A 230686-nucleotide genomic window follows, 5' to 3' on the forward strand; every position below is an offset into this window, starting at 1 on the left:
CACCGTCCTATCCACGTTCGCAACATCAGGCGGATCTGGAAGCTGCCAATATTTGTGATTTGATGTTTAACCGAAGCTTCCTTGACCCGGTGATTCGGGGAGAATATCCACAGCAACTCGTGACCTTACTCAAGCAGTACGGGCAACTACCTGATATCCATGATGGTGATTGTGACCTGATTGCCAAAGGTAAAATCGACCTACTGGGGATTAACTACTATCAACCAAGAAGAGTGAAAGCGCGGTTGAGTGCGGTGAATCCTAACGCGCCTTTTGTACCGGAGTGGTTCTTTGAGCCTTATGAAATGCCCGGCCGCAAAATGAATCCGCATCGGGGGTGGGAAATTTATGAGAAAGGTATTTATGACATCCTGACTAATCTACGGGAACACTACGGCAACATTCCTTGCTATATCTCAGAAAATGGCATGGGTGTCGAAGGTGAAGAAAAATTCCTCAAAGATGGACAGATTCAGGACGACTATCGCATTGATTTTATTCGTGAACATCTGAAATGGATACATCGGGCAATTGAAGAAGGCTCTGCGTGTTTCGGGTATCACCTCTGGACCTTTATCGATAACTGGTCTTGGTGCAACGCTTATAAAAATCGGTATGGGTTTTACCGACTGGATTTGGCAACCCAGCAACGCAGCCTGAAAAAAAGTGGTGAATGGTTTGCTCAGGTGTCGGAAGGTAATGGATTTGATGATTGAAGTGCCGTATGCAAGGAGCGCGGTAAATAGGAGTTTAGCATGGATCTAGAAGAACAAGTCATGGGAATTATTGTCAATGCCGGACAATCCCGGAGTCTCTGTTATGAAGCGCTACGCAGTGCCAAAAGCGGAGATTTTGAACAGGCAGATATGTTGTTACATCAGGCGAGTGAATTCGCAAGTCTCGCCCATCGTGTTCAGACGCAGCTGATTGAAGCGGATGAAGGCGAAGGTAAAACACCGATGACACTCATTATGGTTCATGCACAGGACCATTTGATGACATCGATGCTCGCCAAGGAACTGGTCGTTGAATTGATCGACGTATATCGGCGGATTGCACAGTGAATCACTTGCCTTGATTCGGGTGATACGTTCAATCCGGTGATAAAATCACCGGATTGTTCGCGTTAATTATTGTGCAGTCCTCTTGTTAAATATGTCTTCAAAGGTAAAATGAAAACAGACGGGAACCGTTTTCCATCCTGAATGTTCCCTTTGATTGACCTTGGTTAAATAGGATTGTCATGGTTACTATCACTGATGTCTCTCGGTTGGCAAATGTCTCAAAAGCGACGGTTTCTCGCGTAATGAGTGGCAGCCGGGGAGTGAAACAAGAAAGCCGCGAAGCTGTGCTCAGAGCGGCGGAAGAGCTTAACTATCGCCCTAATATCATGGCGCAGAGCCTTGCGACCCAAAAGTCTGACTATATTGGTGTCGTTTTAACGAGCTCAGATACGGGTCAAGTGTCTACTTTTTTGCCATTGCTATGCGATGCACTTAAGCAAAGAGATAAGCGGATGTTGGTCAGTTTTGCCGATACACCGGAAGAATCTCACCGCGTGATGGAATCGTGGGGGCATGGACAGTGTGATGCGATTATCACCTTCGGTGGTGATATTCCGGCTTCAGCGCTCGACAAGACGATTGCAGTTGATAGTTATGTGCATGACAACTGTCGTTCTATCAGTTACGACTATCGTTTTGCTTGTGAGAGTGCCTGCCGTTATCTTTCCAGCCAGGGGCATACATCCGTTGCGATTTTGCTCGATGGTCAGAATTACGCGTCTCAGCAAGTGCTTGAGGGGTATAAAATCGCCATGCAGAATATGTCGATCCCGATTAACCGGCAACTGATTGTCAGCGCTGATGAAAGTGCAGAGTTGGCGATGATGAACCTCGTCAACAGTTATTCATCATTTACGTCACTGATTGTAATGAAAGATAGCCATGCCGCTGTCGCAATGAAACTGCTGCAAGACTTTAACCTGTCTACACCACAAGATGTTTCGATTCTCTCTCTGGAAGACTCATCACTGGCCAAGCAGCTAACCCCGTCACTGACGTGTATCAGTTATCCGTCTGAACGATTGATCGCTGTACTGATGAAAGAACTAGATAACTTCCTCGAACGTCATCCGTCAGAGAATAAGTCAAGTATTCAGGGTAATCTAGTGGTGCGAGACTCAGTGGTGAATCGCAACTGATATTGGTTTTGATCGATAACCTTTTTTACATGTCCCCCTCTGCGCCACTGAATCAAACGGATTCAACAGGCTCGGGGGGATTGGGATATCACGATTCATCAAAGGGCTAATTTTTATTTTTTTATCAATAACAATAAGTTATTTCTGGACGTATCTATATAAATGATAATTATCTCATTGACTTCAATAGATAATTTGAATAATCATAGTTGCTTGGTTTCATATATTGTATGCACTTCTATTTTTATCACGTTTAATATGACTCATGAATCAATCTAATTGCCGCAGTCAGCGTTATTTTCTGATGGGAAAACTCGAATATAATGAATGTGACTTTGATAGAGAGTAAGGTTCAATCTTACCAAGCCGTAACTTCCACAACTGTTCGTATCGAGTTGTCTAACTCCCACAACTGTTCGTATCGAGTTATCTAACTCCCAGACGGTGATTCTGAGACTGTCGGAGTCGTGGGTATTGAATCAAGGTGACTCGATCGCCATTGCTGGATTTCAGGATCCCCAAAGTAACGTATTGATAGGCTATGGCTATATCAATCTGTCACAAGATGTAAAATCAATTGCGCGTAGTCATGGGGGGCCTTTTTTCTTCTTCGGCGCACTGCTGAGCATCATCACATTGGGTATAGTTGTATTTATTTTCTCCGCAGAAAGAATGATCGCGTTTTCTGACATTGTGACCATGCTTCCTCTTGTTGTCGTATTACTGTTTTCCGGTTTCTTTATTTGGATTGGTATCAAAGCCAAACGAAAAGAACGATGCGTGAAGAGAATGCTGAAGCAAGTGGAAATGAATAACAGCCATGAATCACGAAGACTTGAGCAGAGTATTTAATCTGCGTTGAAGCGCTAAGAAGGTTGTTTCGTTATATGGTTGTAATCCTCTCCCCCGAAAAAAGTTAAGATGACTTTTTGCAATTCTGTTGTTGTAGATGCGCAATAAAAGAGAGGACTATTGGGTCATGTCTGAATTAGTACAGTTGATACATACGAGCAATATTTTCAGCTAAGTTCGTCAAATTAGTTTCGGCTTCTGCAAAAGCATCATCTAAGTTCATCGCTCTGGGTACACAGGTGAATACTGCATCGATACCACTATCATAAACGGATTGGTAGCCATCATTTGTACAACCAGCCACTGCAATCACCGGGATATCATGTTTCTTCGCTAACTTAGCAACACCGACTGGAGCTTTCCCATGAATAGTTTGTTTATCTATTTTTCCTTCACCGGTAATGACTAAATCTGCGTCTAAAAGTTGATCTTCTAATTCAACAATCTGCAGAACTAACTCAACTCCTGGCTTTAATTGAGCATGAGTATAACCCAGCCAAGCTGCTCCCATTCCACCTGCGGCACCAGCTCCTTTGGCATTGATTACAGGTCTTACACTAGTTTTCTCTGTCACTTTTCCAAATTGGAGTAATGCCTTATCAAGAATAGCAATATCCTCACTTGTGGCTCCTTTTTGAGGGCCGAAAAAAGCTGCTGCTCCCATATCTCCACACAGTGGATTGTCCACATCACACGCTACTAAAATCTCGCATTGAGATAACCGAGAATCTAATTTAGAAACGTCTATCTGATGGACTTTAAGTAGTGCTTCACCACAAGGTGTTATCTGTTCGCCCTCTATATCTAAAAACTTCCCCCCCAAAGCAGCCAACATACCACTGCCGCCATCGGTTGTTGCCGTTCCACCAAGGCCAATAATTAAGCGGTTTACTCCCAAATCCAGTGCATTAAGTATTAATTGCCCGACGCCATAGCTTGAAGTGTATTTGGTATCACGTTGATCGAGCGGTATTCGGTGTAAACCACATGCTTCGGCAACTTCAATCACCGCCGTTGTACTATCACCAAGAACGCCATAACATGCTTGAATTGGGTTGCCTCTTGGGTCTCTAACTTCTGTATAAACTTTTTTTCCACCAGTTGCATCGATCAATGCCTGCACGGTACCTTCACCACCATCTGCAATGGGTACAGATACATATTCAGCATCAGGCCAAACCCTTGCTAAACCAGTTTTAATTGCTTGACTCACTTCAAGAGCTGTCAAACTCTCTTTAAAAGAGTCTGGTGCTATGACTATCTTCACATTACTTCCTATGTGTATTCTTAATAAGAATCCCCAAGCTACTTTCGTAACTTGGGAATTGGAGCTCTCGGAGTAAACTTTAGGGGGCGTTACTCTAATAGTTACAAAAGTTTTTAATGACTGCTTATACAAGCTCTGGCCAATAATCTTTGTTCGCTTCAATTAAGGCATCAAGCACTAAACGAGCTTTTTTAGCATCGCCTACAGTGCGGTTTAGTGTCAGAGCTTGAAGTGCTTTGCTGTAAGAACCTTCAAACCATGTTTCAACCGTTAGGCGCTCATAAGCGAATTGCTGTTCAATCATACCTTTGTAGAATGTAGGGATCTTACCAACACCAAATGGGCGAGGACCATTGATACCAAGCTCAGCCGTTACTTCTACCATGACATCGTCATCTAGGTTTGTAACTAGGCCATTGTTTTCAAGAATCACAACAAACTTACGCTTTTGGTTAAATGCAATAGATTCAGCAACTTCTACGATCATGTCACCATGGGCATCGTTATGGACGACGTTAGCGTTCTTCGTTGTGCCGTCTTGGACTGCTTGCCGACACTCTGCAAAGACGCGCTTTTCTCGACCATCCATTACTTCATTAGCTCGCGTGTAGCTCGCATCCAGTTTCGACAGTTTGTACTCTGGATATAAATAGTACTGTAGGTACGTATTTGGTAGGTAATCAGGGAAGTCACGCAACATATCTGCCACAGACGCATAGGTATCCAACCATGACTGATCACGTTGCTCTGCATCTACCGGTTTGAAGCCATTGTTTGAAATGAAGTCTTTCAGTTTAGGTGCAAGATCTTCACCTTCTTGGTTGTACAGGTGAGTGAACCAGCCAAAGTGGTTTAGGCCAAAGTACACAGGATCAAACTCATCTGGATTTACATCAAGAAGGCGGCCATATGAGCGCAGCAGGTTTACCGGTTGGTCACAGATGTTAAGAATACGCTCGTCTGTTGGGAAACGCTTCTTAAGAGCATCAGCAACAATTGCTGCAGGGTTCGTGTAGTTTAGAATCCAAGCTTGCGGGGCATGTTCACGTACATCTTCTACCATTTCAATCATGTCACCGATAGAGCGCATACCGTAAGCGAAACCACCTGGACCACAGGTTTCCTGACCGATAATACCGAGAGAAAGGGGTATCTTTTCATCCTTTTCACGCATTTCGTAGCCGCCAGTACGCATTTGGCAAAGTACGAAATCCATATCTTTGTACGCGACATCTTTATCCGTTGTGTACTCAAAATCTAGCTCTGGGTAATCTTCAGAAAAGAGTAATTTTGCGTATTCGCCTATCGTCTCTTGGCGAGATGCATTTACATCAAACATCACCAGACGTTTTAGAGGGAATGTATCTTTACGCTTACATAGTGCTTTCAGAAGACCCGGTGTCCATGTAGAACCACCACCAACTAGAACAATATTGAATGCTTTTTTCATCTCATTTCTCACTTACAAAATTAGGGTATTGAGAACCTCACATGTGGAGGTTCAATCGAGTTTAAAATTTGATTAGATTGCTAGGGCTTGCTTTACGTCGTTGGCGATACTCTCTACCTGTGGTCCATAGATAATCTGAACATCTTCGTCACTCGCGCGCTTGATGCCACTTGCCCCGGTTGCTTTGAGTGAGTCATCTTGAATCTTGTCCATGTCTTTGACTTTCACGCGAAGACGAGTAAAACAGTTATCCACCAGTTGAATATTTTGCGCACCGCCGAGGCCTGCAATGATCTGTTCTGCCTGCTCTGAAGCACTGACTTGTTGAGTCGATTCAGCAGCCTCATCTTCACGTCCTGGAGTTTTCACGTTCATACGAGTGATGATGATTCGGAAAACGAAGTAGTAGATAGGGAAGTAACATGCGCCAACTAGAACCGCTATCCACCAATTTGTTGCCGGGCCACCAAGTACACCAAAGACGAGTAAGTCAATCACACCACCTTGAACGTTACCGATCATCACGCCAAACAGATGCATTAGCACGAACGACAGACCTGTCATAATTGCATGGAAAACAAACAGAATTGGACCAACAAAGATAAAACTAAATTCCAATGGTTCAGTTATACCCGTTGTGAAAGAAGCCAACGCACCTGCAATTACAAGCGCTTTAACTCGCGCTTTGTGCTCTTCTCGAGCGCAGTGATACATGGCTAATGCAGCGCCCGGTAAAGCGAACATCATTACAGGAATCTTGCCTTGCGCTAAGAAACGGGTGGCTTCCTTCACGACATCGTTACTGATTGACTCTGGGTGTGCTAGTGCATAGTTGAAGATACTCAATGCACCTACGATGCTTTTACCATCGACATTTGCGATACCACCGATCGGTGTGAAACGTACAGTTTCATTAAGAATGTGATGTAAGCCAGTAGGGATCAGTAGACGCTCTGTTGCTGCAAACAAGAAGGTACCGAAACTGCCCGATTCACCGATATATTGGCCAATATGCGTGATAGCAGCCCCGATTGTTGGCCAGATAAGAGACATTAACACACCAATTATAGGCAATACGACAACAGTGATAATTGGTACGAATCGACGACCGCCAAAGAAGTTAATCGCAGTCGGTAGCACAATAGTATAAAAACGGTTATGCAGAGTGACCGTCACTAAGCCAGCTAATACCCCCCCAAGCACACTCATATGGTATGAGAATATACCCAAGGTATAGCCGAATTCTGCTGAAAGCATCATAGCTTCTGTTTTGCCCATGCCTTGCTCTACAAGATAAGCAACTGAAGTCGTTTGAGGCGTTAGACCTTGCGCCATGAGTGAGTAGTTGATACCCACGTGCATTGCAATAAAACCGATAATTGCTGCAAAAGCAGCAGTTGGTTTCTCCTGTTTTGCTAAACCAATTGCAGCAGCAACGGCAAAGAATAATGGTAGGTTGCCAAAGAGAGAACCGGAAACTTTGCGAATGAATCCTAAGATTAATTGAACAAATTCAAATTGGTTAAATCCTTGGCCTGTAATATTAGGGTTTTGTAGGGCGGCAGCTAATCCAAGAAATATACCGGCAGCAGCGATGACTGAAATTGGCATCATCAACGCTTTACCGAGATCTTGGAGCTTTGAACCAAATTGTTTCATTGTCAGATTACTCCGTATCCTTATAAGTATGTGAGCATTAAATGTTCAATTAGTATAGTTGTCTATACGACTTGGTCGCATATGTGATTGCAATCACGAACTCTTGGTTCTCCATGTGCAGTTAAGCGCCTAATAAAAATCATCATGTTGTATAGTTGTGTAATCAAGTTGCCTAAGATAGGATGAGATGCGAATTAAACGGGGGAACTATGATAGATAAGCAGTCGCACATCCCAATCTATATCCAGATTGAGCAGATTTTATTGGCTCAAATCGATGGTGGTTCATTAACACCGGGTGACCCAATTCCTTCTGAAACCGTTATGGCAGAGCAATATGGCGTTTCCCGCATGACTGCACGTAAAGCTGTTGATTACCTTGTGAGACAAGGCATCGTCGAAAGACAGCGTGGTCGAGGAACCTTTATTTGCGAGCAAGCTCAAGACCTGAAGATGTCCCTTCCATTGGATAGCCACCTAACCTCAAGTGAAGTTGCGACGAGTCTCAATTCACCCATAGTTAATCAGTTACTTCATTTAGAAAAAGTAACGGCACCGAATAAAGTGTGTGAGGAGCTTGGCATCGCACCAAATAGCCAAGTTTGGTTCATGAAACGTTTACGCTTAGTCGGTTCCGTTCCTTTTGTATTTGAATCTACCCATATGTTGATCGACCCTTATTTTGACGATCTTAGCGAAGCTGAACTGAATAGTTCAAAGTACCTCTACCTTGAATCCAAAGGGCTAAAAGTAAAAGGAAGTCAAAAGCAAATCCGCGCCGAGCTGCCGGGTGAAGAGGTCAGACATTACCTTAATCTAAAGCGTGACGAGCCCGTTTTATTCGCTCGCAGTATTGCTCGATTAGAAGATGACACACCGTTTGAAGTTTCAGATATCTATTATAATCAAGAACATTATATTTTTACCCTCCAAGCAGGGCGCTAACTTTCCTTAATATCTTGTGTGTAGTAATAAAGTTTTTCTGATGTAATTAAATGCGATATGCCACTACATTTGGATTAAAATCCGTGTCAACGATAAGGACGATATGTGCGAAGTTCATCGAGGCTCGAAGTATGAATACTTCAGATAGAAGCCGGATATACGAACGCAAACCTATTTACTGTCAAAAACGACTAATTATCCTTGCAATGATGGAGAAGACCATATACAGCCCCTAGCCATCAAGTTAATTCATATCCTCAAGTAGTCAGTCAAATTTATCGCTCTTCAAATCGCGCATCATCAAAGGGTTAATTTTTATTTTTTTATCAATAATAATAAGTCATTTCTGGACGTGTCTATATAAATGATAATTATCTCATTGACTTCAATAGATAATTTGAATGATCATAGTTGCTTGGTTTCATATATTGTATGCACTTCTATTTTTATCACGTTTGATATGACTCATGAATCAATCTAATTGTCGCTGTCAGCGTTATTTTCTGATGGGAAAACTCGAATATAATGAATGTGACTTTGATAGAGAGTAAGGTTCAATCTTACCAAGCCGTAACTTCCACAACTGTTCGTATCGAGTTGTCTAACTCCCAGACGGTGATTCTGAGACTGTCGGAGTCGTGGGTATTGAATCAAGGTGACTTGGTCGCCATTGCTGGATTTCAGGATCCACAAAGTAACGTATTGATAGGCTATGGCTATATCAATCTGTCGCAACATGTAAAATCAATTGCGCGTAGTCATGGGGGGCCTTTTTTCTTCTTCGGCGCACTGCTGAGCATCATCACATTGGGTATAGTCGCGTTTATTTTCTCCGGAGAAGGAATGATCGCGTTTTCTGACATTTTGACCACGCTTCCTCTTGCTGTCGTATTACTATTTTCTGGCTTCTTCATTTGGATTGGTATCAAAGCCAAACGAAAAGAACGATGCGTGAAGGGAATGCTGGAGCAAGTGGAAATGAAAGCACTTGTTGATGTAACAACACCCCCTAGGGATACAAAGATAGTTCAACGCATCTAAATCATCATCTCAACTGTTTATTGATGGGAAAGGTTGCCTGCTTATCCCTTTAGCCCCATATCTAATCTAGCCATGAGAAGTAAAAGAGAAACCGATATAGCAACTGGACTATAGTCATTGTTCAGAGTGTTGGTGATTTATCTGCGAACCAAAGTTATCGGGCGAACATATCTGTCTCGTGACCAAGTGTGTCAAATGCTTTTTGAGTGCGTAGAAGTTGATTATCATTGGACAAAAAGGCACAGTGCTCTTGGATTCCCTAAGCTTAATTATCTTTGATTATTCGAATGCTTAATGGTGAATCCAGTATTGCTGGTGCAAATCATGTAGTAAAAGTACAAAATACACACTCTTTGTAAGATAATGACGATAATCAGTTCATTACCACTGTTAGGGTGGAAAAATCGGAAATATAAGAGATAGTTATGAAAATTCTCGTTACTGGTGGTGCAGGCTTTATTGGCTCAGCGGTTATTCGTCATATTATAAAGCACACGACAGATAGTGTAATTAATGTCGATAAGTTAACGTATGCTGGTAATTCTGAGTCGTTGCTCTCTATCGCAGATAGTGAACGCTATTATTTTGAACAAGTTGATATTTGTGACCGTGCAGCGTTGGAGAGGGTCTTCTCTAAACACCTTCCTGACGCTGTCATGCATTTAGCCGCTGAGTCTCATGTGGATCGCTCCATCGATGGACCCGCTGCTTTTATCGAAACAAATATTGTTGGGACATACACTCTTCTTGAAGTCGCCCGAAAATATTGGATGGTTTTGACAGGGGAGCGTCGAACCGCTTTTCGTTTTCATCATATTTCAACTGATGAGGTTTATGGTGATCTTGAGGGCACAGATAAGCTGTTTACCGAAGAGACATCTTATGAACCTTCTAGCCCCTATTCCGCGTCGAAAGCTTCCAGTGACCACTTGGTTCGTGCTTGGTTACGTACCTACGGTTTACCAACAATTGTAACGAATTGTTCTAACAACTATGGCCCGTATCATTTCCCTGAAAAGCTTATTCCCTTGATGATTCTTAATGCATTGGATGGTAAATCTCTACCAGTTTATGGGGATGGGATGCAAATTCGTGATTGGTTATTTGTTGAGGATCATGCCCGTGCGTTATACAAAGTTGTGACAAAAGGCGTCGTCGGTGAAACTTATAATATTGGTGGTCACAACGAGAAAGCGAATATTGAGGTTGTTAAGACGATTTGTTCATTGTTGGAAGAGTTGGTTCCAAACAAACCACAAGGTGTTGATCATTATCAAGACCTCATCTCCTACGTAAAAGATCGTCCGGGACATGACGTCCGATATGCGATTGACGCAAGCAAGATTGAACGTGAGTTAGGTTGGAAGCCTGAAGAAACATTTGAATCAGGAATTCGCAAGACTGTCGAATGGTACCTCGATAATAAAATGTGGTGGAGTCGGGTGCTAGATGGTTCATACAGTTTAGAGCGTCTGGGTGTGGGGAAATAGAAAATGAAAGGTATTGTTCTCGCCGGTGGTTCTGGTACTCGTTTGTATCCTTTGACTCGTGGTGTATCAAAGCAACTTCTCCCAATTTATGATAAACCGATGGTGTTCTACCCGATATCTACGTTAATGCTAGCAGGCATCAGAGATATATTGATCATTACTACACCACAAGATAAAGATAGCTTTAAGCGTTTGTTGGGGGATGGAAGTGATTTTGGTATCAATCTGACCTATGCCGTTCAGCCGAGTCCTGATGGTTTAGCCCAGGCATTCATTATTGGTGAGAACTTTATTGGTGATGAAAGTGTTTGTTTGGTACTGGGAGACAATATTTTTTACGGACAATCATTTAGTAAAACGCTTCGGCATGCTGCCGAAAGAGAGCATGGCGCTACAGTCTTTGGTTACCAAGTTAAAGATCCTGAACGTTTTGGTGTTGTTGAGTTTGATGACAATATGAAAGCGATATCGATTGAGGAAAAGCCTGAGTTACCCAAATCGAATTATGCGGTGACAGGTTTATACTTTTATGACAATCGAGTCGTTGATTTTGCCAGAAAAGTTAATCCTTCAGCCCGAGGCGAGCTAGAGATTACCTCTATTAATGAGATGTATCTCAATGATGGCTCACTTCATGTTGAGCTTCTTGGGCGTGGTTTTGCTTGGCTAGATACCGGGACTCATGAAAGCTTACATGAAGCCTCTTCGTTTGTTCAAACAATTGAACATGTACAGGGACTTAAGATCGCTTGTCTGGAAGAAATTGCTTGGCGCAATCAGTGGTTATCAGTCAGTGATATTGAACGATTAGCGAAACCAATGCTGAAAAATGAATATGGCCATTATTTACTCTCTTTAACTAATGGAGTGGAGTAAGGATATGAGGGTGTTAGTCACAGGATGTAATGGCCAGGTTGGTCATTACTTAGTTGAGCAGCTTCGTGGCAAGGTTGATTTGCTATCTTATAGTAAAGAGCAGCTTGATATAACTGACCAAGTAGCAGTTTTTTCTATCGTGTCAGAGTTTGCTCCTCACTATATAATCAACGCGGCTGCATACACCGCAGTTGATAAAGCGGAGCAAGACGTAGACTTGTCGTATGCGATTAATCGTGATGGTCCTCAATATCTTGCGGAGGCGGCTGATCGTTGTGGTGCGGTAATGCTTCATATTTCGACTGACTATGTATTCGATGGCGATGTAGATGGCTCCTACACCGAGAGAGACGCTACAGCTCCGCAGAGCATTTACGGGGAAAGTAAACTTGCAGGTGAAATTGCAGTTGCTGAAGCATGTAGACGGCATTTAATCTTACGTACGGCATGGGTGTTCGGTGAACACGGCAGTAATTTTGTTAAAACCATGCTAAGGCTAGGTGCCGAACGTGACGCTTTAAGTATAGTGTCGGATCAAGTCGGCGGGCCTACTTATGCCGGAGATATTGCTAAAGCTTTAATTACGATGATCGAATTCATTGATGCTGGTAAAGAACCACTGTGGGGTATATATCACTTCTCAGGTGCTCCATACGTAAGCTGGTATGAATTCTCCCGTGTAATTTTTGACCAAGCAGAAAGTTCTCAGATTTTAGACAAGAAACCATTATTAAAAGCAATCCCAACTCGTGAGTTTCCAACCCCAGCGAAACGCCCTGCTAACTCGCGTTTGAACTGTGACAAAATTGTTCAGCAATTTGGTATTAAGCCAAGTGATTGGCAGAAAGCACTCATCAATATTCGGAACTATAAGTAAAAGTTATGAACGTTATCGAAACTAAAATTCCAGATGTGAAGATTATCGAACCTCAAGTTTTTGGTGATGATCGTGGATTTTTCATGGAAACATGGCAGCAAAAAAAATTTGAGGCGTTGGTTACGGGAAAACCTACACCATTTGTACAGGATAACCACTCTAAATCAGGTCAGGGAACCCTTCGAGGTTTACATTATCAAACCGAAAATACCCAAGGTAAGCTGGTACGAGTGATTTATGGAGAAGTATATGATGTTGCAGTAGATATGCGTCAAGATTCACCAACATTTGCTCAATGGGTCGGTGTGATACTGTCCGATGTAAATAAGCGTCAACTTTGGGTGCCTGAAGGCTTTGCTCACGGATTTTATGTGATGAGTGATGTAGCAGAGTTTGTCTACAAGTGTACCGACTATTATAACCCGAGTGCTGAACACTCAGTTATCTGGAATGATGCTGACTTGGGGATAGAGTGGCCGTTAATGGTGGAACCGAGACTCTCTGCTAAAGATATGAGTGCTTCCCTATTTGCTGATGCTATTAAATTTTGATTTGAAATACGATCCAGAAATGTTGTGATTCAATGAAATCGGACTCTATTTAAGGGCATATTCGATCATTAACCTTACTCACCAGTTGGTTGAAAAAACCGGAAAGGGTTTGAAATCCAATGAAAACAAAAAAGCCCCTATTTACAGGGGCTTGGTAAGATTAGGTAAGCTCAAAGAGACTCAAAATAACTTATTCTATATTTTGGATCTGTTCGTGGAGTGATATTTATATTCTTACAAAAATCAATGTCTTATGCTGTTTTTCCGGTTGAGCAATATGCTTCCACTTACCAGTTTACTCACCACTTGGCTGAAACATGATTTTTTACTCGCACCCTAGAGCTGCCTTATATTAGTTACTACGAATTATACCATGAGACAAAATTATTCTTAAGAACAGCCAAGCATTGTTTAAAACTTAGCAGATTGTGAGTTTTTTCGGTTCTAAATTTCTGCACAATGCTAGGGTGTTTGAGCTTTTCCAGACAGCAGGGAACCTCTGAGCGTGTATACCTCTCCGAGCCGTTATAAGAGTCAGTTCTAACTATCGTCAAGCAGATTTCATCGGCCTTATCGGTATACGTCAGACTAAAGTGCAGCTCCGGAAAATCTTTTTCTATCTCTTTAACTGACGATTGTATGCCCATGAATTCGTAATCCAAGAAATACTCATATATTTCTACATTACGAAGGGGAGAAAGGTTTTGGAAAGCTTGAGGATTAAAATGTTCAAGAAATCGAGCTATCACTACCCGATGCTTTCCAGCATTAATGAAGTACTCATCCCCGATTTTTTTTAGAGACAGGCCTGATTTTTCAATATCGGAAAGATAGTAATCAGGATTTCTCTCAAGTTCTTGAAGATTTCGCCTGATTCTTTTTAAGTGCCGACCATTAAGGCAATCTCCCCATGTCATATCTCCATACCCTTGATCGATACCAATGACTTTTCCCAAGGGAATGTCTTCAACTATCTTTTTGTAGTTAGAAAGGGTTCTACCCATATTTTACGGACACATCTATAAAGAGGCATACTATGCCTAAAAGGAGTGTCTATGACCAAGCGAAGAAAATATTCTGCAGAATTCAAACGCGAAGCCGTTGCGCTGACTCAGCAACCGGGTGTGAGTTGTCGTCAGATAGCATTAGATATCGGCATCAATCCTAACTTATTAAACCGTTGGAAACGAGAGGCGGAGCAGTCACAAGATAAAGCATTTCAAGGCACTGGCTCTCCTCGTGATGAAGAAATGGCGAGGTTAAAACGCGAATTAGTTAAAGTGAAAAAGGAACGTGATTTTTTGCGAGAAGCGGCAACGTTCTTCGCCAAAGAGTTACCGTAAGGTATCTTGCGATATCGCGTTGCCGCGATGTGTTTTCTGTTCGCCTCATGTGCCGTTGTTTGCGCGTCTCTCCTAGTGGTTATTACGCTTGGGTGGAACGTCAGCCAAGTGCGCGTGCTCTTACTAACGCAACGTTATTAAAACGAATGCGCGAGCTCCATGATGATAGCGGTGGCATTATCGGCGCACCACGTATGCACGAAGATCTGCAAGCCGAAGGGTTGAAAGCGAGCTTAAATCGTGTAGCCAGGCTGATGTCAGCGAATGGACTTTATGGCTGGCCGCGTAAAAAAGGTCGAGGGGCAAAGCGAAAGTCCGCACGTCCTGATGGTTTAAAGAATCATCTTGAGCGGGACTTTAATGCTTTGGAGCCGGAAACCAAATGGGTCACAGACATTACAGAAATTGGGACACTTGAAGGGAAGCTTTATCTGTGTGTGGTGCTTGACCTGTTTAGCAAGCTCATCGTTGGCTGGTCGATGCATCATCGACAAGACCATCATATGGTGATTCGAGCCGTCGAAATGGCGGTTTGGCAGCGACAGGAAAGACATCATGTTATCTTACATTCAGATCGTGGCACACAATTTACCAGTGGAGATTATCAGCGCTTTCTCAAGCAAAAGAACCTAACCAGCAGCATGAGTGCTGTAGGCCATTGTGCAGATAACGCGGCTTGTGAAGGGTTCTTCGGTGTGATGAAACGGGAACGAATCAATTATCGACAATACCGGACAAGAAATGAAGCCAGAGCAGATATTTTTGATTATATCGAACGGTTCCATAATCCAAGAATGCGACGTAGACTGGCGAATCAAGACAGCAAATTTACGTCTTTACTAAACCGTCCGTGAAAACGGGGTAGAACCCTACCTTTGAATGCTTTTACAGAGCGCAACTATGTACTGATCTGCGTCCTGAGGTTCTGAATAGATTTCCCCATATTCTTCTGCGGCCATAAAATCAGAAAAATCATCAAAGGCCGCTTTGCTTAGGTACTCAGCCAAATGAGTTGCATCGTCAGAACTCTTGCACAGCAAAACCTCCGGCCAGAGCAGGTCACCATCTGGCCCCCGATTGCCGGGCTGATCGGGCGGATCTAACCTGACGACCCAAACTTCTCTTAGCTCATGTGCTCCAGCTAGGTTGAGCAGTTCAATGCCATTTAACTTCATAAAAATAACTCCGTGCTTAGTGGACGGAGCCATTATCCCGCTGATAACTACCGAGTTTGGCACGCCAAACTGCCCGATTTGGACAAATGTCTTGTCGGTATAGTCAGAAGGAAATTTCCAGATTTTGACCTGGGTTGGTGTTGCTGGTTGAATGTATATAAATGAATTTAAAAAGATATTTATGTTTCGTTACATGTCACGAATGTAAAATGTGACATGTAACGCCACTGCAAGGGCATATGTGGGAACGTTGCACGTTTAAGGCTTGGGTATATTGGTTGGCTGCACGATTAACGCTTAAACCTATGGGGTGGTTGCACGGATGAACTATTTTTAACCGTTGTTTTCGGCGTTTAGTGCGATTTTGATGGTGTTTTCGGGGGCGTTAAAACCTGTTCAACGTGATTTTGTAGTTATGTTGGATTGTTGCACGGATATTTCTCGGATATGTGGGGACGTTGCACGCTTGGTTTTGGTAGTGCAAAACGATACCCCAATTTGCCACCATGACCACAAGCTTTTTACCACTTGTTGCACTTTTACCTAAGAGTCCATTTAGCAACCATCCAGTTACATCTGGGGCCGCTTAGAGTGAAAAGGAGTCTGTTGGATGCGGTCAGAAAATCGGGGGGCTATTCTCCTATGCCGACCTAAGCTAACTCTTCAATCAAGCTGACGTAACCTGGATGTATCTTGAATTTCATCTTAGGTCCACTCTCGTATCTGGCTGCACTCGATGCGAGAGAAGTTAAGTCAATTTCGGCCTGGTTGAGCAAGTCCTTCAAGTATTCCTTAGGGATCTGGTTTTGCACAAGCAGGGGCAGCAGGCTTATGAATGAACAGGGATTGCTGGCGACTAAGGCCAATATCTCCCGTGACGTCGGGTAGGCGGCCTTATCCAGCCATATACTGTAATGGTCATCATTCGCGTTTTTTGCTTCTACAGTCCACTGTAGCCGGCGAATGACTAGGTGTTGCTGCATGATTGGCCAGAAGTCGTTACCATAGATGTCAATACTTAACATCTCAGTGGTAGCTTCCCACAGCGCTTGAAATAGCGCGGCGGATTGGTTAAGTATTTCGAGATTGAGAGTTTCCTGTGCGTTAGCAGTACAGTCCAGAATCCCTAGGCCTACGTCAACCAATGTTCGCATCAGTCCTGAAGCATCTGAGGGTTGCCATTCTGCGGAAATTTTATAAATGGGACGGAATTCGAGAATTTCCCTCAGCACAACGCTAGAGTTCCACATATTCAGCCAGTGACTGGTGAAGTTATCGCTCAATGCGACGGAATACCCGAGCACCCGGCAAGCATAGTTGTTGGGCTGAGTAGCGTGATATTCACTAACATGGCTTCTAATCGACTGACCTTTGGAGGAGTTCCACTCGGTAGGTGTCAAGTTCCATTCGTTGATGAAATCTCTGACGTCCGGTGCCGGAAACCTGTCGGGCTGGTTCGAATGTAGAAGTGCTAGCATGGATTGATAAACCCATGGCTCCCAAGAAAAATTCAATTGCTCGGAAACGGTTGGGGAACAAGGAAGTGGGAGTTTATCGGCTAATGCCCATAATATATCTTGGCTACTCAGAGATCGTTTTTGACCCGAGTTGTTATCAGGGAAGTTAAGGTACTGGCGAGTGAGCCATGTGCCCCAACGCTTAAACAGACCCTCGAAATCGGATCTTTTGGCGACAGTATCAACGAAAGAAGCGAGCAGAGATTCGACGTGCGGCTCTAACACAGAGGGAGGATGTCCATGCCCATCAGCAATGTGAATGAGTTTCATACTTCCGTGCCTGAGCAAGCTAGGTAGCAATAGGGCACCATCCCATGAGCCATCGCTTTGGAAACTTGTTGGAGACCTGTATGTGAACTGTTCCCATAAATCGTAGTTACGGTAAAACTCAGGGCTGTCGAGTACTCGATTGATCAAGACTAGGCTTTGTGTGGAGTTCATCCATTTAAACAATGTGTTGAGATCAAGCTTTGCTAGTAATTTAACCCATGGCCAACTGGAATCATCGGTCCGACTTTCCCTGGTATGTCCGTACCAAATTTCATCGAGGGTGATTGGATGGGATGGATCAACCTCATATTCCTGAAGCAGCTTTTTTTCAGCATCGGCGAAATGTTGTTCAGCTAAATTTAAGAGTGCCTCTTTGAAAGCATCATTTTTCAGAGCTACGACCAGTGCCACTTCCGTCCATAAATGCTCGACCCACCATGAGTTTCGGGCGAGAGCCCTGAAGGCTGCGTACCAGTTTTCAGTTTCTGAAGAGGCCCAGGCTGTTACAATTCCGATCACCAAAGTTGCCTGAATTCTCGGATCGTCCGACGCATCGAAATCCTCGTGAGAACCGTCCAAGTGAGTGGTAAATCTCTTAAGAGCATTCTCGGCATCATCCTGGATGCAGAAGTATTCTGTTACAGACGTGATCAATAAATCGGGAGATGCAAAGCTACCTTCTGCGAAGTCTCCAATTAACGACTCGGCGATTGTGTATGATTTCTGCATTTCAGATTCATAAGCAGGTGGCAATTGCCATTCTTTGTTCATGACTATTTTTTCCTGTTGGCGTTGGCCATCTTCCAAGCTGTATCAAAAAACTGGACAGCTTTATGGGCATCAGCACTCCAGCCTCTACTCGCTGCGTTTACATCTCGGTGGAAGCCACCTACAGTAGCGCCAAAATGCCATAGCTCTTCATCAATGATTGCAAAGCGGTCGTGAATATAATCGAAGTCTTTGAAGGCAAATGAGATCTCCACTTTTAAGGGGGCATCGACCTTTGCGCGATCATCTGTTACGAAGTCTTCTAATTCCTTAAATTCTTTCTCGATTTCCGCTTGGTCATCATGATGACCTGTTAAAATTCTTATAGTTTGAATATGGTTTGTGAGGAACCAATTCACAACTTTCTTTATTCTTCGACCGTGGCTAGGATTTTTACCGTCTTCAGAAAATAGATGCTTATCAATTATCCACACCCGTTGCGCGGTGCTGATAGCTTTCTCAAATTCTCTTACTATACGTACGTCATCAACTCCATATCGAGCCATAATGGCATCATACTCTGGGAAATGATGATGGCTTTCGCCACTCTGAGTCGCCTCGCAAGGTATGAGTAATTGTGGAGAGAATTTCTTCTCTACCATCTGTGGGGTCGTATTGACACTGTTTCGTGAAGTTAGCTTAGCCATTATTCACATCCTGCGCTCCTTGCGTCGTCTGCGCTTCAGTTCCGTTGCACATCATGCACTTATTTCGCGTCTTTCACGTCACGCCCACAGTGAACGCATGGCTTCTTAAGTGCCTTCCGCGGGACTTTGAAATCCTCCAGAGGAAGAGCGTTGTTGTAGAGGCGCAGAAGATGATCGAGGATTTTCTCGCCATGGGGTATGCGCATGGTAAGCGTTGGCCGTATACCGATAGAGTTCAGAGAACTGCCGATCATCCATACACGACCATCGATCGCGATGAATCGATCATGAAACAGACTGTTTTCTGCATTCGCGACTTTGATTTCAATATTGTTCTTGTGACTACCTTGGAAGATAGCTAGATTTTCTAGCAATTTTTGGTGTGTGTCCTGTGTCGTCTCACTATCAATTTCGGTTCCAGTTGTCGCTTCGTTGATCTGTTTGAAAGCACTGCTTGAAGTTAGGATTTGTATCTTGATCTCGTCTCGTTCAATAGCAAATAGATATTGGAGAATCTGGTTTGCGCTGAAGTATGGATCAGCGATGAAGATGCTTGAGTGAGCGTGCTTGAACTTTTTCCTGATGTGTTCGAGCGCTTCCTTGCGTTGGTCAGCCGTAAACCACGTTTGCTCATATACCTTGGCACTGTGATTAAGGAGTCGCTCATTTTTTGCGTCTAGCAAACGCTGGAAAGCATTTGTTGTATTCGGTGCTTTCCCCAATGTTTGTGAGGATGCTAAGGTTTTTTTATTGGTGACGTACTCATCTACTGCGCTCTTCTTTTTATCCGTCTCGGGAACCGAAACTTTAATGCGTTGCTCGACCACGTCTATCCTCGTGTTCATTTGTCGAAGGAACTGTCGCATGGGCGTTTGCAGTAAGACTCCGCGTTCTGTGTGTGTCAGGATAAGACCGGAGCCATGGATGGATGACGGTCTTTCAATCACAACCAAGCCATCCTCCGGTACCGGAACTGTATCAAAGGAGGTGAGTATCCCTTCTTGCCCTTCCATTGAGGTCAGGCTCAAACCTTTAAGTTTCCTGCCTGGGTGGGGCTTCAAATGGATATACAACGCTTCGGAACCGTCTTCTTTAGGATCAACGAATTGCCGGACTGAATGAACATCGCAGTCCGGCACAGCGAGCGCCATCCCACCTATATATTCAGGGTACTCCCTAAAATCGACATGCATGTGGTGCTCTAGGAATTTGAAGGCTTCTTGGCAATGTTTGCTTTGTCCGTTTTGGTCAAGGAAACTCGGCCATTCTTGACTGTCTGAGATTCGACGTGAGTACCTGATGATGCCAAGGTTACGGAAAGGGATTGAAGGACGTTCAGATTTAAGCGTGATGTCGTCACTTTCCAAGGGCACGCCCAATACAGGCCATGTTGGAAAGTCACTTAGCTTGCCTGCGGAGAGGGGCACTCCATCAGAGTCCTTCCGGGCATCACGAAGGGGAATGGGTGTACCAAGTTCATCAGATGCGGTTCGGTACCACCGGATGGCTTCTTCTGCGGTCATGACGATACGGTCGACCGCAATAGCGCCTTCTTCCTTGAATTTTTTGAAGTAAGGCTTGGCAGGTCTCAAAGGGACTTGCCTACCTGATGCCAGCAACCATACCGACGCGAACAGCAAACGTAGAGGAGGTCGCTCAGATGTAGATCGTGGTGGCACAACCACAGCGACATGCACGACCGCATGTTCGAAGCCGTCAGTCAATTTACTATAGGGGTTACTGCTTTCGTTACTTTCCATGTAGTGCTCGCTATCAGTCGAAGACGCTGGCTTAAGATATTTCTTTAAACTATCGCTAATAAGTTTTACTTAGCTGGATATATGACAGTGATTTATATCGCGGAAAGGAGGGCGGCTGTAAAATTTCATTAAGGAATTTCGCCACTTCGTCATCCTGCGACCATCATATAAGCATTCAGAGGTTTCGAAAAGGGAGTTGACGTGTAGTCGTCGATCAAAGGCTGGCTCTGACTGGTCTGAGAAGGGTAGTAAAAAATTACCATTCTTGGCAGAAATATGTCTTGGAGAGCGTCTGCTTTTAGCACTCTGCTAACTTTGGTCCAGTGAAAAAACGGGGCAGTTCCTCTGCAACGAGTGCTAAGGCATAATTTGCATTTAGGCTTCTACTGGAACAAGCTGAGCGAGATATAGCTTGTTCCTGGGTTGTTTCTTCAAAGGAACTCAGGAAAAGTTTGTTCCAATTAGCCAAAAATGACGGAGAGCTTATAAATCCAGATGAATGAGAGGTGTAACTAGATCGGCAACTTTCTGGTGAGCAGCTTTCAGTTCTTCAAAGTACTCATACCGATCATATATCCCGTCAACTCATCCCTGCCGGTGATTGATGCACAACCGAGCGACGTGATTTGGTGTTCCTACTGATGCAGCGAGACTCCTAAATGTTCGTCGTAAGTCATGTACTGTAAAATGCTCGATATCACCCATTACGTTGGGGGGCTGAACCTTCCTCCCAGCTTCTCGTCCAAATAACTTTGAGATTGCGCTATTCAGGGTATCAGGTCCCATATGTAATAGATTGCTTCGGCGTCTGGCTGGAAAAACGTAATCAGAGCCCATCGATCTTACTTTGAGCTCACTAAGCCATGTCATTGCCTGACTTGGTAAAGGGATAGAAATAGCTATTCCAGTTTTCACCCGCGATTCGGGGATGTGCCACACAGATTCTGTCATATCAAATTCCCACCAAGGAGCTTCACATAGTTCACTCTTCCTGTTACCTAGTACCAAAAAGAGGCAGCACAGCAAATAGTTATCTCTACCAAAGCTATTTAGATGGCTACGAAATACTTTAAAGACTTTCTCGATTTCATCCAGATCTAATGCCCGTTTACAACTGTTTTCAAGGCCTCCAGCATCGTTTATTGTGAAAGGTGCAGCGGGATTATTGGCGGTTAATCCAAGCTTTAAAGCGTGCTTGAAAAGCTGCTTCATATAACCCAGAGTGTCATTGGCAATGGTTAGACGGCCGCTATCCCTAACTCTTTGAATTATCTATCGAACATCCAGAGCTGTGACGTCCTGAATTTTGAACTCGCCGATGACTGGCTTAATTTCCTTTCTATATATTCGAGCTGGAATATTGGGATGCTTTAGCCTTGGCGCTAAATCGTTTTTATACCAATCCTCAAATAAATCATCGACCGATATGATACCAGTCCACTTTTGACGCTGTTTTGCAATGAGGGGATCTACTCCTTGCCTTAAGTCACGTTTAAACACCTCAGCTTCTGATCTTGCATCGGCCAAAGACATACTAGGGTACTGCCCCAGAGTCATTTGTTTACGTTTGCCATTTCCACTATATCGAAGGGCCCAATAGGGCGCTCCCGAGTCTGGAACGATAAAGTAGAGTCCTTTTCCGTCGGATTTCCTTGTCGGCTCTCCTGATTTTGCAAGTGATGCCACCTGCTTTGCGGTCATTGATGCCATTGTGCCTCCTAATACTCACCATTTGATGCAAGTATAGCGAGGCATTACTCACCAGTTAACTCACCACTTAGATGAAACAGATTGAAACGTACAAGAACAGAGTGAAAATAAAAAGCCCTGCTAAATCAGGGCTTTGATGAATATTGGAAAGCTTTGGAAAACAAGAGAAAATTATTCAATGTTCTGAATTTGCTCCCTCATCTGTTCAATCAGAACCTTCAGTTCGACGCCGGAAGCGGTGACTTCGGTATTGATTGATTTCGAGGCCAGCGTGTTTGACTCACGGTTGAATTCTTGCATCATGAAATCCAGACGGCGGCCACAGGAGCCCCCTTTTTTGAGGATGTTTTTGGTCTCTTTGACGTGAGAATCAAGGCGGTCGAGTTCTTCGGCGACGTCGGATTTTTGTGCCATGAGAACCAGTTCCTGTTCGATTCGGCCGGGGTCGAGTTCGACATTGGCTTCTTCAAACTTATTCAGCAGACGTTCACGTTGCCACTCGATGACTTCAGGCATGTGTTCACGGACTTTGTTGGCTTCCTGAGTGATGGCATCGAGACGCTGCTCGATCAGCGCTTTCATATTCTCACCTTCCCGTCCGCGGGATTCGATGAACTCCGTTAAAGCACCGTCAAACTCATCAAGCAAAGATGTATTGATCGTGTCCATATCGTGTTCTGGCGTTTCCATGACTCCCGGCCATTGCATGACCTGAAATGGATTGATGCGACTGAGTTCTCCGGTCATATGCATGACTTGACTGGCAGCATCGATTACCTGTTTGGCGAGCGTTTCGTTAATTGTTAGCTCACCTGCTGTGGATGAGTTTGCCTCAAAGCGTAGGTGACACTCTACTTTGCCCCGCGCCAGACGTTTGCGGAAGCGTTCACGCAGAATCGGTTCTAGGCTACGGAATTGTTCAGGAAGACGGAAATAGGTTTCGAGATAGCGTTGGTTGACGGAGCGAATTTCCCAGACGGCTGTACCCCAGTCAGCTTTGACCTCTTTGCGTGCATATGCGGTCATACTATAAATCATCAAATTTTCCTTAAGTCTTGAATATTTGGACTTGATATTGGTTTTATCTTAACACAATTCTACCGTGTAAGACGTGCGTTGAGAGTGAATCCGGCGGATTGTTTTATCGTCATTTCGGCTGATGTTGCTTGCGTTGTGCAGGGGATTCTTGATGGTGGTTTGCTGAGCGGATTTCCGCTATAATCTGCGGCCAATTTCATCACTCATCCAAGACAACAACAGGTAGATACCTTATGCGTCCAAACAACCGTGCTGCGGATCAAGTTCGTCCGATTCAAATTACTCGCCATTATACTGCCTATGCTGAAGGCTCAGTGTTGGTTGAATTCGGGAATACCAAAGTGTTGTGTAATGCCAGTGTGGAGGAAAATGTTCCCCGTTGGTTGAAAGGTCAGGGTAAAGGTTGGGTGACCGCTGAATACGGGATGTTACCGCGCGCGACTCATTCGCGAACGCGTCGGGAAGCTGCCAGTGGTAAGCAAGGTGGTCGGACGATGGAAATCCAGCGATTGATTGCCCGTAGTTTACGTGCAGTGGTTGATCTGGAAGCGATGGGTGAAATCATGATCACGGTTGATTGTGATGTGATTCAGGCTGATGGCGGCACTCGGACGGCGTCGATTACCGGTGCAAGTGTGGCGATGGCGGATGCGTTTCAGTCTTTAGTTCAGTCCGGAAAACTGAAGAAGAACCCGATGAAAGGTCATGTAGCTGCTGTTTCTGTCGGGATTCTCGGTGATGATGTGTTGTGTGATTTGGAATATGTCGAAGACTCGTCTGCCGACACCGATATGAATGTGGTGATGACCGAAGCCGGGAAAATGATTGAGATTCAGGGGACGGCAGAAGGCGAACCGTTCAGCCATGAACAACTGCTGGATCTGCTGGCTGTCGCGAAAAAAGGTATCACGGATATTGTGGCTGTGCAGAAAGCGGCCTTAGAAGATTAATTGTCGAGAATGGCGCCTTGTTGGCGCTATTTTTTTAGCGGTTGTTTTGTAGGTGGGAACATCGACAGTCGTTATCAGAAAAAAGAGCAACGAAAAGAGAGAAAGTCATGAAAGCGTACCAGCGTGAATTTATTGAATTTGCCCTTGAAAAAGAAGTCCTGAAATTTGGTGAGTTTACTTTGAAGTCCGGCCGGAAAAGCCCCTATTTTTTCAATGCCGGTTTGTTCAACACCGGACGGGATTTGGCGCGTCTGGGGCGTTTTTATGCAGCGGCATTGGTCGATTCAGGGATTGATTACGATGTGTTGTTTGGCCCGGCTTATAAAGGGATTCCCATTGCAACCACAACCGCCGTTGCTTTGGCGGATCATCATGATGTCGATACGCCTTACTGTTTCAATCGCAAAGAAGCCAAAGATCATGGTGAGGGCGGACATCTGGTCGGCAGTGCGCTCCAAGGCAAGATCATGTTGGTGGATGACGTGATTACAGCTGGCACGGCGATTCGGGAGTCGATGGCCATTATCCAAGCCAATGGTGCAGCACTGGCGGGTGTATTGGTAGCGATCGATCGTCAGGAAAAAGGCTCCGGTGAATTATCCGCGATTCAGGAAGTGGAAAAAGACTTCGGTTGTGCCGTGATTTCAATTGTCGGCCTGACCGACTTAATTACCTATCTCGAAGAACAAGGTAATAGTGCTGAACATCTGGCAGCGGTGAAAGCTTATCGTGATCAGTACGGTGTCGCTTAAATTCGCTACGGATTGAAATGATTGCCTGAATGAAAAAACTCAGCCACTGGCTGAGTTTTTTGATGTTACTGATATATTTTTTTGCCGTCGCGCTGCGTTTGTAGCAGAAATAAGTTCCACATATATTGTTCCGGATGTGGCGTGACCAAATCTTCAATTGCTTGATTCATTGCTCGGGCATCTTGTTCTTCATCACCGGTTGGGAAATTTTCAATCGCCGGCAATATATACACTTCATATTTGGATGTTTTATCGTTATAAGCGGGTAATACGGGGACCACTTTCGCTTTCGATAAACGCGCCATTTTGCCAAAACCTTTCAGCGTGGCTTTTTCGGTGGCAAAGAAGGGCACAAAAACAGAATTCTGAGGGCCATGATCTTCATCGGGAAGCCAATAACCGATGTAACCATCTTTAATGGAACGAACGAACGGTTTCACACCCGCGTCTCGTGCAAAAATACGTCCGCCATATTGCATTCGTTGGACGTGCATCAACCAGTCACCAATCGGGTTACGCTGCGGCTTCATAATGGTTGTGACTTTATAACCGCGCGCCGCCAGCATGACCGCAGGGTAATCCACTGCCCAGGCATGGGGTGCGAGAATGATGACTTTTTCTCCGGCATCCAGTAACGGTAGCAGATTTTCCTCACCAATCAGTTCTCCCCGTTGTTGATTATGCCGGGTCGAGCGCACTAAAAACTCAGAGTAGCCCAGCATGTACTGGGCTGCTTTGACAAACGTTTCGTACAGAATTTGTTCGCGCTCTGCTTCGCTTTTTTCCGGGAAACAGTAGGTGAGATTGATGCGAGCCCGACGCACGACACGACCATTTTTATTGACGATCGGCTTGGCTATTTTACGTGCGAGCCCGTCTCGCCATTTCGGGGGGATAAAAGCAAATAGTGCAGCAACCAAGATACCTAACCAAGTTCCCCAGTGGCGAGGATGCAAAAAGGACCACTGGAAAGTCGGATTGTAAAGGTAATTGTCAATGCTGTTTTGACGAGGATTGTCTGGCGTTGAACTCATGAATGCATAATCCTGATGTTTATTGATATCGAGTGTGACTGGTTCCGTCAGGCAACGATTTAAATCGTTTGTGAAGCCACATCCATTGGTCCGGGGCGCGCATGATCACCATTTCAATATATTGATTGAGATAAGCTGCTGCTGCCGTCATATCCTTCTGGGGATATTGCTCTTCAATCGAAATATCGGCCATGATTTCATAGGTGCCCTGAGTCGTCCGGAATCCGGAAACGGGGACAATAGCACACTTACTGGGGTAGGCAATCAAGCTGGTACCGGTTGTGGTACAAGCCTCATCAACACCAAAAAACGGCACAAAGACGGATTTATTATGACCATAGTCTTGATCCGGCAGATAAAATAGCCGTTCGCCTTTGCGTAACACGCGAATCATCTGCTTGAGATCGCGGCGGTAAACCAGTTTGTTGCCGTTGCGGGTTCGGCCGCGATACTGGATAAATTCATAAGCAGGATTGCTATGTGGGCGGTAAACACCATAGCCGGGTAAGCCGAGTACAGCAAAACCACGGGCACAGATCTCCAGATTCAGGGCATGCACTGCACACAACAGTACACCCTTATTGTTTTCTGCATGTTGGCGTAGGGCACTGATATCTTTTTCAACCAGAATGCGGCGAAAACGCCAAGTCGGCCAGAACCATGTGATCCCCGATTCGACTAAAGCCGCACCGGTATTTTTGAAGTTCTCGGCTACCATCGCTTCGATATCATCAGATGACATCTCAGGAAAGGCGAGTTTCAGGTTTGTTTTGGCAATATGGACACGCTTTTTGCCAAACTTCATGCCTAATTTTCCCAGTGAGCGTCCGAGTGAAAGCGATACGGAATAAGGCAAGAGATTTACGATTGCAGCGAGAAGGCCGAATCCAAACCAAACACCCCAGTATTTGGGGTGTAATAATGAGACGGAAAAGGCAGGTTTGCCGATTTTGTAATCATTCATAAAGTGTTATTTCAATTGTGCACTGAGCAGTGACCAGTATTGTTCAAAATTTGCAGTTGGCTGATATTTGAAGTCTGAACGAACAAAACGGTTCAAACTTCCTTCAACCTGTCCTAATAGTTGAGCTGCCAGAATATTTTCTCCGACAGGGAATGATTTGCCTTCGCGAAGTTGACGCTCACGTAAAATCTGACGTAAAGAGGTTTCGATGCGTTCAAAAAGCTGGTTGATTCGTTCACGGAGCCGCTCGTTTTCAAACATCAGCGCATGACCGGATAATATCCGAGTCAGCCCGGGGTTGCGTTCAGAGAATGTTAAAATCAACTGCATTACCATGTTCAGGCGGTTGAGCGTATCTTTCTCTTCGTTGAGGATCATATTAATCCGCGACATCAGCGTTTCTTCGATAAACTCGATCAGCCCTTCGAACATGCGGGCTTTGCTGGGAAAATGACGATAGAGCGCTGCTTCTGAAACACCGACCTGCTTCGCAAGCTTGGCGGTAGTAATGCGAGAGGCACCATCATGAGACTCTAGCATCTCAGCCAGTGCCTGAAGAATTTCGTCACGGCGATTACTTTTTTTTGTTCCGGTCATTTCCATACCCTTTCCGTTACCACATGCTATCAGTAACCGGGTGAATGAATTCAGTCGGTTACGATTGTTATTTTATCCTATTTTTTCACTGATAAGTGTCATGAGTGCCAGCGCCAACTGTGATTTGGGAGCCAATGGTAGTTTTTGCTCCCCAGTGGGCCAGAACAGATGAAGTGCATTTTGATCGCTATTAAATCCTTGGCCGCTGACGGACACATCGTTTGCGCAAATCATGTCTAGATTTTTACGCGCCATCTTCGAACGGGCATACTGTTCAACCTGTTGGGTTTCTGCTGCAAAGCCGACCGTAAATGGTCGGTGAGTGGTCATTGCTGCAACAGAGGCGACAATATCTGGATTTTTAACCAGCGTGATGGTCATGGTATCGGAATCGTCAGTTTTCTTGATTTTTTGATCGGCAATGTCCGCTGGCCGATAGTCGGCAACTGCAGCACAACTGATAAAGACATCATGCTCAGGGGCTTGCATCATTACCGCGTCATACATCGTGGCGGCACTGCTGACATCGATTCTTTGGGCACCAATCGGCGTCGATAAATGGGTCGGTCCGGCTATTAGCGTGACATCAGCACCGAGTTGGGCCGCCGCTCTGGCTATCTCAAATCCCATTTTCCCGGAACTGTGATTGGTCATATAACGGACTGGATCGAGTGCTTCTCTGGTCGGGCCGGCAGTAATGAGCACCGATTTTCCTGTAAGTAACTTGGGGTGGAAAAATTGCTCACACAATTGCACCAGTTGCATAGGCTCCAGCATACGCCCCGGTCCGACATCACCGCAGGCCTGTTCTCCGGCATCCGGTCCCCAAATATACATACCGAATGATGCGAGAGTCTCCAGATTTCTCTGGGTGGCGACATGACGATACATTTGCTGATTCATGGCCGGTGCGAGGGCTACGGGAGCCTGCGTTGCTAAAATAAGAGTGGAGAGCAAATCATTCCCCATACCTGCTGCGATACGGGCAATGAGGTCAGCACTTGCCGGTGCCAACAGAATGAGATCAGCCCATTTGGCCAGCTCGATATGGCCCATTGAGCGTTCAGCCGCCGGATCCAGCAAGCTGTCTGAGACGGGGTAGCCGGAAACAGCCTGCATGGTGAGCGGTGTAATGAAAGATTTTGCTGCATCGGTCATGACGACTCTGATTTCTGCACCGTGTTCAATCAGGCGCCGTGTCAGTTCTGCACATTTGTATGCTGCGATGCCACCACTGATCCCCAGCAGTATTTTTTTTCCTGCCAATGTTTGCATGTTTTGATTCCTTAATCACTCTGCGCGCTATGCTAGCACAACTCCTGAAAAGATGTCAGAACTGTGTCAGAGGAACTCATCCGCTCAGATTGTCATATTCAAAGACTTGAGTATGACTCACAGATATTTATGCCAATATATGCAATAAAAAAACTATTGATAAATAGTCAATCGATATAAAGATAAGGAATCTTATGTTTAGTTCTCTTCGGAGCCGGACCAAGCTCCTCTTAATTACTGTCATTCCTCTGATGGTTATTACAGCGATGATTACAATGGTGTATTACTGGAGTGGGATGACTTCACTGAAGCAAGAGCTGGCACAATATCGACAAGAATTGGTAACCAGCCATAAAAATGAGCTGAAGTCTTATATTATGATGGGTACAACGGCCATCAAGTCTCTTTATGATAGTGATCAAAATGGTGAAAATCAGGCTCGGGCAAAAGAGATATTAAAAGCCATGCGTTTTGATGATGATGGCTATTTCTTTGCCTATAACTCTCAAGGCGTGAATACACTGCATGCGATTAAGCCACAACTGGAAGGGAAGAACCTCTATAACCTGAAAGATAATAATGGTGTTCCGGTCATTGCGGGTTTAATTGAAGCGGCAAAATCGGGGGATGGATTCCTCTATTTCTCATGGCATAAGCCCTCTCTGGATGCGCAAGCACCGAAGTTAGGTTATGCCGAATACCTGCCGAAATGGGATTGGGTGTTGGGCACTGGTGTTTACATTGATGATATTGATCGTCAGGTGGCGGCTTTTCAGAAGAATCGGGAAAAACTGTTATATCAACAAATGTGGTCTGCGGTTGGATTGTCGGTGGCAGGGTTGGTATTAACGATTATTATTGTGAGCTGGTTGGTTTCTAAAGGCGTCGCACCATTGCATCATATTCTGAAATCGTTGCAGGATGTAGCAGCAGGCGGTGGTGATTTGACTGCTCGTTTACATGTGGAAAGCCATGATGAAGTCGGTATGGTGGCCGAAGCATTCAACTCCTTCATGGATAAATTACATCCGCTGATTTCAGATATCAGCCGGACCGAGCATGAGGTGGTATCGGCTGTGAGTGATCTGGATCAGCAGACGTCTCATTCAAATCAGAAGATGAACAATCACTGTCAGGAAACCGATAAAGTCGTTGCTGCGGTTACAGAAATGAGTGCGACAGCTCGTGAAGTCGCATTGAATACCAATTCTACCGCCCAAGCGATAGAGTCAGCAAATCGGCAGATTCATGAGGCACAGGATGAGGTGAATTTCGCGATTGAGGGGATTAGCAGTTTGGTGAAAGAGGTGAATCTGACCTCTGATGCAATCTCGGAATTGAGTCAACAAGCCGGAGAGATCACACAAGTTCTGGATGTGATTGGGGAAATTGCTGAACAGACGAACTTACTGGCATTAAATGCTGCAATAGAAGCGGCAAGAGCCGGGGAACAAGGGCGAGGATTTGCGGTGGTTGCCGATGAAGTTCGCTCGCTTGCGAGCCGGACTCAGAATAGCACGCAAGAGATCGGCAATATGCTGAATTCGTTGAATCAAGGGGTGACGAAAGCGGTCAGCCGTATGAAAGCGAGTCGTGAGCGGGGCGAAAGCACTGAACAAGAATCGGTTCGTATCAGAGACAGCTTGTCCGGTATTTCTCAATCGATTCGGACCATTCAGGATATGGGAATTCAGACCGCGTCAGCCGCAGAGCAGCAAAGTGTGGTTTCTGAAGAGATCAACCAGAATCTGGTCGCGATTCAGCAGATTGTGAATGAGTTGAGCGATAATCTGCAACAGTCGGAATCAATCAGTGGCCGTTTGGCGTTATCTGGCAAGAAAATGGGAGATTTGGTCGGGCACTTTAAGATTTAACCGACATAACAATTGCAACTGGTGTTGATATCTCTCGGATTTTTTATCAACAAAGTTGAATTTGATTTTATCTCCAGTATTTGTATGGCAAACCGAGAGGAGCTATACAATGAGCCTGAAATTCCTTCCTAAAGAGTCAATGCCACGGGAAAAGTTACTTTCCCGTGGTCCCCATGCCCTGTCTGATGCTGAACTATTGGCTATTTTCTTGCGAACCGGTGTTGTCGGGATGAATGTCCTCGAATTAGCTGATTTTCTTTTACAGGAATTCGGTTCACTTCGTGCATTATTTTCAGCCCAGAAGAGTGTGTTTTGCCAACATAAAGGTTTGGGAGAAGCGAAGTTTGTGCAAATGCAGGCGGTGTTAGAAATGGCTCAGCGTTATTTTTCTGAGACGATTCAAAGAGGAGATGCACTGACGAATCCGCAATATACCCGTCATTATCTATCAGGAATACTTCGGGACAGGCGCCGTGAAGCATTCTATGTGCTGTTTCTGGATAACCAGAATCGGGTTATTTGTGGTGAAATTCTTTTTGAAGGCACGATCAATGCTGCGAGTGTTTATCCGCGCGAGATTGTGACGCGAACATTGCAATATCATGCCGCATCCGTGATTCTGGCTCATAATCATCCGTCTGGCGTTGCAGAACCTAGTCAGGCAGATCGACATATTACACGACGGATTATCGATGCTTTGGCGCTGGTGGATATCCGCGTTTTGGATCATTTTGTCATCGGTGATGGCGAGATTGTGTCTTTTGCTGAGCGAGGCTGGATTTAACATTGATTGATGCTTGGTTGCGGTAGTGCGGTAGGCGTTGAACGGCTTATCGTGATTTTGCGAGAGAGTTGTCGCTTTCGGTTGATTTGATGGTTTTTACGAAAGTTTTTAGTTGTGGGAACAGGAGATTCTGTTATCATTCGGCCACTAAATTTTCAACCTATTATCAGCTCGGCGATGAAAAAGATCTCAGGATCTGCAAAAAAGGATCTGTTCGGGTCTTGAGCAATGCACATCAAGTTAGTATAATGCGCGACCTTTGATAGCCTTGTATGGATTTTCCATAATGGTTTTAAACCTCACCCTTCAACATGGAGAGAGGTTCGGCCACCAAGGTTGATATCGAGCTGAAACGATTTGGAGAAGACATTCATGTCCCGAGTATGCCAAGTAACTGGTAAGCGTCCTGTAGCGGGGAACAACCGTTCGCACGCACGTAATGCTACTAAGCGTCGTTTTCTGCCGAACCTACAAACTCATCGTTTCTGGGTAGAGAGCGAAAAACGTTTTGTTAAACTGCGCCTGACTGCGAAAGGCATGCGTATCATTGATAAGAAAGGCATCGATGCCGTTCTTTCTGATATTCGTGCTCGCGGCGAAAACGTTTAAGAGGAATTGAGCAATGGCTAAAGGCATTCGTGAAAAAATTCGTCTGGTATCATCTGCTGGTACTGGTCATTTTTACACTACTGACAAGAACAAACGCAACATGCCAGGTAAATTTGAGATCAAAAAATTTGATCCAGTGGTTCGCCAGCACGTTGTTTACAAAGAAGCTAAGATCAAGTAATTGAACTGCTTTTTGTAAGTGTTATAAAACCCAGCTTCGGCTGGGTTTTTTATTATCTCCTACCTACCTTTTTGCTGCGAAAGATCATAGGATGAACGGATATATCGATAAGCGACAATATCTGTTGAGAGTGACCTGATGAAGGATCGAAAACGACGTTGGAATAATTATCTGATTCTGGCGGTGATTTTATTTATCGTCATTTTGAATCTACCATCCATGATTAAAAATTATCTTTTACCTCATGAAGCGCAGAACAATCCATCGCTTCTCAATCCCCAACTGACCATTACTTCGATACACACTCAGCCTTGGTCGCTGGTGCGTGACCCGAATGGCGACTGGACATCGACGGTGTCATTTAATATTTCAGCGTTAGAACTGGTACAACGGTGGCGGAATCTGGTTGGTACACCGGTTGATGAAAAGACCTACCACTCATTATCTGGCAAGTTGAATGATCCGGGAACGGTTGAAGTCTGGTATGAAGAGCAGGAAGAGCCGCAGCGGATTACCTATTATCGTTTTCCGCAGTTTTGGTTATTAAAAAACTGGCAGGAACACTGGATTGCTATCAGCGTAGAAGACCATTATCTGTTTCCATCGGTTATCGCCGAATTATCAATGCAGCAGGAGAATTGAAATGCCGGAGTTACCGGAAGTTGAGGTAAGCAGACTGGGAATTAGCCCTTTTTTGGTGGGTGAGCAAGTGAAATCCGTGAGTGTGCGGACGCCGAAACTCCGTTGGGAGATTCCTTTTGAGCTACAGCAGATTACGGGGCAAGTGATTCGGCGAATTCATCGCAGAGCAAAATACCTCTTGTTGGAAACCGATGTCGGCACTGCGATTATTCATTTGGGAATGTCAGGTTCTTTGCGCGTGTTGGATGTTTCGCTTCCGCCCGGCAAACACGACCATGTCGATCTGTTCATGATGAACGGGAAAGTGCTGCGCTATAACGATCCGAGACGATTTGGTGCGTGGTTATGGGCAGAGAAGGGTATGACTCATTCGGTGTTCGATAATCTTGGACCGGAACCGCTTTCTGATGAACTGACAGCCGAGTATATAGCCGCGAGAGCGAAAGGAAAACGAGTGACAGTCAAACAGTTTATTATGGACAATAAAGTGGTCGTAGGTGTCGGGAACATTTATGCCAATGAGTCGTTGTTTACCACTGGGGTTCGACCAACCCGGGAGGCGGGTTCACTGACAATGCGTGAATGGGAAACGCTGGTGACAGAAATTAAAGCGGTGCTGACCCGCTCGATTCAACAAGGTGGCACGACCTTGAAAGACTTTGCTCAAACGGATGGGAAACCCGGTTACTTTGCTCAGGAACTCCGTGTTTACGGGAAAGAAGGGGAGCCGTGTCCTGAATGTGGTCAGGTGATCGTGGCGCAGAAGATTGGACAACGGAATACCTTCTATTGCCCGCTCTGTCAAAAATAGTGCCCTATGGCCTCTGTCGTCAGATATTCCGTTTTTTACGCAGCGATTCTGCAACGACTGGTGGCACAAACGTATCGACATCTCCCCCGTGGATAGCAACTTCCCGGACAATCGTTGAAGAGAGAAATGCGAATTCATCTGCCGGGGTGAGAAAAACACTCTCAAGCTCTGGCATCAGCCTGCGATACATGTTAGTCAAGCCGAACTCATACTCAAAGTCCATGGTTGTCCGCAAGCCGCGGATTAAGACGTTTGCGCTGACTTGCTTGGCAAAATCGACTAACAACCCGGAAAATCCCTGTACACTGACATTCATCAGGTGTTGGGTTGCTTGTTCGGCAAAAAAGACTCTTTCCGCCAGTGTAAACATGGTATTTTTACTGGGGCTGGCGGCAACAGCAATAATGACTTCGTCAAACATACCGGCAGCGCGGTTGACAATATCAAGGTGTCCATTGGTGAGTGGATCGAATGTTCCCGGATAGATGACGCGCGATAATTTTTTTTTGCTCACAGTCCGTTATCTCAACAGTTAAACAGCGTTCCTTTGGTATATACCGAAGGTAGCTCAAAATACAAAGTTTGTCAGAGTATCTGACACTCACACTATAGTAACAAAAAGGCTCAAAATAACCTATTGATGTCCGTCTGAACGATGGTATGTGACGGAATAAGAGTTTGAAATGAAAAAAATACTTGTTATTCGTAATGATAAAATCGGTGATTTCATGCTGGCATGGCCGAGTTTCGCGATGCTCAAAGCATCGATTCCCGATTGTCACATTACTGCGTTAGTACCTCATTATACTATCGCGCTTGCCGAATTATGCCCGTGGATTGATGCCGTGCTTGAAGATCCGACTAAAAAGGGTTCAGCAGCATCTCAACAAGCGTTGATTGAAGCGATGCGCCAGCGTCACTTTGATGCGTCGATTAACTTATTTTCGACCACTTACAATGCGTTGTTGGTCTGGAAGGCGAAAATTCCATACCGAATGGCTCCGGCGACGAAACTGGCACAAGTGTTTTACAATCATCGGGTGAAGCAGAAGCGCTCACAGTCTGCGAAACCTGAATTTGAATATAATTTGGATTTGATTCGGGCCTTTTTGCAGGAGCATCAGATCCCCGTGGTTGAGCCGCAGCCACCTTACCTAACTTTCACCGCATCAGAACTCGCTAAACAAAAAGACAAACTGGCTGCTCAGCTAGGAATTGGTTCTGCCAAACCATGGCTGTTTGTTCATGCGGGAAGTGGCGGTTCAGCCAATAATCTGTCTCTCGAACAGTATAGTCAGTTGATCGATGGGATAAATGGTAACTTTGAGGTGGTGCTGACTGCCGGGCCGGGAGAGGAAGAAAAAGCCTATCAACTCCAACGATCGATCAACCAACAAGGTGAAAAAGCCGTTGTCTATCATAAGAATGACGGGTTGGTCGATTTCGCCAGATCAATTGCCTGTGCGAGCCTTTTCATTGCAGGATCGACCGGTCCCTTGCACATTGCTGCTGCCATTGATGTTCCGACGATTGGTTTCTTTCCTGCCAAGCGTTCGGCAACACCATTACGCTGGTATCCGTTGAATTCGCAAGGGCGTCATTTATCATTTGCCCCCCCGGCACGCGGTGGTCAATCACAACAGGAAGATATGAGCCAAATTCAAATCGAATCGCTCTTGGGTGATATTAATTTTTGGGTGGCGCCGTATTTGTCCTTATCCACAAATCAGCGTATTTCACAAATGTAGAATGTGCCGAAAGCAGGGATAGGAGTAATCCCTGCCTTCCATCTAAGAAACCTGCTTTGATCACATACATTTTCACAAAGCATCCGAGTGCATGAATGATGCCTTGGCCGAGACTGCTTGTTTTACCGCGTTGTTGGCGTTGTTCTGCCCACGCTTTCGCATATCCGGCTGACTTGACCAAGTAGTGATTCATATCGTCGTAAGTATAGTGAATTGCGTCACCGGAAAGAGTTTCAACATGCATGGATGATGTCACTTCGACTTTCTCATGAACCAATGCATCGTTGTATTGGGTCAGCTGGGTTGGATAGAGACGTAGGACTTTATCCGGATACCAACCACAGTGACGGATGAATCGACCAAACACCCAACTTAACCGCGAGATTTGATAGATGGTATTGGGTCGATTTGCTTTCACCGCGTCTTGAATACTGCGGCGCAGTTCCGGTGTGATTCGTTCATCGGCGTCTAACCATAAGACATAATCCGATTCGACATACGATTGTGCGAGACGACGCTGTGGCCCAAATCCCGGCCAGTCAGTGTTCAAAAAGAATTTATCGGTAAACTGCCGGGCAACATGTTCGGTTTCATCGGTACTCCCTGAATCGAGAATGACAATCTCATCGACCCAGCCCTGAACCGTTTTTAGACAGGCTTCCAGATGCTTGGCTTCATTTTTTACAATCAGGGCCACGGCTAAGGTTGGTTGTGTCACGATGGTAAGTCTCCGTTGAGATGATGTTATTGTTCGAGTCGGGTTGCTGTCAGATGATAGCAGGATACAGCTATTTGTCTTTAAGTCGTTTGTCCGCCTGTTCGGGCGGGATTTGACTCACAGATTAAAATCTTTCACTGCCTTCTCAAACATTTGAATGACTTGCGTTGCCTGAATCCGACACATGGCTGATTTGTCTTTGACACGGGCACGCCAGTTTAACGCAGCGATGGTTTTACCGGTTTCTGCTTGAATCGCCTCTTCATAGACGGAAACAACATAATTCTGATAGCAATAAGGCCCGGTTCGTTGTGGGTTATGGTGAGCATACAATCCGATAACTGGCGTCCCCATGGCATTGGCCATATGAGTCGGCCCGGTGTCCGGTGCAATCACCAGATCGCTGTGATCTAACAAAGCCAGCATCTGTTTCAAGGTGCTGTGACCGACTAGATTGGCCACCGGGAAATCGATCAAATCAAGTATCTGGTTGGCTAAATCGAGTTCGACTTGTGCGGGGGAACCGGCAAGGATGATATGCCAACCCTGCTGATGGATATATCGTATCACTTCAGCGTAGCCTGCGGCTGTCCAGTTTTTATAGGCTTTACTGGCGCCGGGAACTACCACCAGATTCCGCTTGTCTTGACTGAGTTGTTGCGTTGCCCATTGCTGGTCATGGTGATTGTAAGTGAGTGTCCACTTTGGTGTGATATCCCGAATACCAATATATTGTGCAAAGGCAAGCAGGCCATCCAGTACATGAGGGTTATTCGGGGAAGGGACGTGCTGATTGGTAAACCAAGTTTGACAGTCTTGACTGCGTGTGGCGTCGAAGCCTAACTTATAGGTTGCTTTGATTCCCAACGTGGCAATACTGGCTCTAAATGCATACTGCATATGGAGGAGCGCATCAAATCGCTCCCCTTTCAGGGTTGCCCAGAGCTGTCGGTAGGCTTGCCAGCCTTGCTTTTTATCAAACACAATGAGGTTGATATTATCGAGACCAGCCAGTAATTGCGCTTCTAACCGACCTGTAATCCAAGTGATGTTGGTTTCAGGCCACTGGCGTTGAATGGTTTGAACCGCTGCAACGGCATTGCACACATCTCCAATGGCAGACAGACGCAGGATACATATCGATCGAGGGGCGGAATCAAATAACGCCATAATGAACACTATAAAGCAATGAGAGTTGTCCGGAATTATGCAGAGAGCGGAAGAAAATGTAAAATGCTGATTGAGTGAAGTTTTAAGCATTGGGTAAGCCGTGAAAACGTTCGAAAAAGGTAAATTACGGGTGTGGTATGACGAGACGTTGTTATCATCATCTCCGGAGCAATGTTTTGATGTCAGTTTCTGGCAGCAACAGGATAAGATTGTCGGTCAGGCCTATGGCAGAGGGACGACATGGTTTATCCAACTCGATAACCTTCAGGGTGCATTGCGGCATTACCGACGGGGCGGCTTGTTTGGGCGGCTCGTTCGTGATCATTATCTTTTTTATCAATGGGATAAAACTAGAAGTTATCAAGAATTTCAGATTTTAAACCACTTGAGAAATGCAGGTGTGAATGTGCCGCGTCCGATTGCGGCCAGAGCGGTGAAAAAGCATGTGTGCTATCAAGCCGATTTAATCACGGAAAAAATCCCCAATGCTCGTGATTTGGTGACAATTCTTCAGGAAAATGCATTACATGATGAAATGTATGTGAAAATCGGGCGAGAGATTCGTAAGATGCATGATGCCCAAGTCAATCATACCGACTTGAATATTCACAATATTTTGGTTGATGAGCAAGAACGAGTTTGGATTATTGATTTTGATAAGTGTATGATTCAGCCTGATGGTGGTTGGAAGGAGGATAATATATCTCGCCTGAAACGCTCATTCTTGAAGGAGCAGCAGAAGCGGAATATTTGTTGGACACTTTCATCATTTGATTGTTTGTATCGAACATATAGCGAATAAGTCATGAAGACTATCATATTTATTGTGTAGCAGAATCACTAATATTTAAATGAGTTTAAGGTGAGTATAGTATGTGTATTAGAGTCAATAAGGTTGGATTACATCGATGAATATTCTTTTTATTTGCCCAAATTGGTCTGGATTAGCAACTCCAATCATTGATGAAATGTCTCGCCAAGGACATTATGTTACTCATCTCGACCATTCTGACTTATCTAAATTTCAGTATATTGATACTTGCCATCGTGTTATGTCAAAACTCTATAGTAAATTATCAGGTTTAAACTATAAACATAAACAGACAGAAGTTCAGATAGAACAAATGCTGACAAGTTTTTTTATTGGTCGAGATAAATATGATGTGGTTATAATGACTGATCCTAATCTATTTAACCGTCATCATTTGGAAATACTGAAATCCAATACAGCTACATTAGTTGCGACATTATGGGATAGTTTAAGAAAATCTCCTGATAATGCAGATAACCTTGACATGTTTGACTTTGTATTTAGTTATGATGATATAGATTGTAAAGAAAGTGGGTTTATAAAAATAAATAATTATTTAGATCCAACGTGGAATGCGATCTTTCACTATGACGAGTGTAAGTATGATTTATTCTCTATCATGTATTTTACAAAGGAAAGATATCAACATGTAAGAAAAATTCTAGATGCTAATCCTTGGTTGAATCCTAATATTATATTTTATTGTGATCATCCTCGTAAAATGAATTATATAAAAGATCATCGAATAAAGTCGACAGATAAGCTGATTTTAGGTGAAGATTTAGCTCGTTGTATTAGTGAGTCAAAGGGCATTTTGGATGTATTACAGGGGGAACAATCAGGTTTGTCATTTAGAATTTATGAATCTATTGGCTATCAAAGAAAATTGGTTACAACAAACTCCTATATTAGAAACTATGATATATATAATCCTAATAACATAGCTATAATTAAAGATGATTACAAAATTCAGAATGATTTTTTTAATAAGCCATATGAGTCCATAGATAGTGATGTAATATATAAGTATACGTTGGAGCAGTGGGTTAAGAAGATTATGAGTAAAATAGCATATTAACGGTTTTCTTTAAGGCACCAGTATTGTTCATGACGAGATTTTTGGCCTGAGATGACATCTGCCTCAATTGATTAGGATTTTTTAATAATGTCATAATGTTGGGAGCAATTTTATCCCCACTATCCAAAATAAGGAGTGCTCCGGACTCGTGTAAAGATAAAGTGATATCACGAAAGTTATAATAACTTGGACCAGTGATTGTTGGTATTCCTAGAGATGCCGGCTCTAAGACATTATGTCCTCCAACAGCTTTTCCGATGAAACTTCCTCCCATGACACAGATATCAGCTGCACCCATCAGGGTCAACATCTCTCCCATCGTATCTCCAAGGTATACTTGATATGGTTGACTATGTGTGCTTTCTTGAGTTCGTCTTTGAGTGCTCAGACCTTCTTTTACACAGAGTTCATATACCGAGTTAAATCTTTCAGGGTGGCGAGGGACAAGTATAAGGAGTGCATTTGGGTACTCTTTCAAAATCCGCTTGTGATTTTCAAGTATTAATTCGTCTTCTCCTAAATGAGTACTGGCTGCAATCCATACCGGCCTTTCGGAACCTATGCTGTGTCGCAAAGATCCTGATTTTCTTTTAATTTCTTCTGAAATTTCAATATCATATTTAATCGAACCAGTAACTGATAATTGTGAGGCATGTGCACCTAGTTTTTTAAATCGGTTACTATCATCTTTATGTTGGCAATAGATATGGTCAACTTGGGGTAGACATAAATTGATTAAAGGTTTTACTTTTTGGTAATTACGATATGATTTTTCTGATAATCGAGCATTAATAATGGAGATTCGTATACGACTCTTTTTTACCATATACAATAAATTAGGCCAGAGCTCAGTCTCCATAATAATTAAATGACTTGGTTTTACTGATTGAAGAAAACCACGAATAGCAAAAGGAAAGTCAAGAGGCATATATCGATGCTCTGCAATAGAGCTGATTTTTTGTGCTTGCTCTGCACCCGTTGGGGTTGTTGTTGTAATGATAATTTTTTTCTCAGGGAAATCGACATGTAGTTGTTTGATCAATGGGATTACGCTGAGAGTTTCACCGACAGAGACAGCATGAATCCAGATCACTTCTTGATTTTCTGATGTGGATAAAGAGGGTATAAAACCGAAATGCTCAGTCCAGCGAGAACCGACATAAGGCTTTCCCGTTTTTTTCTTGAATAACTTCAAGAGATAAAAAGGTGCAATAATTGTTAGTACTAGCGTATAAATTAGTCGGATAAAGTAATTCATATTTATTTTTTGACTAAGTCTTTGGGATCCATATGGGTCCACTTACCACGGGGTTTATCTAAATATTGGAAGTGCTCATTTGTAAAAGTACCTTGTATGCATACATAATTTCTTCCGCGTGCATGGACTTCTTTTCCTTCTAGAACTCGATTTAATACGTATGGTCCTGTTGTTCCATAAACGCCTTTCTCGACGTCATAGTTCTCGATGTTACCAACAATCGTATTCATAATCGTTTGATAGTCAGGGTTATTAGGCACTGTGGCCAGAAAGAAATTTGTATAATCCGTATTCCCTTTTTTAAACTTGATATATAGTGCTTCTTGTTCATCTTTTAAGATTCTACGGAGTGGCCATACCAAAGTGGCATCAATATCCATATAGATGCCGCCTTGTTGATACAACACTGTAATTCGCCATAAATCGGCTTGAGCAGCGCCATCAGTCAGTTTCTGATAGGCTTTATACACATGTTCAGGGGCTTGCTCTCTCATGAACTGTTCGCGCTCTTCGGTACTGACATATCGATAATCATAATCCAGAGACATCAAACGATTAAATAAGTAATTGAGATAAACAGGTAATGTGCTGCGATTAGAATAATTGGTTTGCCAGATGACTCTTGGAATCGCGCTGGTATTTTCCCAATCCAACTTATGCTTGGAGTAGATTGGTATGGTAAAACGAGTTTTAGGTAAAACCGCATGAAAAAGGTAAGAGAATAGTTTAAATAGATTCCCTATCAGTCGAATTGAGCGGTTGGTGATGATGATGAAGTTCATTATTTTGTCCCACTATGTTTCATTATCTTGAATATGATTAAGATCGTTTCGGGTAAAATTGATTAGTACAGCAAGCATAAAGCCGTAGAAACTACTGATTAAATTTTGCTCCAGAGGCACTTCGGTTAAACAAAAAATTGAAAACCCTAAAACAAAAATGAATCCGCTGAATGCATGTGTAGATTGTTTCACATGTCTTAAAAAGAAAAATAGAGGCACGAAGATTAGTGCAACAAACGCTAGAATGCCGAGTATGCCATTGCTCGCTAACATTTCAAAATATTGACTATGTGCATGAGCTCTTTTGACACTGGTCAGCCAATGACTTACTTTCCCTTCTTGGTATAGCTGTCGAATAGTTGCTTCTCTTTGAGCATATGTTTGACCGATAAGTGGACTCTTCATAAAGGATTGTGTCGCAGAGTGCCACAGTTGAATCCGTCCACCAGAAGATTTAGCGTCAGCGACATCGCCTGATAAAATTCGGTGGAATTCAGTAGTTGTGTAATTGATCCTGTCTTGAAATTTGGACGAATAAGTATAGAAAACGATAAAAAATACCGACATGACAATCACTATTTTTAGCATATTTCTGAGTCTATGCTGTTTGGATTGAAATAGGATGCTAAAAACGACGAGTAATGGAATAGCGAAAATAGCGCCTCGGGTTAATGTCAGTATGGTTGCAAAGCAGCAAATTAAGGAAGATAACCATAATATCTTCTTTATATGGCTACTGTAAGCCAGAGTGAGAGCTAAAAAGGCAAGGGAGCAGGATAAATAGCCAAAGTTAATACTGTATAAATAACCATCTACTCTGGGCATGCCTTTGATATAAAATTGATAAACTGAAATAATAATTGTGCCAATTGAGCCCAAAAATATTCCCCAATCAAGATATTTTCTTGGTGTTGTCGTCTCATTGAGGATGTGTCGAATGAAAAAATAGATCGGGATGATGAATAAATAACGCGAAGCACCTTTAAAGTATCTTGTTGTTTCCATATCCGATAGATACACAGGAATATTCGCGATGAAGTAAGCAGAAAGAATAGCAATTACCATCCAGTCTAACTTGTCTAGAGTATAATCTTTCTTCTCTTTAATGAGATACCATACTGAAGTGAACAGTAAAATTAAGATAGCACCAATACTGAAATTTTTAGTACATAACAGCAATGCCGGGACTAAAAATAGGCAGCCATTCAGTATTTTTTTGTAGTATGTATTTTCCATCTCTACGACCATGATGAGATTTCACTTTTAATTACCTGATATATTTTTTGTGGACTCGGTATACTGCCATCAGCATTCATGACGATATAATGCTTCTCATACAGCGGTGTATACCGAAAGGGGACTGTTGAGTAAAAAATACCAACCGTCGGTGTATGGGTTGCAATCGCTACATTTCTAACCCCTGTATCAGGGCTTACCATAAGAGAGGCTTTCGCGGTCAGTTCAATAAGCTGTTCTAGAGGGAGGCAAGCCTGAATTGCGAAATTTGAGTATTGTTTGAGCTCTTCCAAGAAATCACCTTTCTCAAACGGGTTTTTACCTTCAAGAAAAATATGCTTAATCTCGGGATGATTGGCTAAAGACAGCTCAATGAGTTCTTTCATTTGCTGCTGGCTCAGAATCTTTGAAGTTTGAGAAGCACCATTAAAGAATAAGATAAATGGATTGGCTTTATCTTGTTCGACACGATGATCTGGATAGTTAAAATCGAGCGGGTAACTTGGATGATGTCCCAGTATTTTTAGCATATCTAACATGCATTCGACTTCCGGTTGGAAATCTGAACGCGGCACGCAAACATTGTACAGTACGCCGCGAAGATAGCTCTTGTATGGAAAACCGATTTTCAATTTGGCCTGACTCAATGCCATCATCCAGTGTGAGCGATTGGTACTGGCCAAGTCAAAAATGATATCTTGTTCTCCTAGCGCTTTAATGTTCTTGATTTTATCGAGCACGGATGTTTCTTGTTTTTTATCTTTGCCGGGCATGATATGAACACGATCAACCAGGTCGTCTGGCATACCATATTGATAGTTTGATACGGCAACAAGTGTGATTTGTGCATTGGGGAAAAATTTTCTTGCTTCGATTAGAAAAGGACGAGCAATCACTTGATCACCGAGGGCCGCATGTCTGATGACGGCAATTTTTTGATATTTTGTGGCGAAAATGTTTCGCTCAAATATTTTCTGGCTTTTTTTGTTGCGAAAGCTCCACGCTCAAACCATTGATGTTTCATAATAATTCTTATCTGAGTTATTGATGTCTAATCTGACGGATGACTTGATCTGGCGTCAGTTGTTTAAGGCAATTTAGGTGCCCATATGGACACTCCCTTTGAAAACAAGGCCTACATTCTATATCAGTACTTAGTGTAATTACATTTTCTGACAATGGTGGCGTGTATTGTGGTGAGCTGGAACCGTAGATGGCAACGATATGACAATGGACCGCTGCGGCAACATGCATCAAACCCGAATCATTACTGACGACAGTATGGCAACAGGCGAGTAAATCGACTACCTCGACGAGTGTTGTTTTTCCTGCCAAATCAAAACAGTGTGACTGGTGTTCCAAAGGGAGTAAGCTGCGAATATGTTGCGTGACTTCTTGATCTTTTTGTGACCCAAATAGCCAAATCTGTTTCCCATCTTGTATCAGAGCTGATGCTAATTCTGCATAATGTTGACTTGGCCATCTTTTGGCTGGGCCAAATTCTGCACCAGGACATAAACCAACGACTTCTCGATCAGATATTAAAGAAAAACGTTGCCGTAAACGCTTTTGCTGGTTTGAGTCAATGCTCAGTTTTGGTTTGAGGCATTTATCCAGTGACACTTCATCAGTCATTGTGCTTTTGGGAACCGCTAAGGCAACATAGCGTTCCACCATATATTGAAAGACTTTTCTGTCAGCCCTCAAGTCGTTCAACAGACCATAGCGCATCTCACCTTTCCATCCTGTTCGGACAGGAATGCCTGCGAATAAGGGGATTAGTGCCGATTTGGCTGAATTGGGGAGAACAAAAGCATGCGTATAACGATTCGCAGCTAATTGGCGGCCGATTTTCCATCGCTTGGTGAAACTGAAATCACCATGACCGATTGGCATTTCGATGGTCTGATCAACTTCAGGCATTCGTTCCAGAATCGGACCACACCAAGCCGGTGCTAAGACATCAATTGTCACATTTGGATGACGGCTTTTCAGTTCGCGATACAAACTCTGCGACATTACCATATCTCCAACCCATGAAGGGCCGATTATCAGGATTTTCATTGGCATAATTTTAGAACAACTCATCTAAATGAGAGGGCATACTACCATCAGCATGATGGTATAGTAAGCAGCACTCGATTATTCCTGATAGTAATGTAGCAGATTTTGAGTATGTGTCTGTATTGAAAACTCTTTACATGCTCTCATTCTGGCTGATATTGCGTTATTTTTGGCCTCTTCATAGTGCTCATAACTGTTCAGAATGGCCTCTGCGATGGATGTATCACTGGTCGGGGTACAATACTGAGCGTAATTTTCCAGTAGTTCCGGAAGAGCACCGGTGTTGGCCGCCACAATGGGGCGTTGAGCTGCCATCGTTTCGATTGCAGTTAAACCGAATGCCTCATTGGCATAAGGTAAACAAACGATATCCATGATAGATAACAGTTGATGAGTGTCCCGACGAAAACCGGTGAAGATAACATGGCTGCTTAAATCTAAAGATTGAATGGTTTGCCTGACCTGATCAAGATAAGCTAAATCGCATCCTTGTGAAGCTTCCAATCCGCCAACGATAACTAGTTTACTCTGAGGGAGGTTTTGCTGAACCCGCGCAAAAGCTTTGACGAGTTCTATTTGTCCTTTCCCCGGACTAATGCGGCCGAGAGTTCCGATCACAAAATCTTTTTCCGGAAGTGAGAGTGCTTGTTTGATGGTCGCGATTTCATTGGGAAGCAGTTCTGCTTTGTCAGGAATATCCGTTCCTAACCACAAGCGTGTTATTTTCTCCGGTGGTACCGGAAGTGCATTGACATTTCTCCGGTATGTTTCATCACTGATCGACAAAACTTGATCAACTTGTTGGTAGACCCAACTGTGGAAGAGATCTTTTTTACTTCTTGTCACACCCATATGTTCAGTGAATATGATTTTCACTGAAACAAATTGTTTAATCAGGGCTGCAACTAAGAGATCTCCGGATTTATGACAGTGAATAACATTGATCTGATGTTGTTTGACCCATTGAATGAGAGAGAACAGTTTGACACTGAGCAATTGAGACTTGCTTCTCGCAGTATATAAGGGAAATTGGTTTTCTCTCATCCCTGACTCAACTTGTGTGTCAGCCAGACATAAACCGAATATTTGATAGCCTGCGAAGAGGAACTGTTTACCCATTCTGATTGGGTACATTTCCAAGCCCCCCCATCCTTTTGACAGGCATATATGTAATATTACGGGATGTCTCACTATGCTCTCCAATTGATAAAAGTGATATATACATTCTACAACATTCGGAGAAAACAGGTTAATTGATTGAGAAAAAAGAGCTCTGAATGTTCTATCAAAACTCTTTTTATAAGGTGTGATTAATCGGAACCAAATAGATCTCGTGTATAGACTTTGTCTGCAACTTCTGACAATTCATCTGACATCCGATTTGAAATAATGATATCGACCATCTGTTTAAATTCATCCAGATTACGCATCACTCGGGAATTAAAGAACTGATCTTCTTTCATTGTGGGCTCATAAATGACGATTTCTAGTCCTTTGGCTTTCAGACGCTTCATGATGCCTTGAACAGATGAGGCTCGGAAGTTATCCGAACCGGACTTCATAATCAGCCGATAGATACCGACGGTTTGTGGATTCTTCTTCAGAATGCTTTCTGCAATGAAGTCTTTACGAGTTCGGTTTGCATCGACAATTGCGGCGATAATATTATTGGGAACGGTGTTGTAGTTTGCCAGAAGCTGCTTGGTATCTTTTGGCAGACAGTAACCACCATAACCGAAAGAAGGGTTGTTATAATGATTGCCAATGCGCGGATCGAGGCAGACGCCTTCAATAATCTGACGGGTGTTCAGACCATGCGCTTCGGCATAAGAATCGAGTTCATTAAAGTAAGCGACCCGCATAGCCAGATAAGTATTGGAGAAGAGTTTGACCGCTTCAGCTTCTGTGGCATTGGTAAAAAGCACTTGAATGTCTTCTTTCTGGGCTCCTTCTACAAGCAGGTTGGCAAAAGTGGTCGCACGATCACTTTGCTCACCGACAATGATCCGTGATGGATAAAGGTTATCGTGTAGCGCTTTCCCTTCACGGAGGAACTCAGGGGAGAAAATGATATTTGGGCAATTGAAGCGCTGTTTGATCTGTTCGGTGTAACCAACCGGAACCGTAGATTTAATGATCATGGTTGCTTCAGGATTGATTGCAATCACATCCTGAATGACCTTTTCAACTGTCGTGGTATTAAAATAGTTGGTCTGTGGATCGTAATCTGTCGGTGTGGCGATGATGACAAAATTGGCATCTCGGTATGCTTCTTCCTTATTTAGTGTCGCTTTAAAATCCAATTCCCGTGATGACAAGAACATTTCGATTTCTTGATCGATAATGGGCGATTTTCGTTCATTGAGTAAGGCGACTTTTTCCTCAATAACATCTAACGCGACAACAGTATGATTCTGGGCAAGCAGGATTGCATTCGACAACCCGACATATCCAGTTCCAGCAACAGCAATTTTCATAACGACTCCCAACCTAACGTATTAAAAATGAGACACTTGACTATCATACAAGTATCTCTCTGATTAGAAATGGTTAAATGCTATTGATTAATGATATGTAAATATTCTGAGACACCTTCAGCTACGGTTTTGAACACAATGTCACATCCTGCTGCTCGTAGCTTGGTCAAATCGGCTTGGGTAAATTCTTGATAAGCGCCTTTCAGGTGTTCAGGAAACGGAATGGTTTCGACACGACCACGGCCATGATGGTTAATGACAGCTTTGGCAACTTCTTCAAATGACTCGGCTTTGCCTGTTCCACAATTGAAAATACCGGAAATACCCTGTTCCCAGAACCATAAGTTCACCTGACACACATCACCGACATACACAAAATCGCGGATAAAGTGATGGCTACCTTCAAATAACTTGGGATTTTCGCCCGCTTTCATCTGATTGTTGAGGTGAAAAGCAACGGACGCCATTGAGCCTTTATGATCTTCTCGAGGGCCATAAACATTGAAGTAGCGGAACCCCGTGATTTGTGAAAGCTGTTCACCATTTGCTTCTGCATCTTCCCAGAGACGACGAACATAGTTATCAAACTGCTGTTTGGAGTAACCATATACATTCAATGCACCTTCGTACTCAGGTGATTCAATGAACGTCTTTGTTTCTCCGTAAGTAGCTGCAGACGAAGCATAGAGAAAGGGGATTTCTCTGTCTAAACAGTAATGGAGCAGCTCTTTTGAATACTCATAGTTATTGAGCATCATGTATTTGCCATCCCACTCAGTTGTTGCTGAGCAAGCGCCTTCGTGAAAAACCGCTTCAATCGGACCGAAATCATCACCAGCCATAATCTGTGCTAAAAAGTCATCACGATCCATGTAGTCGGCTATGCTTAGGTCAACGAGGTTTTTGAACTTTTTGCCGTTTTTGAGATGGTCAACGACAAGGATATCGTCAAATCCTTTGTCATTGAGGGTTTTTACGATATTGCTGCCAATCATGCCAGCGCCGCCGGTTACGATGATCATAGGTTTTCCTGTGAAGAGTATGCATGTGTATAATTGTCGCCCATTATAGCGAGTTGATATGGTGATGTAATCACAAAATCAGGGTTAAGCATGGGTTAACCTCGCCTCAAGTTAAAGATACATGATCATCCACCCAATATAATTATTCCTCGGCAGATAAGCATTTGAGAGCTTTACCCAGAGGTAGTTGCGTATCTACGATTAATACAGTTAATTAGGAAGTTATTGAATGAAAAATTTGGTCGCTGACGGCGCAGGGTTCGTTAGCTCCGTGGTTGTTCGTGATATTATTCGAGATACAACGATGATGTTGTTAATGTTGATAAATTAACTTATGCAGGAAACTTGGAATCGTTTCCTTGCATATCGCAGTTTTAAACATTAAGAAAGAGCCAGCAGTCCAGTCAATAATAGTAGTTTTTTTGATTTTATTCTTACCGATAATGATCGGTTATTTTTATGCTTCTATTAACAGTTTATTAATTGTATCTAGATTAACTGTCGCATCAGAATTAAGAACAAGAAAAAATCATTATGTTTCATGCCTAAATGTGTTTCGTTATTTGCAATGAGAGTATCATGATTGTGACTGACAACCGAAATAAATTAAAGATCCTCTTGCTTGGGATTATAGCCGGTAGGCGCATCAAGTAAAATTTGCTTGATGCAGTCCACATTAAAATCATGACAACATATATCCAGTTGATTTATAAGTATTTCCATTTCTTCCCATGAAAGTTTGTCTTCAGACGCAGCCATGATTTTTTGATGGCTCGTCCCTTCGACATTTTCCCCAATCAATAGTTCTTCATATAATTTCTCACCGGGACGTAACCCTGTAAAACGGATTTCGATATCCCCTTCATCTACTTTTCCTTCGTAGTATTCTTTCATACCCATTAAGTGAATCATCCGTTTTGCCAGATCTAGTATTTTTACTGGATCTCCCATGTCTAATACAAATACCTGACCGTTATGTCCCATGGCTCCTGCTTGAATGACGAGCTGTGCGGCTTCAGGTATTAACATAAAATAACGAATGATATCTGGATGCGTAACGGTGACTGGGCCCCCTTGGCGAATTTGCTTTTTAAAAAGTGGCACGACAGATCCTGAAGAGCCCAATACATTGCCAAACCGAACCATGGTAAATGTTGTGTCCGTCTCTTTATCTGTAAGTGCCTGAAGTACAAGCTCGGCCATTCGTTTACTCGCTCCCATGACATTGGTCGGGCGAACAGCTTTGTCTGTCGATATCAGTGTGAAGTTTTTGACGCCAGCCTGAATGGCCGCATTGGCACAGGATAATGTTCCGAAGACATTGTTACGGATGCCTTCGACAATATTGTCTTCAACGAGCGGGACATGCTTATAGGCCGCTGCATGATAAACCGTTTCTACGTTGTGTGCCTGCATCAGCTTGAGAACTCGGTTTGCTCTCTGTACGGAGCCAAGAGCAGTGATGATTGTTGTTTGTAAATTATTTCGGGTCTTTATCGATTGAAGCTCTTGATCAATCTTATATAAGTTATACTCATTAAGTTCGAATAAGACGAGTGTTGTTGGACTTTGTGACAGTATTTGTCGGCAAAGCTCTGAACCAATGGATCCACCCGCGCCCGTGACCATAACACTTTTATCTGTGATATTTTTTGATAATAAACTTGGATCGGGATCAACCGGTGCCCGACCAAGTAGATCGAACAGATCCAGATCCCTGACATCGGTAGCTCTTGCTTTACCGGTGGCTATATCTTCCACACTAGGCACCGATTGTACTTCTATCGGCCAGTGAGAGAGTTTTTCAAGTAATCGCAGCCGCTCACCTTTGCTGATGTTATTGATCGCAAGCAGTAGTTTCACTGGTTGATAGAGTGATTTTAACTGCTCGAATTCATCACTATGATGAACTCGAATACCAAACATAATTTGTCCGGTTTTGGTCGGGTCATCATCGAGCAGAATCACCGGATGATATTCATCACCCTGTATGAGAGCATAGGTCAGATCTCTGCCAGTTGCGCCAGCACCGTATATGAACACATTGGGTTTATGGCGTTTGTAATCGTAGTAATAAATTGTTCGAATTAGGATTCGAGGCCCACCCAGAGTCAGAATCGCCAAACCAGCGTAGATAAATGGAACGCTTCTGGGAATAAATGCCTGAAAGAAAAAACCACTGAGTGCAAGTGTTAAAGAGGATAGAAAAACCGCTAAGAATATATGCCCGATTGCGGGGAGCATCATATAACGAAGTACAGCGCGATACATGCCAAACCGCACAAAAGTTATCAGTGTTACTAAAACTGTTGCTAAAACACAAAACCCCTCTCTATATCCCAGGACGAAATGGAAACCATCAAGACGGAGAACCATTGCAAAGAGCAATGATGTCAAGACTGAGAGGATATCATAACCAATGCTAATGACGCGCTTATTGCGACGTCTGGTTCGGAAAAGTAGTTGAATCGGAGTAAACATTGCTTTATGCCCAATTGATAACACTGAGATGTGGGAGGTTTATGTCTTATTTATCTTTATCGGTTGTATATTTTTGTTCTTGAGCACCGATGGTCTAGTTTAAGTCTTACACTTCATCTGAATCAATTGTAAACTTCGGATTATTGTAAGTAATCGATATTGTTAGGCCGCTTTTTGAGCATCTATATATTGTAGGATATCGCGTGAAAATTTTTGTTACTGGTAGTTCAGGTTTTGTTGGAAGACGTGTCACACAAATGGCTCATGCTCAAGGGTGGGATGTGTTAACGCACGGCAGAACTGCAAATCATGTGCAGCAACCGTCAATTGTTTGTTCACTCGGTGCTGATACTGATTGGAGTCCGGTTCTTGATGGTGTTGATTGTGTGGTGCACTGTGCTGCCAGGGTGCATCAAATGCATGAATCTCCGGAAGAAGCGCAACATGGTTATCATGATGCCAATGTGCTGGGGACACTGAATCTGGCCCGTCAGGCTGCAAAGGCGGGTGTAAAACGGTTGGTATTTATTAGTTCAATTAAGGTCAACGGTGAGTGGACGACAGCAGGGCGCCCTTTTTTACCGACATTAGATAGGAAACCTGAAGACTCTTACAGCATCAGTAAATATCAGGCGGAAGTCGGTTTATGGCAGTTAGCTGATGACACCGGGCTGGAAGTCGTTGTGATTCGTCCGCCATTGGTTTACGGGCCTGGGGTCAAAGCCAATTTTTTAGCGATGATGAACTGGGTCGAGAAAGCAATACCACTCCCATTCGGGGGGATTACAGCACAAAGAAGTTTAGTTTATCTCGATAATCTGGCTGATCTCATCATCACGTGTTGTACGCATCAGGCTGCGACAGGGCGTACATTTCTTGTTTCTGATGACCACGATATCACGATTTCCCAGCTCCTACGTCTTCTCGCGAAAGTCATGAATGTACCGTCCCGCCTAGTACCGATTCCCCCTCAGTTTTTGTTGTGGGGACTATCATTATTCGGGAAACGGGCAGTGGGTCAACGGTTATGTTATCCTTTGCAACTTGATATTTGTGCAACCAAAGAGACGTTGGGTTGGGCTCCGCCAGTCTCTCTGGAAGACGGTCTTAAACAAACGGTTCTGGCATATCAACAGCAGAAAGAGCAACAATGATTAGATTACTAGATTTTATTTTTGCACTACTTGGGCTTGCGATTCTGTGGCCCGTCATGTTGTGTGTTTGTATTGTGGGATATTTTGATACCAAGAGTCCGATTTTTACCCAAACTCGAGTTGGTCGGTATCAAAAGCCATTTACACTGATTAAGTTTAGAACCATGCCGCCTGATACTCAGTCTGTTGCGACACATCTGGTCGGTTCGGCTTCGGTAACAAAGTTAGGTTCATTTTTAAGAAAAACCAAGATCGACGAGTTACCGCAGCTCATCAATGTGCTGAAAGGGGAGATGAGTTTGGTCGGTCCAAGACCTTGCTTGTTTAATCAGACTCAACTGATTGAAGCAAGGGAAACTCGGGGCGTGTTTAATGTGCTGCCTGGCATTACCGGATTAGCGCAAGTCAATGAGATTGACATGTCTACGCCTGAATTGCTTGCTGAGATGGACCAGAACATGATTCAGACCATGAATATCCGGCACTATTTCTTATACATTATTCAGACAGCCCTTGGTAAAGGAAGCGGGGACAGGGTCTGATGCCCCTCCGGTTGTAGCCCATTTTTTAAACGCTAAAACGCTTTTGTGACAGTATTTTTCAGCGACACTGTTTTTTAGCGGCAATTCTCGGTTGCTACAGTGACTGATAATACTGGGTCAGCGTATCGATAAAGTAGGATTTTTGGTCGCAAGGCAGGGCATTGATGCCGGCTGCGGCTTTTCGTCCCCCGCCTGTTGCAAATAAACTACAAACGTCATCAGCACCGATCCGGTTTTTTAAAGGTGCTCGGACACTGACGGTATAATCTCGCTGGTTTTTATTGAGGGTTAAAACCGCATGCGCCAGTTCGGGGGATTGGTTAGCTAGTTGATTGCCAAACACCCCACTAATTCGTCTTGCCCAAGCGTCATTGGGAAGTTCAAAGATTCGACATGACTGATTTTCAGTCAATGGTGTGAGACGCATCACTTGAGCATTGTCATTCGCATAGCCTTGCTGCAAGAGATAATAGGGCGAATCTGGATCTTCTCTCAGCATGAATGGGTTGGGGTAGTTGATCAGTTGTTGAAAAAGCTCTGCCGGAGGTATATGAAGATCATCTAAGGTCGCACCGTAACCGTTGTAGTTGATTAATGTCCCGAGTTCACAGAGAAAATCGGTATCTTCCTGAGATAACCTTTCATGATTTGCGACTGATTGAGCACGTTGATGGAGATTGTCGCCGAAAGCCCCGGCAATTGCCCAATGAACAAATTTTCCTTTGAGTTGTTGATTAATGAGCAAGCTGGTACATGTTTCAGCATCTAAATTGATCAGTGTTTCCAGATATTCTGAATCAGGGATAGTACCGCTTTGGTGATGGTCACAGTAGAAAACGGAAATGTGTTGGGCGAGGAGTTGTTGTAACGGCTCAATGTTCTTCATCATTGAGATATCAAGTACTGTCACTGAAGTTGCATCACCCAGTGTGACGACTTGCTCCAACAGTTTGATGTCTCTCTTGACACCAGTAATCAACCGATGTGCTTTTGGTGTACTCAGACGCAATTGCAGCAACGCAATAATACCATCCGCATCACCGTTAAAGACGTCATAGTGCATGCCGTTTTCTCCTCTACGACAGTATATAATATATAGGATGCATGATACTTATCTCGTTATCAATGAGATAAGTATCATAATGAATGCATCGTGTTTATTCTGCAATTGATTTTGTAAACCAAGGTGAGCGAGCATCGGTCATATTGTAAAGCTCATACTGCCGATTGAGTTTTTGTCCCCCGTCCCGCATCAATGGCAACCAAGAGATATTGGCACGCTGAACACTTGGTTTGATGGTCATCAGATCCAGCGGAATCGAAATATACACGCCTTTGGTAAAGTTCCCTTCCCCATATTCTGACGCAGATAGATTTGTTTTCGCTGCGAATACGCCGGCAATCACGCCACTATCAAACTGTTTTGAGAAATCAACCGTAACCCCTTTATCTTCGGTGAGGTACTGACCCGCGCTAATCTTGAGCAAGGTATTATTGAAGAGCGACCAGAATTGCGGCTGCCAATAAAGAGTTGCGTGGCCGGTAAATGTTCCTGTTTGAACGCGGTAGTAACGGGCGGTTTGAGCATCAAAATGCCGCTCTTCTTTATATAAGCCCAATACGCTATCGGGATCGCGCTGTTTGACATAATTCCCGTCAATCCCGAAAGCCCAGTTCTGATTGAGTGGACGATAGATGATTTCACCACCGGCGCCGGCAAACATGGATTCCAGATAACCACCATAGGCTTGCCCGTAGATGTTGTCTCCGTAATGATCAAAGTAGGTCAGTTGAAGACTATCCATACGAAAGGTGTGATCATAATATTGACGCGCCAGTGTTCTGACCCTTTTTAAATCGGTTCCATCTGGTGGCACGGTGTACTTATACTTATCGTAGTTATCGGTAATGTTGCCATATAAGCTACTGGAGAGGATGACATGTTGTCCCATCCGATAGCTACTATTGGCTTTTACCCCAATGGCATAAAGGTAGAAATTCTCAGAGCCGCCGAAAGATTGTTGTAAAGTTGGCGTGAGACCCAATTGCCAGTTTTTGGTGCTTTGAGCCTTCACTTCTCCAGAGATAACAGCGGGTTGATTGGTCGTTTTTGCATCATCGAAATCCGCTCCCGGGTAATCATTCTTCGCCACGCGCTCAAATGCATAAGCGTTGATCTGTGTTTCTGTCAGCGGTTGCCCATTTGCGGTTTCAACAATTTTATAGGTATCGGCATCCACACCACTGTTCGCGATCAACAATGCAGCGCGTTCTTCTGCCTCTTTCTTATGACGATATTTTTGCTGCGTCCCTGTGAGTGTCACGGTCTTGTTGGCTTGATCCTGTCGGAGAGATACCTGTTGATAGCCAGCAATTTTTTGAACATCAGCTACAAGTCGTTGCCATTCTTCTTCTGACAATGCGCTTTTCTTGGGTTGTGGATGGTAATCTGGTCGGGGTTCGTCAATCCAGACTGGTCTGAGTTTCGCAAGATTGGTATTGAGAGAAATCCCTGCGGTGAATGTATTACCACGTTCATAGCTCAGCCTCAAACGAGCCCAGTCTGTGAATGAATAGACCAGTCCGACGTTCCACGGTGTGGATACCGGCATGGCTTTCTTCCCCTGAGTGACAGGAAAATCACTTTGGTAGTTATTGCCATCGTATTCTAGTTTGAACACAAGGGGATCAAACGGTGTCTGATATTCGATGCCGCCATAGACTGAAGCACATCCGGTGAACATACTACCAAGAGAAACGCTGCCGGTTGTGGCCTGATAACCTGTACTTCGGCCACAGTCGGAAGAGGTTTGGTTATCACCGGATAAATTGCCCCGGTTGCCGATATACCCCCACCCCACACCGAGCGTAAAATCAAGCGGACCAAACTGTTTATTGGCTGCAATATATTCGCCATCAAATAGGCCAGTACCGCCAATATCTCGGAATCCGACGGCAATTTGGGGAAGCCAAAAACTTTCATCTATAAGGCTGAGTTTTACATCGGCAGATTTGTCGGTATATTTTGTGTCGCCGCTAAAAGATGTGTCGTTACTATAAAGTAAATCATGGATCTGGGTATAGCGGATGGTCGTTTCCAGCCAAGGAAATAACTGGAGAGACAGTGAATAGTTAATATAGTCATCATTGTTGGTGACGTTCAGTTCAAGCGCCCCTTCCGGCATCATTCTCCCACTCGGCATCTGGATTAATCCCACACCACCGAAATCGGATTGGGAATGAGTCAGTGATGGTGGGCTAAATTCGTCTGAATGGGCGCTTAGCGATGTCAGGCCAAAGACAATCGTCGCAATTGTCATGGATGTATAAGTTGGCCAGGTTAAAGAACCGGATAAGTATTTCATCATGGCAATCTGTTTCTGAGTAACTCGACAACAAGGTCGTTGGGATTTTGGCTGCGATCATTTGGATAGATAACAGGGAGTTCTTCAACCGTAAGCGGGACATAAATAATCGCTCCCGGAGCGATTTCTGCAAAGGTTTGGTTCCAGTACCCTATCGGATGTTTTTCTACTTTGCCATCGGGTTGGATTATGATGACCTTTGAAATCGTTTGGTCAAATAGCCCGGCAGTTTGCACATAGTTTCTCGCATCCAGACGAGGCTGCCACGTTTGTTTGCCTGGTTTCTTGACGCCACCCAAAACCAGCACATTTTTAGGTGTGCTTTTTAGGGTAATGAGCCAGTTTCCGCTTAGTTTAGGATTCAGTGACAGATGGAGGCGAATTGCATCTGGATCAATCGTTTGAAAAATTCGCTTAGCGTAGTGTAGAGATTCGAGAGAGCGTCTGAGTTGTGCCCAGTAGAACCAAGAATCATGATAGCGTTTGCTGGCGATGGTTTTCTGTTTTGCGATGACTTCGAAAACTTGTTGTTTCAACTTAAATTCGACGTTGATGTCATAGAGGGCAGATGTGAACCAGTCGATCATACGCCAATCTGCTCCCGTTTGATTCAGCGCTTGTAAAACGACTTCATCGAGACGGGGATAATCATTGTAGGTGAGGTGGCTTGGTGGTGACGATTCAAAGTGAATATCTACATCAGTTGGCGCGGCAAATGAAACGGAAGTCAGTCCGGTGCTGATGCATAGAGTTAAATAAAAGACGATTGTCCATGGCTTCATCCGTGATTGTCTCCCACGTAACGCTTGCCGAGAGAAAGAGTCAGTTTTTCTGAACCCGGGAAAATGTACTGTTCACTTGCAATCACCTCACCCGAGTGGGGACTGATCCAATAGTTATTTTGATATTGCTGATTTATCTGGGGAATATCGACCTGTTCAACAACATGAAGCAGAGCTTGGGTGCCATTGGGCAGATGTTTGCTTTCTACATCTCCAACCGTAAAGGTTGATAGTGCTTGATAATCTGTGTGATATCCCGGAGACCAAGTCATTTTATATTGCCATGTGCGAGGGGTTGTGTCTTTTTGTAGTCCTAATACCAGAGGATCAGTATGGTTCGACTCAATATGAATGAGATTCCCTTCTTTTAGGCTGACAGTTTTAATTACTCTACCAGCTTGTGTTACCAGCATCTCACGATCGGTCGATAGCCATTTGAAAATCGTCGGATGTTCTGGTGAGCGTGTTGTTTCGACCCATGTGAGAATCATCAACGCGAGTGGATTTTCTCCCATCCTGACATACACACTTGCATAAGGAATTTGGGCAACTTTGTCGGGCGTAATGGAATGATCATCCGGTCCCCATAAAGCAGATTGGATGGTATCAGACAGATCCTGAGCATTTTGAGAGCATCCGACAAGTAAGAGTAATGATGTGAAAAATAATAAGTAACAATAATGAGAAAAACGCAAGAATTTTGTCATAGAGGTATAATTAAACCAAATAAACAACAACCGCCGAAGACGGCTGTTGTTTTTATTGAATTAACAGTCAATAACTATTGATTATTGAGGCGTTGTTACTGTTGTGGTTGTGTCATTCGAAGCGCTGACCGCAACAGCAGTCGCTGCAACGATCGCTGCAGTTGTTGCTGCAATCGTTGCACTTATACCACCAATCGCGGTACCAGTCGCTGCTGCTACACTACCAGCTGCGCCTGCTCCAGCCCCTGCTCCAGCAGCCCCTGCTCCAGCACCGCCAGAACCAGTACCACCGGAAACAACGCCCGCGGCTGGGGCAGCACTTGCAATACCACTGAAAGCAAACATTGCCAGCAAAGTAATTGCAGTTTTCTTCATACTTATCTCCTAGGAAATAACATTAACATCGATGTCGCTCATAAAATAGACAAGAGCCTTTTAAAGATAATACATTCCTGTCGGTTATGTAAACTACGTTGTGGGATTTTATCGACTTAGAGTGAATTGTTAGAAAAATTCATTATCTATTTCTGCCAGCCAAACGGATGTATATCGTTGCATTAATATTTTCAAATTTAACCTGACTTAGGGAATGATGTCTCTGTGCTTCACGTTTGTTTTTGACATGTCCGATAACTGGAACTGATACATAAATTCAGTGATTACAACATGAATAGGTGTCTCACATCTGATTATAAATCAATGTGTAGCAGTATAGACTTGCATTATTAATTGCATTATTGTAAATAAAACTGTGTGAAAGATAAGAGTTTTTACTTTTTAAGATAGTGTATAGTAAGAATGAGGCATGAATCTTGATATATCAACCGTTTTATTCATCATTTGATAAATTTGCTTCTCTCTACTAAAACTATGAAAGATAGATATAAGTATGTGAATGATACTCCTGTGCGCATCTTAATCTTAATATGGTTACCTCTATTTTTTTTGAAAATTTCTAACTTTTAACGTTTGGTAGACTTAGTTCAATTTGCGAACTGGTTATGAGTCCATTCGGATTATGTTTGCTCACGTATTGTGGGTATCTGTTTTGAGTGTAAGGATAAACTCCTCGCATGCTTTTTGGGAAGCTGACCCAAGGGCGGTAGCGTACTTAAACGAATTATTTTCTTCTTCTAATGATCGTCAGTTTATTGTGAGTCCCGTCTTGGCTAAAAATATACCTCTAAGATACTTGTCATTTTATCTCATTGCTTTGCTTTTTATTCTTTCTCCGGAAAGCAAAGCAGCGCCTTGGGTATCTATGGATGATGCCTATCTTAAATCTGATCTACAGATGCTGGCGGATGCTGGTCTTATTTCTGTACCTATCAATTCTTATCCAATCCGTTGGTCTCGCCTTGATACCGATCTACAACTGATGCATATGGTTCCGCTCCCTCCGTCACTTGAGCAAGCCTATCAACATCTTAGTTATGCATTAGACCAGAACGCTATAGGTAATGGTCGCAAACATGTGGTTTTAGGGTATGCTCGCACGTCTCGGGACGACAGGAGTTTTGCCGCTCCGTTGACCACACACTGGCAGGTAAAATCGAGCTATGAACTTATAGAACATGATTATGCTTTTCGTGTCGCTGCAAACTATCAGCGTTCCCCGGATAAATCCGGCAATGAAGATACAGACTATGGACTGGATGATAGTTATCTTGCACTGAATTGGGGAAATTTGAGTGCGACTTTCGGCAGTCTGCAGCATTGGTGGGGACCGACGTCGATTTATAATCTGGCTTGGGGGCATACGCGTCGCACCATACCCGGTCTCAATTTGGCTTATGATGGCTATGACTGGCCGATATTCGGTAACTGGCATGCTGAAACTTTCTGGGGATTTAATGAAACCCCAAGCCGGAATGATAAGCAGTGGTCAAACCGATTTGAGTTTAGCCCTTTCAACCGATTGAATATTGGACTAGTTTATCAGAAGTGGTTTGACAAACCTGATTGGGATGGATATTTGACTGGCTCAGTTCAACCGCAGGACGGCGAACAAGAGCAATATAGTGCCGATATTCGTCTGAGTCTGCCTGTATTGAATATGGGAACCGTCGTGACTCAGAGTATTTATGCGCAGGGAGCCAGTTTGGTGAATGAGCGCTCACTGGGGTCACTGGTCATCGGCTGGCAAAGTCAGTTCGATCTTGGTGGGCAATCGCTACGTTGGACTGCTGAGGTGAAGCAGTTAACCAATGATGCAAAGCAACAATGGCGAAACATGCTGTCTGATCGCACAACTATGGTTGGGCAACATGACTATCAGTCTGTCAGTGGTATGGATATCGGAGAAGCCAAATCATTGAAACTGCTTTGGATCACGCCTGATAGCTGGGAATTGACATTACAAGGGCAGAGTTATCATCAGAGTGATGATGATGAAACCCTGAAAAAACTAACGGCCTATGTGCGTTTGCCGTTGGCAAACAGCCGTCTGACATTGGGCTCCGATTTTATGCCTGATACCAAAAGTAATCAAACCGATAAATGGAATTACTGGGTTAACTGGGATTTTCGTTTTTAATCGATTCACTATCAACTGTTTGGACATTGGATGAACTTGATGAGATATATTCTATTCAGATTAATCATAGTTTTTTTTGTTTCCCTTAGTAGTTTTTCTTCTTGGTCTGCCAATTTCACCGCTTCACAGATTGCCCAATTTAAGCAACTATCACCAGCGCAGCAGCAGGCATTGGCTCAGCAATATGGTGTTGAACTATCAACCTTAATGGGTTCGGATAAAGCTGTAGATATACCTCGGCCTGTTCAGACGATAGAGCCGAGAGATGTCGATAAACAACAAAAAACAGCGAAAGCAGGAGAGGGCGATGCGGCTAAACAGTTAGTTAACTTTGGTTATGATTTATTCTCGGGTCAGCCTTCAAGCTATACCCCTGTTGATGATTTACCGGTTCCGAATAACTATCTGATTGCTGCCGGTGACGAAATCAATGTGCAGCTGTTCGGAAGTCAAAATAATAGTTACAGTCTCAATGTTTCTCGTGATGGAAGTATTCAATTCCCCAATTTAGGCCCGATTCACGTCGCTGGACAGACATTTAGTGAGTTAAAAGCGAATCTGACTGAACGCATCAAAAAACAAATATTGGGCATTGATGTGGCTATTTCTCTTGGTTCATTACGGATCATGCAAGTTTATGTTACAGGGGATGTATATCAGCCGGGCGCCTACAATATTCCGAGTTTGGCAACCGTAACTCAGGCTCTGATTGCTGCTGGTGGATTTAGCAAAAGTGGGTCGTTGCGAAATGTCACGGTTCGTCGCGAGAATAAAGTGATCGCCCAGTTAGATTTATATAACTTGCTTTTGCAAGGAAATAATCTGAGTGATATTCGTCTACAGTCGGGTGACACTGTATTTGTTGCAGCCAAAGGACCCTCTGTCAGCATTCGGGGAGAAATTCGTCGCCCTGCTGTTTATGAAATTAAATCAGGAACGACGATTAAGCAACTGCTGAAGCTTGCCGGAGGGAGTAAAGCGAGTGCTTATTTGCCTCAGCTTCAGGTTAAGCGTTACCAGAACGATGGAATTCACATTCATACGCTTGATTTAACCAAAGATAAAGATAAGTTATTTGTCCTGCAAGATGGTGACGATATTACAGTTAAACCAACTAGCGATGTATTAAAAAATGCAGTGATTGTGAGAGGTGCCGCTATACGGCAAGGTGCATACTCATATTCTCAGGGTATGAGAGTTTCGGATCTATTCTCTTCATCGGATGATCTTGCACCGAATGCAGATCTCGATTATGCGATCATCGTGCGCGAAACTGGACATAAGCATAACATCAAAGTCTTACAATTTAGTCTGAATAATGCCATCAATCTTACGAATTCATCAGATAATCTTGTATTGCATTCCAATGATCAATTATTCGTTTTTGCCACAGATATTTCTTTGGATGAATGGAAGACTGAATCTGTAAAACAGCAACCAGCGACATCAGGCGATTTATTTACTCACTCTGAAAAAAGCATGAAAGAGCACTCAAAAAAACGGGATGCATTGACAGGGGTTGAACTGGTTGATAGTGAAAAACCTAAATTAGCGGAACAAGGCAGTGATAAAGATCTGCAGGAAATGCAAAACAGTCGCTTGCAGTTATTGAAGCCCTTAATTAATCGTTTACAGCTACAAGCTGTGAATGGCGAGAGAGCGAAAATTTATGAAATCAGTGGTGCCGTTCGTTATCCGGGCGTATATCCGCTGGTTGAAGGCGGCAGCCTAAAAGAAGCCATTGCTGCGGCTGGTGGGCTGCTGGAGTCGGCAGCTAAAGATGAGGCTGAATTGTCTCGCGTTGTTCCGATGCCTGGTACAATTGCGATTCATCATCAGACATTTGATTTAATCAAAGCGCTGACTAATCCCAATGATAACTTTCTGCTTGAATCTAAAGATCGGATCGTTGTACAACGCAAAACCAACTGGAAGACTAACAATATTGTTGAGATTCAGGGAGAAGTTATGCATCCCGGAAGCTATACAATCAACCAAGGTGAAACGATTCACGATTTAGTGAAACGTGCGGGAGGGCTTTCCCAGTTCGCTTATCCACAAGGTGCTGTATTCAGTCGTGAGGTATTACGCCTACAAGAGCAGCAGCGGATGAAAATGGTGACCAATAGTCTTCGACAAGAGATCGCTTCACTGACACTCCGACGTCAAAGTAGTGCTGCAACGTATACCTCATCTCCGACAGAAGCGATGAAAGTTGTCGATGATTTGTTGGATATTCCAGCGATTGGACGTTTAGTCATTGATCTACCGAATATTTTATTGGGAAATGCTCAAGACGACGTCATGCTTGAAGATGGTGATAAGCTTTATATTCCTCCGAGAAGAAATACGATCTCGGTACTTGGTCAGGTACAAATCGCAAGTAACTTTACATTTAAACCTGGTCTTTCTGTCGAGAAATACATTAGCTTAGCTGGCGGGGAGAAAAAACAAGCGGATACTGATCGTGTTTATGTGATTCGGGCCAATGGTGCAGTGATGTTACCGAATCAGTCTCACTGGTTTGTCCGTTCTGAGAAATCTTTAGCACCTGGAGACACAATTGTTGTTCCGATTGATACAGATTATCTGGACGGTCTGAGTACATTTAGCACTGCAACACAGATGATGTATCAGATCGGTGTGGCATGGAATGCGATTAAATAAGTCTATAGGCTTTGCCTAAAGTTGTTGGTGCGGTACTAGTTCTGATGTGAAAGATATGTGGAAGTAGAATTAGTATTTCATACTAAATTGTATTTTTGGTAATAAGAGTTTTATTATTTATGACTGAATCCCTGAATAAAGATTCTTCGAGAGTGTCTTCCGATTACATCTCTAATGAACTAATAAAATTGGAAACGACGGATGAGATTGATTTAAGAGAACTTGTCGCCGTAATCTGGCATGGTAAATGGGTAGTTATACTCTGTTCGATTATCTGTGCTATCTCCGGTGGAATTTATGCATATATACAACCTGATATATATGAATCAGATGTACTACTTACTGCTGCATCAACGGATAGTAATTATCAACTCGCATCAATGCCAAATCAACTCAGTGGAATCGCTTCTCTCGCTGGTATCAATATAGGAAATGGTTCAGGTACTCAAAAGGTATTATATGCACTTCAGGTGTTACAATCTCGAAAATTTATAAGTAATTTTATTAGAGAGCATGACTTGTTAGTGCCATTGATGGCAACGGAAGGGTGGGATAAGAAAACAGAGGAATTTTCCTATCAGAAAGATATTTATAATATAACAGATAGAGAATGGGTTCATAAAAATGGAATAAGTTTAAAACCAAGTCTATTAGTAGCAACAAACTATTTCATTAAAAAAGTCATGCAAGTTAACATAGATACTAAAAATCATATGATGACGGTCAGTCTAAATTTTTTCTCTCCTTATAGTGCCCAACAATGGCTGAACTGGCTGATTGAAGATTTAAATGATGAAATACGTCATCAAGATATGATTGACGCTCAAAACAGTATTGATTATTTAGAAAATCAGGTGACGAAAACTAGTTTAGCTGATAGCCGCACAATGCTTTATCAATTGATGGAGCAGCAAACTAAAAAGTTGATGTTAACCAAAATACATAAAGAATATATATTGAAGACTGTTGATCCAGCAGTTATAGCTGAACGTCCTGATAAACCTAAAAGAAAGCTTATTGTAATTATTAGTATGTGTTTGGGAGCTTTTTTCGGGATAGTCACTGTGTTAATGAGACGAATCATTTTGACTAGTTAAATTTCAGTAAAATATCTCTGGTTTAATATTTTCAGGTCATTATATTTTTGTTATTCATTCTTGAAGTTTTTAATTATTTGTATGAGGGATTGTCATTTTAATGATGATTATTAATAAAATTAAACTATTAACAAATAATAAAGAATTTCTTAGATATTTTAGTAATACTTCATGGCTTCTCGGTGAAAAATTATTGAGGTTGACTCTAGGGGTATTTATAGGTATCTGGATCGCTCGTTATTTAGGGCCTGAACGGTTTGGTATATTTAATTATGTGCAAAGCTATGTTGCTTTATTTACAGCTATTGCAACACTTGGTTTGGATAATATTATTGTTAGGGAGCTGGTTAAAAGCCAAAGTGCAAGAGATGAACTATTAGGTACAGCTTTTGTTCTCAAATTGATCGGAGCAGTCGTCACACTTGTTTTACTTGGTATGACACTTTGGTTGCAAACAAGTGACTCTCAGACCACTTTATATGTTTATATAATCGCATCGACAACTATTTTTCAAAGTTTTAATGTAATTGACTTTTATTTTCAAAGTAAGGTGTTAAGTAAATTTGTTGTTTTTAGTAATATTATCAGTTTATTAATATCATCTATCATTAAATTATTTTTAATATTGAATGATGCACCATTGATAGCATTTTTTTATGTGGTACTGTTTGACAGTTTGATCTTGTCACTTGGGTTTATTTTTTTCTATTTTTATAACAGATTATCTTTTTTAAATTGGTCTTTTAATAAAAATTTAGCGATAGTTTTATTGAAAGATAGCTGGCCTTTAATACTGAGTGGTATTATCGTTTCCATTTATATAAAAATCGATCAAGTCATGCTAAAGGAAATGATAGGTAATGAAGCTGTTGGTGTATATGCTGCCGCAGTAAGGTTGAGTGAAGTATGGTATTTTATTCCAGTAGTTATTTGTTCTTCTCTATTCCCCGCATTAATTGATGCAAGAAAACAGAGTGAGAATTTGTATTATGATAGATTACAAACTATTTATAGCTTGATGTCTTTTATTGCAATTATAATAGCTCTATCTATGACTTTCTTATCTAATTGGTTAATACATTTACTTTATGGGGTTGAATATTATCAAGCTGGAAAAGTTCTGATGATACACATATGGGCTGGGATATTTGTATTTATAGGTGTTGCTAGTGGGAAATGGTTATTAGTCGAAAACTTACAGATTATCTCAATTGTTAATACAGCATTTGGTGCTATAGTTAATATAGTTTTAAACTACATTTTTATAAAAAAAATTGGTGTTGAAGGTGCTGCATGGGCAACATTAGTATCATATTTCCTTGCGGCATATTTGAGTCTATGTTTTTGGAAAAAAACAAGAATAAATTTCATAAATATATCAAAGAGTTTATTATTTATAAAATCATTAAATATTAAAAGGAATAATTAAATTTAACTAATATACAATTCTAAGATATTTTATAATATATGTTTATGTTATAAAAATCAATGAATATTATGTCATGCAAAGGAAATATATAAGATGAGAAAAAGAATTCTAATAACTGGTGGCGCCGGATTTTTGGGTTCACACTTATGCGATCGGTTACTAGCAGAAGATAATGAAGTTATTTGTGTTGATAACTTTTTTACTGGTAATAAATCTAATATTGTTCATCTGTTAAAACATCCTTATTTTGAATTAATACGTCACGATATAACTTTTCCGTTATATGTTGAAGTTGACGAGATATATAATCTTGCTTGCCCTGCTTCTCCTGTACATTATCAATTTGATCCAGTTCAGACCACTAAAACCAGCGTTATTGGAGCGATTAATATGCTTGGTTTGGCCAAACGCTTAAAGGCTCGGATTTTACAGGCCAGTACTAGTGAAGTTTATGGTGATCCGGAAATTCATCCACAACCGGAAAGTTATCGAGGGAATGTCAACCCAATAGGTATTCGTGCGTGCTATGATGAAGGCAAGCGTTGCGCAGAGACCCTGTTTTTTGATTATAATCGCCAGCATAAAGTTGATATTAAAGTTATGCGTATTTTCAATACTTATGGTTCAAGAATGAATCCTAATGATGGGCGTGTAGTCAGTAATTTTATTGTACAAGCATTGAAAAACGAGCCGATTACTATCTATGGTGATGGAAATCAATCTCGTAGTTTTTGTTATGTTGATGATTTAATTGATGGAATGATTCGTTTAATGAATAGTCGGGATGGTTTTACTGGCCCTGTTAATATTGGGAATCCCACGGAATTTACTATGCTTGAACTGGCGCAACAAGTTATTGGGTTGACAGGATCATCTAGTCGAATTATTTATCAACCATTACCTCAAGATGACCCTTTGCAGAGACAACCCAATATTGATTTGGCAAGGCAAGAGCTGAATTGGCAGCCTACTATTCAGCTGGAGCAGGGATTAAGTAAAACAATCGATTATTTCAGAGGTATTATTTAATGAATCAAAATAGTTCTATCCCGCCTTCGCCACTAAATACAGCAGTTTTATTTTTGGTATTTAACCGTCTGGATACCACGAAACAGGTTTTCCGGGCTATTCGAGAAGCAAAACCACCGAGATTGTATATTGCATCGGATGGCGCTAGGGAAACAAAAGAAGGTGAGTCGGATAAAGTTAATGAAGTCAGAGAATATTTAATTTCTAATATAGACTGGGACTGTGAAGTTAACACCCTATTTCGGGATAATAATCTGGGTTGTAAGTATGCGGTAAGTGGTGCGATAGACTGGTTTTTTAAAAATGAAGAGATGGGAATTATTCTGGAAGATGATTGCTTGCCTAGCCAGAGTTTTTTTTGGTTTTGTGAAGAGTTATTAGAAAAGTATAGGGATGAACATCGAGTCAGCTCAATCTCGGGAAGTAATCCTTTTAAATATGCTGATAATATCAATGGAGAAGAAGAAAGCTATTTTTTCTCTAAATACAATCGAATCTGGGGATGGGCTAGTTGGAGAAGAGCTTGGAGCCATTATGATGTTCACATGAGGGTTTGGCCTGAAGCAAAAAAAAGGAAAAGTCATTATGTCTTTTTTGAGTCAAAAGCTGAAAGAGAATCCATGGAGAATATATATCAACAGTGCTATGAAGGGAAAATTGACACTTGGGATTTTCAATGGAGTTTTACTAAATCTTTAATGATGTCTGTTACTCTAGTCTCAAAGAAAAATTTGATTAAGAATATTGGTGAGGGTGTAGATGCTACACATACTCATCATTTACCTAAAGAAATTTCTGATTCTCGTTTGGAAAATGTTAGTTTTCCATTAAAACACCCTAAAGAAATTATAATTGATTATAATAAAGATTTACATACGATGAAGTATAGATTTGATAAATTTGGAATATTGAAGTATGTGAAAGAAATTATTAAGAAAGTTTTAAAAAAAATTCATCTATTCAATGAAATGAAAAAAATAATGTATTCATTTTCAAATGGAAAAATATAACAAATTGAATATATTATAATTTTATAGGATAATTATAGAAAGTGATATAATCTCACACCGTATCATTTTAAATCAAAAATAAAGTACAATATTAAATATTGGTCGTAGTGTGTTTATAGGAAGTTTTGTGTTATTTTTTATAAAAATTAGATATCAGTAATAATATTTAAATAGGTTGGATAACGGTGATTAATAAAGGTGTTACAATTGGTATTAGTAGTATAGATTCTGCAGGAGATTTTGTTATTAATAATGTAAAAGAAAATATTGCCTTTGCAGAAATTTCAGTGACAGTTGTCAAGAGGATAGATTAATGAAGTCTGTAGGTATTTTAACATTTCACCATGGCCATAATTATGGTGGTTTTCTTCAGGTCTATTCATTATATAAATATTTAAGTTCATTAGGTCATAATGTTAAAATTATTAATTATTTTAATCCTATTGATGAAAAAAATAAATTTAGAATGACTTATTTGAATAGAAATATATTTAATTTGCCAGTTCATATAAGAAGAAAAAAAATATTCGATAACTTTCTACTTATGTTACCAACAACAGACAAAGTTTGTAGTATAGAAGAAGTGGAGGAAAATTTCGATACTGTTGTTTTAGGTAGTGATGAAGTTTGGAATTTTTATAATCCTATGTTTGGTAAAGACTTATCCTACTTTGGCCAAGGGGTTAAGTCTAGTAAAATTATTTCATATGCCGCTAGTTTTGGTACAAGAACACCAGAGTATGGCATTGATGAAGATGTAAAAGAAGCAATAAAAAAGATTGATTCTATTAGTGTCAGAGACATTAATTCTAATGAAATGATTGAGTCTATTGGTTTAAATGTAGAGATAGTTGCTGATCCTACTTTTTTAATTGATCAAAAAGATCACTTGGTAGATATAAAAACGAATGAAGATTATTTATTGTTTTATGGATTTATGCTTCATGAAGGTGACATTCGATTAATTAAAGATTTTGCTAGGGAAAATAATTTAAAAATTATTTCTGTAGGATATAAAAATAGATGGTGCGATCTGAATATTTTGGATGCTAATCCGTTTGAGTGGAATACGTATGTTCATAATGCAAAGTATGTGGTAACAACAATGTTTCATGGCCTTGTTTATTCTATTATTCATGAAAAACAATTTGTATTTGTCATGAATGATTATAGAAGATATAAAGTGGGTTATTTAATGAAATATTTAAAACTTGATAGTTCCACTTATTATCATGAAAATGATAATATTATAGATAAAATGCTTAGTCATATTGACTATAAATTCATTAATAGCAATCTTAATGAACTTATAGCAAATTCAAAAGAATTTCTTATTAGAGAAATATGATGTATGAAGGAAAAGATTAAAAAGTTTTTGCCTCAGATACTGTTGAATCGTTTAAAGTATCTGTATGTCTTTTATCTTTTAAAAAAAGAATACAATTATGATTTTATTAGATATATTCGATATTCGGTTACAGCAACACCATTGAATAATTATGATAAACTTACTGGTAGGATCATTGCTCACTATCATGTTATTGAAAAAGGCCTTAGTTTACCTAATGTCAAGTATGGTTTCGGAAAAGCTATTGTTTTTGATTTAATTACATTGATGAGGCAATATTCCGAGCAAGGGTATAATCTGGATGATATAAATTATCGAAGTGCAATCGGCGCTATAGAGAGTTATATTAACTTTCATATAATAAGTAATGAGAGACAATGCATTAAAGATATTGAAAATGTATTTAAAAAATTAAATAGTGAAAAATCTCCTTATGGTGGTGTTAAAAATATTACTAGAAATGAGCTGCTATCAATTGTAGATAATTCAAAATATGATGATTTTTTTAATTCAAGATTCAGTGTTCGTGACTTTTCCAGTAAAGATATAGACCCCAAATTAGTTACAGAAGCTGTTAAGTTAGCTCAAAAGGCACCTTCTGTCTGTAATCGGCAGAGTGCCAGAGTATATTCTATATATGATGAAAAGTTACAAAGAGAGATTTATGATATACATCAGGGAAATAGAGGATTTGGACATAAGGTAAATAAACTATTAATTATAACCTCTGATCTAGCATACTTTAGTGGTACTCATGAGAGAAATCAGTCTTTTATTGATGGTGGTATCTTCCTAATGTCGTTACTGAATGCATTACACTTTAAAGGTATAGCTAGTTGTACTTTAAACTGGAGTGCAACAAGTGAACAAGACAGAAAAATAAGACAAGTTATAAATATAAAAGATAGTGAAAATATAATAGCTCTAATAGCTATTGGTAATTATAAAGAGAGTTTCTATGTTGCACAGTCAAATAGGAAAGGACTAGATGAAATTTTTGTGGATTATAAATAGGTCAAATTTTTTGCATGTTTGAAGTTTTTCCTATTTTTAAACGTGAAAGTATTTTGTGTGGTGATGGTTGATTAATAGCTTTGGAAGTCTTCTCATTGAATAGAATAAAAGATATTGTTAAGTTTATTATTCATTTTATTATTCATTTTATTATTAATTTACTTATTTTTCCATCAAAAGAAATTAAGTCGAAATGTTTATTAATTATTCGCCTTGATGCCATAGGTGATTATATTCTGTTCAGAAATTATATAAAAGAACTAAAGCAGAGCCAGAAATATAAGGATTTTAGTATAACATTATTGGGAAATGTTGTATGGAAAGAGCTTGCTGAGGAGCTTGATTCTGAATATGTTGATAGGTTTATCTGGTTAGACAGAAACAAATTTGCCAAAGATTTATTTTATCGCTTTAGTATGTTAAAGCTGATTACTTCAAATGGTTATGAAGTTGTAATTAATCCTGTATATAGCCGGGATTTTTTCTATACAGATATGATTGTTAACTTAGTGAGTGCGCAGCAAAAAATTGGCAATACAGGTAATCTTTCAAACATTGAGAAGTGGCAGAAAAAAATTAGTGATAAATTTTATGATAAGTTAGTGTCTACGGACAATGAAGTATTATTTGAGTTCAGTCGAAGTAAAACGTTTTTTGAATATATATTGGCAGAGAAAATTAATCTTGATAAGCCTCATATTGAATTAAAACCCAAAGCATTGAACTTCAGGCTACCCGATAATTATGTAGTGCTTTTTATTGGTGCTAGTGCAAAATATCGGAGGTGGAGTGTAGAGAATTTCTCAAAAATAGGAAGTTATTTGAACGAAGTCTTTGGCTATAATATTGTTCTTTGTGGTGGTCCTAACGACAGAGATGAATCAAAAATATTTAGTAATTATTTTCAAGGTGAATATCTTGATCTAATTGGAAAAACCTCACTCGTTGAACTTCTTTATGTTATTTATAATGGAAGTCTGATGATAGCTAATGAGACGAGTGCACCTCATATGGCCGTTGCATTGAATATGAATAATATATTTGTTATCTCGAACGGAAACCATTATGGTCGTTTTACTCCATATCCGAAATGTATGACTTCTAGTTATCATGTTGTTTATCACCCTGAAATTGAAAAGGATATGGGAAACTATAAAAAACTAAGTAATCTTTATGGACATGGTAGTTCTCTAGATATTGATGAGATAAGCATTGAAACAGTTATTCATAAAATTAATAATATATTAAATAAGAACACAGGGTGGAATCTATGAAAAAAGCACTAATCACTGGGATTACCGGTCAAGATGGATCTTACCTTGCGGAGTTTTTATTAGAAAAAGGGTATGAAGTGCATGGAATTAAAAGGCGTGCTTCCTCTTTTAATACACAAAGAATTGATCACTTATATCAAGATCCCCATACCCTAAATCCAAAATTAAAGCTCCACTATGGTGATTTAACGGATAGCTCAAACTTAACCAGAATTATAGAACAGATTCGTCCAGACGAAGTGTATAACCTAGGGGCTCAATCCCATGTGGCGGTATCGTTTGAATCTCCGGAATATACGGCTGATGTTGACGCTATGGGAACATTACGTTTATTAGAGGCGATTCGCTTTCTGGGATTAGAGAAAACCACTCGTTTCTATCAGGCTTCAACATCAGAGTTATATGGGTTAGTGCAAGAAACCCCTCAAAGAGAGACGACACCTTTTTATCCTCGTTCTCCTTATGCCGTGGCTAAACTTTATGCCTACTGGATTACAGTAAATTACCGAGAAAGCTACGGAATGTACGCATGTAATGGCATTTTATTCAATCATGAATCTCCTCGGCGTGGTGAAACCTTTGTGACTCGAAAAATTACCCGAGGGCTTACAAACATTGCACAAGGACTGGAAGAGTGTCTGTATATGGGCAATATGGATGCACTTCGTGACTGGGGACATGCGAAAGATTACGTACAGATGCAATGGTTGATGCTTCAGCAGGAAAAACCTGAAGATTTTGTAATTGCTACAGGCGTTCAATATTCTGTTCGTCAGTTCATTATTTGGAGTGCAGCCGAGCTCGGTATTGAGTTGGAGTTTCGGGGCGAAGGCGTTGATGAAGTTGCGGTTATCACGTCTATCCATGGAGACAAAACGCCAGCACTGAAAACTGGGGATGTTATCGTGAGAGTGGATCCGAGTTACTTTCGTCCGGCAGAAGTTGAAACTCTGCTGGGAGATCCTAGCCATGCAAAACAGAAATTAGGCTGGGAGCCGATAACGACAGTTCAAGAAATGTGCTCAGAAATGGTTGCTGAAGACCTGAAAATAGCCCAGCAACATGCGTTTATGAAAGCAAACGGTTTTGATGTCCCTGTTTCTTTGGAGAACTAAAATGACGAACTTAAATGCCCGAATCTTTGTCGCTGGCCACAATGGTATGGTTGGCCGTGCAATTGTTCGTCAATTACAGCGTCGAGGATATCAAGATATTGTCACCCGTTCCTCTAAAGAATTGGATTTAAGAAATCAGGCTCAAGTTGCGGCTTTTTTCGCTGAGCAGCAGATCGATGAAGTCTATTTGGCAGCGGCTAAAGTCGGTGGGATTCACGCGAACAATACATATCCGGCTGATTTTATTTACGATAATTTGATGATTGAAACGAATGTAATTCATCAGGCGTATGCGAATGGGGTTAATAAGTTGCTGTTTCTTGGCTCTTCTTGTATTTATCCAAAGTTAGCTGCACAGCCGATGTCGGAGTCGGAGCTTCTGAATGGCTATCTTGAGCCGACGAATGAGCCTTATGCAATTGCTAAAATTACCGGTATCAAATTGTGTGAGTCGTACAATCGTCAATATGGTGTAGATTACCGCAGTGTGATGCCAACCAATCTTTATGGCCCGGGAGATAACTATCACCCCGAGAATAGTCATGTCGTTCCTGCATTAATTCGTCGTATTCATGAAGCAAAACTATCCGGGTTGGCGGAAGTTGTGATTTGGGGAACCGGCTCACCGAAAAGAGAGTTTCTACATGTAGATGATATGGCTGAGGCCTGTGTTTTTGTTATGAATCTGGATGATTCTGTTTATCAAAAAAATACCCAGCCGATGCTCAGTCATATCAATGTGGGAACCGGACAGGATTGTACGATTCTGGAACTTGCTCAAACGATTGCAAAAGTCGTGGGGTTTAAGGGGAAAATAACAACTGATCCGACGAAACCAGATGGAACACCTCGTAAGCTTATGAGTGTTGATCGGCTGAAAACTCTGGGTTGGCAGGCTCAAATTGATCTTGAGAATGGTTTAAGTAATGCTTATCAGTGGTTTATCGAACATCAGCAAGAATTGAGAGGTATTTAGGTGTTACAAGATTGCATGGAAGGTGGGAGAGAATTGACTTATGGTGTCAAACAAGGGTCTCCTAAACAGCCGCTGATTACTATTATTACCTCTACCTTTAATGCAGCAAAGGACTTGCATTGGACTATAGAATCTATCCGAGCTCAAAGTTATCCGAATATTCAGTGGATTATTGCCGATGGTGCATCAAAGGATGGCACGGTTGAGATTCTTAAACAAAATGAGGATGTGATAGACTATTGGTTTAGTGAACCGGATTCTGGGATCTACGATGCCTGGAATAAAGCATTGCCATATATCAAAGGTGAATGGGTTCAGTTTTTAGGTGCAGGGGATGAATTGTATTCTAAAGATACTCTGTCATATGTTGCTTCTGTGATGAGCTTGGTTTCCGTGCGTGAACACCGAATTATCTATGGAAAGATTTGTTTGATTTCTGAAGTAACCAGAGAGGTGATTTGTGAGCGTGGAATTCCTTGGCATGAAATGAAAAATAAGTGGCAAGGAATGAGACCCATGTTACCTATGCATCCGGAAGTCTATCATCATTGTAGTTTATTTAAAGAAATAGGTAAATTTGATACTAGCTATAAAATAGCTGCTGATTCTGATTTTCTTCTGAAATGTAAGAGAATAACAGAATTTTTTTATATTGATTATTGCATTGATCGAATGCTGGATGGTGGTGTTTCATCGAATCCTAAAATGGCAAATCAACAAATATATGAGTTGGTTAAATTATCTAGAAACAATGATTATAAAATCCCTTTGCTTCTCTTTTTTAGAGAGGTTATAAAGTATAAGATAAAAGAAATTTTATATAGATTATCACCTGTTTTGTTTTTAAAGTTAAAAAAAATATATGGACGAAATTAAATGTGATTTAATGTTATTAACGGGTATTTTTCTTCTGAAATTTTCAGTTTTTTTTTCGTGGATGAGTAGGAAAAATATTTTGTGGATAGGACCTATTCCTAGTGTCTTAGTATCATTTTTTATTCCAGTTATTATTTTTGGAAATTACTTCTACTCAATTGATAATGTATATGAAGTTTATTCCTATATGATTTTTTTTGGAGGTGTTAGCTTTTTAATTGGTATTCTACTTGGTCGATATATTCCCATGATATCATTTGGGTTGTATCCAACAGCATCATATATTAGTAGTTCACAGTATACCAACATGTTAAGAAAATATGTATTATATCTACTGGTTATTTCTTGTGTTGGTATGATAATATCGTTTATTATTATGGGCTTTGTACCGATGTTTGCTGCAGATCCTTTAAATGCAAAGTTTTTCAGAGGAGAATATCATGACAAATATATGAGAATAGCAATTTTATACAGATTATCTAGTCAGTTGATTCCTATTCTAATTCCTATATCTATTGTGCTTCTATATAAGAAATTCAATTTGATTTTATCTTTTTGGGTTTTTATATCCTTAATTGTTTTGGCGTTAACTTTACAAAGAGTTTCATTTGCTTCCGGTGTTTTGTCTGCATTGATGATTATTTCTGCATTCAAGGGACGAATGTATTTGGTTGTATATATATTTATTTATATTCTAATATTTATATTTGGATCTGCTCTTTCTGCTATCTTAGGAATAGGAGTAAACATGACAGGAGGAATCGATCTGAGAGCTATTCTCCTTGGAGCCCCAGATCTATTTGATCAGCTTACTTTCCTAAGAAAATTTTTAGTTGAAAAAGAGTATACATATGGAATGACTTTCTGGGGAGGGCTTGTACCAGGAGCTTATCAGTGGAATCCATCCGTATATACCCTTCATGTAGTTAATGATGGAGCTGATATTAATGGTTTAGCTTCTGGGGGATTAAGATTATTAAGTCCTGTTTGGGGTTTTGTATCTTTTGGTTATGTAGGTGTGGTTTTAGTTCCGTTCTTTTCGGGGATTGTTTCAAGTATCTATGTGAAAATGATAAGAAAATATAGTAATGATATTATTAAATATACAATTATGGTTACGTATTATAATATATTTATCGGATTTTTTATTAACTTCTATACTATGTCAATGTATTCACTTCCTAACATGATGTTCTTATTTTTCTTAATTTATTCTAATAATTTAATTATGAAAAAGAAAATAAATTAATGCAAAAGAAAGGATGTATTGTAGCTGCCAATGTGGGAAAGGTCACTTTCGAGTGAATGATTAAGAATGCTAATGAAAAGAGGAAATAATGAAAATTCTCATAATTTCAGCTAGAAACTTTGGTGATAGTGTAATTATTACTCATCTAATTGAAAATATAAATACTGATAATTTGTATATTGATGTCCTAACTCGAAAGGAGTTTATTCCAATTTTTCGTCATTGTAAATGTATTCATAAGATATATACGGAAAATTTTCCAATGGGAACTTCTAAGAAGTTTAATATAATTAATGCAATAAGTCTTCTTAAACGAATATTGAATCTGAGAAAATATAACTATGATATGGTATTCAATAATATCGGTGATTTCAGAGAGAATTTTTTAGGTTGGTCAATTGGTTCAAAAGAAAACATTTCAGTGAAGTGGTATGAATCACATCCTGTCAACAGTATAATTCGTTCTGGTTTCCATATTTTTGTAGATAAGTATATAGAAATACCGAAAAACATATTGAATATTTATCAAGTTCAGAAATATATTAAATTCAAGTTATTTGGTGGGTCAGATTCAACAGAAAACATAATACAATCAATGGATTACTCATTCAATATAATTGCTATCCATCCTTATGCAAGTCAAAGAAGCAAGTTTTGGGAGTATGAAAATTGGATTCAATTAATTGAACAGTTCGGAACTGAGGAGAGGAAAGTTATTGTTTTTTGTTCTCCAAGTGAAAGAGATGAATTAGATTGTGCTTTCTCAAGTGTAAAGAAAAAAATATTCATTGTTGCCAAAGGTATTGATGAGTTTTTAGAAACATTGAAATGTGTAACTGTTTTTATAGGACTTGATAGTTTTTCTATACATGCAGCATATATGATGAATGTACCGAATTTAATTATGCTTAATGGTGCTAATGATTCAAGAGTATGGGCGCCTCCTATGGTAGAAGTTTTTGGTGGAGGAAGTAATTGCGAACACTATCCTTGTTATAATAAACCGAAGTGTATAGGAAAGGAATATGAATATATTTGTATGAGATCGATTAAAACGGATGATATTGTGAAAAAGATAAGAGAAATGGAAGTGAATGTTTCCTTTAAAGGTGATGAATGACTAAAGTTTCTATATTTGTTCCTACATATAATGCAGGAGCGTTGTGGTCTAACTGGATCTCTCTTTATCATCAGTGCGCGATATACGAACCGATTCGACTTTTTTGTATAGATTCTGCATCTTCTGACCAAACAAGAGTTCTAATAGAAAGTACGGCATTTCAGGTGATTGAAATAAAAAAAGAAGATTTTAATCATGGTGGAACCAGAAACCTATCGTTGAGTTTATCTGATGATGATATTTTTTTATTCATGACTCAAGATGCCTTGCTTGTATCTAAAGAGTCCATTGCGGAAATGATTAAGCCATTTGCGGATAATTCTGTCGCAGCTGTCTGTGGACGGCAGCTCCCTCATGATGATGCTAATCCTATTGCTCGACATCTTCGTTTATTTAATTATCCTGAACAAAGCAGGGTTGTATCTAAAAAAGATAGCCAAGCTTATGGCCTTAAAACTGTATTTTTATCCAACTCTTTTGCCGCATACCGAGCCTCTGCATTGAGATCATTAGGTGGTTTTCCTAATGATGTTATTTTTGGTGAAGATATGTATCTGGCCGCAAAGATGATCTTGAACGGATATAAAATTGCTTACGCTGATAAAGCCTGTGTTAAGCATTCTCATAACTATACGTTGATGCAAGAGTTGAGGCGATATTTTGATATTGGTGTATACCATGCAACTGAGCCTTGGATCCAGCAAGAATTTGGTGGGGCCGGTGGCGAAGGAAAACGCTTTATTATCTCCGAATTGAAGTATCTGTTGAAGCATGCGCCACTTTGGATCCCTAGAGCTTGTATTACGAATCTATGCAAAATCATTGGTTATAAATTAGGAAAGAATTATAAGAGCGTTCCTCATTCACTAAGATTGAAGCTGAGTATGCACAAAGCTTATTGGTCACAGAAACAACGTTAACAGTTTTCTGCTAATTAGCTCTGAACTATTCTTGAAAAGGTTATAAATAGATGATCCTTCCTGTCATTATGTGCGGTGGAGCGGGCAGTCGACTCTGGCCGCTCTCTCGGACGGCTTACCCAAAACAATTTTTGTCACTCGTATCTGAACAGACCATGTTGCAAGATACGGTGCATCGTCTGGACACACTCGCCAAGTCCGATCCTCTATTTATATGCAATGAAGAGCATCGTTTTATTGTTGCTGAGCAATTGCGGAGTTGTGAAATGTCACATAGCGGGATCATATTAGAACCCGTGGGGAGAAATACGGCTCCTGCGATTGCACTTGCTGCACTGAAAGCATTGCAAAATGGTGATGACCCGTTATTGTTGATTCTTGCAGCAGATCACGTGATTCAGGATTCAAAACGGTTTGTCGATGTAGTTGAGAGAGCTGTACCGCTGGCAGAACAAGGGAAATTGGTGACCTTTGGTATTGTTCCCACAAAACCTCATACTGGGTACGGTTATATCCTGCAAGGGGAACCTTTGCCAACTGCTGGTTTTGAAGTCGCAGAATTTATCGAGAAACCCGATTTATCAACCGCTGAACACTATCTGCAGGTTGGTGGTTATTTGTGGAATAGTGGCATGTTCTTGTTTAAGGCATCTTGCTATCTTGAAGAATTGCGCCGCTTTCGACCAGATATTTTCACAGCTTGCGAAACTGCTTTTATGCAAAGCCGTCTTGACCTAGATTTTATTAGAATCAATGCAGATGAATTCATGAGCTGCCCGGACGAGTCAATTGATTATGCGGTGATGGAAAATACGCAAAGTGCCGCTGTTATTCCTATGGATGCCGGTTGGAGTGATGTCGGCAGTTGGTCATCGCTTTGGGAAGTGAATCGTAAAGATCAGGACGGTAATACGTCACGTGGTGATGTCCTGATTGAACAGACAAGCAATAGTTATATTTACTCTGAAGATCGATTAGTCGCAGCTGTCGGTGTGGATGGGGTGGTTATTGTTGAGACAAAAGATGCGGTTCTGGTTGCCAACAAAGAGAAGGTTCAACTGGTTAAGCAGATCGTCGAGCAATTGAAAGATACGGACCGTTGCGAACACTTGCGCCATCGGGAAGTACTTCGTCCATGGGGATCCCATGATGAGATTGCTGAGGGTGAGCGCTATCTGGTCAAAAAAGTAATGGTAAAACCTGGTCAGCGTACTGCAACACAAATGCATTATCACCGGGCGGAGCATTGGATTGTCGTTTCCGGTACTGCCAAAGTATATAATGGTGATAAAAGTTATCTCGTCAGTGAAAATGAATCGACCTATATTCCGATTGGTGCCCCACATGCATTTGAAAATCCTGGTAAAGTACCGCTGGAAATTATCGAGGTTCGCAGTGGTAGTTATTTAGCAGAAGACGATATTATTCGTTTGGATTCATATGGGGTTGGGTATTAATGCAGTCACTCACTTGTTTTAAAGCTTATGATATTCGGGGACGATTGGGAGATGAACTGAATGAAGATATTGCTTATCGCATAGGCAGAGCCTATGCCGAACATCTTCATCCTCAATGTATTGTTATTGGTGGCGATGTCCGTTTAAGTTCTGAATCACTGAAGATGGCGCTAGCCAACGGTTTGCAAGATGGCGGTGTCGATGTGATTGATATCGGGATGACCGGAACGGAAGAAATCTACTTCGCAGCTCAATCATTGCCAGTTGATGGTGGTATTGAAGTGACAGCGAGCCACAATCCGATGGATTACAACGGGATGAAGCTGGTTCGTGAAGGTGCGAGACCGATTAGCGGTAATAGTGGCTTAAGAGAAATCCAGCAGTTAGCGGAACAGAATGAGTTTTCTCCGGTGGAAAAGTGTGGTGTTTATCGTAAACAAGATCATTTGTCTTCTTATGTTGATCATTTGATGACTTATATTTTCCCTGAAAACTTTCGACCACTGAAGATTGTGGTCAACTCCGGTAACGGTGCTGCTGGACATGTGATTGATGAAATTGAGCGACGGTTTCAGGATTTAAATATTCCGGTGACTTTTGTCAAAGTACATCATGAAGCTGACGGCAACTTCCCGAATGGCATCCCGAATCCCCTGTTACCTGAGTGTCGAGCAGATACATCAAAGGCTGTGGTTGAGCACCAGGCTGATTTTGGGATTGCATGGGATGGGGATTTTGACCGTTGCTTTCTGTTTGATGAAACAGGGGCATTTATCGAAGGGTACTATATTGTCGGTTTACTGGCTGAAGCATTCCTGAAGAAACACCCCGGTAGTAAGATCATTCATGACCCTCGATTATTCTGGAATACTATTGATGTCGTCCAACGAGCTGGAGGAGTCCCAATACTTTCTAAAACGGGTCATGCTTTTATTAAAGAGCGGATGCGTCGTGAAGATGCGATCTATGGTGGTGAGATGAGTGCTCATCACTATTTTAAAACTTTCGGATATTGTGATAGTGGCATGATACCGTGGTTATTAATTGCTGAACTGCTTTGTGTAAAAGAAATGAGACTTTCTCAAACAGTACAGAAAACAATTTTAGCTTATCCCTCTTCAGGAGAAATTAATTCTAAATTAGATAATCCTATTGAGGCAATTACTCGGATCAGGAATGCTTTTAAGGATGATGCACGAGTTGTTGATGAAACGGATGGTATTAGTATGGAATTTGTTGACTGGCGGTTTAATTTGCGATATTCAAATACTGAACCGGTTGTCCGTTTAAATGTTGAATCAAAAGCAAATTCCTCTCTGATGGAAAATAAAACTACAGATATACTCACCTTATTAAGGAAGGGTTAATACTATATTAATGTAAACAGTATATCTTTTATTTAATTTTTATTATTGTTATCTCTAATTAATTTATAATGATGATATTATTTTTAAATAAACATATGTTTATTTTAAAAAAATCACAGTCCATATTGATAACTATGGATATATTTTGAGTGTCTGTTAGCAGAATTGAATAGAAACCAACTCGAAAAACAGCAACCAGTTTGTTTATAGCATATAATTTTTATACTGCTCGTCTCACAGGATTAGTGTCACTCTATGGAACATATTACATCACCGGCTCGAGAGTTACTTGTAAAGCAATCTCACTTCTCAATGAAAATGAAAGTGAATAAGCTGACGCTCATTGCGTCTGATGTATTATCATTTTTTACTTCAATCTTGTTGGTTAATGTTTTTGAAAAACATCAGATTATTCTTGTTCAGAGAACAGGTATTTTGGGATGGCAGATTGCTACATTTCTTTTGTTAGGAGTGATGGCGATCCTTTGGTTTTGGGGAAGCAAGCGTCATTACAGTTATCGAAAGCCTTTTTGGGATGAGTTAAAAGATGTATTGGTGACGTTGTCGGTTATGGCTCTGGTCTCTATCTCCATCAGTGCCATTTTTGGCCAAAACTATTCTGTGAGACAATGGTGGATGACATGGCTATTTGTTTTCATTTTGCTTCCTTCTTTACGCTATTTAGCGAAATTCTTACTGAATAAAGCAAATATTTGGAAAATGCCTTGTGTCATTATTGGTGATGCTGAAAATGCGAAAGATGTGCTCTTGGCGATAGAAAGTGAACCCTCAACCGGGTTTGAAGTTCTCGCTGTGGTTGAGCCTTCAGGGGAAGCTAGAACTGATGAAGTTTTTGGAATTTCTTATATTAGCCGAGCTGATTTTTTCCAGAGTTCGAATGAGTTCCACAAGGTATTTATTGCACTGGAAAAAGACCAAAGCGGGTTGAGAGAGTGCTGGATTCGTGAATTGTATAAACGAGGTATTCGTGACATTTCCATCGTCCCAGCCTTGCGTGGTGTTCCCCTTTATGGCACTGATATCTCCCATTTCTTTAGCCATGAAGTCATGATGTTACGATTGAAGAATAATCTGCCGCGTAAATCTTCACGCTTTGTTAAACGTTTGTTCGATATTGTGGGTTCTGCAACATTACTCGTGTTACTCGCACCATTTTTCTTATTTATTGCTTGGAGAGTCTCACGTGACGGTGGTTCCGTGACTTACGGGCATGAACGTATCGGACTGAACGGTAAAAAATTCAACTGTCTGAAATTTCGTTCGATGGTGATGAATTCTCAAGAGTTGCTGGATGAACTGTTAGCAACCGATCCGGCAGCGAAGGCTGAGTGGGATCAATGGTTTAAATTAAAACAAGATCCGCGGGTTACCTCAATTGGCCGTTTCTTGCGTGAGACCAGTCTGGATGAATTACCGCAGTTATGGAATGTACTGAAAGGCGAAATGAGCTTGGTCGGGCCAAGACCTATTATCGATGAAGAGCTACAACGCTATGGAGATGATGCGGACTATTACCTGTGCGCCAAGCCGGGTGTATCCGGGCTTTGGCAAGTTAGCGGACGGAGCGACACGGATTATAAGACCCGGGTTTACTTAGATTGTTGGTATGTCAAAAACTGGTCGCTTTGGAACGATATTGTCATTTTATTTAAAACCGTTCACGTTGTGTTTCGTCGAGATGGAGCCTATTAACCTATCTCTGACGTTCAAATATCGGGGATGTGGGTTGCTACAGACTCACCCCAATATTTGATACTCGTTCTTCTCTCAATTCATCTCTGAGGGATTTTATCAGCTCAATATCCCGCTCTTCTGCTTCTTTCAGGGCTCTGAAAATGGCCCATTGCACATCCCACTCTGCACAAACCGCTTCATTTTGCTTTTGATTCTCATTGGTGATTGCTAAATCTGTTTGCGCTTCTTCCAGTTGCATCACTGTGTTCACTGAAATTGTACTGATTTGTTGGAGTGCTTCTGTGAGTTGCTCTCTGTCTAACAGGCCATGTAAGAGTGTTGCCAGTGCTTCACAGGCATCGATTGCCGGATAAACCGCATAAACATCGAATGTGTCCTGTGATGGAATCAATTCTTCCAATTTCTCGAGTTGACGCTCGAAGTCTATCTTGGCGCTTTTGACTGTGAGCGACTCCCACACCGTATCCAAAATTTGTCGATATGTTGCATGAGCAGCAAACGCGGTGTGCTCGCAAAACATTGCGTAATTGGGATACATACGTTCACACAGGCAAGCCATAAAAGTGATTTGTTGCCAAGGGGTAAGCTTCTGCAGACGTAGCTGAACTGGGTTTTGTAGCATGTTGACTGGTGCTCCGAAATAAGACCTCGGCAGTGTACTTGATAATGCATGTACAGGCTAGCCTGACATACTTCTCTCCATTCCTCCATTCCTCCATTCCTCCATTCCTCCATTCCTCCATTCCCCTCAAACGAGCGGTACATGGCAATGATTCGTGTTTGAATATTATGTATGATGAATCACTATAAAATGATCACAAGGCAGTGAATGAGCACATGACACATAATCTTTATCTGCTCACCGGACAGGATGATACATACCGTACTCTGATTGAAGCAAAACAAATTCCAGAGTTACGATTAACGCAACAGGCACAGGACGCGACGATTTTACTGGCAGCACCACCGTTGGCTGCCAAAGTGATCGATGACTTTCCAGCACTTGGCTGGTTACAGTCAACATTTGCCGGCGTTGATTCGCTCGTTCAAGCGGGCGGACGGCAGGACTACCGACTGACAAATGTAAAAGGGATTTTTGGTCAGGCCATTGCTGAATATGTGCTTGGCTATATGATTGCACACTATCGACATTTTAACTGCTACCGGCAGCAGCAACAGCAGCAGTCTTGGCGGCCACATCCGTATGAACGGTTGAGCGGGAAGACAATGGTCATTCTCGGTACCGGTAATATTGCTACTTTTCTTGCTCAGGCGGCTCGTCACATGGGGCTGATCGTGATTGGTGTGAATCGAACGGGCAAGCCACCTGAACAAAGTCTATTTCATGACGTCTATGCGATAGATGATATTGAGAAAGCGTTGGCGTTAGCTGATGCGGTGGTCAGCACTTTACCGAATACTCAGGCGACGGAATCATTACTGAATCTTGAGATGCTGAAAAACTGTCGTCAGGCGTTATTATTCAATGTCGGGCGGGGAAATACCTTGCAAGAGGAGGATTTGCCGGCAGCGATAGAAGCCGGTGCAATCCAACATGCATTTCTGGATGTTTTTGTGACTGAACCTCTGCAGACGTCTCATCCTTTTTGGTTGCATCCACAAATCACCCTGACCCCTCATATTGCGGCAATGAGTTTCCCTGAACAGATTGTCGATGTTTTTATCGACAACCTGATGCGATGGATGCAAGGGAGAGATTTACAGTATATTGTGGATTTCAATAAAGGCTACTGATGTGAGCACAGGTGACGGATGTTAGATATCGTATTACAACAAATCAGTCAGTGTCGACTTTGTGAATCTGATTTACCACTCGGTGCAAATCCAGTCATTCGTGCACATCGTGATGCCCGGATTCTCATTGTCGGGCAAGCGCCCGGTATTCGAGTTCATCAGACATCGATTCCATGGAACGATCCAAGCGGTGATCGACTCAGAGCTTGGCTGAACATTGAGCGGGATACATTCTATGATGCGCGGCAAATCGCCATTATGCCAATGGGGTTGTGTTATCCGGGGAAGGGGCGCTCCGGTGATCTGCCACCACGTAAGGAATGTGCGCCACTGTGGCATCAGCGTGTTTTGGATGAGTTACCCAATATTGCGCTGACATTGCTCATTGGTCAGTACGCCCAAAACTACTATTTGCCGAATAAACCCAAAACGCTAACTGAAACGGTACAAAACTGGTCTCATTGGCTACCTGATGCTGTGCCGTTACCACACCCTTCGCCAAGGAATACGTTATGGTTGAAAAAACATCCATGGTTTGAAAGTGATGTGGTTCCTTTTATAAGAAATCGGGTTCATGAATTATTGGTAATATGAGTAAATTTTTCGGCTGAAATATCAGGGCAGAACAGTTGTCAGACCTGATTGGTCGGGCTTGTTCTGCGGATTTCAGCAGTAAAATGTCATCCCCAGACAATGAAAATTGTGAGTTGTTGCTCAGTTTATAGCTAAATTTTCATCAAATAAGCAAAAGAACATCGACAAACCTTTGCCAGACGGGGGCTTTATGCTTTAGAGTTGGTCAGGTTCGATAACATATTAGAAGGGAAACCGAATGAACAAGACCCAATTAATCGACTTTATTGCAGAAAAAGCAGATCTCTCTAAGGCGCAAGCAAAGTCTGCTCTAGAAGCGACTCTAGGTGCAGTTGAAGAGGCACTGAAATCAGGTGACCAAGTTCAACTAATTGGTTTTGGTACATTTAAAGTCAATCATCGTGCTGCACGCACTGGACGTAATCCAAAAACTGGTGATGAAATCCAAATCGCAGCGGCAAACGTTCCTGCATTCGTTGCCGGAAAAGCGCTGAAAGAATCAGTAAATTAATTTATACTCTACGCCAAGGCAGTTTTGTGTTCTTGGCGTAGTTTTTTATGAAAAAGTTTGTTATTTCCTGTCTCCTTTCCGGGCTTATGCTCGGTTGTTCCTCCTCTCAGAAACCAACGTCTGTACCATTAGAAAACTATTCCGGTGGTGAGCGAATGGGCGATGCGACGAGTCTGTATTGGTATACTGAAGAATCTAACCACCCTCATGCTGCTGATGACTATATTCAGTCCCGTCATGATGGTTGGTATCGAACCAGCTACCGCTGGGAAAATAGTGTCTTAAAAGAACTTGTCCGTGAAGGTGAACAAATCTCTGGTTCCTCAGGGAAACAAGAATTGGTGCCTTTTCAGGTCCATGTCCGTTTTGATAAAAATGGGGATGCGGTTTATCAACAGTATCGAGTCAACCATAAAGTTTTCCCGTTAACGTCAAAAACACTGGAGCATTATAAATCTCAAGCTGAGGCGATTGTTGAGACGGTCAAAAAACAAGACAAACAAGATCAGATGCTCATTCAGGGCGTTTGGGACGGTGAGACGTTTGAGACTTGTAGCGGGCAGGAATACGAAAAAGTAGAGTTTAATAAAACGCTGCCGAGCTTTGTGATTCAACGGCTTTCCAGTCTGGATAATTATCTGGCTTTTCTGGGTAAAATCCGCAATGGCCGCGTTTATATTCAAGAGTTACTCATGCTTGCTGATGATGAACATGAGTGTATTCCGCGGCCGAATTTGATTGAAAAACCTTAGTCTTTTTGGCTGTTCGTACAGCGAACGAAACGCTGTACGTCAGTTGTCGTTTTTCATCGCCTTCTTCTGATTTGTGTGCTCAAACAGGCGGAGATATTCAACCTGATTGAGCCTCGTTCACTTAATTGATATTGCCTTGCGGGCCGAAGTTAAAGCTACGGACCGTTGACGTACTGACAGGTTTTGTTGTCTGAAGACCTGAGCGCCAGTTACCATTCGAGTTGACAGCATTCATGACATTGCCACTGATGGCAAAGTTGCGTCGTCCGTTCTCATCATAGTTCTCAACACAGGCGCGACCGAGAACATTGAAACAACTTGAATTTGCCTGTCCGAGTGTCGCACTGAGCGGTGCGAAGAGTGTGCCGGATTTGACAGAACTAATCGGAGAGAAGTTATTGCCACGTGTGTAGTAGTTTCCTTCCATCACCATATAGGCATTCACGCCCTGTAACCCCCCGGCATAGTTACCGTCAAAGTAATTGTTGACCATATGTACAATGCCACCATCCACTTTTGGCGCCCTTCCGGATGAATTTCGGATACGGTTGTTTGCCATCGTAATCGTCTGATTTTCAGCAATCAGCAGCATGGTCCAGTAATGCTTGGCATTACAATAGTGTCCGTAATCGGTCGTGCCATCTAAGTAGTTGTTTGAGATCGTGACTTGTTTGGCCGTCCCTAATCCGGTCACCAGCATCTGGCGTCCGATTCGAGCGATATAATTGTGGTCAATCCAGATACGGCTGGCATTATCGAGCGATACGGCATCTCCGCCCCACACTAGCCCGTCATTAATGTCAGTAATCGACAGGTTACGGATGATAATGTTCGAGACACCATCCCGGAGATAAAAGCCTTTACCTTTAATTCCGGAGCGAGAGCCGATACCGATAATTGTTTTGTTTGAACCAACGCGCATTGGTTCTACTCCGGCCGCATCGTAGGTAATGTTATAGGTGTTACGGCCATCACAGTAGCCTAAACGGGCAAGGATTTTTTCTTGTTTGCCATTATAGCGGCAGTTGTTTTCAGAATAGGTACAGCCGGCTGATGTCGTTCTGTTCCCTCGAAAATCAATGATTCCGTTGACTCGGATAATTCTGGGAGTATTGCCGCGAATCGCATTCTCAAGCTGGCTTGGTGTCGAGACTGTAACGACCTGACCGCCTGCACCACCAGTTGTGCCAGTGGCAAAACCAAACGGTGTATTGGTGGTATTGGTTGAGCCGGAAGACGATGAAGATGAAGGAAATGTCCAACGCTGATTATCTGCGCCGGTCCAGGTGTATTGGACGACTCGTGAACCATTCGCTTTTCGTGCGCCATAAACATCGACTGCCAACCCGCTGTATTTAGAAATAATCGCATATTGGCCATTGCCTTGGGCACTGATATTCCAAGCCTGATTTTCGGCACCACTACAGCCCCACTGTTGCAAGTTGGTTGCCGGTTCGGCTGAATTATTGGTGACATCAATACACTGACCACTGCCCATGTTTTTGATCGTGGCCCAGTTTGATGCATCAAGGTTGACTTGCCATTTTTGGTAGTCAGATCCGCTACAATTCTGAATTTGTAACTGAGCACCGGCACTGTTCGATGAACTATTGACTCCCAAACATAAGCCTGAATTCACATCAATAATCGGTGAAATGGTGCCATTTGGGATAGTTGCTGCGATTGCCGACTGAGATAGTCCGAGAGGCAATATGGTTGTAAAAAGTAGTCCTACAAGATGAGAACCTATGGTTTTAGTATGTCGCATCGTTCGAAAATCCTTCTCTGTTTATATCGATTAAGCCACGCCATCAACAACAAATTTAGATGAAGACTTCTGGTTGAAAGTCCACGGGATCATCACCGATGTGGCGGGATGATGCGCTGTTGGTTGATGGGACGCGTCGTGTTTAAAAAGTAATCGACATAATGATTAAAAAGTAGTCATAAGTGCTTGAAGAACAGTTGAATGATTCAAGGTGTGAATTGACATATAAAACAGTAACTTTATATTTTATAAAATTATTTTTATAACATGATGTTTCATTTTTTATGAAACAAGACTAAGGTGCCGATGACGGTATACAGCGTCTCAATCACTCATTTCAAACCAGGAAGGGGAGCGTGCTTGTCGCACTCGTATCTATCAAGTTTTTCAATTGGTATAGCCCTTCCCGAAAGCGTGCTTCTGAGTTAATCGACATCAGCGATAAGCGGATATGATTGGTCGGCTGCTGAACGGCGAAATAGCTGCCGCTACTGACTAAAAGATGTCGCTTTGCGGCTTCTAAGACAAAGCGCTCTGGCTGCCAATACGGTGGCAGCTCGAGCCAGATATGATAGCCATGCTGATGTGGTGTCTCCGGGGCAAGGATTTCCTGAGCGATCAACTGGCGTTGTTGGGCGAGTTGTTGTTGTCGTTGAGCTAGTTCAAAAGCCATTCCGGATGAGACTAACTCAGCAGCAACTTGGTAATTAAATGGTGAAGAAAGCCAAATATTCGCGCGGATATGGGCATTTATGGTACTGATTTGCGCATCCGGTACTTTGATAAACCCACACCGTAATGCCGGACTAATTGCTTTGGATAAACTTGTTACGTGGAATCCTTGCTCGGGAAGCCAGTTACAAATAGCAGGAATCGGCGCAGGATTGAGAAATCCATAGATATCATCTTCAATCAGCCAAGTGTGCGAATCACGAATCAGTTGCGCAATGATTTCTCGTCGTGCTGCGGGCATGCTGACGCCGGTGGGGTTTTGGTGTGAAGGCACCACGATAACGACTTTCGGCTTTGCGGTTTGCAGCACGTGTTGTAAACCATCGGGCGTGATGCCGTGTTCATCCATCTCAATCCCGATCACTTCTCGTCTCATGAGACTGGCAATGGCAAGAATTCCCGGATAAGTGAGTGACTCAACCGCGATGGCATCTCCCGGTTTGGTCAGGGCTTCAATCAACAAGGCCAGTGCATTTTGGGCACCGTCGGTCAAAAGCGTATTATCGAGAGTTCCTCCGGTGAGGCCGTAGCGGGCTGCCCATTCAACACCCACTTGTCTGTGCTGCTGGTGGCCCGAATATTCGGCATAACCGATTAATTGAGGCGTGATTTGGGTTGCTGCTTTTTTAAATCCATCTTGCAAGGCCATGATGTTATGGCTCAGACAGGGTTGGAGAATCGAAAAATTGAATTCAGTTTCATCTTCCGAGGCATGAATCACCTGAGACAACTGTGATTCACCACAGACAAACGTACCCCGACCGACAAAAGATTCGACACGATTTTGTTCGGCCAGTAGCTTGTAAGCTTTTGCCACTGTCACCGGTGTTGTATTGAGCTCATCGGCCAGCACCCTGTGAGGGGGCAGTTTTGAATTCGGTGGATAATAGCCTTCTGTGATTCTGGAGATGATCGTCTGGGCTATCAGTTTAAACTTGGCCTCACTCACAACGTACCTATTTCTCGTGTTTAGTCTCTGTGACTTAGTGTACTGGACTCTTCGGGGGATGGAAATATAAGGCGTATCGGTTGTGGGAGGTGGTGTGTCGATAAGACATAAACGTTAACAATTCTTTTCGTTCTTTGCCGGGAAATGGTGATACATTAAAATCAGAAAATTCGTATCAGATGAACAGAGGTGATGCGTGCAGGAAAGTGAAAAGATTTTAGTAGTTGATGATGATGCTCGGCTCCGGTCATTGCTGGAGCGTTATCTGACCGATCAAGGCTATCATGTCCGGAGTGTTGCCAATAGTGAGCAAATGGATCGCTTGTTGGCTCGTGAGAATTTTCATCTCATGGTTCTGGATCTGATGTTACCCGGAGAAGATGGTTTATCCATCTGTCACCGTTTACGCCAGTCGAATAATCAATTACCTATTTTGATGTTGACGGCAAAGGGGGATGAAGAAGATCGAATCACTGGCCTTGAACAAGGTGCAGATGATTATCTGCCCAAGCCTTTTAATCCCCGGGAATTACTGGCGCGGATCAAAGCTGTTTTACGCCGTCAGGTGAATGAACTGCCCGGTGCACCGAGTGCCGAAGAAACTATTATTGAATTCGGTGAATTCCGGCTCAATCTCGGGACTCGGGAAATGTTCCGCGGGGATGAGGTGATGCCACTGACTTCCGGTGAATTTGCGGTTCTGAAAGTCTTGGTATCGAATCCGCGTGAACCGATGTCACGGGATAAGCTGATGAATATGGCAAGAGGACGAGAATATTCCGCGATGGAGCGCTCTATCGATGTGCAAATTTCTCGTTTGCGTCGAATGCTTGAAGTCGATCCGGCGAAACCCCGTTATATTCAGACCGTTTGGGGATTAGGCTATGTTTTTGTGCCGGATGGTCAGTTCAATTAATCCACTCAACGCGATCATTTACATTGGGGAGTCATTGATTTGGGCGACCCAATGATTCAGGAGTTCCATGATGCGTGCCCGCAGCGCTTTTAGCCAAACCATTTTACTTTTTCTCGTCTTACTGGTTGCCAACCAGCTCTATTCTTATTACGCCGTTTTTCACTACGCCTTACTGCCCAGCTTGCAGCAGTTTAACAAGATTTTAAGTCATGAAATTCATCTGATGCTGGATGATACGATGGATGAACATCATGGTATTCCATTGGATGCCCCTATGCGCCGACAGGTGCTGGAGAAGTTGGGCGTGACAATTCATCCGCTACATAGTCAGGCAAGTGACGCATATCAACAAGCCACATCGATTGATCTGATGAGTGAACAGATGAGCGAGGAACTCGGCTCTCCGACTGATGTGCGAATGAGTCTCGGGAAAAAAAGTTATGTGCTGTGGATGAAAATCGATGCACTACCGGATGTACTGCTGCGGATACCGCTCTCGGAATTACAGGAAGATGATTTCTTACCGTTGTTTTGGAACAGCCTCACGATGGCTTGCTTTATTCTCTTTGGGGGCTGGCTATTTATCCGCTGGCAAAACCGTCCGCTGATCCGGCTGGAAAAGGCTGCAAAGGCGGTGGGGAAAGGGGAAATCCCGCCATCGCTCGAGGCTAAAGGCTCTTCTGAAATTCGTTCGGTGACTCATGCTTTCAACCAGATGGCGAAAGGGATTCAAGCGTTGGAAGAGGATCGGGCATTGCTGATGGCCGGGATTAGTCATGATTTACGTACCCCTCTGACGCGCATTCGCTTGGCGACTGAGATGATGTCTGCCGATGATCGTTATCTGGCGGAAGGGATTATCAGTGATACAGAAGAGTGTAATGAAATTATTAGCCAGTTCATGGACTATCTCAAACCCGTGAACGCTCAGACTTTCCAGCCTGTTGCGATCAACGACTTAATTCTGGAGGTTACCCGATCCGGAGAGCGGACTGTCGCCGTTGAAACAGAATTAGCGACGGAGTTGAAACCCGCATTTGGTCATGCTATTGCAATCAAGCGAGCACTGACTAACTTGATTGTGAATGCTTGCCGTTATGGGCACGGTTGGATCAAAGTGAGTTCCGGTATGACGGCTGACAACCGGTTAGTGTGGATCTGTGTGGAAGATAATGGTCCCGGCATTATGGAAGAGCAAATGGGGAAAGTATTTGAACCTTTTACCCGGGGTGATTCTGCGCGAGGTAGTGAAGGATCCGGGCTCGGATTGGCGATTGTTAAACGAATTGTTAACCAGCATCAAGGACGTGTTTCCATGCATAACCGCTCAGATGGTGGCCTCAAGGTGCAGATCAGCTTCCCGGTCAATGGGAAGCTGAAACAAGTCTGACTCTTGTGACCACTGAGTATTTGTTACGCCGTTTTCACGGCTTTACGAGTCAAGAATATCAGTGGAACTAAGACGACAAAGAGAATCGTCAGGATGGAAAAAAGATTGATTGTGGACATCATAAATGATTGAGACGTGATGATGCCGTTCCACTGTGCAAGGAAACTCAACGTATCTCCATGCTGTAAGGCGGGGGCAATTTGCGGGTTATAAGGTGAGATTTGCTCAGCCATAATTGAATGGTGCACACCGGCATTTCTCGACCAAATCCAACTGGTGAGTGATGATGCAAAACTGGCACCAATCGTCCGGATGAATGTCGAGAGTGACGTTGCGTCCGCAATTTCCGGGCCATTGAGATCAGAGAGCAAAATCGTTGTCATTGGCATAAAGAACAGTGCAATGCCGATGCCCATAAATAACTGTATCAATGCAATGGTGGCAAAGTCCACATCGCTATTGAATTTGGCACGTGCATAGCAACTCAGTCCAATCACGACAAATGATAACGACGCGAGTTTTCTCATATCGAGATGGCTACCAAAACGGCCAAGGAGCGGGGTCATAAACAGTGGAATAATGCCCATTGGTGCCGCTGCTAGCCCTGCCCAGAGGGCGGTGTAATTCATTTGACTTTGTAACCATTGCGGCAAGATCAGGTTGATACTGAAAAAGCCGGCGAATCCCAAGGTCAGGATGATCGTCCCTATACAGAAATTGCGATTCGCGAACAGACGCAAATTAATGATCGGGTTTTCATCGGTCAATTCCCAAATCACCATAAACACCAGCATGATGACTGAAAAAATCGTCCCGCCGATAATCCAGTTATTGGCGAACCAGTCCAAATCATTGCCTTTATCGAGCACAATTTGCAAGGCACCGACCCCTAACGCCATGGTCATTAAACCAACAATATCCAGTCTTGTTTTCATCGGTTGATGCGGACGCTCTTTTAACTGACTGAGAATCACCATAACCGAGAATATCCCAATCGGAATGTTAATGAAGAAAATCCAAGGCCAACTATAGTCATAGGTTAGCCAGCCACCGAGAATCGGCCCGACAATTGGCCCAACCACCGCAACCATGCCGATGAGAGCCAGCGCCATACTTCGCTTTTCTTTCGGGAAAATCGACATCAGTAAAACCTGACTCATCGGAAATAATGGGGCAGCGGCAAGTCCTTGTAGCGTGCGGAATACAACCAGTTCTCCCATGCTTTGGGAGATGCCACAAAGAAATGATGTGATGCTGAAAGCTATGAGTGCACCGACATAAAGATGAACTTCACCGATACGGCGGCTCAACCAAGCCGTAATCGGCAAACCGATCGCATTACTGACCGTGAATGACGTGATGACCCATGTCCCCTGATTGAGACTGACGCCCATATTTCCGGCAATGGTTGGCAGTGAGACGTTAGCAATGGTCGTATCCAGCACTTGCATGAATACGCCCAGTGAGATAGCTAAGACACACAGCGCCATGTTGGCGGGCTGAAATTCCTGCGATTGACTCATCTCGTCACCTGCTTACTGATTCGCTGTGGATTGTTTGGTCGCAATATCATTTTCGGTAATGATCTGGTCGATCAATTGATCGACACCATCAAGCGTTTGGTCATAAACGGTCGTCTGATAACGTGGAGTTTCAGGCGAGCTCTGTGAGAGTAACTGCCCGGTTGTATTTGAAATATCCACATCAACCTTCATTGATAAACCAATTCTGAGTGGGTGTTTTTGTACATCTTGTTTATCCAACTGGATACGAACAGGGAGGCGTTGTACAACTTTGATCCAGTTACCGGTTGCGTTCTGGGCCGGTAGAATCGAAAAAGCGCTGCCTGTTCCGATGCCCAGACTTTCGACCGTGCCGTGAAATACCACATCATCACCGTATAGATCGGATGTGAGGATAACCGGCTGACCGATACGCATGTCCGTCAACTGAGTTTCTTTGAAATTGGCATCAACCCACACGCTCTCTAAGGGGACGACGGCCATCAGGATTGAGCTTTGATTGATTCGTTGTCCAACCTGTACATTGCGCCGGGCAATGTAACCCGACACCGGGGCGACTAACTGAGTCCGTTGTTCCTCGAGATAGGTTTGTTTAAGTTTCGCAATGGCTGTTTTGACCAAAGGGTGGGTCTCGACGGTGGTATTGTGGATCATGGCTTGCTGAGACTTGAGTTGCTGCTCTGAGACAGCCAATGCCTTCTCCGCCGAGTTCATCATATCTTGCGCATGACTGAGTTCTTCCTGAGACAGGCCTCCGACTGCCACCATATTTTTACGTCGGTCAAAGTCAGTTTTTGCCTTATTCAGCGCAATTTTTCTTTCTGCTACAACCGCTTCGGCTTGTTGAACATTATTGAACAAGCCACGAACTTTACGCACCGTCTGAGCGAGATTTGCCGTTGCATTTTCGAATGCTAACTTCGCATCAGCGTCATCGAGGCGAACTAACACCTGACCTTGTTTAACATAGTCGCCATCTTCAGCGGCTATCTGTGTGACTGTGCCGCTAATCTCCGGTGTGATTTGGACTAAGTTACCTTTTACATAAGCATCTTCGGTCTCTTGGTGACCAACCACATAGTGCGTGTAATAAAATCCCCCCCCGATTGCTGCAATCAGAATGACGACCAGCAAAATCGTTAAGCTTTTTTTGCGTTGCCCTTTGCGGGGTGAATCAACCGTTTCATTTGTATGATCTTGCATATTCATAAACCTTCATCATGATTAATTTGCTGTGGTCGTAAGATGATCGCTTGGAGACGTATTATGGAAACCGCCTCCCAATGAACGTATTAAGTGAACTTGCTGTTCCTGTTGTTGGTTTTTCAACTGTGTAAATGATGATTCTGCTTGAATCAGTTGTTGTTCAGCCATGAGAACCTCAAGATGGCTACCCATCCCGGCTTCATAGCGCTTTTCGGTAATATGGTAGCTTTTGTCCGCCAGACGCATACTTTGCTGGGCATCGTCGAGTTGTAACGCAATTGATTTAATGACCAGAATGTTATCACTCACTTCGCCCAGAGCCTTTATCAATGCGTCATTGTATTGTGCGACAGCACGATCATAACCTGCGGTTTTCTCTATCAGGTTGGCTTTTAAATCTCGGGTAAATAAGGGAAGAGAAATCGCCGGTCCCACGCGCCATGAACGACTGACATCCTCAAATACGGCATCTCCAAGCATGGCTTTGAATCCAGCCCAGAAGCTTAAATTCACATTTGGATAAAAACGTGTTTTCGCCGCATCGATTGCTTTACTCATTGCTTCAACTCGCCATTTGGCTGCGACAATATCAGGGCGATGAGACAGCAGGCTCGCAGGGAGATTGGCTGGCAGTGCGAGTGCTGTTTCCATCAGTATCGAAGGGCGTTGAATCGTGGTCGCAATGTCGGGTCCTTGTCCGACCAATGTCGCCAATGCGTTTTTCAGTTGGCTAATCGTCAGAGCACGTTTTTTCAGGATTTGTTTCGCTGCTGCCGTACTGCTTTGGGCGGTGTATAACCGATCTTCTGAGGTTAACCCATTCTTCAGCAGACGCTGGGTGATATCAACAATGCGTTGGGTGCGTTGCAGATCTTGTTGGGCTAAATCTTGTAGCGCATAAGCATTAGACAACTGAATATAGGTTTGAACAATGGCACTGGAGAGCATCATTCTCGCTGCTTGATGATCGATTTCAGCAGCACGTTGATGATTCACAGAGGCTTCCCATGCATCACGATTTCCGCCCCACAGATCGAGCGCATAGTTTCCTGTCAGACCAAGGCTGTAGAGTGTGCCGTAACGGTTTCCTTGTCGTGTGGAATCTTCAGAACGGGACAGTCTGGAGCGTGTCGCACCTGCAGTTGCAGACAATGTCGGATCAAACTGTGCGTTGGCGGCCATGACCATTGCAGATGCGTTGACCAGATTTGCATCCGCCAACTGCATCGTCGGGCTATGGTTTAAGGCTGTCCGGACCAGATGATCCAACTGAGTATCCCCCAATGATTGCCACCACGTTTGATCAGGCCAGTTGGCTGGTGACAGTTTGGGTTGATTCAATTGATGGCTATGGGCCAGAACAGCTTGATCGACGAGGTGATTTTTGGGCTGAATACTATCTGGCGCAGCACAACCACATAAAATCAAGGTGATCGCAATGGCTGAGCGCTTGAGTAACTTCTTCATGCATCTTCCTCGATAAGCTTATCTTTGCAACCTGACAGGACAATTTTCTTTAGACAGTGATGCAGTTGGTCAAGCTCTTCCTGGGTGAGCGATTGGGTGAGCTCATCGAGAGAATTCATTGCCAGTGGCAGGGCGCGTTGAACAACCTCATCTCCTTTTTTCGTTAAGGCGACCCGTATCGAGCGTCGATCATTGGGATCCGGTAAACGCTGAATCAGGTCTTTTTTCGCCAAGCGATCCAGTGTTCGGGTAATGGCACTGTTATCAACATTTAACGATTTGCCAATGAGTGAAGGGCGATCACAGTCAAAGAGGGAAATTTTAAACAGAACCTTACATTGAGTTGATGTGATATCTTCCGGCATTAAGTGGGCATCAAGAATTCGATCTTTGATTTGCCCTGCCTTGGTTAATAGAAATCCGAGGTTCTCAAAAATATATTCTGGTTTTCTCTCTATCATGATGCCCGCTACCTTAATATCTGCCCCAATGTAACTGTGTGCCTGGTTTATATGGGTTGGTGATTATATTGCTCACTGACATATAATTTGTTTGCCGTATCATTTATTGTCGTGGCATTAATTGACTAGGCATCTATTATTGAGTGCGTTATGGCAGGAGTCAACACTTAATGTGACTTTGTCTGTGATTCAGCGTGACAACATGATGGATATTGAATCAATGATTTTTAAGATGGATGGATAGCGGGTGTTGAACGATATCGGTTTAATATTCGTTAAGCTTTTGCATAAACATCTCGTTCACCAAGCCAGCGATTGATGATCGCGGTCGCATTGTTTGGATAACGTTCGTGAATGTGTCTCGCGATACGTTGTACTTCCGGAATCAGTTGTTGGTCCCGCACCAGATCGGCAATCTTAAAATCAGCGAGTCCCGTCTGTTTGGTGCCGAGAAGTTCTCCGGGGCCGCGGATTTCCAGATCGCGCTGAGCAATCATAAAACCATCATTACTCTCGCGCATCACGCCCAAGCGTTTCTGAGCTGTTTTCGAGAGTGGCGGGTGATAGAGAAGCACGCAGTGGCTTGCGACTGAGCCACGACCAACACGGCCTCTCAGCTGGTGGAGCTGAGCCAGCCCGAGTCGTTCCGGGTTTTCGATGATCATCAGGCTTGCGTTAGGCACATCAACACCAACTTCAATCACGGTTGTTGCAACCAAGAGATGGATCTGATTCTCTTTAAAATCTTGCATGACTTGTTGCTTCTCTGCCGACTTCATGCGTCCGTGTACCAGACCGATCCGAACTTCGGGCAATTGTTGCTGAAGTAACTGACAGACTTCTTCAGCAGCCTGAGCCTCAAGAATCTCAGATTCATCGATGAGGGTACAAACCCAGTAGGCTTGTTTGCCTTCCGTCAGACACGCGTGTCGCACCCGTTCAACGACATCATCTCGTTTGGTATCCGGAATGGCAACCGTCTGAATCGGCGTGCGTCCCGGCGGTAGCTCATCAATAATGGAAGTTTCCAGATCGGCATAGGCTGTCATTGCCAACGTGCGTGGAATCGGGGTGGCGGTCATAATCAGTTGATGGGGGAAGCGACCGTGTTTGGCCCCTTTTTCTCGTAGTTCGAGACGTTGATGAACACCAAACCGGTGTTGTTCGTCAATGATGATCAATGCAAGGTGATGGAACGAAACTTGCTCCTGAAACAAAGCATGAGTACCGACGACCATGTGAATGGCGCCGGATGCAATATCAGCCAAAGCTTGCTCTTTTGCTTTCCCTTTCAGTTTTCCTGCCAGCCAGCCCACGCGCAACCCCATACTGGCAAACCAATTGTTGAAATTGAGCGTATGTTGTTCCGCCAGCAATTCTGTTGGCGCCATGAGGGCAACCTGATAGCCATGTTCAATGGCCCGAAGTGCTGCCATCGCTGCGACTAGCGTTTTTCCTGATCCGACATCGCCTTGCACTAAGCGCATCATCGGATATTCCTTGACCAGATCCGATTCGATTTCGCGAACCACACGCTCTTGTGCCCCCGTCGGCCGGAACGGCAGTTGAGACAGAAACTGTTGCTTATATTGTTCAACATGCGGCAGTGGTAACGCTAAGTCTTGCTGACCTCGGTGTCGAACTGCCAGCATGGAGAGATTTTGCGCGAGTAGCTCTTCCATAATCAGGCGCAGTTGGGCCGGGTGACGGCCCTGATCAAATAATTCCAGCTCGATATCTGCCGCAGGGCGATGAATCGTGTGTAGTGCTTGTGATAAAGAGATTTGGTGATGGTACAACCCGTCGGGTAAGAGTTCTTCTACGGCAGCTTTATCAAGTAGTGCAAGGGCCTGATCGGTTAATTGGCGGAGTGTGAGCTGCCTGAGGCCATCCGTTGTTGGGTAAACGGGGGTCAGGCTGGCTTCCGTGTCAATCGGCTGTTGTGGGGTGTAAAACTTATATTCCGGGTGAATAATCTCAAGACCGGCACTACCGCGTTTAATTTCTCCGTATGCATGAACAAATTTACCTTCGGAGAAGTTATTTTTCATCGCTGCCGTGAAATTGAAAAATCGCAGCGTCAGTGAACCATGTCCGTCACTAATTTTGACGGTCAGCATTTTTTTTCGACCGAAAACGGTACTCGTTTGCATCACTTCCCCCTGAGTTGCACACCACAATCCGGGATGGAGTTGCGCGATGGGGTAAACTCGGGTTCTGTCCTCATAGCGGAGGGGGAGATGAAACAGCAGATCCTGTACGGTATTCAAACCGATCCGACTGAGTTTTTCAGCGACTTTGGCTCCGACGCCTGAAAGTGATGTTAACGGAATAGCTGAAAGCAGTTGCGACATGATCGGTTGTTTATAATGCATTGAGGTATCAAATATTCAACCATCGAACTGTTTTTTTGTACAGGGTTTTTGTGCTTTTATTTTAAGATGGGTCGCATTACGGTGCGTTTATCGATCGAATGCTCTGTTGATCAGTAAAGCTGGGCAGAAAGAATGAAGGCCAGATATCGCTGTTGAATATCTGGCCATGTTTTTGGGAATGAATTAGCTGCGTTTGCGCCGAACTTTCAGTGCATGAGGCATGACGCGAATTTTTCGCATGATCCCTGCAAGATGCACCCGATCTTTGGTGGTCAGGAGTACCGTAATGGTGTACAGACGGCCGTCTCTTTCTTCGGTTGAAATCCCGTGAATATTGGAGCCTGTATGAGAGATAACATTCGTCAGTTCTGCCAGCGCACCCTGATGATTCTGCATGTCGATTTTCAGTTCGGTAATGAACTCCTGATCGTAGTCATTTGACCACTCGACGGCCATGTATCGTTCAGGTTCACGTTGATAACCACGGACATTGGCACAGGTTTCACGGTGAACGACAAGCCCTTTTCCCGGAGAAATATGTGCCACAATATGATCATCAGGAATCGGGTGACAGCAGTTGGCAAAATTCAGCAGAATACCGTCAGCTCCCCGAATTGGCAGTTTCCGTTTCGGTCTGTTGTTATCATTGACGGTCATGCCATCGGTACTGCCCAGTAAGCGTCGGGCAATCACAATACTCATCAGTTCACCTAAACCAATCGCTGCCAGCATATCGTCCAGCTGTTCCATTTTCAGTTCAGTAAGAACTTTGTGGATAATCTCCGGATCAATACTATTGATGGTCTGGTCGCCCAAGGCATGGTTGAGTAAGCGTCGTCCTAAGGTGACGGACTCTTCCCGGCGCATGGTTTTTAGCACCTGACGGATCTTCGTCCGAGCTCGGGAGGTGACGACATAATTGAGCCATGCTGCGTTTGGACGTGCGCCCGGAGCACTGATGATTTCGACGGTTTGGCCATTCTTTAGCGATTTACTCAAAGGGTATGGATTCCGGTCTACCCGGGCACCGACACAGGTATTGCCGACATCGGTGTGTACTGCATAGGCAAAGTCAACCGCGGTCGCATCTGCCGGGAGTTCGACAATCCGTCCTTTCGGGGTAAATACATAAATCTCATCCGGGAATAAATCAGATTTGACGTTTTCAATAAATTCAAATGAATTCCCGGCGCTTTGCTGGAGTTCCAACAGACTTTGCATCCACCGTTGTGCTTTGACTTGAGCGGTCGTGCCGGTGCGTTCGCCGTTGCCTTTGTAAGACCAGTGTGCTGCTACACCTTTGTCGGCCATTTGATCCATGTCGTCGGTTCGGATTTGAACTTCCACCGGTACCCCATGCGGGCCGACCATTGACGTGTGAATCGACTGATAGCCGTTGGCTTTCGGTACAGCGATATAATCTTTGATACGTCCCGGACGAGGTTTGTACAGGCTATGCACTTGACCCAGCACCCGATAACAAGTGTCTGCGGTATCGACAATAATTCGGAAGGCGTAGATATCCATAATACTATGGAAGCGCTGCTCTTTAGTTTTCATCTTGTTATAGATAGAAAACAGATTTTTTTCGCGTCCCACCACTTTAGCTGTCAGGCCAACGTCTTTCAGGCGGCCTTCGATTTCGGTGTGGATTCGCTGGATCATTTCTTTACGATTACCCCGTGCCGATTTGACTACATTTTTCAGCACGCGATAGCGATTGGGGTAAAGTGCTTCAAAGCCAAGCTCTTCCAGCTCTACTTTGATATTGTGAATCCCGAGGCGGTGGGCGAGTGGTGCATAGATTTCCAGCGTTTCTCTGGCGATTCGGCGTTTTTTGTCCGGACGAAGTGCACCGAGAGTGCGCATGTTGTGGGTCCGATCAGACAGTTTGATCAGGATGACTCGGATATCCTGAACCATGGCCAGCACCATTTTGCGGAAGTTTTCCGCTTGTGCTTCTTTACGATCACGAAATTTTAGTTTGTCGAGCTTTGAAACCCCGTCAACAAGTTCGGCAACTGCGGTTCCGAATTTGGTCTCCAATTCTTCTTTCGTGACTTCTGTATCTTCGATGACATCGTGGAGGAGTGCCGCTTGCAACGTTTCTAAATCCAAACGCATTTCTGCCAGAATTCGGGCAACTGCGACCGGATGGATAATATAAGGTTCTCCGCTGGAACGTGTCTGACCCTCGTGCGCATCTCGCGCGACGACATAAGAGTGACGTAGAGCCTCAATTTGAGGCTCTGTCAGATATTCCTGGGCAACGGCTTTGAGGCTATCGAATAGATACAAATTTTAGGCCCGTATGTTGTGTTAGCTGCAAAAATTAACGGTTATGAGCGATGCTGCTTACTGCTGCCAATTCTGCGGCTTCTTGTTCTTGTTGCTCTTGACGCTCACGAGCATCAAGCACGTCTTTTGTGATCAGACCATCTTCAATTTCGCGTAGTGCGATAACGGTCGTTTTATCGTTTTCTTCTGGCACCAGTGAATCTTTTCCACCTGTTTGCATTTGACGAGCGCGGCGGGCCGCAATAAGAACCAAATCGAAACGGTTACCAACTTTTTCAACTGCGTCTTGAACAGTTACGCGTGCCATGAGAACTCCAACTTGTTAATAAAAATCTATAAATGACCAGAAATTATACAACTGAACGGTATGAATTGTAAACTTCATGAGGTATCACGTCGGCATTTATTGCCCTGTCGTTCCAGTGGACAACAATTCCGATAGCATACTGCTATATTTAGCAGCTTGCTTGTCTTGCTTCAATCTTTCTGCGCGAATGATTGCTTTAAAATCCATCAATGCAGCATCAAATTCGTCATTGATGATGAGATAGTCATATTCGGGATAGTGCGAGGTCTCTGACTGAGCTTCACTCATTCTTTTCTCGATGACTTCCTGATTGTCTTGCCCGCGGGCGTTCAGACGTCGTTCCAGCTCTTCTTTTGAGGGAGGAAGAATAAAGATACTCCGGGCTGCCGGCATTTTCTGCCGAATCTGCCGCGCACCTTGCCAGTCAATATCAAGAAAAATGTCGATCCCTTTCTTTAATGTGTTTTCGATCCAGACTTGAGAGGTACCGTAGTAGTTCCCGAAGACTTCGGCATATTCGAGAAACTCACCTTTGGCAATCAGTGCTTCAAAATGTGCTTTATCGACAAAGTGATAATGGATACCATCCTGCTCACCAGGTCTGGGTTGACGAGTGGTGTGCGACACGGAAACTTTCATAGCATAGGTCGGATTCTTTTCCAATAAGGCCGCGATCAGGCTTGATTTTCCTGCACCACTCGGGGCTGAAACGATGTAAAGCGTACCTTGACCCATCATGTCTATTTTACTCTCACTATCAGTTAACACGAGATCACCAAGCGGATGCTCAGGATCTTTTGAACCCATGTGACTCAGTTTAAACCGATTATGAGGCGAATACCGAGGTTTATTACGAATAAAAACATGGGCAGAAAAATGGAGGCGAAGCGTATCACAAACCGTTCTCATCGCTCAAGTCCGGTTGCTGACGTTTGGTTGATTATTCTGAGTTCATGTGTGAGACGAAGCAGAATAATGTGTAAAACCACCCTTTTCATCACGGTCTATCGTAGTTTGCTATTAATTAATGTGATAATGTCGCGCGAGTTTGTGTAGCACAAACTATACAATAAACAAGGTCTATCGTTTCATTTGAATAGACATATAAAAGAGCAGTCATAGACGATAATACGGGCGATGTCATCTATAGAAAACAATGAGGAACATCATGAAAAAAATGAAGTTGACCACAAAAATCTTCATTGGTCTTGCTGCCGGGGTCGCAGTTGGATTGCTTCTGCAAGGGGCACCGGATATTGCGAATACTTATATTAAACCCATCGGAACGTTATTCATCAACTTGATCAAAATGCTAATCGTCCCTTTAGTATTTTCATCGTTAATTGTTGGTGCCGCTAGTATTGGTGATATTAAAACACTGGGAAGAATCGGAGGAAAAACACTTAGTTACTATCTGTTAACAACCGCTTTTGCTGTGACGATTGGTCTATTTTTAGCAACAGTCTTCACACCGGGTGCAGGATTGAGCATTCCGGTCAGTGGTACAAGTAAAGCCGTGGAAAGTGTCAGTCTGGTGGATACATTTTTAAATATTATCCCTAAGAACCCACTAAAAGGACTTGTTGAAGGCAATATGCTACAGATTATTGCTTTCGCTTTATTTCTTGGTATGGGAGCGACGTCTCTTCCGGAAAATAAAGCACAGCCATTTATTTCGTTTTTCGAAAGCGTGGCTGAAATTATGTATAAAATTACCGGCTTTATTATGTCATTAGCACCTTATGGTGTGTTTGGCTTGATTGTCCCTGTTGTCGCCTCAAATGGTGCCTCTGTCTTGATTCCTTTGATTAAGGTGATTGCAGCGGTATATGTCGGCTGCATTATACAGATGGCGTTTGTCTATGCCGTGACCGTCAAAGGATTTGCGGGCATTTCGCCATTACGGTTTATGAAAGGTATTCTACCGGCGGCTGCCACGGCGTTTAGTACGTCTAGCAGCTCTGGCACGTTGCCTGTCAGTATCCGGACGATTAAGGAAAATTTCGGTGTATCGGACAAAATAGCAAGCTTTGTTCTGCCATTAGGGGCAACCATCAATATGGGGGGAACATCTCTCTACCAAGGGGTATGTGCACTCTTTATTGCTCAGGTTTATGGCATCGATTTAACCTTCGCACAAATGGGAACCATCGTTCTAACGGCAACGTTAGGTGCGATTGGGACCGCTGGTGTTCCCGGTGGTGGCTTAATTATGCTATCCATCGTTTTAACGTCAGTGGGACTGCCGTTAGAAGGCTTAACTCTTATCGCGGGAATCGATCGCATATTGGATATGGCAAGAACATCGATTAACGTGATTGGCGATCTGGCTGCATCGATTGTGGTTGGCGCTTCAGAAAAAGAAATTCAGTATCCTCAAGGACAAGAGCAAACATCTAAACAAGGAAGAGAACAAGAACGGGAAGTGGAGTCAGCAACCTCACTTTCATAATTATCTTATCTCTGTCCCCTGCATAGACCTACCTGCGCAGGGGCTGATTGCTACAGTCAAGACATCGCCCGTCTTTGTCTGTTTTTCTTAAAAAATATTCCGGCTTGTCCGTTCTGATGAGCCGGAATATTCTTCTCTAACCTTGTCATGCCTTTCTTTTTGACGCCATTTATCTATCTTGCACTCATGGGGCGTTGTTGTATAATCCGCTCTCTTTTTGAGCCGTTCGGATCAAAAGAGCACAGGATTGGGGCGATTTGCCTCAAATGAATATATTTGTATTTGGGTTCCCTCACCCCAAACCAAAAGAAAAAGGTAGAACATGAGTATTTTTACCATTGCACAGCAGCGCAAAGCGCTGAGTTTCCTGATTTTATTCCACTTATTGATTATTGCTTCCAGTAATTATTTAGTGCAGATCCCCTTCACCGTGATGGGGTATCACACAACTTGGGGAGCATTCACATTCCCGTTTATTTTTCTCGCGACGGATTTGACGGTCAGAATTTTTGGCGCGTCACTGGCCCGGCGAATTATCTTTTTAGTCATGCTCCCAGCTTTGGCCGTTTCATATCTCTTGTCAGTCTTGTTCTTTCAAGGTCATTTTCAGGGCGTTGAACCACTCGGTCAGATTAACTGGTTTGTGGCTCGAATTGCGATTGCCAGTTTTATGGCTTACCTGTTGGGGCAAGTGCTGGATGTTCAGGTCTTTAACCGTTTGCGCCAACTCAAACAATGGTGGGTTGCCCCTACATGTTCAACACTGTTTGGCAATGCACTGGATACCGTGGCCTTTTTTGGCATTGCCTTCTACCAAAGTCCCGATCCGTTTATGGCACAACACTGGCAGGAAATTGCGATGGTGGATTATGGCTTTAAATTGGTGATCAGTTTAGGGCTGTTCGTGCCGATGTATGGAGTGTTACTGAACTATCTGGTGAATCGAATTACCGCAACCAACCCGAATTTTTCACTGACCAGTGCGAAAGCTTAAAGTTGCTGTGATGAAGGGCTGAGAAATATCGTTACAGCGCTCAGGATGACAGACACGGCACCGATGAATCAGGATTCATCGGTGCCAGAGTGAAGGAGATGACCCGATACGCTTCGAGTCACATCCGTTCTATAGTGATCAATGGTTATGGGCGGTACCTGCTCCTTTCGGATAGCGGATAGACTCCACCATTTCCTGCACATCATCGGGGACTTCTGCCGTAAATTTGTTGACCACAATGGCGACCACAAAATTCAGACACATCCCTAATGTTCCGATACCTTCCGGGCTAATACCGAACCACCAGTTGTCCGGTGTATTGTCTGCCGGATTGACGAACTTAAAGTAGATGATGTACGCGGCAGTGAAAAGAATCCCGGAAAGCATCCCTGCAATCGCCCCTTCTTTATTCATTTTCTTATAGAAAATACCCATGATGATGGCTGGGAAGAAGGACGCAGCAGCAAGGCCGAAGGCAAAGGCGACCACCTGCGCCACGAATCCCGGAGGGTTGATTCCCAAATAGCCGGCACCGATGACAGCCAGTGCGGCACCGATCCTCGCGGCGAGTAACTCTTGCCTGTCGGTCATGTCTGGCTTGAAGCCTTTTTTGAGTAAGTCATGTGAGATAGAGGTGGAGATGACCAGCAATAAACCGGCAGCTGTCGAGAGTGCGGCGGCCAGACCACCGGCTGCCAGTAAGGCAACGACCCAGTTTGGCAGTTTGGCTAACTCCGGAGATGCCAGTACGATGATATCTCGGTTGATCTTCACTTCATTACGCGCATCACCCGCATAGAACATGCGACCATCATTATTTTTATCTTCCCATGAAACCAGTCCGGTGCTTTCCCAGTTTTTAAACCAACTCGGTGCATCTGCAGACTGAACGCCCTTCATGTCCGGACCATTAATCGTATCGATCATGTTGACTCGGGCAAATGCTGCAACCGCAGGTGCTGTTGTATAGAGCAAGGCGATGAACACTAGTGCCCATCCGGCAGAAATCCGTGCATCAGAGACTTTCGGTACAGTAAAGAAACGGATAATAACGTGGGGGAGACCCGCCGTTCCAACCATCAAAGCGGCACAGATAAAGAAGACATCGACCATACTTTTTGAACCGTCAGTATATGCGGTAAAGCCCAACTCCTGGGTTAAACCATCTAATCGATCCAAGAGGAAAGTATCGGTCCCTGAGATGGTTGAACCGAATCCCAGTTGTGGAACCGGTGTTCCGGTCATCATGAGTGAGGTGAATATCGCTGGAACCAAGAATGCAAAAATCAGTACACAATATTGGGCGACCTGCGTATACGTGATGCCTTTCATGCCGCCCATGACCGCATAGAAGAACACAATTGCCATCCCGATAATAATTCCCATGTTGATATCGACTTCAAGAAAACGCGCGAAAACGACGCCAACGCCACGCATCTGGCCGGCAACATAGGTGAAAGAAACGAAAATGGCACAGAATACAGCAACCATTCGCGCCGTTCTGGAATAATATCGATCACCGATAAAATCCGGGACGGTAAATTTACCGAATTTTCTGAGATAGGGGGCGAGGCAAAGTGCAAGTAAGACATAGCCGCCGGTCCAACCCATCAGGTAGACACCGCCGTCATAGCCAATAAAGGAAATGATTCCCGCCATAGAAATAAATGATGCCGCAGACATCCAGTCAGCCGCCGTTGCCATCCCATTTGCCACCGGATGTACACCTCCGCCAGCGACATAAAATTCACTGGTTGAAGCCGCTCTTGCCCAGATCGCAATCCCGATATACAAGGCAAAAGTTACACCCACAAGGATAAATGTCCAAGTTTGAATATCCATACGTCACTCCTTCATTAGTCTTCGTGGACGTTATATTTCTTGTCGAGTGCGTTCATTCGCCAAACATAGATGAAAATGAGGGCAACAAAGACATAGATCGACCCCTGTTGGGAGAACCAAAAACCGAGTTTAAAACCACCGAATTGAATCGTGTTCAGCGCGTCTACAAATAAAACTCCGGCACCGTAAGAAACCAGAAACCAAATTGTTAGCAGGGTTCCCATAATTCCCAAATTCTCTTTCCAGTAAGCTTGTGCGTGTTCTGATGATTCAAACGCCATAGCTGTCTCCTTTCTGTTATCGGTATATTTGTTAATATAATGTTACGTTTATAAGGTAGCAGTTCGTGGTAGTTTGATCTTTGCAACTTTAGTCGTGTTCTGACTTTTTATTGGTATGAATGGATTGGTAGATTTTTATTGAAGCGAGAGATGTAAACAATATGTTAATTGATGGGGTTGTTAGCCAAAAGTATATACAGCTCATCTCATCGGAGCTGTGTTGACATTGAATTGAATCTGAAAGCCACTGCAAATCAGATTCGGATAGGAATTGGACAGGCGTGTCACAGACACACAGCTCAGAACGATGAAATATAGGTGGATCAGTCGTTAATTTCGTTCAGCAGAATCACGGCTTGTGTGCGGTTTTTGACGCCGAGTTTGCGAAAAATCGCGGTCATATGGGCTTTGATGGTCGCTTCGGAAACATTCAACTCATAGGCAATCTGTTTATTGAGTAAGCCATCCGATAGCATCCCTAATACTTTATATTGTTGTGGTGTCAATGTCGCAATTTTTTCAGCTAAATCGTTGCCGGGCTGATTGGTCACAACCAGATCTTCGGGGAAGTATGGGTCACCATTGAGCACTTTATTGAGTGCATTGACGAGAGTCCGCATATCACTGGATTTGGGAATGAAGCCGAAAGCACCATGCTTTTTCACTTGGGCAACAACAGCAGGTTCTTCACTGGCCGATACCACAACAATCGGTAAATCCGGATAGGTGTTTTTGAGCTGAATTAAACCCGAGATGCCATTACTACCCGGCATTTTTAGATCGAGCAAAACCAGATCGGGTTCTGCTTCTTTTGCCAGAAGGGTAAGCAGTGCATCAAGTGTATCTGCTTCTTGTAGATTGGCACCGCTCACGGCCATATGCACCGATTGAAATAGTGCATTACGGAAGAGTGGGTGATCATCTGCAATGATAATGGTGTAGTTGGCGTCCATTACAATTCATACTTTTACAAGTTATTAACCAAATTATTGTTCCGTTTATAGTTTTGAACAATATCGGAGCTCGAAAACTCTGAACTCTATCCCCTTTTTTGTATACATCTGTGCGCATTGTCCCTTGATTGTATGTTGATATACCCAAGTAACCTCAAGATGCAGGATTTAGAGTGTCTTCAATCGGCGTCATTCAAGGAAAATGTCGGCAGGAATGGCCTTCCCATTTCAATGGCGTATACATCTATCGTGTGACCTAGGTTCCCTTTACGAGCAGGAAGGATGAGGCGCTCTTGGTATTGCGACTGGCGCTGCTTACCATCGGATAGCGTGCGTAAGTTATAAAGCATATTGGTGAAGGTGGGCCAAGAAGTCATCTGCGTCCAGAAAACCAGTGATTCGAGCTTGAGGAATGCGCGTTCCTGTCGAATTCCAAAAGCTGAGCGTGGGTAAGCCGAGCACGCCTAAGTGGTTCAGCAGTGCTTTATTTTGCGCATTGTTTGTCGTGATATCTGCTTGAATGAGGCGATAATTGGCGAGTTTTTGCTGTACGGCATGCTCTGAGAACGTATATTTTTCGAACTCTTTACAGGCGACACACCAGTCAGCATAAAAGTCGATCATGACGGGTTGTTGATTCGCTTTTGCTAAAGCAAGTTGTTGTGCCAGTTCATCGACATTCTGAACCTGAACAAAAGACAACGACTCATCATTTTCTGGGGAAGTGAGGATGCCGGAATACAGCGCGACTGGTGTCAAAGAAAGCCCGACGCCAGCCAGTGACAAGACGAGGAGCAATGTTTTTCTGAACTGACTGGCCGCAGAACGGAAGCTGGTCATCAATATCCATAGGAAAAGACTCACACCAAGCAACGTCCATAAGCTAGCTGACCATAATTCGGGAATGATGCGTTCCAGAAGGAAAATGGGGGCTGCAAGGAGGATGAAGCCGAACAACGTTTTAATTTTTTCCATCCATGGCCCCGATTTCGGTAGAAAACGCTGACCGAAGACCGCAATCATGATCAAAGGTATCCCCATACCGAGCCCTAACAGATAAAGCGCGATACCACCGAGCATCAAATCCCCGGTTTGTGCGACATACAGTAAAGCACCAGAGAGTGGCGCGGTGGTGCAAGGGGAACAGATCAGTCCCGAAATTGCGCCCATGATGAAAACACCAAACTGGCGACCACCGGATTGTTGTTGGCTGAGATTATTCAGGGCAGTCTGCAGAGTAGCCGGCATTTGAATGGTATACAGCCCAAACATGGAGAGTGACAGCAGAATGAAAAGCAAGCTGAAAGTAATCAGGATGGTCGGGCTTTGAAGCGCTGCTTGAAATTGTAATCCCGCCGAAGCGACGGCAAGTCCGAGTAACGTATAGGTGAGGGCCATGCCTTGAACATAAATAACAGCCAGTCCGAAAGCTTGTTTCTTATTGAGGTTGTTCTGACCAAGCACAATACTGGTAACAATCGGATACATCGGGAAAACACAAGGTGTAAAGGCTAATCCAATACCGAGAAACAGGAATAGCATGACCGTCCATAGATTTTCTCTCAGTGCATCAGCTAACCGATTTTGTTCAGCTTGAGGCGGTTGGACGCTTTGTTGCTGTAATTGCTGACCGGACTGAGATGCGACGCTGTTGGATGCGGAATCCTTTGAATCGAGAGTCGCTGTCGGAAGTGGTGCGATCGGTACTGTGCGCACTTCTGGCGGATAACAAAACCCCTGTGCGGCACAGCCTTGGTAGCCGACTTGAATCTCGGCATTTTTTCCTGTATCAGCCAGTTCCAACGTAATTTGAAGTGGGGTGGTATAGATATTGACATCACCGAAAAATTCGTCACGGTGCGATTCACCTTGACGCATGTGAGTTGAGACGATACGAACCTGTTGCGGGTCAAAATTCAATTTATGCTGATACAGATAATAACCGGGTTGAATATCCCAGCTCAGGGTTAATCGATTTCCTTGTTGATAAGCAAGAAAAGGAAACGCTTGATCGACTGTCACGAATCGTGATTGATTCGGCGTAAAAGCAGAGGACAACGGTGAATCAAATTGTTGCGCCTGAAGTGGTAATAAGGCCGATGCCAGCACTGTCAAAATGAGAAAGATTGAACGCATAATTGTACGTATTAAAAGATATGTTTGACTTGAATGGGCTCATCATAACGCAAGTTTTCCGACAAATGCGAGAGATAGAAGTCAGTCTTGGACAGATTGATCCAAGTATTCGACCAAAAGCCAAAAAAGCCGATGACTTTCTGACGATATGCTCAGAATGCGGAGGGGAACTTGTGTCAAGGCCGGGATTTGAGTTGACAGGCGTAGAAATACATACGGCGATATCCGTAGGGATATCGCCGTATGTTCAACACCAAATAATCGCTTATTCGTAGCGTTTCGCTTTATATTGAGGATGTCTCAGGTTTTCGACGGATAGAATATCGTCTACTTCAGCTTCAGTGAGCAAACCGCGTTCCAGAACGACTTCACGGACACTCTTACCGGTTTGAGCACAGATTTTGCCAACAATATCACCTTCATGGTGACCGATATATGGGTTCAGGTAGGTCACAATTCCGATGGAGTTGAACACATAGTTCTCACAAATTTCTTTGTTAACTGTAATGCCATCAACGCACTTATCGCGTAGATTGATACATGCATTGGACAGAATCGAGATTGACTCAAACATTGCCTGACCGATAACGGGTTCCATGACGTTTAGCTGGAGTTGTCCTCCTTCTGCGGCAAAAGAGATGGTATTGTCGTTACCCAGCACTTTAAAGCACACCTGATTGACGACTTCAGGAACCACTGGGTTCACTTTCGCCGGCATAATGGACGAACCAGCTTGAAGCTCTGGCAGGTTCAGTTCATTCAGTCCCGCTCTTGGTCCGGAAGAAAGCAGACGTAAATCGTTACAGATTTTAGAAAGCTTCACTGCCAGACGTTTGAGCGCGCCATGTGTCATCACATAAGCACCACAGTCAGAAGTTGCTTCGATTAAGTCTTCTGCCGGAACAACATCCACACCAGTAACTGCTGCCAGATGTTTGACTGCCAGCGCCTGATAGCCTTCAGCAGCATTCAGACCTGTACCGATAGCGGTTGCGCCTAAGTTGACTTCAAGCAAAAGCTTGGAAGTATATTCCAGCGCACGGATCTCTTCATTCAGTGTCACCGCCCAAGCGTGGAATTCCTGACCAACGGTCATCGGTACAGCATCTTGGAGCTGAGTCCGACCCATTTTGAGGATACTGCTAAATTCATGGCTCTTAATTTCAAATGCTTCTTTAAGGTAACCAACTGAACTCACTAGTTTCTGTACGCTGTTAAATACCGCAATGCGAAACCCGGTTGGGTAAGCACAGTTTGTTGATTGACTCTTGTTGACATGATCATTGGGATTGATCACATCGTATTGTCCTTTTTCTTTCCCCATCAGTTCTAGAGCAAGGTTGGCAATGACTTCGTTGGTATTCATATTGACCGAAGTCCCTGCGCCGCCCTGAAATACATCTGACGGGAATTGATCCATACACTTCCCTGTTTCGAGTATTACATCACATGCTTGGATAATATAAGATGCAATCTCTTTTGGAATCACGCCTAGTTCTTTGTTAGCAAGGGTTGCCGCTTTTTTGGTCATGACCATGCCACGAACAAATTCAGGAACATCTGAAATGGTGACATTGGAGATATTGAAGTTTTCTACAGCTCGTAAAGTGTGGATGCCGTAATATGCATCAGCAGGGACATGACGTTGACCGAGTAAATCTTCTTCCAGACGGGTAGCGGTTTCAGCAACTGCTTCAGAAAGGGTTGTCATAGTATAGGATCCTTAGGTAACTCAACTTCGTAGTTATCAATTTATAGGGATTAATTCTGCAAAGAATCCATTCTGGTAGTGTTAACGTTTGGAAATCCGACCGAAACGCGTAGAACATCATACTAAGTCTACTGGATAAAAAAAGTAACTTGATCACCTTTTTCACTACCGACAATAACTTTATTGTCTTTAGCTACTCTGTACAACGGTCAATTGCTCGATTCCATGAGCGGAAACACAATTTTTTCCTTTTTTCTTAGAACGATAGAGAGCTTTATCTGCATTGACGAAGGATTGGTGGTGGCTGGATGTAATCTCAGCGATTCCGATACTGATCGTGGTGTCGTATTCTTGCCACGACTCGATAGCAAGACTGATCCGTTCCATCAATTTCTGTGATGTTTTCACATCGGCATGTTGAATGATAACCGCAAATTCATCGCCGCCGATGCGCGAGACAAAATCAGTATCGCGTAGGATCGACAACATTTGATTGGCTAGACGTAGCAGAACCTGATCACCGACTGAATGGCCGTAAGTATCATTGATCCGTTTGAAGTCATCGACATCAATGATTGCCAGACTACTTTTGGGTTGATTGCTATACCGTTCTTGCAATCTTGAATAGTGCAATAACGTTTGATTAAATTTTTTCTTATTCCAGAGTCCGGTCATCATATCCCGTTCATTCTTCTCTTTGAGCTCTAAAATCGCATGATAGTGCTCAGAGATATCGCTGAATGAATAAACATAGTGACTAATCTGTTTGATGGAACCTTCAAGCGCCCGAACTTCCACTTTACAGACATGTGGTGGATCCTCATCCCCAATCTGTACTTGGCCTTGCCATTCTCCGCTTGTTTGAAGTTGTTTGAGAATGTTTTTGTATTTTGCTGTGGCAGGTTGTAAATCGAGAATGTTTTTTCCTTGAATGTCAAACTGCTCGGTGCCGAAAAGTTTACAGAAACGTAGATTGGCCCGAAGAATGATATGGTTTGCGTTCGTTAGAGCGACAGCAACACTGTTGTCGAGTACGACCTGATTAAACGTTTGTTCCAGTCGATTGACTAGATAGCTTTCCCATAATAGGGCGAAAAAACCGGCAATAATGCCGAAGAAGAGCAACAGCATGATGACGGTCATCTGAATCTCTTTATCTCTCTTATCAAAACCTTGCTTGATGAGGTGATGTGGATACATTGTCATCAACGTTATGTCATGGTTATTACCGAATATCGGGGCCTGAAATGGTTGAAATACATATAAACCGTCATCGGTCAGGAGGCTACCGGATTGATAGGGTGTTTGATGAATATACTCCCATACTTCGGGGTTCTGATAAGCAAGGTTGATGTTTTCCCGTGTTTTGATCAGTCGGCCAAAGAGTTTATCTTTATTACTACTGAGGATGTAATAACCACTCTTATCAATAAAATCAACGGAGTAGCCTAGCTCATTGGATGTGATACTTTTGATAATGCCTAAGACTTCAAGATTCGCAATGAAGTATCCCAAACGTTGTTGGTTATAAACAATGGGATAGATCATGCGAAATCCCGGTTTATAGGGTGTCACGATTTGGCCGAATTCTCTTTCCAGATCGATACCAAAATATCCCTGCTCACCTGGAGCAAGTCGTTGGGCATAATAAAAATAATCGCGTTTGCCTTTATTCTGTAATGCATTGTCCGGCACGATATAGGGTTGACTCATCTGCGGCGTATAGTCGACACGAATGATTTCTTTCCCTTGATGATCGAGGTAGCGCAACTGGTAGAAAAACTCGACATTTGCTGCTGTCAGATACCATTGGTTTTTAAGATAATTACGATAGGTCGGATTACCCGTTGTTGCAAAATCGAGGAGCAAGGGAGAGTGGCTCAGTTGTGCAAAATTCTGTTGGATGAGCTTACTCATCTGAGTCGCTTTGGTTTCAATATATTCAAGATATTGTTTACTTTGTGTTTCGAGCTGTTGAACAAAGAACTGATGGGCTTCCTTGCTGAGATGGAGATAATATCCGAAAGGGATCACGGATAGACACAGCCATATAAATATCATCTTTATCGTGGTTCTTTTTGCTCGTTTCATTATGCGACTAACTGACTATTTATTTCTTAAAACGTAGATCAGGATTCGCGAGGATACCAGAGAGAATGAGCTATTTTGGCTGATTATCTGACCACTTCGATTAATTTCGTTTATAAAACAGCCCAGTGGAAAAGCAGCATAATGAGTCGATATTTCTTATTTTTCTTGGAAAGTCTGTCTGTGGACTGATTTTGAGCAAGGACTGTTAGCAAAATAGTAAAGAAGTGAAACACAGGGGTCGGTTTTATGGATAGATTTCGTTACACTCGACAGGTTTGCAGACCTATAACAGGAGGCGCTGTGTTTCCCATTATCTTATTTTTGTTTATAGCAGTTCCAATCATTGAAATTGGTTTATTTATTCAGGTCGGTGGATATTTGGGATTGTGGCCAACCATCGGTTTGGTTTTGATCACTGCGTTTGTCGGGGCATCTTTGGTTCGAAGTCAAGGACTACAGACCTTGCTGACGATGCAGCAGCGACTCCAGGATGGCGAACTACCGGCACAACAGATTCTGGAAGGGGTATTGCTGGCGGTTGCCGGGGTATTGTTATTGACACCGGGTTTTATGACGGATCTGATGGGGATGTTTGTCTTGCTTCCGGGACCACGCGCAATGCTGGCACGTAAGCTGATGGACAAAGTCGTCATTCAAGGGAATGTCCAACAACCATTCGACGCCAGAGGCCCTCATGATCGAGAATCTCATCGCGGTAACACTTACGAAGGTGAATATGATCGCAAAGACGATGATGATGATCATGATAAATTGAATTAACGTAAAACTGCATTTTAGAAATAACCACTAAAAATAAAAATAGGCGTCAATTCTATGTTTCACATTGCATTATATTGTCCGAATATTGCCCAAAATACCGGTAATATCATTCGGTTATCAACCAACAATGGCTGTCATCTTCACCTGATCGAGCCATTGGGTTTTGATCTTGAAGAAAAAAAGCTGCGCCGTGCCGCCCTCGATTACAGAGATATGGCGAAGGTGAGTGTTCATCCGAACTACGAAGCATTCTTAGCGGCGATTGGTGATCAACGGATCTTCGCACTGACGACCAAAGGTTCCAGACCTCATGATGAGCCAACTTATCAAGCTGGTGATGTGTTGCTATTTGGATCTGAAACGGCTGGTTTACCTGATGATATCCGTAATGGTTTCCCTGAAGAGCGCAGAATCCGGATCCCGATGCTGCCCAATGCGCGTAGCATGAACCTCTCGAATTCTGTGGCGGTTGTGAGTTACGAAGCGTGGCGTCAGCTCGGTTTCCCCGGTGGGAAGTGATTTCGGTTCTACTGCATATTTCTTTCAAGCCAGCCCTCTCGGCTGGTTTTTTCTGTTTTATCCTTTTGAGCGTGATGGTAAATCAGACCACTGGGTGAATCGGGGGATCAGGTTGTCATATCCAACGGCAGGGTGATGGTAATCATCAGCCCGCCCATTGTGCTTCGGCTGGCTTGAATCGTGCCACGATGTTGGCGGATGGCATTCTCGGTAATTGCAAGCCCTAGTCCCGTGCCACCGCTGTGGCGCTCTCTGGTGGTTGATACGCGATAAAATGGGCGAAATATATTCGCCAATTCATCATCCGGAACGCCTTCACCATTATCTTCGACACAGAGCGTCAACTGTTGTGGTGTGTCACTGAACGTGATTCGAATTTGATCTTTGCCATAGTAGATCGCGTTACGCACTATATTTTCGACCGCACTCATCAGTTGTTGGGGATTGCCTGAGATATATCGCTCCGGAATCGTTGAATAGGTGAGCGTCTTGGTCATCTGTTCTGCTTCGAAGACCGCATCTTCAAGCAAGGTTTCCCATAAACTGGACAGGGGTTGTGTTTCTTGGTCGGAGTGGCTGTTGAGCTGCATTCTGGACAGTTCCAATAGTTCGCCGATCATCTGTTCTAAACGTTGGGCTTCGGTATCGATTCTTTCCAGTTCAGGGCCGGCTCCTTGTTTACGGGTCGCGAGTGCTGTTGCCATCCTTAAACGGGTGAGCGGTGAGCGCAGTTCATGGGAAATATCGGATAAAAGCCGTTGTTGCCCTGAAATCATCTCATTGACGGCGCCGACCATGTGGTTAAAGCTCTGACCGGCTTGACGAAATTCGGTGGTTCCCTGTTCCAGAGAGCGATCAATCTGAAACTCGCCTTGCGCAACACGTTGTGATGCCTGCGCCAGTTTTTGAGCCGGTTGACTTAATGCCCATGCTAGCCAAAGCAGCAACGGTGTACTAATCAACATGACCACCAGTAACAGAGACACTGGATGATCGAGCAAGCGAATAAAAAGTGGGGGCAGTTGACTGTCGGGGAAAGCGACGTAGAGTAGTAACGGTTGTCGGGCAAGATGAATTGGCATCGGGCCCGTCATCAGAAAATGGCCGTACAACCGTTGTTGCGGTTGCTCGACTGAATCAATGCCGGTGATAAAGTTTTGGAGAATCCGGTTGCTGATCATCTGATTGCCATTGACCATCAGAATGTTACCCGCCATATCGGTCAGAAACAGATGCGGTTTGTCCTGATTCTCCCTGAGCAGTCGTTGGTGCATATTGCGTCTGGGTTGTCTGATGAATTGGTCGGATAATGTTCTGAGAATGAGCGTGAGATCTTGTTCTCCGGTAAATCTGGTTTCAAGGTTCTCTTTAATTGTCGTCAGACGCTGACGCTCCGAATTTGGTAAATCTCTGGCTTTTCTCGGGTCAAGATTTGGCAGCAAAAGCACCACGATTAAAATCAGCAACATCGTGAACCAGAATATGGCAAAGATTCGACCATAGAGGCTGTTTAACTTAGGAAGATGCATCACTCCTCCGCAATCATCAGGTAACCGCGTCCGCGCAGTGTTTTGATTCTCTCCCGACCATCACTGCGGGGCGGGAGTTTTTTCCTCAGGTTGGAGACATGCATGTCAATGGCTCGGTCAAACGCTGCCAGTCGTTTACCGAGTACATCCAGACTCAGCGTTTCTTTCGTGAGTGTCTCTCCCGGGTGCTGGACAAAGTGAGTGAGCAGCGCAAATTCTGTTGTGGTTAACTCAAGCAGTTGATCATTGCAGTATGCTTCTTGTCTTTTCGGGTAGAGACGTAAGTCCTCACTCTCGATTATTTCACTTGATTGATGTGTCGGAGTGTATTGGGTGCGACGGAGAATGGCGCGGATTCGGGCCAGCAGTTCCCGGTCACTAAACGGTTTTGGCAGATAGTCATCAGCACCGAGCTCAAGACCAATCACCCGATCGATTTCTTCACCTTTGGCCGTCAGCATCAGCACAGGCGTTTGAGCATATTGAGAAGCGGAGCGAATTCTTTTCAGCGTTTCCATCCCGTTCAGCTTGGGCATCATCACATCCAATAAGATGATATCTGTCCGTTCATCAAGCATGTGTAGACCAGCTTCCCCATCATGGGCTTCTGCAACACTGAATCCTTCAAGGCTGAGCACTTCCTTGAGTAGCGCGGTTAACTCAGTATCGTCATCAATGATTAGGATATGGGGCATCAGTGCTTCTCCGCAGAGTTTGTGAACGTTGTATCTTTGTCAGTCGGTGACCTTTACCAATAGTTTACCTTTAAAATTCACGGATAAAGATCGTCTGGTCCCTCATTTACACTCTTTTACCTACGCTATACACCAGTTGACCTTACAGAATGTAAGCTTAATTTACAGATACACGAAAGGCTGATGTTGACCAGTCTATCCACCAAGAGGTAACAGAGATGAACACTTTAACAAAAGTAATATTGACAGCTGTTGTTCTCCCATTCACGCTCGGCAGTATGAACGTTTTTGCCGGATACCAGAACCATCATGGCGGTGGTCACTGGGGAAATCAATGTTCCGAATGCCAGCGTTATGATCACCGTGGGATGTTTCGAACATTCAACCTGACGCCAGAGCAGCAAAATCAACTGACAGCACTCCGACAAAAACATTGGGAGCAAAGGCAGACTCGGATGCAAAATTATCATCAAGAGATGGCGCCTATTTTACTGGCAAAAAGTTTTGATGAGAAAGCCGCTCAGAAATTGGCTGGCAAAATGGAAAACGTGCGCATTGACCGGCGCGTAGAGATGATGCGCCAACGGCATGATATGTTGAATATTTTGACACCGGAACAACAAGAACAATGGCAGAAAATGTTTCAAGAAAAACCATTCGGTCGTATGACAGGACCGGGTCAAGGCGGTGGTCCTCGCGCCATGATGAACCAATGATAGAAGCACATTCGCGTTTTTTGAGGGAATGTTGAGCATGGTGAAAACAGCATGTGTTTGGATAGCGCTTTGATGAAAGCGATGATGTCTGTGAAGCAACATGGCGTCAGTGAAGAAAGAGGTGACAGGGATGCACCTCTTTTTTTTGTCACTATGACCAATAATTATTATCACTTTCATGTTTAAAATCAGATAATTATAATTTTGTAGTGATGAATAAATCACCTGCAATGAAGCAGGTTTCGTTATATAATTAATCATTATTGATGACAATCATTCAGAGTTTTTAATGCACTCAAATTATATTCGCTTAGTGAAATCAGCAGCATGGAGTGCGACCATTGTCGCGATTACGTTGTTGATCATTAAAATGTTTGCTTGGTGGCATACCGGTTCAGTCAGTTTACTTGCGTCGGTGATTGACTCTTTGCTGGATATTGCCGCCTCGGTGGTTAACCTGTGGGTGGTTCGCTATGCTCTTCAGCCGGCAGATCGGGAACATACATTTGGCCATGGGAAAGCAGAATCTTTAGCCGCACTGGCACAAGCGATGTTTATTTCAGGGTCTGCCTGCTTTTTGTTTCTGAACGGGGTTGACCGCTTCTTTCGTCCTCAGCCGCTACAAACACCGGAGCTGGGGATTTACGTCAGTGCGCTGGCAATCGTGGTGACCTTCCTGTTGGTTCGGTATCAGAAGTATGTGGTGAAAAAAACCGGAAGTCAGGCGATTGCGGCAGACTCTTTGCACTATCAGTCTGATTTATGGATGAACATTGCAATTATGATCGCACTCGCGATGAGTTGGAAAGGGGTGACCCAAGCCGATGCAATTTTTGCCGTCGGGATCGGGGTATATATTTTATATAGTGCGTACCAGATTATTCATGAAGCGATTCAGACGTTATTGGATCACAAACTGCCGGATGAAGAAATCAGCCACATTCGTCAGTTGAGCCTATCTGTTGAGGGGGTTTTAGGGATTCATGGTTTACGGACGCGAATGTCGGGACCGGTGCGTTTTATTCAGCTTCATCTGGAGTTGGATGATCATTTACCGTTGATTCGGGCACATGAGATTTCTGATCAGGTTGAAGCGTTATTGCTGGCGGAGTTTCCCGGCTCTGATGTGTTGGTTCACCAAGACCCTTATTCTGTGATTCTACAATCAGAATATGAGCAGAAAATGGCAGAATGGTCGTGAGGAAAGTAAATGCTTGACTGATGATCGTGTTTTGATCGGATAGCTATCCACTGAGGTCACAGCGGTAACATGGATAGAATGGATAACCTGAGAACTGTGTTTCAGGTTATCCGTATAACTAATCTTTTCCTAATATCAGACTTTTCTTATATCAGAACATTGCTTCTAACGTGACGTCAGAGTAATCAGAATAACCGCGTAGCATGATTGAGTAAGTGCCCGCAGCTGCGCGATCAAACGAGCATGACTCGTTATTACCCGATTTGTAAGGACGACAATCATAAGAGCGGGTTCCCGCTTTCTCACCATACTTCACATAAAGATCGGCATCACCCCGGCCACCCGACATCGAGATCTTAAAGGAACGAGATTCGGGTAGTTCGAATGTATACCAGCTTTGACCTGATGCTTGACCACTTAATCCGGTCAGTGGTTTGCCGACCTTCAATACCGGATCCTGTTGATCTACCACCATTGAGTTTGCCATTTCGACGATATAGGCGAGGCCGAGCCGGGCAAATTTTTGTGCGTGTTTTCCTTCACGGTCAGAATTGGAGAGCGTATCCCGTGAGGTATGGATATGTGGATTATATTCGGAGAATTTTGCTTCAAAAGGCATTGATGCCGGGTATCCGGCCCCATGCCAAGAAGCGTGATCCGAGCAACCATAACCACATCGGTCAAAGCCGTATTTTAGATTGGGGAGGTACTCGTCCAGCAGTTTTGCCAAGAATGAATTCAGATTACTGTCGGTATAATCAGTCATGAAGACAATATCTTCAGCAGAACCGGGATAGTTTGTCATGTCCAACTGAAGGGCGGAAAGTACGTTTTTGCCCTCATTCTTATATTGGCTGGCGATATCTTGAGAGCCGCGTAACCCGACTTCTTCTGCCGCATAAGCCATGAAAGCAATCGTCCGTTTCGGTTTAAAGTTGTTTTCTGCCAGTACCCTGATAATTTCTGTCACACTCGCGATGCCCGATGCATCATCATCCGCCCCGGGGGCTACACTCTGATCGTTGGTTCTTGAACCGATCGTGGAATCCAAGTGACCGCCAATGACGACAATCTCGTCGGGTTTTTCGGTGCCTCGAATCGTGAGAATGACGGACTTCTGTTGATAGCCGGAGTGGCTGACCTGTTGAACGGAAGCATTGCGCCATGAAGCGGATAAACCTCGCCATTCATTGGCAATCCAGTTTGAAGCCTGTGTGCCGCTGAGGGTCGTATAGAAGCGATTCGTGAAGTCCGATAAGCTGGTGATTGTATCGGTAATTTGATTCGCGCTGATCAATGGAATCAACGGTTTGACAATATCTTGCTGGCCAATGCCAACCGCAGCAAATGAACTGCTGGTTAATGGCACTCGGCTCGCTTCAACCGCACTTTGCTTGGAATCATGAACAATATAACCACCGCAGCGGTGATGTTCTTCATGCATGTTGTGCGATAGTTCGGCCAGATCCTGTGGATCAACCTGTCCAACCCAGACAAGCGGATTATCGACCACAGACTGACTCTGAATCGGTTGAGTGACAGATTCCAGCAACGTGCCTTTTGCATCAGCACCTATCGATATCCAGACTTTGTTGGCATCAGTCTGCGCGTCTTCTGCCGCGAGCAGTGATGTACTGAACAGTGTCAGTATGACCGCCAGACTGGTCTTGGTGTATTTCATTGTTCTGATCTCCCTATCGTAGGTTCTTGATCTAAGTGGTAAAAGGCATTAAAGGCCTGCGTTACTAAATTAACAAACTCAAGCAAGATAAGGGAATGAATCAATGCAAATTAATTCATAATCAGAATGTAAACAGCAGTGAGCATAAGAATGTTAATAAATATTTATATTATTTATATTTATGTAAATATTTTTGGGTGTGAATACGCGAGAACTGTTGTATATTTTGTTGCCATCGATCTTGCTGCAAAAGTAGAGCCGTAATTTTTTAGACTACTTTGCATTCAATATTGCCCTTTACTATCGTTGATTCGCATAAGAAAAAAACTATACCCTGATGTGAATCAACAAAGAGTAATGACAAAGTTGCAATACTCATTCACAATAAGAACACTTAATCTTCAGTGCAAAAAAAGATCGGGTAACATTGCAAAAAAAGTGACATGATGTGCTGAGAAAATCGGTTTGTTTTGACAGCAACAACCGGATACAACTATCTATTAGAATGACATTCCCAATATTTTAGAGGGTGAGCATGATTAAAAAGATCGGGATATTAACAAGTGGCGGTGATGCTCCAGGGATGAACGCTGCGATTCGCGGCGTTGTACGCACTGCATTAGGCGCTGGTTTAGAGGTTTTCGGCATCTATGATGGTTATCTGGGGCTTTATGAAGACCGGATTGCCCAGTTAGATCGTTCGAGTGTTTCTGACGTGATTAACCGGGGTGGGACATTTCTGGGGTCGGCACGTTTCCCTGAATTTAAAGAGGTTCACGTTCGTGAAAAAGCGATTGAGAATCTGAAGAAGCATGGTATCGAAGCACTGGTTGTGATCGGTGGTGATGGTTCTTATATGGGCGCGAAGAAGCTGACAGAGATGGGATATCCATGTATCGGTCTGCCGGGCACCATTGATAATGATATTGCCGGCACCGATTATACCATCGGTTATCTGACGGCTTTAAATACCGTGATTGATGCGATCGACCGCTTGCGCGATACATCATCATCTCACCAACGGATTTCTATTGTTGAAATTATGGGACGCCATTGTGGTGATTTAACACTGATGTCAGCCATTGCTGGTGGATGTGAGTACATCATTACTCCGGAGACGGGATTGGATATGGATGAGCTGATCTCTAATCTGAAAGACGGTATCGCGAAAGGGAAGAAGCATGCCATTATTGCTTTGACTGAGCTGATGATGGATGCCAATGTTCTGGCGAAGAAGATTGAAGAAGCGACAAAACGTGAAACGCGAGCAACTGTGCTTGGTCATATTCAGCGTGGCGGCCGCCCAACAGCATTTGATCGGGTTTTAGCGTCTCGGATGGGGAACTATGCAGTTCACCTTCTGTTGGAAGGTTATGGTGGCCGTTGTGTCGGTATTCAGAAAGAAGATCTGGTTCACCACGACATCATCGATGCGATCGAGAACTTGAAGCGTCCTGTCCGCCAAGATCTATACAAAGTTGCTGAAGAACTGTTTTAAGGTTTTTTCGTAGCACATATTAATAAAGACCGCTGTGAGCGGTCTTTTTTTGTCTCGGATATTAAGTAAGGTTCTTTCGGGTTACGGACGGCTTTGCTGACTAGTTCCTTCCAATGCGCAACATCGAGAGGGCACCGCTTGTATCAAACGATCCAGATCCGTTCTTCCGGATCTTTTCTGTTCAGGTAATGCGTGGATTGAATCCGACGGATCGTCCGGCACTTACCGCGAATGAGCAGGGTTTCGGTGACGGCAATATTACCTTGACGAGTGACGCCATCCAGCAAGTCACCTTTCGTGATTCCCGTTGCTGAGAAAATGACATTATCACTGCGGACCATATCTTCCATCTTCAACACTTTACCGGCTTCAACGCCCATTGTCTGACAACGTTCGATCTCTTGTTGGCCGATTTGTCGGTTCTCATCGGTATCCCCTTTTACTTCGTGACGAGGCAGAAGGCGGCCATGCATATCACCGTCTAAGGCACGAATCACGGCAGCAGAGACCACACCTTCCGGTGCGCCACCGATACAATACATCACATCTACTTCACTATTGGGCATACAGGTTAAAATCGAAGCCGCCACGTCACCATCGGGAACGGCAAAAACACGGACGCCCCACTGTTGCATCTCGGCAATAATTTGCTCGTGACGAGGTTTCGCCAGTGTAATCACGACTAGATTATCCAGTGATTTACCTAATGCCTGCGCGATATGTTCGAGATTTTGTTTGAGCGGTTGATTGAGATCGATACATCCTTTGGCGCCCGGGCCGACAACCAGTTTTTCCATATACATATCGGGCGCTTTCAAAAAGCTACCTTTTTCCGCAGCGGCCAATACAGAGAGCGCATTTGATTGCCCCATGGCTGTCATCCGAGTGCCTTCTATCGGATCAACAGCGATATCCACTTCATCACCGCCCAAACCAACTTTCTCACCAATATAGAGCATCGGGGCATCATCAATTTCCCCTTCGCCAATCACAATTTCTCCCGTGATTTCTGTTTTGTTCAACAGACTCCGCATGACTTCGACGGCAGCACCATCCGCTGCATTTTTATCACCGCGCCCAAGCCATTTATATCCGGCTAAAGCTGCACCTTCGGTCACTCGGGAAAAGGCCATTGCTAAATCACGTTTCATGTGAACTCCATCTGACGGAAAACTGAAAAATTTGCGTCGAATTTTAGCATATCCCGACGAAAACGTTTGCTGAAATGCTTGTGGATTATTGCACTTGATCAAACCGACATCAGATCTTCAACTGTATTTCAGTACTCAAGCAGGATTGAACCCGCTATGAAGAACAACAAAAGTAAGAATTGTGTCAATTCACGTTGGTTTTTTAATCGAATGGTGAAAATATTCAATATAGAGCGTGTTTCTCCAGCCATGGCTGAGTAGAATGAACAACTAAGTACAATCATCATTGCAAGCGCAGAATCGTAAAGGATATAAGCATGTCTTTTGAAGTGTTAGAGAAATTAGAAGCCAAAATTCAAACTGCCGTTGATACAATCACACTCCTTCAAATGGAAGTTGAAGAATTAAAAGAAGAAAAACAGAAATTGATTGAAGAAGCGACTCAGATGAAAACAAGTCGTGATGAACTGGAACAGCGCGTACAGGACATGCAGCAAGAGCAAACGGCATGGCAGGAACGCATTCGCAATTTGCTTGGTAAGATGGAAGATATGGAGTAAGGCTCAAGGCTTTCTATATCAAAGCGATCTGGTTCAAGCTTTCTATCTCACCAACGTGATATTAAAAAATGCCGACGGAAATGTCGGCATTTTTCATGGGAGAGTCGAAATACGATTTATGCTTGTGGGCGGATACCCAGTGTATGGCACAGTGCATAGGTCATCTCTGCCCGATTCAACGTATAAAAATGGAAGTCTTTCACCCCTTCACGACAGAGTATCCGGATCATGTCAATGGCTTGGCTTGCACCGACAAGCTGGCGTGTCACCGGATCATCGTCTAATCCATCGAATTGTTTACTCATCCATCCCGGTACTTTGACATGGTTCTGCGCTGCAAAGCGATATGCCTGATTAAAGTTGGATACCGGGAGAATGCCCGGTACGATTTCGACATCGATACCGGCGCTGACACAACGGTCCCGGAATCGCAGATAACATTCAACATCGAAGAAAAACTGGGTGATGGCACGGTTCGCCCCCGCGTCTGCTTTACGTTTGAGATTCAGTAAGTCAGCCTGAGCACTTTTGGCTTCAGGGTGGACTTCAGGAAAGGCTGCGACAGAAATATCAAAGTCATGACGGGATTTGAGTAAGGTCACCAGATCAGAAGCATACATCTCCGGTTTACCGCCACCCGGAGGAATATCACCCCGGAGTGCAACAATGTTCTTGATGCCGTTGTTCCAGTAGTCATCGGCAATCTGGCTCAACTCTTCGCGACTGGCATCAATACAAGTTAGGTGAGGCGCTGTTACTAAACCGGTCTGGGATTTGATTTCTTTAATAATGGAATGGGTTCTGTCTCGCTCTCCGGAGTTCGCTCCGTAGGTAACAGAGACGAATTTGGGCTGTAAGGTTTTTAAGCGATGAACGGAGTTCCAGAGTGTTTCTTCCATTTGCGGTGTACTGGGTGGGAAAAACTCAAAAGAGACGTTAAGGTCTCCGGATAATTCACTAATGTTCTGATTCAGTGCATCAATATGTCCAGCATATGAGTATCCCATCTTCTCTCTCCCGTGATGATGGCTAATCGGATAGCAATCGACGTTTGGACGTCTATATGTCTAGATATTCTATTGAATTGTTTTTGATGTCAACAATATAATTATGAATATTATTCATGTTTGCATGAAGGCTTTTCACATCTCTTTGTTTCTAAACCAGCTAATTTAGTTTAGAAACAAATCAGGAGCCTTTCGGCTCCTGAACGATTAAATATGTGATCGAGAATGGATTTGTTATAACAAGCTGGAAAGTAGATTAATATCTGACTGAATCGCACCCGCAGTGACGTCTCGTCCGGCACCGGGGCCGCGAATCACTAACGGATTGTCTTTATACCATTTACTTTCGATGGCAAAGATATTATCGCATGGTAGTAGATTGGCCAATGGATGCTCCCGATGTAAGGCTTCCACACCGACGGAGGCTTTGCCTGATTTCTCCAAACGAGCGACATAACGCAGCACTTTATCTTCTCTCTGTGCTTTTGCCAGACGTTCAGCAAGCTGAATATCGAGTTGAGCGCTTTGGTCAAGAAAGTCATCCAGAGAGAGGCATTGTAATTCTTCCGGCACCAGTGATTCGACAGTGACTTGATTGGGTTCAATATCCAAACCGGATTCACGCGCAAGAATCACCAATTTTCTCATGACGTCAGACCCATCTAAATCATTTCTCGGATCGGGTTCGGTTAAGCCTTGTTGCCAAGCCAGATCAACCAATTCACTAAATGGAACCGTCCCGTCATATTGTTGGAATAGCCAAGACAGTGTTCCTGAGAAAATCCCGGACAGGGCAACGATCTCATCACCGCTTTCCCGCAGATCTCTCACCGTATGGTTAATCGGCAGACCGGCTCCGACCGTTGCATTGTAAAACCAGTGACGACTGATCTTTGCAAAGGAGTCTTTGACTTGATAGTAGTATTCGCTACTTGAAGAGCCCGCGACTTTGTTTGCAGAAATAAGGTGCATCCCTTGTTCTGCAATCTGAATATATTGTCCAGCGAGTTCGGCACTGGCAGTCACATCCAGCACGATGACATCATCATAGCCGCGGATCTGTCCGAGTTTGAGCAGCCATCCTTGACCATCATTGGGGATGGATTCTTCAAGAAAATGCTGTTCGACCTGCTTTGGGTCGATCCCTTGTTCATCAAACCAGTAGGTCTGACTATCGATGATCGCAACCAGTTCAAAATTCATTCCCCGGCGCTTTTCCAGCTCGGTTTTCTGCTCCGCAAAGAGCTTGAGCCAACTTGAGCCAATATTACCTTTGCCGCAAAGTGCAAGCGCCACGCGTTTTTGAGCCTGAAAAAGGTGAGTATGTAGTTGATTGACCAAAGTATCTATGGATGTCTGACGCAGTATCGCAACCAGACTCAGTTCTGATTCACAGAGGAATTCAATCGGAGCTTGTTTGAGCTGCTGATAAAAACCGAAACAGTGGTTAGCATTTTTGGTCACGCCGGCACCGACGGCTGCAACCAGTGAATAGCCTTCTTTGAGGCGAATTTCCGCTTCAATCGCGGCATCTTGTAAATAAGATAACGCACCAGCAGCAATTTCAGCCGTGTAAGCAAGCTGGATGCGATACTGGTCTTCTTGTTTATCATAAGCAAGCGGTGTGAGCTGGGCTCGCTTGAGTTGCTCGATCACCTGTTTGTACAGACGCTGAAAATCGTGTCCACGTGAGAAGCTAAGCTCAATCAGCAGGACTTCATCCAGAGATGTGATGATTTTGGCACCCCGTCCCGAAGCCAGTACCCGTTCGATATGAGTTGAGCCGGCTTCTGGGTCATAGCTACACCGAAGATGTAGGTCAATCGCACTTTGCGCCACGGGCTGTAATGTCCGACTGTGTAAGACCGGTGCGGCGAGACGGGCCAGTTCGCTGGCTTCATCCAGACGGAGCAGCGGCAGCAGGCAGGCATCAGTGACGAGTCTCGGGTCAGCACTGTATACACCGGCGACATCACTCCAAATAGTTACCCGCTCGACTTCTGCCAGTGCACCAATAATGGTTGCTGAGTAATCGGAGCCATTGCGGCCCAGTAGAACGGTCTCTCCGGATTCGTCCTGAGCGATGAAGCCCGTGATCACGATCCGTTGATGGCCGTGTTGAGCCAGAATTTCCTTCAGTAGCGGATAAGACTGAGCACGGTCGATTTCCGGTAGGGTCTCTCGGTGAGCGCGTAAAAATGCTCTGGCATCTTGTGCTATCGCCATTAATCCTTGTTGATTGAGTAACGCAGCCATTAAGCGGGATGACCAAATCTCACCATGAGCCAATACGAACGCCTGCTGGGCGGCACTCAGTGGTGCGCGGAGTTCAGCGAGGGTTATACACTCATCATTCATTCGGTTCGTCAGTGCTTGAGCGGCTTCTCCTTCGAGCAAGTCTGCAATCAACTGGCGTTGAAACTGTTGAATCTGACCCAAAATTTCTTGGGCCTGTTGTGGTTCTACGGTTAAATTTTCAATAAAAGCAATGAGTTGATTGGTTGTTTTGCCCGCTGCAGAAACCACAACTAGATCGTGACTTTGCGAATACTCTTTGAGAATTTGAGCAACGCGGCGATAACATGCCGGATCAGCCAGACTACTTCCTCCGAATTTATGGAGGTGGCGTACGGTGGTCATCAACAATTCTCCTTTACCCAATTCAGGGATTGATCCAGATCGGCAATCAAGTCATCGGCATCTTCTAAGCCGACCGATAGCCGTAATAGTTGTAGCGAAATACCGGCTTTGTTGAGTGCTTCCTCACCCATCGCACGATGGGTCATTGTTGCCGGGTGACAAATTAAACTTTCGACACCACCGAGTGATTCAGCTAATGAAAACAGATTGAGCCGGCTCACAAATTGTTGTAGCGCTTCATGGCTTCCCGCAAATTCAAAGCTGAGCATCGAACCAAATCCGCTTTGTTGCTTCTTCGCAATGTCGTGACCGGGATGGGTCGGTAAACTCGGATGATAAATGGTTCCAATCAGCGCTTGAGACTGCAAGTAAGCGAGAATTTTCAGTGAATTTTCTTCATGACTACGCATTCTTGCGCCCAAGGTGCGTAACCCTCTAAGTGTCATATAACTATCGAATGGGGTACCGGAGGCGCCGATACAGTTTGCCCACCAGGAAAGCTGTTCCGCGTGTGCTTCAGTTTTACTGATGATCACGCCGCCAATCACATCTGAGTGGCCATTGATATACTTTGTCGTCGAATGGATCACAAAGTCAGCACCCAGCGACAAAGGTTGTTGGTAGACTGGGGTCAGGAAGGTATTATCAACAGCGACTAAAGCGCCGATTTGTTTTGCCTGCTGACAGATTTTTTTGATATCAACGATCCGAACGAGCGGGTTGGATGGTGTTTCCAGCAAAATAAGTTTCGGTTTCTGGGCGAGAGCTTCCGTGAGCGCTGCATCGTCGCATTGATCAACGAATAACACCCGGAAGTCACCTTTATTGGCGCGGGAATTGAATAAACGATACGTGCCGCCATAACAGTCATTCGGTGCGACGATGAGATCATCGGGGCCGATGAAGGCAGAAACCCATAGATTAAGCGCTGATGTACCACAGTTGGTAATCACGGCGCCCTGTCCACCTTCCAGTTCGTAAAGTGCTTGTTCCAGCAGTCCGCGGTTCGGATTACCGGAACGGGTATAATCGTACTGAGGGACTTCACCGAATGCCGGAAATCCATAATTCGTTGAGAGATAAATCGGTGGAACGACTGCATGATATTGCGTGTCTGACTCAATACCCGTTCGAACGGCGATGGTTGCAGGTTTATGAGTGCTCATATGTAATTCCTTCCTACTTGATGGCAGATGTCGTTCATAACTGTCGATCTCAATCGACACGGATTGGACATGGCTGCTCACTTTACTGATTTTCTAATGGGACGTCAATACTTCTAGACGTCTATATGTCTTTGCTTATAGCAGTAAATAAAGCTAAAATTAACACCTACTTTTTTTGATAATAATGACGAATTCCGGCAATGAGGGGAAGCAATGGCTGATTGGAATGGTGAATACATAAGTCCTTATGCTGAACATGGTAAGAAAAACGAGCAGGTCAAGAAAATTACGGTTTCTATCCCATTGAAAGTTCTCAAAGTATTGACTGATGAGCGGACAAGACGCCAGATCAATAACTTACGTCATGCCACAAATAGTGAGCTTTTGTGTGAGGCGTTTTTACATGCATATACTGGTCAGCCTTTGCCGACGGATGAAGATCTGCGTAAAGATCGCCCGGATGATATTCCCACAGAAGCAAAAGCAATCATGACCGAAATGGGCATTGAATTTGAATCTTATGATGACTAATTCACAGGAGTCTGGCTTCTCAGGCAGATAACGTATTTTTTGTCATGTTGGCTGATTTGGACGCATTGCTTTAACCTCAGAGAATATGAAATCAATTTCTTCAACAAGGGAAACAATACAGCAAGTTGGTTGTTTCCTTTGCAGATAAGGGACGTTTGATATGATCTATGTTCACTACCTTGAACAGTCTCGGGCATTACGTGTGGTCTGGTTGTTGGAAGCGCTCGAACTCGAATATGAAGTCGTTCATTATAGCCGAAATCCAAAGACTTGGGGGGCTCCGGAGTCTTTGAAAGCGGTTCATCCGTTAGGCAAGTCTCCGATGATTGTTGATGGTGAACAAACCATTGCCGAGTCAGGTGCTATTATCGAGTATCTAATCGATACCTATGACCATCAACGTCGTTTCCGGCCTGAATCAGGGCAGGCTTTACTGGATTATCGCTATTGGTTACATGCCGCTGAAGGTTCTTTCATGATGTGGCTGGTTATGCGGCTGATCTTTATCAAATCGAGAGAAAAACTCCCATTCTTGTTGCGTCCATTGATTGGTTCTTTTCTCAACAAGATGGATCAGATAGTGATTGAGCCTCGTGTGTCTACTTTCTTGCGTTATATTGATGATACGCTTGCGCAACGTTCATGGTTTGCCGGAGAGCAGCTCAGTGGTGCAGATTTTCAGATGCATCTGGTCTTACAGCTTGCCGATATGCGGGCGGATTTGTCTGCCTATCCCAATATTCAACGCTATCATAAACAGGTTGTTCAACTGGCGAGCTATCAGCAAGCATTGCAAAAGATCCCAGCTTGAATCAAGCGATTAAAAACAAGTCATAAAAAGAGGATACACGCCGTGTATCCTCTTTTTTTTGTATCCGTGATGTTCTACCAGTGTGTTGGATTAATCTTGCATGTAGCCTTCGGGCATTGAAATCCGAGCAACACCTGAATCAACGGCGGCTTGCGCAACGGCTCTGGCGACTCGTGGCAACAGACGTGGATCCATCGGTTTGGGGATAATGTACTCGGGGCCGAATGAAAGGCTATCGATATCGGCCGCAGCCAGAACTTCTGCCGGTACGTCTTCTTTGGCAAGTTGGCGAATCGCTTCAACCGCTGCAATTTTCATTTCATCGTTGATTTCGCTGGCTCGAATATCCAGCGCACCACGGAAGATGAACGGGAAGCAGAGAACATTGTTGACCTGATTTGGGTAGTCGGAACGACCCGTGCCCATGATCAAATCATTGCGGACTTGGTAAGCCAGTTCCGGTTTGATTTCTGGATCTGGGTTTGAGCAAGCAAATACAACCGGTTTTTCTGCCATTAGGGCTAATGCTTCCGGTGGCAGGAGGTTCGGGCCGGAAACGCCAAGGAATAGATCAGCGTCTTGAATGACGTCTTCCAAGGTTCTCTTATCTGTATTATTGGCAAATAACTGTTTGTATTCATTCAGATCGTTACGGCGAGTGTGAATCACGCCTTTACGGTCCAGCATGTAGATCTTCTCACGCATTGCACCACATTTGATCAGCAGCTCCATACAAGCAGTGGCTGCTGCACCAGCGCCGAGACAAACGATCGTACACTCCTTCAGGTCCTTTCCCTGTAGCTCAATTGCATTGAGCATGCCTGCGGCAGTAACGATTGCAGTACCGTGCTGATCATCATGAAATACGGGGACATCACAACGTTCGATGAGGCGCCGTTCGATTTCAAAGCAATCCGGTGCTTTGATATCTTCCAGATTAATGCCTCCAAAAGTATCCGCGATATTCGCAACCGTCTCGACGAACTCATCAATGGTACGGTGTTTCACTTGAATATCGAACGAGTCCAGACCGGCGAATCGTTTGAAAAGTAACGCTTTTCCTTCCATCACTGGTTTGGATGCCATCGGCCCTAGATTGCCTAACCCAAGGATAGCTGTCCCGTTAGAGATGACTGCGACGGTGTTTCCTTTCGCTGTATACTTGTAAATATTATCGACATCCTGCGCAATCTCACGGACAGGCTCGGCAACACCGGGACTATAGGCTAAAGCGAGATCCGTAGCCGTGTCAGCAGGTTTAGTGAGCGTGATCGCGATTTTTCCTGCGGTTGGAATGGCGTGATAATCCAAAGCTTTCTGGCGAAATGCTTGTTCGGGAGTTAAATCTTGGTGGTTGTCTTCAGCCATAGGGTCAAGTCTCGTTGTTATGTTTATAGGGAAAGAAACTGTATTCTAATGGATGTCTGGGGAGCTGCCTAGGCGTTCATAGTATTATGTGTTTTAAAATTGCATAAATATGTAGAGGTTGGAGGAGTTTATGCTGATATATTCTGTTTTATGCAAGAATCACGTTGATGTCACAAAGATGCCAATACATCAATAGAGAGTGAGGAATCGCTTGGTATGACTTGCTTCAGGGGAAATAATAGGCGTTTGGGAAAATAAAAAGGACACCCAATGGTGTCCTTTTTGAAATTCTCAGCGAAGAGAGATTATTTTTTGCCGCTGCTAAGCGCACCGAAACGTTTGTTGAAGCGATCTACACGACCACCGGTATCAACGATACGTTGTTTACCAGTATAGAATGGGTGACATTTGTCACAAACATCCAAGTGCAGAGAATCTTTGTTCAGTGTTGTTTTGAATTCGAAAGCGTTGCCGCAAGAACATGTTGCGCTTACAACTTTGTATTCTGGGTGGATACCAGTTTTCATGGGAGAACCTCAAAATCGGGCCATGTCGCTATCCGGATCGTTGCCGGACACCACATGTCAGTTAATTATATCGTCTTACATCGGTTGTGATACGGGCATCCGTATCATCAAGGCGCGCTATATTAAAGAATCCATGAGCGGTGATCAACTAGTTTTGCTGTTATTTTCACCATTCTTATTGCTGTCTCGAATTTCACGATAGCTTCGATTAGACTGTTGTCCATGATTTTTACATCCGATGTTCAGTGATATGCATCCATCCATTGCCCGAGTGGCATTACCTGTCCCTTTAGATAAGCAGTTCGACTATCTGATACCGGCGCATTGTCAGCCTGTGATCGGCGGACGGGTTTCAGTGCCGTTTGGGCGACAGACATTGATTGGCATTGTGGTTGCACTCGGAGACGACTCTGAGATGAGTCCTGATGTATTGAAACCGATTCGCGCAGTGTTGGATGAGCAGCCGGTCTGGCCAGCCAGTCTCTTTCGACTCTTTACTTGGTGCAGTCAATATTATCAATATCCACTCGGCGATACCTTGTCAAATGCGTTACCCGCAGCATTGAGAAAAGGGAAAGCCGCTGATTTTGCGACTTTGCGAGAGTGGTGCCTGACATCCGCCGGACGAGATAAGCTGATGCAGGGGCTTGGCCGTGCCGTTCAGCAGGCTAAGGTGCTGCGTTTGCTTGAAAACGGCACACAAAGTCATCAAGCATTCATCGATGAAGAGATCAGTCGTCAGGTCTTGAACACACTTCAGGACAAAGGGTGGATTGAAGCGATTGACAGAAAACCAGATCGTCAACCATGGCCTCAATTACTGGAAGACGAAGATGAAAAGCCGCAACTGAATATGGAACAGTCCGTTGCGATTGCGACGATCAACAGCCAGCACGAATTTGGTTGCTACTTATTGGAAGGTGTGACTGGTTCGGGAAAAACGGAAGTTTACTTGAACTTGATTGCACCGGTCTTGAAGCAAGGAAAACAGGCACTGGTTCTGGTGCCTGAAATTGGCTTAACCCCACAGACGATCCAACGTTTTCGCTCACGCTTTATGGTACCTGTGGTCGTGATGCATTCCGGGCTCAATGAGACGGAAAGACTCAATGCATGGCTGTCTGCCCGCGATGGTCATGCCGGTGTGATCATTGGGACGCGTTCTGCGCTGTTTACACCGTTTGCCGATTTGGGAATCATTATTGTTGATGAAGAACATGATGCTTCATATAAACAGCAAGATAGCTTACGGTATCATGCACGAGATGTGGCTGTTATGCGTGCTAGTCTTGAACAGATCCCCATTGTGTTGGGTTCAGCGACGCCTGCGCTTGAGACCTTACAAAATGCACTCAGTGGTAAATACCACCATTTAACTTTGACACAACGGGCTGGTGATGCGGTTCCGGCTACTAATCGGGTTCTGGATGTCAAAGGGCTCTATCTTGAAGGCGGACTGTCAGCCCCGTTGATTGCTGAAATGAGAAAGCATTTACAGGTCGGGAATCAGGTTTTGCTATTTCTCAACCGACGAGGATACGCCCCCGTGCTGATGTGTCATGAGTGTGGCTGGGTCGCCCAATGTCAGCGTTGTGATGCACGTTATACCTATCATCAGGCGACACAAGAGCTTCGCTGTCACCACTGTGGTTCCCAGCGTCCGGTATTGCATCAATGCCAGGATTGTGGCTCGACACAGATGGCAACGGTTGGTGTCGGGACTGAACAGTTGGAAACGCAACTGGCAGCGATCTTCCCCCAATATCGTACCATTCGGATTGACCGGGACAGTACCCGAAGAAAAGGCACATTGGAGTCGGCTCTCAATGCCGTCCATCGGGGGGAGTATCATATTTTAATCGGGACGCAAATGCTGGCAAAAGGTCATCATTTTCCACGCGTGACACTGGTTGGCTTGTTGGATGTTGACAGTGCGTTGTACAGTCATGACTTTCGGGCATCGGAACGATTGGCACAGCTATTTATTCAGGTTGCCGGACGTGCCGGACGTGCCAGCCAGCCTGGTGAAGTTATTCTCCAGACACATCACCCGGAGCATAGTTTACTTCAGGCATTGCTCAAAAAGGATTATCGTCACTTTGCCATGAGCGCGTTACATGAGCGGAAACTGGCACTATTACCTCCTTTCAGTTACTTGACTTTATTTAAAGCCGAATCCAATCAAGCTGAGCTTGGCGAAGATTTTCTCAGACAGGTGAGGCAGACTTTGGAAGTTCACCCGCTGTTTGATCATGCAACTTGTTCTGTCTTAGGACCATCTCCGGCGCCAATGGCGAAACGAGCCGGGAAGTATCGCTGGCAGCTATTACTCCAAACGATGAGTCGCCCGATGATGCAAAAACTGTTGATGAGTGCCAAACCTGTTATTCAAAGCCTACCACTTGCGGGGAAAGTTCGTTGGTCGCTCGATGTTGAGCCACATGATTTGTCATAATCCCACGCTCTCTATCCGGTAAGTCAGAAGTTCATTGGCGTGGATTGGTATTTTTGTCACGAGATAAAACCTATGTATCGTGATCTATTTCTCGTTTATGATGTAAGAAGTGTTAAATAGAACGTAACTTTATTCGTAGAAATGCTTAAACTATGAAAGCACATACATCAAGCTCTTGATAGATATATCAAAAGTGTGTGTATCAATCAGTTTTATAGCAAATACCATTTTGAAAGAGGGTTTTAATGTATGGCGACAATGAAGGATGTTGCTCAACTAGCGGGAGTGTCAACCGCGACCGTATCTAGGGCGTTGATGAATCCCGAAAAAGTGTCGCCTACGACAAGAAAACGGGTTGAAGATGCAGTTCTTGAAGCCGGATACTCTCCGAATTCACTGGCACGAAATTTAAGACGTAACGAATCAAAGACGATTGTTGCGATCGTTCCTGATATCTGTGATCCATACTTCACTGAAATTATCCGAGGTATCGAGGATGCTGCTGTCGAGCACGGTTATTTAGTGTTACTTGGTGATAGCGGCCAACAGAAGAAACGTGAAAGTTCTTTTGTGAATCTGGTCTTTACCAAGCAAGCCGACGGCATGCTACTGCTTGGTACCGATTTACCGTTTGATGTCAGTAAGTCAGAACAGAAAAACTTACCACCGATGGTGATGGCCTGCGAGTACGCACCAGAGCTGGAATTGCCGACTGTCCATATTGATAATCTGACTTCTGCGTTTGAAGTGGTTAATTATCTCACTCAGATGGGGCATAAAAAGATTGGTGAAATTGCCGGCCCCGATTCAGCGGCTTTGTGTCATTTCCGTCATCAGGGATATATGCAGGCTTTAAGACGTGCCGGCATTACGATGAATCCTGCTTATCATTACAAAGGTGATTTCAGCTTTGAAGCGGGTGTGAAAGCGATTCGGCTCCTTCTCGGATTGTCCGAGCCTCCGGGCGCTGTTTTTTGCCACAATGACATGATGGCTATCGGTGCCATTCAAGAAGCGAAACGCTTAGGTGTCAGAGTGCCTCAGGATCTGTCAGTGGTTGGTTTCGACGATATCAACTTTGCTCAGTATTGTGATCCACCGTTAACGACTGTCTCTCAGCCTCGGTATGAGATTGGCCGTCAGGCGATGCTAATGATGTTAGAAGTGCTCCGGGGGCATGATGTTCGGGCGGGCTCTCGTTTGCTGGAAACAAAATTGGTGATTCGTGAAAGTGTGGCAGCTCCTCGCGGATGACTCTTCGTCGATGACATTGGTGAACCTCAAGATACTGGCGTGTATTGTGCTCAGAGTTGTGCTTCCGAGTGGTCTTCTTTAACATACAGTCATTGTTTGTAAGGTAAGCATAATTTAGTGGCTAATAAAGACTATGTGAAACGGGGTAGTGCAGCGAAGAAAACTGCGCGTAAAACGCCGAAGAAGCGCCCTTGGTTGAGTGGTACGCTTGCTGTGATTGTGGTGGCTGTGTTTGGATATGGCTTGTATACACTGAGTGTACAGCCGTCTACGCCAGTAAAGCATGTGCCTGTGGTTCAGAAACCCAAGGTGAAGCAAGCAACGCATGACAAGCAAAAAATACTTCCTCCTCCTCCGACTGAAAAGTGGGATTATGTCGATACCTTGCCTCAACGTGAGATTGAGGTCACCCCGAAAGCGCTAAAAGTATCGAAAATTCCGTACATAATGCAGTGTGGTGCATACAAGACGATGGCCCAAGCTGAAAAGCGGAAACTGGATATCGCTTTTCAAGGCATTAAAAGTAAAATCCGTAAGAAAGAAGATAGTAGCTGGTATCGCGTGGTGATCGGTCCTTACAAATTTAAACGCGATGCTGAACGCGATCGCCACAAACTTCAGCGCGCGAAGATTGAACCTTGCGCGATTTGGAAAGAAAATCAATAGACACGTTTTTCTTTATCCTCCGGTGCTGGTCACAGCATTCCGGAGGAAATAACAACGATATCCCGCCTTTTGACTTGAATTCAAACAAGCTTGTCCTTATATAGTTTTCTAACACACTTTATAAAATGGAAGAGGTCCTCTCGTGACTACAATCGTATCCGTCCGTCGTGATAATAAAGTTGTTATTGCCGGAGATGGTCAAGTTTCTCTGGGTAATACCGTGATGAAAGGAAATGCCCGCAAGGTGCGCCGCCTGTATAACGATAAGATACTGGCTGGATTTGCTGGCGGTACAGCGGATGCATTTACATTGTTTGAGCGTTTTGAAAGCAAGTTGCAAATGCATCAAGGACATCTGGTTAAGGCGGCTGTTGAACTTGCCAAAGATTGGCGAAGTGATCGCGCCTTGCGTCGTTTGGAAGCGATTTTAGCCGTTGCTGATGAGACCGCTTCACTCATTATTACCGGTAATGGTGATGTTGTTCAGCCAGAACATGATCTGATCGCAATTGGCTCTGGTGGCAATTATGCACAGGCTGCGGCAACGGCTTTACTAGAAAATACCGATCTGGACGCGCAGGAAATCGCTGAAAAAGCGCTGCAAATTGCAGGGGATATCTGTGTGTTCACTAACCATTTCCAGACTATCGAAGTGCTTGATATTCCTCAAAGTGAATCATAGAAACTATTCGATAGCGTCTGCAATACAGAACAAAGGAAATAAGCATGTCTGAAATGACTCCTCGTGAAATTGTTCATGAACTCAATCGTCATATTATCGGTCAGGACAACGCGAAAAGAGCGGTCGCGATTGCTTTACGGAATCGCTGGCGTCGAATGCAGTTAGAAGAAAGTCTGCGTGTCGAAGTGACGCCCAAAAATATTTTGATGATTGGTCCAACCGGGGTAGGTAAAACTGAAATTGCTCGGCGTTTGGCAAAGTTAGCAAATGCGCCATTTATGAAAATTGAAGCCACAAAATTTACTGAAGTCGGTTATGTCGGTAAAGAAGTTGACTCAATCATCCGAGATCTGACTGATGTTGCGGTAAAAATGACCCACCAGCAAGCGATGGAAAAGGTGCAGTTCCGAGCCGAAGAGTTAGCTGAAGAACGTATTCTCGATGTATTGCTGCCACCACCGCGTGACTCTTGGGGTGAAGAAGAGCGAACCGAAGATACTTCCCATACCAGACAGGTATTCCGTAAAAAATTACGTGAAGGCCAGCTCGATGATAAAGAGATTGAAATCGATGTCGCAGCTCCGCAAATGGGGGTTGAAATTATGGCACCTCCGGGTATGGAAGAAATGACCAACCAGTTACAGGGCATGTTCCAAAATCTGGCCGGAAACACGCAAAAGAAACGCAAGCTGAAGATTAAAGATGCGTTTAAGGCGTTAACGGAAGAAGAGGCTGCGAAACTGGTCAATCAGGATGAACTGAAAGAACAAGCAATCTTCAATGTTGAGAACCACGGTATTGTGTTTGTCGATGAGATCGACAAAATCTGTAAGCGCGGTGAAGTCTCCGGACCTGATGTGTCACGAGAAGGGGTGCAGCGCGATCTGTTGCCATTAATCGAAGGCAGCACAGTATCGACCAAGCACGGTATGGTCAGAACGGATCATATTTTATTTATTGCTTCCGGGGCTTTTCAGGTCTCCAAACCGTCGGATTTGATTCCTGAATTACAAGGGCGTTTACCAATTCGAGTCGAGCTGGAAGCGTTGAGCAGTGATGATTTCAAACGCATCTTGACCGAACCGAAAGCATCTCTGACAGAGCAATATCAGGCGTTGATGGCCACCGAAAATGTTTCGATTGAGTTCTCAGAAGATGGGATTGCACAGATTGCGGATGCCGCTTGGCAGGTGAATGAAACGACTGAGAACATTGGTGCTCGTCGTTTGCACACCGTGATGGAACGCTTGATGGATGAAATTTCTTTCGATGCGACCGATAAAGCGGGTTCGTCATTTACCATCAATGCTGATTATGTGAAAGAGCGTCTTGGTGAATTGGTTGGCGATGAAGATCTCAGCCGCTTTATTCTGTAAACGTTAAATCGATATGTGATAGAGGCTGTGTGATGTCAGTGTTCCCTGTTACCTGTTGGTATGGTTAGTACATTGAGCACTTTGATGCCATCCGGATGTAAAAGCTCGCATTTTTATGCGGGCTTTTTATTATCAATGATTTCGTCGTATACTAGGGCTCTTGACGTCCACTAGGCTGTAATCATGATGAACTCTATTTCGATTTGGATGGATGCGGCTAGACCGAAAACCTTGCCTTTGGCATTGATTTCGATCCTCACAGGAAGTGCCTTAGCTTTTTCTGAAAAGCATTTTTCGTGGCCGATAGCAATTTTAGCTTTGGTCACTGCTGTTTTACTGCAAATTCTGTCCAACCTTGCCAATGATTATGGCGATGCGGTGAAAGGGACCGATAATGACGCCCGATTAGGTCCCATGCGAGCAATTCAGTCGGGAGCCGTGACACTGAAAGACATGAAATATGCCATGATGATTAATGTGTTGCTCACAGTTGTTTCTGGCATGGCGTTGATCCTGTATGCCTTGGATTCGCTTGACAATATTCTGGTTTTTATTGGCCTTGGCGTCATGGCCATGATCGCTGCGGTTGCTTATACCATGGGGAATAAGCCTTATGGTTATGTCGGGCTTGGTGATGTCTCCGTGTTTATCTTCTTTGGCTTGTTGGGGGTCTCCGGGACTTATTTTCTCTATACCGGCCATTTGAATTCGACGCTACTCCTGCCATCGATCGCTTGTGGTTTGTTGGCTGTCGCAGTATTGAATGTCAATAATATGCGGGATATCGAAAATGATGAAATCTGCGGCAAGCGGACAATTGCAGTTCGTTTAGGTCCGATTCTGGCAAAAAAATATCACTTTATTCTGTTAGCCGGGGCTGTCTTCACGTTTAGTTTATATCTGTGGTTACAGACCGATCCGCTCTGGCTTGCCCTTCCTTTTCTACTCAGTTTGGTGGCTATGGTCAAACATGCGGTTGCCATCTGGGAAGCCGAACGACCAGTGCACATCGCACCGATGTTACCTGCAGTCGTCAGATGTTCTATTGTGACAAATTTATTGTTTGTCGGGGTAGTTATTGCTCAAACACTGATCAGTTAATTGAGCTTTGTCATTGCAATGACTTACATAGTCGATATACTCGTTTAAGATACTTTCGCTGTGAGAATGGTTGCCATGGAATACAATACATCTGCACTTTGTGATATTTATTTCGACCAGGTTGATGTTGTAGAACCGATGTTCAGTAATTTTGGTGGACGAGCCTCTTTTGCCGGCCAGATAACAACGGTCAAATGTTTTGAAGATAATGGTTTGATCCGAGAAGTACTTGAACAAGACGGTTTGGGGCGGGTGCTATTGATTGATGGCGGTGGTTCTTTACGTCGTGCTTTGATTGACTCGGAATTAGCTGCGCTCGCTGAAGAAAATGAGTGGGAAGGACTGGTTGTTTACGGGTGTGTTCGTGAGGTGGACGAACTGGAAGAAATGAATATTGGTATTCAAGCCATGACATCAATTCCTGTTGGCGCTGCTGCACAAAGTATAGGTGAGATCGATATCCCCGTGAATTTTGGCGGAGTCACCTTCTTACCTGAAGATTACCTTTATGCAGACAGTACCGGTATCATTCTTTCTCAGGAACCTTTGAATACTGACCTTGAAGAAGCTGAGTTGGATGAAGAAGAGATCGATGATGACGATGATGTCATTGCCGAAGAAGATGAAGAACGGATTTAATCTGGATTTTTGTCTGATGTAAGAGCCGTTTATTGCTTACGGCTCGTTGATTTCCTTCTTGTGACTGGCTTTCTTGTCACTGGATTTCAGGCTTTGTCGTCGTAAAGATAAAGCCTGAAAATATCCGAATACCCCACCAAGAATGTTGCCGATGGCAATCCCTGCAAATAATCCATTGATCTGCCAGAGTTGTGAGCCGATCCAAGCTGAAGGCAGCGTAAAAAGAAACAGACGCATAAAGTTCCAACTAAAGGCTCTCAGTGGTTGGTTGAGCGCGTTCAGCGCTGAAACAATCATCATCACAATCCCTTGAAATCCATAGCTCAATGGCACAATTAACAGATAATGCCAGAGTATTTCTCGAACCTGTGTTTCTTGTGAGAATAGCGCGGAAAGAGGGATGCTTAGCGGGACCATCATTAAGAAAATAATGCTCTGGAACACCACCGAAAACCGGATGCTTAAGAAAAGTCCGGCAAAGCCTCTTTGTGGGTTATCGGCACTAAAATTCTGCGCTAAAAAAGGTGTGAGTGTTGACGTTAACGACATCAGCACCAGAATCAAAATCGATTCAACACGTTGTGCTGCACCATATGCGGCGACCGCTACGGTGCCATGCTGGGAGAGTAGTATCATCAACAATGCACCGGAAATCGGGTTCATCGCGTTGGACAAGGCCGCAGGTGTACCAATCCGTAAAACCTGCTTCCAGTCTTGCCATAATGATCGCCAGTCAGGTCGTGTGACTAGCCGTTTCCGGTAAAATAAAATATATAACGTTCCAACTAAGGCTGTACACCAGCTAATCGCACTGGCAATTGCTGCACCTTGAATTCCAAGCTCCGGAAAAGGCCCATAACCGAAGATGAGTAATGGATCTAAAATACCGTTGATACTGCCAGAGAGGATCATGAGTAATGCCGGCGTTCTGGTATCTCCGGTTGCCCGGATAGCACTGTTTCCGGCCATGGGAATAACCAGTAATGGTATGGCAAGATACCAAACGGACATATATTGCTGTATTAGAGGCAGTAATACTGGCTGAGCACCGAGTAAGGTAAAAAGAGGTGAGACAGTTAACAAGCCAACGCTAGAAGCAATACTGACTAAAACCACGGCCAGTAGTAAACCATGAATTGTCAGGCGAGCCGCATTATGTATCGATTTTTGACCCAACAAATGCGCAATACTGGTCGATAAACCAATACCGATACCCATGGTGATGCAGTTCACAGCAAAAGTCACCGGGAATGTATAGCTGACGGCGGCCAGGGCCTGTGTCCCGAGCAGAGAAATAAAATAAGTATCGACTAAGTTGAACATCAGCACCGATATCATGCCGAAGGTCATTGGGATTGTCATCCGGCGGAGTACGACGGGAATTGGTGCCGAAAGCAGCCCGTGTTTATCATGCATAGAAAAGAAGGATGTCTATCGGAGGAACCGGGATGACAGCATACTCGATTCTGGTTAAAACAGCCAGTTTAGTCCCGGAGTGATAAAAAAGACCGGCAAAGGCCGGCCTTGAAAATACGTTAATATTTGATCGTTACGCTTTGGCTGCCGCCGCTGCTTTCGCAATTGCTGCAAATCCTTTCGCGTCTAATGCTGCACCACCCACCAATGCACCATCAATGTCTGGTTGAGCAAAGAGTTCTGCTGCATTTTCTGCTTTAACGGAACCGCCATACTGAATGACGACATTTTTCGCAACTTCTTCACTTTCGTTCGCAATATGAGCACGGATAGAAGCATGAATTGCTTGTGCTTGTTCGGCTGTTGCTGCTTTACCAGTACCGATAGCCCAGATCGGTTCGTAAGCGATAATCGCGCCATTGAGTGCTTCAACGCCTTGCGTTTTGATCACTGCGTCAAGTTGGCGTGCACAAACGGCAAGCGTCTCGCCCGCTTCGTTTTGTGCTTCTGACTCACCGATACACAATACTGGTGTCAGGCCATTTTCTTTCAGGAACGCAAATTTTTGTGCAACGAACTCATCAGATTCATGATGGTATTCGCGACGCTCAGAGTGACCGATAATGATGTGTGTTGCACCAAAATCTTTCAACATTTGAGGAGACATATCACCAGTGAAAGCACCACTATTGTGCACATCAGTATTTTGTGCACCTAGGATAATCTTATTTCCGCCTTCTTTGATTAACCGTTCTGCAAGGTCAAGATACAACGCTGGTGGTGCAACTGCGACGTCAACACCGGCAACGCCTTCGAGTTCAGCATTCAGGCCAGAGAGCAGGTCTGTGACCATCGTTTTACTTCCGTTTAATTTCCAGTTACCCATAACAACAGGACGACGCATAGGAATATCTCCAAATTTAGTGAGTATAAAAATGTGATTTTGACAGAATATAACAGATAAAACCCAGTAGATCATGATACGAATCATGACTTTCTTGGTTAGAGCATTTGAGATAGTTGCTATTTGGTTCTATTTTACCAGAGCGATTTGCAGTGGGGGCGGGAAGCTCCGAAATTTTCGGCAGTATGTCATGATAGGGATACATCATATGATCAATCTTCGGATGGAGTATTCAGCGCCAGTTGATGAACGCGTGAATATTTCTCGGTTGCTGGAAGATCTTCATCAAGTGTTACTCCACGATGAAACCATTCAGCGGTTCGGTTTATCAGTTAAAAGCAATGCCGTCCGGAGCCACCAGTGGTTTGTCGGTGAGCAATTAGATTCTGCTGATTTTATACAGTTGATCGTGGAAGTGAGTCAGGAATATGTTGCAGATATCCGTCACGCTGTGATCAGAAAACTGACCGAACGCTTTGAGCAAGACGCAGATAAAATTGAAAATCTTTCAGTTTTTTTGAGAACGATTGAGCAGCACTATATTCGACAGCGCAGTTAAAAATACCCTCAAGCGAGGGCTGTGCGATAACAAATTTTAGGTTTCAAACGCTATCGAGAGATCGTGTCAAGCTATATTGGTTCAGGCACAGGATCGCAAAGGCATATCTTTTTTCAGTGCGCCCTCATCATATATGGTTTCACCATCTCTGATTTAAACATTCGACCTGTATCGCTGAAACGGAATCACATCAGCAGGGCTTGGGGTGTCGTCTGCTGAGTTACTGGTTAATGCATTCTGGAATTTTACCATCTGAGTACTTAACTCTCTCATCAGTTTTACATTCGCATGATCCGCATTTTTACAGGAGCGCACGACTCTATCGATGTGGCTTTGCTGAGCCCAGAGTCGGTCTTGCATTTTTCGCGACGATGAGAGAATCATCTCTTCACAGATATCTCGTTTGAGCATCGCGAATGCTTCCGGATTGTGTTTAGCCAGTGCTACCAGCTCATCAAATGGGGGGAGCTCGGTATAAAAACTTGGTGCGGCCATATATATCACCTCAGTTTCTTTGTATGCCAACCTATGACTCAAATTAAGTGCGTTTAATTTGAATACTACTCAATGATAAACCAAATTTGAACAAATTGTGAACTTAATGTGAGAAGTTCTAACAAATGGACGCTAACTGAGTTTTTTGATGATATAGCTGCAACGACGATGTCCGGAGACAATATGTTCTTGGCGTTCGATAGTACATAATCCTTCAAGCAGCGACTGAAAGATGTGTAATTCAGATTGGCAAAAGCTTTGGCATCGCGTTGCTGCTTTACATATCGGGCAGTGGTTCTCGATGAGACGGTAGCCGTCCGATAGCGTTTCCAGCTTAACCATATAGCCTTCTCTCTCTCGTAAGGTCACGAGCTTCTCAAGCTTTTCTTCCAAGGTCGAACAGGTCTGAATTTCAGCACTGTATTGTGACAATGTCTGCGTTTCTCTGGTTGCAACGATTTTAGCGATACCTTCTGAGCCGTATACCTGCTCTATTGCATCAATCACCTGAAGTGTGAGTTCGCCATGACGGTCGGCAAAGTAAGCGTGTCCATCTTCTGTCAGTGTCCAGTGGCGAGTGGGGCGACCCACCTTGACTTTCACATCATAAAAGCGGACTAACCCATCCTCTTCAAGTGACTGAAGATGTTGACGGGCTCCCATCGTTGTGATCTCGAAGCGATCAGCAAGTCGTTTCGCTGTGACAGCGCCTTCTTGCTTAAGCGTATGCAATATCTTGTCGGCTGTTTTCATTGGTGTCCTCTTTGCTCCGCCTATTATTCAGACTTCAGTTAATAAAGTAAACAATTGACTATTGGCTGAAGATGAGAAGCTGTCGGAGAGAAAAACTCGGGAATGATTATTATTTTGTTATATAGATCACGTTTTTTTGCTTGTTCACCCTTGGGATATTTACTTTTCTCCCCCACATAAGAAAGCACAAGCTGGTAAACAGCGTTTTCATAAACAACACAAATAATTAATCAGGAGAGACGACCGATGAATATTCGTCCATTACATGACCGAGTTATCGTTGAACGCCAAGAAGTTGAATCCAAGTCTGCTGGTGGGATCGTTTTAACTGGTTCTGCGGCGGAAAAATCAACACGTGGGAAAGTGCTTGCTGTCGGCAACGGCCGAGTACTTGAAAATGGGACTGTTCAGCCGCTGGACGTCAAAGTTGGTGATACTGTTATTTTTGCTGAAGGTTACGGCACCAAGTCGGAAAAGATCGATGGCAAAGAAGTATTGATCCTTGCTGAAAATGACATTCTAGCGATTGTCGAATAAAAGTAGGCGTTGAGTAATTTTTGCTCTTATTCAAAACAATTGACGAAAACCGAATTAAGAAATAGGGAATAAAAAATGGCTGCTAAAGACGTTAAGTTTGGAAATGATGCACGAGTAAAAATGCTGGAAGGTGTAAACGTTCTGGCTGATGCAGTAAAAGTAACATTGGGTCCGAAAGGCCGTAACGTTGTTCTGGATAAATCATTTGGTGCGCCAACCATTACTAAAGATGGTGTTTCTGTTGCACGTGAGATCGAACTGGAAGATAAATTCCAGAATATGGGCGCACAAATGGTGAAAGAAGTTGCATCTCAAGCAAATGATGCAGCTGGCGACGGCACAACAACTGCAACAGTTCTGGCTCAGTCTATCGTCAATGAGGGTTTGAAAGCGGTTGCTGCCGGCATGAACCCGATGGATTTAAAACGTGGTATCGATAAAGCAGTGATTGCAGCGGTTGAAGCGCTGAAAGGTTTGTCTGTGCCATGTGAAGATAACAAAGCGATCGCACAGGTTGGTACAATCTCTGCGAACTCTGATGTCAGCGTGGGTAACATCATTGCCGAAGCAATGGAAAAAGTCGGTCGCGACGGGGTTATCACCGTTGAAGAAGGTCAAGCGCTACAAGATGAGCTGGATGTCGTTGAAGGGATGCAGTTTGACCGTGGCTACTTGTCTCCTTACTTTATCAACAATCAAGAATCTGGTTCTGTTGAGCTGGACAATCCATTTATCTTATTGGTTGATAAGAAAATATCTAATATTCGTGAATTACTGCCAGTGCTTGAATCTGTTGCAAAAGCATCTCGTCCGCTGCTGATTGTTGCAGAAGATGTTGAAGGCGAAGCATTGGCGACACTCGTTGTGAACAACATGCGTGGTATCGTGAAAGTCGCTGCCGTGAAGGCACCTGGTTTTGGGGATCGTCGTAAAGCGATGCTTCAGGATATTGCGGTTTTGACTGGTGGTACGGTCATCTCTGAAGAAATTGGTCTGGAGTTGGATAAAACAGCACTGGAAGATTTGGGTCAGGCAAAACGTGTCACTATCACGAAAGAAAATACCACAGTCATTGACGGCGCTGGTGAAGCGGCTGCAATTGATGGTCGTGTTGTTCAAATTCGTCAACAGATTGAAGAAGCAACATCTGACTACGACAAAGAGAAGCTTCAAGAGCGTGTTGCTAAACTTGCCGGTGGTGTTGCCGTGATTAAAGTGGGCGCCGCAACTGAAGTTGAAATGAAAGAGAAGAAAGACCGCGTCGAAGATGCTTTGCATGCGACTCGTGCTGCTGTTGAAGAAGGTGTTGTTGCCGGTGGTGGTGTGGCACTGATTCGTGCAGCTTCTCAATTGACAGACCTGAAAGGTGACAACGAAGAACAGAACGTTGGTATCCGTGTTGCACTACGTGCAATGGAAGCGCCAATCCGTCAGATCGTATCCAATGCGGGTGATGAAGAGTCTGTTGTTGCGAATAACATCAAAGGCGGCGAAGGTAACTATGGTTATAACGCGGCTACCGGTGAATACGGCGATATGATTGAAATGGGTATTCTTGACCCAACCAAAGTAACCCGTAGTGCACTTCAGTTTGCAGCATCGATTGCTGGTCTGATGATTACCACAGAAGCGATGGTGACTGACGCACCGAAGAGCGATGGCCCGGCAATGCCTGATATGGGCGGCGGCATGGGCGGTATGCCAGGCATGATGTAATTTATTCATCATCTAAGCATGATCTGAAAAGGGTGAGGTTTCCTCACCCTTTTTTCATTTTATCGGTAGCTGGTATAGGATGTTGATCTTCTTTCTGACGATGGTGTGGCTATGTTAATTCAAGGATTAAGTTATGCGAATGCGACGGAACAGCTGAATATTTCCCACTGGGAACTTCAGCCTTCACAGCATTGGGGAGTATTTATTGCGCATGCGCAGAGTAGTGAACTTTTAGTTCGCCTTTTTTCCGGTACGCTGACAGCAAGTGAGCAGGCAATTGAAGGCAAACCTGCAAGCGTTGGCTTAGTGTCTCTGTCGGAGCAGCAGCGGTTACTGGATGATGAAATCGCTAAAGATGAAACTGATTTTCAGGACCATATCGATTATGGCTCTACGGTCGAGATGCTGTTACGGGACGCCGGATGCACCGAAGATGAATTTGCATATTTGCTTGAACTGACCGATTTGAACCATTTGAGGGCTCGGGGATTCCGCCAGTTATCAACCGGTGAAACACGACGTTTAATGCTGGCTCGGGCATTAGCGGGAAAACCGGAACTACTTATCTTGCATGAGCCTTATTCGGGGTTAGATGTAGCGCATCGTCGTCAGCTAACCGACTGTCTGAATCAACTGGCTGGTGAAATGCAATTGGTTGTGATTACTTCAAGAGAAGATGAACTCCCCGAATGTCTCACCCATATTGCCTTGTTTGATGACAAGCAGTTGACTCAGACCATGACGATTGAGCAATGGCGCGAGCATCCGATTTTAGAACAGTTGGCGGCGTTGACAGAGAACAAGCAGGAAGCATGGCTGGCACTGAGCCGACAATATGAGCCAGACACTACGATGGCGAACCCGAGAGTGGTGATGAATCAAGTTAAGGTTGAGTATACGGATGGTCTGATTTTTCAGGATCTGTCGTGGCAGATTCAAGCGAACCAACATTGGCAGATTCGTGGTCCGAACGGATGTGGTAAAAGCACCTTGCTCGGTCTGATTTTGGGTGATCATCCTCAGTGTTACTGTAACGATATTACCGTGCTGGGGATGCGTCGCGGTAGTGGTGAAAGTATCTGGGATATTAAGCGCCACATCGGTGTGGTTTCTTCAGCGCTTCATCTGCAATACCGGGTGAACTGTTCTGTTTTGGATGTGTTGCTATCGGGGTTCTTTGACTCGATCGGTCTTTATGAAAAACCGTCAGCGAAGCAGGTGCAGATGGCCCGACATTGGTTAGATGTGTTGGAAATGAGTCATTATGAAAAGCACACATTCAAGCAACTGGATTATGGACAGCAGCGATTACTGTTAATCGTGCGAGCGTTAATCAAACAGCCTGTTTTACTGATTCTCGATGAACCCTATCAAGGGTTGGACTACTTGAACCGCCGTTTGGTGATGATTGTGCTTAACCGTCTGGCTGAATTGAATATGACGCAGTTATTGTATGTCTCGCACTATGAGGAAGATCGACTCTCTGCAATTCGTAATTATGTGGATTTTGTTACAGCGCCAGAGGGGGGATACCGAGTCTGTATCTCGGAGGGGGCGGAACCGTCCTCCGGATAACATCTTATTGCCAATGTTCAGGCTATTCTAAATGGAGGTCCAGTGGGGTTTTGCTGCTGCGGCCGCCAATTTCCCGGGTCAGTCTGGGGACGAGATAACCGGATACTTGCTCAATCACACCTGCCATAATTGTTTTTGCATCCTGATCAGAAACAAAGAAATGTGCGGCCCCCTGAACCTTATCCAGAACATGCAGATAGTAGGGTAGAATGCCCGCCTGAAACAGCGCTTCACTCAGTTCAACCTGGGCTGCAACCGAGTCATTGATCCCCTTTAGCAGAACCGCCTGATTGAGCAAAGTGACACCGGCCTGACGCAGAGACGTCATCGCCTGACTGAGCGATGTATTGATTTCATGGGCATGATTGATATGAGAGACAAAAACCACATTCAAACGGGTTTGAGCGAGTAGCTCAGTCAATGCCGGGGTGATTCGTTCCGGGATCACAACCGGCAAACGAGAATGAAACCGCAATGTCTGAATATGTGGAATCAAAGCAATCTGTTCGATCAACCAACTGAGTTCATGGTCTTTTGCCATAAGCGGGTCGCCCCCGGAAAGAATCACTTCATTCAATTCAGCGTGTTGTGCGATGTAATCTAAGTTTTCTTGCCAGACCGTTTTATTGCCTTTGTTGTCCTGATAGGGAAAATGGCGGCGAAAACAGTAGCGACAGTTGATGGCACATGCGCCTTTTAAAATCAGCAATACCCGATTCTGATATTTGTGTAATAGCCCCGGGTGTTGATTGTTCTGTTCTGCTAGTGGATCCGTTGAAAATCCAGGTAGAACATCGAATTCCTGACTGAGGGGCAGCACTTGACGTAACAGCGGATCAAACGGATTCCCCTTTTCCATTCGCTCGACAAAACTAAGCGGTACCCGCTGTGCAAAAAGCTTCCTAGCTTTAAATCCTTGCATCCAAGGTGTTGGATCAATTTCTAGATATCTGAGCAGTTGCTCTGGATCTGAGATCGCATTCGCAAGTTGTTTGAGCCAGTTTTGCTCAACAGATTCAATTTTTCGGGTTATTATGTGCGGCATTGAATTTAACTCGAAGTATAAGTAAGAGGAAATAATGGCTACTGTTAGCACGAATGAGTTTAAAGGCGGTCTGAAGATTATGATCGATAACGAGCCTTGTGTCATTCTCGAAAACGAGTATGTAAAACCAGGTAAAGGTCAGGCATTCAATCGCGTTAAAATCCGTAAATTGCTTTCCGGCAAAGTGTTGGAAAAAACCTTTAAGTCCGGAGATTCTGCAGAAGTCGCAGATGTCATGGATATCGATCTGGATTATCTCTATTCCGATGGCGAATTCTATCACTTTATGAATAGCGAAACATTCGAACAAATTGCTGCTGATGCAAAAGCTATCGGTGACAATGCGAAATGGTTAGTTGAAAATAATGCATGTATGCTGACGCTGTGGAATGGCAACCCTATCGCTGTTGCGCCACCTAACTTTGTTGAGCTGGAAGTGACTGAGACTGATCCGGGCCTAAAAGGTGACACTCAAGGAACAGGCGGTAAACCCGCAACACTATCGACCGGTGCGGTTGTTCGTGTGCCTCTGTTTATTCAGATTGGTGAAGTGATCAAAGTAGACACTCGTACCGCTGAATATGTGAGCCGCGTAAAATAAACGGGCGTTAGCATGAGGTTGCGATGAGCTTCAGCTTCATGTGGGTTTAAATAAAAAAAGGGCTGCCGAATCGGCAGCCCTTTTTGATCGCACGTGAGTATCGTTTAAATCATAAAAATGAATACGATAGCGAGCGCGGAAATGATCGCTGCAATGCCATAACAGGCGACTTTACCCATCACACCGGTATGGATTTTCAGGTCATGCATGCCGTGATGAACACGGTGCATTGCGTGCCATATCGGGAGTGCAATGGTTGCAATCACAAACAGTGCACCAATGATATTGGTCGCAAAGTCTGCAACACGGTCATAGCTTAGGGCATCTGCATCAAGCATGCCCATCGGCCCCATGATCCCCAGTACAAAAATTGTGATTGGGGTAATCATGGCAAACCATGTGCCACCGGCACCAAACAGGCTCCACCAGATTGGTTCTTCTGAACGTTTTGGATTTTGGTTAATCACATGAGCCTCCTTAAACGATGATGAGCACGAAAACAGAAATCACGGCAACAGCAACCCATTGGCTCAGTACGATAATTTTCTTATCGATTAACTTGCCTTTCAGTCGCATCGGTACCACTTGCGGCATCATGCCAAAGAAGGTATAGGCATGAAACAAACTGGCGATCAGCGCAATGACATTGATGATGATGACCACTGGATTCGCCATAAAGTTCAGCCATGATTGCCATGCTTCCGGCCCCTTCACCAGACATCCCAGACCGACAGTGAGGAAGAGGGTAAACACGATTAACGGCAGGACCGTCGCTTCACGAACCATATAGAAGCGATAGAACGGATTGCTTTTCCACCACGTCCGTTTCACTTCTCTTATATAGGGCTTACGATTACTCATCTCTTTTATGCCTCCTGAGGTTTCAACATCGCGATGACAAAGTCCATGGATGATACCACTTTACCTTGGTTGACCGCCGCTGCCGGATCGACATTCTTCGGACACACTTCAGAGCAGTAACCGACGAAGGTACAACCCCAGGCCCCATTTTCACCATTGATCAGTTTCATCCGCTCGGCCTGACCATGGTCACGGCTGTCGAGGTTATAACGATGTGCCAATGTCAGTGCGGCCGGACCGATAAATTCCGGATTGAGGCCGAACTGCGGACAGGCGGCATAACACAAACCACAGTTGATACAGCCGGCAAACTGTTTATATTTTGCCATTTGCTCTGGCGTTTGTAGGTTGGTACCGTCTTCCGGTTTACGATCATTACCGATGATATAAGGTTTAATGGCTTCCAGACGTTCGATGAACGGTGTCATATCGACAATCAGATCTTTTTCAATCGGGAAGTTTGCCAATGGCTCGATCTTCACGCCGTTCGGGTAGTCACGCAGAAAACTTTTACAGGCGAGTTTCGGTACGCCGTTGACCATCACGCCACAAGAGCCACAAATCGCCATCCGACAAGACCAACGATAGGAGAGGTCCTTGTCCAGATGATCTTTCACATATGAAATGGCGTCGAGGATCGACATGGTTTCATTGAAAGGGACTTCAAAGGACTGTAAGTGAGGCTCAGCATCTTTTTCCGGGTCATAACGCAGAATGTCCACTTTTTGAATACGTTGGGTGACCATGATTATTTCTCCTCTGCGCGCTGTTTGGCTTCTTCGGCTGCGGCGGCTTGCTCAGCCGCGGCACCATAAAGACGAGCTTTCGGTTGTGACTTGGTGATGGTGACATCGCTGTAGTCAATCCGAGGCGCTGCATCTTTTTGATAGAATGCCAGAGAGTGTTTGAGGAAGTTGACATCGTCACGTTCGGTACAACCGTCATCAAGACGTTGGTGTGCACCACGGGACTCTTTACGGAGAATCGCTGAGTGAACCATTGCTTGGGCAACTTCCAGACTATGACCGATCTCAATCGCGTACAGTAGGTCAGTGTTAAAGACTTTGCCTTTGTCTTTGATGCTGATTTTCTTATAACGCTCTTTCAGTTCAGCCAGTTTATCAACGGTCTGTTGCATCAGGTCTTCCTGACGATAGATCCCACATCCGGCTTCCATGGCGTTGCCCATTTCAGTGCGGATATCGGCCCAGTTTTCATCACCTTCCTGATCCATCAGAGATTGAAGGTGTTGTTCAACCGCTTTGACCTGCGCTTCAATGGCTTGATCATTCCAGCCTTTGAATGTTTCAACTCGTTTGACGGCGTGTTCACCGGCAACACGACCAAATACAACCAATTCAGCCAGTGAGTTGGAGCCGAGACGGTTCGCGCCGTGCAGACCGACAGATGAACATTCACCGACAGCAAATAAGCCTTGGATCCGAGTTTCACATTGACCATTGGTTTCAATCCCACCCATGGTGTAGTGCACCGTCGGACGAATTGGGATTGGCTCTTTGACCGGATCGACGTTCACGTAAGCTTTTGCCAGCTCACAAATAAATGGCAGACGCTCATGCAGGTATTCCTCGCCCAGATGACGCAGATCCAAATGGACGACATCGCCGAGTGGATGTGGGATGGTGTTGCCTTTTTGCTGTTCGTGCCAGAAAGCCTGAGAAACTTTGTCACGCGGACCGAGTTCCATATATTTGTTTTTCGGTTGGCCGACCGGTGTTTCCGGGCCCATACCGTAATCTTGCAGGTAACGGTAGCCGTTTTTATTGACGATAATACCGCCTTCACCCCGACACCCTTCGGTCATCAGGATCCCTGTACCGGGCAGACCTGTCGGATGGTACTGGACAAACTCCATATCGCGAAGTGGCACACCGTGACGATAGGCCATTCCCATACCATCACCGGTTACAATGCCACCATTGGTATTACATTGATAAACACGGCCTGCACCACCAGTCGCCAGAACGACGGATTTTGCTTTAATCGTGACCAGTTCACCTTCTGCCATATGAATGGCAATCAAACCTTGCACCTGACCGTCGTCCACCAACAGATCAACCACGAAGTATTCGTCAAAGCGTTTGATTTGTGGATATTTCATGGATGTTTGAAATAGGGTATGCAGCATATGAAAACCGGTTTTATCTGCGGCAAACCAAGTTCTCTCAACCTTCATGCCACCGAAACGGCGGACGTTGACTTCACCATTTTCTTTCCGGCTCCAGGGGCAGCCCCATTGCTCCATCTGGATCATTTCCCGGGTTGAGTTTTCGACAAAATACTCCACGACATCCTGTTCACAAAGCCAGTCCCCACCACCGACAGTGTCGTTGAAATGGTTATCTAAGCTATCCTCATCCTTGATAACTGCTGCGGAGCCTCCTTCTGCGGCAACCGTATGTGAACGCATAGGATATACTTTTGAAATCAGAGCCACCTGTAAATTAGGGTTGGCTTCTGCGGCAGCAATCGCAGTACGAAGACCAGCGCCACCAGCGCCGATGACCGCGATATCTGTGGTAAGTGTTTGCACAGTTATCCTCCAGTGAGTGATTTGCGGGAATCCCGCTTATTATCTAAAAACATAGTGCTTTTAGGGTTTTTCTAGTCTAATTGAAGTCATATGCTGAAAAAATTGATTTCGTTAGGTTTTTAATCGAATATGATGCTTTATCATCGATATAATTACCCCATGTGTGATTGCTTTCACGTTTTAGATTTTATTGTGTAAGGAACCCAACTTTTCATGCCGAGTCACCTATCTTGGAAACCAACGATTTCAATGTCTCACCTGCGAGAGCGTTCTCGATTTATGAATGCTATCCGGTGTTTTTTGACCGAAAGAGGTGTTTTGGAAGTGGAAACACCCTCAATGAGCCTTGCGACCGTCACTGATGTTCATTTACAAACCTTCAAAAGTCAGTTTTTCGGACCTGATTTTGCCTCCGGTCGAGCGGTGTATCTTATGACAAGTCCTGAGTTTCATATGAAACGTTTGCTTGCCGCAGGTTCCGGTTCGATTTTCCAGCTTTGTAAAGCATTCAGAAATGAAGAGAGCGGTCGCTATCACAATCCTGAATTTACTTTACTGGAATGGTATCGAGTCGACTTTGATCATCATCAGTTGATGGATGAAATGGATGATTTACTGCAAGGCATATTGATGTGTCCGTCTGCGCAGCGCATCACTTATCAGCAAGCTTTTTCCGAGCATGTCGGTGTCTGTCCTTTATCGTGCGAGATGGATGAACTGCGAATGAAGGCTCAGCATTTTGGATTTGCTGATATTGCTGAACATGAGCAAGATCGGGATACGCTTTTGCAATTACTGTTTAGTATGGTGGTGGAACCGGCGATTGGTCAGACGGCTCCGGTATTTGTTTATGATTTCCCGGCCTCTCAGGCAGCGCTTGCGCGGGTGAGTGCTGATGATCATCGGGTCGCTGAGCGGTTTGAAGTTTATTTCAAAGGCATTGAATTAGCGAATGGTTTTCATGAACTCGATGATCCGCAAGAACAACTGCGCCGTTTTGAAGCTGACAATGAGAAAAGGCTGCAAATGGGGTTGGAACAACAGCCGATTGATTATCACCTGATTCAGGCGCTTGAAGCTGGTTTGCCCCATTGTGCCGGTGTTGCATTGGGGATTGATCGGTTAGTGATGCTGGCTCTCGGACAGGCTCATATACAGGATGTGATCGCGTTTCCTTTTCCGAATGCTTAAAGCGAGTTAAACGTGTAAGGACATCGTCAGCATCAAGGTGCTGATTATGTCGTTAAAGTCGATTTGCGTGAGTCATTCTTAGTGTGTAAAGTTTGCCGCTCTTTCGGTTTATGATGTGAATCACTCGCGTCTTCGGAATAACATCGTTATACTCCCAATCTGTTTTTGAACTGCAATATAAGAGACAGGACATGCAGGAGTATATTGAGTTTTTCCAGCAGAATATGATTCTTTCGCTGGCGTGGGTAGGTATCTTAGTTGCACTTATCCTGAATATTTTTAAATCATCCACAGCTAAATATCAGACGATTTCGGTGAACGAATTAACGCATCTGATCAATAAAGAAGATGGTGTCGTGGTTGATCTTCGTTCTAATGACGAGTTCAGACAAGGGCATATCACCGAGTCGGTGAACTTGTTACCTTCAGAAATTAAGTCCGGATCTTATGGTTCCCTTGAAAACCGTAAATCTACCCCCATCATTGTCGTATGTAAAACAGGACAAATTGCACAGGAGAGTGCCACGTTGTTGGCCAAAGCTGGTTTTGAAAAGGTTAGTCTATTGAAAAATGGTCTTGTTGCCTGGAATGAAGCCAATCTTCCTCTTGTTCGTGGTAAAAAATAGTACAATCCTCAAGGAATGAAATTCTTTGGTGATTATGAATCAATAAGGAAAATATCATGTCTGAAGCAGCGCAACAGCAAGAACCTCAGCAGAACTTTGCAATCCAGCGCATCTATTTGAAAGATGTCTCTTTTGAAGCTCCTAACTCCCCGGTTATTTTTCAGAAAGACTGGAATCCGAACGTCAATCTGGATCTCGATACGCAAAACAGAGAACTGGGTGACGGCATTTATGAAGTCATTTTGCGTCTGACTGTGACCGTAAAAAATGAAGATGAAACTGCATTTTTATGTGAAGTTCAGCAAGCGGGGATCTTCTCTGCCGAGCAAATGGAACCGGGTCAACTAGCGCATTGTTTAGGTGCATTTTGCCCGAATATTCTTTTCCCTTATGCGCGTGAAACTATTTCTAGCCTGGTTGTGAAAGGAACATTCCCACAACTGAATCTGGCACCGGTTAATTTTGATGCATTGTTTATGAACTATTTACAACAGCAAGCATCTGAGGAAGCTCAGCCAGAGAACGCTTCTTAAGGGTGTCGTTTGACCCGTTAGCAGTATTTTGGTAGCTACCTAATAAAATGCACACGACATCAGTAAGGTGTTATGTGCATTTTTTGTATATCTTTTGTATAACATAAACATCAATAGTGCATGTTGAACTGAATGGACAGAATATTGTGACTTCACATACCGATTTGATTACCCGGAACTCAATCGCGATGACGGTCATTGGCGCGGGTTCTTATGGAACATCTCTTGCCATATCTCTGGCTCGGAATGGCGCGAATATTTTAATCTGGGGACACGATCCGCAACATATGCAGCAATTGGAATCGGATCGGGAAAACCGCGCCTTTTTACCGGATATTCCCTTTCCTGAAGCATTAATCGTGACTTCAGATTTAAAAGCTGCCGTTCAGGCATCGCGGGATCTATTGATCGTTGTTCCCAGCCATGTTTTTGGTGAAGTCCTGCAACGGATCCAGCCATATCTCAGAGCAGATAGCCGAATCTGTTGGGCAACTAAAGGTCTAGAGCCTGAAACCGGACGTCTGTTACAAGATGTGGCGCATGATATTGTCGGTGATCAGCACGCTTTAGCCGTGATTTCGGGACCGACATTTGCCAAAGAGCTGGCGATGGGAATGCCGACAGCGATATCAGTTGCTTCTACCGACAGTCAGTTTGTTGCTGATTTACAAGACCAGATTCACTGCAGTAAGACATTTCGTGTTTATGCCAATTCGGATTTCATCGGATTACAGCTCGGTGGTGCAGTGAAGAATGTGATTGCGATTGGTGCCGGTATCTCTGATGGGATGGGATTTGGTGCGAATGCCCGAACCGCATTGATAACCCGTGGTCTGGCAGAAATGAGCCGATTAGGGGTCACACTGGGGGCGGCACCGGAGACATTTATGGGCATGGCTGGATTAGGTGATTTAGTGCTAACCTGTACCGATAATCAGTCGAGAAACCGGCGCTTTGGTTTAGCGCTTGGGCAAGGGCAGTCAGTTGATACGGCACAGCGAGAGATTGGCCAAGTGGTTGAAGGTTATCGTAACACCAAAGAGGTCTGGCTATTGGCTCAGCGCATGGGCGTCGAAATGCCGATTGTCGATCAGGTTTATCAGGTCCTTTATCAAGGAAAAGATGCCCGAATTGCCGCGAGAGATTTACTCTCAAGAGATAAGAAGGCTGAGCATTAAGCCAGCTTAAGGCTGTGACGCTGAAATAAATACAGAACAGAGAACAACAGAGAACTCAGATAATGACGCAATGTGCAAAACATAAGGTTGTGTGGCAAACCATTGTTCAAGAAGCCCGGGAGATTACGGAACAAGAACCGATGCTGGCGAGTTTCTATCATGCGACGATTATTAAACATGATAGCTTGTCTGCCGCTCTGAGTTATATTCTGGCGAATAAACTACATACGATTTCGATGCCGGCAATGGCTGTCAGAGAAGTTGTTGAAGAGGCTTTTCAGTCAGATTCGAGTATTACAGAATCGGCGGCTTGTGATATTTGTGCCACAGTGACGCGTGACCCTGCCGTCGATAAATATTCGATTCCTTTGCTCTATCTGAAAGGTTTCCATGCTTTGCAAGGGTATCGGGTGGCCAACTGGCTCTGGAAACAAGGTCGGACAACACTGGCCGGTTATCTGCAACATCAAATTTCGGTCGCTTGTCAGGTTGATATCCATCCCGCGGCTCGAATTGGGCGGGCAATTATGTTGGACCACGCGACCGGTATCGTGATTGGTGAGACCGCTGTCGTTGAAAATGATGTCTCGATTCTACAGGATGTGACGCTTGGCGGAACCGGGAAAGAGTGTGGCGATCGACATCCGAAAATTCGCGAAGGGGTAATGATTGGTGCCGGGGCCAAAATTTTGGGCAATATAGACATCGGCAAAGGCGCCAAGATTGGTTCTGGTTCTGTGGTTTTACAAGCGGTGCCTCCGCATACTACCGTTGCCGGTATTCCTGCAAAAATTGTCGGTCGGCCGCAAACTGACAAGCCATCTCTGGATATGGATCAGCAGTTCAATGGTCATTCGCAGATGTTTGTTGGCGGGGATGGTATCTAGAAAGGTCATCCCGAAAAGATAGGCTTTGGTGGTGGAATTAAAGGAATGTCATGTACCCGAGGCTGTCAACGTTGATGTCCATACATCAAATAAAACGACAAGGGATGCCAATGGCATCCCTTGTCACTGTCAACGAGTATCGCTGTTAATGTATTAAGCGAGTTCGTTTAATGTTTCCAGTGTTTCTTCTGCCCAATCAAGCCAAGCTTGGCGAGCCAGAAGATTACGGCGAAGCGTTAAGCGCTCCAGTTTTTGCTGTTTATCCAGAGACGTTGGGTTCGCATAGTAAGCGGCTTCAACTTCTTGATAGTGCGCAACAAACTTCTTCGATTCCTCAATCAGCTCAACCAGCTGTTCGCGATAAGGTTTCTCGTCTTGTACAGAACAAGCCATCAGCTTGGCACTGAACTCATCGCGAACCGTCGGATGTGCCGTCGGTTGATCAAACCATTGACTCAGGGCTTGGCGTCCGGCATCCGTAATCGAATAAACTTTACGGTCCGGTTTTCCTTCCTGAGGTTCCAATACGCAAGTGACAAGTCCCTGCTGACCCATTTTATTTAGTTCGCGATAAACTTGTTGGTGACTTGCTTTCCAAAAGTAACCGATACTTGAAGAGAACTCTTTTGTAATATCGTATCCCGTCGCATCGCGTGTACTTAAAACAGTAAGAATAACGTGTGGTAATGACATGTCTTTAATCCAAATGGTTAATTAACACAATGGGTTTGGATATTGCTGAGCTTTCTATGGCTCAATCTTAAATTCATCCAAACAATCACCGGCCTAAAATTAGTTGCCGGATATGTCACCTTAAAAGCCGTTCATCACCTAATTGTTAGTATAGTAAATTAATGCAACTTAACTGACTGCTACATTGTTATTTTATGAGAATGTTGCAGCGGTTGAATAGTATATCTAATAATAAGCAAAGAGTAGAATAAACGTGTGGAAAAATGCAAAAAAACTGATAAAAAGCTCAATTAATGATTTTGTCAGAATAAAAGGCCGCATATGTGCGACCTTTTGGGGTTTGTGTAGAATAATATTTTGATGCGTTAGCCAGTGTTACGCATACCTGCTGCAATACCAGCAATGGTGACCATCAATGCTTCTTCGAGTTCAGCGGGCGGTGCATCATATTGGCGTGTTCTGTAGAGCAATTCAGCCTGAAGCATATTCAACGGTTCCACATAGATATTTCGAAGGCGAATGGATTCTTGCCCCCACGGGTCGCTCTGCATCAGGTTTTCATTGTTTTCGACATTCAGGACAGTTTGAATATCTTCTTGCAGTTGTGTCCGCAGCTGTTGCCCCAGCTTTCTCAGATGCTCATCAACAAGGCGTTCATCGTAATACTGGGCAATCTCCAGATTACATTTTGAATACACCATCTCCAGCATTCCCAAGCGGGTTGAGAAAAATGGCCATTCACGACACATCTCTTCCAAGAGAGCCTGGTGTCCTTTATCTATCGAATATTGAATCGCTTCCCCCGCACCGAGCCAAGCCGGTAATACCAGACGGTTTTGACTCCAGGAGAAAATCCATGGAATGGCACGGAGACTTTCAACACCGCCATTTGGATTCCGTTTGGCCGGACGAGAGCCCAATGGCAGTTTACCCAGTTCTAGCTCTGGTGTGGCTTGTCTGAAATAGGGCACGAAATCTGGCTCGCCCCGGACAATTTTCCGGTAAGCTTCACACGAGACTTCAGATAAAACGTCCATTAAATCACGCCATTCCTGTTTTGGCTCCGGAGGCGGCAATAAGTTTGCTTCCAGAATCGCACTGGCATAGAGATTGAAACTGTTGATTGCGACGTCCGGCAATCCTAATTTGAAGCGAATCATTTCGCCCTGTTCTGTGACGCGCAGGCCGCCTTTCAAACTCTTCGGTGGTTGTGACAGTAATGCCGCATGGGCTGGTGCACCGCCGCGTCCCAGTGTTCCTCCGCGGCCGTGGAACAAGGTCAGTTCGATACCTTCCTCTTCGCTGACCTTCACTAAAGATTCCATGGCACTGTATTGTGCCCAGCCTGCGGACATGACACCGGCATCTTTGGCGGAATCTGAATATCCGATCATCACCATCTGATGATTCTGGATAAAGCCTCGATAGATATCGATCCCCATCAGCTGACGGATGACGGACTCTGAACGATTGAGATCGTCTAAAGTTTCGAACAGTGGACATACATCCATACGGTAAGGGCAACCGGATTCCTGAAGTAGCAAATGAACCGCGAGTACATCAGAGGCTGTTCTGGCCATTGAAATCACGTAGGCACCAAATGCTTCTTTCGGGTTCGCTGCAATGATCCGGCAAGTATCGAGCACTTCCTGAACGGGTTCTGATGGCTCCCAGTCCCGGGGAATCAGTGGGCGTTTAGAACTTAATTCATTGGTGAGGAAAGCAACTTTATCCTGTTCGCTCCATTGTTCATAATCGCCTAAGCCCAAATAGCGAGTCAGTTCAGACAATACATCCGAATGGCGGGTGCTCTCCTGACGAATGTCGAGGCGCACAAGATGGACACCGAATGCTTTCGTACGGCGCAGTGTATCTAACAGGGAACCATCGGCAATTGAGCCCATACCACATTCATGTAATGACTGATAACAGGCATACAGCGGTTCCCATAGTTGACTGACGTTTCTCAGGGGCGCTTTTACCAGCAGTTGTTGGCCCTGAATTTTTTCACCGAGAATGTTGATTGTTTCGGTCAATAACTGACGAATGCCTTTCAGAATAGCACGATAAGGTTCGTGTTCTTCTTCACCAGCAAGGCTGCGAACTTGATCGTTACACTTGGTCATCGACAGTTCGCTGATCAGTTCATTGACATCTCGCAGATACAAATCTGCCGCTTTCCAACGAGAAAGTAACAGCACTTCGCGGGTGATTTTGTGCGTGACGAATGGGTTGCCGTCTCGGTCTCCCCCCATCCAGGAAGAGAAGTGGACGGGACGGGCATCTATCGGTAGCCCTTCTCCCAAGTAATCTTCCAGCCGATCATCCAGTTCACGCAGAAATTCAGGTACTGCTTCCCAGAGTGAATTCTCAACGACTGCGAATCCCCATTTGGCTTCATCCATCGGGGTCGGGCGTTGTTTACGAATTACATCCGAGTGCCAGAACTGAGCGATCAACTGTTCGAGGCGGCGTTCTGCTTTGTTGCGTTCTTTGGGAGCCAGTTCACTGAGTTCCAGACTCGACAGACACTGATTAATTTTGACTAGTTTGTTGATCATGGTGCGACGGGTAATTTCCGTCGGGTGAGCGGTCAGTACCAGCTCGATGTTCAATTCACGAATCGCCTGTGCGGTGTCCAGCCGACTGACCTTTTTCTCGGTCAGTTTGTTAAAGAGTTCGCTGATTGCGTCAGGCGTACATATATGAGCGTCACAGTGACGAGAAATCGTATGATATTGTTCGGCAATATTCGTTAAATTCAAAAACTGGTTAAATGCCCGGGCGACCGGGGTAATCTGATCATCAGATAGACTCTTGATCTCTTCGACCAGAGTGTCCCGATCCGATGGGTGACCGTCTTTGAGGGATTTCGAGAGTTTCCGTATCGTCTCTACTTTTTCTAAAATAACGCTGCCATCGGCATCGAGTATGGTCTTCCCGAGCAATCTGCCGAGCATGCTTACGTTGCTTTTTAGCGCTGCATATTTTTCGTTCATTGTCATCCTGCCTTGAAAAAAAACTACATCCAATGTTCTTGTTTGATCTTGCTATATCGTGGATTTTCTCCGGTCAAACTCCGTATAGATTAACAATATTCTGTTTGTTGTCTATACGAATAGATTAAATAATAAATGGAATTTAAGCGTTTTTTGTTGAAACTTTCTTTCAGAATGGCCTGAACGGTTAATCCTGTTTCAGGCCATTTATGTGCTTCAATATGCGACCTATGCCAAAATAATGTGGATCGAATCACGCATGCGATACATTGTGATCAGTCAGTATGTCAGCATGTTCAAAAACAATATTTGTAAATCGATTTGGTCAGTAGATCAATGGTCGGATCGATGTACTCAAAAGCAAGAAATTCATCTGGTTGGTGGGCCTGATCGATTGAACCCGGACCCATCACGAGCGTTGGACAGAGCTGTTGCAGATAAGGCGCTTCGGTACAGTAATTGACCGTCTCCGCTTCTCGTCCGCTGAGTTGATGAATTTGCTCGACGAATGGATGATCTTTCTGACACTCATACCCGGGAATTGAATCATGCAATGGTTTCATTTCGATGCGCCCGGGCCATTTGGCTTCCAGTTCCTGAAGCGACTCGCGCAGCAGATGATCAAGCCCTTCGAGACTCATCCCCGGGAGCGGTCTGACATCATAGTGCAGTTCACAACAGCCACAGATCCGATTCGCACTGTCTCCACCATGAATATGCCCCAGATTGAGCGTTGGTGTCGGTACTTCAAACCCCGGATGATGATAGGTTTTGATCAGCCGCTCCCGGACTTGCATCAGGGTAAACAGGATCTCATGCATGATTTCAATCGCATTCACTCCCAACGCCGGATTTGATGAATGCCCTGATTTACCCGTCACACGGATTGCATTGGCTACATGGCCTTTATGCGCATAGACCGGGATAAGGCTGGTGGGTTCACCGATGATACAGTAGTCCGGTTTAAAGGGAGCACTCTCGGTAAAATGGCGCGCGCCCATCATGGTGGTTTCTTCATCACAGGTTGCCAGCACGTAAAGTGGCTTGGTTTGTTTCTGCCAGTCAACTTTTTGCACCGCTTCTATAATAAAGGCAAAGAATCCTTTCATATCTGCGGTACCCAGACCGTAAAAACGTTGGTTTGACTCGGTCAGTTCGTGAGGATTGAAATTCCACTGACCTTCATCGAAGGGGACGGTGTCACTATGACCGGATAATAGCAGCCCTCCCTCACCATCTCCTTTTTTTGCGATAAGGTTGTGCTTATGAGGGGCGACGGTGTCGATTTGTACGGAGAAACCTAAGGTGCTCAGCCAGTCTGAAAGCTTCGCAATCACGGCTTCATTGCCTTCATCCCAGTTTGGATCTGTCGAGCTGATGGAAGACGTTGAAATGAGGTCTTGATAAACCGCCTTGAATTTAGGGAATTGCATAGAATCTTTGCTCCTGCTATTGACAGAGTTAGGCTGAGAGGGTAAAAAGCATATTAAATCATTTTTTTTGAATAAAAAACCATAAATAAGCGAAAAACAGCATATTAATAATCATTTTTCGTTTGGTATTTAACCAGTACGTGCGTGTTTGAACTGATGTTCAAGTGTTGAATCAAACACCCAACCGTTGCATTAAAAGATAACGCGTTTCACTCAAAGATACAGTCAAAAAATTGGATGCAGGGATATGTTAAAAACAACCATTATCGGAGCCAGTGGATACACAGGTGCAGAGCTTGCCCTGATGGTTCATCAACATCCTGAGCTAACGCTATCAGGTTTGTATGTTTCCGCCAATAGTGTAGATGCCGGAAAACCCATCGCTCAATTGCATGGACAACTGGCCGGGCGCATTGATATGCCGGTTCAGGCATTGCTCGATCCGGAACAAGTCGCTCAGGAATCCGATGTGGTTTTTTTAGCGACAGCACATGAAGTCAGTCATGACCTTGCGCCAATTTTTCTGGCGCATCAGTGCCAGGTGTTTGACTTGTCTGGTGCATACCGTGTTAATCATCCCGATTTTTATACGGATTTCTATGGTTTTGAGCATCAGCATCAGGCCTATTTAGATCAGGCAGCGTATGGTCTGGCGGAATGGAATCAAGCGGCGATTCAGTCCAGTCAACTTGTCGCTGTTGCCGGGTGTTATACCACTGCCGCACAGCTTGGCATTAAGCCTTTGCTCGTCTCTGAACTGGTGGATACGCAACAGTGGCCGGTGATTAATGCGACGAGTGGTGTATCTGGTGCGGGTCGCAAATCGACCATGATCAATAGTTTCTGTGAAGTAAGTTTACAGGCTTACGGTGTATTTACGCATCGTCATCAACCTGAAATTGTTGCTCATTTAGGATGTGATGTGATTTTTACCCCTCATCTGGGTAACTTTAAACGTGGCATTCTGGCAACGATCACCATGAAGCTGAAACCGGGAGTCTCGACCGCGGATGTGAGTGCTGCCTTTACACAAGCTTATGCGGATAAGCCTGCGGTACGTTTATGCGGTGAGACTCTGCCTCGATTACAACATGTTGTGAACTCGCCATTCTGCGATATCGGCTGGAAAGTGCAAGGTGAGCACGTGATTGTGATTTCAGCAATCGATAATTTGTTGAAGGGGGCTTCCAGTCAGGCAATGCAGTGTCTGAATATTCGTTATGGTTACCCTGAACTGACCGCATTAATTTGAGGAACACATGGAACAATTATCTCATCCGGTTGTAATTAAGCTTGGTGGTGCGGTACTGGGAAGTAGCGAAACACTAGCGAAGCTTTTTGAGACAGTGGCACAGTATCAGCAGCGTCGTTCGATTGTGATTGTTCATGGTGGGGGATATCTTGTCGATGAACTGATGTCCAAGCTTCAATTCGCAACAGTCAAGAAGCATGGCCTTCGCGTGACACCTTATGATCAAATACCGTTTATTACTGGTGCATTAGCCGGCACAGCCAATAAAATGTTACAAGGCGAAGCGATCAAAAGTGGCCTGAAAGCTGTTGGCTTATGTTTGGGGGATGCGGGATTGTGTCAGGTTGAGGAACTCGATCCGGCGCTCGGCGCTGTCGGCCGACCATCTGCCGGTGACCCAACGATTGTGAATGCGATCATGCAAGCGGGTGGCGTACCGATTATTAGTTCAATCGGTCTGACGGTTAGCGGACAAATGATGAATGTGAACGCTGATGATGCCGCCGTTGCCGTTGCCAAAACACTGCATGCTGAATTGGTGCTGCTTTCCGATGTGAGTGGAGTGTTGGATGAGAACAAACAGTTGATTCCTCAATTGGACGTACATCAGGCCAATCAGCTTATCGCGGATGGTGTGATCACCGATGGTATGATTGTTAAAGTGAAAGCGGCACTGGAAGCGGCTGATGATTTGGGGCGTGCGATCACGGTTGCAGGTTGGAGAACACCAGAATTGCTGGCTCATCTGTTTTCGGGTGACCAACACAGTGTCGGAACAAGTTTTTATCCCACAACAAAATAGTTTCATTCAACAGACTGTTTTGTTTCAATAGGTTTTTTACAGAGTAGAAACGCTTGGCGCTGACCGCCATGTGCAGAGCTGAGATATTGGAGAAGAGATTTATGAGTAAGGTTCAAGTTAACAAAGTTGTTGTTGCATACTCTGGCGGTCTGGATACGTCAGTCATTATCCCATGGTTAAAAGAAAACTATGGTTGTGAAGTGGTCGCATTTGTTGCTGATGTTGGTCAAGGTGCCGAGGAGCTGGTCGGCATCGAAGAGAAAGCGATTGCTTCCGGTGCATCTGAATGTCATGTGGTTGACCTGAAAGATGAATTTGTTGCGGAATATATCTACCCAAGTCTGAAAACCGGCGCGTACTACGAAGGGAAGTATCTGCTCGGTACTTCAATGGCTCGTCCGGTCATTGCTAAGGCTCAGGTTGAAGTCGCACGTAAAGTAGGAGCTGATGCACTCGCGCACGGCTGTACCGGGAAAGGGAATGATCAGGTTCGTTTCGAAGGTGCCTTTTCTGCATTAGCACCGGATCTTCATGTGATTGCGCCATGGCGTGAATGGGATCTGGAAAGCCGTGAAGAGTGTTTGGATTATCTGGCTGAGCGTAATATCCCTTGTGCGGCATCGCTGACTAAAATTTATTCGCGTGATGCAAATGCATGGCACATCTCGACTGAAGGTGGTGTGCTGGAGAGCACTTGGAATGCGCCGAATGATGATTGCTGGGCATGGACCGTTGATCCGAAGAAAGCACCGGATGCTGCGGAAACCGTAACACTGAAAATTGAAAATGGTGAAGTGGTTGCCGTTGACGGTCAAGCCATGTCGCCTTATGAAGTGCTGGTTTGCCTGAACGAGAAAGGTGCTAAGCACGGTGTCGGCCGGATCGATATCGTTGAAAACCGTCTGGTCGGTATGAAATCTCGCGGTTGTTATGAAACCCCGGGAGGCACCATCATGATGGAAGCACTGCGTGCCGTTGAGCAACTGGTGCTGGATAAAACAGCGTTCGAATTCCGTGAAGAGATTGGTATCAAAGCATCGCATCTGATTTATGATGGTCGTTGGTTTACGCCGTTACGTAAGTCGGTGTTTGCAGCAGCCGAGTCATTAGCAAAAGACGTTAATGGTGATGTTGTGATTGAACTGTACAAAGGTCATGCAACTGCGATTCAGAAGCGCTCTCCAAACAGCCTGTATTCAGAAGAGTTTGCGACCTTTGGTGCCGATGACGTCTATGACCAGAGTCACGCAGGTGGATTTATCCGTCTATACTCTCTGTCAAGTCGCATCAGATCGCTGAATGCAGCAAAACAAAAATAACTAGCAACGTTGGCGTGCAATAAAAAGGAGGATCCGGACTTTGGTCCGGATCCCTTTTCTCTTTAATAAAGATGTAAATGGCAGGAGAGATGAAATGGCATTATGGGGTGGTCGGTTTACTCAGGCAGCAGATACAAGATTTAAAGACTTTAATGATTCTCTTCGTTTTGACTACCGTCTGGCCGAGCAGGATATTGTCGGTTCAGTGGCTTGGTCGAAAGCATTATTATCCGTCAATGTGCTGACACAAGAAGAGCAACAGAAGTTAGAAGCGGCGCTCAATGAGTTAAAAGCCGCTGTGGTTGCAGACCCAGAACAGATTTTGCGTTCAGATGCTGAAGATATCCATTCATGGGTTGAACAGCAGTTGATTGATCGGGTTGGCGATCTGGGCAAAAAATTACATACCGGTCGTTCGAGAAACGATCAGGTGGCGACCGATTTGAAACTGTGGTGTCGTGCTCAGGGAGAAGTATTACTTGATGCACTACAGCGTTTGCAGCACAAAATGGTTGAGGTTGCCCAAGCGAATCAAACCACAGTACTGCCGGGATATACCCACTTACAACGTGCTCAGCCGGTTACATTTGCACATTGGTGTTTGGCGTACTTGGAGATGTTCGAGCGGGATAGTTCACGTTTGCAAGATGCGCTGCAACGTCTGAATACTTGCCCATTGGGCTCGGGTGCTTTAGCGGGGACAGCCTATGCGATTGATCGTGAGCAATTGGCCCAATCGCTGGATTTTCAACGTGCAACCCGTAACTCTTTAGACGCCGTCTCCGATCGGGATCATGTCATGGAGTTGATGTCAGTTGCGTCGATCTCGATGCTGCATTTGTCTCGTCTGGCAGAAGACCTGATTTTCTATAATTCGGGCGAAGCCGGGTTTATTGAACTCGCGGATACCGTGACGTCAGGATCTTCACTGATGCCACAGAAGAAAAATCCGGATGCACTGGAATTGATTCGCGGTAAAACAGGCCGTGTTTATGGCGCACTGGCTGGCATGATGATGACCGTGAAGGCATTGCCGCTGGCATACAATAAAGACATGCAGGAAGACAAAGAAGGTCTGTTTGATGCATTGGATACCTGGTATGACTGTATCGAGATGACTGCACTTTGCTTTGAAGGCATTCAAATCAACGGCGAACGGACGTTAGAAGCTGCAAAACAAGGCTACGCGAACGCAACCGAGCTGGCGGATTATCTTGTTGCGAAAGGGATTCCATTCCGTGAAGCACACCATATTGTCGGCGTCGCAGTCGTCGGTGCGATTGCCAAAGGTTGTGCGCTGGAAGAGTTGTCTCTGGATGAGCTCCGGGAATTCTCCGCTGTTATTGATGAAGATGTCTACGGAACGTTGACGATTGATTCTTGCCTGAAACAGCGCTGTGCTTTAGGTGGTGTTTCGCCAAATCAAGTGGCTCATGCGATTGAACAGGCGCAACAACGTTTGAGTGATAAGGATTAAACATTACGGTTCTTGATGGTCAGTGATTTGAGCTGATATCGGATGTGAATGGCTCATCAAATCAGCTCTGGTGAGCCACCGCGAACGAATGATCAAAAAAGATCGATTTTTTTGGAACCAATTAAAAAAGGCAGGGTCTACTTTTATACCACTGCTTTTTCTTAGATGAATCTAAGAGGCCCCGAGACTGATTTTGGTCTTGGGGCTTTTTCTTTCCGGTAGACTTTCTTTCCGGTAGATCGGGCTGCGGGGACGAAGGTTATCGATGATAAACGCTTGTCCATTTATGTTTGGCTTAATGCGGTTTGCTTTTGCGTAATGGCAGAATGACAAACTTCATCCACAAGTGTAGGCAGAGCAACAGATGGACCGCCAGCCCAAAACAGATCAGCGCTATCCCTTCAACCGATTTGGTGTGGTGCATTCCCCAGAGTAGCCAGCTCCCCCAGAATAAAAGACAGAGCACACTTAACTGATTCATACAGCGCTGACAGCGACCTATCTTTTTCCAGAACCAGCCTGATTCACAGTTGTTACAAGTCATCGAAAGCGTTTATTGAGTCAATAAAAGGCAAGCGTAGGTGAGGATATGAGGGGAATCAAGCAAAAAAATTACTCTGGTTCACTTTTTTGGGGGAATAAGAGAACCAGAGTCGAAATGAATTACTGTCGATTCAAACGGCAGTAACACACCGAAACGGAGCCAACGTTATGGACATTAACCTTGACTCAACTCCCGAGATAAAGCGAGTTAATACAAGCAAAATTCAGGCAGTTTGGATGCTAAGTAAGTGGCAGACATGCCTATTGTAATTGGTTTTGAGTCAGACCTCTGGGTTACCCAGAGGTTTGTATTTTAGTTTGTGGCTAATTCGCGAAAGTAGATATCCAGCTCTTCACTTCCACCAATATGTTTACCACCAATGTAAACTTGAGGCACCGTTGAGCGGCCGGTAATCGCACGCAGGCTGACCGTTGTTGCATCTTTACCTAAAACGACTTCTTCATATTGCATACCTTGGTCAATCAGGGTCTGTTTCGCTTTGACACAGAATGGGCAGCCCGGTTTGGTAAAGATGGTGATCGATTCTTGAAGCTGATGTCCCGGAGAAATATGTTTCAACATGGTATCGGCATCGGAGACTTTGAATGGGTCGCCGGGTTCATTCGGTTCAATAAACATCTCTTCGACGATACCATCTTTGACCAGCATGCTGTAACGCCATGAGCGTTGACCAAAACCAAGATCGTGTTTATTGACTAACATGCCCATACCGTCGGTAAACTCACCATTACCGTCAGGAATGAAGGTAATGTTGTCGGCTTCCTGATCGTGTTTCCATGCATTCATAACGAATGTATCGTTGACCGAGACACACAAAATTTCATCAACGCCATGTTCTTGAAAGACAGAAAACAGCTCATTGTATCGCGGTAAATGACTTGAAGAACATGTTGGTGTAAATGCTCCGGGAAGACTAAACACAATGACTGTTTTTCCTTTGAATAATTCATCAGTGGTTACATTGACCCACTGATCCCCTTGGCGCGTCGGAAAGGTGACTTGTGGAACGGGTTGGCCTTTTTTAGATGTCAACATACTGGGTGTCCTTTTAAGTTCAAATGTATTTTCGATTTTATAATCAAGTGTCTGGCACTTGTTTTTGTTTTGATGTGTTCATTATTCAAAAAAACCTTTGATAGCTCTAATCGTTTGATGCTATGGTTTTGATAGATGCAATCTATTGGGGGATGGAATGAATATCCGAGATTTTGAATACTTGGTTTCTTTAGCTGAGCACCGTCATTTTCGTAAAGCGGCTGAAGCGTGTTTTGTCAGTCAGCCGACACTCAGTGGTCAGATTCGTAAACTGGAAGATGAACTGGGAACGGTATTGTTAGAGCGGAGCAGCCGTCGGGTGCTGTTTACTGACGCCGGATTACAGTTAGTTGAACAGGCAAAAAATATTCTGAAAGAGATTAAAACATTCAAAGATATGGCGAGCGGACAGGGGGATGAGATGAGTGGTCCGATGCATATCGGCTTCATCCCGACGGTTGGCCCTTATCTATTGCCTCGTATTGTCCCGTCTCTGAAAACGAATTTTCCTGATTTAGAATTATATTTGCATGAGGCTCAGACAAGCCAGTTAGTCCGACAGTTGGAAGATGGTAAATTGGACTGCCTTGTACTGGCAGCAGTTGAGGAAACGAAGCCATTTAAAGAAATTGAGCTTTACAATGAACCGATGAGCCTTGCTGTGCCTGTTGACCATCCGTGGGCAAAGAGCGAACAACTGGAATTGGATATGTCTAATCTCAAAGGACAAACTGTACTGATGTTGGGCGACGGACATTGCTTACGTGATCAGGCGTTGGGATTTTGTTTTGCGGCCGGTGCAAAAGATGATGAACGTTTTAAGGCAACCAGCTTAGAAACATTACGCAATATGGTGGCGGCTGGCAGCGGCATGACATTATTGCCGGAGCTCTCTTTGCCCGGATGCCGAGAAAAAGATGGTGTTTGCTATCTGAAAGCATTTAATCCCGTACCAAGTCGAACCTTAGTGTTGGTTTATCGACCCGGTTCGCCACTCAGACAACGGTTTGAGACACTGGCTACTATGATTCGTCAACGGCTTAGTGAATTGAACTGACGTCGAATCAAGAGAACATCATCAAATAAAAAAGCGGAGTGACCTCCGCTTTTTTTGTAGTTGAGCACAAGGGACTGTTGACCTTTCATGGTTCATGTAGATCGCTACACTTCACATGACCTGCCTTGACTAAATGCACGACAAATTGCTGCAAAAACCATCACGAAAGGTCAACAACCCCTAGAGAAAACCACTTTTTATGTCGAAGTGGTCTCTGCCACATTAAAACAGCTCTTCACCACCATTGGGTGAGGAGTACAGGCTATTTGTAACCGAATCCTGCACATATTCTTTCGGTTCGGTCCCCTGAATAAAGTATTCGAACATTGCACTGCCATCCGTTTTTGTGGTTAACAGTCCGGTGTCCCGATCAATTCTGACCTGAACAATATGTTTTGGGATGACCTTCTGGTGCGGCGGGACATCATTGAGTGCATGAGCCATGAAATCGATCCAAGCCGGTTCTGCCGTTTTGGCACCTGATTCGCCACCGCTAATCGGTACGTTGTCGAGATTCGGGTTTTTGGTGGTACGGCCTAAGTCCCGGTTATGGCTGTCAAAGCCGACCCAGGCACTGGCAACGATCCCCGGTGCAAAGCCGTTATACCAAGCATCTTTCGAATCGTTGGTTGTCCCGGTTTTTCCACCGATATCTCGGCGTTTAAGCTTTTGAGCGCGCCATCCGGTTCCATTCCATCCGGTTCCTTCACGCCAGTTTCCGCCCCCCCAAATATTGCTATACATCATTTCCCGAACCAAAAATGCATTCTGTTCAGAGATAACGCGTGGGGCATATTGGACGTCTGCCGAATGTTCATTAAAGCGCGGCGCACTAGTGTCGCCATAAGCATTATCTTGATGAATAGGGGCCTGAATTCCTTGCTCATCGTCTTCTTGCTGGGCGCTATAGTGCTGATCTTGATTTTGTATCTCGTCGCTGTCCTGATCGGGACATTGGTCATGACAGACGATTTTTGGTGTTGATCGATAGACCAGTGTCCCGAAAGGATCTTCAACATGATCAATGTAATAGGCATCAACACTATAACCACCGTTGGCAAATACTGAATAGCCCTGAACCAGTTTCAGCGGGCTCAGGCTACCGGCACCCAACGCAATGGTTTCTGAATGAGGCAGGTTATCCGGATCGAAGCCAAAGCGGGTCAAGTAGTGCCGAACACGTTCCAGACCCACGGCTCTGAGCACGCGGATTGCCATGACGTTTTTCGACTGGGCTAAACCAATTCGTAGCCGTGTCGGCCCGCGGTAAGACGGCGGCGAATTTTTAGGACGCCATGCGGTTCCCTGACTCTGATCCCATTTGTTAATCGGCGCATCATTCACCAGCGTTGCCAGCGTCAGACCATCCTCGATGGCGGATGAGTAGATGAATGGTTTAATCCCCGAGCCAACCTGACGGATGGATTGGGTGACACGGTTAAATTTACTATGAATGAAATTAAAGCCGCCAACCAGCGCAAGCACGGCACCATCTTCAGGATTCATGGCCACAAAAGCCGTATTCGCATTGGGAACCTGACTGAGATGCCAAATCGGTTGGTTTTCGTCCTGAGTATCATCGCGCTTTCTCACCCAGATTTGTTCACCGGCTGCCATGATTTCATGAGCGTTTGTCGGCGCGTCTCCTTGCCGATCATCGGTAATAAAACGCCGGGCCCATTTCATGCCATCCCAAGGAATGGTTTGCGCGCCGTGATTCTTGACCCAGATTGTTGCCGATTGTTGGTCAACATGCGTCACAATGGCAGGGTACATATCATCATAGACAGGTTGTTCTGTGAGGTACTCGTCCATCTGTTCTTGGGTAAAGGCCGGTTGATCCGTCTTCCACAACACTTTTTGGGCACCCCGATAACCATGACGTTGATCGTAGTCGATCAAGTTATCAATGGCCGATTTGTGTGCGGCATCTTGCAGATCAGATTGGATCGTCGTGGTGACTCTCATCCCTGATGTATAGGCGTTTTCACCATAATGCTCAACCATCCAGGCTCGTGCGAGTTCAGCCACATATGGTGCATTGACCTCAATTTCAGCCACATGATATCGCGCGATCAACGGTTCAGCTTTTGCCGAGTCGTATTGCTCCTGCGTAATGTAATGCTCATCCAGCATCCGCATCAGGACAACATTACGGCGGTGAGTTGCACGGGAGAGTGAGTAGATAGGGTTCATCGTCGATGGGGCTTTCGGTAATCCGGCAATCATTGCCATTTCACCAAGCGTGAGGTCTTTGACGTTTTTACCGAAATAGACTTGTGCTGCCGCGCCAACCCCATAAGAGCGATAGCCCAGATAGATTTTGTTCAGATACAGTTCAAGGATTTCGTCTTTGGTGAGCAACTGTTCAATATGAACCGCAATAAAAATCTCTTTTATCTTGCGCATTATTTTCTTCTCATTGGTCAGGAAGAAATTACGGGCAAGTTGCTGAGTAATGGTACTTGCACCTTGAGATGCACTCCCGGAAAGTATCACGGCAAATGCCGCGCGGGTGATACCGATGGGATCAAACCCATAATGCTCATAAAAGCGGTTATCTTCCGTTGCCAGAAATGCATGGATCAAATCCGGTGGAATGTCACTGAGTTTGAGTGGAATCCGGCGCTTTTCTCCAAACTGAGCAATCAGTTTTCCATCTTTACTGAAAACCTGCATCGGTGTTTGAAGCTGAACATCTTTTAAGGTCGCAACATCAGGCAATTCCGGTTTGACATAGTAGTAAAACCCAAAAATTGTACTCACCCCTAAAACCATGCAAATTAATGAAAATAAAAATAATCGCTTTATGAACTTCACCGGATAATCCCTGTTTGGTCGGATTGAACGCATGTCATCCGATCTAATTTTCGCTATTTTCTCTAAGAAACTGATCGCTTAACGTTTCATTTCAAGATAGACCTGTTGAGAAGAGTCTACACGACTCAAAATATTGGTTGTTAAAAAATATAACGCAGTAAACCTGTCGTCTTATCTTTTATCATCCCGCCATTTTGGCGCTATCGCAAAATGAACGCTTATTGTACTACCAATCGGCGATTTGAACAGTATTGAACGACTGGAGTCTGTATGAGAAAACGTATCGTAACGGGAATTGATATCCGCCGTCACCGTATGACTACCGTTACTTTGAAACGCCAACATAACATCGTGTCATTACTTGACTGTGAAACACTGTCTGTACCTGATGGCATTTTCTCCGAGAATGAGGTCATCGATTATCAGAGCATTGTCAATAAACTTGCCGAAATCAGAAAGAGATTACCTTTTTTGCAAAATCGTGTTGCGATTTCGATGCCTGACCTCGCGGTGATGACCAAAACCGTCGAACCCTCAATCGGTGATTATGATAAAAGTTTGGCGCCGTGGTTAATTGCCCAAGCTTTTTCAGAGAAAACCGGCCTCTCCGGTACATCCGTTTATTTAGATTATGTCCCGCTTGAAACGGGTTATCAGGTTTATGCTGCGAAAAAAGAAGTGGTAGAAAGCCGTCTGCAAGCGCTTTGTCGCGCCGGATTAAAACCCGTGTTGATTGATACGGAGAAACAGGCTTTTCTTCAATTCTTGCTGGAATCGATGTGCCGTGCTCAACGTCAGAGATGGCTACTGATTGATATCGGTGAAGATATTATTGCGATTGGATTTATCACCGATGAACTGAGTTTTTATCGTCAGTTTCCTTTTTCCTCACAGGCGTTCGATGCCGCACACACTCTGGTGCTACAAGAGGTCCAACGGTTTATGTCATTGTATCCGGCAGCCTTGCTGAACGGGATATGGGTCAACGGTTCACCGAGCATGTACCAGATGCTATCACAGAGTTTATGTCAGCAATTTCAAGGGCCGATCGAGCACTTGGAGGCCGGATCGGTTTTTGATACATCAGTGTCAATACCTGCACATCTCTCACCTTTTATTCCTTTGGCTGCCGGTAGTGCGTTGCGTGGACTGATGGCATTGGAGGCCGGCTATGCTGCATGAACTGAATTTAATGGATTGGCGGCAAAGCCAATTATATCGACGTAAACGGTTTTTGTATGGCATGTGGCTTTTCGGCGGATGTCTGTGGCTGGTGGTACAAAGTATTTTTTGCTTTGAATGGCACAAACAGCAAACGTACTGGCAACACTCGGAGCAACAGTTTAACGCACAACTCAATGAACAGCAGCAGCGTCTGCGTGAGTGGGAATTGCGACAGCAACATGCGCAGCAGGATCAGCGGAGACTAGCTTATGCAGAACAGTGGATAGCACATAGTCAGTTACCGCAGACGCTTATGTCCATATTGGTCTCGGTCGTTCCCAGTGGCATCTATCTGGACGAGATTCGCTTGGTAGATCAACAGGTTGTTATACAAGGACTGAGTCGTCATCCGACAGCGATGAACCATTTTATTCAGCGGCTCAGGCGAGCCTCATCGATTGAGCAGTTGGATATTCTGTCCGTCACGGATCAAACACCCGATTGGGGGAGTAAATTTAATGCGTTTCAACTGCGTTTGGTGATGAGTTCAAGTATCGGTGATTTAGTCTCTGCGATTGAAAAAGAGGAGCGCCTTGATGTTCACTGACTCTCTCCGGCGCTGGATGTTGAATGCTTCGACGCTGCAACATGTCGGAATCATAGCGGTGGTTTTTGTGGTACTCACTGGGTTCAGTTATCTATTGTTTTGGCAAAGCCGATATCAAGTTTTACTGCAATATCCGACTCATCTGAATGCTCTGTCTCAGCAAAAGGAGATGAACGCGCAACAATTGGATGATTTTCACCGGCAGCAAGCGGGGTGGGATACGATTCAGCACAAACTGGAGCAAACCATGGCCCGAATGACACAAGTACCTGATTCTTCAGTGTGGGTCAAACAAATTGAACAGGTTGCAGCGCAACAGCATATCCGCCTGCGACACATCGTATGGAAAACGCCGCAACAACTTTATGGCTATGACGCGGATGTTTTCGAGATCAGGTTGAGTGGTCTGTTTCCAGATATTCTGAACTTCATGCGGGCCATTGAGCAACAGTCTGTCGGTGTGGTGTTTCAACCGATCCGCTGGAAAAGAGAGTCACCGTTGCAGCGTGGCATCGAGGTTGTTGCAACCGGATTTCTATATCAACTGAAAGCAGGCCACAGTATCGGTCATCACACAGAAGGACATGATCAACATGAGTCAAAATAGTTATCGGGGTGTGTTATCAGCCATCAGGGTGAGCGGGGGCATTCTATGGGGAGTGTGTGTTCAAGTCTCCGCCCAACCGACGATTGATCCGTTTGATGTGCCGACGATGGTGCAATCCGGTATCGCGCCCGGAGGTACACCCAATACATCGCAGCCGAAGCTGGAGACAGCATTCATTCCGATTCAGTATGCGAAAACTGCGGACTTACTACCATTGCTTGAAGGTGGCGAAAAACCAGGACTACTGTCCGAATATGGATTGGTTCGCGTTGAACCTCGAACCAACGCGCTGATTATTCGTGATACACCGGATCATCTGGCATCGATTCGCAGCATGATTCAGGCGCTCGATATCCCCGTGAAACAGGTCAGAATTGAAGCAAGGATTGTGATTGTCAGTGAAGGCGCACTCGATGAGCTTGGCGTGCGTTGGGGCGTCGGGCTGCAACAAGGGCATTTTGCCGTCGGAAGTCATATCGAACAGTTCCACGCGACAGGTGATGGGGCAACCGAATCACCATCGGTGACCGACTTTATGAATATTAATTTGCCAAGCACGTCCGGTAATGCCTCATCAATTGCTTTTCAGTTGGCTAAATTGGGATCCGGCACTTTACTGGATTTGGAATTATCGGCATTACAGAGTGAGTCTCGTGCTGAAATTATTTCCAGTCCGAGTCTGTTAACCACAAACCATCAATCTGCATTTATCGAACAAGGTACTGAAATCCCATATCAGGAGTCGAGTTCGGATGATGAGACAACCATTGCGTTTAAAAAAGCGGTTTTAAGTCTGGAAGTGACCCCGACAATTACACCGGACCATCATATGTTGCTGGATTTGCGAGTGACACAAGATCGTCCCGGAGAGGTGGTTAAAACCGGTTCTGGCGAAGCCGTTGCGATCACAACGCAAAGAATTGGCACCCAAGTGTTAGTCAATGACGGAGAAACGGTTGTTCTTGGGGGAATTTATCAGAAAACCCAAATATATCGCGTTGATAAAGTGCCCGTGTTAGGGGAATTACCACTATTAGGCAAACTGTTTCAGCGTAATTATCAAAAGACGGATAAGAACGAGCTGCTTATTTTTGTCACGCCTCGGGTTGTGATTCAATGAGTTAGTCCGCTTTTTTCAGATCGCCTAAAAATAAGGTTGCATTCAGGCACTCAGATCTAGATAATTTCGGGTCTTATCACGAAATGTCTGTGAGGAATTGGTGCCACGAAGCTGATTCATCCCTTGCTATACCTTGAATTCACTTGTGGCGATGTCATTGAATTAATGTTGTTAATTACTGCTAAACATGGCTGAAAAACGTAATATTATCCTTGTTGGTCCTATGGGGGCCGGCAAAAGTACTATCGGTAGATATCTAGCACAGCAACTTCATATGGAATTTGTAGATTCTGACTCCGTTATTGAAGAACGGACGGGGGCAGATATTGCTTGGGTATTTGATGTTGAAGGAGAAGACGGTTTCCGTAAACGTGAAGAAACTGTCATCCATGATCTGACTGAACAACAAGGCATCGTTCTGGCAACAGGCGGTGGATCAGTCAAAAGCAAAGAAAATCGTAATCGTCTTTCTGCCCGGGGCGTTGTCGTTTATCTCGAAACGACAATTGAGAAACAGTTAGCTCGTACCAGTCGTGATAAAAAGCGTCCGCTTCTGCAAACGGAACAGCCACGCGAAGTTTTAGAAGCTTTGGCTGAGGAACGTAATCCGCTTTATGAAGAAATTGCGGATATTACTGTGAAAACTGATGATCAAAGTGCAAAAGTGGTAGCCAATCAGATCGTAAAAATGTTAGAAGAACAATAGGTTTTTTTATTTTTGCGGAGTGCAACCATGGCGCAGATTACGGTCAGTCTAGGTGAGCGTAGTTACCCCATTTCAATCGGAGCCGGATTATTTCAAAATCCGGCGCTTCTTTCTTTTCTTTCCCCTCAGCAAAAGGTGGTCTTAGTTAGCAACGTGACCGTTGCCCCGCTTTATGCTGATAGAATCACGCAGTTATTGAACGATATCGGTTGTCAGACTTATCTGTTGTCACTACCCGATGGAGAGCAATACAAAAATCTGAATACTTTTGATACGGTCATGACATTTCTGCTTGAGCATAATCTTGGGCGAGATATTGTGATTGTTGCGCTCGGTGGTGGTGTGATCGGTGATCTGGTTGGTTTTGCCGCCTCATGTTACCAACGCGGTGTTGATTTTATTCAAATACCCACAACGCTCTTGTCTCAAGTTGATTCTTCGGTGGGCGGCAAAACAGCGGTGAATCATCCGCTGGGTAAGAATATGATCGGTGCATTCTATCAACCGCGTTCAGTGATTATTGACACTGATTGTCTGGCAACGCTGCCCGAGCGGGAATTTGCAGCCGGAATGGCAGAAGTTATCAAATACGGCATTATTTATGATGCTGAATTTTTCGACTGGCTTGAAACCAATCTTGATAAACTGTATGCACTGGATCAGTCTGCGCTAACTTATGCAATCGCGCGTTGTTGTGAGATTAAAGCGGAAGTGGTCGCTCAGGATGAAAAAGAAGCCGGTATCCGAGCATTACTCAATTTAGGTCATACGTTTGGTCATGCCATTGAAGCGCATCTGGGATATGGACAGTGGCTTCATGGTGAAGCGGTTTCATCCGGAACCGTGATGGCGGCGAAGACTGCACAATTACATGGCTTAATTTCTGACGCCCAGTTCTTACGGATTGTCACGCTCCTCAAAGCAGCAAAACTGCCTGTACAAACCCCGGACGGCATGTCTTTCTCTGATTTCATGACCCATATGATGCGGGATAAAAAGGTTCTGGCCGGGACATTAAGGTTGGTTCTCCCAACCGGCATCGGAACGGCCGAAGTGTTGAAGGATATTCCTGAGTCAACGATTGAGCAGGCGATCGATTTCTGTCGTACAGTATAATTCAACAGTCTTTCATGCTTCTGAGTAGGATGATTTCATGAGTGCAGCACACGGGCGAGTGTTGGAATTACAGTCTCAGGTCGATTTGTTAGAACGGCTGAGATTACTGACACATTTCGGTTCAAATCTGGTGACGGTTTCCGGTGAACCCGGAGCCGGTAAAACGTGGCTTGCACAACGTTATCTGGAAGCATGGGCAGAGGATAAGAATCAGTCGCTCTTGCTGTGTTATCCAAATCAGGATGATCGTCAGCATCGTATGACGATTCTGACACAGATCGATTCTCACGCACGTTTTAGTCCCGATGATACCTTGGTCGATAATCTGACGGCCGTATTTGATGATGAACCCTGTAATATTGTGATTGTGGTCGATAATGCACAGCGTCTGTCTGAAAATCTGGTTTCGGAACTGTGGATGCTCGTGCTTGAGGCGCAGGATAAGCCGCAATGGTCAATCAATGTGATCTTCTTTGCGCTTCCTCGGGTACTTGATCCTTTGCTCACTCGGATTGGGTATGGTCAGGAGCATAAACCGGTTGATTTGGAGATTGAGCGGCTTTCTCAAGATGACGCTGATCGTCTGTTCGAATATCTGGTGATTCGTTTTATCGACGATAAAATGGAGAAAAGGGTTCGCCATGCGTATAGTAAGGTGAATAAAACACCGGGTGATATCATCGCATTAGGAGAGAAGAAGATGGAAAAGCGGATTGTGATTCGCTCAATAGTCGGGTCTCCGGTTAAGATCGCGGCACTGATATTGTTAATTGCTGTGATTCTCGGTGGCGGTTATTGGTGGATGTTATCTGAAGAACAAGCGCCTGAGCGTGTGTTGGATAATATGGTTGCAAATGATACCGCGACAAAAGAACAGACGGTGATCCCGGCCTTGACTGGTCATACCAAAGAGAGCACAACAGCGTCTGATTCATCCGATGTGTCCGGTGATAATGCCATCGAGTCATCACCGAATGGCGTCAATGATGATTCTAATGCGCTCCCTCCGGCGGTGACTTCTGATTCTGATCGGGTTGGCGAGGATGATAAGGGACAACGGGTTGTGATTTCTTCAGAAGTTGTTGATGCATTGATGGATGGCAAAGCTGAATCGGTTGATACCAAACAACTCACGGATGTTGCCCGTCAGGTTGCCCCAGAATCAGATGAGTCTGCTACGATAAGCGAGCCTCAGCAAGCCTCGGCTGGTGCTGAGCAGAGCGGAGAGTCTTCAACCGCAGAACAATCCAAATCAAACCGTTCGCAATCCTTGCCCGGTTACTCATTTTCCTATACCACCGCGGCATTAAACGCGATGTCTAATCGTAGTTATACCTTGCAGCTTGCCGCATTTAATTCGCTCCAAGAAGTTGAAGACTTTATTCAACGTCATCGCTTACAGAATCAGGTTTATGTCTATCCGACGATTCGGGATCAGGTCAACTGGTATATTGTGACATACCAAAATTATCCCACGATTCAGATGGCTCGTGATGCTGTCGCGACACTCCCTCGTCCGATTCAGGCTCTCGGACCCTGGGCAAAATCTCTCAGACAAGTACACCGAGAGATTGAACGAGTGAAATAGTACGGGTTCTCTTGGGGATAAAGTGAAAATATGTTAGATTTCGCAGCCTTGTTGATTGTGGTGGATAGATAGAGCAATAGATGAAAAAGAATCGCGCCTTTCTGAAGTGGGCTGGCGGAAAATATGGATTGGTTGATGATATCCGACGCCATTTACCGGCCGCTCAAACTTTAGTAGAGCCCTTTGTCGGTGCTGGTTCTATTTTTCTCAATACCGATTACGAGCATTATGTTCTGGCTGATATCAATCCAGACCTGATCAATTTATACAATCTGCTGAAAGAGCGGCCCGAGCATTATATTACAGAAGCTAAACGGTGGTTCATTGCCGAAAATAACCGGAAAGAAGTTTATCTGTCGGTTCGGCAGCAGTTTAATCAGACCGATGAAGTGATGTATCGCTCGTTGGCATTCTTGTATATGAATCGTTTTGGTTTTAACGGCTTGTGTCGTTATAACAAAAAAGGCGGATTCAATGTCCCGTTTGGTTCCTACAAAAAACCTTATTTCCCTGAAGCGGAACTAGAGTTCTTTGCTGAGAAAGCTCAGAAAGCAACATTTGTCTGTACCAATTATTGGGATAGCTTCGAACAGGCGGACCATGTCAGTGTGATTTATTGCGATCCACCGTATGCGCCGTTGTCTCATACTGCGAATTTTACCTCTTATACCGGTGGTGGCTTTTCACTTGATGATCAGGCTGCGCTGGCTGATATTGCCGAGAAAACTGCGAATGAGCGGGGGATATCGGTACTCATTTCTAATCATGATACGATTTTGACCCGACGGTTGTACCACGGTGCAAAACTCAATGTTGTGAAGGTGAAACGAACTATCAGCCGGAATGGAGCCGGTCGGAATAAAGTGGATGAACTGCTCGCGTTATTTGATGGTCGTTCAACCCCACGATCCGAATAGTCAGCCTTTGAGGCAGACTTGATTGAGTTGACGATTCCCTCTATAGGCCGCAAAAATAGTATCAAAGCGCAACACAGGCTAGGATCCGAGCAATGGCTTCTGTAGAATGGTTCGTCTTGCCAACTATTCCTAAGCTCACAGAGGCCTGCTTTATGAAAGACTTTTTGATTGCCCCTTCCATCCTTTCTGCTGATTTAGCCCGTTTAGGAGAGGATGTTGTTGATGTTCTCAACGCTGGCGCAGATGTGATTCATTTTGATGTCATGGACAACCATTACGTGCCGAATTTAACGTTTGGTGCACCGGTTTGCAAAGCATTACGAGACTATGGTGTAACGGCACCGATTGATGTCCATTTGATGGTCAAACCGGTTGATCGTCTCATTCCGGATTTTGCCGAAGCGGGTGCATCAATGATTACTTTTCATGTCGAAGCCTCTGAGCATGTTGATCGAACGTTGCAACTGATCAAATCGCATGGTTGTCAGGCCGGTGTTGTACTGAATCCGGCGACGCCGCTGACTCATCTGGATTATCTGATGGATAAGGTTGATCTGATCCTGCTGATGTCTGTGAACCCCGGATTCGGCGGTCAGTCTTTCATTCCACATACACTGGATAAACTCAATGCCGTTCGTGAACGTATTAATGCTTCCGGATGTCAAATTCGTCTGGAAATTGATGGCGGGGTCAAAGTGGATAATATCCGTGAAATTGCTGAAGCCGGTGCTGATATGTTTGTGGCGGGTTCCGCTATTTTTGGTCAGCCTGACTACCAGCAAGTAATTGATGCAATGCGTGCAGAGCTGGCACAGGTCAAGCGGTGATTTGTCGTTGTTATTGAATACGGGTGGGTTCACTCTGGTGTGATCATGCTGAATCCCCCATATAAAAAATCAAATAGAGAGTATATGTGATGTCTATTGAGCAGATTCAATTGATTGCCTTTGATCTGGATGGCACGTTGTTAGACAGTGTTCCCGATCTCGCTGTTGCAGTGGATCAAACGGTTCGTGCGTTGGGTTATCCCGGGGTGTCTGAAGCACAGGTTCGTGATTATGTTGGCAATGGCGCTGATGTGTTGATGGGGCGTGCTTTAAGTCAGAGTTTAACCGTGGATCCATCGTTGAGCCCGGAACTGATGCAAGATGCCAGAAAACGGTTTGATGCATATTATGCTGCGACGGGTCATCGCCTCAGTCATTTGTATCCGGGTGTCAAAGAAACACTTGAACAACTACATCAGGCCGGATTTACAATGGCAATTGCAACCAATAAGCCGTCGAAGTTTGTGCCGGATATTCTGCAACAGCATCAGATCGCCCACTATTTTAAGGAAGTGATTGGTGGTGACCGCTTTGAGAAAAAGAAACCCGATCCAATGGCGCTTGAATGGCTACTCGCAACTAATAACTGCCAGCCCCAGCAGATGCTGATGGTCGGTGACTCCAAGAACGATATTCTGGCGGCTCAGCGTGCCGGATGCCGTTCATTTGGTCTGACATACGGCTACAACCATGGTGAGCCAATTGCGGATTCAAATCCCGATTATGTCGCGGATCAAATCAGTCAATTGCTCGATATTGTTCTTGTTTCGGCATGAATGCGATAAATATCTAGAAAAATACTTCCTGATGAGTACACTGAGTAAACCGTGTGACTGTTTGCAGAACAATCACACGGTTTCTCTTTAATTTTGATGAAGTCAAAGGAATTTTTCATGAGCAACTCCCTCGCCTCGGACAAACCGATCGTCTTTAGTGGTGTTCAACCTTCCGGTGAACTCAGTATTGGTAACTACTTGGGTGCGCTTCGTCAATGGCATCAGATGCAAGATGAATACAACTGTCAGTATTGCATTGTTGATCTTCATGCGATTACCGTACGTCAGGATCCTAAAGCGTTGCATGAAGCAACCCTCGATGCTCTGTCGATCTGTCTTGCAGTTGGCATTGACCCCAAGAAAAGCACATTATTCGTTCAGTCTCACGTCTCTGCTCATGCCCAGCTCAGTTGGCTTCTCAATTGTTATACCCAGATGGGTGAGTTGAGTCGAATGACTCAGTTCAAGGATAAATCTGCACGCTATGCAAATGATGTCAATGCCGGACTGTTTGACTATCCAGTCTTGATGGCCGCCGATATTCTTTTATATGGTACCCATCAGGTCCCGGTCGGAAATGACCAGAAACAGCATCTTGAGCTGGCTCGCGATATTGCGATTCGCTTTAATAACATTTACAGCCCCGAGCAACCGATTTTCACGGTGCCTGAGCCTTACATTCCGAAAGTGAATGCCCGGGTGATGAGTCTTCAGGATGCGACGAAGAAAATGTCGAAGTCGGATGATAACCGCAAGAATGTCATCACGTTGCTTGAAGACCCGAAATCGATTCTCAAGAAGATCAACAAAGCACAAACGGATACCGAAACACCACCACGGATTCGTCATGATGTTGAAAACAAAGCCGGAATCTCCAACTTGATGGGGCTGTACTCGGCTGCAACCGGGATGAGTTTTGCTGACATTGAAGCAAAATATGCGGGGGTAGAAATGTATGGTCCGTTCAAGAAAGATGTTGGTGAAGCGATTGTGGCAATGCTGGAACCTGTTCAGAGTGAATATCATCGGGTTCGTGCTGATTTGGGATATCTCAATGAAGTAATGAAATCTGGCGCAGAAGCCGCATCGGCAAAAGCCGCGCCAATCTTGAAAAAAGCCTATGAAGCGGTTGGTTTTGTGACCCCATTTTAGCGATCACACTCTATCGCCATGACGTTGATGCAGAGGCTGCCAGTATCGGCAGCCTTTTTTACTTTATTGCGTCCGTTTGATCCCTGCCGCCTTCATAATATATTTTTCATAAATCGGTTCACTGGTGCCTTTTTTCACTTTATAGAGGAAATATTTCTCGAAAGCGATTTTAGCGATGTGAACCCATTGTCCCATCGATGTCCAGTTGGTATTCCGTGGCGGGTTTTGTGGCAGAGCAATAAACGCGGCTCCTTTATCTCCCATATCGGCCAGACAAACAGCATTCATCGATGGCTTGGTTTTCACGGCTTCGCCACGCTCAATACTGAGGATATTTTCCACAATCGCACTGGTCATCGATTCAATCATAAAACCGGTTTTCGGTGCGCCGACAGGCACGGGGGTTTCTTCAAGTGGCGGAATCGCAACGCAAACACCGGCGGCAAAGATTTCCGGGTAAGTCGGGCTACGCTGATATTCATCAGTTAAAACAAAGCCTTTGGGGTTGCATAAGTCAGGAACATTAGCAATCGCAGGAGAGCCTTTGAATGGCGGTAAAAACATTGCCATGCTGAAAGGTAAGTGATGTTCGAAATCGACTTCGCCTTTGCGGTTGAGCTCTTCAACATGCGCCATATTGGGTTCAAAATGTGTGGTGCGCGCATTACAAATCCACTGGATACCTCGCTCTCGGAATTCGTGTTCCATTAATGCTTTTGAGTCCCCGACACCACCGAGTCCCATGTGGCCGATGTAAGGTTCGCTCGTGACAAAAGTCATCGGCACCTGATCGCGGATCTTCAGTTTACGCAACTGACTTTCAAGCGAGAGGATATATTCATAACCCGGACCGAAACAACTGGCTCCCTCAAGCGCTCCGACAATGACCGGTCCCGGGTTTTTGATAAGCTGCTGATACGCTTCGTGAGAACGCACCGCGTGGTCAACCGTACAGACTGACTGAGTATAACCATTCTCCGGTCCGGCGCCGGGGACAGCTTCAAATGCCAGCTTCGGACCAGTACAGATGGCCAAATAGTCATACTCATATTCGGTTCCGTCTTCAGTTTGCAGGCATTTATCCTGAGCATGGATCTGGGCAACGCCGGAAGTATTGAACGGAATCTTGAATTTCTTTGTGTAGGGTGTCAGATCCAGTACTACCTGATCTCTGGTTCGTTCGCCGAGGGCGACCCAAGGATTTGAAGGAATGAAATGAAATTCAGAGCCTTCATTGATCAGCAGTATTTCATGATCTTTCGGTAGTTTCTGTTTTAACTCATATGCGATGGAGATTCCCCCCAATCCTGCACCAATTACGATCGTCCTTTTCATCTTCACCTACTCTCTTTTTATATTAGTAATTTCTAAATTAATAATAACTGATATTTTCAATTGTGCGACAGATCTGCGTCACAGAAAGAAGATCAGATGATTGAGGAACAGAGTCACTTTTTATTGTTGCCACTGAGCATTATGTTGGTGAGTCTGAAATCGGGTGGCATAAATGCTTGAATAAAAAACGCCAGTCTCAGACTGGCGTGGGTTTTGGACGACGACTAAATCAGTCGATTATTCTTGGTGCTCCGGCGACGCGATGGCATCAAGTTTGTTGAAGTTGAATAGATCGTCTTGGTTTGTATCTTTCGATTTGAGCACCTTCATGCCGGGTGTAACCGGTAATTGTGGGTCAACGAAGTTTTGGTTATCTTCATCGGTTCTGCTCAAATAGGTGACTGAACCACTGGTGTTGGCTGATTGTTGATGTGCGTCTGGCGCAATACTTTGTCCGCTGACAGCGCTGTTAAGCACGGTAATTTTGCCCGTCGCGACGTTATTGTTTTCATTGGTTTCAGCAACCACATTATTTCTGTCAACCACTAACACCAAGTAATAAGTGCCTGCCGTCAAACCTGAAGGAATCGGGACGGTGATGGTGTGTCTTGAGCCATATGGCAAGAGAACCGATGTTTCTCCGTAGAAATACATAAGTTGCTTATTTGCATTAGCCAAATATACCGCCAGTGTTGGTGCTGTACCGCTTTTTTGTGCGCAATTGGCTGATGACACCTCTGCATTAATCACAACCTGACCACCCGCTGTGACTTGGTTCGGAGAAAATTTTCCGGAAGAGACCAGCCAGTCCGGTGCGCCGAACCCCCCGATCTTGACGGTATTCATACTCAGCGCACTCGAAATACTGTAACTCGCCTTCACCTTAAATTCATAAGGGACACATGAATTTGCCAATACGGTTTTGTTTTGTTCACTTAACACAGAATCCAGGTTGACTCTGTATGTTTGTGTCGAGCTACTTGGGACGCATCGCATTGTACCGCCTAAACCGCTGCTTCCACATGAAATATCAGCAAAATCACGCCCGATACCAATGAATGTGTTTCCACCATCTTGTGTCAGTGCAAAATTAACGGTGTTGCCGTTATTAAAGATCTCAGAGCCGAACATGTGGTAGTCCACTTCAAGTGTTTTTTGATTCGGGTATGGGAGCTCCGTGTTAACGATATCGACGTTGCCCGGATAAATTGAGGCGAGAGCTGCTTGACTACAAAGCGCTGTTGTTGTGAGAAAGCCAACGACTATTTTGTCTAGTTTCATACTTAGTTCCTATTCCTATATGTTTATTATGATTCCGTCAGTAAGGTGTGACGCGACCCTTGTACAAATGAAACAAGATTTATATCAGCTTTCGCTATTATGAAACTAATCTATTATTCGTCAATGAAGGTTTGTCTTTTTTATCGATACTGTGATCAATGAAAAATTATAGTGTGCTGTTTTAGGGGCAATCGCTGAGTGACAGAATACCCGCTCAATATCAGCCTCGACATTGCTTGAATTAATATGAAATCACAACCATATTTTTACGGTTTGAATGGTACTGCTGGAACTATCTATTGCGGTACCGCCATCAACGATAAGGATATGGAAATGAAATTAATAAAAATATTGCTGGCAATATTCGGTTGTATTTACGCTTTGTCTGCTCAGGCTGGGTTCTACATTGCCAATGGTGTGTTATATGAAGGCAATGGGCATCCTTTTAAAATCCGTGGGATCAACCATGCTCACACTTGGTATCTCAATCGATTAGATCACGCGTTAGACGGGATTGCTGCAACGGGAGCCAATACGGTGCGGATTGTGCTGAGTAATGGTCAGCGCTGGAATAAAAATAGTCCTGCCGATGTGGCGAATGTGATTCGGCAAGCCAAAGCAAGACATTTGATCACGGTGCTTGAAGTCCATGATACGACAGGCTTTGGTGAGGAGTGGCAAGCGGCAAGTTTAGATTCTGCGGCTGACTATTGGATTGAACTGAAAGATCAACTCGTCGGTCAGGAAGATTATGTCATCATCAATCTGGGCAATGAACCGATGGGGAATGGGGTGAGAGCCAGTGTATGGAGCAATGATCATATCAATGCGATTCAGCGCTTAAGAAACGCCGGGCTAACTCATACACTGATGGTTGATGCGCCAAACTGGGGGCAAGACTGGCAACAGATCATGTTGAGTCGTGCTCAGTCTGTATTTGATGCTGACCCGCTGCACAATACGATATTTAGTGTCCACATGTATCAGGTTTACGGGGATTACCCGACAGTGAACCATTACATTTCAACATTCCTCAATCAAGGTTTGGCACTGGTTGTGGGCGAATTCGGCGCGAGCCATCAAGGTGAGGATGTTGCTGAAGACGCCATTATGGAACGGGCAGAAACCTTAAATATTGGTTATATCGGTTGGTCATGGTCGGGCAATAATCAAGATGTTGCGGATTTAGATATCGTCAATCACTGGGATAACCATTCATATAGTGAGTGGGGGAATATCCTGATCAATGGCGTGAACGGTATTAAGTCTACGTCGACTTCCGCCACAATCTTTACCTGTGGTGCATCTTGCCAGTAACTGAGTGAGCGTTTATCTGACCCACTTTTCACCGGACAGCGATGAGCTCTCGCTGTCCGGACTTTCACCCATGTACCTCGTTATTTATCAGTTAGATGAAGATGAATTGGGAGCAACCATACAGATTGGGAATAATTACAAGATTCAATATATTCCGGCTCGATAATAAGCAATTTGTTGTACTACTATGATAGATGTTCCATTTTGTCTCAGTGGTCTGATTTCTGGCGTATGACATAACACGGTTTTCATTTGTGCTATCAGAAAATGGTGTTGGCATGTGTTTTCGCGCTCGTATAGAGATTGCCAGACTAAAAGAGAGGCAGTAAGGGAGAGAATGAATGTTGACGGATAAAACTCTTTCATGATTAATCCTGGATCTTCATCAATACCATGCCCGAATACCAAGAAGTATGACGAGCTGGTTTGGTACGTTTTTGCCACTGTCGGTATACCTGATGTTTGATGAACTTTTCGTTTGTAGAGCTTTGCTCTGATCGAGTTTTGTTCCGGCCACATCACTTATAGCAACAGTAGCAAAGGAGAATATCTTGTGATGAATCTATTAAGTCATCGACATGGACTAGCCAGACCTAAAATTTTATCTGTACTGATTTTCGCAGCATTAGCCAGTAGCGCAGCCTCTGCTCAGGTGAGTATCGATTATTCGATTTCACCTGACGAACAAAATCATAAAATCAGTGATTTAATTTATGGGACCAATCATCGAATGAATATGACTGGCCATGAGAATTTTGGTTTCTATCGCCTCGGCGGCAACCGGACAACCGCATATAACTGGGAAAATAACTATTCCAATGCAGGATCCGACTGGGTGCATTCCAGTGACACCTATATGGTACCGGATGGTGCCGATGAAACCATCCCGGGGATTACGCTGACCGATTTTGTCGATAATGACGCTGCCGGGGCGAAAACGATGCTGACCGTGCCGTTAGCTGGCTACGTTACCGCGGATAAGAATGGTACGGTACAGGAAGGGGAAACTGCCCCGTCATCTCGCTGGATTCCGGCAATAGCGAAAAAAAATGCACCGTTCTCATTAACGCCTGATCTCACCGATAATGCCGTGTATACCGATGAAATGGTGAATTTTTTAGTTGAGCGATACGGACGAGCAGCCGATGGTGGTGTATTTGCTTACTCACTGGATAATGAACCGAGCCTATGGTATCACACCCATTCACGAATCCATCCGGACAAACCGGGTGCAAAAGAATTGCTTGATCGCTCGGTTGAAGCGGCTCAGGCCGTCAAAGGCGTAGACCCGACAGCGACTATCTTTGGCCCTGCTTTGTATGGTTTTACCGCATTTGTATCGTTGACTGATGCACCGGATTGGTCGAACTATTCAGATCAGTATCACTGGTTTATCGACTACTATCTGGCACAGATGAAAGCGGCTGGTGAATCATCCGGTATGCGATTATTGGATGTCCTCGACTTGCACTGGTATTCCGAAGCGAGAGGAGATCAACGTGTCACCGATGGCAATGCTGATTCCGTGAAAGATAAAAATGCGCGGATGCAGGCTCCTCGGACATTCTGGGATCCCGAATATCAGGAAGATAGCTGGATTGCCCAATGGAATATGGCTGAACTGCCGTTGATTCCGCATATTCAAGACTCAATCGATATGCATTATCCGGGAACCAAAATGGCCTTCACTGAGTACGGCTTTGGCGGTGGCGATGATATTACCGGTGCAATTACTGAAGCGGATGTTTTGGGTATTTTCGGTAAATATGACGTCTATGCTGCAAACAGCTGGATTTTAAATGATGAAGAGAAATATCTAGCCAGTGCCTATCGTCTCTATCGTAACTATGACGGTGAGAATGGGACATTTGGTGATACCAGTGTTACCGCAACAATGAGCGATAAAGAAAACAGCTCTATTTATGCGTCGGTTGATTCAGAGACTGGATTGCTTCATGTCATTGTGTTGAATAAGAATATGAACGAGTCGATCAATGGTGTGTTCAATATCGATTCAACAACGATCTATAAGTCAGGAAAGACTTATGTCTTGAATTCCGATTCAGTTGAAATCCAGGATAAAGGTGAGGTTGAGGTGACGAATAATCAGCTCAATTATGATATTCCAGCCTTGTCTGCTTATCATTTTGTCTTTAGTACAGCAGACGCCACCGACCCGACAGACCCAACCGATCCAACAGACCCGACTGATCCAACAGACCCTACCGATCCGACAGATCCAACCGATCCCGGTACTGATGGTGTTACTGTGTCCGTGAATATTCCACAAGATGGTAGCGCATCATACTGTTCTGATATTGTTGTTACCAATAATGGTTCAGAAGCCGTTGAATGGCAGACTAATTTTGACGTCGAAGGTAGTGTTTATGCGTTATGGAATGCAAATTGGGAGCAATCAGGTACGAAAGTAACCATTAGTGGTGTTGAATGGAATAAAGTGCTGCAACCGGGTGCCAGTACCAGTTCTATTGGGTTCTGTGCGAATCGTTAATTGATTGTTTTGAAACATTGAGTCATAAATGAAACTCAAATCCCCTGTGAATATCACGGGGGATTTTTTCAAGGCTAGCGATAGAATTATCGACCATCTGAATCTGCTGAACTGCTTTGTGTCTGTTTAATTGCCACTGTGCTTGATTTCAGCATATAGAAGCAGCCATCTAGGCCATTTTGCGATCTTTGTACTCCGACGACCGCTTTACTAGTATGGTAACCGGTATAATAGGTTCCTGTGCTATAAGTGAGCGTCAGTGTTTGATTGTTTTCTACCCAGTTGCCGCTGTAACTACCGGTATTAAAAGTGCCGTCAGCGCTGAGTGTGACTGCTGTTGAAGAGTAACTTCCGTCACAACCCCAATCAAAGTTAAGTGTGTAGGTACCCGTTGTTGCGACAGCCGCTGATGCTATACCGGTAAAACCAATAGAGCAAAGTAGTGCAATGGATGGAATAAGTGGCGATTTCATGACAAGTTTCCTTACATTATGAATGTGTGTGAATACATCAATGAGAAATATAGTTCTGAATGATAATGCATGCCAAAAAAATATGAATTTATTTTCATAATAAGTGTCGACTGTACTCATTGACTCACCATACTCAGGCTCGTTCTATCTGGTTGATAGTGATTCAGGGAGCCATAGAAAATTGATTCATCTTCTACCCGATCGTCAGTGTATAACATGAATTTTCCTCATGTTTGATTTGAATAAATATCACTTCTTTCATGTGTAGAAGCGAGTAGGATATGAATATAATTCAATAATAACCTGAGAAAATATCATGTCTTTATCTGTTCCCCCATTTCGTGCCGATGTGGTCGGCAGCTATTTGCGTCCCGCCTATCTTCATCAAGCTCGTCGGCAGTTTGCAGAAGGTCAATTGACTCAGCAACAACTGACGGATATTGAAGATCAAGCCATTAGTGAACTCGTTGATCATCAGAAAGCGGCCGGCTTACAAGTTATTACGGATGGCGAATTTCGTCGAAGCTGGTGGCATCTGGATTTTATGTGGGGCATCAATGGCGTCGAAAAGTTTGAAATTGAGCAAGGTTACCTGTTCTCTCAGATGGAAACACGTCCGGAGAGTATCCGTTTGAGCGGAAAAATTAGCGGTGAGAACCACCCCTTCCTTGCACATTTCCGGTTTCTGATGCAATTTGCCGAAGCGGGGATTGTGCCTCGTCTGACGGTTCCGGCGCCTGCTCAGTTTCTGAAAGAGCTACAGCGTCCATGTAACTTGGAACAGACACAAGCCATATATCCGAATGAAACTGATTTACTCGATGCTATTGTGCAGACTTATCAAACGTTCATCGAGGAATTGTATGCACTGGGTTGTCGTAATTTACAGATTGATGACTGTACATGGGGGATGTTAACCGATCCCAAAATTGCAGCAAAAGCATCTACCCCGATAGAAGCAACTTGCGGCTGTGGTGACTCTCATGAATTTGACCATACCCAAAGTATTGCTTCACTGACAGAGAAGTTGTTGCTGGTCAATAACCGTTCAATCGCCAATGCACCCGCTGATCTGATTCTGACGACACATGTTTGCCGTGGTAATTATCGTTCGACTTGGGCTGCATCCGGTGGGTATGAACCGATTGCTGATGTCTTATTTGCCAAAGAAAATGTCTCTGCATTTTATCTGGAGTTTGATACCGACCGCTCTGGTGACTTTTCACCGTTAGCCAAGGTGCCACAAGATAAACAGGTTGTGCTCGGTCTCGTCTCTTCAAAAATCGGTGCATTAGAAAACAAACAGGAAGTGATTGCTCGCATTCATGAGGCCGCGCAGTATGTACCGTTAGAAAATCTTTGTCTGAGCACTCAGTGTGGTTTTGCTTCAACCGAAGAAGGGAATGAGCTGACCGATGCACAGCAATGGCAGAAGATTGCTTTTGTGAAAGAGGTTGCTGAACAGGTCTGGGGGGATAGACTCAGCATGACATGATATCGTCGCGCTTAAAGTAAACTAAGAAGTCACCGCTTAGTGGTAATGCCGATCAGTTAATAAATGAATAGGATCAGTTGAATGATCCTGAAAAAGCTTCAAAATCCGATATCAGTCTTTGGTATCGGATTTTTTATGCAATTAGCTAAAGCCCTCACTCGACAGTAACTTTGTTCCTGACTTCGAATCACTTGGAAAACTCAGTGATATTCTTCCTCTAGATTTTAACAATGACAGCTATCCTGTCAGAGAGGGAGTCTGGTACAGCAACGATATGTAAGCGCCGTCTACCACTAGATATAGTTGAGTCAGTATTGTCGTGAAAAGGAGCTTTACCCTGATGCTCAAAGAGTAGTGCAGCGAATGTATGCACGGCTTCATGAGCCAAAAAGAGCGAGCTTATGGCGAGAAGACTACAATTACGTGAAATCGTATAGTGTTCTAAATTATATTCTACCAGTAGAGCATACCATCTAGCGTAAATTATAAAACTTCATCGAGTATATGGTTCCAACGCCAGAAGTATTATTCTTTATATGATGGCTATAACATCCGAAAGTATAGATTAAGATATATCATTCAAAAGATTACAGTACTGTTTCATCGTTTGTTCAAAAACGATCTCCTGAGCATATTCTGTTTCAACTTTAGCTCGACCATTAAGGCCAAAGTGAAGCAATTTCTTTCTGCTACTAACAACTCTTTGTATACAGCAGGCCAATGAAATAGCATTTCCTGGTTGTGCTAAAAAACCATTAAATCCTTCTGATACTATTTCTCTACATCCAGGAACATCCGTTGTAACAATTGCGCGTTGACACGAGGCTGCCTCTATAAGAATACGAGGGACACCTTCACCATAAGTCGTAGGTAAACAAACTAAATCATGCTGTTTGATTAATTCAGGCATGTTACATTGATTTCCGACCCAATTTATTTGTCCTTCTTTATCCCATTTTTCTATTATACTCAAAGGCATAGAAGAACGAGTGTCATTGTCGATTATTCCAGCTACAGTAATAGTAATATTAACATTACGACTATTTAGGATATTCCTTGCTTCAACAAGATCTTCGAGCCCTTTTTCCCTCAATAATCTAGCTGCAAAAAGTATTTTCCCATTGTATGGCACAGGAGAGGCTGGGAATTTTTTTAAGTCAATACCAGCACCTTTAATAACCACACCATTATTATGAATAATCCCTTTTTTTGTGAATAAAATGTAATCTTCACTATTCTCAAAAATAAATTTAGTCTTGTTTAAAGAAATAGTGCGATAAAGAGTTGAAATAAACTTTTCTAATATAAAATAACGTTTATTACTATATATAGCACCAGTCCCAGTTATACTATAAACGATTGGCTTTTTAAAGAAGAATCGATTTAATAGACCACAGTATATATTTGGTTTAATTGTTACACAATGAATTAAGTTAGGTTTTATAGACTTTATAATTTTATAAAGAAGAAAAATGTATTTAAGTTCACTTAAAATACTTAAACTTTTTCTTTTCAAAAATAAATTACTACAATGAAATCCATTACTCTCTAATTCATCTTTTAATCGATCATCCTTAAAATGAGATATTATATGAATTTTAAACCCTTTGGATTGAAAGTATTTTGCTCGGTCTAGCCAGTGTAAATTAAAGTACCAGTCAACATTGATAACGTATAGCAAAGTTCTATTTCTCATAAAATTTCTTCATTATTATCATAAATTTAAGTAAAGGTTACTCTAAGAATAATCATACCGAGAATATGTACTCGAATATTACCTCTGGTTCTATCTTAGTGATAGCCGCATAATACCTGTTAATCGTTAATGGAAATAGACGTCTCTTAAAATTCATTCTATTTTATCACTAAATAAAAATTAACTTATACATTAGTATTGAATTAAACTCTCAATATTTAATGTTATTTCGATGCCATTTTAAAAATAATTCAAATGCAACACACATTACTCTATAAATCATGAAATATAAGAATGCATAAGTCATGAATGCAACACTAAATCCTAATTTATCTAATAAGAAAAAAGTAATACTCAATATTAAATAATAAATCACTCTCCCTGTAGTAGTATTAAACATAACAAAATTTTTAATACTACTAGGGAAATTGAACTTATCCTCTCTACATCGTTCAAGGGTATTATGTAGCGGGAATAATAATATTGAAAAAATAAAAACATTAACATTAAAACCGAAGCAAACATAATAAGGGAAATAATATCTAATACTTACTAATAGAAAGTGTAGAGGTAATCGAAGTCGTATCGAAGTTATATTATTATAAATATAATAACATAAAAGAATAGCTATAGAAGCTTGAATTAACAAGTTAGGTAAAGGGTGGAAACACATAAGTACTAAAAAAATAATAAATCGAATAATATATATTTTAGTCTTATTGTCGGAGATGTATAATTCATCCTCAGTATTTAGACGTTTTGTGTTACTGGGTTCGACGCTATCTCTTATAGTATCATTTTCAATATAACCAATTTCATATACAGTATATAGAGTAATAATTGATAATAAATAATTGAATATGTCAATAATGGTAATATGTTTAATTGACAAACTATACAGGTAGAAAGTGGGTATTATGTATATAAAAACGAAAGATAACAGTCTAATTTTAGACTGCAATCTTGTGTTGAAGAAATAAAACCCGGGCAAAATATATTTTAACAGATTCATATTCATAATTTACAGTACATCATTGAATTTTAGAGAGAGTCTTTGGTATATATATTTTGAAAATATATATAGTATAAGATTAGTTCCCCAAAAAAGGCTTGCTTTATCTAGTTCAGTATAGAATAAAATACCATGATTAAGCGTTTCCCGTACACCTTCAATAATATATGTTAATGGATTGAGATATATCACCCAGTGATAATTGGTAGGAATTAAAGATATATTCCATATAATAGGCGTAACCCAAAAAAGGACTTGTAGTACAGAATTTAATGCTTCAGAAATATCTTTAAAATAAACGCGCAAGCTGGCAAGAAAAACACCTAAGTTGTAGGTAAAAAAAGCAAGTGCCATAACATAATAAAGAATAGTAAAAGATAAATAACTAACTACACTAAATGTGCTAAAGTATATTATGTACAGAATGACCACACCTAATACCAATGATATCAAGCTTGAAATAAACTTAAATCTTAATATTTTAATTGCATTAAATTTACTCTGTTTCAATAAGTAACCATACTCAACAATACTATGGGTATATTCTGTGATCGTATTAGAAAAATAAATCCACCATACAAAGCCACAACTTAACCAAAGGAAAAAATCTACTCCTTCAATAGGTGGTGTTTTAAACCCATAAGAAAAAACAGCCCACATCACAAGGACTGTAAGAATAGGTTTAGACACCAACCAAAACCATCCAAAGTATGAGCCTACGATTTTTTTTCTGATATCATTCTTTGCTAATTCTAAGATGATCTGCATTGGGAACCTAATTTAAAAATTGACTTAAGTACATCTTCATTAACATCTACATACTCAAAAGATAAGTTTAATGCTCGTTTCGATTCAATATTAACCCTGATTTTCATATCAGAAAATGAGTATATTACCTGATCAATTTCGAATCCATTGATGATATTCCACTTTACGTCTTCATCACTATCCAAGTAATTTAAATTAATATTTTTTATTCCCCGAAGCCTCATTGTCGGAACAATATCCAAGACGTCATCAAAGTTCAGTTCATGGTCTTCGGATATATTTATATTAACACATGCATCAAATACATCCACTTTCTTCTTACTGTCTTCACCATTTAACTGAATACAATCAAACCAATAAGCATCTATATTTTGTACAGGAGCTCGGTTAGAATTCTCGTCTTTTGATACAACAAATATATTTTGGAAAAAATGGCCATTTTTATGTTTTAATAAGACTTCTCTCTCAAGCAGTCCAAATTCTTCATACCTGTTATTTTGAACTGGTTCATACTCCGGTGTCATGTATACAAAGTCGTGCAATTCTATGATCAACCCAAGTTCGTTCAACATCTTAGCAAATGTGTCACTTGTAAACCACTTTATATGAGTATTATCAAAAAATCCTACATCTTGATAAGTAAAATCATTTTTTAGTAAACTCATCAACATTAAGTTGTGAGAAGCATTTGGGACAGAAATAACAAATTTGCCACTAATTTTAAGTTTTTTCGTTAAAATTTTCAAAACCTGATCGGGATACTGAAGATGTTCTAATACATCTGTGGCTAAAATATAATCGTAATAATTATCAGGAATCAGAGAATCTAGCTTTATTACATCATTACAATCTATATTATAAGCTGTATCTAGATAACTAGAGGCAGCTTCTAGGGCTGAGCTATCAATGTCAACCCCAGAGACAGTACAGTTCATCTTTTCTTTTAAATAAGAACTCATATGTCCTTGATTACAACCAATTTCTAGGACTACCGAACCATTTTTAATTTTTTCTAACGTTTTTTTATGTGCCGACTCAACGTCAATCAATAACTCTAAAGAGTAGTTTTTCATCGTTTTTTCCTATTTTTATATGAAGAAATGATAAGCCTAATAGAATAAACTGCTCTTAAAACCGATAATTTTATACCTCGATACTTAATATATCTATAGATTTTTCTTGCAAGTTCTAGTTCTAGGTTCGCTGTAGGTTGTCTATCAAAGGCAACAGATTCATTACCCGAACAATACAAACGATAATACTCACCAGATGTGATATAACGTTCGGAATCTTTCACTAGAAAAGCTCCCGGCCAAAGATTAAACCTTGACTCTGAAACTGCCTTTTCAAATGAGAATTGATGATCAAAATCATAACTTTTTACGTACTCCTTCTTCTCACTTTCAACCCCAAACCCAATATAGTTTGATATTTCAGAAAATGCTAGTAGATCACTTAAACGCTCACGTTCAAGAGTATCTTTTAGTCTCTTAACGGCAGTGTAACTATCAATATTATCAAAATAACTTTTGTATTTAAGTATATCGCTAATATAATCTAAACATCCCTCTTGCAGAGAAGAAACAGATTTCATGAAAGTTTTATTGACTATTTCATCTTCTAAAATGGGTATGATTTTTCCGTTCTCTTCTCGGAATCCATTTAAGGTTCCATGAGGGGCAGTAAATAACAATTCTAAAATCATAAGATATTTAGTTGCAAACTCATTTATATCAGAAGGCATACCTTTATCAGTTAGAAAACCTTTTGAATGATTTTTTATTTCCTCATGTAGGAATGGGTTAGTCGAGAAGTAATAACCCTGAACAGGTTTGCCTAAGATTAATTGAATTGACTTCTGAATTGAACCTCTCCAACCAATATCAACTATTGCCACATTATCATGATTGAGCATCTCTTGATCAAAGTACTTAATTAGACGTAATTTTTCTTGAACAAGTTTTTCCTTAATGACGGGTAATAGCTCATTAATTATTTTTTTTGCTGAATCATGACTGCCATCACTAAGACTTAACTCTTTATCTAATGACAAGCCATGTGAATTAATTAAATCTTTATAGCAATTCACATCAATATCAATGCTTTTGAAAATCTCCGACAATGTCAACTTCTGGTCAAATTGGGGATTAAATCCAGTTAAAATATGTACAATTTCCTTATCAGAGTTTTCAAGAATAACCGTAGGCCACTGAAATGCTCTTCTGGAAGTATAAAAATATTTATCTTTAGGCAAAGTTTTATCAAATTTTCTAAACTCTTTATATATTTTCTGTGGTAGATAACCATCTCTAGCTAGAAACAATACTTCATTTACATTTCGGTCTATATTTTTAGTTAACCAATGATTAAATGAATAGAATAACCTTCCTATATTAAAGTAACCAAATTCGTACCAGTAATCTCTTTTTGAACTGGTGTGAAATCTATTTATTTCCATTGCTGTAAATATAGAGTCTTCTAGGCTATTTATTTCAAGATAACTATTATCTCTTTCGTTAATTTTTTTATAGTGAAATGCCGATATCCCATGTTTTTGAGCATTAACTACATCTGAATGATAATTATCACCAATATGAAGCCATTTATTATAATCTAAATCTAATTCACTTTTAATGTGTTCGTAAAGAGTTCCAAAATGTTTTGTTTTCAGTTGTTCACATGAGACATACAACTCTTTAAATCCACTATATCCAAGATTTGAAACTAAATCATGAATCATATTTTTTGGTAGATACATATCCGATATCAAAACAATTTTTTTATCATGTGATTTTGCATACTCAAACACCTCATACATAGTATCATTTCTTACTATGAAATCAGTTTCTGTTTGAATTTCAAGATCTTTTAAAGAAAGATAAATTTCTGGATAGATTAGGCTTAATTCTTCATATATATTATCGAAAGTAATATCTTCTTGATTATTTCTTTTAACTCTTGCACGATGCTCGGCTTCAACGCGTTCTGTCGCAAACCCATTTGCTGATAAATCATTATTCTCAAATTTATATCTAGATTCTACTGCTTTAAATATATCAATAGGTTCAAAAACGTTACGTAATACTAGTGTGTCAAATATATCAAAAGAGATAACATCAAAATTATCAATTTCAGAAATTAATCTTTTTTTATCGTTATTAATCTTCATTTTTCTCACATGTCCAGGTTCTTGAAGGATTTACGATACCTTCACACAGCTCTGTATTATTATAGATTTCAAATGCACTTTTCATTGTCAATGTAGATAATGCAACTGTTCCCGAAGAGTTATATACAACACTCCAACAATTATAAATTGACTTGTATAAGTTATTCTCATTCAAGCTTAATATTATACGATGCTTACCTAATGAAAGTGGAATATCTATATTGTCTAATTTCGAATTTACTCCAAAAACATATACGTTATCTTTATTTCGAATGCCAAACCCCAGAAATAGGTCTTCTCCTTCTTCGAGGACTTCATATTCTATAACTACGTTTATACTTTCTGAAACTTTATATCTATGTTTCTTATTTCCAAATTTATCCGTAAAATAAGTGTCTACGATCTCAATAATATTACTATTGCAGGTGGTTTCTTTTTCTGAAGGCGTTATTAATTTTCCATTCTCATATAAATCAAGAGCTTCAGTAACATCATAACTGTCTATTTCAATTCTTCCATTTTTTAAATATATAATTCGGTCACAAAAAAACTTAACAGCATGCATATCATGAGATACAAAGATTACAGTGCTTCCTTTTTTTATCAATTCCTGCATTTTCTTGATGCATTTATTCTGAAAGAAAACATCTCCAACCGCTAAAGTTTCATCAACAATCAGTATGTCCGGAACTAAGTGTACAGCAGAAGAAAATGCCAGCCTAGCGAACATACCACTTGAATAATTTTTCACAGGTTGGTCAATGTAATCCCCAATATCTGCGAAGGTCACAATTTCATTATAGATTTCATCAATTTTACTTCTAGATAGTCCTTGCGTTGCTCCATAAAAATATATGTTCTCTTTTCCTGTATATTCTGGATTAAATGCTGCACCTAATTCTAGTAAAGCTGTTATTCGCCCTTCAACTTCGATCTCACCCTCATCAGGTGAAAGAACACCTGAAATAATTTTTAGCAAAGTCGATTTTCCAGCACCATTTCTTCCAATGATGCCAACCACTTCATTTCTATTGATTGATAGACTGATATGGTCAAGGATCTTGACATCTTTGGAATATTTCTTTTTGAACGGGTGGAGAAGTTCTTTAATCAAGCATATATGATTATCAAATTCAGGATATGACTTACATATATTTGTTAATTCAATTTTTGCGCTCACAATTCCCTCATTTAAGATTATCATTTGTACCTAATCTAACAATCTTATACTCAAATTACATAAACTTAAGATTATATCTTTTACGAAGTCTTTTGCCAATGAAACTAATTCAAATATCATCAGTCAAATGTATCTTAATGAATTTTGTTGCACAGCATTGCCATGCTTTTTTAAATTTGTTGACTACGGCAAATCTAGACACTGATTTATGCCAATTTTCAGTTCTAATTAGTAATGATTTCATTAGCATATGATAAGAGCTGCTAGCAATCGCTGAGAATCAGTCTAACTGAGTGTTCAGATTTAGTTGATCTATATACATCGATTTTTGGTAGTATATTTCTGGTCGGTGGAGTTTTTGAGTTTAGACTGTTTTTAAGCGAACCGTTATAACTCACGACAAGATCTTAGTTTTTATTATGATATTTGTGCAATAAACACTGGTTGAATTTGTGGGTGTGGTTACTATTTTTGTGTTTAAAAACAATTGGTTAAGGTGTAATGCTACTCATTATTGATAATTATGATTCGTTTACTTACAACCTGTATCAGTATTTCTGTGAACTGGGGGTAGAAGTCAACGTGGTCCGTAATGACCAGATTGATATTGCCGGAATTACATCTCTCAGCCCTTCCCATCTCGTGATTTCTCCAGGGCCATGTACTCCGAATGAAGCTGGGATCTCGCTTGATGTCGTCAAACATTTCGCGGGTCAGCTTCCTTTACTTGGCGTTTGTCTCGGCCATCAGGCGATTGCACAGGCTTTTGGAGCTAAGGTTGTCCGTGCAAAGCAAGTAATGCATGGGAAAGTCTCACCGATATGTCATTGTGGTCAGGGACTCTTTCATGGTTTAAATCATCCATTGACGGTGACTCGCTATCACTCTTTAGTTGTTGAGCAACAGAGCTTGCCGGATTGTTTTGAAATCACCGCTTGGACTGAAACCGTCGAGGGTGATGTTGAGGAGATCATGGGATATCAACACCGAACCCTCCCCATTGATGCCGTTCAGTTTCATCCGGAATCGATCAAAACCGAGCAAGGCCATGCGTTGTTGGCGAATTTTTTACGTCGTTGAGTCCGTATGGCGTTTTATCGCGACAGAAACGTCTAAATAAAAAATCACTTTTATTGCATATTTATACATGTAGAATGAGTTGTGACAGAATCATCTGACAAGTCTCTATGTGAATGATATTGTCTATTTGTAATGATATTGTCTACTGACATTAAATGCATCGTATCTTCAACCAAGCAAATACGGTCAGTATGAACAGATCATCTATACTGGTGAATATTTGGATGGGTCGGTTGTAAGCTCACGAGCGAAGAGGGAGTGTGAATGGCTACACAAAATAATGTCGATCGGGCGCAATTTGATGAGGTCATGGTGCCTTGCTACAGCCCGATGGAAGTGATTCCTGTGAAGGGAAAAGGATCTCGGTTGTGGGATCAAGTAGAAAAAGAATATGTCGATTTTGCCGGGGGGATAGCGGTCAGTTGTTTGGGACATTGCCACCCTGCGATGGTTGACGCCTTGACTGACCAAGCTCAGAAGCTTTGGCATTTGAGCAATGTGATGACCAATGAGCCGGCATTGCGTTTGGCCAAAAAGCTGACAGAACTGAGTTTTGCTGAGAAAGTTTTCTTTGCCAATTCAGGAGCTGAAGCGAATGAAGCGGCACTAAAATTGGCCCGTCGTTGGGCGGCAGATAATTATGGACCGGAAAAATCGGAAATTATTGCTTTTGAACAGGGATTTCATGGCCGGACATTTTTTACGGTGACTGTTGGCGGGCAATCGACTTATTCTGATGGCTTTGGTCCGAAACCCTCGGATGTCGTTCACTTGCCTTATAATGACCTGGCGGCGTTCAAAGCTCAGATTTCAGATCGGACGTGTGCCGTAATGATGGAGCCGCTACAGGGCGAAGGTGGGATCATTACTCCGACAACGGAATTTATTCAGGCTGTCAGAGCGCTGTGTGACGAACATAATGCATTATTGATTTTTGATGAAGTTCAGACCGGTAATGGTCGGACCGGTGACTTCTATGCGTATCAGGGGACGGGCGTAATACCGGATATCCTCAGTACTGCGAAATCGTTGGGTGGCGGATTCCCGATTGGTGCGATGTTGACGACGACAGCGATTGCATCTCACTTTAAGGTGGGTGTACATGGCTCGACGTATGGTGGTAATCCACTTGCCTGCGCAGTGGCAGAAGCTGTGGTGAATATAACATCTCAACCTCAGGTGCTGGATGGCGTCAAAGAGAAAGAAGCGCTGTTCCGTGACGGATTAGAACGGATTAATGCCAAATATCCGATATTCAGTGAGATCCGAGGCAAAGGTTTATTGCTCGGAGCGGTGTTGACCGAAGCCTGGCATGGCAGGGCACGTGACATACTACAGGCTGCCGGTAAAGCAGGTGTGCTCGTTTTGGTTGCCGGGCCAAATGTGGTTCGTTTCACACCGTCACTGGTGATTGAGAGTGACGATATTCAAGAAGGCTTATTACGCCTGGAAAAAGCCATTGCATCATTAACTTAGTTTAAACTTTAGCTCAGGTTCGCAACGATCCTGAGCTATGCTTATAGTCAGACTGGTTTCATTCCGAACTCAGGGTTTTCAGGGAGAGACATCCATGCTTGTGGTTCGTCCCATAACAATGACTGACTATAATGCGCTCTATCATTGTGCGATAGAGTCTGGTTATGGTTTTACATCACTGCCTGTCAATGAAGCGCTGTTGTCTCATCGCATTGAACATTCAGAAGCGAGTTTTGCAAAAACGGATGTTCAGTCTCCGACTGATGAGAGTTACTTGATGGTCGGGGTGGATAGCGAAAGTGGCCGAATTGCCGGTACAACCGCAATCGAAGCCTATGTCGGCTGGGATACGCCTTCCTATTCTTATCATATTAGTACCATTCTTCATTCTTCCCGTCGTTTGGGCGTCAATAAAATCGTGAAATTACTGACACTGGGCAATAACTATATCGGGAGCTCAGAGTTGTGCACGCTGTTTCTTTTACCCGAGTATCGCGCCGGTCTCAACGGGCGTTTGATGTCAAAATGCCGCTTTCTGATGCTGGCGGAACACCGGGAACGCTTTGCTCAAACGATTATTGCTGAAATGAGAGGTGTCTCGGATGAACAGGGAAACTCTCCGTTCTGGCAATGGTTGCAGGAACATTTCTTTTCCATTGATTTTTCGCTGGCAGATTATTTAACGGGGTCGGGGCATAAAGGATTCATTGCTGAACTGATGCCAAAGTTACCGATCTATATCAATCTGCTCAGCCCTGAAGCCCAAGCTGTGATTGGGAAGGTGCATGATAAGACCAAACCTGCTTTAAAATTATTGGAAGAAGAAGGTTTCTCCTGCCGTAATTATGTCGATATTTTTGATGCGGGCCCAACCGTTGAATGTGACTTACGCCATATTGAATCGGTCAGGCATTCGGTGTCTGCGACGGTCAAAGTGGCACAGCATCAGAGTCGGCAGAAAGTCATACTCAGTAATACTTCATTTGAATTTTTCCGGGCGACGATTGCTGAGGTCGATTTTCACCCGGAATCTGAGACTGTGATTATCACGCCTGAAATTGCTCAGGTTTTGCTGATTCAGTCTGGTGATCGGGTTCGTTTTCTGATGATTCGTTAATCTCTTGGATCTGAGAACAGGAACGCGATGGCAGCCCAAGATAATTGATAAAGAAGGAGGCGCTATGACGCTGGACTCATTGTTTGCCGCATTATGGCAAGACTATACAACCAGACTCTGTCCATCAGCGCAGCGGATTCATAAATTATTCCAAGAAGATAATCCGTTAATCAATGATCATATTGCGTTGCGGACATTTAATTTGCCGCAAGTAAGCCTTGAAGTGATAGTGGAGCCATTGGTTCGACTGGGATATGTTTCGAAAGGGCATTATCAGTTTGAACGCAAAATGTTAGCCGCACAGCACTTTGAGCATCCGAATCCCAAGTTACCCAAAGTGTTCATCAGTGAGTTGGAAGTTGAACGTTGTTCTGAATCTTTGCAAAAGATCGTGAGAAGTTTGGTCTCTCATGTCCGGCCCGAGATGGTTGCTGATGCTGATTTTCTTTATGGTGGACGTTTATGGCCGGTGTCACTTGAGCAGTATTATCTATTGGCCGAAGAAAGTGAGTATGCCGCTTGGGTTGCTGCACATGGTTACGGTGCAAACCATTTTACCGTGAGTGTGAATCAGTTGGCCCGTTTTAATCAGGTCGCGGACGTTAATGCTTATCTGCACCAGCATGGTTTTGTGATCAATTCATCAGATGGTGAAGTGAAAGGCTCACCTGAGTTATTTCTGGAACAGTCATCGACCATGGCTGATCGGGTGGCTGTTGAATTTGATGAAGCGGCGTTGTTGGTTCCCGGTGGTTTTTATGAATTTGCTAAACGTTACCCGATGGCAAATGGCATATTGTATCCCGGATTTGTTGAAGCTTCCGCGGACAAAATTTTTGAAAGTACCAATAATCAGTGATGTATTATTTTCAATTGTAGTAAATAAAAGAGCCACCGCGAGGATGGCTCTTTTGTTGGTTCAAGCTGAAAAAATCATCTGGTACCGTAAACAACGATTGTTTTTCCGTGGGCTGAAATAAGGTTCTGCTCTTCAAGCATTTTCAAAATGCGACCGACGGTTTCACGAGAACAGCCGACAATCTGGCCGATCTCCTGACGAGTAATCTTGATTTGCATTCCGTCTGGATGCGTCATTGCATCAGGTTGTTTTGCCAGATTCAACAGTGTCTGGGCAATACGACCAGTCACATCCAGAAAAGCCAGATCACCGACTTTTTGGCTGGTGACTTGAAGGCGGCTTGCCATCTGTCCTGCCAAACGCATTAAAATGTCTGGGTTAACCTGAATTAACTGACGGAATTTTTTGAAGGAAATTTCTGCAACTTCGCAGGGAGATTTCGCTCTGACCCAAGCTGTCCGCTCTTGACCTTCTTCGAATAAACCAAGTTCACCGATGAAATCACCCTGATTGAGATAGGAAAGGATCATCTCTTTTCCTTCTTCATCCTTGATCAGAACTGCAACAGATCCCTTCACGATGTAATAAAGCGTTTCCGCTTTTTCGCCTGCATGAATCAGCGTACTCTTTGAAGGGTATTTATGTATGTGACAATGTGAAAGAAACCACTCTAATGTTGGATCGGTTTGAGGTTTACCTAGAACCATAATATCTCTCTTCCTCTGCAGGGTATGCTTGCTGCTTTCCATGTTTTCGCGAAGCTTTTGAACTGAACACGTTTAAACTGAACATGTCCCCGAACTAAACACTTAGCATAAAAGCACTTGAGAAAGCCTGCAAGTTGTCTTCTGTTTCGGTATCAAATAGTATCCTTTTTCTTACACAATTTCTTGACTTTAATCGTGTCAGGACCGTGATTTGGTACGCAAAAACGTGCGCATGGTCACGGTATGGAAACTAAAAGAGCCCGATTCGTACCATTGAATCGTGATCAGCCAATTTTTCCTGTTTCAATCAATTGCTGGAGAATCGGACGGACTATCAACTCCATGGCAAAACTCATCTTCCCACCGGGGACGACAATCGTGTTATGACACGACATAAATGAGCCATCAATCATTGCTAACAGGTAAGGGAAATCGACTTTTTTGATGCCAAGTAAGCGGATGACCACAAAACTCTCATCCAGACTCGGAATCCCTTTTGCACTCAGGGGATTCGATGTATCTACTGTTGGAACTCGCTGAAAGTTAATATGTGTCCGGGAAAACTGGGGCGTAATATAATTTAAGTAATCATCCATTGAGCGGACGATAGAATCCATCACTGCTTCTCTGGAATGTCCTCTGTCCCGGGTGTCTCGGACATATTTCTGGATCCACTCCAGATTGACGATCGGTACCATGCCAATGAGAAAATCGACATGTTGGGACACGTTGGTTTCACCATCAACCACGCCTCCGTGGAGCCCTTCATAAAAGAGCACATTGGTATCATTGGGGAGATCCTGCCATGGCGTGAATGTTCCCGGCATCTGATTATAGGGAACTGCCTCATCAAATGTATGCAGATAGCGGCGAATTTTCCCCGTTCCAGTACGGCCATATTCCCGGAAAAATTCCTCCAAAGTAGGAAAATCGTTTGCCTGCGGACCGAAATAACTGATATGGCGTCCCTGTTCTCTGGCCTTACGGATTTCGACATCCATTTCAGGCCTGGTGAAACGGTGAAAACTGTCTCCTTCAACCCAAGCTGGCTTAATTCGCATCATATTGAACATTTTGCGAAAAGCTTCTGAAGTCGTTGTTGTTCCGGCACCTGAAGAGCCGGTTACTGCAATAATCGGATGTTTTGCTGACATGACATACCTTGTCTTATCATTCCTTGTCGTGCACTCAATCAATCGATTTCTCGAAAAAAAACGAGAAATCGATTTCACTATATCATGGAAATTGGTGCTGTCATCGGACAATTCATGAATTAACGATATCTGTTTTGTTGAATATCTACGGATTCGTGAAGTTCGGAATAGACGATGACTGCTTCTCCGGATTGAATCTGCTGTTTGACTTGAGCGACCTTCTCTTCAAGAGAGATTTCGTGCTCACCGTAGTCGGTTCCTTCTCGGAGGATAAACTCTTGGATCAGATTATCGAGTGTATCCGGTTCGAGCGTTTGCCAAGGAATAATCATGATGATGACTCTCTATACTATCACTCGGGGATTTCTGTATAGGGGGTATATTAACGGATTTCGTGTGATGTTTCGCAATAATCATGATTTTTCGTGCAAGTGATGATATACACGCTCGTGGTTGTTCACGATACTCGTGGTTGCTCACGATAATAGAGCGGCAGCATCTCTTCCAACCAGAAACGGGGTTTGAGAAGCGTACCACTCAAAAAGCCTACATGTCCGCCGTGTTTCAGCAGTTGATAATTGATCGTTTCAGGGAGTGGCTGGTTTGGAATCACGGCATCCGTCATAAATGGATCGTCTTGTGCGTGTAAAATCAGCGTTGGCAGACGGATTTGCCCCAGCTTCGAGATTGCCGAACAGCGTTGGTAGTAGTCCTGTGCATCACAAAACCCGTGTAATGGTGCGGTGATCAAATCATCGAATTCTTGTAATGTTTTCAGCTGTCGAATCAAGGATTGGGTGATAGGAATCGCTTGTCGTAAGGTGCCTAATTTACGATAAACATTCTGCTTGAGTGAGTGGAGGAGATAAGCCTGATAGATACGTGAGGCTCCTTGATTGATACGGTTCGAACTGTCTCTTAAATCAAAGGGAGCAGAGATAATGGTTGCACTATCGACAAGTGGTTGTTCGGCAAACTCTGCCAGATAATTTGCCAGCATATTCCCACCGAGCGACACACCGGTAGCCATCTTGTAATTTGACGGAAAACGTTGATGGATCTGCTCCAGAAAATAGCGTGGATCGCTGGTTTCTCCGGAATGGTAAGCCCGGGGGAGGCGATTCGGTTGCCCGTTGCACCCACGAAAGTGCATCATGACAGATAACCAGCCTTGTTGAGCAAAAGCATACATCAAGCCATTGGCATAAGGGCTGTGAAAACTACCTTCCAGGCCATGAAATAAAATAAACAGAGGCTTTATTTGGGCGCTGGGCTGCTCAGGGTCTTCACTCCAAGCCAGACTCAAAATATCATCATCCGGTGTCGTCAGTGTTTCCCAGTGTGGTGAAAATAAAGGGGTACGTCGAATCCATCTGGGGAGCACTGTCTGAATGTGTGATGCTGCACCGCCTGACGCTGGATTGAAGGTCAGTAATCTATTTTTGCTCACGTTCTGTATCGTGTTGCTCACCGCGATGACTTCCTCTATTTTTTGTGTTTGGTATATGTCGATGAAAATGACGCAGGTTTTGCGAAAATCTGAGCCAGATGATCGGCTGCCAGTTCTTTGCAATAGCGTTGCGTCATGAATTGTGAGTCACCGGGCTGTAATTTGAGCTGATTAATACAATCAACCAAATCGGACTGTTGTTGTTTTTCCAATTGCAGCTCAAATTGAAGTGACTCGCGATAGAGTGTATCCGGTAGATGAACTTTGAGCTTTCTTCGCAGTTCCCGGTAGCTGTTCAGCAGTGCTTCGGTTGAGCTAATGCTGGTCAGTACGCTATGCCAGTCTTGTTGCTTAATACTGAGTTGCTGTTCATCGAGCCATTTCAGAAGTAAGAGTAAATTGACGTTACCGTGGTAGTTGTTTTGTAGGCTGAGACAGGCTTCTTTGACCTCCCGGACACTGTAATATCGCAAACTGAATTGCCAAAGTCGTTCCAGTGTCAGGGACATCGATGTCTGAATCATAAAGTGTTGAACTCCTGTTCCATCTGTTCTAGGCGCTCTTGGTGTTCCATCCATTGAGATTCAAGTTCCTCAAGATCAGATTTACTTTGAGCCTGAAGCGCTAGTACCTGAGTAAGTTTAGCTTTATTCTGCGTGTCATACAGAGACGAATCGCCTAATTGTTGTTCTGCATCGCTGAGCGTGGTTTGTAATTTATCGATTTGCTGTTCTAATTGTGTCAGTTTCTTGCGAATTGGTGCGGTTTGCTGACGGAGTTCTGCTTCTTTACGCTTTTGTTCTTTTTTCGCCGCGGCACTGAACGGACTGTCTTTGGTTGACGTTTGCTCTTTTTTATCCTGTTTTTCTTGTTTTTGCTGATCGGTGAGCCAACGGTAGTAATCGTTGAGATCACCATCGAATGCGGCCACTTTGGCATCATGCACCAGATAAAAATCATCTGTGGTTGCCCGAAGCAGATAGCGATCGTGGCTGACGATGACCATTGCTCCTTCATAAGTTTGCAATGCGAGTGTCAGTGCCTGACGCATGTCGAGGTCAAGGTGGTTGGTCGGTTCGTCCAGTAACAGGAGATTGGGTTTCTGCCAGACGATCAATGCCAATACGAGTCTTGCTTTTTCACCACCGGAGAAGGGCGCGACTTTTTCGAGGGCTTTATCGCCTTGAAAGCCGAAGCTACCGAGATAGTCTCTTAATTGCTGTTCGGTATGATTCGGTGCGATTTGCATTAAATGTTGTAAAGGGGTTTCTTCTGGATGAAGGGTTTCCAGTTGATGCTGGGCAAAATAACCGATTTTAACCCCCTGAGAATAGGTTAGGTCGCCACTCTGCGGCTGTAAATCTCCAGAGAGTAATTTGATCAGCGTTGATTTCCCTGCCCCATTACGGCCAAGCAAACCGATTCGACTGCCGGGCACCAGATTCAATTTGATCTGGTTGAGAATTGTGACGTGATCATATCCGGCAGCAACTTCATCCATCATCAAAATCGGGTTCGGCAGAGCCGTCGGCTCTCTGAATTCAAAACTAAAAGGATTATCCAATTGCGCGGGTAGCACCTTTTCCATTCGTTCTAGTGCTTTAACCCGACTCTGTGCCTGACGAGCTTTGGATGCCTTGTAACGAAAACGGTCAATATAGCTTTGCATATGAGAAATTTGCTTCTGCTGTTTCTGATACATCGCTTGCTGAAGAACCAGTTTTTCGGCTCTCTGATTTTCGAATGACGAATAATTACCGGTGTACTCGTGGAGTTGCTGATTCTCGATATGGATAATCCGGCCGACAATCGGATCAAGAAAATCCCGGTCATGTGAAATTAAGATCAGTGTGCCCGGATAACTCTGTAGCCAACGTTCCAGCCACATGACGGCATCGAGATCCAAGTGGTTGGTTGGTTCATCGAGTAACAGTAGATCTGAGCGACATAATAATGCCTGAGCCAGATTCAGGCGCATCCGCCAGCCGCCGGAAAATTGCGTCAGATGCCATTGCATCTGTTCTTGACTGAACCCAAGACCATCCAGTAATTCAGACGCTCGGGCCCGAATACTGTAACCTCCGATCGTTTCTATATGACCGTGCAGTTCTGCGACCCGAGTGCCTTCTTCAAGTTGCTCTGCCTGTTGCAACTGTTTTTCCAGCTGGCGGTATTCCCGATCACCATCGATCACATATTCTATTGCGCTACGTTCGAGTGCCGGTGTTTCTTGTGCGACCCAAGCTAATTCCCACTGGGCCGGCATGTTGAATGAACCCGCATCAATACTGAGTTCATCTTTAAGTAATGCAAATAATGTTGACTTACCACAGCCGTTTTTACCGACCAGACCCACTTTATCGCCCGGATGGATTGTCGCTGAGGTTTGTTCTAAAAGCGGTTTTCCGCCACGCAATAACTGGATATCAGAAAAGGTAATCATAAAAATGTATCAGGTTGAAAACAAACTGCCCGAAATAGTAGGTGGATTGATGACAAATGTCGATGATTAGCGGAGCGCGACTGTTGGATCTGTTAGTGTCTCTTTCTTGATTTTCATTATTTGTGTTTGTGTGAGTGAAAGTTTGGTCGTCTATGATTTGAGATGCGCCCCGGATGAGAAAACGATTATGATAGAAATCGCAGGGAAGATTGGTATGGACAGATTACAATACGTTATGATTCAGTAAAATAGACAGAGGAGTGAAGTTAGCCATGACTGATACGGTTTCGTGTACCACTGAGTGCCCCAAGGTGTTAGTGATCTTTGCTCATCCAGAGCCTCAGAGCTCGATTGTTAATCAGGTCTTGATTGAAGCGATCAAGTCGCTTGAGAATGTCACGATTCATGATCTTTATGCGACCTATCCGGATTTTTTTATTGATGTCGATGCTGAACAGAGTTTGTTGATGGCGCATGATGTGATTGTTTTTCAACATCCGCTTTATATGTACTCTTGTCCCGCATTATTGAAAGAATGGTTGGATAGGGTGTTATGTAAAGATTTTGCTTTTGGCTCTCAATGTGCGCTGGCTGGTAAAATCTGGCGTAGTGTGATTACCACCGGGGGCAAGAAGACGGCTTTTGGGAATAAAGGCTATAACAAATACCCGTTGGACGAAATTTTACAGCCATTCGAGCTGATTGCCTCACTTTGCCGTATGGCATGGTGTGAGCCATTGATTTTATACTGGTCGCGTAATGTCACTGAGACTGAAAGATACCAACATGCCGAATCTTACCGCCGGTGGTTGAGTGCTCCTGAGATGATGGACACTCATAATTCAGAGGAGCAATAAATGGCAGCATTGACGAATGATTTTTTACAAAGTGGTGCCGTATTTCTAACCGCAGCTGCTATTGCCGTGCCGGTGGCCCAGCGAGCAGGACTTGGGTCGGTGTTGGGCTATCTATTGGCGGGTGTGGCGATTGGCCCTTGGGGACTCGGATTAATCAGTGATGTTGACGCGATTTTGCATTTTGCAGAATTTGGTGTGGTTCTATTGCTGTTTGTGATTGGGCTTGAGTTGAATCCGCGTAAGCTTTGGCAAATGAAATCACCGATTCTGGGGCTTGGTGGTGCTCAGGTTGTGGTGACCAGTACCGTATTAGCCAGTCTGATTCATTTTTTTGTCGGCAGTTGGCAAGTTAGTTTGGTGATGGGGATGGGATTAGCGCTTTCTTCTACAGCCATTGCTTTGCGAGTCATTGAGGAGCAAGAGTTGGAGCGCAGCGAAACCGGTCAATCCGGTTTTGCGGTATTGTTATTTCAGGATATTGCAGTCATCCCTATGTTGGCGTTGTTACCTGTACTGGCCGGGAATTCAGCAGGCGAGTGGATTGATGCGCTCTGGATGCTATGTGGCATTGTCGGCTTGTTGGTGGGTGGACATTTTTTATTGAGCCCGTTATTTCGCTATATTGTGATGAGTGGTGTCCGGGAGCTGTTCACCGTTGCGGCATTATTGTTGGTCATTAGTATTGCATTACTGATGCAATTTTTAGGACTGTCCATGGCATTGGGAACTTTTCTTGCTGGCGTCCTCTTGGCAGAAAGTGAGTTTCGCCATGAGTTGGAAGTGTCTATTGAACCATTTAAAGGGTTACTGCTCGGGCTCTTTTTTATTGCCATCGGCATGGCTGTTGATTTAGGACTGTTGATCAACAATCCATTACAAATTCTCGCTGCGGTGACTGTACTGGTGGCGGTGAAAGCCGGGCTCCTCTATTTACTGGCTCGGTTGTTCGGAACTCGTGCCAAAGCACGAAGCAGTATGGCTGCGATTCTGAGTCAGGGGGGAGAGTTTGCTTTTGTCATCTTTACCGCTGCGCAGTCTGAAGGTTTACTACACGCTGAGCAGACGTCATTTTTGCTGGTCGTGGTCAGTTTATCGATGGTTACAACCCCCTTATTGCTCAGTATTCAGAAACGTTGGTTTGCCCGAGAGTTCAACTCAGTCGATGATTTAGCGGTTGATGTCGAAAATAATGACCCGAGAGTGATTATTGCTGGGTTTGGTCGGTTTGGCCAAGTTGTTGGCCGTTTGATGTTTGCCAATAAAATCAAAGTCACTATTCTTGAAAGTGATGCAAGTCAGATCAAACTGCTGCGTAAGTATGGTTATCAAGTATTTTATGGTGATGCGACCAACTTGGAGTTACTCCGTTCTGCGGGCGCTGAAGATGCGGAAGCGATAGTCGTATGTACCGATGATCCGGATGAGGTGATGGCGATTGTTGCATTATGTCAGCATCACTTCCCGCAATTGAAAATTTTAGCACGGGCACGCAGCCGGGTTGAAGCCTATCAATTGCTGAATCATGGTGTACCGCATTTCTCGCGAGAAACATTCTTGGGAGCGTTGGATCTAGGAAGGCAGACACTGATTGAATTGGGGATGCATCCTTATCAGGCAAAGCGGGCGGAATCACATTTTTGTCGTTTAGATAATGCGATGCTGGAAGAACTGCTTCCAATGCATAATGAAGGCAAGCAACTTTCGTTGCGTGCCAAGGAAATTCGGCTAGAGTTGGAAGAAATATTTGGACGCGAGATGGAAAAAGATCATCAAGCTCGAGATTTTTGGGAAAGAGACCAGGATTAATTTGTGAGAGTAAAGAAACGTTTTATTGCTGGCGTCAGTTGTCCGCAGTGCCATGCTGCCGATTCACTTCGCTGGTGGGAGGATAATCATGTTGAGCATGTCGAATGTGTGGAATGTGATTATACCGAACAGAGAACCCCACGCTCCGTCGGGCAAAGTAAACATGCAGAAGAAGCGATGATTGGTATTTTTAAACCGGATTAATTGAGGTTTACGAGATACTTCTTCATAATATCGCCCAGTTCTCCAAGGATTTCGAATCACTTGGACAGATGCAATACGGTCACAATAGGTGACAAAATACACTCGATGCCTTGGAGCGTTTATGAAAATTGAAAAGAATGTTGTGGTGAGTTTAGCGTACCAACTCAAACTCGAAGACGGAGTTGTCGCTGATCAGTCAACCGCTGATGCCCCGCTTGATTACCTACATGGTCATCACAACTTGATCGTCGGTTTAGAGCGTGAACTTGAAGGTAAAGTTGCTGGTGATAAATTTACTGCAACAGTTGCACCTGTAGACGCATACGGTGAATACAATGATGACTTGGTTCAGCGTGTTCCGGCCGATGTTTTTCATGGTGTCGATCAACTTGAAGCGGGTATGCGTTTTCTAGCAGAAACTGATCAAGGCCAGATCCCCGTTGAAATTACAGAAGTTGATGGCGATGAAGTTGTCGTTGATGGTAACCACATGCTGGCTGGTCAAACACTGACGTTTGATGTTGAGGTTGTTTCTGTTCGCGCTGCGACAGATGAAGAAGTTGCTCATGGGCATATTCATCAAGGCGACGGTAGCTGTGGACATGATCACGGTGAAGAAGGTTGCTGTGACGGAAATGGCGGCTGTGGCTGCCATTAATTGTCCGGATTCGTTTCACTGAATCTAAATGGAAACACCTGCCGTTTTGTGCAGGTGTTTTTTTATGGTCTGACGAGGATATATATGAAAAAACCTTTTGCGATTGCAATCCATGGCGGTGCCGGCACGATTTTACGTTCTCAAATGACGGAAGAAATACAGCGAGCGGTAGAACAGGCGTTAGATCAAGCTGTTTCTCAGGGACATCAGTTATTAGCCCAGGGCGCAAGTGCTGTCGATGCAGTGGTCTGTGCTGTCAGAGTTCTTGAGGACTCTCCGCACTTTAATGCAGGAAAAGGCTCTGTTTTGACGACAAAAGAGATGGTCGAAATGGATGCGGCAGTGATGTGTGGTAAAGGTCGACAAGCAGGCGCTGTTGCCGGGGTTCGTCATATCAAAAATCCAGTAAGACTTGCCAGAGATGTGATGCAGCAGAGTGAGCATGTGATGTTAATGGGAGAAGGGGCGGAAGAGTTCGCGGCACAGCTTGGTTATGACTATACCGAACAGGATTATTTTTTTACCGACAGACGTTACGAACAGTTGTTAGCCATGAAAGCAGAAGGGAATGTCGCGCTGTCTGAGTCAAGTTACCCTGATGATCACAAATTCGGTACCGTTGGTGCCGTTGCACTGGATCGGGATGGTAACCTCGCTGCTGCAACCAGTACTGGTGGCATCACCAATAAACGTTATGGACGCGTCGGGGATTCTCCGATTATCGGTGCCGGCACTTATGCAGAAAACCACAATGTCGCCATCTCTGCGACCGGCATGGGTGAAGCCTTTATTCGTTGTTGTGTTGCCAGTGATATTGCTGCGCGAATGCGTTACTTACAGGAAGATGTACATACTGCTTGCACTGCGGTTATCCAAGGAGAAGTCAAAATGTTAGGCGGAGAGGGTGGCGTGATTGCCATTGACCAATCCGGTGAGATTCATTTCGGTATGAACTGTGCGGGTATGTATCGGAGTTGCATCGATATTCATGGCAGAAAACAGGTTAAAATTTACGCGGATGAAGTGTAAGTCGGTATTTTACGCAAACGATTTCTTTTTGATTATAAAATCGAACAAAAAGCGCTTTTTTATGAATTTTTTATGCTTAAAAAATGACTGCATCATCCAACATTCGGTGGTAGAATCCATTTTTAACCAGCAATCAGATTTGGAAAGATGGGAAATAACGTTGTCGTACTAGGCACCCAATGGGGTGATGAAGGTAAAGGGAAAATTGTTGATCTGCTTACTGAAGATGCAAAGTATGTTGTCCGTTATCAGGGCGGTCACAATGCAGGTCATACTCTGGTCATTGATGGTGAGAAAACCGTTCTCCATTTGATTCCATCCGGTATTCTCCGCGAACACGTAAAATGCATTATCGGAAATGGTGTTGTACTTTCTCCGGATGCACTTTTAAACGAAATGGAAGCGCTTGAAGCTCGAGGCATTCCTGTTCGCCAACGTCTTTCTATTTCTGAAGCTTGCCCGCTTATTTTACCTTACCATATTGCACTGGATCAGGCTCGCGAATCAGCTCGTGGCACAAAAGCTATCGGCACAACCGGACGTGGTATCGGTCCAGCTTATGAAGATAAAGTTGCGCGCCGTGGTTTACGTGTCGGAGACTTGTTTGATCGTACCACTTTCGCAGCTAAACTGCAGGAAGTCATGACGTATCATAACTTCCAGCTCGTTAACTTCTATAAAGTAGAACCCGTAAGTTACGATGAAGTTCTGGAGCAAGCCATGGGTTATGCTGACTTGCTCACTTCAATGGTCATTGATGTGACTGATGAACTGGATACGGCTCGTAAGCGCGGTGACAAAATCATGTTTGAAGGCGCGCAGGGAACACTGCTGGATATTGACCACGGGACTTATCCGTATGTTACCTCATCCAATACGACTGCAGGCGGTGTTGCTGCCGGTTCTGGTTTCGGTCCTCGTCATCTCGGGTATATTCTTGGTATTGCCAAAGCGTATTGTACTCGCGTTGGTGCCGGCCCTTTCCCGACTGAATTGAATGACGAAACGGGTGAGTATCTGGGAACCAAAGGACAAGAATTTGGTGCAACAACCGGACGTAAGCGTCGTTGTGGTTGGTTTGATGCCGTTGCGATGCGCCGTGCGATTCAAATCAACTCGATTACCGGTTTCTGTATGACGAAGCTTGATGTCTTAGATGGTTTGAAAGAAATCAAAATTTGTACCGGTTACCAAATGAAAGATGGTTCTATCGCCGAAGTTTCTCCAATGGCAGCTGATGCTTACGATCATGTGACCCCGATTTATGAAACAATGCCAGGTTGGCCTGAGAGTACATTTGGTGTCAAAAAGCTTGAAGATTTGCCTCAGGCTGCATTGAACTATGTTCAACGCATCGAAGAATTAACTGGTGTACCTGTCGATATCATCTCAACAGGCCCGGACCGGAATGAGACGATTATCAAAGTTCATCCGTTCAGTGTTGCGTAACGAATACGACTTCATTATCAGAGCCGGTCTTTCACGACCGGCTTTTTGCTTTTTTAGGGATTGTTATGTACAGTTGTGTAAAAAATCGACAGTAACTTTCTCCTAAAGTCATTTGTTCGTCTGCCGATACGGTATTTAAGCCCTAGTCAAAGTGGGTGATATTGTTAAGCGATCGTTCAAAAAAGAGTATGTATATGAGGCTACTAAGCGTAGCAGCTTCGTTGTTAATGATGATGTTGAGCGTTTCAGTCAATGCTACTGTCGCTGATGTCGGGCCGCCAGTCCAAATTTATTCCGAAGCTGAGTTAATTCAACTGATCAAACAGAATAAGCATCTGGAGCGAGTAAAGGCTGATAAGTGTCAGCTGGTTGAAGATATCGTTGCCCGGGCTACGCGGATCAATTTGCCATCGTATGAATTTTTGTATGGCGATATGTTGGCATGGGGCGTGTGTGTCGATCAGGACGCTGAACTGGGGCTCTATTATATGGAAGCCGCTGCCAGTCAGGGATTACCGACGGCGCTTGAGCAACTTGGTCGCTATTACGCTGAAGGTATGCTTGTTCAACAAGATCGTGAACGCGCAATTGTGTACCTGAGAGAAGCCTCCGCAATGGGTAATTTGAAAGCCCGTGTGAAATTGGCTGAATTATTACTGCGGGATTATGGTAGTCCGCTTGATTATGAAGATGCTTATCGATGGCTATATCATTCTGTTACAGCCGATACGAGGATGCACAAACGTATTGCGATGTTGCGTCAGGGACTTGAACAGCGTATGCCAGAGAATATTATTGCTCGTGCGAAAATGAGAGAGACGCTTTGGTAGCACTATATATTGATGTGTTCATTTCTGTTACAATTTATTGAAAACTTCCTTAGTTTAACCACCTGATTTTTGAAGAAATCACAACTTCCCGCTAATATATCTTCAATAAGCTATATTCATGCTTTCTGGATCGCCATTTAAAAATGGTTAATTCAGGCAGTATTTTAAGAGATTACCTTCTTCCTTAGGACGACTTATGTCTGACACTACTCAAAACGATCCATTTGCTGATCGTGAAGCAAATAATTATGACAACCCGATTCCCAGCCGCGAGTTTATTTTGGAATTTCTAGCTCAGGCAAATGTTCCGATGAATCGCAATGACCTGTTCGAAGTATTACAACTTTCAGGAGAAGAACAATACGAAGGGTTAAGACGACGTCTGAGAGCCATGGAAAGAGATGGGCAACTGGTCTTCACGCGTCGCCAGTGCTATGCACTGCCGGAAAAACTGGAAATGATTAAAGGGTATGTCATCGGCCATAAAGATGGGTACGGTTGGGTCAGACCGGAGGGAGTCCGAGGGAGAGATGAGGATATCTTACTGCCACATCATCAGATGAGAACGCTGATTCATGGGGATTATGTGCTGATTCAACCGAATGGCACTGATAAAAGAGGTCGGAAAGAAGGTCGGCTGGTCAGGATATTAGAAGAAAGAAACGGCCAGATTGTGGGTCGGTTCTTCTTTGAACATGGATATTCTTACGTCGTACCTGATGACTCTCGGATCAGTCATGATATTTTGATTCCCGATGAAGCGCGCGCCGGCGCCCGAATGGGCAATGTTGTTGTTATCGAGATTACCGACCGAGGTAGCCGCTCTCGTGGCATGATGGGTAAGGTGAGTGATGTCCTTGGTGAAAGTATGGCACCCGGTATGGAGACTCAGATTGCGATTCGAACCCATCAGATTCCTCACGAGTGGCCAGAAGCGGTCGAACAACAAGTGAAGCAGTTTAGTGAACACGTCCCAGAAGAAGCGAAACAGGGGCGGGTTGATTTGAGAACGCTGCCACTAGTCACGATTGATGGTGAAGATGCTCGAGACTTTGATGATGCTGTCTATTGTGAGGCGAAGAAGGGCGGTGGTTGGCGTCTCTGGGTTGCGATTGCCGATGTGAGTTACTATGTCAGAACCGATTCTGCGCTTGATAAAGAAGCGATCAATCGTGGTAATTCTGTCTACTTTCCGTCTCAGGTCGTGCCGATGCTACCGGAGATTTTGTCAAATGGCCTCTGTTCTCTCAATCCACAGGTTGATCGACTATGTATGGTCTGTGAGATGACCATATCCGCAACTGGGAGACTCTCGAGCTATAAACATTATGAAGCGGTGATGAACTCGCATGCGCGACTGACTTATAACAAAGTTGCTGCGATTTTAGCGGGTGACGAGGAGCTTCGGGAGCGTTATGAACCGTTAGTCCCCCATCTGGAAGAGTTATACAAGATGTATCAGGTTCTGAAAAGTGAGAGAGAGAACCGAGGTGCAATTGAATTTGAAACGGTAGAAACGAAGTTTATCTTTAATGCTGAGCGGAAAATTGATCGGATTGAGCCGTTAGTCCGGAATGACGCTCATAAGATCATCGAAGAGTGTATGATTCTAGCGAATATTGCATCAGCTTCTTTCGTTGAAAAATTGAAAGAACCTGCTTTATTCCGAATTCATGAAACGCCGGGAGAAGAGCGTTTGATGGGATTCCGAGATTTTCTCGGAGAGTTGGGACTGAATTTGACCGGTGGATTAGAGCCGACTCCGACAGATTATGCCATTTTAATGAAACAAGTCGCGAATCGCCCCGATCATGAACTGATCCAAACCATGCTACTTCGTTCGATGAAGCAAGCGGTATATAACCCTGATAACTGTGGTCACTTTGGGCTGGCTTTAAAGCGATACGCACATTTTACTTCCCCGATTCGGCGTTACCCGGATTTACTGTTACATCGGGCGATTAAATACTTGATTGCAAAACAGCAAGGTACAAATCAAGATCGTTGGACGCCGACTGGTGGCTATCACTATTCATTCGATGATATGAATTATTATGGTGAACAGTGTTCAATGACAGAGCGTCGCGCAGATGATGCAACACGGGAAGTATCCGACTGGCTGAAATGTGAATATATGCAAGATCATGTCGGTGAGGTGTTGGATGGCGTGATTGCGAATGTCACTGGGTTTGGATTTTTTGTGCGTTTGACTGAGTTACATATTGATGGCTTGGTGCATATTTCCAGCTTGGCAAATGATTACTACCAGTATGATCCGATTGGTCAACGTCTGATTGGTGAAAGTTTCGGACTGATTTACCGTTTAGGCGATGCTGTCAAAGTTAAAGTTCAGGCTGTAAACCTAGATGAACGCCATATTGACTTTGAATTAGTCGAGACAAGTCGTAAGCTACGCGGTGAAGGAAAAACAGCGAAGAAACGTGAAGCGGAAGCAAAACAAGGGAAAAAAGGATCGTCCCGACGGCGAGGAAAAGCGATACCGAATATTGAACCGGTGAAAAATCCTAATGATGAGAATGATCGGAATAAAACGGTCAAAAAGAAAAGCAAGGCTGAGAAAGTCCGTAAGAAAAAATCGCGTCTTCGTAAATCAAAATCAGCCAAGACTGACAAATGATAGGTAACAAATGAGTAATGAATTTATATATGGCATTCATGCGGTGAGTGCTGTGTTGGAGAAAACCCCGGATCGATTGATCGAAGTCTTTGTTTTGAAAGATCGACAAGACCGTCGTTTGCTTCCTGTGTTGAATGAGTTGCAAAGGCTCGGTATTTCAATTCAACAGATGAGCCGACAAGCGCTAGATAAAAAATCCCAAGGTGCAAGCCACCAAGGGATGATGGCAAAAGTGAAACCCGCCAAAACCTTGAATGAACATGATCTGGATGCACTTTTAACCGCAGTTGAACATCCGCTATTACTTGTTTTGGATGGTGTGACTGATCCGCATAATCTTGGGGCGTGTCTTAGAAATGCAGATGCCGCCGGTGTTACAGCCGTGATTGTTCCCAAAGATAAATCGGCACCACTGAATGCAACCGTGAGTAAAGTGGCTTGTGGTGCCGCTGAAAGTGTCCCTTTAGTCCGGGTGACCAATCTAGCTAGAACAATGAAGGCTTTACAGGAACAAGGGGTCTGGTTTGTTGGGACTGCCGGAGAAGCCACTCAAGATATTTTCCAGTCTAAACTGACAGGTTCGTTAGCCATTGTTATGGGTGCGGAAGGCGATGGGATGCGCCGCCTGACCAGAGAAACCTGTGATGCATTGGTTAAAATTCCGATGTCGGGAAGCGTGTCTAGTTTAAACGTATCAGTCGCGACCGGAATTTGTCTTTTTGAAGCGGTGAGACAGCGTTTATCACACTAAGCTTCTTCGGATGACCATCGGGCTCTGCAGAAATAACAGAGCCCGATTTTATTTTGATTATTTTTCCAGCGAACCTTGCATGTAACCATTCCATCTGTATAATACCCGCCACTGGTTAAGCCAGTTGTGAACCAATGAGCAGCAAGGAGCTGATACATCTTTTAGATTTATCAGGTAATGTATACTTAGCTTATGTTCGCAGTTAATATAAATTAGCTTAATAAAGTTGATCTAAATTAGCTGACAATGTTCCCAATTAGGGAGCTACGGTTTCACATGAATCAATCGACATTCTCTCACAATAAGTGGGCATGAGTGGCGATATTGTTTGTGTAATTTTTTGAATTTGGAGCTCTGTCTCATGCAGAACCAACGTATCCGAATCCGCCTAAAAGCTTTCGATTACAAATTAATCGACGCTTCTACTGCGGAAATCGTTGAAACAGCAAAGCGTACCGGCGCACAGGTTCGTGGTCCTATCCCACTACCTACTCGTAAAGAGCGTTTCACTGTTCTTATCTCTCCACACGTCAACAAAGATGCTCGTGACCAGTACGAAATCCGTACTCACAAACGTCTAATCGACATCGTTGAGCCAACAGACAAAACTGTTGACGCTCTGATGCGTCTCGATCTAGCTGCTGGCGTTGATGTACAAATCAGCCTAGGTTAAGGGGAGATTAGAAGAATGATTGGTCTAGTCGGACGTAAAGTGGGTATGACCCGCGTGTTTACCGAAGAAGGCGTTTCCATCCCAGTTACAGTTGTTGAGGTTGAAGCGAACCGTGTTGCTCAAGTTAAAACACTTGATAGTGACGGTTATACTGCAATCCAAGTAACTTCTGGTGCGAAAAAAGCCAACCGTGTATCTAAGCCAGAAGCTGGTCACTTCGCGAAAGCGGGTGTTGACGCTGGCCGCGGTCTTTGGGAATTCCGTTTAGAAAACGGAGAAGAGTTTTCAGTCGGTTCAGAATTGACTGTTGAACTTTTCAATGAAGTAAAAAAAGTAGACGTTACTGGTACATCTAAAGGTAAAGGTTTCCAAGGTGCTGTGAAGCGTTGGAACTTCCGTACTCAAGATATGACTCACGGTAACTCATTGTCGCATCGTGCTCCTGGTTCTATCGGTCAATGTCAGACTCCAGGTCGTGTATTCAAGGGCAAGAAAATGGCAGGTCACATGGGTGCTGAGCGTGTAACGACTCAAAACCTAGAGATCGTACGTGTCGACGCTGAGCGCAACCTGCTTCTGATTAAAGGTGCAGTCCCTGGTGCTATCGGTGGTGACGTGATCGTTAAACCAGCTGTTAAAGCATAACGTCTAGGAGTAAGTAATGGAATTGATGGTTAAAGGTGCTGACGCACTAACTGTTTCCGAAACTACTTTCGGACGTGAGTTCAACGAAGCTCTTGTACATCAAGTGGTTGTTGCTTATGCAGCAGGTGCTCGTCAAGGTACTCGTGCTCAAAAAACACGTTCAGAAGTTTCTGGCGGCGGCGCTAAACCATGGCGTCAAAAAGGTACTGGCCGTGCTCGTGCTGGTACAATCCGTAGCCCAATCTGGCGTACAGGTGGTGTTACTTTTGCTGCGAAACCACAAGATCACAGCCAAAAAGTAAACAAAAAAATGTACCGTGGCGCTATGAAGAGCATTCTTTCTGAGCTGGTTCGTCAAGAGCGTCTGATCGTTGTTGATGATTTCTCAGTTGAAGCTCCAAAAACTAAAGATCTGGTAGCTAAGCTTAAAGAACTTGAGCTTAACGATGTACTTATCGTTACTGGTGAAGTAGACGAGAATCTGTTCTTAGCTGCTCGTAACCTTTATAAAGTTGACGTACGTGACGCAGCGGGAATCGATCCTGTTAGCTTGATCGCGTTTGACAAGGTTCTTATGACTGCTTCTGCAGTTAAGCAAGTTGAGGAGATGCTGGCATGATTAGCGAAGAGCGTCTACTAAAAGTTCTGCGTGCTCCGCACATCTCTGAAAAAGCAACAATGGTTGCCGAGAAAGCAAACACTGTTGTTTTCAAAGTAGCGAAAGATGCAACGAAAAAAGAGATTAAAGCAGCCGTAGAAAAGCTATTTGAAGTTGAAGTTGAATCTGTAAATACCCTGATTACTAAGGGTAAGACTAAGCGTCAAGGTATGCGCCAAGGCCGTCGTAGCGACGTGAAAAAAGCGTATGTAACTTTGAAAGAAGGTCAGGATCTTGACTTCGTTGGCGGCGCGGAATAACAGGAGTAGTTGAAAAATGGCTATTGTTAAATGTAAGCCGACTTCGGCTGGTCGCCGTCACGTCGTTAAAGTTGTGAACAATGACCTGCATAAAGGTAAACCTTATGCGCCACTTTTAGAGAAAAACTCTAAAAACGGTGGTCGTAACAACAACGGTCGTATCACAGTACGTCATATCGGTGGTGGTCATAAGCAACACTATCGTTTGATTGATTTTAAACGTACTAAAGATGGCATTCCGGCAAAAGTTGAGCGTCTGGAATATGATCCAAACCGTAGTGCAAACATCGCTTTGGTTCTTTATGCAGATGGTGAACGTCGTTACATCATCGCACCAAAAGGTCTGCAAGCTGGTGATGTAATCCAGTCTGGAGTAGATGCGCCAATTAAAGCAGGTAACACTCTGCCGATGCGCAATATCCCAGTAGGTTCAACAGTTCACTGTGTTGAATTGAAACCAGGAAAAGGTGCACAACTTGCACGTTCTGCTGGTGCTTATGCACAAATCGTTGCTCGTGACGGTGCATACGCAACAATTCGTCTGCGTTCTGGTGAAATGCGTCGAGTTCCTTCCGAAGGTCGTGCAACGATTGGCGAAGTGGGTAACTCTGAACACATGCTTCGTGAACTTGGTAAAGCAGGTGCTACACGCTGGCGTGGTGTTCGTCCTACTGTTCGTGGTGTTGTGATGAACCCGGTTGATCACCCACACGGTGGTGGTGAAGGTCGCACATCTGGTGGTCGTCACCCTGTATCTCCTTGGGGTATGCCTACTAAGGGCTTCAAAACCCGTAAAAACAAACGCACCGACAAGTACATTGTACGTCGTCGTAATAAGTAATCTATTTAAGAGGATAAGCCATGCCACGTTCTCTCAAGAAAGGTCCATTTATTGACCTACACTTGCTGAAGAAGGTAGAGAAAGCGGTGGAAAGCGGAGACAAAAAGCCTATTAAGACTTGGTCCCGTCGTTCAATGATCATTCCATCAATGATTGGTTTGACCATCGCTGTCCATAATGGTCGTCAGCACGTCCCGGTTTTCGTAACTGATGAAATGATCGGTCACAAACTGGGTGAATTTGCACCAACACGTACTTATCGCGGTCATGCTGCAGATAAGAAAGCGAAGAAGAAGTAAGGAGTAGATGATGGAAGCTGTTGCTAAACATAACTTTGCTCGTATTTCTCCACAGAAAGCTCGCTTAGTTGCAGATTTGATCCGTGGTAAGTCTGTCGATCAGGCTCTGGAAATTCTGACTTTCAGCAACAAAAAAGCTGCTGACTTAGTTAAGAAAGTTCTTGAGTCAGCTATCGCAAACGCGGAGCATAACGAAGGTGCAGATATTGACGATCTAAACGTCGCAAAAATCTTCGTAGATGAGGGCCCTGTCATGAAGCGTATTATGCCTCGTGCCAAAGGCCGTGCGGACCGTATCTTGAAGCGTTCAAGCCACATTACTGTGGTTGTCGCAGATCGCTAAGAGACTAGGAGAGTAAGCAATGGGTCAGAAAGTACATCCAAATGGTATTCGTCTAGGCATCGTGAAGCCTTGGAATGCTACATGGTTTGCTAACACCAAAGAGTTCGCTGACAACCTAGACGGCGACTTCAAGGTACGTCAATTCCTCACTAAGGAATTGTCAAAAGCGTCTCTATCACGCATTGTTATCGAGCGTCCTGCGAAAAGTATCCGTGTGACTATCCACACGGCTCGTCCAGGTGTCGTTATCGGTAAGAAAGGTGAAGACGTCGAAAAACTTCGTACTGCGGTAGCGAAAATTGCAGGTGTACCAGCGCAAATCAATATCGCTGAAGTACGTAAGCCTGAGCTAGATGGCCAATTAGTGGCTGATAGCATCGCGTCTCAGCTAGAACGTCGTGTTATGTTCCGTCGCGCGATGAAGCGTGCAGTACAAAACGCAATGCGTCTAGGTGCTAAGGGTATCAAAGTAGAAGTAAGTGGTCGTTTAGGCGGCGCTGAAATCGCACGTTCTGAGTGGTATCGTGAAGGTCGTGTACCTCTACACACTCTTCGTGCAGACATTGAGTACGCAACTTCTTCGGCTCACACTCAGTATGGTGTGATTGGCGTTAAAGTATGGATCTTCAAAGGAGAAATCCTTGGTGGGATGCCAGCTGCAAATGCAAATACCGCTGAGCCTAAAGGTGATAAGCCTAAGAAACAGCGTAAAGGCCGTAAGTAAGGAGTCGACAGATGCTACAACCTAAACGTACAAAGTTCCGTAAGGTTCATACTGGTCGCAACCGTGGTCTAGCTAAAGGTACTGATGTTTCTTTCGGTACATTTGGTTTGAAAGCTGTCGGCCGTGGTCGTTTGACTGCTCGTCAGATCGAAGCGGCTCGTCGTGCGATGACACGTCACGTTAAGCGTCAAGGTAAAATCTGGATTCGTGTATTCCCAGATAAGCCTATCACAGAAAAACCACTTGAAGTTCGTCAAGGTAAGGGTAAAGGTAACGTTGAGTACTGGGTAGCCCAAATCCAACCTGGTAAGGTTATGTACGAAATGGACGGTGTACCTGAAGAATTGGCACGTGAAGCTTTTGCGCTTGCAGCTGCAAAACTTCCGTTCAAGACTACTTTCGTAACTAAGCAGGTGATGTGATGAAAGCACAAGATCTACGCGAAAAGAGCGCTGAAGAGCTGAATGCAGAGCTATTGAATTTGCTACGTGAACAGTTCAACTTGCGTATGCAAGCTGCGACTGGTCAACTGCAGCAGACTCATACTCTGAAAGCTGTACGCCGTGATATCGCACGTGTGAAAACTGTTTTGACTGAGAAGGCAGGCGCATAATGAGCGACAAAATTCGTACTCAACTCGGTCGTGTTGTTAGTGACAAGATGGATAAGTCTATCGTTGTTGTTATCGAACGTTTCGTAAAACATCCGATTTACGGTAAGTTCGTTAAACGCACGACTAAAATTCACGCACATGATGAAAACAACGAGTGTGGCCAAGGCGATACCGTTGAAATTCGTGAGTGTCGTCCATTGTCTAAGACTAAGTCTTGGACTTTGGTGAAAGTGGTAGAAAAAGCAAAAGTTTAACTTTTATTTTTCAATCAAGAAACGGCTCCAGTTATTTTTGGAGCCGTTTGTTTTTTGACTACCCAATCTGAAAAAAGGGTGTTACAATTCGCCTCCCTTTTTAAAGGCAGCCCGACCCGAGAGGGTCTAGTTTTAATATTTAGCGGAGCACTAACATGATCCAAATGCAAAGTATGCTGGACGCAGCTGATAACTCAGGCGCTCGCAGCGTAATGTGTATTAAGGTTCTGGGTGGCTCTCACCGTCGTTACGCACATATCGGCGACATCATCAAAGTTACCGTCAAAGAAGCAATTCCTCGCGGTAAAGTTAAAAAGGGTGATGTCCTGAAGGCGGTGGTAGTTCGCACCCGTAAAGGCGTACGTCGTCCAGACGGTTCTGTCATTCGCTTCGACCGTAACGCTTGTGTATTGTTGAATAACAATACTGAGCAACCAGTCGGTACACGTATCTTTGGTCCAGTGACTCGTGAGCTTCGTAATGCGAAGTTTATGAAGATTGTTTCACTGGCTCCAGAAGTATTGTAAGGGAGCGCAGAAGATGGCAGCTAAAATCCGTCGTAATGACGAAATCGTTGTTCTTGCCGGTAAAGACAAAGGCAAGAAAGGTAAAGTAACTAAGGTTCTTGGAACTGGTAAAGTTATTGTTGAAGGCATCAACCTTGTGAAAAAACATCAAAAGCCTGTACCGGCTATGGGTGTTCAAGGTGGAATCGTTGAACAAGAAGCAGCACTCGATGCTTCTAACGTTGCAATCTTCAATGCAGCTACTGGTAAAGCGGACCGTGTCGGTTTCCGTTTTGAAGACGGCAAAAAAGTCCGTTTCTTCAAATCTAACGGTGAAACCATTTCTAACTAATAGACGTAATTTGGAGTTCTACTATGGCGAAACTGCATGATTACTACAAGTCGTCTGTAGTCGCTGAACTGACCAAACAGTTCGGTTACACAAGCGTCATGCAAGTCCCTAGGATTGATAAAATCACCCTAAACATGGGCGTTGGTGAAGCTATCAACGATAAGAAACTGCTTGAGAATGCAGCAGCTGACATGGCGGCCATTTCTGGTCAAAAGCCTCTTGTCACAAAAGCTCGCAAATCTGTTGCAGGTTTCAAAATCCGTGAAGGCTACCCAATTGGTTGTAAAGTAACCTTGCGTGGCGAACGTATGTGGGATTTTTTGGAGCGTTTGATTTCTATCGCTCTACCACGTGTACGTGACTTCCGTGGTGTTAGCGCGAAATCTTTTGATGGTCGCGGTAACTATAGCATGGGCGTTCGCGAGCAAATCATCTTCCCGGAAATCGACTACGATAAAGTCGACCGTGTACGTGGTCTTGATGTAACAATCACGACTAGTGCGTCCACTGATGAGGAAGGCCGTGCTCTGCTGGCTGCCTTTAACTTCCCATTCCGCAAGTAAGGTGAAGGGTTACTGTTATGGCTAAACAATCAATGAAAGCACGTGAAGTAAAACGTGCAAAGCTTGTCGCTCAGTATGCTGAAAAGCGTGCTGCGTTAAAAGCTACTATCAGCGACGTAAACGTATCTGAAGAAGAACGTTGGGATGCTGTTCTGAAACTTCAAACACTTCCTCGTGATTCAAGTGCATCACGTCAGCGTAACCGTTGTAACCAAACTGGTCGTCCACATGGTTACCTACGTAAGTTCGGTTTAAGCCGTATTAAAGTTCGTGAAGCTTGCATGAAAGGCGAGATTCCTGGACTTCGTAAGGCTAGCTGGTAATTGCCACTTAATCATTTGGAGTAAAGTTTATGAGCATGCAAGATCCGATTTCGGATATGCTGACCCGTATTCGTAACGGTCAGGCAGCAAACAAAGTTGCTGTAAAAATGCCTTCTTCAAAGCTGAAAGTTGCAATTGCTGCACTTCTAAAAGCTGAAGGTTATATCGAAGATTTCGCTGTTGAAGGCGATGTAAAACCTGAACTGGAAGTTACGCTGAAATATTTTCAAGCGAAACCAGTTATCGAGCAAATCAAACGTGTTTCACGTCCTGGCCTGCGCGTCTATAAAAGAAAAGACGAGCTGCCATCTGTGATGGGCGGTTTGGGTGTTGCTGTTGTATCCACTTCCAAGGGTCTGATGTCAGACCGTGCTGCCCGTAAAGCAGGTCTTGGTGGTGAAATCATTTGCTACGTAGCTTAATTATAGGAGTAGGATATGTCTCGTGTTGCTAAAGCACCTGTCGCTATTCCAGCTGGCGTAGAGGTGAAATTAAACGGCCAAGAGATCACTGTGAAAGGTGCAAAGGGTGAACTAACTCGCGTACTGAATAACGCAGTTGTGATTGCTCAAGAAGAAAGTAACCTAACTTTCGGACCTCGTGACGGTGTTGCGAATGCTTGGGCACAGGCAGGTACTGCTCGTGCACTGGTGAACAACATGGTTGTTGGTGTGATGGAAGGCTTTACGAAGAAGCTTGTACTAAAAGGTGTTGGTTACCGTGCCTCAATGAAAGGCAATGCTGTAGCTCTGACACTGGGCTTCTCTCACCCTGTTGAACATGAATTGCCAGCAGGAATTAAAGCAGAATGTCCAAGCCAAACTGAAATTACTATCACCGGTTGTGATAAACAACTTGTGGGTCAAGTTGCGGCTGATATTCGTGCTTACCGTGAGCCTGAACCTTACAAAGGTAAGGGTGTTCGTTACGCAGATGAAAATGTGCGTACTAAAGAAGCTAAGAAGAAGTAAGGTAACACTATGGATAAGAAAGCATCTCGCATCCGTCGTGCCACTCGTGCACGTCGTAAGATTGCAGAACTGGGTGCCACTCGCCTAGTTGTACACCGTACTCCTCGTCACGTGTACGCGCAGGTTATCGCATCTAATGGCTCTGAGGTTATCGCTGCAGCTTCTACTGTAGAAAAAGCGATCCGTGAGCAATTGAAATTCACTGGAAACATCGAAGCAGCACAAGCGGTAGGTAAAGCTATTGCTGAACGCGCTCTGGAAAAAGGCGTGTCAGAAGTTGCTTTTGATCGTTCCGGTTTCCAATACCACGGTCGAGTAGCGGCGCTAGCAGAATCTGCTCGCGAAGCTGGTCTGAAATTCTAAGGTAGGGTTGGAAGATGGCTAAAGAATTACAACAAGCGAGTGATTTGCAAGAAAAATTAATCGCTGTTAACCGTGTTTCTAAAACGGTTAAAGGTGGTCGAATCATGAGCTTTACTGCACTAACAGTTGTTGGTGATGGTAATGGTCGCGTAGGTTTCGGTTACGGCAAAGCTCGTGAAGTACCTGCTGCGATTCAAAAAGCAATGGAAAAAGCGCGTCGTAACATGATTACGATCGCGTTGAACGAAGGCACACTTTTCCACCCGGTAAAAGGTCGCCACTCGGGCTCTAAAGTTTATATGCAGCAAGCTGCTGAAGGTACGGGTGTTATCGCCGGTGGTGCGATGCGTGCTGTACTTGAAGTTGCAGGTGTACATAACGTTTTGTCAAAAGCGTATGGCTCTACAAACCCAATCAACATCGTTCGTGCAACGATTGATGCTTTGGGTAGCATGAAGTCACCAGAAATGGTTGCAGCTAAACGTGGTCTAACTGTTGAATCGATTTCGGAGTAAGCACCATGGCAACTATTAAAGTAACTCAAACTAAAAGCTCAATTGGTCGCCTACCAAAGCATAAAGCTACTTTGCGTGGTCTAGGCCTTCGTCGTATCAACCACACTGTTGAACTTGAAGATACACCATGTGTACGTGGTATGATCAATAAAGTTCAATACATGGTTAAAGTTGAGGAGTAATCAGAATGCGTTTGAATACTCTATCTCCGGCTGCAGGTTCTAAGCCTTCTAAGAAGCGTTTAGGTCGCGGTATCGGTTCTGGCCTGGGTAAAACAGGTGGTCGTGGCCACAAAGGTCAAAAATCACGCTCTGGCGGTAAAGTTCGTGCAGGTTTTGAAGGTGGTCAAATGCCTTTGAAACAACGCTTGCCAAAATTCGGTTTCACTTCTCGTAAGAGTTTAGTGTCTGCTGAAGTTCGTCTAAGTGAATTAGCGAAAGTAACAAGCGAAGTTGTTGACCTGAACAGCCTGAAAGCAGCAAATGTTGTGACTAAAAACATTGAGAATGTAAAAATCGTTCTTTCTGGTGAGATCAACAAAGCTGTTACAGTCAAGGGTTTACGCGTAACTAAAGGCGCTAAAGCTGCAATCGAAGCTGCAGGCGGAAAAATCGAGGAATAATCTCGAAACGAGGTACAGATGGCTAAGAAACCAGGACAAGATTTTCGTAGTGCTCAGAGCGGCTTAAGTGAATTGAAGTCGCGCTTGTTATTCGTATTAGGTGCGCTTCTCGTATTCCGAGCGGGCTCCTTTGTGCCGATTCCTGGTATTGACGCAGCTGTACTAGCCGATTTGTTCGAACAGCAAAAAGGGACCATCGTAGAAATGTTTAACATGTTCTCCGGTGGTGCTCTTTCGCGTGCATCTATATTAGCGCTGGGAATCATGCCATATATTTCGGCATCGATTGTTGTCCAGTTGCTAACTGTAGTTCATCCCGCGTTAGCTGAACTCAAGAAAGAGGGTGAAGCAGGGCGTCGTAAGATTAGCCAATATACGCGTTACGGCACGCTTGTACTTGCAACATTCCAAGCTCTTGGGATTGCGACAGGACTACCAAACATGGTCTCTAATCTGGTCGTTATCGATCAAACCATGTTTACGTTCATCGCAACAGTGAGTCTAGTAACCGGTACCATGTTCTTAATGTGGTTAGGTGAACAGATTACTGAGCGGGGTATTGGTAATGGTATTTCATTACTGATATTTGCAGGTATTGTTGCTGGTCTGCCAAAGGCAATCGGACAAACGATTGAGCAAGCGCGTCAAGGTGAATTGCATGTGCTTCTTCTCCTGTTGATTGCGGTAATCTCTTTTGCTGTGATTTATTTTGTTGTCTTTATGGAGCGTGGTCAGCGTCGTATCGTTGTTAACTACGCAAAACGCCAACAAGGTCGCAAAGTCTTCGCAGCACAGAGCACCCATTTGCCATTGAAAATTAATATGGCAGGGGTAATTCCAGCAATCTTTGCATCAAGTATTATTTTGTTCCCAGGAACGTTAGCACAATGGTTTGGTAATAGTGGTGGTGAAGGCTCAGCGTTTAGCTGGCTGACAAAAGTGTCTTTGGCACTGAGCCCCGGTCAACCTTTGTATGTAATACTTTATGCAGTTGCAATTATCTTTTTCTGTTTCTTTTATACTGCGTTGGTATTCAACCCACGTGAAACAGCAGATAATTTGAAGAAGTCTGGTGCGTTCGTACCCGGTATCCGCCCAGGTGAGCAGACTGCCAGATATATTGATAAAGTAATGACGCGTCTAACCTTAGCTGGTGCGTTATATATTACCTTTATCTGTCTGATCCCTCAGTTCATGATGGTCGCTTGGAATGTACGTTTCTATTTTGGCGGCACCTCACTACTGATTGTAGTTGTGGTTATTATGGACTTTATGGCACAGGTACAGACTCATATGATGTCAAGTCAATATGATTCTGTGTTGAAAAAAGCAAATCTGAAAGGCTATGGCCGTTAATTCAGATTTCTCTCACGGAGTTTAGCAATGAAAGTTCGTGCTTCCGTTAAAAAAATCTGCCGGAACTGCAAAA

The 230686-nt window shown here is 44.0% G+C and carries 212 protein-coding genes and 6 pseudogenes (2 of these 218 only partly in view); 132 read left to right on the forward strand and 86 right to left on the reverse strand.

Annotation, left to right across the window (positions count from 1 at the left end; all coding sequences use genetic code 11):
• From MKS89_RS00500 to MKS89_RS00515, 4 genes are all read left to right on the forward strand, one after another.
• Positions 1-716, forward strand: partial view of a glycoside hydrolase family 1 protein gene (locus tag MKS89_RS00500; protein WP_072962982.1) — the 3' portion only. It extends 670 nt beyond the left edge of the window; only the last 716 of its 1386 coding nucleotides appear in the window; the start codon falls outside the window, past its left edge; its stop codon occupies positions 714-716.
• Positions 717-755: 39 nt separating this feature from the next.
• The gene (locus tag MKS89_RS00505) at positions 756-1064 is read left to right on the forward strand and encodes a PTS lactose/cellobiose transporter subunit IIA (protein WP_072962985.1); all 309 of its coding nucleotides are present in this window, start codon (positions 756-758) and stop codon (positions 1062-1064) included.
• A gap of 179 nt (positions 1065-1243) precedes the next feature.
• Positions 1244-2203 carry a LacI family DNA-binding transcriptional regulator gene (locus tag MKS89_RS00510; RefSeq protein ID WP_072962988.1) on the forward strand — a complete coding sequence of 320 codons (960 nt, stop codon included), beginning with the start codon at positions 1244-1246 and terminating at the stop codon, positions 2201-2203.
• A gap of 474 nt (positions 2204-2677) precedes the next feature.
• Entirely contained in the window at positions 2678-3055 is a 378-nt protein-coding gene (locus tag MKS89_RS00515; RefSeq protein ID WP_072962990.1) for a hypothetical protein, read from the forward strand.
• A 136-nt stretch (positions 3056-3191) separates the two neighbouring features.
• On the opposite strand, the gene MKS89_RS00520 is transcribed toward MKS89_RS00515, so the two are convergent.
• The 3 genes from MKS89_RS00520 to MKS89_RS00530 all read right to left on the reverse strand — a co-directional run bounded on the left by MKS89_RS00520 (position 3192) and on the right by MKS89_RS00530 (position 7431).
• On the reverse strand, positions 3192-4322 hold the full coding sequence (locus tag MKS89_RS00520) for a glycerate kinase (protein ID WP_072962993.1): 1131 nt from the start codon (positions 4320-4322) through the stop codon (positions 3192-3194).
• A gap of 124 nt (positions 4323-4446) precedes the next feature.
• Positions 4447-5772, reverse strand: a complete 1326-nt coding sequence (locus MKS89_RS00525; RefSeq protein ID WP_072962995.1) for a 6-phospho-alpha-glucosidase — start codon at positions 5770-5772, stop codon at positions 4447-4449.
• A 72-nt stretch (positions 5773-5844) separates the two neighbouring features.
• Positions 5845-7431 (reverse strand): PTS transporter subunit EIIC, encoded by a 1587-nt coding sequence (locus MKS89_RS00530; protein ID WP_072962998.1) that lies wholly within the window; start codon positions 7429-7431, stop codon positions 5845-5847.
• Positions 7432-7640: 209 nt separating this feature from the next.
• Here MKS89_RS00530 and MKS89_RS00535 point away from each other — a divergent pair, with 209 nt between their 5' ends.
• The 6 genes from MKS89_RS00535 to rfbC all read left to right on the forward strand — a co-directional run bounded on the left by MKS89_RS00535 (position 7641) and on the right by rfbC (position 13210).
• Positions 7641-8375 (forward strand): GntR family transcriptional regulator, encoded by a 735-nt coding sequence (locus tag MKS89_RS00535; protein ID WP_072963000.1) that lies wholly within the window; start codon positions 7641-7643, stop codon positions 8373-8375.
• A gap of 537 nt (positions 8376-8912) precedes the next feature.
• Positions 8913-9416, forward strand: coding sequence for a hypothetical protein (locus MKS89_RS00540; protein ID WP_131814951.1), 504 nt, complete (start codon positions 8913-8915; stop codon positions 9414-9416).
• 425 nt (positions 9417-9841) lie between these two features.
• Positions 9842-10906 (forward strand): dTDP-glucose 4,6-dehydratase, encoded by a 1065-nt coding sequence (gene rfbB / locus MKS89_RS00545; protein ID WP_072963004.1) that lies wholly within the window; start codon positions 9842-9844, stop codon positions 10904-10906.
• A 3-nt stretch (positions 10907-10909) separates the two neighbouring features.
• Positions 10910-11782 (forward strand): glucose-1-phosphate thymidylyltransferase RfbA, encoded by an 873-nt coding sequence (rfbA, locus tag MKS89_RS00550; RefSeq protein ID WP_072963006.1) that lies wholly within the window; start codon positions 10910-10912, stop codon positions 11780-11782.
• Positions 11783-11786: 4 nt separating this feature from the next.
• Complete coding sequence (gene rfbD / locus MKS89_RS00555; protein WP_072963017.1) at positions 11787-12659, forward strand: dTDP-4-dehydrorhamnose reductase; 873 nt, start codon at positions 11787-11789, stop codon at positions 12657-12659.
• A 5-nt stretch (positions 12660-12664) separates the two neighbouring features.
• Positions 12665-13210 (forward strand): dTDP-4-dehydrorhamnose 3,5-epimerase, encoded by a 546-nt coding sequence (gene rfbC / locus MKS89_RS00560; protein ID WP_072963009.1) that lies wholly within the window; start codon positions 12665-12667, stop codon positions 13208-13210.
• Positions 13211-13569: 359 nt separating this feature from the next.
• Here rfbC and MKS89_RS00565 read toward each other — a convergent pair whose 3' ends face one another.
• The gene (locus tag MKS89_RS00565; protein ID WP_072963012.1) at positions 13570-14214 is read right to left on the reverse strand and encodes a hypothetical protein; all 645 of its coding nucleotides are present in this window, start codon (positions 14212-14214) and stop codon (positions 13570-13572) included.
• 51 nt (positions 14215-14265) lie between these two features.
• Here MKS89_RS00565 and MKS89_RS00570 point away from each other — a divergent pair.
• Positions 14266-15418: pseudogene (locus MKS89_RS00570) on the forward strand (IS3 family transposase).
• A 4-nt stretch (positions 15419-15422) separates the two neighbouring features.
• Here MKS89_RS00570 and MKS89_RS00575 read toward each other — a convergent pair.
• The 6 genes and pseudogenes from MKS89_RS00575 to MKS89_RS00600 form a co-directional block, all read right to left on the reverse strand.
• Positions 15423-15728, reverse strand: a complete 306-nt coding sequence (locus tag MKS89_RS00575) for a hypothetical protein (RefSeq protein ID WP_205409173.1) — start codon at positions 15726-15728, stop codon at positions 15423-15425.
• Positions 15729-16378: 650 nt separating this feature from the next.
• Positions 16379-18286 carry a hypothetical protein gene (locus MKS89_RS00580; RefSeq protein ID WP_072960317.1) on the reverse strand — a complete coding sequence of 636 codons (1908 nt, stop codon included), beginning with the start codon at positions 18284-18286 and terminating at the stop codon, positions 16379-16381.
• A gap of 2 nt (positions 18287-18288) precedes the next feature.
• Positions 18289-18930 carry a hypothetical protein gene (locus tag MKS89_RS00585; RefSeq protein WP_072960320.1) on the reverse strand — a complete coding sequence of 214 codons (642 nt, stop codon included), beginning with the start codon at positions 18928-18930 and terminating at the stop codon, positions 18289-18291.
• Between the two features lie 59 nt (positions 18931-18989).
• On the reverse strand, positions 18990-20690 hold the full coding sequence (locus MKS89_RS00590) for a VPA1262 family N-terminal domain-containing protein (RefSeq protein WP_072960323.1): 1701 nt from the start codon (positions 20688-20690) through the stop codon (positions 18990-18992).
• 483 nt (positions 20691-21173) lie between these two features.
• Positions 21174-22400 (reverse strand): annotated as a pseudogene (locus MKS89_RS00595) (tyrosine-type recombinase/integrase).
• 171 nt (positions 22401-22571) lie between these two features.
• A complete protein-coding gene (locus tag MKS89_RS00600) occupies positions 22572-23438 on the reverse strand; it encodes a YicC/YloC family endoribonuclease (protein ID WP_072960326.1) in 867 nt (288 codons plus the stop codon).
• A 233-nt stretch (positions 23439-23671) separates the two neighbouring features.
• Here MKS89_RS00600 and rph point away from each other — a divergent pair, with 233 nt between their 5' ends.
• Both rph and pyrE read left to right on the forward strand, forming a co-directional pair.
• On the forward strand, positions 23672-24388 hold the full coding sequence (rph, locus tag MKS89_RS00605) for a ribonuclease PH (RefSeq protein WP_072960328.1): 717 nt from the start codon (positions 23672-23674) through the stop codon (positions 24386-24388).
• 107 nt (positions 24389-24495) lie between these two features.
• Complete coding sequence (pyrE, locus tag MKS89_RS00610) at positions 24496-25140, forward strand: orotate phosphoribosyltransferase (protein WP_072960331.1); 645 nt, start codon at positions 24496-24498, stop codon at positions 25138-25140.
• A 65-nt stretch (positions 25141-25205) separates the two neighbouring features.
• Here pyrE and lpxM read toward each other — a convergent pair whose 3' ends face one another.
• From lpxM to coaBC, 4 genes are all read right to left on the reverse strand, one after another.
• A complete protein-coding gene (lpxM, locus tag MKS89_RS00615) occupies positions 25206-26174 on the reverse strand; it encodes a lauroyl-Kdo(2)-lipid IV(A) myristoyltransferase (RefSeq protein WP_072960332.1) in 969 nt (322 codons plus the stop codon).
• A 19-nt stretch (positions 26175-26193) separates the two neighbouring features.
• Positions 26194-27138 (reverse strand): LpxL/LpxP family Kdo(2)-lipid IV(A) lauroyl/palmitoleoyl acyltransferase, encoded by a 945-nt coding sequence (gene lpxL, locus MKS89_RS00620; RefSeq protein ID WP_072960334.1) that lies wholly within the window; start codon positions 27136-27138, stop codon positions 26194-26196.
• Between the two features lie 6 nt (positions 27139-27144).
• Positions 27145-27735 (reverse strand): nucleoid occlusion factor SlmA, encoded by a 591-nt coding sequence (gene slmA / locus MKS89_RS00625; protein ID WP_072960582.1) that lies wholly within the window; start codon positions 27733-27735, stop codon positions 27145-27147.
• A gap of 72 nt (positions 27736-27807) precedes the next feature.
• Complete coding sequence (gene coaBC, locus MKS89_RS00630) at positions 27808-29010, reverse strand: bifunctional phosphopantothenoylcysteine decarboxylase/phosphopantothenate--cysteine ligase CoaBC (protein ID WP_072960336.1); 1203 nt, start codon at positions 29008-29010, stop codon at positions 27808-27810.
• Positions 29011-29204: 194 nt separating this feature from the next.
• Here coaBC and MKS89_RS00635 point away from each other — a divergent pair, with 194 nt between their 5' ends.
• The 6 genes from MKS89_RS00635 to mutM all read left to right on the forward strand — a co-directional run bounded on the left by MKS89_RS00635 (position 29205) and on the right by mutM (position 33911).
• Positions 29205-30884: a methyl-accepting chemotaxis protein gene (locus MKS89_RS00635; protein ID WP_072960339.1), complete on the forward strand. Its 1680-nt coding sequence runs from the start codon at positions 29205-29207 to the stop codon at positions 30882-30884.
• A 109-nt stretch (positions 30885-30993) separates the two neighbouring features.
• On the forward strand, positions 30994-31668 hold the full coding sequence (gene radC, locus MKS89_RS00640; protein WP_072960342.1) for a RadC family protein: 675 nt from the start codon (positions 30994-30996) through the stop codon (positions 31666-31668).
• 372 nt (positions 31669-32040) lie between these two features.
• Positions 32041-32277, forward strand: a complete 237-nt coding sequence (gene rpmB / locus MKS89_RS00645) for a 50S ribosomal protein L28 (protein ID WP_072960344.1) — start codon at positions 32041-32043, stop codon at positions 32275-32277.
• Between the two features lie 13 nt (positions 32278-32290).
• Positions 32291-32458 (forward strand): 50S ribosomal protein L33, encoded by a 168-nt coding sequence (rpmG, locus tag MKS89_RS00650; RefSeq protein WP_004728408.1) that lies wholly within the window; start codon positions 32291-32293, stop codon positions 32456-32458.
• A gap of 138 nt (positions 32459-32596) precedes the next feature.
• Positions 32597-33100: a hypothetical protein gene (locus MKS89_RS00655; protein WP_072960347.1), complete on the forward strand. Its 504-nt coding sequence runs from the start codon at positions 32597-32599 to the stop codon at positions 33098-33100.
• Between the two features lies 1 nt (position 33101).
• Complete coding sequence (mutM, locus tag MKS89_RS00660; protein WP_072960350.1) at positions 33102-33911, forward strand: bifunctional DNA-formamidopyrimidine glycosylase/DNA-(apurinic or apyrimidinic site) lyase; 810 nt, start codon at positions 33102-33104, stop codon at positions 33909-33911.
• Positions 33912-33930: 19 nt separating this feature from the next.
• Here mutM and coaD read toward each other — a convergent pair whose 3' ends face one another.
• Complete coding sequence (coaD, locus tag MKS89_RS00665; protein WP_072960353.1) at positions 33931-34425, reverse strand: pantetheine-phosphate adenylyltransferase; 495 nt, start codon at positions 34423-34425, stop codon at positions 33931-33933.
• 169 nt (positions 34426-34594) lie between these two features.
• Between coaD and MKS89_RS00670 the strand changes: the two genes are divergently transcribed.
• The gene (locus MKS89_RS00670; protein WP_072960356.1) at positions 34595-35659 is read left to right on the forward strand and encodes a glycosyltransferase family 9 protein; all 1065 of its coding nucleotides are present in this window, start codon (positions 34595-34597) and stop codon (positions 35657-35659) included.
• On the opposite strand, the gene MKS89_RS00675 is transcribed toward MKS89_RS00670, so the two are convergent.
• Both MKS89_RS00675 and MKS89_RS00680 read right to left on the reverse strand, forming a co-directional pair.
• Positions 35598-36377 carry a glycosyltransferase family 2 protein gene (locus tag MKS89_RS00675; protein WP_072960359.1) on the reverse strand — a complete coding sequence of 260 codons (780 nt, stop codon included), beginning with the start codon at positions 36375-36377 and terminating at the stop codon, positions 35598-35600. The genes MKS89_RS00670 and MKS89_RS00675 overlap by 62 nt on opposite strands.
• 117 nt (positions 36378-36494) lie before the next feature.
• Positions 36495-37547, reverse strand: a complete 1053-nt coding sequence (locus tag MKS89_RS00680; RefSeq protein ID WP_072960361.1) for a glycosyltransferase family 9 protein — start codon at positions 37545-37547, stop codon at positions 36495-36497.
• 100 nt (positions 37548-37647) lie between these two features.
• Between MKS89_RS00680 and MKS89_RS00685 the strand changes: the two genes are divergently transcribed.
• Both MKS89_RS00685 and MKS89_RS00690 read left to right on the forward strand, forming a co-directional pair.
• The gene (locus tag MKS89_RS00685) at positions 37648-38349 is read left to right on the forward strand and encodes a 3-deoxy-D-manno-octulosonic acid kinase (protein WP_072960364.1); all 702 of its coding nucleotides are present in this window, start codon (positions 37648-37650) and stop codon (positions 38347-38349) included.
• A gap of 106 nt (positions 38350-38455) precedes the next feature.
• Positions 38456-39436 (forward strand): WaaS/CpsH family glycosyltransferase, encoded by a 981-nt coding sequence (locus MKS89_RS00690; RefSeq protein WP_072960367.1) that lies wholly within the window; start codon positions 38456-38458, stop codon positions 39434-39436.
• On the opposite strand, the gene waaA is transcribed toward MKS89_RS00690, so the two are convergent.
• From waaA to rfaD, 8 genes and pseudogenes are all read right to left on the reverse strand, one after another.
• The gene (waaA, locus tag MKS89_RS00695; protein ID WP_072960370.1) at positions 39414-40694 is read right to left on the reverse strand and encodes a lipid IV(A) 3-deoxy-D-manno-octulosonic acid transferase; all 1281 of its coding nucleotides are present in this window, start codon (positions 40692-40694) and stop codon (positions 39414-39416) included. The two genes, MKS89_RS00690 and waaA, sit on opposite strands and share 23 nt — an antisense overlap.
• A gap of 2 nt (positions 40695-40696) precedes the next feature.
• The gene (locus MKS89_RS00700; protein WP_072960373.1) at positions 40697-41476 is read right to left on the reverse strand and encodes a glycosyltransferase family 32 protein; all 780 of its coding nucleotides are present in this window, start codon (positions 41474-41476) and stop codon (positions 40697-40699) included.
• Positions 41477-41488: 12 nt separating this feature from the next.
• Positions 41489-42712 carry an O-antigen ligase family protein gene (locus tag MKS89_RS00705; protein WP_072960584.1) on the reverse strand — a complete coding sequence of 408 codons (1224 nt, stop codon included), beginning with the start codon at positions 42710-42712 and terminating at the stop codon, positions 41489-41491.
• Positions 42713-42714: 2 nt separating this feature from the next.
• Positions 42715-43736, reverse strand: a pseudogene (locus MKS89_RS00710) (glycosyltransferase family 9 protein).
• Positions 43737-43753: 17 nt separating this feature from the next.
• Complete coding sequence (gene waaF / locus MKS89_RS00715) at positions 43754-44776, reverse strand: lipopolysaccharide heptosyltransferase II (protein WP_072960586.1); 1023 nt, start codon at positions 44774-44776, stop codon at positions 43754-43756.
• A gap of 78 nt (positions 44777-44854) precedes the next feature.
• On the reverse strand, positions 44855-45910 hold the full coding sequence (locus tag MKS89_RS00720; protein ID WP_072960375.1) for a glycosyltransferase family 4 protein: 1056 nt from the start codon (positions 45908-45910) through the stop codon (positions 44855-44857).
• A gap of 176 nt (positions 45911-46086) precedes the next feature.
• Positions 46087-47253, reverse strand: coding sequence for a nucleotide sugar dehydrogenase (locus tag MKS89_RS00725; RefSeq protein WP_072960378.1), 1167 nt, complete (start codon positions 47251-47253; stop codon positions 46087-46089).
• Positions 47254-47333: 80 nt separating this feature from the next.
• Positions 47334-48275, reverse strand: coding sequence for an ADP-glyceromanno-heptose 6-epimerase (gene rfaD / locus MKS89_RS00730; RefSeq protein ID WP_072960380.1), 942 nt, complete (start codon positions 48273-48275; stop codon positions 47334-47336).
• 229 nt (positions 48276-48504) lie between these two features.
• Between rfaD and MKS89_RS00735 the strand changes: the two are divergent.
• A pseudogene (locus MKS89_RS00735) lies at positions 48505-48629 on the forward strand (dTDP-glucose 4,6-dehydratase); the annotation flags it as partial.
• Between the two features lie 252 nt (positions 48630-48881).
• Here MKS89_RS00735 and MKS89_RS00740 read toward each other — a convergent pair.
• Complete coding sequence (locus tag MKS89_RS00740; protein ID WP_072960589.1) at positions 48882-50756, reverse strand: polysaccharide biosynthesis protein; 1875 nt, start codon at positions 50754-50756, stop codon at positions 48882-48884.
• A 203-nt stretch (positions 50757-50959) separates the two neighbouring features.
• Between MKS89_RS00740 and MKS89_RS00745 the strand changes: the two genes are divergently transcribed.
• Positions 50960-51910, forward strand: a complete 951-nt coding sequence (locus MKS89_RS00745) for an NAD-dependent epimerase/dehydratase family protein (protein WP_072960383.1) — start codon at positions 50960-50962, stop codon at positions 51908-51910.
• Positions 51907-52452 carry a sugar transferase gene (locus tag MKS89_RS00750; RefSeq protein ID WP_072960386.1) on the forward strand — a complete coding sequence of 182 codons (546 nt, stop codon included), beginning with the start codon at positions 51907-51909 and terminating at the stop codon, positions 52450-52452. The genes MKS89_RS00745 and MKS89_RS00750 overlap by 4 nt, the downstream gene beginning before the upstream one ends.
• A gap of 94 nt (positions 52453-52546) precedes the next feature.
• Here the strand turns inward: MKS89_RS00750 and MKS89_RS00755 are convergent, their stop codons facing one another.
• The 5 genes from MKS89_RS00755 to MKS89_RS00775 form a co-directional block, all read right to left on the reverse strand.
• Complete coding sequence (locus MKS89_RS00755; protein WP_072960389.1) at positions 52547-53515, reverse strand: acetyltransferase; 969 nt, start codon at positions 53513-53515, stop codon at positions 52547-52549.
• Between the two features lie 94 nt (positions 53516-53609).
• Positions 53610-55820, reverse strand: coding sequence for a YjbH domain-containing protein (locus MKS89_RS00760; RefSeq protein ID WP_072960392.1), 2211 nt, complete (start codon positions 55818-55820; stop codon positions 53610-53612).
• On the reverse strand, positions 55817-56599 hold the full coding sequence (locus MKS89_RS00765) for a capsule biosynthesis GfcC family protein (RefSeq protein ID WP_072960395.1): 783 nt from the start codon (positions 56597-56599) through the stop codon (positions 55817-55819). The genes MKS89_RS00760 and MKS89_RS00765 overlap by 4 nt, the downstream gene beginning before the upstream one ends.
• Positions 56596-57306 carry a YjbF family lipoprotein gene (locus MKS89_RS00770; protein ID WP_072960398.1) on the reverse strand — a complete coding sequence of 237 codons (711 nt, stop codon included), beginning with the start codon at positions 57304-57306 and terminating at the stop codon, positions 56596-56598. The genes MKS89_RS00765 and MKS89_RS00770 overlap by 4 nt, the downstream gene beginning before the upstream one ends.
• An 81-nt stretch (positions 57307-57387) precedes the next feature.
• Entirely contained in the window at positions 57388-57681 is a 294-nt protein-coding gene (locus MKS89_RS00775; protein WP_072960400.1) for a hypothetical protein, read from the reverse strand.
• 790 nt (positions 57682-58471) lie between these two features.
• On the opposite strand from MKS89_RS00775, the gene MKS89_RS00780 reads away from it, so the two are divergent.
• From MKS89_RS00780 to wbaP, 19 genes are all read left to right on the forward strand, one after another.
• Entirely contained in the window at positions 58472-59842 is a 1371-nt protein-coding gene (locus tag MKS89_RS00780; protein WP_159439583.1) for a capsule assembly Wzi family protein, read from the forward strand.
• Positions 59843-59881: 39 nt separating this feature from the next.
• Positions 59882-62509 carry an SLBB domain-containing protein gene (locus MKS89_RS00785; protein ID WP_159439584.1) on the forward strand — a complete coding sequence of 876 codons (2628 nt, stop codon included), beginning with the start codon at positions 59882-59884 and terminating at the stop codon, positions 62507-62509.
• A 119-nt stretch (positions 62510-62628) separates the two neighbouring features.
• Positions 62629-63606: a Wzz/FepE/Etk N-terminal domain-containing protein gene (locus tag MKS89_RS00790; protein ID WP_072960410.1), complete on the forward strand. Its 978-nt coding sequence runs from the start codon at positions 62629-62631 to the stop codon at positions 63604-63606.
• A 100-nt stretch (positions 63607-63706) separates the two neighbouring features.
• The gene (locus MKS89_RS00795) at positions 63707-65035 is read left to right on the forward strand and encodes a flippase (RefSeq protein WP_072960412.1); all 1329 of its coding nucleotides are present in this window, start codon (positions 63707-63709) and stop codon (positions 65033-65035) included.
• Between the two features lie 93 nt (positions 65036-65128).
• Complete coding sequence (locus tag MKS89_RS00800) at positions 65129-66064, forward strand: UDP-glucuronic acid decarboxylase family protein (protein ID WP_072960414.1); 936 nt, start codon at positions 65129-65131, stop codon at positions 66062-66064.
• Positions 66064-67074: a hypothetical protein gene (locus MKS89_RS00805; RefSeq protein ID WP_072960417.1), complete on the forward strand. Its 1011-nt coding sequence runs from the start codon at positions 66064-66066 to the stop codon at positions 67072-67074. The genes MKS89_RS00800 and MKS89_RS00805 overlap by 1 nt, the downstream gene beginning before the upstream one ends.
• Before the next feature lie 185 nt (positions 67075-67259).
• A complete protein-coding gene (locus MKS89_RS20880) occupies positions 67260-67388 on the forward strand; it encodes a hypothetical protein (protein ID WP_261859392.1) in 129 nt (42 codons plus the stop codon).
• The gene (locus MKS89_RS00810; protein WP_072960419.1) at positions 67388-68422 is read left to right on the forward strand and encodes a polysaccharide pyruvyl transferase family protein; all 1035 of its coding nucleotides are present in this window, start codon (positions 67388-67390) and stop codon (positions 68420-68422) included. The genes MKS89_RS20880 and MKS89_RS00810 overlap by 1 nt, the downstream gene beginning before the upstream one ends.
• Positions 68423-68425: 3 nt before the next feature.
• On the forward strand, positions 68426-69436 hold the full coding sequence (locus MKS89_RS00815; protein ID WP_072960420.1) for a nitroreductase family protein: 1011 nt from the start codon (positions 68426-68428) through the stop codon (positions 69434-69436).
• A gap of 95 nt (positions 69437-69531) precedes the next feature.
• A complete protein-coding gene (locus tag MKS89_RS00820; RefSeq protein ID WP_072960423.1) occupies positions 69532-70710 on the forward strand; it encodes a glycosyltransferase family 9 protein in 1179 nt (392 codons plus the stop codon).
• Positions 70707-71825: a GDP-mannose 4,6-dehydratase gene (gmd, locus tag MKS89_RS00825; protein WP_072960425.1), complete on the forward strand. Its 1119-nt coding sequence runs from the start codon at positions 70707-70709 to the stop codon at positions 71823-71825. Before MKS89_RS00820 ends, gmd begins: the two co-directional genes overlap by 4 nt.
• A gap of 1 nt (position 71826) precedes the next feature.
• Positions 71827-72801: a GDP-L-fucose synthase gene (fcl, locus tag MKS89_RS00830; protein ID WP_072960427.1), complete on the forward strand. Its 975-nt coding sequence runs from the start codon at positions 71827-71829 to the stop codon at positions 72799-72801.
• Positions 72802-73677, forward strand: a complete 876-nt coding sequence (locus MKS89_RS00835) for a glycosyltransferase family 2 protein (protein ID WP_131814915.1) — start codon at positions 72802-72804, stop codon at positions 73675-73677. It abuts the gene before it with no gap.
• The gene (locus tag MKS89_RS00840; RefSeq protein WP_072960431.1) at positions 73664-74926 is read left to right on the forward strand and encodes an oligosaccharide repeat unit polymerase; all 1263 of its coding nucleotides are present in this window, start codon (positions 73664-73666) and stop codon (positions 74924-74926) included. Before MKS89_RS00835 ends, MKS89_RS00840 begins: the two co-directional genes overlap by 14 nt.
• 88 nt (positions 74927-75014) lie before the next feature.
• Positions 75015-76046 (forward strand): glycosyltransferase family 9 protein, encoded by a 1032-nt coding sequence (locus MKS89_RS00845; RefSeq protein WP_072960434.1) that lies wholly within the window; start codon positions 75015-75017, stop codon positions 76044-76046.
• Complete coding sequence (locus MKS89_RS00850) at positions 76043-76966, forward strand: glycosyltransferase family 2 protein (RefSeq protein ID WP_072960436.1); 924 nt, start codon at positions 76043-76045, stop codon at positions 76964-76966. Before MKS89_RS00845 ends, MKS89_RS00850 begins: the two co-directional genes overlap by 4 nt.
• A 50-nt stretch (positions 76967-77016) precedes the next feature.
• Positions 77017-78423 carry a mannose-1-phosphate guanylyltransferase/mannose-6-phosphate isomerase gene (locus MKS89_RS00855; RefSeq protein WP_072960438.1) on the forward strand — a complete coding sequence of 469 codons (1407 nt, stop codon included), beginning with the start codon at positions 77017-77019 and terminating at the stop codon, positions 78421-78423.
• A complete protein-coding gene (gene cpsG / locus MKS89_RS00860) occupies positions 78423-79790 on the forward strand; it encodes a phosphomannomutase CpsG (protein WP_072960440.1) in 1368 nt (455 codons plus the stop codon). The genes MKS89_RS00855 and cpsG overlap by 1 nt, the downstream gene beginning before the upstream one ends.
• Before the next feature lie 255 nt (positions 79791-80045).
• Complete coding sequence (gene wbaP / locus MKS89_RS00865; protein WP_072960443.1) at positions 80046-81503, forward strand: undecaprenyl-phosphate galactose phosphotransferase WbaP; 1458 nt, start codon at positions 80046-80048, stop codon at positions 81501-81503.
• Between the two features lie 37 nt (positions 81504-81540).
• Here wbaP and MKS89_RS00870 read toward each other — a convergent pair whose 3' ends face one another.
• The gene (locus MKS89_RS00870) at positions 81541-82128 is read right to left on the reverse strand and encodes a YjaG family protein (RefSeq protein ID WP_072960446.1); all 588 of its coding nucleotides are present in this window, start codon (positions 82126-82128) and stop codon (positions 81541-81543) included.
• Positions 82129-82343: 215 nt separating this feature from the next.
• On the opposite strand from MKS89_RS00870, the gene MKS89_RS00875 reads away from it, so the two are divergent.
• The 4 genes from MKS89_RS00875 to MKS89_RS00890 all read left to right on the forward strand — a co-directional run bounded on the left by MKS89_RS00875 (position 82344) and on the right by MKS89_RS00890 (position 85118).
• Positions 82344-83261 (forward strand): D-2-hydroxyacid dehydrogenase, encoded by a 918-nt coding sequence (locus MKS89_RS00875; protein ID WP_072960449.1) that lies wholly within the window; start codon positions 82344-82346, stop codon positions 83259-83261.
• 18 nt (positions 83262-83279) lie between these two features.
• Positions 83280-83855 carry a uracil-DNA glycosylase family protein gene (locus MKS89_RS00880; RefSeq protein ID WP_072960451.1) on the forward strand — a complete coding sequence of 192 codons (576 nt, stop codon included), beginning with the start codon at positions 83280-83282 and terminating at the stop codon, positions 83853-83855.
• Between the two features lie 238 nt (positions 83856-84093).
• Positions 84094-84366, forward strand: a complete 273-nt coding sequence (gene hupA / locus MKS89_RS00885; protein WP_072960454.1) for a nucleoid-associated protein HU-alpha — start codon at positions 84094-84096, stop codon at positions 84364-84366.
• Between the two features lie 47 nt (positions 84367-84413).
• Complete coding sequence (locus MKS89_RS00890) at positions 84414-85118, forward strand: DUF1481 domain-containing protein (protein ID WP_072960456.1); 705 nt, start codon at positions 84414-84416, stop codon at positions 85116-85118.
• A gap of 121 nt (positions 85119-85239) precedes the next feature.
• On the opposite strand, the gene MKS89_RS00895 is transcribed toward MKS89_RS00890, so the two are convergent.
• Together MKS89_RS00895 and MKS89_RS00900 are read right to left on the reverse strand one after the other, a co-directional pair.
• Complete coding sequence (locus MKS89_RS00895) at positions 85240-86886, reverse strand: RICIN domain-containing protein (protein ID WP_072960458.1); 1647 nt, start codon at positions 86884-86886, stop codon at positions 85240-85242.
• 337 nt (positions 86887-87223) lie between these two features.
• Positions 87224-88567: an aminotransferase-like domain-containing protein gene (locus tag MKS89_RS00900; RefSeq protein ID WP_072960461.1), complete on the reverse strand. Its 1344-nt coding sequence runs from the start codon at positions 88565-88567 to the stop codon at positions 87224-87226.
• Positions 88568-88763: 196 nt separating this feature from the next.
• Between MKS89_RS00900 and ompR the strand changes: the two genes are divergently transcribed.
• Together ompR and envZ are read left to right on the forward strand one after the other, a co-directional pair.
• On the forward strand, positions 88764-89483 hold the full coding sequence (gene ompR / locus MKS89_RS00905; RefSeq protein WP_072960464.1) for an osmolarity response regulator transcription factor OmpR: 720 nt from the start codon (positions 88764-88766) through the stop codon (positions 89481-89483).
• 70 nt (positions 89484-89553) lie between these two features.
• A complete protein-coding gene (gene envZ / locus MKS89_RS00910) occupies positions 89554-90873 on the forward strand; it encodes a two-component system sensor histidine kinase EnvZ (protein WP_072960467.1) in 1320 nt (439 codons plus the stop codon).
• Positions 90874-90896: 23 nt separating this feature from the next.
• Here the strand turns inward: envZ and MKS89_RS00915 are convergent, their stop codons facing one another.
• From MKS89_RS00915 to gmk, 8 genes are all read right to left on the reverse strand, one after another.
• A complete protein-coding gene (locus MKS89_RS00915) occupies positions 90897-92396 on the reverse strand; it encodes a DHA2 family efflux MFS transporter permease subunit (RefSeq protein WP_072960469.1) in 1500 nt (499 codons plus the stop codon).
• A 12-nt stretch (positions 92397-92408) separates the two neighbouring features.
• Positions 92409-93599 (reverse strand): HlyD family secretion protein, encoded by a 1191-nt coding sequence (locus tag MKS89_RS00920; RefSeq protein ID WP_072960591.1) that lies wholly within the window; start codon positions 93597-93599, stop codon positions 92409-92411.
• A 21-nt stretch (positions 93600-93620) separates the two neighbouring features.
• Positions 93621-95069, reverse strand: coding sequence for an efflux transporter outer membrane subunit (locus MKS89_RS00925; protein ID WP_072960472.1), 1449 nt, complete (start codon positions 95067-95069; stop codon positions 93621-93623).
• Positions 95066-95530, reverse strand: coding sequence for a MarR family winged helix-turn-helix transcriptional regulator (locus tag MKS89_RS00930; protein ID WP_072960474.1), 465 nt, complete (start codon positions 95528-95530; stop codon positions 95066-95068). Before MKS89_RS00930 ends, MKS89_RS00925 begins: the two co-directional genes overlap by 4 nt.
• Before the next feature lie 275 nt (positions 95531-95805).
• Positions 95806-97884 carry an ATP-dependent DNA helicase RecG gene (gene recG, locus MKS89_RS00935; RefSeq protein ID WP_072960593.1) on the reverse strand — a complete coding sequence of 693 codons (2079 nt, stop codon included), beginning with the start codon at positions 97882-97884 and terminating at the stop codon, positions 95806-95808.
• 204 nt (positions 97885-98088) lie between these two features.
• Positions 98089-100203, reverse strand: coding sequence for a bifunctional GTP diphosphokinase/guanosine-3',5'-bis pyrophosphate 3'-pyrophosphohydrolase (gene spoT, locus MKS89_RS00940; RefSeq protein WP_072960476.1), 2115 nt, complete (start codon positions 100201-100203; stop codon positions 98089-98091).
• Between the two features lie 34 nt (positions 100204-100237).
• Positions 100238-100510 (reverse strand): DNA-directed RNA polymerase subunit omega, encoded by a 273-nt coding sequence (rpoZ, locus tag MKS89_RS00945; protein ID WP_072960479.1) that lies wholly within the window; start codon positions 100508-100510, stop codon positions 100238-100240.
• Positions 100511-100606: 96 nt separating this feature from the next.
• On the reverse strand, positions 100607-101245 hold the full coding sequence (gene gmk, locus MKS89_RS00950; RefSeq protein WP_072960596.1) for a guanylate kinase: 639 nt from the start codon (positions 101243-101245) through the stop codon (positions 100607-100609).
• Positions 101246-101678: 433 nt separating this feature from the next.
• Between gmk and MKS89_RS00955 the strand changes: the two genes are divergently transcribed.
• Positions 101679-102962, forward strand: a complete 1284-nt coding sequence (locus MKS89_RS00955; protein ID WP_077316258.1) for a dicarboxylate/amino acid:cation symporter — start codon at positions 101679-101681, stop codon at positions 102960-102962.
• A gap of 322 nt (positions 102963-103284) precedes the next feature.
• Positions 103285-103956 (forward strand): 7-cyano-7-deazaguanine/7-aminomethyl-7-deazaguanine transporter, encoded by a 672-nt coding sequence (locus MKS89_RS00960; protein WP_072960482.1) that lies wholly within the window; start codon positions 103285-103287, stop codon positions 103954-103956.
• Between the two features lie 138 nt (positions 103957-104094).
• Here MKS89_RS00960 and MKS89_RS00965 read toward each other — a convergent pair whose 3' ends face one another.
• The 6 genes from MKS89_RS00965 to MKS89_RS00990 form a co-directional block, all read right to left on the reverse strand.
• Complete coding sequence (locus tag MKS89_RS00965; RefSeq protein ID WP_072960485.1) at positions 104095-105798, reverse strand: sodium:solute symporter family protein; 1704 nt, start codon at positions 105796-105798, stop codon at positions 104095-104097.
• A gap of 14 nt (positions 105799-105812) precedes the next feature.
• Positions 105813-106079 carry a DUF4212 domain-containing protein gene (locus MKS89_RS00970; RefSeq protein ID WP_038178767.1) on the reverse strand — a complete coding sequence of 89 codons (267 nt, stop codon included), beginning with the start codon at positions 106077-106079 and terminating at the stop codon, positions 105813-105815.
• Positions 106080-106402: 323 nt separating this feature from the next.
• Positions 106403-107032 (reverse strand): response regulator transcription factor, encoded by a 630-nt coding sequence (locus tag MKS89_RS00975; RefSeq protein WP_072960488.1) that lies wholly within the window; start codon positions 107030-107032, stop codon positions 106403-106405.
• 339 nt (positions 107033-107371) lie between these two features.
• Positions 107372-109168, reverse strand: coding sequence for a protein-disulfide reductase DsbD (locus tag MKS89_RS00980; RefSeq protein WP_072960491.1), 1797 nt, complete (start codon positions 109166-109168; stop codon positions 107372-107374).
• A gap of 265 nt (positions 109169-109433) precedes the next feature.
• Positions 109434-110879: an aspartate ammonia-lyase gene (aspA, locus tag MKS89_RS00985; protein WP_072960496.1), complete on the reverse strand. Its 1446-nt coding sequence runs from the start codon at positions 110877-110879 to the stop codon at positions 109434-109436.
• Positions 110880-111068: 189 nt separating this feature from the next.
• Entirely contained in the window at positions 111069-112940 is a 1872-nt protein-coding gene (locus tag MKS89_RS00990; RefSeq protein ID WP_235862474.1) for a sensor domain-containing diguanylate cyclase, read from the reverse strand.
• 330 nt (positions 112941-113270) lie between these two features.
• Here MKS89_RS00990 and MKS89_RS00995 point away from each other — a divergent pair, with 330 nt between their 5' ends.
• Together MKS89_RS00995 and MKS89_RS01000 are read left to right on the forward strand one after the other, a co-directional pair.
• A complete protein-coding gene (locus MKS89_RS00995; RefSeq protein ID WP_072960501.1) occupies positions 113271-113750 on the forward strand; it encodes an FxsA family protein in 480 nt (159 codons plus the stop codon).
• Positions 113751-113804: 54 nt separating this feature from the next.
• Positions 113805-114269, forward strand: a complete 465-nt coding sequence (locus MKS89_RS01000; protein WP_072960504.1) for a tRNA (cytidine(34)-2'-O)-methyltransferase — start codon at positions 113805-113807, stop codon at positions 114267-114269.
• 107 nt (positions 114270-114376) lie between these two features.
• Here MKS89_RS01000 and cpxA read toward each other — a convergent pair whose 3' ends face one another.
• Together cpxA and MKS89_RS01010 are read right to left on the reverse strand one after the other, a co-directional pair.
• Positions 114377-115798 (reverse strand): envelope stress sensor histidine kinase CpxA, encoded by a 1422-nt coding sequence (gene cpxA, locus MKS89_RS01005; RefSeq protein WP_072960507.1) that lies wholly within the window; start codon positions 115796-115798, stop codon positions 114377-114379.
• Entirely contained in the window at positions 115798-116493 is a 696-nt protein-coding gene (locus MKS89_RS01010; RefSeq protein ID WP_072960510.1) for a response regulator, read from the reverse strand. The genes cpxA and MKS89_RS01010 overlap by 1 nt, the downstream gene beginning before the upstream one ends.
• Positions 116494-116711: 218 nt before the next feature.
• Here MKS89_RS01010 and MKS89_RS01015 point away from each other — a divergent pair, with 218 nt between their 5' ends.
• The gene (locus MKS89_RS01015) at positions 116712-117209 is read left to right on the forward strand and encodes a Spy/CpxP family protein refolding chaperone (protein WP_072960513.1); all 498 of its coding nucleotides are present in this window, start codon (positions 116712-116714) and stop codon (positions 117207-117209) included.
• A 289-nt stretch (positions 117210-117498) separates the two neighbouring features.
• The gene (gene fieF, locus MKS89_RS01020) at positions 117499-118410 is read left to right on the forward strand and encodes a CDF family cation-efflux transporter FieF (protein WP_072960516.1); all 912 of its coding nucleotides are present in this window, start codon (positions 117499-117501) and stop codon (positions 118408-118410) included.
• Between the two features lie 151 nt (positions 118411-118561).
• Here fieF and MKS89_RS01025 read toward each other — a convergent pair whose 3' ends face one another.
• Positions 118562-120091, reverse strand: coding sequence for a M28 family metallopeptidase (locus MKS89_RS01025; RefSeq protein ID WP_072960519.1), 1530 nt, complete (start codon positions 120089-120091; stop codon positions 118562-118564).
• Between the two features lie 535 nt (positions 120092-120626).
• Here MKS89_RS01025 and pfkA point away from each other — a divergent pair.
• On the forward strand, positions 120627-121589 hold the full coding sequence (gene pfkA, locus MKS89_RS01030; protein ID WP_072960521.1) for a 6-phosphofructokinase: 963 nt from the start codon (positions 120627-120629) through the stop codon (positions 121587-121589).
• A 143-nt stretch (positions 121590-121732) separates the two neighbouring features.
• Here the strand turns inward: pfkA and glpX are convergent, their stop codons facing one another.
• Positions 121733-122740 carry a class II fructose-bisphosphatase gene (glpX, locus tag MKS89_RS01035; protein WP_072960524.1) on the reverse strand — a complete coding sequence of 336 codons (1008 nt, stop codon included), beginning with the start codon at positions 122738-122740 and terminating at the stop codon, positions 121733-121735.
• 317 nt (positions 122741-123057) lie between these two features.
• On the opposite strand from glpX, the gene zapB reads away from it, so the two are divergent.
• Positions 123058-123300 (forward strand): cell division protein ZapB, encoded by a 243-nt coding sequence (gene zapB / locus MKS89_RS01040; RefSeq protein WP_072960527.1) that lies wholly within the window; start codon positions 123058-123060, stop codon positions 123298-123300.
• Positions 123301-123416: 116 nt separating this feature from the next.
• On the opposite strand, the gene metF is transcribed toward zapB, so the two are convergent.
• The 3 genes from metF to MKS89_RS01055 all read right to left on the reverse strand — a co-directional run bounded on the left by metF (position 123417) and on the right by MKS89_RS01055 (position 128113).
• On the reverse strand, positions 123417-124307 hold the full coding sequence (gene metF, locus MKS89_RS01045; RefSeq protein WP_072960530.1) for a methylenetetrahydrofolate reductase: 891 nt from the start codon (positions 124305-124307) through the stop codon (positions 123417-123419).
• A 234-nt stretch (positions 124308-124541) separates the two neighbouring features.
• Positions 124542-126947 carry a bifunctional aspartate kinase/homoserine dehydrogenase II gene (locus MKS89_RS01050; protein ID WP_072960533.1) on the reverse strand — a complete coding sequence of 802 codons (2406 nt, stop codon included), beginning with the start codon at positions 126945-126947 and terminating at the stop codon, positions 124542-124544.
• The gene (locus MKS89_RS01055; RefSeq protein ID WP_072960535.1) at positions 126947-128113 is read right to left on the reverse strand and encodes an O-succinylhomoserine (thiol)-lyase; all 1167 of its coding nucleotides are present in this window, start codon (positions 128111-128113) and stop codon (positions 126947-126949) included. The genes MKS89_RS01050 and MKS89_RS01055 overlap by 1 nt, the downstream gene beginning before the upstream one ends.
• 213 nt (positions 128114-128326) lie before the next feature.
• Here MKS89_RS01055 and metJ point away from each other — a divergent pair, with 213 nt between their 5' ends.
• Positions 128327-128644: a met regulon transcriptional regulator MetJ gene (gene metJ / locus MKS89_RS01060; protein WP_072960538.1), complete on the forward strand. Its 318-nt coding sequence runs from the start codon at positions 128327-128329 to the stop codon at positions 128642-128644.
• A 160-nt stretch (positions 128645-128804) separates the two neighbouring features.
• On the forward strand, positions 128805-129455 hold the full coding sequence (locus MKS89_RS01065) for a glutathione S-transferase (RefSeq protein ID WP_072960541.1): 651 nt from the start codon (positions 128805-128807) through the stop codon (positions 129453-129455).
• A gap of 90 nt (positions 129456-129545) precedes the next feature.
• Here the strand turns inward: MKS89_RS01065 and MKS89_RS01070 are convergent, their stop codons facing one another.
• Both MKS89_RS01070 and rpmE read right to left on the reverse strand, forming a co-directional pair.
• A complete protein-coding gene (locus tag MKS89_RS01070) occupies positions 129546-130823 on the reverse strand; it encodes a malic enzyme-like NAD(P)-binding protein (RefSeq protein WP_072960543.1) in 1278 nt (425 codons plus the stop codon).
• A 305-nt stretch (positions 130824-131128) separates the two neighbouring features.
• A complete protein-coding gene (rpmE, locus tag MKS89_RS01075; protein WP_072960545.1) occupies positions 131129-131350 on the reverse strand; it encodes a 50S ribosomal protein L31 in 222 nt (73 codons plus the stop codon).
• A gap of 250 nt (positions 131351-131600) precedes the next feature.
• On the opposite strand from rpmE, the gene priA reads away from it, so the two are divergent.
• From priA to rraA, 7 genes are all read left to right on the forward strand, one after another.
• Positions 131601-133805, forward strand: a complete 2205-nt coding sequence (priA, locus tag MKS89_RS01080) for a primosomal protein N' (RefSeq protein ID WP_072960601.1) — start codon at positions 131601-131603, stop codon at positions 133803-133805.
• Positions 133806-134054: 249 nt separating this feature from the next.
• On the forward strand, positions 134055-135059 hold the full coding sequence (gene cytR / locus MKS89_RS01085; RefSeq protein ID WP_072960550.1) for a DNA-binding transcriptional regulator CytR: 1005 nt from the start codon (positions 134055-134057) through the stop codon (positions 135057-135059).
• Between the two features lie 117 nt (positions 135060-135176).
• Positions 135177-135725, forward strand: a complete 549-nt coding sequence (gene ftsN / locus MKS89_RS01090; RefSeq protein WP_072960553.1) for a cell division protein FtsN — start codon at positions 135177-135179, stop codon at positions 135723-135725.
• Positions 135726-135867: 142 nt separating this feature from the next.
• Positions 135868-136407 carry an ATP-dependent protease subunit HslV gene (hslV, locus tag MKS89_RS01095; RefSeq protein ID WP_038178732.1) on the forward strand — a complete coding sequence of 180 codons (540 nt, stop codon included), beginning with the start codon at positions 135868-135870 and terminating at the stop codon, positions 136405-136407.
• Positions 136408-136451: 44 nt separating this feature from the next.
• Complete coding sequence (gene hslU, locus MKS89_RS01100) at positions 136452-137783, forward strand: ATP-dependent protease ATPase subunit HslU (protein ID WP_072960556.1); 1332 nt, start codon at positions 136452-136454, stop codon at positions 137781-137783.
• Positions 137784-137966: 183 nt separating this feature from the next.
• Positions 137967-138884 (forward strand): 1,4-dihydroxy-2-naphthoate polyprenyltransferase, encoded by a 918-nt coding sequence (locus MKS89_RS01105; RefSeq protein ID WP_072960558.1) that lies wholly within the window; start codon positions 137967-137969, stop codon positions 138882-138884.
• Positions 138885-138959: 75 nt separating this feature from the next.
• A complete protein-coding gene (rraA, locus tag MKS89_RS01110) occupies positions 138960-139523 on the forward strand; it encodes a ribonuclease E activity regulator RraA (protein WP_072960604.1) in 564 nt (187 codons plus the stop codon).
• Positions 139524-139559: 36 nt separating this feature from the next.
• Here the strand turns inward: rraA and MKS89_RS01115 are convergent, their stop codons facing one another.
• Positions 139560-140939, reverse strand: coding sequence for an MATE family efflux transporter (locus tag MKS89_RS01115; protein WP_072960561.1), 1380 nt, complete (start codon positions 140937-140939; stop codon positions 139560-139562).
• Positions 140940-141072: 133 nt separating this feature from the next.
• Positions 141073-141843, reverse strand: coding sequence for a triose-phosphate isomerase (tpiA, locus tag MKS89_RS01120; RefSeq protein WP_072960563.1), 771 nt, complete (start codon positions 141841-141843; stop codon positions 141073-141075).
• Positions 141844-142051: 208 nt separating this feature from the next.
• On the opposite strand from tpiA, the gene MKS89_RS01125 reads away from it, so the two are divergent.
• Positions 142052-142402, forward strand: a complete 351-nt coding sequence (locus tag MKS89_RS01125) for a hypothetical protein (RefSeq protein ID WP_072960565.1) — start codon at positions 142052-142054, stop codon at positions 142400-142402.
• A gap of 153 nt (positions 142403-142555) precedes the next feature.
• Here the strand turns inward: MKS89_RS01125 and MKS89_RS01130 are convergent, their stop codons facing one another.
• Positions 142556-142897 (reverse strand): DUF3135 domain-containing protein, encoded by a 342-nt coding sequence (locus tag MKS89_RS01130; protein WP_072960567.1) that lies wholly within the window; start codon positions 142895-142897, stop codon positions 142556-142558.
• 132 nt (positions 142898-143029) lie between these two features.
• Positions 143030-143650, reverse strand: a complete 621-nt coding sequence (locus MKS89_RS01135; protein ID WP_072960569.1) for a helix-turn-helix transcriptional regulator — start codon at positions 143648-143650, stop codon at positions 143030-143032.
• 246 nt (positions 143651-143896) lie between these two features.
• Between MKS89_RS01135 and MKS89_RS01140 the strand changes: the two genes are divergently transcribed.
• From MKS89_RS01140 to MKS89_RS01150, 3 genes are all read left to right on the forward strand, one after another.
• The gene (locus MKS89_RS01140) at positions 143897-144187 is read left to right on the forward strand and encodes a co-chaperone GroES (protein WP_059119701.1); all 291 of its coding nucleotides are present in this window, start codon (positions 143897-143899) and stop codon (positions 144185-144187) included.
• A 75-nt stretch (positions 144188-144262) separates the two neighbouring features.
• Positions 144263-145903, forward strand: coding sequence for a chaperonin GroEL (gene groL / locus MKS89_RS01145; RefSeq protein WP_072960571.1), 1641 nt, complete (start codon positions 144263-144265; stop codon positions 145901-145903).
• 111 nt (positions 145904-146014) lie between these two features.
• Positions 146015-147478 carry an ATP-binding cassette domain-containing protein gene (locus MKS89_RS01150; protein WP_072960572.1) on the forward strand — a complete coding sequence of 488 codons (1464 nt, stop codon included), beginning with the start codon at positions 146015-146017 and terminating at the stop codon, positions 147476-147478.
• A gap of 22 nt (positions 147479-147500) precedes the next feature.
• On the opposite strand, the gene epmB is transcribed toward MKS89_RS01150, so the two are convergent.
• Complete coding sequence (gene epmB, locus MKS89_RS01155; RefSeq protein ID WP_072960574.1) at positions 147501-148523, reverse strand: EF-P beta-lysylation protein EpmB; 1023 nt, start codon at positions 148521-148523, stop codon at positions 147501-147503.
• A 34-nt stretch (positions 148524-148557) separates the two neighbouring features.
• Between epmB and efp the strand changes: the two genes are divergently transcribed.
• A complete protein-coding gene (gene efp, locus MKS89_RS01160) occupies positions 148558-149124 on the forward strand; it encodes an elongation factor P (protein ID WP_072960576.1) in 567 nt (188 codons plus the stop codon).
• A gap of 104 nt (positions 149125-149228) precedes the next feature.
• On the opposite strand, the gene frdD is transcribed toward efp, so the two are convergent.
• Genes frdD through frdA form a run of 4 tightly spaced genes read right to left on the reverse strand, consistent with a single transcriptional unit; the run spans position 149229 to position 152539 of the window.
• Entirely contained in the window at positions 149229-149591 is a 363-nt protein-coding gene (gene frdD / locus MKS89_RS01165) for a fumarate reductase subunit FrdD (RefSeq protein ID WP_072960578.1), read from the reverse strand.
• A gap of 10 nt (positions 149592-149601) precedes the next feature.
• Complete coding sequence (gene frdC, locus MKS89_RS01170) at positions 149602-149985, reverse strand: fumarate reductase subunit FrdC (RefSeq protein WP_072960580.1); 384 nt, start codon at positions 149983-149985, stop codon at positions 149602-149604.
• Positions 149986-149990: 5 nt separating this feature from the next.
• Positions 149991-150731, reverse strand: coding sequence for a succinate dehydrogenase/fumarate reductase iron-sulfur subunit (locus MKS89_RS01175; RefSeq protein WP_077316259.1), 741 nt, complete (start codon positions 150729-150731; stop codon positions 149991-149993).
• Positions 150732-150733: 2 nt separating this feature from the next.
• Positions 150734-152539 carry a fumarate reductase (quinol) flavoprotein subunit gene (gene frdA / locus MKS89_RS01180; protein WP_252518337.1) on the reverse strand — a complete coding sequence of 602 codons (1806 nt, stop codon included), beginning with the start codon at positions 152537-152539 and terminating at the stop codon, positions 150734-150736.
• A 213-nt stretch (positions 152540-152752) separates the two neighbouring features.
• Between frdA and epmA the strand changes: the two genes are divergently transcribed.
• From epmA to cysE, 5 genes are all read left to right on the forward strand, one after another.
• Complete coding sequence (epmA, locus tag MKS89_RS01185; protein ID WP_072959220.1) at positions 152753-153730, forward strand: elongation factor P--(R)-beta-lysine ligase; 978 nt, start codon at positions 152753-152755, stop codon at positions 153728-153730.
• A gap of 191 nt (positions 153731-153921) precedes the next feature.
• Complete coding sequence (locus MKS89_RS01190) at positions 153922-154356, forward strand: rhodanese-like domain-containing protein (protein WP_072959217.1); 435 nt, start codon at positions 153922-153924, stop codon at positions 154354-154356.
• Positions 154357-154412: 56 nt separating this feature from the next.
• The gene (secB, locus tag MKS89_RS01195; RefSeq protein WP_021019578.1) at positions 154413-154889 is read left to right on the forward strand and encodes a protein-export chaperone SecB; all 477 of its coding nucleotides are present in this window, start codon (positions 154413-154415) and stop codon (positions 154887-154889) included.
• A 143-nt stretch (positions 154890-155032) separates the two neighbouring features.
• Positions 155033-156067 carry an NAD(P)H-dependent glycerol-3-phosphate dehydrogenase gene (gpsA, locus tag MKS89_RS01200; RefSeq protein WP_370737055.1) on the forward strand — a complete coding sequence of 345 codons (1035 nt, stop codon included), beginning with the start codon at positions 155033-155035 and terminating at the stop codon, positions 156065-156067.
• 62 nt (positions 156068-156129) lie between these two features.
• A complete protein-coding gene (gene cysE / locus MKS89_RS01205) occupies positions 156130-156954 on the forward strand; it encodes a serine O-acetyltransferase (RefSeq protein WP_072959214.1) in 825 nt (274 codons plus the stop codon).
• Positions 156955-157107: 153 nt separating this feature from the next.
• Here the strand turns inward: cysE and MKS89_RS01210 are convergent, their stop codons facing one another.
• From MKS89_RS01210 to argE, 3 genes are all read right to left on the reverse strand, one after another.
• Positions 157108-157647 carry a PadR family transcriptional regulator gene (locus MKS89_RS01210; RefSeq protein WP_072959211.1) on the reverse strand — a complete coding sequence of 180 codons (540 nt, stop codon included), beginning with the start codon at positions 157645-157647 and terminating at the stop codon, positions 157108-157110.
• 365 nt (positions 157648-158012) lie between these two features.
• Positions 158013-160646 (reverse strand): phosphoenolpyruvate carboxylase, encoded by a 2634-nt coding sequence (gene ppc, locus MKS89_RS01215; RefSeq protein WP_072959208.1) that lies wholly within the window; start codon positions 160644-160646, stop codon positions 158013-158015.
• A 296-nt stretch (positions 160647-160942) separates the two neighbouring features.
• Positions 160943-162079 carry an acetylornithine deacetylase gene (argE, locus tag MKS89_RS01220; RefSeq protein WP_072959206.1) on the reverse strand — a complete coding sequence of 379 codons (1137 nt, stop codon included), beginning with the start codon at positions 162077-162079 and terminating at the stop codon, positions 160943-160945.
• 247 nt (positions 162080-162326) lie between these two features.
• On the opposite strand from argE, the gene argC reads away from it, so the two are divergent.
• The 4 genes and pseudogenes from argC to argH form a co-directional block, all read left to right on the forward strand.
• Positions 162327-163331 (forward strand): N-acetyl-gamma-glutamyl-phosphate reductase, encoded by a 1005-nt coding sequence (gene argC, locus MKS89_RS01225; protein ID WP_072959204.1) that lies wholly within the window; start codon positions 162327-162329, stop codon positions 163329-163331.
• Between the two features lie 7 nt (positions 163332-163338).
• On the forward strand, positions 163339-164133 hold the full coding sequence (gene argB / locus MKS89_RS01230; protein ID WP_072959201.1) for an acetylglutamate kinase: 795 nt from the start codon (positions 163339-163341) through the stop codon (positions 164131-164133).
• Between the two features lie 101 nt (positions 164134-164234).
• Positions 164235-165452 (forward strand): argininosuccinate synthase, encoded by a 1218-nt coding sequence (locus MKS89_RS01235; protein ID WP_072959198.1) that lies wholly within the window; start codon positions 164235-164237, stop codon positions 165450-165452.
• A 94-nt stretch (positions 165453-165546) separates the two neighbouring features.
• Positions 165547-166926, forward strand: a pseudogene (gene argH / locus MKS89_RS01240) (argininosuccinate lyase); the annotation flags it as partial.
• Between the two features lie 298 nt (positions 166927-167224).
• Here argH and MKS89_RS01245 read toward each other — a convergent pair.
• Entirely contained in the window at positions 167225-167473 is a 249-nt protein-coding gene (locus MKS89_RS01245) for a DUF3624 domain-containing protein (RefSeq protein WP_072959195.1), read from the reverse strand.
• 312 nt (positions 167474-167785) lie between these two features.
• Positions 167786-168529, reverse strand: coding sequence for a glutathione peroxidase (locus tag MKS89_RS01250; RefSeq protein WP_072959192.1), 744 nt, complete (start codon positions 168527-168529; stop codon positions 167786-167788).
• A 157-nt stretch (positions 168530-168686) separates the two neighbouring features.
• Between MKS89_RS01250 and oxyR the strand changes: the two genes are divergently transcribed.
• A complete protein-coding gene (gene oxyR, locus MKS89_RS01255) occupies positions 168687-169586 on the forward strand; it encodes a DNA-binding transcriptional regulator OxyR (RefSeq protein WP_072959190.1) in 900 nt (299 codons plus the stop codon).
• 222 nt (positions 169587-169808) lie between these two features.
• Here the strand turns inward: oxyR and MKS89_RS01260 are convergent, their stop codons facing one another.
• Positions 169809-172406 carry a penicillin-binding protein 1A gene (locus tag MKS89_RS01260; protein ID WP_072959187.1) on the reverse strand — a complete coding sequence of 866 codons (2598 nt, stop codon included), beginning with the start codon at positions 172404-172406 and terminating at the stop codon, positions 169809-169811.
• Between the two features lie 270 nt (positions 172407-172676).
• Between MKS89_RS01260 and pilM the strand changes: the two genes are divergently transcribed.
• From pilM to trpS, 11 genes and pseudogenes are all read left to right on the forward strand, one after another.
• Positions 172677-173588: a type IV pilus biogenesis protein PilM gene (gene pilM / locus MKS89_RS01265; RefSeq protein WP_072959184.1), complete on the forward strand. Its 912-nt coding sequence runs from the start codon at positions 172677-172679 to the stop codon at positions 173586-173588.
• Entirely contained in the window at positions 173578-174177 is a 600-nt protein-coding gene (locus tag MKS89_RS01270) for a PilN domain-containing protein (RefSeq protein ID WP_072959181.1), read from the forward strand. The genes pilM and MKS89_RS01270 overlap by 11 nt, the downstream gene beginning before the upstream one ends.
• Positions 174167-174784, forward strand: a complete 618-nt coding sequence (locus MKS89_RS01275; protein WP_072959178.1) for a type 4a pilus biogenesis protein PilO — start codon at positions 174167-174169, stop codon at positions 174782-174784. The genes MKS89_RS01270 and MKS89_RS01275 overlap by 11 nt, the downstream gene beginning before the upstream one ends.
• A 160-nt stretch (positions 174785-174944) precedes the next feature.
• Positions 174945-175904, forward strand: a pseudogene (locus MKS89_RS01280) (type IV pilus secretin PilQ); the annotation flags it as partial.
• Positions 175905-176091: 187 nt separating this feature from the next.
• The gene (gene aroK / locus MKS89_RS01285) at positions 176092-176610 is read left to right on the forward strand and encodes a shikimate kinase AroK (RefSeq protein WP_021019597.1); all 519 of its coding nucleotides are present in this window, start codon (positions 176092-176094) and stop codon (positions 176608-176610) included.
• A 27-nt stretch (positions 176611-176637) separates the two neighbouring features.
• The gene (aroB, locus tag MKS89_RS01290) at positions 176638-177726 is read left to right on the forward strand and encodes a 3-dehydroquinate synthase (protein WP_072959171.1); all 1089 of its coding nucleotides are present in this window, start codon (positions 176638-176640) and stop codon (positions 177724-177726) included.
• 37 nt (positions 177727-177763) lie between these two features.
• Positions 177764-179314 carry an SPOR domain-containing protein gene (locus MKS89_RS01295; RefSeq protein WP_072959169.1) on the forward strand — a complete coding sequence of 517 codons (1551 nt, stop codon included), beginning with the start codon at positions 177764-177766 and terminating at the stop codon, positions 179312-179314.
• 80 nt (positions 179315-179394) lie between these two features.
• The gene (locus MKS89_RS01300; RefSeq protein WP_072959167.1) at positions 179395-180231 is read left to right on the forward strand and encodes a Dam family site-specific DNA-(adenine-N6)-methyltransferase; all 837 of its coding nucleotides are present in this window, start codon (positions 179395-179397) and stop codon (positions 180229-180231) included.
• Positions 180232-180383: 152 nt separating this feature from the next.
• Positions 180384-181058: a ribulose-phosphate 3-epimerase gene (gene rpe, locus MKS89_RS01305; RefSeq protein ID WP_072959164.1), complete on the forward strand. Its 675-nt coding sequence runs from the start codon at positions 180384-180386 to the stop codon at positions 181056-181058.
• A 95-nt stretch (positions 181059-181153) separates the two neighbouring features.
• Positions 181154-181834, forward strand: a complete 681-nt coding sequence (locus MKS89_RS01310) for a phosphoglycolate phosphatase (protein WP_207521967.1) — start codon at positions 181154-181156, stop codon at positions 181832-181834.
• A 117-nt stretch (positions 181835-181951) separates the two neighbouring features.
• Positions 181952-182986, forward strand: coding sequence for a tryptophan--tRNA ligase (trpS, locus tag MKS89_RS01315; RefSeq protein WP_072959159.1), 1035 nt, complete (start codon positions 181952-181954; stop codon positions 182984-182986).
• A gap of 63 nt (positions 182987-183049) precedes the next feature.
• Here the strand turns inward: trpS and MKS89_RS01320 are convergent, their stop codons facing one another.
• On the reverse strand, positions 183050-184321 hold the full coding sequence (locus MKS89_RS01320) for an NAD(P)/FAD-dependent oxidoreductase (RefSeq protein ID WP_072959156.1): 1272 nt from the start codon (positions 184319-184321) through the stop codon (positions 183050-183052).
• A 237-nt stretch (positions 184322-184558) separates the two neighbouring features.
• The gene (locus tag MKS89_RS01325; protein WP_072959153.1) at positions 184559-185602 is read right to left on the reverse strand and encodes a CARDB domain-containing protein; all 1044 of its coding nucleotides are present in this window, start codon (positions 185600-185602) and stop codon (positions 184559-184561) included.
• A gap of 333 nt (positions 185603-185935) precedes the next feature.
• Between MKS89_RS01325 and MKS89_RS01330 the strand changes: the two genes are divergently transcribed.
• Both MKS89_RS01330 and MKS89_RS01335 read left to right on the forward strand, forming a co-directional pair.
• Complete coding sequence (locus MKS89_RS01330) at positions 185936-186919, forward strand: glycoside hydrolase family 5 protein (RefSeq protein ID WP_207521965.1); 984 nt, start codon at positions 185936-185938, stop codon at positions 186917-186919.
• A gap of 556 nt (positions 186920-187475) precedes the next feature.
• The gene (locus MKS89_RS01335; protein WP_072959147.1) at positions 187476-189431 is read left to right on the forward strand and encodes a glycoside hydrolase family 44 protein; all 1956 of its coding nucleotides are present in this window, start codon (positions 187476-187478) and stop codon (positions 189429-189431) included.
• 86 nt (positions 189432-189517) lie between these two features.
• Here MKS89_RS01335 and MKS89_RS01340 read toward each other — a convergent pair whose 3' ends face one another.
• The gene (locus MKS89_RS01340) at positions 189518-189904 is read right to left on the reverse strand and encodes a lipocalin-like domain-containing protein (protein WP_072959145.1); all 387 of its coding nucleotides are present in this window, start codon (positions 189902-189904) and stop codon (positions 189518-189520) included.
• A gap of 316 nt (positions 189905-190220) precedes the next feature.
• Between MKS89_RS01340 and MKS89_RS01345 the strand changes: the two genes are divergently transcribed.
• Positions 190221-191399 carry a 5-methyltetrahydropteroyltriglutamate--homocysteine S-methyltransferase gene (locus MKS89_RS01345; RefSeq protein ID WP_072959142.1) on the forward strand — a complete coding sequence of 393 codons (1179 nt, stop codon included), beginning with the start codon at positions 190221-190223 and terminating at the stop codon, positions 191397-191399.
• 565 nt (positions 191400-191964) lie between these two features.
• On the opposite strand, the gene MKS89_RS01350 is transcribed toward MKS89_RS01345, so the two are convergent.
• The 5 genes from MKS89_RS01350 to MKS89_RS01370 form a co-directional block, all read right to left on the reverse strand.
• Complete coding sequence (locus tag MKS89_RS01350) at positions 191965-193095, reverse strand: glycosyltransferase family 4 protein (protein WP_072959139.1); 1131 nt, start codon at positions 193093-193095, stop codon at positions 191965-191967.
• 1021 nt (positions 193096-194116) lie between these two features.
• Complete coding sequence (locus MKS89_RS01355) at positions 194117-194875, reverse strand: ABC transporter permease (RefSeq protein WP_072959134.1); 759 nt, start codon at positions 194873-194875, stop codon at positions 194117-194119.
• Positions 194860-195948, reverse strand: a complete 1089-nt coding sequence (locus MKS89_RS01360) for a class I SAM-dependent methyltransferase (RefSeq protein WP_072959132.1) — start codon at positions 195946-195948, stop codon at positions 194860-194862. The genes MKS89_RS01355 and MKS89_RS01360 overlap by 16 nt, the downstream gene beginning before the upstream one ends.
• Complete coding sequence (locus tag MKS89_RS01365) at positions 195945-198044, reverse strand: HAD family hydrolase (protein WP_072959129.1); 2100 nt, start codon at positions 198042-198044, stop codon at positions 195945-195947. Before MKS89_RS01365 ends, MKS89_RS01360 begins: the two co-directional genes overlap by 4 nt.
• Positions 198034-199224 (reverse strand): ABC transporter ATP-binding protein, encoded by a 1191-nt coding sequence (locus MKS89_RS01370; protein WP_159439601.1) that lies wholly within the window; start codon positions 199222-199224, stop codon positions 198034-198036. The genes MKS89_RS01365 and MKS89_RS01370 overlap by 11 nt, the downstream gene beginning before the upstream one ends.
• A gap of 501 nt (positions 199225-199725) precedes the next feature.
• Here MKS89_RS01370 and MKS89_RS01375 point away from each other — a divergent pair.
• From MKS89_RS01375 to MKS89_RS01390, 4 genes are all read left to right on the forward strand, one after another.
• Complete coding sequence (locus MKS89_RS01375) at positions 199726-200304, forward strand: aminodeoxychorismate/anthranilate synthase component II (RefSeq protein WP_072959124.1); 579 nt, start codon at positions 199726-199728, stop codon at positions 200302-200304.
• A 264-nt stretch (positions 200305-200568) separates the two neighbouring features.
• The gene (locus MKS89_RS01380; RefSeq protein ID WP_072959120.1) at positions 200569-201780 is read left to right on the forward strand and encodes an aspartate aminotransferase family protein; all 1212 of its coding nucleotides are present in this window, start codon (positions 200569-200571) and stop codon (positions 201778-201780) included.
• Between the two features lie 94 nt (positions 201781-201874).
• Entirely contained in the window at positions 201875-202897 is a 1023-nt protein-coding gene (astA, locus tag MKS89_RS01385; RefSeq protein WP_072959117.1) for an arginine N-succinyltransferase, read from the forward strand.
• 64 nt (positions 202898-202961) lie between these two features.
• Positions 202962-203756, forward strand: coding sequence for a DUF1338 domain-containing protein (locus MKS89_RS01390; RefSeq protein WP_072959114.1), 795 nt, complete (start codon positions 202962-202964; stop codon positions 203754-203756).
• A 74-nt stretch (positions 203757-203830) separates the two neighbouring features.
• Here the strand turns inward: MKS89_RS01390 and crp are convergent, their stop codons facing one another.
• The 6 genes from crp to MKS89_RS01420 form a co-directional block, all read right to left on the reverse strand.
• Positions 203831-204463 carry a cAMP-activated global transcriptional regulator CRP gene (gene crp, locus MKS89_RS01395; protein WP_038179153.1) on the reverse strand — a complete coding sequence of 211 codons (633 nt, stop codon included), beginning with the start codon at positions 204461-204463 and terminating at the stop codon, positions 203831-203833.
• Positions 204464-204747: 284 nt separating this feature from the next.
• Positions 204748-205617: a phosphoribulokinase gene (locus tag MKS89_RS01400; RefSeq protein ID WP_072959112.1), complete on the reverse strand. Its 870-nt coding sequence runs from the start codon at positions 205615-205617 to the stop codon at positions 204748-204750.
• 119 nt (positions 205618-205736) lie between these two features.
• On the reverse strand, positions 205737-205949 hold the full coding sequence (locus MKS89_RS01405) for a YheU family protein (RefSeq protein ID WP_021019630.1): 213 nt from the start codon (positions 205947-205949) through the stop codon (positions 205737-205739).
• Positions 205950-206074: 125 nt separating this feature from the next.
• Positions 206075-207067, reverse strand: a complete 993-nt coding sequence (locus MKS89_RS01410; protein ID WP_083571263.1) for a hydrolase — start codon at positions 207065-207067, stop codon at positions 206075-206077.
• 35 nt (positions 207068-207102) lie between these two features.
• Complete coding sequence (locus MKS89_RS01415) at positions 207103-207591, reverse strand: TIGR02444 family protein (RefSeq protein ID WP_072959108.1); 489 nt, start codon at positions 207589-207591, stop codon at positions 207103-207105.
• Entirely contained in the window at positions 207588-209510 is a 1923-nt protein-coding gene (locus tag MKS89_RS01420; RefSeq protein ID WP_072959105.1) for an ABC transporter ATP-binding protein, read from the reverse strand. The genes MKS89_RS01415 and MKS89_RS01420 overlap by 4 nt, the downstream gene beginning before the upstream one ends.
• 272 nt (positions 209511-209782) lie before the next feature.
• Here MKS89_RS01420 and kefG point away from each other — a divergent pair, with 272 nt between their 5' ends.
• The 32 genes from kefG to rpmJ all read left to right on the forward strand — a co-directional run.
• Positions 209783-210367 (forward strand): glutathione-regulated potassium-efflux system ancillary protein KefG, encoded by a 585-nt coding sequence (kefG, locus tag MKS89_RS01425; RefSeq protein ID WP_072959102.1) that lies wholly within the window; start codon positions 209783-209785, stop codon positions 210365-210367.
• Positions 210368-212173, forward strand: a complete 1806-nt coding sequence (kefB, locus tag MKS89_RS01430) for a glutathione-regulated potassium-efflux system protein KefB (protein ID WP_072959099.1) — start codon at positions 210368-210370, stop codon at positions 212171-212173.
• A 3-nt stretch (positions 212174-212176) separates the two neighbouring features.
• Positions 212177-212377: a YheV family putative zinc ribbon protein gene (locus MKS89_RS01435; protein WP_072959095.1), complete on the forward strand. Its 201-nt coding sequence runs from the start codon at positions 212177-212179 to the stop codon at positions 212375-212377.
• 121 nt (positions 212378-212498) lie between these two features.
• Positions 212499-213035: a peptidylprolyl isomerase gene (gene slyD, locus MKS89_RS01440; protein ID WP_072959093.1), complete on the forward strand. Its 537-nt coding sequence runs from the start codon at positions 212499-212501 to the stop codon at positions 213033-213035.
• 84 nt (positions 213036-213119) lie between these two features.
• The gene (locus tag MKS89_RS01445) at positions 213120-214064 is read left to right on the forward strand and encodes an isoaspartyl peptidase/L-asparaginase family protein (RefSeq protein ID WP_072959090.1); all 945 of its coding nucleotides are present in this window, start codon (positions 213120-213122) and stop codon (positions 214062-214064) included.
• A 147-nt stretch (positions 214065-214211) separates the two neighbouring features.
• The gene (locus tag MKS89_RS01450; protein ID WP_072959086.1) at positions 214212-215513 is read left to right on the forward strand and encodes an adenylosuccinate synthase; all 1302 of its coding nucleotides are present in this window, start codon (positions 214212-214214) and stop codon (positions 215511-215513) included.
• A 194-nt stretch (positions 215514-215707) separates the two neighbouring features.
• Positions 215708-216343: a flagellar protein MotX gene (motX, locus tag MKS89_RS01455; protein WP_072959083.1), complete on the forward strand. Its 636-nt coding sequence runs from the start codon at positions 215708-215710 to the stop codon at positions 216341-216343.
• A 196-nt stretch (positions 216344-216539) separates the two neighbouring features.
• The gene (rnr, locus tag MKS89_RS01460) at positions 216540-218981 is read left to right on the forward strand and encodes a ribonuclease R (protein ID WP_072959080.1); all 2442 of its coding nucleotides are present in this window, start codon (positions 216540-216542) and stop codon (positions 218979-218981) included.
• A gap of 10 nt (positions 218982-218991) precedes the next feature.
• Positions 218992-219732: a 23S rRNA (guanosine(2251)-2'-O)-methyltransferase RlmB gene (gene rlmB, locus MKS89_RS01465; RefSeq protein ID WP_072959077.1), complete on the forward strand. Its 741-nt coding sequence runs from the start codon at positions 218992-218994 to the stop codon at positions 219730-219732.
• Between the two features lie 361 nt (positions 219733-220093).
• Positions 220094-220405 (forward strand): 30S ribosomal protein S10, encoded by a 312-nt coding sequence (gene rpsJ / locus MKS89_RS01470; RefSeq protein WP_001181007.1) that lies wholly within the window; start codon positions 220094-220096, stop codon positions 220403-220405.
• A 15-nt stretch (positions 220406-220420) separates the two neighbouring features.
• Complete coding sequence (rplC, locus tag MKS89_RS01475) at positions 220421-221050, forward strand: 50S ribosomal protein L3 (RefSeq protein ID WP_021019643.1); 630 nt, start codon at positions 220421-220423, stop codon at positions 221048-221050.
• Between the two features lie 16 nt (positions 221051-221066).
• Positions 221067-221669: a 50S ribosomal protein L4 gene (rplD, locus tag MKS89_RS01480; RefSeq protein ID WP_021019644.1), complete on the forward strand. Its 603-nt coding sequence runs from the start codon at positions 221067-221069 to the stop codon at positions 221667-221669.
• Positions 221666-221968, forward strand: coding sequence for a 50S ribosomal protein L23 (gene rplW, locus MKS89_RS01485; protein WP_021019645.1), 303 nt, complete (start codon positions 221666-221668; stop codon positions 221966-221968). The genes rplD and rplW overlap by 4 nt, the downstream gene beginning before the upstream one ends.
• A 16-nt stretch (positions 221969-221984) precedes the next feature.
• A complete protein-coding gene (gene rplB / locus MKS89_RS01490) occupies positions 221985-222809 on the forward strand; it encodes a 50S ribosomal protein L2 (protein ID WP_072959075.1) in 825 nt (274 codons plus the stop codon).
• Positions 222810-222829: 20 nt separating this feature from the next.
• Positions 222830-223108, forward strand: coding sequence for a 30S ribosomal protein S19 (rpsS, locus tag MKS89_RS01495; RefSeq protein WP_004398469.1), 279 nt, complete (start codon positions 222830-222832; stop codon positions 223106-223108).
• Positions 223109-223118: 10 nt separating this feature from the next.
• Complete coding sequence (gene rplV, locus MKS89_RS01500) at positions 223119-223451, forward strand: 50S ribosomal protein L22 (RefSeq protein WP_027694083.1); 333 nt, start codon at positions 223119-223121, stop codon at positions 223449-223451.
• 19 nt (positions 223452-223470) lie between these two features.
• Positions 223471-224175, forward strand: a complete 705-nt coding sequence (rpsC, locus tag MKS89_RS01505; RefSeq protein ID WP_072959072.1) for a 30S ribosomal protein S3 — start codon at positions 223471-223473, stop codon at positions 224173-224175.
• A gap of 11 nt (positions 224176-224186) precedes the next feature.
• Positions 224187-224597 (forward strand): 50S ribosomal protein L16, encoded by a 411-nt coding sequence (rplP, locus tag MKS89_RS01510; protein ID WP_021019649.1) that lies wholly within the window; start codon positions 224187-224189, stop codon positions 224595-224597.
• A complete protein-coding gene (gene rpmC, locus MKS89_RS01515; RefSeq protein ID WP_021019650.1) occupies positions 224597-224788 on the forward strand; it encodes a 50S ribosomal protein L29 in 192 nt (63 codons plus the stop codon). Before rplP ends, rpmC begins: the two co-directional genes overlap by 1 nt.
• Positions 224788-225042 carry a 30S ribosomal protein S17 gene (gene rpsQ / locus MKS89_RS01520; RefSeq protein ID WP_021019651.1) on the forward strand — a complete coding sequence of 85 codons (255 nt, stop codon included), beginning with the start codon at positions 224788-224790 and terminating at the stop codon, positions 225040-225042. The genes rpmC and rpsQ overlap by 1 nt, the downstream gene beginning before the upstream one ends.
• A 155-nt stretch (positions 225043-225197) precedes the next feature.
• Positions 225198-225569 carry a 50S ribosomal protein L14 gene (rplN, locus tag MKS89_RS01525; protein WP_021019652.1) on the forward strand — a complete coding sequence of 124 codons (372 nt, stop codon included), beginning with the start codon at positions 225198-225200 and terminating at the stop codon, positions 225567-225569.
• A gap of 13 nt (positions 225570-225582) precedes the next feature.
• Positions 225583-225900 carry a 50S ribosomal protein L24 gene (gene rplX, locus MKS89_RS01530; protein ID WP_021019653.1) on the forward strand — a complete coding sequence of 106 codons (318 nt, stop codon included), beginning with the start codon at positions 225583-225585 and terminating at the stop codon, positions 225898-225900.
• A gap of 23 nt (positions 225901-225923) precedes the next feature.
• Positions 225924-226463, forward strand: a complete 540-nt coding sequence (rplE, locus tag MKS89_RS01535; protein ID WP_021019654.1) for a 50S ribosomal protein L5 — start codon at positions 225924-225926, stop codon at positions 226461-226463.
• A 17-nt stretch (positions 226464-226480) separates the two neighbouring features.
• Positions 226481-226786 (forward strand): 30S ribosomal protein S14, encoded by a 306-nt coding sequence (gene rpsN, locus MKS89_RS01540; protein ID WP_038179113.1) that lies wholly within the window; start codon positions 226481-226483, stop codon positions 226784-226786.
• A gap of 29 nt (positions 226787-226815) precedes the next feature.
• The gene (gene rpsH, locus MKS89_RS01545) at positions 226816-227208 is read left to right on the forward strand and encodes a 30S ribosomal protein S8 (protein ID WP_021019656.1); all 393 of its coding nucleotides are present in this window, start codon (positions 226816-226818) and stop codon (positions 227206-227208) included.
• Between the two features lie 15 nt (positions 227209-227223).
• Entirely contained in the window at positions 227224-227757 is a 534-nt protein-coding gene (rplF, locus tag MKS89_RS01550) for a 50S ribosomal protein L6 (RefSeq protein WP_072959069.1), read from the forward strand.
• A gap of 9 nt (positions 227758-227766) precedes the next feature.
• On the forward strand, positions 227767-228120 hold the full coding sequence (rplR, locus tag MKS89_RS01555) for a 50S ribosomal protein L18 (protein WP_021019658.1): 354 nt from the start codon (positions 227767-227769) through the stop codon (positions 228118-228120).
• A 14-nt stretch (positions 228121-228134) separates the two neighbouring features.
• Positions 228135-228635, forward strand: coding sequence for a 30S ribosomal protein S5 (gene rpsE, locus MKS89_RS01560; protein WP_021019659.1), 501 nt, complete (start codon positions 228135-228137; stop codon positions 228633-228635).
• A gap of 5 nt (positions 228636-228640) precedes the next feature.
• Positions 228641-228817, forward strand: coding sequence for a 50S ribosomal protein L30 (gene rpmD, locus MKS89_RS01565; protein ID WP_021019660.1), 177 nt, complete (start codon positions 228641-228643; stop codon positions 228815-228817).
• Between the two features lie 5 nt (positions 228818-228822).
• Positions 228823-229257: a 50S ribosomal protein L15 gene (gene rplO, locus MKS89_RS01570; RefSeq protein WP_021019661.1), complete on the forward strand. Its 435-nt coding sequence runs from the start codon at positions 228823-228825 to the stop codon at positions 229255-229257.
• Between the two features lie 18 nt (positions 229258-229275).
• Positions 229276-230613, forward strand: coding sequence for a preprotein translocase subunit SecY (gene secY / locus MKS89_RS01575; protein WP_021019662.1), 1338 nt, complete (start codon positions 229276-229278; stop codon positions 230611-230613).
• A gap of 27 nt (positions 230614-230640) precedes the next feature.
• Positions 230641-230686, forward strand: partial view of a 50S ribosomal protein L36 gene (gene rpmJ / locus MKS89_RS01580; RefSeq protein WP_039969906.1) — the beginning only. It continues 68 nt past the right edge of the window; 46 of the gene's 114 nt are visible here — the first part of the coding sequence; it begins with the start codon at positions 230641-230643; its stop codon lies beyond the right edge, outside the window.

It is taken from the genome of Vibrio gazogenes (assembly GCF_023920225.1).
Classification (GTDB): Bacteria; Pseudomonadota; Gammaproteobacteria; order Enterobacterales; family Vibrionaceae; genus Vibrio; species Vibrio gazogenes.

Coding starts and splice junctions, on each gene's coding strand:
- MKS89_RS00505 (WP_072962985.1), top strand. CDS start 756: ATGGATCTAGAAGAACAAGTCATGGGAATTATTGTCAATGCCGGACAA.
- MKS89_RS00510 (WP_072962988.1), top strand. CDS start 1,244: ATGGTTACTATCACTGATGTCTCTCGGTTGGCAAATGTCTCAAAAGCG.
- MKS89_RS00525 (WP_072962995.1), bottom strand. CDS start 5,772: ATGAAAAAAGCATTCAATATTGTTCTAGTTGGTGGTGGTTCTACATGG.
- MKS89_RS00530 (WP_072962998.1), bottom strand. CDS start 7,431: ATGAAACAATTTGGTTCAAAGCTCCAAGATCTCGGTAAAGCGTTGATG.
- MKS89_RS00535 (WP_072963000.1), top strand. CDS start 7,641: ATGATAGATAAGCAGTCGCACATCCCAATCTATATCCAGATTGAGCAG.
- rfbB (WP_072963004.1), top strand. CDS start 9,842: ATGAAAATTCTCGTTACTGGTGGTGCAGGCTTTATTGGCTCAGCGGTT.
- rfbA (WP_072963006.1), top strand. CDS start 10,910: ATGAAAGGTATTGTTCTCGCCGGTGGTTCTGGTACTCGTTTGTATCCT.
- rfbD (WP_072963017.1), top strand. CDS start 11,787: ATGAGGGTGTTAGTCACAGGATGTAATGGCCAGGTTGGTCATTACTTA.
- rfbC (WP_072963009.1), top strand. CDS start 12,665: ATGAACGTTATCGAAACTAAAATTCCAGATGTGAAGATTATCGAACCT.
- MKS89_RS00565 (WP_072963012.1), bottom strand. CDS start 14,214: ATGGGTAGAACCCTTTCTAACTACAAAAAGATAGTTGAAGACATTCCC.
- MKS89_RS00575 (WP_205409173.1), bottom strand. CDS start 15,728: ATGAAGTTAAATGGCATTGAACTGCTCAACCTAGCTGGAGCACATGAG.
- MKS89_RS00580 (WP_072960317.1), bottom strand. CDS start 18,286: ATGAACAAAGAATGGCAATTGCCACCTGCTTATGAATCTGAAATGCAG.
- MKS89_RS00585 (WP_072960320.1), bottom strand. CDS start 18,930: ATGGCTAAGCTAACTTCACGAAACAGTGTCAATACGACCCCACAGATG.
- MKS89_RS00590 (WP_072960323.1), bottom strand. CDS start 20,690: ATGGAAAGTAACGAAAGCAGTAACCCCTATAGTAAATTGACTGACGGC.
- MKS89_RS00600 (WP_072960326.1), bottom strand. CDS start 23,438: ATGATTTATAGTATGACCGCATATGCACGCAAAGAGGTCAAAGCTGAC.
- rph (WP_072960328.1), top strand. CDS start 23,672: ATGCGTCCAAACAACCGTGCTGCGGATCAAGTTCGTCCGATTCAAATT.
- pyrE (WP_072960331.1), top strand. CDS start 24,496: ATGAAAGCGTACCAGCGTGAATTTATTGAATTTGCCCTTGAAAAAGAA.
- lpxM (WP_072960332.1), bottom strand. CDS start 26,174: ATGAGTTCAACGCCAGACAATCCTCGTCAAAACAGCATTGACAATTAC.
- lpxL (WP_072960334.1), bottom strand. CDS start 27,138: ATGAATGATTACAAAATCGGCAAACCTGCCTTTTCCGTCTCATTATTA.
- slmA (WP_072960582.1), bottom strand. CDS start 27,735: ATGACCGGAACAAAAAAAAGTAATCGCCGTGACGAAATTCTTCAGGCA.
- coaBC (WP_072960336.1), bottom strand. CDS start 29,010: ATGCAAACATTGGCAGGAAAAAAAATACTGCTGGGGATCAGTGGTGGC.
- MKS89_RS00635 (WP_072960339.1), top strand. CDS start 29,205: ATGTTTAGTTCTCTTCGGAGCCGGACCAAGCTCCTCTTAATTACTGTC.
- radC (WP_072960342.1), top strand. CDS start 30,994: ATGAGCCTGAAATTCCTTCCTAAAGAGTCAATGCCACGGGAAAAGTTA.
- rpmB (WP_072960344.1), top strand. CDS start 32,041: ATGTCCCGAGTATGCCAAGTAACTGGTAAGCGTCCTGTAGCGGGGAAC.
- rpmG (WP_004728408.1), top strand. CDS start 32,291: ATGGCTAAAGGCATTCGTGAAAAAATTCGTCTGGTATCATCTGCTGGT.
- MKS89_RS00655 (WP_072960347.1), top strand. CDS start 32,597: ATGAAGGATCGAAAACGACGTTGGAATAATTATCTGATTCTGGCGGTG.
- mutM (WP_072960350.1), top strand. CDS start 33,102: ATGCCGGAGTTACCGGAAGTTGAGGTAAGCAGACTGGGAATTAGCCCT.
- MKS89_RS00670 (WP_072960356.1), top strand. CDS start 34,595: ATGAAAAAAATACTTGTTATTCGTAATGATAAAATCGGTGATTTCATG.
- MKS89_RS00680 (WP_072960361.1), bottom strand. CDS start 37,547: ATGGCGTTATTTGATTCCGCCCCTCGATCGATATGTATCCTGCGTCTG.
- MKS89_RS00690 (WP_072960367.1), top strand. CDS start 38,456: ATGAATATTCTTTTTATTTGCCCAAATTGGTCTGGATTAGCAACTCCA.
- waaA (WP_072960370.1), bottom strand. CDS start 40,694: ATGAATTACTTTATCCGACTAATTTATACGCTAGTACTAACAATTATT.
- MKS89_RS00700 (WP_072960373.1), bottom strand. CDS start 41,476: ATGAACTTCATCATCATCACCAACCGCTCAATTCGACTGATAGGGAAT.
- MKS89_RS00705 (WP_072960584.1), bottom strand. CDS start 42,712: ATGGAAAATACATACTACAAAAAAATACTGAATGGCTGCCTATTTTTA.
- waaF (WP_072960586.1), bottom strand. CDS start 44,776: ATGAAAATCCTGATAATCGGCCCTTCATGGGTTGGAGATATGGTAATG.
- MKS89_RS00720 (WP_072960375.1), bottom strand. CDS start 45,910: ATGTACCCAATCAGAATGGGTAAACAGTTCCTCTTCGCAGGCTATCAA.
- MKS89_RS00725 (WP_072960378.1), bottom strand. CDS start 47,253: ATGAAAATTGCTGTTGCTGGAACTGGATATGTCGGGTTGTCGAATGCA.
- rfaD (WP_072960380.1), bottom strand. CDS start 48,275: ATGATCATCGTAACCGGCGGCGCTGGCATGATTGGCAGCAATATCGTA.
- MKS89_RS00740 (WP_072960589.1), bottom strand. CDS start 50,756: ATGTTTACTCCGATTCAACTACTTTTCCGAACCAGACGTCGCAATAAG.
- MKS89_RS00750 (WP_072960386.1), top strand. CDS start 51,907: ATGATTAGATTACTAGATTTTATTTTTGCACTACTTGGGCTTGCGATT.
- MKS89_RS00755 (WP_072960389.1), bottom strand. CDS start 53,515: ATGCACTATGACGTCTTTAACGGTGATGCGGATGGTATTATTGCGTTG.
- MKS89_RS00760 (WP_072960392.1), bottom strand. CDS start 55,820: ATGATGAAATACTTATCCGGTTCTTTAACCTGGCCAACTTATACATCC.
- MKS89_RS00765 (WP_072960395.1), bottom strand. CDS start 56,599: ATGAAGCCATGGACAATCGTCTTTTATTTAACTCTATGCATCAGCACC.
- MKS89_RS00770 (WP_072960398.1), bottom strand. CDS start 57,306: ATGACAAAATTCTTGCGTTTTTCTCATTATTGTTACTTATTATTTTTC.
- MKS89_RS00775 (WP_072960400.1), bottom strand. CDS start 57,681: ATGAAGAAAACTGCAATTACTTTGCTGGCAATGTTTGCTTTCAGTGGT.
- MKS89_RS00785 (WP_159439584.1), top strand. CDS start 59,882: ATGAGATATATTCTATTCAGATTAATCATAGTTTTTTTTGTTTCCCTT.
- MKS89_RS00790 (WP_072960410.1), top strand. CDS start 62,629: ATGACTGAATCCCTGAATAAAGATTCTTCGAGAGTGTCTTCCGATTAC.
- MKS89_RS00795 (WP_072960412.1), top strand. CDS start 63,707: ATGATGATTATTAATAAAATTAAACTATTAACAAATAATAAAGAATTT.
- MKS89_RS00800 (WP_072960414.1), top strand. CDS start 65,129: ATGAGAAAAAGAATTCTAATAACTGGTGGCGCCGGATTTTTGGGTTCA.
- MKS89_RS00805 (WP_072960417.1), top strand. CDS start 66,064: ATGAATCAAAATAGTTCTATCCCGCCTTCGCCACTAAATACAGCAGTT.
- MKS89_RS00810 (WP_072960419.1), top strand. CDS start 67,388: ATGAAGTCTGTAGGTATTTTAACATTTCACCATGGCCATAATTATGGT.
- MKS89_RS00815 (WP_072960420.1), top strand. CDS start 68,426: ATGAAGGAAAAGATTAAAAAGTTTTTGCCTCAGATACTGTTGAATCGT.
- gmd (WP_072960425.1), top strand. CDS start 70,707: ATGAAAAAAGCACTAATCACTGGGATTACCGGTCAAGATGGATCTTAC.
- fcl (WP_072960427.1), top strand. CDS start 71,827: ATGACGAACTTAAATGCCCGAATCTTTGTCGCTGGCCACAATGGTATG.
- MKS89_RS00840 (WP_072960431.1), top strand. CDS start 73,664: ATGGACGAAATTAAATGTGATTTAATGTTATTAACGGGTATTTTTCTT.
- MKS89_RS00845 (WP_072960434.1), top strand. CDS start 75,015: ATGAAAATTCTCATAATTTCAGCTAGAAACTTTGGTGATAGTGTAATT.
- MKS89_RS00850 (WP_072960436.1), top strand. CDS start 76,043: ATGACTAAAGTTTCTATATTTGTTCCTACATATAATGCAGGAGCGTTG.
- MKS89_RS00855 (WP_072960438.1), top strand. CDS start 77,017: ATGATCCTTCCTGTCATTATGTGCGGTGGAGCGGGCAGTCGACTCTGG.
- cpsG (WP_072960440.1), top strand. CDS start 78,423: ATGCAGTCACTCACTTGTTTTAAAGCTTATGATATTCGGGGACGATTG.
- wbaP (WP_072960443.1), top strand. CDS start 80,046: ATGGAACATATTACATCACCGGCTCGAGAGTTACTTGTAAAGCAATCT.
- MKS89_RS00870 (WP_072960446.1), bottom strand. CDS start 82,128: ATGCTACAAAACCCAGTTCAGCTACGTCTGCAGAAGCTTACCCCTTGG.
- MKS89_RS00875 (WP_072960449.1), top strand. CDS start 82,344: ATGACACATAATCTTTATCTGCTCACCGGACAGGATGATACATACCGT.
- MKS89_RS00880 (WP_072960451.1), top strand. CDS start 83,280: ATGTTAGATATCGTATTACAACAAATCAGTCAGTGTCGACTTTGTGAA.
- hupA (WP_072960454.1), top strand. CDS start 84,094: ATGAACAAGACCCAATTAATCGACTTTATTGCAGAAAAAGCAGATCTC.
- MKS89_RS00890 (WP_072960456.1), top strand. CDS start 84,414: ATGAAAAAGTTTGTTATTTCCTGTCTCCTTTCCGGGCTTATGCTCGGT.
- MKS89_RS00895 (WP_072960458.1), bottom strand. CDS start 86,886: ATGCGACATACTAAAACCATAGGTTCTCATCTTGTAGGACTACTTTTT.
- envZ (WP_072960467.1), top strand. CDS start 89,554: ATGCGTGCCCGCAGCGCTTTTAGCCAAACCATTTTACTTTTTCTCGTC.
- MKS89_RS00915 (WP_072960469.1), bottom strand. CDS start 92,396: ATGAGTCAATCGCAGGAATTTCAGCCCGCCAACATGGCGCTGTGTGTC.
- MKS89_RS00920 (WP_072960591.1), bottom strand. CDS start 93,599: ATGCAAGATCATACAAATGAAACGGTTGATTCACCCCGCAAAGGGCAA.
- MKS89_RS00925 (WP_072960472.1), bottom strand. CDS start 95,069: ATGAAGAAGTTACTCAAGCGCTCAGCCATTGCGATCACCTTGATTTTA.
- MKS89_RS00930 (WP_072960474.1), bottom strand. CDS start 95,530: ATGATAGAGAGAAAACCAGAATATATTTTTGAGAACCTCGGATTTCTA.
- recG (WP_072960593.1), bottom strand. CDS start 97,884: ATGTCGCAACTGCTTTCAGCTATTCCGTTAACATCACTTTCAGGCGTC.
- rpoZ (WP_072960479.1), bottom strand. CDS start 100,510: ATGGCACGCGTAACTGTTCAAGACGCAGTTGAAAAAGTTGGTAACCGT.
- gmk (WP_072960596.1), bottom strand. CDS start 101,245: ATGGGTCAAGGTACGCTTTACATCGTTTCAGCCCCGAGTGGTGCAGGA.
- MKS89_RS00955 (WP_077316258.1), top strand. CDS start 101,679: ATGAAAAAAATGAAGTTGACCACAAAAATCTTCATTGGTCTTGCTGCC.
- MKS89_RS00960 (WP_072960482.1), top strand. CDS start 103,285: ATGAGTATTTTTACCATTGCACAGCAGCGCAAAGCGCTGAGTTTCCTG.
- MKS89_RS00965 (WP_072960485.1), bottom strand. CDS start 105,798: ATGGATATTCAAACTTGGACATTTATCCTTGTGGGTGTAACTTTTGCC.
- MKS89_RS00970 (WP_038178767.1), bottom strand. CDS start 106,079: ATGGCGTTTGAATCATCAGAACACGCACAAGCTTACTGGAAAGAGAAT.
- MKS89_RS00975 (WP_072960488.1), bottom strand. CDS start 107,032: ATGGACGCCAACTACACCATTATCATTGCAGATGATCACCCACTCTTC.
- MKS89_RS00980 (WP_072960491.1), bottom strand. CDS start 109,168: ATGCGTTCAATCTTTCTCATTTTGACAGTGCTGGCATCGGCCTTATTA.
- aspA (WP_072960496.1), bottom strand. CDS start 110,879: ATGACAACCCTTTCTGAAGCAGTTGCTGAAACCGCTACCCGTCTGGAA.
- MKS89_RS00990 (WP_235862474.1), bottom strand. CDS start 112,940: ATGATATTTATATGGCTGTGTCTATCCGTGATCCCTTTCGGATATTAT.
- MKS89_RS01000 (WP_072960504.1), top strand. CDS start 113,805: ATGTTTCACATTGCATTATATTGTCCGAATATTGCCCAAAATACCGGT.
- cpxA (WP_072960507.1), bottom strand. CDS start 115,798: ATGCATCTTCCTAAGTTAAACAGCCTCTATGGTCGAATCTTTGCCATA.
- MKS89_RS01010 (WP_072960510.1), bottom strand. CDS start 116,493: ATGCCCCATATCCTAATCATTGATGACGATACTGAGTTAACCGCGCTA.
- MKS89_RS01015 (WP_072960513.1), top strand. CDS start 116,712: ATGAACACTTTAACAAAAGTAATATTGACAGCTGTTGTTCTCCCATTC.
- fieF (WP_072960516.1), top strand. CDS start 117,499: ATGCACTCAAATTATATTCGCTTAGTGAAATCAGCAGCATGGAGTGCG.
- MKS89_RS01025 (WP_072960519.1), bottom strand. CDS start 120,091: ATGAAATACACCAAGACCAGTCTGGCGGTCATACTGACACTGTTCAGT.
- pfkA (WP_072960521.1), top strand. CDS start 120,627: ATGATTAAAAAGATCGGGATATTAACAAGTGGCGGTGATGCTCCAGGG.
- glpX (WP_072960524.1), bottom strand. CDS start 122,740: ATGAAACGTGATTTAGCAATGGCCTTTTCCCGAGTGACCGAAGGTGCA.
- zapB (WP_072960527.1), top strand. CDS start 123,058: ATGTCTTTTGAAGTGTTAGAGAAATTAGAAGCCAAAATTCAAACTGCC.
- metF (WP_072960530.1), bottom strand. CDS start 124,307: ATGGGATACTCATATGCTGGACATATTGATGCACTGAATCAGAACATT.
- MKS89_RS01050 (WP_072960533.1), bottom strand. CDS start 126,947: ATGACCACCGTACGCCACCTCCATAAATTCGGAGGAAGTAGTCTGGCT.
- MKS89_RS01055 (WP_072960535.1), bottom strand. CDS start 128,113: ATGAGCACTCATAAACCTGCAACCATCGCCGTTCGAACGGGTATTGAG.
- metJ (WP_072960538.1), top strand. CDS start 128,327: ATGGCTGATTGGAATGGTGAATACATAAGTCCTTATGCTGAACATGGT.
- MKS89_RS01065 (WP_072960541.1), top strand. CDS start 128,805: ATGATCTATGTTCACTACCTTGAACAGTCTCGGGCATTACGTGTGGTC.
- MKS89_RS01070 (WP_072960543.1), bottom strand. CDS start 130,823: ATGGCTGAAGACAACCACCAAGATTTAACTCCCGAACAAGCATTTCGC.
- rpmE (WP_072960545.1), bottom strand. CDS start 131,350: ATGAAAACTGGTATCCACCCAGAATACAAAGTTGTAAGCGCAACATGT.
- priA (WP_072960601.1), top strand. CDS start 131,601: ATGCATCCATCCATTGCCCGAGTGGCATTACCTGTCCCTTTAGATAAG.
- cytR (WP_072960550.1), top strand. CDS start 134,055: ATGGCGACAATGAAGGATGTTGCTCAACTAGCGGGAGTGTCAACCGCG.
- hslU (WP_072960556.1), top strand. CDS start 136,452: ATGTCTGAAATGACTCCTCGTGAAATTGTTCATGAACTCAATCGTCAT.
- MKS89_RS01105 (WP_072960558.1), top strand. CDS start 137,967: ATGATGAACTCTATTTCGATTTGGATGGATGCGGCTAGACCGAAAACC.
- rraA (WP_072960604.1), top strand. CDS start 138,960: ATGGAATACAATACATCTGCACTTTGTGATATTTATTTCGACCAGGTT.
- MKS89_RS01115 (WP_072960561.1), bottom strand. CDS start 140,939: ATGCATGATAAACACGGGCTGCTTTCGGCACCAATTCCCGTCGTACTC.
- tpiA (WP_072960563.1), bottom strand. CDS start 141,843: ATGCGTCGTCCTGTTGTTATGGGTAACTGGAAATTAAACGGAAGTAAA.
- MKS89_RS01125 (WP_072960565.1), top strand. CDS start 142,052: ATGATCAATCTTCGGATGGAGTATTCAGCGCCAGTTGATGAACGCGTG.
- MKS89_RS01130 (WP_072960567.1), bottom strand. CDS start 142,897: ATGGCCGCACCAAGTTTTTATACCGAGCTCCCCCCATTTGATGAGCTG.
- MKS89_RS01135 (WP_072960569.1), bottom strand. CDS start 143,650: ATGAAAACAGCCGACAAGATATTGCATACGCTTAAGCAAGAAGGCGCT.
- MKS89_RS01140 (WP_059119701.1), top strand. CDS start 143,897: ATGAATATTCGTCCATTACATGACCGAGTTATCGTTGAACGCCAAGAA.
- groL (WP_072960571.1), top strand. CDS start 144,263: ATGGCTGCTAAAGACGTTAAGTTTGGAAATGATGCACGAGTAAAAATG.
- MKS89_RS01150 (WP_072960572.1), top strand. CDS start 146,015: ATGTTAATTCAAGGATTAAGTTATGCGAATGCGACGGAACAGCTGAAT.
- epmB (WP_072960574.1), bottom strand. CDS start 148,523: ATGCCGCACATAATAACCCGAAAAATTGAATCTGTTGAGCAAAACTGG.
- efp (WP_072960576.1), top strand. CDS start 148,558: ATGGCTACTGTTAGCACGAATGAGTTTAAAGGCGGTCTGAAGATTATG.
- frdC (WP_072960580.1), bottom strand. CDS start 149,985: ATGAGTAATCGTAAGCCCTATATAAGAGAAGTGAAACGGACGTGGTGG.
- MKS89_RS01175 (WP_077316259.1), bottom strand. CDS start 150,731: ATGGTCACCCAACGTATTCAAAAAGTGGACATTCTGCGTTATGACCCG.
- epmA (WP_072959220.1), top strand. CDS start 152,753: ATGCCGAGTCACCTATCTTGGAAACCAACGATTTCAATGTCTCACCTG.
- MKS89_RS01190 (WP_072959217.1), top strand. CDS start 153,922: ATGCAGGAGTATATTGAGTTTTTCCAGCAGAATATGATTCTTTCGCTG.
- secB (WP_021019578.1), top strand. CDS start 154,413: ATGTCTGAAGCAGCGCAACAGCAAGAACCTCAGCAGAACTTTGCAATC.
- cysE (WP_072959214.1), top strand. CDS start 156,130: ATGACGCAATGTGCAAAACATAAGGTTGTGTGGCAAACCATTGTTCAA.
- MKS89_RS01210 (WP_072959211.1), bottom strand. CDS start 157,647: ATGTCATTACCACACGTTATTCTTACTGTTTTAAGTACACGCGATGCG.
- ppc (WP_072959208.1), bottom strand. CDS start 160,646: ATGAACGAAAAATATGCAGCGCTAAAAAGCAACGTAAGCATGCTCGGC.
- argE (WP_072959206.1), bottom strand. CDS start 162,079: ATGCAATTCCCTAAATTCAAGGCGGTTTATCAAGACCTCATTTCAACG.
- argC (WP_072959204.1), top strand. CDS start 162,327: ATGTTAAAAACAACCATTATCGGAGCCAGTGGATACACAGGTGCAGAG.
- argB (WP_072959201.1), top strand. CDS start 163,339: ATGGAACAATTATCTCATCCGGTTGTAATTAAGCTTGGTGGTGCGGTA.
- MKS89_RS01235 (WP_072959198.1), top strand. CDS start 164,235: ATGAGTAAGGTTCAAGTTAACAAAGTTGTTGTTGCATACTCTGGCGGT.
- MKS89_RS01245 (WP_072959195.1), bottom strand. CDS start 167,473: ATGACTTGTAACAACTGTGAATCAGGCTGGTTCTGGAAAAAGATAGGT.
- MKS89_RS01250 (WP_072959192.1), bottom strand. CDS start 168,529: ATGTTGACATCTAAAAAAGGCCAACCCGTTCCACAAGTCACCTTTCCG.
- oxyR (WP_072959190.1), top strand. CDS start 168,687: ATGAATATCCGAGATTTTGAATACTTGGTTTCTTTAGCTGAGCACCGT.
- pilM (WP_072959184.1), top strand. CDS start 172,677: ATGAGAAAACGTATCGTAACGGGAATTGATATCCGCCGTCACCGTATG.
- MKS89_RS01270 (WP_072959181.1), top strand. CDS start 173,578: ATGCTGCATGAACTGAATTTAATGGATTGGCGGCAAAGCCAATTATAT.
- MKS89_RS01275 (WP_072959178.1), top strand. CDS start 174,167: ATGTTCACTGACTCTCTCCGGCGCTGGATGTTGAATGCTTCGACGCTG.
- aroK (WP_021019597.1), top strand. CDS start 176,092: ATGGCTGAAAAACGTAATATTATCCTTGTTGGTCCTATGGGGGCCGGC.
- aroB (WP_072959171.1), top strand. CDS start 176,638: ATGGCGCAGATTACGGTCAGTCTAGGTGAGCGTAGTTACCCCATTTCA.
- MKS89_RS01295 (WP_072959169.1), top strand. CDS start 177,764: ATGAGTGCAGCACACGGGCGAGTGTTGGAATTACAGTCTCAGGTCGAT.
- MKS89_RS01300 (WP_072959167.1), top strand. CDS start 179,395: ATGAAAAAGAATCGCGCCTTTCTGAAGTGGGCTGGCGGAAAATATGGA.
- rpe (WP_072959164.1), top strand. CDS start 180,384: ATGAAAGACTTTTTGATTGCCCCTTCCATCCTTTCTGCTGATTTAGCC.
- trpS (WP_072959159.1), top strand. CDS start 181,952: ATGAGCAACTCCCTCGCCTCGGACAAACCGATCGTCTTTAGTGGTGTT.
- MKS89_RS01320 (WP_072959156.1), bottom strand. CDS start 184,321: ATGAAAAGGACGATCGTAATTGGTGCAGGATTGGGGGGAATCTCCATC.
- MKS89_RS01325 (WP_072959153.1), bottom strand. CDS start 185,602: ATGAAACTAGACAAAATAGTCGTTGGCTTTCTCACAACAACAGCGCTT.
- MKS89_RS01330 (WP_207521965.1), top strand. CDS start 185,936: ATGAAATTAATAAAAATATTGCTGGCAATATTCGGTTGTATTTACGCT.
- MKS89_RS01335 (WP_072959147.1), top strand. CDS start 187,476: ATGAATCTATTAAGTCATCGACATGGACTAGCCAGACCTAAAATTTTA.
- MKS89_RS01340 (WP_072959145.1), bottom strand. CDS start 189,904: ATGAAATCGCCACTTATTCCATCCATTGCACTACTTTGCTCTATTGGT.
- MKS89_RS01345 (WP_072959142.1), top strand. CDS start 190,221: ATGTCTTTATCTGTTCCCCCATTTCGTGCCGATGTGGTCGGCAGCTAT.
- MKS89_RS01350 (WP_072959139.1), bottom strand. CDS start 193,095: ATGAGAAATAGAACTTTGCTATACGTTATCAATGTTGACTGGTACTTT.
- MKS89_RS01355 (WP_072959134.1), bottom strand. CDS start 194,875: ATGCAGATCATCTTAGAATTAGCAAAGAATGATATCAGAAAAAAAATC.
- MKS89_RS01360 (WP_072959132.1), bottom strand. CDS start 195,948: ATGAAAAACTACTCTTTAGAGTTATTGATTGACGTTGAGTCGGCACAT.
- MKS89_RS01365 (WP_072959129.1), bottom strand. CDS start 198,044: ATGAAGATTAATAACGATAAAAAAAGATTAATTTCTGAAATTGATAAT.
- MKS89_RS01375 (WP_072959124.1), top strand. CDS start 199,726: ATGCTACTCATTATTGATAATTATGATTCGTTTACTTACAACCTGTAT.
- MKS89_RS01380 (WP_072959120.1), top strand. CDS start 200,569: ATGGCTACACAAAATAATGTCGATCGGGCGCAATTTGATGAGGTCATG.
- astA (WP_072959117.1), top strand. CDS start 201,875: ATGCTTGTGGTTCGTCCCATAACAATGACTGACTATAATGCGCTCTAT.
- MKS89_RS01390 (WP_072959114.1), top strand. CDS start 202,962: ATGACGCTGGACTCATTGTTTGCCGCATTATGGCAAGACTATACAACC.
- crp (WP_038179153.1), bottom strand. CDS start 204,463: ATGGTTCTAGGTAAACCTCAAACCGATCCAACATTAGAGTGGTTTCTT.
- MKS89_RS01400 (WP_072959112.1), bottom strand. CDS start 205,617: ATGTCAGCAAAACATCCGATTATTGCAGTAACCGGCTCTTCAGGTGCC.
- MKS89_RS01405 (WP_021019630.1), bottom strand. CDS start 205,949: ATGATTATTCCTTGGCAAACGCTCGAACCGGATACACTCGATAATCTG.
- MKS89_RS01415 (WP_072959108.1), bottom strand. CDS start 207,591: ATGATTCAGACATCGATGTCCCTGACACTGGAACGACTTTGGCAATTC.
- MKS89_RS01420 (WP_072959105.1), bottom strand. CDS start 209,510: ATGATTACCTTTTCTGATATCCAGTTATTGCGTGGCGGAAAACCGCTT.
- kefG (WP_072959102.1), top strand. CDS start 209,783: ATGACTGATACGGTTTCGTGTACCACTGAGTGCCCCAAGGTGTTAGTG.
- kefB (WP_072959099.1), top strand. CDS start 210,368: ATGGCAGCATTGACGAATGATTTTTTACAAAGTGGTGCCGTATTTCTA.
- slyD (WP_072959093.1), top strand. CDS start 212,499: ATGAAAATTGAAAAGAATGTTGTGGTGAGTTTAGCGTACCAACTCAAA.
- MKS89_RS01445 (WP_072959090.1), top strand. CDS start 213,120: ATGAAAAAACCTTTTGCGATTGCAATCCATGGCGGTGCCGGCACGATT.
- MKS89_RS01450 (WP_072959086.1), top strand. CDS start 214,212: ATGGGAAATAACGTTGTCGTACTAGGCACCCAATGGGGTGATGAAGGT.
- motX (WP_072959083.1), top strand. CDS start 215,708: ATGAGGCTACTAAGCGTAGCAGCTTCGTTGTTAATGATGATGTTGAGC.
- rnr (WP_072959080.1), top strand. CDS start 216,540: ATGTCTGACACTACTCAAAACGATCCATTTGCTGATCGTGAAGCAAAT.
- rlmB (WP_072959077.1), top strand. CDS start 218,992: ATGAGTAATGAATTTATATATGGCATTCATGCGGTGAGTGCTGTGTTG.
- rpsJ (WP_001181007.1), top strand. CDS start 220,094: ATGCAGAACCAACGTATCCGAATCCGCCTAAAAGCTTTCGATTACAAA.
- rplC (WP_021019643.1), top strand. CDS start 220,421: ATGATTGGTCTAGTCGGACGTAAAGTGGGTATGACCCGCGTGTTTACC.
- rplD (WP_021019644.1), top strand. CDS start 221,067: ATGGAATTGATGGTTAAAGGTGCTGACGCACTAACTGTTTCCGAAACT.
- rplW (WP_021019645.1), top strand. CDS start 221,666: ATGATTAGCGAAGAGCGTCTACTAAAAGTTCTGCGTGCTCCGCACATC.
- rplB (WP_072959075.1), top strand. CDS start 221,985: ATGGCTATTGTTAAATGTAAGCCGACTTCGGCTGGTCGCCGTCACGTC.
- rpsS (WP_004398469.1), top strand. CDS start 222,830: ATGCCACGTTCTCTCAAGAAAGGTCCATTTATTGACCTACACTTGCTG.
- rplV (WP_027694083.1), top strand. CDS start 223,119: ATGGAAGCTGTTGCTAAACATAACTTTGCTCGTATTTCTCCACAGAAA.
- rpsC (WP_072959072.1), top strand. CDS start 223,471: ATGGGTCAGAAAGTACATCCAAATGGTATTCGTCTAGGCATCGTGAAG.
- rplP (WP_021019649.1), top strand. CDS start 224,187: ATGCTACAACCTAAACGTACAAAGTTCCGTAAGGTTCATACTGGTCGC.
- rpmC (WP_021019650.1), top strand. CDS start 224,597: ATGAAAGCACAAGATCTACGCGAAAAGAGCGCTGAAGAGCTGAATGCA.
- rpsQ (WP_021019651.1), top strand. CDS start 224,788: ATGAGCGACAAAATTCGTACTCAACTCGGTCGTGTTGTTAGTGACAAG.
- rplN (WP_021019652.1), top strand. CDS start 225,198: ATGATCCAAATGCAAAGTATGCTGGACGCAGCTGATAACTCAGGCGCT.
- rplX (WP_021019653.1), top strand. CDS start 225,583: ATGGCAGCTAAAATCCGTCGTAATGACGAAATCGTTGTTCTTGCCGGT.
- rplE (WP_021019654.1), top strand. CDS start 225,924: ATGGCGAAACTGCATGATTACTACAAGTCGTCTGTAGTCGCTGAACTG.
- rpsN (WP_038179113.1), top strand. CDS start 226,481: ATGGCTAAACAATCAATGAAAGCACGTGAAGTAAAACGTGCAAAGCTT.
- rpsH (WP_021019656.1), top strand. CDS start 226,816: ATGAGCATGCAAGATCCGATTTCGGATATGCTGACCCGTATTCGTAAC.
- rplF (WP_072959069.1), top strand. CDS start 227,224: ATGTCTCGTGTTGCTAAAGCACCTGTCGCTATTCCAGCTGGCGTAGAG.
- rplR (WP_021019658.1), top strand. CDS start 227,767: ATGGATAAGAAAGCATCTCGCATCCGTCGTGCCACTCGTGCACGTCGT.
- rpsE (WP_021019659.1), top strand. CDS start 228,135: ATGGCTAAAGAATTACAACAAGCGAGTGATTTGCAAGAAAAATTAATC.
- rpmD (WP_021019660.1), top strand. CDS start 228,641: ATGGCAACTATTAAAGTAACTCAAACTAAAAGCTCAATTGGTCGCCTA.
- rplO (WP_021019661.1), top strand. CDS start 228,823: ATGCGTTTGAATACTCTATCTCCGGCTGCAGGTTCTAAGCCTTCTAAG.
- secY (WP_021019662.1), top strand. CDS start 229,276: ATGGCTAAGAAACCAGGACAAGATTTTCGTAGTGCTCAGAGCGGCTTA.